The sequence below is a fragment of the Pseudomonas sp. LBUM1670 genome (assembly GCF_059695695.1).
Map to the genome: position 1 here is coordinate 2,216,407 of NZ_CP166783.1, position 230,686 is coordinate 2,447,092.

At 59.3% G+C, this 230,686-nt stretch carries 199 protein-coding genes and 13 pseudogenes (2 of these 212 running past the window's edge); 126 read left to right on the top strand and 86 right to left on the bottom strand.

Going from position 1 to position 230,686, the window contains the following annotated elements:
* From ACA073_RS10110 to ACA073_RS10130, 5 genes are all read right to left on the bottom strand, one after another.
* Positions 1-1,619, bottom strand: the 5' portion of a protein-coding gene (locus tag ACA073_RS10110; RefSeq protein ID WP_497403121.1) for a dynamin family protein. It extends 622 nt beyond the left edge of the window; 1,619 of the gene's 2,241 nt are visible here — the first part of the coding sequence; its start codon is at positions 1,617-1,619; its stop codon lies beyond the left edge, outside the window.
* Positions 1,616-3,703 (bottom strand): dynamin family protein, encoded by a 2,088-nt coding sequence (locus tag ACA073_RS10115; RefSeq protein ID WP_497403122.1) that lies wholly within the window; start codon positions 3,701-3,703, stop codon positions 1,616-1,618. The genes ACA073_RS10110 and ACA073_RS10115 overlap by 4 nt, the downstream gene beginning before the upstream one ends.
* A complete protein-coding gene (locus ACA073_RS10120; protein WP_497403123.1) occupies positions 3,693-7,397 on the bottom strand; it encodes a patatin-like phospholipase family protein in 3,705 nt (1,234 codons plus the stop codon). The genes ACA073_RS10115 and ACA073_RS10120 overlap by 11 nt, the downstream gene beginning before the upstream one ends.
* The gene (locus ACA073_RS10125; RefSeq protein WP_497403124.1) at positions 7,394-7,990 is read right to left on the bottom strand and encodes a hypothetical protein; all 597 of its coding nucleotides are present in this window, start codon (positions 7,988-7,990) and stop codon (positions 7,394-7,396) included. The genes ACA073_RS10120 and ACA073_RS10125 overlap by 4 nt, the downstream gene beginning before the upstream one ends.
* Before the next feature lie 284 nt (positions 7,991-8,274).
* Positions 8,275-8,397, bottom strand: coding sequence for a helix-turn-helix domain-containing protein (locus ACA073_RS10130; RefSeq protein ID WP_497403125.1), 123 nt, complete (start codon positions 8,395-8,397; stop codon positions 8,275-8,277).
* 172 nt (positions 8,398-8,569) lie between these two features.
* Between ACA073_RS10130 and ACA073_RS10135 the strand changes: the two genes are divergently transcribed.
* Positions 8,570-10,366, top strand: a complete 1,797-nt coding sequence (locus ACA073_RS10135) for a DUF262 domain-containing protein (protein ID WP_497403126.1) — start codon at positions 8,570-8,572, stop codon at positions 10,364-10,366.
* On the top strand, positions 10,363-12,774 hold the full coding sequence (locus ACA073_RS10140) for a DUF262 domain-containing protein (protein WP_497403127.1): 2,412 nt from the start codon (positions 10,363-10,365) through the stop codon (positions 12,772-12,774). The genes ACA073_RS10135 and ACA073_RS10140 overlap by 4 nt, the downstream gene beginning before the upstream one ends.
* Before the next feature lie 203 nt (positions 12,775-12,977).
* Here the strand turns inward: ACA073_RS10140 and ACA073_RS10145 are convergent.
* The 3 genes and pseudogenes from ACA073_RS10145 to ACA073_RS10155 all read right to left on the bottom strand — a co-directional run.
* Positions 12,978-13,154: pseudogene (locus ACA073_RS10145) on the bottom strand (integrase); the annotation flags it as partial.
* Positions 13,155-13,201: 47 nt separating this feature from the next.
* Positions 13,202-13,333 (bottom strand): annotated as a pseudogene (locus tag ACA073_RS10150) (recombination directionality factor); the annotation flags it as partial.
* Between the two features lie 97 nt (positions 13,334-13,430).
* Positions 13,431-14,804 carry a tyrosine-type recombinase/integrase gene (locus ACA073_RS10155; RefSeq protein WP_497403128.1) on the bottom strand — a complete coding sequence of 458 codons (1,374 nt, stop codon included), beginning with the start codon at positions 14,802-14,804 and terminating at the stop codon, positions 13,431-13,433.
* A gap of 622 nt (positions 14,805-15,426) precedes the next feature.
* On the opposite strand from ACA073_RS10155, the gene ACA073_RS10160 reads away from it, so the two are divergent.
* The 3 genes and pseudogenes from ACA073_RS10160 to ACA073_RS10170 all read left to right on the top strand — a co-directional run.
* A complete protein-coding gene (locus ACA073_RS10160) occupies positions 15,427-15,735 on the top strand; it encodes a hypothetical protein (protein ID WP_497403129.1) in 309 nt (102 codons plus the stop codon).
* A gap of 178 nt (positions 15,736-15,913) precedes the next feature.
* A pseudogene (locus ACA073_RS10165) lies at positions 15,914-16,255 on the top strand (alcohol dehydrogenase catalytic domain-containing protein); the annotation flags it as partial.
* Between the two features lie 49 nt (positions 16,256-16,304).
* A pseudogene (locus ACA073_RS10170) lies at positions 16,305-17,168 on the top strand (AMP-binding protein); the annotation flags it as partial.
* 156 nt (positions 17,169-17,324) lie between these two features.
* Here the strand turns inward: ACA073_RS10170 and ACA073_RS10175 are convergent.
* Positions 17,325-17,531 carry a hypothetical protein gene (locus ACA073_RS10175; RefSeq protein WP_497403130.1) on the bottom strand — a complete coding sequence of 69 codons (207 nt, stop codon included), beginning with the start codon at positions 17,529-17,531 and terminating at the stop codon, positions 17,325-17,327.
* 235 nt (positions 17,532-17,766) lie between these two features.
* On the opposite strand from ACA073_RS10175, the gene ACA073_RS10180 reads away from it, so the two are divergent.
* Positions 17,767-17,961, top strand: coding sequence for a hypothetical protein (locus ACA073_RS10180; protein WP_497403131.1), 195 nt, complete (start codon positions 17,767-17,769; stop codon positions 17,959-17,961).
* Positions 17,962-18,015: 54 nt separating this feature from the next.
* Here the strand turns inward: ACA073_RS10180 and ACA073_RS10185 are convergent, their stop codons facing one another.
* The 6 genes from ACA073_RS10185 to ACA073_RS10210 form a co-directional block, all read right to left on the bottom strand.
* The gene (locus ACA073_RS10185) at positions 18,016-18,363 is read right to left on the bottom strand and encodes a DUF6124 family protein (RefSeq protein ID WP_497403132.1); all 348 of its coding nucleotides are present in this window, start codon (positions 18,361-18,363) and stop codon (positions 18,016-18,018) included.
* A 346-nt stretch (positions 18,364-18,709) separates the two neighbouring features.
* Positions 18,710-20,899 carry a lipase family protein gene (locus ACA073_RS10190; protein WP_497403133.1) on the bottom strand — a complete coding sequence of 730 codons (2,190 nt, stop codon included), beginning with the start codon at positions 20,897-20,899 and terminating at the stop codon, positions 18,710-18,712.
* Positions 20,900-20,911: 12 nt separating this feature from the next.
* Positions 20,912-21,706, bottom strand: a complete 795-nt coding sequence (locus ACA073_RS10195) for a hypothetical protein (protein WP_497403134.1) — start codon at positions 21,704-21,706, stop codon at positions 20,912-20,914.
* A 13-nt stretch (positions 21,707-21,719) separates the two neighbouring features.
* Positions 21,720-22,514, bottom strand: coding sequence for a hypothetical protein (locus ACA073_RS10200; RefSeq protein ID WP_497403135.1), 795 nt, complete (start codon positions 22,512-22,514; stop codon positions 21,720-21,722).
* 905 nt (positions 22,515-23,419) lie between these two features.
* Positions 23,420-24,274, bottom strand: a complete 855-nt coding sequence (locus tag ACA073_RS10205; RefSeq protein WP_497403136.1) for a DUF4123 domain-containing protein — start codon at positions 24,272-24,274, stop codon at positions 23,420-23,422.
* A complete protein-coding gene (locus tag ACA073_RS10210; RefSeq protein ID WP_497403137.1) occupies positions 24,271-26,343 on the bottom strand; it encodes a type VI secretion system Vgr family protein in 2,073 nt (690 codons plus the stop codon). The genes ACA073_RS10205 and ACA073_RS10210 overlap by 4 nt, the downstream gene beginning before the upstream one ends.
* Before the next feature lie 383 nt (positions 26,344-26,726).
* Between ACA073_RS10210 and ACA073_RS10215 the strand changes: the two genes are divergently transcribed.
* Positions 26,727-26,942, top strand: a complete 216-nt coding sequence (locus ACA073_RS10215) for a TOBE domain-containing protein (RefSeq protein WP_038983759.1) — start codon at positions 26,727-26,729, stop codon at positions 26,940-26,942.
* Positions 26,943-27,004: 62 nt separating this feature from the next.
* Here the strand turns inward: ACA073_RS10215 and ACA073_RS10220 are convergent, their stop codons facing one another.
* On the bottom strand, positions 27,005-27,712 hold the full coding sequence (locus tag ACA073_RS10220; protein ID WP_497403138.1) for a cupin domain-containing protein: 708 nt from the start codon (positions 27,710-27,712) through the stop codon (positions 27,005-27,007).
* A 45-nt stretch (positions 27,713-27,757) separates the two neighbouring features.
* Positions 27,758-28,615 carry a GNAT family N-acetyltransferase gene (locus ACA073_RS10225; protein WP_497403139.1) on the bottom strand — a complete coding sequence of 286 codons (858 nt, stop codon included), beginning with the start codon at positions 28,613-28,615 and terminating at the stop codon, positions 27,758-27,760.
* A gap of 241 nt (positions 28,616-28,856) precedes the next feature.
* Between ACA073_RS10225 and ACA073_RS10230 the strand changes: the two are divergent.
* The 13 genes and pseudogenes from ACA073_RS10230 to ACA073_RS10290 all read left to right on the top strand — a co-directional run bounded on the left by ACA073_RS10230 (position 28,857) and on the right by ACA073_RS10290 (position 45,821).
* Positions 28,857-29,653: pseudogene (locus tag ACA073_RS10230) on the top strand (aldehyde dehydrogenase family protein).
* A 1,356-nt stretch (positions 29,654-31,009) separates the two neighbouring features.
* Positions 31,010-31,678, top strand: coding sequence for a haloacid dehalogenase type II (locus ACA073_RS10235; RefSeq protein WP_497403140.1), 669 nt, complete (start codon positions 31,010-31,012; stop codon positions 31,676-31,678).
* Positions 31,679-31,715: 37 nt separating this feature from the next.
* The gene (locus ACA073_RS10240) at positions 31,716-32,990 is read left to right on the top strand and encodes an NAD(P)/FAD-dependent oxidoreductase (protein ID WP_497403141.1); all 1,275 of its coding nucleotides are present in this window, start codon (positions 31,716-31,718) and stop codon (positions 32,988-32,990) included.
* Positions 32,991-33,082: 92 nt separating this feature from the next.
* Positions 33,083-34,720, top strand: a complete 1,638-nt coding sequence (locus ACA073_RS10245; protein ID WP_497403142.1) for an ABC transporter substrate-binding protein — start codon at positions 33,083-33,085, stop codon at positions 34,718-34,720.
* 46 nt (positions 34,721-34,766) lie between these two features.
* Positions 34,767-35,723: an ABC transporter permease gene (locus ACA073_RS10250; protein WP_497403143.1), complete on the top strand. Its 957-nt coding sequence runs from the start codon at positions 34,767-34,769 to the stop codon at positions 35,721-35,723.
* The gene (locus ACA073_RS10255) at positions 35,720-36,595 is read left to right on the top strand and encodes an ABC transporter permease (RefSeq protein WP_497403144.1); all 876 of its coding nucleotides are present in this window, start codon (positions 35,720-35,722) and stop codon (positions 36,593-36,595) included. Before ACA073_RS10250 ends, ACA073_RS10255 begins: the two co-directional genes overlap by 4 nt.
* 1 nt (position 36,596) lies before the next feature.
* The gene (locus ACA073_RS10260) at positions 36,597-38,441 is read left to right on the top strand and encodes an ABC transporter ATP-binding protein (protein ID WP_497403146.1); all 1,845 of its coding nucleotides are present in this window, start codon (positions 36,597-36,599) and stop codon (positions 38,439-38,441) included.
* Entirely contained in the window at positions 38,438-38,746 is a 309-nt protein-coding gene (locus tag ACA073_RS10265) for a (2Fe-2S)-binding protein (protein WP_497403148.1), read from the top strand. Before ACA073_RS10260 ends, ACA073_RS10265 begins: the two co-directional genes overlap by 4 nt.
* Positions 38,728-40,119, top strand: a complete 1,392-nt coding sequence (locus ACA073_RS10270) for an FAD/NAD(P)-dependent oxidoreductase (RefSeq protein ID WP_497403150.1) — start codon at positions 38,728-38,730, stop codon at positions 40,117-40,119. Before ACA073_RS10265 ends, ACA073_RS10270 begins: the two co-directional genes overlap by 19 nt.
* Positions 40,116-41,270 carry an NAD(P)/FAD-dependent oxidoreductase gene (locus ACA073_RS10275; RefSeq protein WP_497403152.1) on the top strand — a complete coding sequence of 385 codons (1,155 nt, stop codon included), beginning with the start codon at positions 40,116-40,118 and terminating at the stop codon, positions 41,268-41,270. The genes ACA073_RS10270 and ACA073_RS10275 overlap by 4 nt, the downstream gene beginning before the upstream one ends.
* Positions 41,267-42,424, top strand: coding sequence for an acetylornithine deacetylase (argE, locus tag ACA073_RS10280; protein ID WP_497403154.1), 1,158 nt, complete (start codon positions 41,267-41,269; stop codon positions 42,422-42,424). The genes ACA073_RS10275 and argE overlap by 4 nt, the downstream gene beginning before the upstream one ends.
* 825 nt (positions 42,425-43,249) lie before the next feature.
* Positions 43,250-44,707, top strand: coding sequence for an NAD-dependent succinate-semialdehyde dehydrogenase (locus tag ACA073_RS10285; protein ID WP_497403156.1), 1,458 nt, complete (start codon positions 43,250-43,252; stop codon positions 44,705-44,707).
* A 34-nt stretch (positions 44,708-44,741) separates the two neighbouring features.
* Positions 44,742-45,821 (top strand): tartrate dehydrogenase, encoded by a 1,080-nt coding sequence (locus tag ACA073_RS10290; protein ID WP_497404040.1) that lies wholly within the window; start codon positions 44,742-44,744, stop codon positions 45,819-45,821.
* A 125-nt stretch (positions 45,822-45,946) separates the two neighbouring features.
* On the opposite strand, the gene ACA073_RS10295 is transcribed toward ACA073_RS10290, so the two are convergent.
* Positions 45,947-46,873, bottom strand: a complete 927-nt coding sequence (locus tag ACA073_RS10295; RefSeq protein ID WP_497403158.1) for a 2-hydroxyacid dehydrogenase — start codon at positions 46,871-46,873, stop codon at positions 45,947-45,949.
* A 272-nt stretch (positions 46,874-47,145) separates the two neighbouring features.
* Between ACA073_RS10295 and gabT the strand changes: the two genes are divergently transcribed.
* The 3 genes from gabT to ACA073_RS10310 all read left to right on the top strand — a co-directional run bounded on the left by gabT (position 47,146) and on the right by ACA073_RS10310 (position 49,724).
* Entirely contained in the window at positions 47,146-48,438 is a 1,293-nt protein-coding gene (gene gabT / locus ACA073_RS10300) for a 4-aminobutyrate--2-oxoglutarate transaminase (RefSeq protein ID WP_497403159.1), read from the top strand.
* Between the two features lie 96 nt (positions 48,439-48,534).
* On the top strand, positions 48,535-49,191 hold the full coding sequence (locus tag ACA073_RS10305; RefSeq protein WP_497403161.1) for an HAD family hydrolase: 657 nt from the start codon (positions 48,535-48,537) through the stop codon (positions 49,189-49,191).
* 44 nt (positions 49,192-49,235) lie between these two features.
* Entirely contained in the window at positions 49,236-49,724 is a 489-nt protein-coding gene (locus ACA073_RS10310) for an Lrp/AsnC family transcriptional regulator (RefSeq protein WP_090182530.1), read from the top strand.
* A gap of 144 nt (positions 49,725-49,868) precedes the next feature.
* On the opposite strand, the gene ACA073_RS10315 is transcribed toward ACA073_RS10310, so the two are convergent.
* The 3 genes from ACA073_RS10315 to ACA073_RS10325 form a co-directional block, all read right to left on the bottom strand.
* A complete protein-coding gene (locus tag ACA073_RS10315; RefSeq protein ID WP_497403163.1) occupies positions 49,869-50,282 on the bottom strand; it encodes a VOC family protein in 414 nt (137 codons plus the stop codon).
* A gap of 166 nt (positions 50,283-50,448) precedes the next feature.
* The gene (locus ACA073_RS10320; RefSeq protein ID WP_497403165.1) at positions 50,449-51,051 is read right to left on the bottom strand and encodes a TetR/AcrR family transcriptional regulator; all 603 of its coding nucleotides are present in this window, start codon (positions 51,049-51,051) and stop codon (positions 50,449-50,451) included.
* On the bottom strand, positions 51,038-51,889 hold the full coding sequence (locus tag ACA073_RS10325) for a 3-hydroxybutyryl-CoA dehydrogenase (protein ID WP_497403167.1): 852 nt from the start codon (positions 51,887-51,889) through the stop codon (positions 51,038-51,040). Before ACA073_RS10325 ends, ACA073_RS10320 begins: the two co-directional genes overlap by 14 nt.
* Before the next feature lie 167 nt (positions 51,890-52,056).
* Between ACA073_RS10325 and ACA073_RS10330 the strand changes: the two genes are divergently transcribed.
* From ACA073_RS10330 to ACA073_RS10340, 3 genes are all read left to right on the top strand, one after another.
* Positions 52,057-53,085: an AraC family transcriptional regulator gene (locus tag ACA073_RS10330; RefSeq protein ID WP_497403169.1), complete on the top strand. Its 1,029-nt coding sequence runs from the start codon at positions 52,057-52,059 to the stop codon at positions 53,083-53,085.
* Positions 53,086-53,254: 169 nt separating this feature from the next.
* Positions 53,255-53,851, top strand: coding sequence for a DUF6338 family protein (locus tag ACA073_RS10335; RefSeq protein ID WP_497403171.1), 597 nt, complete (start codon positions 53,255-53,257; stop codon positions 53,849-53,851).
* A 159-nt stretch (positions 53,852-54,010) separates the two neighbouring features.
* The gene (locus tag ACA073_RS10340; protein WP_497403173.1) at positions 54,011-55,825 is read left to right on the top strand and encodes an ABC transporter ATP-binding protein; all 1,815 of its coding nucleotides are present in this window, start codon (positions 54,011-54,013) and stop codon (positions 55,823-55,825) included.
* A 3-nt stretch (positions 55,826-55,828) separates the two neighbouring features.
* On the opposite strand, the gene ACA073_RS10345 is transcribed toward ACA073_RS10340, so the two are convergent.
* The 3 genes and pseudogenes from ACA073_RS10345 to ACA073_RS10355 form a co-directional block, all read right to left on the bottom strand.
* Positions 55,829-56,785, bottom strand: a complete 957-nt coding sequence (locus tag ACA073_RS10345) for an alpha/beta hydrolase (protein ID WP_497403174.1) — start codon at positions 56,783-56,785, stop codon at positions 55,829-55,831.
* A gap of 195 nt (positions 56,786-56,980) precedes the next feature.
* Positions 56,981-57,221 (bottom strand): annotated as a pseudogene (locus tag ACA073_RS10350) (NAD(P)H-quinone oxidoreductase); the annotation flags it as partial.
* Between the two features lie 98 nt (positions 57,222-57,319).
* Positions 57,320-58,042 (bottom strand): pirin family protein, encoded by a 723-nt coding sequence (locus tag ACA073_RS10355; RefSeq protein WP_497403176.1) that lies wholly within the window; start codon positions 58,040-58,042, stop codon positions 57,320-57,322.
* 324 nt (positions 58,043-58,366) lie between these two features.
* Here ACA073_RS10355 and ACA073_RS10360 point away from each other — a divergent pair, with 324 nt between their 5' ends.
* Together ACA073_RS10360 and ACA073_RS10365 are read left to right on the top strand one after the other, a co-directional pair.
* Positions 58,367-59,317 (top strand): GlxA family transcriptional regulator, encoded by a 951-nt coding sequence (locus ACA073_RS10360; protein WP_497403178.1) that lies wholly within the window; start codon positions 58,367-58,369, stop codon positions 59,315-59,317.
* Between the two features lie 177 nt (positions 59,318-59,494).
* Positions 59,495-60,940, top strand: a complete 1,446-nt coding sequence (locus ACA073_RS10365) for an ATP-binding protein (protein ID WP_497403180.1) — start codon at positions 59,495-59,497, stop codon at positions 60,938-60,940.
* 128 nt (positions 60,941-61,068) lie between these two features.
* Here the strand turns inward: ACA073_RS10365 and ACA073_RS10370 are convergent, their stop codons facing one another.
* The 3 genes from ACA073_RS10370 to ACA073_RS10380 form a co-directional block, all read right to left on the bottom strand.
* Positions 61,069-61,905 (bottom strand): IS3 family transposase, encoded by an 837-nt coding sequence (locus ACA073_RS10370; protein ID WP_497397024.1) that lies wholly within the window; start codon positions 61,903-61,905, stop codon positions 61,069-61,071.
* On the bottom strand, positions 61,902-62,204 hold the full coding sequence (locus tag ACA073_RS10375) for a transposase (RefSeq protein ID WP_497397533.1): 303 nt from the start codon (positions 62,202-62,204) through the stop codon (positions 61,902-61,904). The genes ACA073_RS10370 and ACA073_RS10375 overlap by 4 nt, the downstream gene beginning before the upstream one ends.
* Before the next feature lie 106 nt (positions 62,205-62,310).
* Complete coding sequence (locus ACA073_RS10380) at positions 62,311-65,115, bottom strand: ATP-binding protein (RefSeq protein ID WP_497403181.1); 2,805 nt, start codon at positions 65,113-65,115, stop codon at positions 62,311-62,313.
* Between the two features lie 559 nt (positions 65,116-65,674).
* Between ACA073_RS10380 and ACA073_RS10385 the strand changes: the two are divergent.
* Together ACA073_RS10385 and ACA073_RS10390 are read left to right on the top strand one after the other, a co-directional pair.
* A pseudogene (locus tag ACA073_RS10385) lies at positions 65,675-66,249 on the top strand (flavodoxin family protein).
* Positions 66,250-66,280: 31 nt separating this feature from the next.
* Positions 66,281-67,105 carry an alpha/beta fold hydrolase gene (locus ACA073_RS10390; RefSeq protein WP_497403182.1) on the top strand — a complete coding sequence of 275 codons (825 nt, stop codon included), beginning with the start codon at positions 66,281-66,283 and terminating at the stop codon, positions 67,103-67,105.
* Positions 67,106-67,276: 171 nt separating this feature from the next.
* On the opposite strand, the gene ACA073_RS10395 is transcribed toward ACA073_RS10390, so the two are convergent.
* Positions 67,277-67,714 (bottom strand): helix-turn-helix domain-containing protein, encoded by a 438-nt coding sequence (locus tag ACA073_RS10395; protein WP_497403183.1) that lies wholly within the window; start codon positions 67,712-67,714, stop codon positions 67,277-67,279.
* A 184-nt stretch (positions 67,715-67,898) separates the two neighbouring features.
* Between ACA073_RS10395 and ACA073_RS10400 the strand changes: the two genes are divergently transcribed.
* From ACA073_RS10400 to ACA073_RS10425, 6 genes are all read left to right on the top strand, one after another.
* A complete protein-coding gene (locus tag ACA073_RS10400; protein ID WP_497403184.1) occupies positions 67,899-68,819 on the top strand; it encodes a LysR substrate-binding domain-containing protein in 921 nt (306 codons plus the stop codon).
* Positions 68,820-69,661: 842 nt separating this feature from the next.
* Complete coding sequence (locus ACA073_RS10405; protein ID WP_497403186.1) at positions 69,662-70,078, top strand: DoxX family protein; 417 nt, start codon at positions 69,662-69,664, stop codon at positions 70,076-70,078.
* Positions 70,071-70,661, top strand: a complete 591-nt coding sequence (locus tag ACA073_RS10410) for an antibiotic biosynthesis monooxygenase (protein WP_497403187.1) — start codon at positions 70,071-70,073, stop codon at positions 70,659-70,661. Before ACA073_RS10405 ends, ACA073_RS10410 begins: the two co-directional genes overlap by 8 nt.
* Positions 70,658-72,496, top strand: a complete 1,839-nt coding sequence (locus tag ACA073_RS10415) for an amidohydrolase (RefSeq protein ID WP_497403188.1) — start codon at positions 70,658-70,660, stop codon at positions 72,494-72,496. The genes ACA073_RS10410 and ACA073_RS10415 overlap by 4 nt, the downstream gene beginning before the upstream one ends.
* 71 nt (positions 72,497-72,567) lie before the next feature.
* Entirely contained in the window at positions 72,568-73,194 is a 627-nt protein-coding gene (ycaC, locus tag ACA073_RS10420; protein ID WP_497403189.1) for an isochorismate family cysteine hydrolase YcaC, read from the top strand.
* 343 nt (positions 73,195-73,537) lie between these two features.
* On the top strand, positions 73,538-74,434 hold the full coding sequence (locus ACA073_RS10425) for a LysR family transcriptional regulator (RefSeq protein ID WP_497403191.1): 897 nt from the start codon (positions 73,538-73,540) through the stop codon (positions 74,432-74,434).
* 269 nt (positions 74,435-74,703) lie between these two features.
* On the opposite strand, the gene ACA073_RS10430 is transcribed toward ACA073_RS10425, so the two are convergent.
* The 3 genes from ACA073_RS10430 to gspG all read right to left on the bottom strand — a co-directional run bounded on the left by ACA073_RS10430 (position 74,704) and on the right by gspG (position 77,075).
* Entirely contained in the window at positions 74,704-75,279 is a 576-nt protein-coding gene (locus ACA073_RS10430) for a hypothetical protein (protein WP_497403192.1), read from the bottom strand.
* 146 nt (positions 75,280-75,425) lie between these two features.
* The gene (locus ACA073_RS10435) at positions 75,426-76,613 is read right to left on the bottom strand and encodes a type II secretion system F family protein (RefSeq protein WP_497403193.1); all 1,188 of its coding nucleotides are present in this window, start codon (positions 76,611-76,613) and stop codon (positions 75,426-75,428) included.
* A 12-nt stretch (positions 76,614-76,625) separates the two neighbouring features.
* Entirely contained in the window at positions 76,626-77,075 is a 450-nt protein-coding gene (gene gspG / locus ACA073_RS10440; protein WP_497403194.1) for a type II secretion system major pseudopilin GspG, read from the bottom strand.
* A 193-nt stretch (positions 77,076-77,268) separates the two neighbouring features.
* Between gspG and ACA073_RS10445 the strand changes: the two genes are divergently transcribed.
* The 21 genes from ACA073_RS10445 to ACA073_RS10545 all read left to right on the top strand — a co-directional run bounded on the left by ACA073_RS10445 (position 77,269) and on the right by ACA073_RS10545 (position 101,735).
* Positions 77,269-77,877, top strand: coding sequence for a lytic transglycosylase domain-containing protein (locus tag ACA073_RS10445; protein ID WP_497403196.1), 609 nt, complete (start codon positions 77,269-77,271; stop codon positions 77,875-77,877).
* 293 nt (positions 77,878-78,170) lie between these two features.
* Positions 78,171-83,972, top strand: a complete 5,802-nt coding sequence (mnxG, locus tag ACA073_RS10450; RefSeq protein WP_497403198.1) for a manganese-oxidizing multicopper oxidase MnxG — start codon at positions 78,171-78,173, stop codon at positions 83,970-83,972.
* A gap of 156 nt (positions 83,973-84,128) precedes the next feature.
* Entirely contained in the window at positions 84,129-86,081 is a 1,953-nt protein-coding gene (locus ACA073_RS10455; RefSeq protein WP_497403200.1) for a YncE family protein, read from the top strand.
* Positions 86,082-86,094: 13 nt separating this feature from the next.
* The gene (locus ACA073_RS10460; protein ID WP_497403202.1) at positions 86,095-86,751 is read left to right on the top strand and encodes an SCO family protein; all 657 of its coding nucleotides are present in this window, start codon (positions 86,095-86,097) and stop codon (positions 86,749-86,751) included.
* Positions 86,748-87,368 (top strand): SCO family protein, encoded by a 621-nt coding sequence (locus tag ACA073_RS10465; protein WP_497403203.1) that lies wholly within the window; start codon positions 86,748-86,750, stop codon positions 87,366-87,368. The genes ACA073_RS10460 and ACA073_RS10465 overlap by 4 nt, the downstream gene beginning before the upstream one ends.
* 9 nt (positions 87,369-87,377) lie before the next feature.
* The gene (locus tag ACA073_RS10470) at positions 87,378-88,928 is read left to right on the top strand and encodes a cytochrome c/ABC transporter substrate-binding protein (RefSeq protein WP_497403204.1); all 1,551 of its coding nucleotides are present in this window, start codon (positions 87,378-87,380) and stop codon (positions 88,926-88,928) included.
* A 15-nt stretch (positions 88,929-88,943) separates the two neighbouring features.
* Positions 88,944-89,897 carry a peptidylprolyl isomerase gene (locus ACA073_RS10475; RefSeq protein WP_497403205.1) on the top strand — a complete coding sequence of 318 codons (954 nt, stop codon included), beginning with the start codon at positions 88,944-88,946 and terminating at the stop codon, positions 89,895-89,897.
* Positions 89,898-90,122: 225 nt separating this feature from the next.
* Positions 90,123-90,656 carry a response regulator gene (locus tag ACA073_RS10480; RefSeq protein WP_497403207.1) on the top strand — a complete coding sequence of 178 codons (534 nt, stop codon included), beginning with the start codon at positions 90,123-90,125 and terminating at the stop codon, positions 90,654-90,656.
* An 84-nt stretch (positions 90,657-90,740) separates the two neighbouring features.
* The gene (locus tag ACA073_RS10485) at positions 90,741-92,447 is read left to right on the top strand and encodes a GspE/PulE family protein (protein WP_497403209.1); all 1,707 of its coding nucleotides are present in this window, start codon (positions 90,741-90,743) and stop codon (positions 92,445-92,447) included.
* Positions 92,428-93,231, top strand: a complete 804-nt coding sequence (locus tag ACA073_RS10490) for a hypothetical protein (protein ID WP_497403211.1) — start codon at positions 92,428-92,430, stop codon at positions 93,229-93,231. Before ACA073_RS10485 ends, ACA073_RS10490 begins: the two co-directional genes overlap by 20 nt.
* Position 93,232: 1 nt before the next feature.
* Positions 93,233-93,778: a PilN domain-containing protein gene (locus ACA073_RS10495; protein WP_497403213.1), complete on the top strand. Its 546-nt coding sequence runs from the start codon at positions 93,233-93,235 to the stop codon at positions 93,776-93,778.
* On the top strand, positions 93,765-94,313 hold the full coding sequence (locus ACA073_RS10500) for a GspMb/PilO family protein (protein ID WP_497403215.1): 549 nt from the start codon (positions 93,765-93,767) through the stop codon (positions 94,311-94,313). The genes ACA073_RS10495 and ACA073_RS10500 overlap by 14 nt, the downstream gene beginning before the upstream one ends.
* Positions 94,313-94,837, top strand: a complete 525-nt coding sequence (locus ACA073_RS10505; RefSeq protein ID WP_497403217.1) for a hypothetical protein — start codon at positions 94,313-94,315, stop codon at positions 94,835-94,837. The genes ACA073_RS10500 and ACA073_RS10505 overlap by 1 nt, the downstream gene beginning before the upstream one ends.
* Positions 94,834-96,687: a secretin GspD/PilQ domain-containing protein gene (locus tag ACA073_RS10510; RefSeq protein ID WP_497403219.1), complete on the top strand. Its 1,854-nt coding sequence runs from the start codon at positions 94,834-94,836 to the stop codon at positions 96,685-96,687. Before ACA073_RS10505 ends, ACA073_RS10510 begins: the two co-directional genes overlap by 4 nt.
* 2 nt (positions 96,688-96,689) lie before the next feature.
* Complete coding sequence (locus ACA073_RS10515; RefSeq protein ID WP_497403221.1) at positions 96,690-97,163, top strand: type II secretion system protein; 474 nt, start codon at positions 96,690-96,692, stop codon at positions 97,161-97,163.
* Positions 97,164-97,167: 4 nt separating this feature from the next.
* Entirely contained in the window at positions 97,168-97,542 is a 375-nt protein-coding gene (locus ACA073_RS10520) for a type II secretion system protein (protein ID WP_497403223.1), read from the top strand.
* A 187-nt stretch (positions 97,543-97,729) separates the two neighbouring features.
* The gene (locus tag ACA073_RS10525; RefSeq protein WP_497404042.1) at positions 97,730-98,182 is read left to right on the top strand and encodes a type II secretion system protein; all 453 of its coding nucleotides are present in this window, start codon (positions 97,730-97,732) and stop codon (positions 98,180-98,182) included.
* Complete coding sequence (csgE, locus tag ACA073_RS10530) at positions 98,179-98,568, top strand: curli production assembly/transport protein CsgE (protein ID WP_497403225.1); 390 nt, start codon at positions 98,179-98,181, stop codon at positions 98,566-98,568. Before ACA073_RS10525 ends, csgE begins: the two co-directional genes overlap by 4 nt.
* Entirely contained in the window at positions 98,565-98,999 is a 435-nt protein-coding gene (locus tag ACA073_RS10535; protein WP_497403227.1) for a curli assembly protein CsgF, read from the top strand. The genes csgE and ACA073_RS10535 overlap by 4 nt, the downstream gene beginning before the upstream one ends.
* 31 nt (positions 99,000-99,030) lie before the next feature.
* Positions 99,031-99,885 carry a CsgG/HfaB family protein gene (locus ACA073_RS10540; protein ID WP_497403229.1) on the top strand — a complete coding sequence of 285 codons (855 nt, stop codon included), beginning with the start codon at positions 99,031-99,033 and terminating at the stop codon, positions 99,883-99,885.
* Between the two features lie 1,532 nt (positions 99,886-101,417).
* Positions 101,418-101,735, top strand: a complete 318-nt coding sequence (locus ACA073_RS10545; protein WP_497403231.1) for a DUF6124 family protein — start codon at positions 101,418-101,420, stop codon at positions 101,733-101,735.
* 246 nt (positions 101,736-101,981) lie between these two features.
* Here the strand turns inward: ACA073_RS10545 and ACA073_RS10550 are convergent, their stop codons facing one another.
* The 4 genes from ACA073_RS10550 to ACA073_RS10565 are packed head-to-tail and all read right to left on the bottom strand — an operon-like array spanning position 101,982 to position 107,607.
* Positions 101,982-103,427, bottom strand: a complete 1,446-nt coding sequence (locus ACA073_RS10550) for a curlin (RefSeq protein ID WP_497403233.1) — start codon at positions 103,425-103,427, stop codon at positions 101,982-101,984.
* Between the two features lie 27 nt (positions 103,428-103,454).
* A complete protein-coding gene (locus tag ACA073_RS10555) occupies positions 103,455-103,916 on the bottom strand; it encodes a curlin (RefSeq protein WP_497403235.1) in 462 nt (153 codons plus the stop codon).
* A 59-nt stretch (positions 103,917-103,975) separates the two neighbouring features.
* Complete coding sequence (locus ACA073_RS10560; RefSeq protein ID WP_497403236.1) at positions 103,976-106,225, bottom strand: Ig-like domain-containing protein; 2,250 nt, start codon at positions 106,223-106,225, stop codon at positions 103,976-103,978.
* Positions 106,226-106,260: 35 nt separating this feature from the next.
* Entirely contained in the window at positions 106,261-107,607 is a 1,347-nt protein-coding gene (locus ACA073_RS10565) for a hypothetical protein (protein WP_497403238.1), read from the bottom strand.
* 272 nt (positions 107,608-107,879) lie between these two features.
* Between ACA073_RS10565 and ACA073_RS10570 the strand changes: the two genes are divergently transcribed.
* The 5 genes from ACA073_RS10570 to ACA073_RS10590 all read left to right on the top strand — a co-directional run bounded on the left by ACA073_RS10570 (position 107,880) and on the right by ACA073_RS10590 (position 116,344).
* Positions 107,880-109,325: a sensor histidine kinase gene (locus tag ACA073_RS10570; protein ID WP_497403240.1), complete on the top strand. Its 1,446-nt coding sequence runs from the start codon at positions 107,880-107,882 to the stop codon at positions 109,323-109,325.
* A gap of 182 nt (positions 109,326-109,507) precedes the next feature.
* Positions 109,508-112,315, top strand: coding sequence for a multicopper oxidase domain-containing protein (locus ACA073_RS10575; protein WP_497403241.1), 2,808 nt, complete (start codon positions 109,508-109,510; stop codon positions 112,313-112,315).
* Positions 112,316-112,332: 17 nt separating this feature from the next.
* Positions 112,333-113,346, top strand: coding sequence for an SCO family protein (locus tag ACA073_RS10580; RefSeq protein ID WP_497403242.1), 1,014 nt, complete (start codon positions 112,333-112,335; stop codon positions 113,344-113,346).
* A gap of 102 nt (positions 113,347-113,448) precedes the next feature.
* Entirely contained in the window at positions 113,449-114,945 is a 1,497-nt protein-coding gene (locus tag ACA073_RS10585) for a sensor histidine kinase (RefSeq protein ID WP_497403244.1), read from the top strand.
* Positions 114,914-116,344 (top strand): sigma-54-dependent transcriptional regulator, encoded by a 1,431-nt coding sequence (locus ACA073_RS10590; RefSeq protein WP_497403245.1) that lies wholly within the window; start codon positions 114,914-114,916, stop codon positions 116,342-116,344. The genes ACA073_RS10585 and ACA073_RS10590 overlap by 32 nt, the downstream gene beginning before the upstream one ends.
* Here ACA073_RS10590 and ACA073_RS10595 read toward each other — a convergent pair.
* The gene (locus ACA073_RS10595) at positions 116,335-116,727 is read right to left on the bottom strand and encodes a hypothetical protein (protein ID WP_497403247.1); all 393 of its coding nucleotides are present in this window, start codon (positions 116,725-116,727) and stop codon (positions 116,335-116,337) included. The genes ACA073_RS10590 and ACA073_RS10595 overlap by 10 nt on opposite strands.
* Before the next feature lie 114 nt (positions 116,728-116,841).
* Here ACA073_RS10595 and ACA073_RS10600 point away from each other — a divergent pair.
* A pseudogene (locus tag ACA073_RS10600) lies at positions 116,842-116,943 on the top strand (SAM-dependent methyltransferase); the annotation flags it as partial.
* Between the two features lie 230 nt (positions 116,944-117,173).
* On the opposite strand, the gene ACA073_RS10605 reads toward ACA073_RS10600, so the two are convergent.
* Positions 117,174-117,482 carry an addiction module antidote protein gene (locus ACA073_RS10605; protein ID WP_497403249.1) on the bottom strand — a complete coding sequence of 103 codons (309 nt, stop codon included), beginning with the start codon at positions 117,480-117,482 and terminating at the stop codon, positions 117,174-117,176.
* A gap of 212 nt (positions 117,483-117,694) precedes the next feature.
* On the opposite strand from ACA073_RS10605, the gene ACA073_RS10610 reads away from it, so the two are divergent.
* The 5 genes from ACA073_RS10610 (at position 117,695) to ACA073_RS10630 (ending at position 122,463) form a co-directional block, all read left to right on the top strand.
* Positions 117,695-118,363, top strand: coding sequence for an ABC transporter ATP-binding protein (locus tag ACA073_RS10610; protein ID WP_497403251.1), 669 nt, complete (start codon positions 117,695-117,697; stop codon positions 118,361-118,363).
* Between the two features lies 1 nt (position 118,364).
* Positions 118,365-120,836, top strand: a complete 2,472-nt coding sequence (locus ACA073_RS10615; RefSeq protein WP_497404044.1) for an ABC transporter permease — start codon at positions 118,365-118,367, stop codon at positions 120,834-120,836.
* Positions 120,826-121,893: a lipocalin-like domain-containing protein gene (locus ACA073_RS10620; protein WP_497403253.1), complete on the top strand. Its 1,068-nt coding sequence runs from the start codon at positions 120,826-120,828 to the stop codon at positions 121,891-121,893. Before ACA073_RS10615 ends, ACA073_RS10620 begins: the two co-directional genes overlap by 11 nt.
* 142 nt (positions 121,894-122,035) lie before the next feature.
* A complete protein-coding gene (locus ACA073_RS10625; RefSeq protein ID WP_497403254.1) occupies positions 122,036-122,278 on the top strand; it encodes a hypothetical protein in 243 nt (80 codons plus the stop codon).
* Positions 122,279-122,289: 11 nt separating this feature from the next.
* Positions 122,290-122,463, top strand: a complete 174-nt coding sequence (locus tag ACA073_RS10630; RefSeq protein ID WP_497403256.1) for a hypothetical protein — start codon at positions 122,290-122,292, stop codon at positions 122,461-122,463.
* An 887-nt stretch (positions 122,464-123,350) separates the two neighbouring features.
* On the opposite strand, the gene ACA073_RS10635 is transcribed toward ACA073_RS10630, so the two are convergent.
* From ACA073_RS10635 to ACA073_RS10665, 7 genes and pseudogenes are all read right to left on the bottom strand, one after another.
* Positions 123,351-123,614: a hypothetical protein gene (locus tag ACA073_RS10635; protein ID WP_497403258.1), complete on the bottom strand. Its 264-nt coding sequence runs from the start codon at positions 123,612-123,614 to the stop codon at positions 123,351-123,353.
* A 171-nt stretch (positions 123,615-123,785) separates the two neighbouring features.
* Complete coding sequence (locus tag ACA073_RS10640; protein WP_497403259.1) at positions 123,786-124,037, bottom strand: hypothetical protein; 252 nt, start codon at positions 124,035-124,037, stop codon at positions 123,786-123,788.
* 300 nt (positions 124,038-124,337) lie between these two features.
* Entirely contained in the window at positions 124,338-124,649 is a 312-nt protein-coding gene (locus ACA073_RS10645; RefSeq protein WP_497403261.1) for a hypothetical protein, read from the bottom strand.
* A complete protein-coding gene (locus ACA073_RS10650) occupies positions 124,649-125,179 on the bottom strand; it encodes a hypothetical protein (protein WP_497403263.1) in 531 nt (176 codons plus the stop codon). Before ACA073_RS10650 ends, ACA073_RS10645 begins: the two co-directional genes overlap by 1 nt.
* A 20-nt stretch (positions 125,180-125,199) precedes the next feature.
* Positions 125,200-125,923: pseudogene (locus tag ACA073_RS10655) on the bottom strand (RHS repeat domain-containing protein); the annotation flags it as partial.
* Positions 125,910-127,934 (bottom strand): annotated as a pseudogene (locus ACA073_RS10660) (type VI secretion system Vgr family protein); the annotation flags it as partial. The pseudogenes ACA073_RS10660 and ACA073_RS10655, both read right to left, overlap by 14 nt.
* Positions 127,935-128,066: 132 nt before the next feature.
* Positions 128,067-128,582 carry an Hcp family type VI secretion system effector gene (locus tag ACA073_RS10665; RefSeq protein WP_007948242.1) on the bottom strand — a complete coding sequence of 172 codons (516 nt, stop codon included), beginning with the start codon at positions 128,580-128,582 and terminating at the stop codon, positions 128,067-128,069.
* Positions 128,583-128,993: 411 nt separating this feature from the next.
* Between ACA073_RS10665 and ACA073_RS10670 the strand changes: the two genes are divergently transcribed.
* Positions 128,994-129,671, top strand: coding sequence for a type 1 glutamine amidotransferase domain-containing protein (locus ACA073_RS10670; RefSeq protein ID WP_497403265.1), 678 nt, complete (start codon positions 128,994-128,996; stop codon positions 129,669-129,671).
* Between the two features lie 178 nt (positions 129,672-129,849).
* Here ACA073_RS10670 and hglS read toward each other — a convergent pair whose 3' ends face one another.
* From hglS to ACA073_RS10685, 3 genes are all read right to left on the bottom strand, one after another.
* A complete protein-coding gene (gene hglS, locus ACA073_RS10675; protein ID WP_497403267.1) occupies positions 129,850-131,232 on the bottom strand; it encodes a 2-oxoadipate dioxygenase/decarboxylase HglS in 1,383 nt (460 codons plus the stop codon).
* 124 nt (positions 131,233-131,356) lie between these two features.
* Positions 131,357-132,298 (bottom strand): alpha/beta fold hydrolase, encoded by a 942-nt coding sequence (locus ACA073_RS10680; RefSeq protein WP_497403269.1) that lies wholly within the window; start codon positions 132,296-132,298, stop codon positions 131,357-131,359.
* A 22-nt stretch (positions 132,299-132,320) separates the two neighbouring features.
* Positions 132,321-133,775 (bottom strand): flavin-containing monooxygenase, encoded by a 1,455-nt coding sequence (locus tag ACA073_RS10685; RefSeq protein ID WP_497403271.1) that lies wholly within the window; start codon positions 133,773-133,775, stop codon positions 132,321-132,323.
* Between the two features lie 97 nt (positions 133,776-133,872).
* Between ACA073_RS10685 and ACA073_RS10690 the strand changes: the two are divergent.
* Positions 133,873-133,974, top strand: a pseudogene (locus tag ACA073_RS10690) (diguanylate cyclase); the annotation flags it as partial.
* A 312-nt stretch (positions 133,975-134,286) separates the two neighbouring features.
* Here the strand turns inward: ACA073_RS10690 and ACA073_RS10695 are convergent.
* The 3 genes from ACA073_RS10695 to ACA073_RS10705 form a co-directional block, all read right to left on the bottom strand.
* Positions 134,287-135,156 carry an isocitrate lyase/PEP mutase family protein gene (locus ACA073_RS10695; protein WP_497403273.1) on the bottom strand — a complete coding sequence of 290 codons (870 nt, stop codon included), beginning with the start codon at positions 135,154-135,156 and terminating at the stop codon, positions 134,287-134,289.
* Positions 135,157-135,310: 154 nt separating this feature from the next.
* Entirely contained in the window at positions 135,311-136,345 is a 1,035-nt protein-coding gene (gene astA, locus ACA073_RS10700; protein ID WP_497403275.1) for an arginine N-succinyltransferase, read from the bottom strand.
* Between the two features lie 55 nt (positions 136,346-136,400).
* Positions 136,401-137,417 carry an arginine N-succinyltransferase gene (locus tag ACA073_RS10705; RefSeq protein WP_497403277.1) on the bottom strand — a complete coding sequence of 339 codons (1,017 nt, stop codon included), beginning with the start codon at positions 137,415-137,417 and terminating at the stop codon, positions 136,401-136,403.
* 527 nt (positions 137,418-137,944) lie between these two features.
* Between ACA073_RS10705 and ACA073_RS10710 the strand changes: the two genes are divergently transcribed.
* Positions 137,945-138,511, top strand: coding sequence for a histidine phosphatase family protein (locus tag ACA073_RS10710; RefSeq protein WP_497403279.1), 567 nt, complete (start codon positions 137,945-137,947; stop codon positions 138,509-138,511).
* Entirely contained in the window at positions 138,508-139,263 is a 756-nt protein-coding gene (gene cobF, locus ACA073_RS10715) for a precorrin-6A synthase (deacetylating) (protein WP_497403281.1), read from the top strand. The genes ACA073_RS10710 and cobF overlap by 4 nt, the downstream gene beginning before the upstream one ends.
* A 108-nt stretch (positions 139,264-139,371) precedes the next feature.
* Here the strand turns inward: cobF and ftrA are convergent, their stop codons facing one another.
* Positions 139,372-140,346: a transcriptional regulator FtrA gene (gene ftrA / locus ACA073_RS10720; protein ID WP_497403283.1), complete on the bottom strand. Its 975-nt coding sequence runs from the start codon at positions 140,344-140,346 to the stop codon at positions 139,372-139,374.
* A gap of 101 nt (positions 140,347-140,447) precedes the next feature.
* Here ftrA and ACA073_RS10725 point away from each other — a divergent pair, with 101 nt between their 5' ends.
* Complete coding sequence (locus ACA073_RS10725) at positions 140,448-140,882, top strand: rhodanese-like domain-containing protein (protein WP_497403285.1); 435 nt, start codon at positions 140,448-140,450, stop codon at positions 140,880-140,882.
* 97 nt (positions 140,883-140,979) lie between these two features.
* On the opposite strand, the gene ACA073_RS10730 is transcribed toward ACA073_RS10725, so the two are convergent.
* Positions 140,980-141,612: a type 1 glutamine amidotransferase gene (locus ACA073_RS10730; protein WP_497404046.1), complete on the bottom strand. Its 633-nt coding sequence runs from the start codon at positions 141,610-141,612 to the stop codon at positions 140,980-140,982.
* 174 nt (positions 141,613-141,786) lie between these two features.
* Here ACA073_RS10730 and ACA073_RS10735 point away from each other — a divergent pair, with 174 nt between their 5' ends.
* The 3 genes from ACA073_RS10735 (at position 141,787) to ACA073_RS10745 (ending at position 144,776) form a co-directional block, all read left to right on the top strand.
* Positions 141,787-142,566, top strand: a complete 780-nt coding sequence (locus tag ACA073_RS10735; protein WP_497403287.1) for an ABC transporter substrate-binding protein — start codon at positions 141,787-141,789, stop codon at positions 142,564-142,566.
* A 202-nt stretch (positions 142,567-142,768) separates the two neighbouring features.
* The gene (locus ACA073_RS10740) at positions 142,769-143,881 is read left to right on the top strand and encodes a M14 family metallopeptidase (protein ID WP_497403289.1); all 1,113 of its coding nucleotides are present in this window, start codon (positions 142,769-142,771) and stop codon (positions 143,879-143,881) included.
* Between the two features lie 178 nt (positions 143,882-144,059).
* A complete protein-coding gene (locus ACA073_RS10745; RefSeq protein ID WP_497403291.1) occupies positions 144,060-144,776 on the top strand; it encodes an alpha/beta hydrolase in 717 nt (238 codons plus the stop codon).
* A 3-nt stretch (positions 144,777-144,779) separates the two neighbouring features.
* Here the strand turns inward: ACA073_RS10745 and ACA073_RS10750 are convergent, their stop codons facing one another.
* The 4 genes from ACA073_RS10750 to ACA073_RS10765 all read right to left on the bottom strand — a co-directional run bounded on the left by ACA073_RS10750 (position 144,780) and on the right by ACA073_RS10765 (position 147,422).
* Positions 144,780-145,349 (bottom strand): DcrB/PsbP domain-containing protein, encoded by a 570-nt coding sequence (locus tag ACA073_RS10750; protein ID WP_497403293.1) that lies wholly within the window; start codon positions 145,347-145,349, stop codon positions 144,780-144,782.
* 145 nt (positions 145,350-145,494) lie between these two features.
* Positions 145,495-145,842 (bottom strand): putative quinol monooxygenase, encoded by a 348-nt coding sequence (locus tag ACA073_RS10755; protein ID WP_497403295.1) that lies wholly within the window; start codon positions 145,840-145,842, stop codon positions 145,495-145,497.
* A gap of 28 nt (positions 145,843-145,870) precedes the next feature.
* Positions 145,871-146,545, bottom strand: a complete 675-nt coding sequence (locus ACA073_RS10760; protein ID WP_497403297.1) for a glutathione S-transferase family protein — start codon at positions 146,543-146,545, stop codon at positions 145,871-145,873.
* A gap of 85 nt (positions 146,546-146,630) precedes the next feature.
* Positions 146,631-147,422, bottom strand: coding sequence for a hypothetical protein (locus ACA073_RS10765; RefSeq protein ID WP_497403299.1), 792 nt, complete (start codon positions 147,420-147,422; stop codon positions 146,631-146,633).
* Between the two features lie 157 nt (positions 147,423-147,579).
* On the opposite strand from ACA073_RS10765, the gene ACA073_RS10770 reads away from it, so the two are divergent.
* On the top strand, positions 147,580-148,113 hold the full coding sequence (locus tag ACA073_RS10770; RefSeq protein ID WP_497403301.1) for a chalcone isomerase family protein: 534 nt from the start codon (positions 147,580-147,582) through the stop codon (positions 148,111-148,113).
* Between the two features lie 184 nt (positions 148,114-148,297).
* Here ACA073_RS10770 and ACA073_RS10775 read toward each other — a convergent pair whose 3' ends face one another.
* Positions 148,298-149,200 (bottom strand): LysR family transcriptional regulator, encoded by a 903-nt coding sequence (locus ACA073_RS10775; protein WP_497403303.1) that lies wholly within the window; start codon positions 149,198-149,200, stop codon positions 148,298-148,300.
* Positions 149,201-149,312: 112 nt separating this feature from the next.
* Here ACA073_RS10775 and ACA073_RS10780 point away from each other — a divergent pair, with 112 nt between their 5' ends.
* Both ACA073_RS10780 and ACA073_RS10785 read left to right on the top strand, forming a co-directional pair.
* Complete coding sequence (locus ACA073_RS10780; RefSeq protein WP_497403305.1) at positions 149,313-150,065, top strand: 3-oxoacyl-ACP reductase family protein; 753 nt, start codon at positions 149,313-149,315, stop codon at positions 150,063-150,065.
* A 22-nt stretch (positions 150,066-150,087) separates the two neighbouring features.
* Complete coding sequence (locus ACA073_RS10785; RefSeq protein ID WP_497403306.1) at positions 150,088-150,690, top strand: NADPH-dependent F420 reductase; 603 nt, start codon at positions 150,088-150,090, stop codon at positions 150,688-150,690.
* Positions 150,691-150,897: 207 nt separating this feature from the next.
* On the opposite strand, the gene ACA073_RS10790 is transcribed toward ACA073_RS10785, so the two are convergent.
* From ACA073_RS10790 to ACA073_RS10800, 3 genes are read right to left on the bottom strand one after another with little or no spacing between them, the layout of a single operon-like run.
* Positions 150,898-152,079, bottom strand: coding sequence for an acetyl-CoA C-acetyltransferase (locus tag ACA073_RS10790; RefSeq protein ID WP_497403307.1), 1,182 nt, complete (start codon positions 152,077-152,079; stop codon positions 150,898-150,900).
* Positions 152,080-152,090: 11 nt separating this feature from the next.
* On the bottom strand, positions 152,091-152,756 hold the full coding sequence (locus ACA073_RS10795; RefSeq protein WP_497403309.1) for a CoA transferase subunit B: 666 nt from the start codon (positions 152,754-152,756) through the stop codon (positions 152,091-152,093).
* Between the two features lie 36 nt (positions 152,757-152,792).
* On the bottom strand, positions 152,793-153,491 hold the full coding sequence (locus tag ACA073_RS10800) for a CoA transferase subunit A (RefSeq protein WP_415769732.1): 699 nt from the start codon (positions 153,489-153,491) through the stop codon (positions 152,793-152,795).
* 324 nt (positions 153,492-153,815) lie between these two features.
* Between ACA073_RS10800 and ACA073_RS10805 the strand changes: the two genes are divergently transcribed.
* On the top strand, positions 153,816-154,718 hold the full coding sequence (locus ACA073_RS10805) for a LysR family transcriptional regulator (RefSeq protein ID WP_497403311.1): 903 nt from the start codon (positions 153,816-153,818) through the stop codon (positions 154,716-154,718).
* Positions 154,719-154,835: 117 nt separating this feature from the next.
* On the opposite strand, the gene ACA073_RS10810 is transcribed toward ACA073_RS10805, so the two are convergent.
* On the bottom strand, positions 154,836-155,678 hold the full coding sequence (locus tag ACA073_RS10810) for an NAD-dependent protein deacetylase (RefSeq protein ID WP_497403312.1): 843 nt from the start codon (positions 155,676-155,678) through the stop codon (positions 154,836-154,838).
* A 136-nt stretch (positions 155,679-155,814) separates the two neighbouring features.
* A complete protein-coding gene (locus ACA073_RS10815; RefSeq protein WP_497403313.1) occupies positions 155,815-156,861 on the bottom strand; it encodes a class I SAM-dependent methyltransferase in 1,047 nt (348 codons plus the stop codon).
* 525 nt (positions 156,862-157,386) lie between these two features.
* Between ACA073_RS10815 and ACA073_RS10820 the strand changes: the two genes are divergently transcribed.
* Both ACA073_RS10820 and ACA073_RS10825 read left to right on the top strand, forming a co-directional pair.
* Positions 157,387-158,226, top strand: a complete 840-nt coding sequence (locus ACA073_RS10820) for an HvfB family MNIO-type RiPP peptide maturase (RefSeq protein ID WP_497403315.1) — start codon at positions 157,387-157,389, stop codon at positions 158,224-158,226.
* Positions 158,219-158,977: an HvfC family RiPP maturation protein gene (locus tag ACA073_RS10825; RefSeq protein ID WP_497403316.1), complete on the top strand. Its 759-nt coding sequence runs from the start codon at positions 158,219-158,221 to the stop codon at positions 158,975-158,977. Before ACA073_RS10820 ends, ACA073_RS10825 begins: the two co-directional genes overlap by 8 nt.
* 143 nt (positions 158,978-159,120) lie before the next feature.
* On the opposite strand, the gene ACA073_RS10830 is transcribed toward ACA073_RS10825, so the two are convergent.
* The 5 genes from ACA073_RS10830 to ACA073_RS10850 form a co-directional block, all read right to left on the bottom strand.
* Complete coding sequence (locus ACA073_RS10830) at positions 159,121-160,068, bottom strand: phosphatidate cytidylyltransferase (RefSeq protein WP_497403317.1); 948 nt, start codon at positions 160,066-160,068, stop codon at positions 159,121-159,123.
* Entirely contained in the window at positions 160,065-160,664 is a 600-nt protein-coding gene (locus ACA073_RS10835) for a lysophospholipid acyltransferase family protein (protein ID WP_497403319.1), read from the bottom strand. The genes ACA073_RS10830 and ACA073_RS10835 overlap by 4 nt, the downstream gene beginning before the upstream one ends.
* Positions 160,651-161,283 (bottom strand): CDP-alcohol phosphatidyltransferase family protein, encoded by a 633-nt coding sequence (locus ACA073_RS10840; RefSeq protein WP_497403320.1) that lies wholly within the window; start codon positions 161,281-161,283, stop codon positions 160,651-160,653. The genes ACA073_RS10835 and ACA073_RS10840 overlap by 14 nt, the downstream gene beginning before the upstream one ends.
* A gap of 131 nt (positions 161,284-161,414) precedes the next feature.
* Positions 161,415-162,722 (bottom strand): ATP-binding protein, encoded by a 1,308-nt coding sequence (locus ACA073_RS10845; RefSeq protein ID WP_497403321.1) that lies wholly within the window; start codon positions 162,720-162,722, stop codon positions 161,415-161,417.
* Entirely contained in the window at positions 162,719-163,459 is a 741-nt protein-coding gene (locus ACA073_RS10850) for a response regulator (RefSeq protein ID WP_497403323.1), read from the bottom strand. Before ACA073_RS10850 ends, ACA073_RS10845 begins: the two co-directional genes overlap by 4 nt.
* 306 nt (positions 163,460-163,765) lie before the next feature.
* Here ACA073_RS10850 and ACA073_RS10855 point away from each other — a divergent pair, with 306 nt between their 5' ends.
* From ACA073_RS10855 to ACA073_RS10865, 3 genes are all read left to right on the top strand, one after another.
* Complete coding sequence (locus tag ACA073_RS10855) at positions 163,766-164,026, top strand: DUF2790 domain-containing protein (RefSeq protein WP_497403325.1); 261 nt, start codon at positions 163,766-163,768, stop codon at positions 164,024-164,026.
* Between the two features lie 48 nt (positions 164,027-164,074).
* Complete coding sequence (locus ACA073_RS10860; RefSeq protein ID WP_497403326.1) at positions 164,075-164,287, top strand: hypothetical protein; 213 nt, start codon at positions 164,075-164,077, stop codon at positions 164,285-164,287.
* Positions 164,288-164,457: 170 nt separating this feature from the next.
* Positions 164,458-165,687 carry a cytochrome c biogenesis protein DipZ gene (locus ACA073_RS10865; protein WP_497403327.1) on the top strand — a complete coding sequence of 410 codons (1,230 nt, stop codon included), beginning with the start codon at positions 164,458-164,460 and terminating at the stop codon, positions 165,685-165,687.
* Positions 165,688-165,696: 9 nt separating this feature from the next.
* Here the strand turns inward: ACA073_RS10865 and ACA073_RS10870 are convergent, their stop codons facing one another.
* Positions 165,697-166,689, bottom strand: coding sequence for an AraC family transcriptional regulator (locus ACA073_RS10870; protein ID WP_497403329.1), 993 nt, complete (start codon positions 166,687-166,689; stop codon positions 165,697-165,699).
* Between the two features lie 182 nt (positions 166,690-166,871).
* Between ACA073_RS10870 and ACA073_RS10875 the strand changes: the two genes are divergently transcribed.
* Together ACA073_RS10875 and ACA073_RS10880 are read left to right on the top strand one after the other, a co-directional pair.
* Positions 166,872-167,141 carry a DUF4242 domain-containing protein gene (locus tag ACA073_RS10875; protein WP_497403330.1) on the top strand — a complete coding sequence of 90 codons (270 nt, stop codon included), beginning with the start codon at positions 166,872-166,874 and terminating at the stop codon, positions 167,139-167,141.
* 33 nt (positions 167,142-167,174) lie between these two features.
* A complete protein-coding gene (locus tag ACA073_RS10880; RefSeq protein ID WP_497403331.1) occupies positions 167,175-167,987 on the top strand; it encodes a class I SAM-dependent methyltransferase in 813 nt (270 codons plus the stop codon).
* Positions 167,988-168,125: 138 nt separating this feature from the next.
* Here ACA073_RS10880 and ACA073_RS10885 read toward each other — a convergent pair whose 3' ends face one another.
* The 3 genes from ACA073_RS10885 to pcsA all read right to left on the bottom strand — a co-directional run bounded on the left by ACA073_RS10885 (position 168,126) and on the right by pcsA (position 170,436).
* Entirely contained in the window at positions 168,126-169,052 is a 927-nt protein-coding gene (locus tag ACA073_RS10885) for a universal stress protein (protein ID WP_497403333.1), read from the bottom strand.
* Positions 169,053-169,320: 268 nt separating this feature from the next.
* Complete coding sequence (locus ACA073_RS10890) at positions 169,321-169,707, bottom strand: DUF488 domain-containing protein (RefSeq protein WP_497403335.1); 387 nt, start codon at positions 169,705-169,707, stop codon at positions 169,321-169,323.
* A gap of 6 nt (positions 169,708-169,713) precedes the next feature.
* Positions 169,714-170,436 carry a phosphatidylcholine synthase gene (gene pcsA / locus ACA073_RS10895; protein ID WP_461950863.1) on the bottom strand — a complete coding sequence of 241 codons (723 nt, stop codon included), beginning with the start codon at positions 170,434-170,436 and terminating at the stop codon, positions 169,714-169,716.
* Between the two features lie 1,247 nt (positions 170,437-171,683).
* Between pcsA and ACA073_RS10900 the strand changes: the two genes are divergently transcribed.
* Positions 171,684-172,400, top strand: a complete 717-nt coding sequence (locus tag ACA073_RS10900; protein ID WP_497403337.1) for a tellurite resistance TerB family protein — start codon at positions 171,684-171,686, stop codon at positions 172,398-172,400.
* A 9-nt stretch (positions 172,401-172,409) separates the two neighbouring features.
* Here ACA073_RS10900 and ACA073_RS10905 read toward each other — a convergent pair whose 3' ends face one another.
* A complete protein-coding gene (locus ACA073_RS10905; protein WP_497403338.1) occupies positions 172,410-172,841 on the bottom strand; it encodes a cupin domain-containing protein in 432 nt (143 codons plus the stop codon).
* A gap of 195 nt (positions 172,842-173,036) precedes the next feature.
* Here ACA073_RS10905 and ACA073_RS10910 point away from each other — a divergent pair, with 195 nt between their 5' ends.
* From ACA073_RS10910 to ligD, 3 genes are read left to right on the top strand one after another with little or no spacing between them, the layout of a single operon-like run.
* A complete protein-coding gene (locus tag ACA073_RS10910) occupies positions 173,037-174,422 on the top strand; it encodes an iron-containing redox enzyme family protein (protein ID WP_497403340.1) in 1,386 nt (461 codons plus the stop codon).
* Between the two features lie 9 nt (positions 174,423-174,431).
* Positions 174,432-175,424, top strand: coding sequence for a methyltransferase (locus tag ACA073_RS10915; RefSeq protein WP_497403342.1), 993 nt, complete (start codon positions 174,432-174,434; stop codon positions 175,422-175,424).
* Between the two features lie 3 nt (positions 175,425-175,427).
* The gene (gene ligD, locus ACA073_RS10920) at positions 175,428-178,013 is read left to right on the top strand and encodes a DNA ligase D (RefSeq protein ID WP_497403344.1); all 2,586 of its coding nucleotides are present in this window, start codon (positions 175,428-175,430) and stop codon (positions 178,011-178,013) included.
* Positions 178,014-178,182: 169 nt separating this feature from the next.
* Here ligD and ACA073_RS10925 read toward each other — a convergent pair whose 3' ends face one another.
* Entirely contained in the window at positions 178,183-178,464 is a 282-nt protein-coding gene (locus tag ACA073_RS10925; RefSeq protein ID WP_497403346.1) for a DUF3303 domain-containing protein, read from the bottom strand.
* Between the two features lie 201 nt (positions 178,465-178,665).
* Positions 178,666-179,067 (bottom strand): hypothetical protein, encoded by a 402-nt coding sequence (locus tag ACA073_RS10930; RefSeq protein ID WP_497403348.1) that lies wholly within the window; start codon positions 179,065-179,067, stop codon positions 178,666-178,668.
* A gap of 637 nt (positions 179,068-179,704) precedes the next feature.
* On the opposite strand from ACA073_RS10930, the gene ACA073_RS10935 reads away from it, so the two are divergent.
* The 6 genes from ACA073_RS10935 to ACA073_RS10960 all read left to right on the top strand — a co-directional run bounded on the left by ACA073_RS10935 (position 179,705) and on the right by ACA073_RS10960 (position 184,655).
* A complete protein-coding gene (locus ACA073_RS10935) occupies positions 179,705-180,202 on the top strand; it encodes a hypothetical protein (protein ID WP_497403350.1) in 498 nt (165 codons plus the stop codon).
* 152 nt (positions 180,203-180,354) lie between these two features.
* Positions 180,355-180,552 (top strand): hypothetical protein, encoded by a 198-nt coding sequence (locus ACA073_RS10940; RefSeq protein WP_497403351.1) that lies wholly within the window; start codon positions 180,355-180,357, stop codon positions 180,550-180,552.
* 14 nt (positions 180,553-180,566) lie between these two features.
* Positions 180,567-181,124, top strand: a complete 558-nt coding sequence (locus tag ACA073_RS10945) for a polysaccharide biosynthesis/export family protein (RefSeq protein ID WP_497403353.1) — start codon at positions 180,567-180,569, stop codon at positions 181,122-181,124.
* Between the two features lie 26 nt (positions 181,125-181,150).
* The gene (locus ACA073_RS10950; RefSeq protein ID WP_497404047.1) at positions 181,151-182,266 is read left to right on the top strand and encodes a hypothetical protein; all 1,116 of its coding nucleotides are present in this window, start codon (positions 181,151-181,153) and stop codon (positions 182,264-182,266) included.
* Positions 182,267-182,289: 23 nt separating this feature from the next.
* Entirely contained in the window at positions 182,290-183,855 is a 1,566-nt protein-coding gene (locus ACA073_RS10955; RefSeq protein WP_497403355.1) for a GumC family protein, read from the top strand.
* Between the two features lie 68 nt (positions 183,856-183,923).
* On the top strand, positions 183,924-184,655 hold the full coding sequence (locus ACA073_RS10960; RefSeq protein ID WP_497404049.1) for a CpsD/CapB family tyrosine-protein kinase: 732 nt from the start codon (positions 183,924-183,926) through the stop codon (positions 184,653-184,655).
* A gap of 43 nt (positions 184,656-184,698) precedes the next feature.
* Here ACA073_RS10960 and galE read toward each other — a convergent pair whose 3' ends face one another.
* The 3 genes from galE to ACA073_RS10975 are packed head-to-tail and all read right to left on the bottom strand — an operon-like array spanning position 184,699 to position 189,869.
* Positions 184,699-185,676, bottom strand: a complete 978-nt coding sequence (gene galE / locus ACA073_RS10965; RefSeq protein ID WP_497403357.1) for a UDP-glucose 4-epimerase GalE — start codon at positions 185,674-185,676, stop codon at positions 184,699-184,701.
* Positions 185,677-185,721: 45 nt separating this feature from the next.
* Entirely contained in the window at positions 185,722-188,310 is a 2,589-nt protein-coding gene (locus ACA073_RS10970; protein WP_497404051.1) for a glycosyl hydrolase family 5, read from the bottom strand.
* Between the two features lie 32 nt (positions 188,311-188,342).
* Positions 188,343-189,869: an O-antigen ligase family protein gene (locus ACA073_RS10975; RefSeq protein ID WP_497403358.1), complete on the bottom strand. Its 1,527-nt coding sequence runs from the start codon at positions 189,867-189,869 to the stop codon at positions 188,343-188,345.
* Positions 189,870-189,965: 96 nt separating this feature from the next.
* Between ACA073_RS10975 and ACA073_RS10980 the strand changes: the two genes are divergently transcribed.
* The 13 genes from ACA073_RS10980 (at position 189,966) to ACA073_RS11040 (ending at position 203,136) form a co-directional block, all read left to right on the top strand.
* On the top strand, positions 189,966-191,342 hold the full coding sequence (locus ACA073_RS10980) for an oligosaccharide flippase family protein (protein ID WP_497403360.1): 1,377 nt from the start codon (positions 189,966-189,968) through the stop codon (positions 191,340-191,342).
* Positions 191,343-191,439: 97 nt separating this feature from the next.
* Positions 191,440-191,634: a hypothetical protein gene (locus tag ACA073_RS10985; RefSeq protein ID WP_497403362.1), complete on the top strand. Its 195-nt coding sequence runs from the start codon at positions 191,440-191,442 to the stop codon at positions 191,632-191,634.
* Complete coding sequence (locus tag ACA073_RS10990) at positions 191,631-193,094, top strand: GMC oxidoreductase (RefSeq protein WP_497403363.1); 1,464 nt, start codon at positions 191,631-191,633, stop codon at positions 193,092-193,094. The genes ACA073_RS10985 and ACA073_RS10990 overlap by 4 nt, the downstream gene beginning before the upstream one ends.
* Before the next feature lie 75 nt (positions 193,095-193,169).
* On the top strand, positions 193,170-193,781 hold the full coding sequence (locus ACA073_RS10995) for an acyltransferase (RefSeq protein ID WP_497403365.1): 612 nt from the start codon (positions 193,170-193,172) through the stop codon (positions 193,779-193,781).
* On the top strand, positions 193,778-194,734 hold the full coding sequence (locus ACA073_RS11000) for a glycosyltransferase family 2 protein (RefSeq protein WP_497403367.1): 957 nt from the start codon (positions 193,778-193,780) through the stop codon (positions 194,732-194,734). Before ACA073_RS10995 ends, ACA073_RS11000 begins: the two co-directional genes overlap by 4 nt.
* An 8-nt stretch (positions 194,735-194,742) precedes the next feature.
* Positions 194,743-195,294, top strand: a complete 552-nt coding sequence (locus ACA073_RS11005; RefSeq protein ID WP_497403369.1) for a serine O-acetyltransferase — start codon at positions 194,743-194,745, stop codon at positions 195,292-195,294.
* A 5-nt stretch (positions 195,295-195,299) separates the two neighbouring features.
* The gene (locus ACA073_RS11010; RefSeq protein ID WP_497403371.1) at positions 195,300-196,277 is read left to right on the top strand and encodes a glycosyltransferase family 2 protein; all 978 of its coding nucleotides are present in this window, start codon (positions 195,300-195,302) and stop codon (positions 196,275-196,277) included.
* Positions 196,278-196,284: 7 nt separating this feature from the next.
* The gene (locus tag ACA073_RS11015) at positions 196,285-197,274 is read left to right on the top strand and encodes a DUF535 family protein (protein WP_497403373.1); all 990 of its coding nucleotides are present in this window, start codon (positions 196,285-196,287) and stop codon (positions 197,272-197,274) included.
* A gap of 12 nt (positions 197,275-197,286) precedes the next feature.
* A complete protein-coding gene (locus ACA073_RS11020; protein ID WP_497403374.1) occupies positions 197,287-198,489 on the top strand; it encodes a glycosyltransferase in 1,203 nt (400 codons plus the stop codon).
* Entirely contained in the window at positions 198,486-199,673 is a 1,188-nt protein-coding gene (locus tag ACA073_RS11025) for a glycosyltransferase family 2 protein (protein ID WP_497403375.1), read from the top strand. The genes ACA073_RS11020 and ACA073_RS11025 overlap by 4 nt, the downstream gene beginning before the upstream one ends.
* Entirely contained in the window at positions 199,673-200,407 is a 735-nt protein-coding gene (locus ACA073_RS11030) for a WecB/TagA/CpsF family glycosyltransferase (protein ID WP_497403377.1), read from the top strand. Before ACA073_RS11025 ends, ACA073_RS11030 begins: the two co-directional genes overlap by 1 nt.
* 371 nt (positions 200,408-200,778) lie before the next feature.
* Positions 200,779-201,921, top strand: a complete 1,143-nt coding sequence (locus tag ACA073_RS11035) for a hypothetical protein (RefSeq protein ID WP_497403379.1) — start codon at positions 200,779-200,781, stop codon at positions 201,919-201,921.
* Between the two features lie 78 nt (positions 201,922-201,999).
* A complete protein-coding gene (locus tag ACA073_RS11040; RefSeq protein ID WP_497403380.1) occupies positions 202,000-203,136 on the top strand; it encodes a glycosyltransferase 61 family protein in 1,137 nt (378 codons plus the stop codon).
* Positions 203,137-203,337: 201 nt separating this feature from the next.
* On the opposite strand, the gene ACA073_RS11045 is transcribed toward ACA073_RS11040, so the two are convergent.
* Complete coding sequence (locus ACA073_RS11045; protein WP_497403382.1) at positions 203,338-204,762, bottom strand: undecaprenyl-phosphate glucose phosphotransferase; 1,425 nt, start codon at positions 204,760-204,762, stop codon at positions 203,338-203,340.
* Positions 204,763-205,045: 283 nt separating this feature from the next.
* On the opposite strand from ACA073_RS11045, the pseudogene ACA073_RS11050 reads away from it, so the two are divergent.
* Positions 205,046-205,132, top strand: a pseudogene (locus ACA073_RS11050) (hypothetical protein); the annotation flags it as partial.
* Between the two features lies 1 nt (position 205,133).
* On the opposite strand, the gene ACA073_RS11055 reads toward ACA073_RS11050, so the two are convergent.
* Both ACA073_RS11055 and ACA073_RS11060 read right to left on the bottom strand, forming a co-directional pair.
* Positions 205,134-207,521: a DUF3772 domain-containing protein gene (locus ACA073_RS11055; protein ID WP_497403384.1), complete on the bottom strand. Its 2,388-nt coding sequence runs from the start codon at positions 207,519-207,521 to the stop codon at positions 205,134-205,136.
* A gap of 129 nt (positions 207,522-207,650) precedes the next feature.
* A complete protein-coding gene (locus ACA073_RS11060; protein WP_497403385.1) occupies positions 207,651-208,835 on the bottom strand; it encodes an acetyl-CoA C-acyltransferase family protein in 1,185 nt (394 codons plus the stop codon).
* A gap of 820 nt (positions 208,836-209,655) precedes the next feature.
* Between ACA073_RS11060 and ACA073_RS11065 the strand changes: the two genes are divergently transcribed.
* Entirely contained in the window at positions 209,656-209,877 is a 222-nt protein-coding gene (locus tag ACA073_RS11065; RefSeq protein ID WP_497403387.1) for a hypothetical protein, read from the top strand.
* 6 nt (positions 209,878-209,883) lie between these two features.
* Here the strand turns inward: ACA073_RS11065 and ACA073_RS11070 are convergent, their stop codons facing one another.
* Positions 209,884-210,786, bottom strand: coding sequence for a LysR substrate-binding domain-containing protein (locus ACA073_RS11070; RefSeq protein WP_497403389.1), 903 nt, complete (start codon positions 210,784-210,786; stop codon positions 209,884-209,886).
* 144 nt (positions 210,787-210,930) lie between these two features.
* Between ACA073_RS11070 and ACA073_RS11075 the strand changes: the two genes are divergently transcribed.
* Both ACA073_RS11075 and ACA073_RS11080 read left to right on the top strand, forming a co-directional pair.
* The gene (locus ACA073_RS11075; protein ID WP_497403390.1) at positions 210,931-212,232 is read left to right on the top strand and encodes an NAD(P)/FAD-dependent oxidoreductase; all 1,302 of its coding nucleotides are present in this window, start codon (positions 210,931-210,933) and stop codon (positions 212,230-212,232) included.
* 51 nt (positions 212,233-212,283) lie between these two features.
* A complete protein-coding gene (locus ACA073_RS11080; RefSeq protein ID WP_497403392.1) occupies positions 212,284-213,372 on the top strand; it encodes a polyamine ABC transporter substrate-binding protein in 1,089 nt (362 codons plus the stop codon).
* A 3-nt stretch (positions 213,373-213,375) separates the two neighbouring features.
* Here the strand turns inward: ACA073_RS11080 and ACA073_RS11085 are convergent, their stop codons facing one another.
* From ACA073_RS11085 to chrA, 3 genes are all read right to left on the bottom strand, one after another.
* Positions 213,376-213,888 carry a DUF6644 family protein gene (locus tag ACA073_RS11085; RefSeq protein ID WP_497403393.1) on the bottom strand — a complete coding sequence of 171 codons (513 nt, stop codon included), beginning with the start codon at positions 213,886-213,888 and terminating at the stop codon, positions 213,376-213,378.
* A complete protein-coding gene (locus ACA073_RS11090) occupies positions 213,888-214,238 on the bottom strand; it encodes a DUF6152 family protein (RefSeq protein WP_497403395.1) in 351 nt (116 codons plus the stop codon). The genes ACA073_RS11085 and ACA073_RS11090 overlap by 1 nt, the downstream gene beginning before the upstream one ends.
* 161 nt (positions 214,239-214,399) lie before the next feature.
* Positions 214,400-215,605, bottom strand: coding sequence for a chromate efflux transporter (gene chrA / locus ACA073_RS11095; protein ID WP_497403396.1), 1,206 nt, complete (start codon positions 215,603-215,605; stop codon positions 214,400-214,402).
* A gap of 158 nt (positions 215,606-215,763) precedes the next feature.
* Between chrA and ACA073_RS11100 the strand changes: the two genes are divergently transcribed.
* The 4 genes from ACA073_RS11100 (at position 215,764) to ACA073_RS11115 (ending at position 220,063) form a co-directional block, all read left to right on the top strand.
* Positions 215,764-216,735, top strand: coding sequence for a tripartite tricarboxylate transporter substrate binding protein (locus tag ACA073_RS11100; protein ID WP_497403398.1), 972 nt, complete (start codon positions 215,764-215,766; stop codon positions 216,733-216,735).
* Positions 216,732-217,226: a tripartite tricarboxylate transporter TctB family protein gene (locus tag ACA073_RS11105; protein WP_497403400.1), complete on the top strand. Its 495-nt coding sequence runs from the start codon at positions 216,732-216,734 to the stop codon at positions 217,224-217,226. The genes ACA073_RS11100 and ACA073_RS11105 overlap by 4 nt, the downstream gene beginning before the upstream one ends.
* Positions 217,227-217,250: 24 nt before the next feature.
* The gene (locus tag ACA073_RS11110) at positions 217,251-218,759 is read left to right on the top strand and encodes a tripartite tricarboxylate transporter permease (protein WP_497403402.1); all 1,509 of its coding nucleotides are present in this window, start codon (positions 217,251-217,253) and stop codon (positions 218,757-218,759) included.
* Positions 218,760-219,064: 305 nt separating this feature from the next.
* On the top strand, positions 219,065-220,063 hold the full coding sequence (locus tag ACA073_RS11115) for a bile acid:sodium symporter family protein (RefSeq protein ID WP_497403404.1): 999 nt from the start codon (positions 219,065-219,067) through the stop codon (positions 220,061-220,063).
* Between the two features lie 61 nt (positions 220,064-220,124).
* On the opposite strand, the gene ACA073_RS11120 is transcribed toward ACA073_RS11115, so the two are convergent.
* Positions 220,125-220,934 (bottom strand): DUF1206 domain-containing protein, encoded by an 810-nt coding sequence (locus ACA073_RS11120; protein WP_497403406.1) that lies wholly within the window; start codon positions 220,932-220,934, stop codon positions 220,125-220,127.
* A gap of 220 nt (positions 220,935-221,154) precedes the next feature.
* Between ACA073_RS11120 and ACA073_RS11125 the strand changes: the two genes are divergently transcribed.
* From ACA073_RS11125 to ACA073_RS11140, 4 genes and pseudogenes are all read left to right on the top strand, one after another.
* A complete protein-coding gene (locus ACA073_RS11125) occupies positions 221,155-221,586 on the top strand; it encodes a DNA methylase (protein ID WP_497403407.1) in 432 nt (143 codons plus the stop codon).
* The gene (locus ACA073_RS11130) at positions 221,583-222,329 is read left to right on the top strand and encodes a DUF72 domain-containing protein (RefSeq protein ID WP_497403409.1); all 747 of its coding nucleotides are present in this window, start codon (positions 221,583-221,585) and stop codon (positions 222,327-222,329) included. The genes ACA073_RS11125 and ACA073_RS11130 overlap by 4 nt, the downstream gene beginning before the upstream one ends.
* A 108-nt stretch (positions 222,330-222,437) precedes the next feature.
* Positions 222,438-223,193, top strand: a pseudogene (locus ACA073_RS11135) (MCP four helix bundle domain-containing protein); the annotation flags it as partial.
* A 132-nt stretch (positions 223,194-223,325) separates the two neighbouring features.
* Positions 223,326-224,051, top strand: a complete 726-nt coding sequence (locus ACA073_RS11140; RefSeq protein ID WP_497404053.1) for a methyl-accepting chemotaxis protein — start codon at positions 223,326-223,328, stop codon at positions 224,049-224,051.
* Between the two features lie 97 nt (positions 224,052-224,148).
* On the opposite strand, the gene ilvD is transcribed toward ACA073_RS11140, so the two are convergent.
* Positions 224,149-225,831, bottom strand: a complete 1,683-nt coding sequence (ilvD, locus tag ACA073_RS11145) for a dihydroxy-acid dehydratase (protein WP_497403411.1) — start codon at positions 225,829-225,831, stop codon at positions 224,149-224,151.
* Between the two features lie 387 nt (positions 225,832-226,218).
* Between ilvD and mqo the strand changes: the two genes are divergently transcribed.
* The 4 genes from mqo to dapF all read left to right on the top strand — a co-directional run.
* Complete coding sequence (mqo, locus tag ACA073_RS11150; protein WP_497403412.1) at positions 226,219-227,865, top strand: malate dehydrogenase (quinone); 1,647 nt, start codon at positions 226,219-226,221, stop codon at positions 227,863-227,865.
* A 320-nt stretch (positions 227,866-228,185) separates the two neighbouring features.
* Entirely contained in the window at positions 228,186-229,340 is a 1,155-nt protein-coding gene (locus ACA073_RS11155) for a GNAT family N-acetyltransferase (protein WP_497403413.1), read from the top strand.
* 39 nt (positions 229,341-229,379) lie between these two features.
* A complete protein-coding gene (locus ACA073_RS11160; RefSeq protein ID WP_497403415.1) occupies positions 229,380-230,498 on the top strand; it encodes a glycosyltransferase 61 family protein in 1,119 nt (372 codons plus the stop codon).
* A gap of 139 nt (positions 230,499-230,637) precedes the next feature.
* Positions 230,638-230,686: the start of a diaminopimelate epimerase gene (dapF, locus tag ACA073_RS11165; RefSeq protein WP_497403417.1), read on the top strand. The gene runs 758 nt beyond the window's last position; the window shows 49 of its 807 coding nt (coding positions 1-49); the start codon lies at positions 230,638-230,640; its stop codon lies beyond the right edge, outside the window.

Below are 230,686 nucleotides of genomic sequence, written 5' to 3' on the forward strand. Positions count from 1 at the left end.
ACCTGATAACTCTCTGTGGTTGTCTCTCGAACAACCTGTATTCGTGAATATTTCTGTGCCTGCTCGCGAATGTCTGTCTTCAACAGCGCGAACTGCTGGCTGGCTTTGACCAACTGCTCGTCAAACACGCCTTCCAGGCGCGCCTTGCCGCCTTTCATACGCCTGAGCATGTCCTGCTCGATTCTCTCCAACTCCCCGATGTCGCCGTTGCGAACCTGTTCGCTACGCGCCTGCAGGCTGAGCTCAATCTGTTGCAGGCGTTCACGTGTTCCGTTGTGCACGCCTTCGATCAGCTGCTGTTCCTTGCTGGTGATCAGGTGCTGCTTGTGTTCGCGCTGGGCGAGGATCTCGTCGCGTAGCGCCGTAATGTTGGAGAGTTGCCGCAGGCTGTTCGGTTCAAAGGCAAAACCGGTGGCGGTGCATAGCTGATCGAGTTGTTCCCGGTCTTCTTCGGACAGGGAGTTGAAGTGCTCGGCGACCAGCCATGCCCAGCTGGAAATGAATCGTGGCGCGGATTTTTTGACAGCGCTGAGGATGCGCCGGGTCTTGTTGTCCTGGCCGGGCTGGTTGATCTGCGCCTCCAGCGTCAGGCTGGCCTGATCCGTCATTTTCTTGTCCAGCAGCTGCAGCATCGCACCGGTTCGTACAGCAGAACGTTTCTCGGCGGGTGCCCGTTCGGCGAGCTTGCTGGCTGTGATGGCTATGCCACGATCCTGGCGCAGGGCGAGATCGCGCTGCGAACCGACCAGGAACACCGCCTTTTCGTCGATACCAGCTTCGGGTAGTTGCTCGCGCAGCACCGCCATGTCGGAGGAGGTGAGGAACTGGCTGACTGCCGAGAGCAGAAAGATCACGTCGCACTGGCCAAGGAAGCTACGGGTGATTTGGCCACGGGAAACCACCGGGTCGTTGAAACCGGGGGTATCGATTATTTCTAGGCCCTGCAGGCGCTTGTCGTCGACATGCAGCACGGACATCTTGGTGATGGCGGTGAAGCGTCCGCCGCTGCCAACATATTCCTGCAGTGCATAGGCCAGGTTTTCTGCGCCACCAGCGACGTCCAGTACCTCGGTTTTACCCAGGTAGTCGTGTACGTCGAGGCCCTTCCTGCGTGTCATTTCCACCAGCTCTCGCGAGGAGCGGATGGCTTCGGGAACGTGGCGATCGATCTCCTCCGCTGTGCGCGCGCGAGGTGTCGCGAGAACTTTGGCGAAAGGGCTGTCGCTCTTCGGCGGCTCCCTCAGCTTGCGCTCTGCTTCGGCATAGGCCTTGGGGTACTCGTTGGCGCGTTGTTCGATGTCGGCCCAGTCGTCGGCGCTGTAGAACACCACTTCAGCCTTGGCCTTGGGGGCGTAGACAATCTTGGTCAACGCAGCGGTCATCGGCGTGTCAGCCTTGGGCAGCAGGTCGCGGCCGAAAAAGGCAGCATTGAGGAACGAAGACTTACCGGCCTTCATCTGGCCAACGACAGCGATGCGCAGGTCGCGACCGCTCTCGCGCGCAGCGTGGAGATTGACTTCAAGCCCGTCGAGCAAGGTTTTCAGACTACTGAGTTGTTCGGCGTCAATAACAGTGGCATGCGAGGTTAGCGAAGCCAGGGTGAAAGTTTTGGCGGTCATAGCGAATTTTTCCCGAGAATTTTTTGCCAAGTCGCAAATGTGCCAGGCGACCAAAAGGGGCCAATTGCTTGTTGTTTCTTGAGCAGTGAAGATGCTTTGGCATGATCTTGTGCAGCAGCCTTCTCCAGCCAGCTGATAGCGTGAGCGGAGTTTTTTCTCAGTCCTTCGCCATTTAAGTAGCGGCGGCCAAGTTCAAATTGGGCATCGGCATGCCCTGCCTCGGCCGCTGCGCGATAAGCCACAATGGCTTTTTCCAGGTCCTGGGAAACACCCAGGCCTTTTTCGTAAAGTACCCCTAAAGCGTATTGCCCGGCGGGGCTGCCATTTTTGGCTGATCGTGTGATCACGTAGAAGCGGGCTTCCTCGTGACCTTGCCTGGCTGCTTTTTCAAACCAATACAGTGCCTGCTCGTCGTCTTTGGCAATCCCTTCTCCCCTGGTCAGGCAAATGCCCAGGTTGTATTGAGCCTCGGCGTGTCCTTGCTCCGCGGCCTGGAGGTAACAGGCGACGGCGCTTTGCAGATTTTCTGGAACGCCTACACCGTTCTCGTAGCAGACGCCTAGGTAGAACTGGGCCTGCACATGACCCTGGTGTTTGGCCTTGCGGTACCACTGCGCCGCAAGGCGTTCGTCTACGCACACGCCTTGCCCAAGCTCGTGATAGATGCCGAGTTGAAACTGGGCAGCGGCGTTCCCCTGTTCTGCGGCGTGCTGGAAGAAGACAGCCGCTGAGTCGTAATCGCCTTCCTCATGAAGTGCCAGGCCCTTGCCGTAGAGCTCTTCGATGGAAAGCGCATCAATGGCCAGGTCACCGATGATCTGCGCGATGATTTCCTGCATTTCGTTCTTTAAAACGGTGAAGGCGTCGACAAGTTCGGCAAAGACTTTCTGCCGGGTACGTTGCTCCTGGAGCAGTTCCTGTAGCGTTGCCTGTTCACTTTGAGGCAGTTTTTCCTGCAGTGGCAGAAGGGTATTGAACAGCGATAATTTTCGGCGGCTGTTGGACAGGTTTTCCCGATTGTGCTGGATATAACCGTCTAGCACACGTTCGCAAGTGCGCCTGTGGTGGGTGTACTTGGGAGCCTCGTCCAGCGTTTGGAGCCACACGCGAATATCGTCACCAGCAATCAACGCTCCCTGTTCGGCTCCCAGCGGTGCTGCCCAGGCCATCAGTCCGGCGCAAGGAATGCCCGAAGCCTCGATCGCCTCTGCGGTGCTGTGCAGGATGGCGTCGATAGAGGAGCGGCCGACCAGATCGGCCTGAGTGACGACGAAGAAGATCGGTCCGGGATGATCGAGACTGCGCAAAAATGCCAGATCGTCCTGGCGAATCGAACCGTTCCTGGCGCTGAGCAGCCACATCACATGATCGGCTTCGGTCAGTTGCTTGAGGGCAATGGTTTCATCGCTGTCAGTGCTACCAAGGGCGTCTACCTTGCTGTAACCAGGCGTATCAAGGAAGGCCAGGTTGCTCCAGGCGAAGCTTGCGCAGTGGAGCATCAACAGCTTGAGCACGTGGGCAAAACCGAACGCCTCGTCGAGACTGTCGCGGTAGTGGTTGGTGAAGGCGTGGGTGATGGCCTGCAGGCCGTCGCGGTCCAGTCGAATCTGCTGGTTGAAGGTGTTCAGCGCAACGATACCGTCTTCGCCACGGGTGATGAAACTGGGAATCGCCGTGGTTGGCTCCAGCGACTCCGGTAGCAGATCGACGCCGAGCAGGGTGTTGAGCAGGCGCGACTTGCCGGCGCTGAAACCACCCCCGACGCCGACCACGGTCTTGTTGGCCAGGTCGGGAAACAGAGCAAGGTTTTCCAGTGACGCTTCCAGCGCCTGCAGCTCGCGCAACGCCTGGGCTTCACCGGGAAAGCTGCCTTTGGACGTAAGCTCGATGAAGCGCTCATGGATCAGTCGGTGCAGCGCGGCGGGCAGTTGCTGCCGTTGCGCCTTGCCCACGTTCGGACGTGGCTGTCCGACCAGGCTGGCAATCAGTTGCAAGCCTTTACCGGGATCTCTCAGGTAAGGGTTGGTGGTGGCCGATTGCGCGGCCTCCAGCTCTTCGAGGGATAAGCTGAAATCAAGCGACATTGGCGCAGGCCTCCGCAGGTCGGGATTGTTGCTGGCGGCTGTGGTCGAGCAGTCGGGCGACGCTGTTCAGCGCCTGTTCGGCCTTGTCCTGGATATGTTGCTTGCGGTCACGGTCTGCTACCAGTTGCTGTTCGATGCGATCGAGGTTCTCCCGTTGCGTCGCCAACTGCGCGGCTAATCTGTCGCACATATCGCCGATGAACTGACGGGCATGCTTGTCGAGTGCATCGGGAATCACGCCTTGCAACTGGCTGATGACCGTTTCAATCGCCTCATTGGCTTTGCCTTCGGCTTCGCTCTCCTTGTTGCTGCGCGAAGCGAACAGGCCGATCGCGCCGCCAACCAGGCCGCCGATCAGGGTGCCAACCACCGGCACTATGGTGCCGATAGCCGCCCCAGCTGCTGCTCCGGCCGCTGAGGCACCCAAACCATAGTCGGCCTCTATTCCCGCCGGGCCGTCGCCGGAGAGTTGCGGCCCCTCAAAGGCGCTGAACTCGATATGACTGCCCAGGCGTTGGCAGGCGTCCATGAGACGCGGGGTCAGGTTCTGCTCAATGGCCAACTGGCAAGCGTTACGCGCATCGGCGGTGAGCAGCGGACCAATGCCTTGGCCAGCCAGCAGCATCTGTTTGTAGGTTTGGCGACGACTGCGCAGGTAACTGTTGACGGTGGCCAGCACCTGATGGCTGATCGCTGCGCGGCAGTCGCGTAGCAGGCTGTCCTGTTCGTTGGCATGGTTTTCTTCGAGTCGGGCCATGCCCTTGTCGAGGATCTTCTGCTGTTCGAGCAGTTGCTCTGCGCTGGTGTCCATCGCCAGTTGCTGGCGAATCAGGCGTTCGGCCTGAACCAACAACGCCTTGATCTGCGCAGCGAAGCGTTCGTGGAACAGGGTTGCTTTCTGGGTTTCGAGGCCGGCGAGCAAGTCTTCGAAGCCACTCAGATCGCCCTCACGCGCAGAGCAGCCACGGGTCGGTTGGCTTAAGTCTAGGCCGGCCTGTTCGGCGAGGGAGCGGCGCAGGGGTTCGCGTTGCTGACGGCTGTTCAGTGCCTCCTGGCAGACCAGTAGGGTAAACGTCTGACCCAGGGAGCGCTGGCGATCAATGAAGGCCAGCTCGTCGATACCGACCTGACTGATACGGGTGACGCACAGGATGCACGACACAGCTTCTCCGATGTATTGCTCTAGCGCACGTTCATGTTGGCCGTTGTTGGAGCCCAGGCCCGGCGTGTCGACCAGCACCAGATCAGGGTGGCGGGCGAGGGCAGTGCGGCACAGGTGCAGTTCTACGAACAGGGGTGGCCGGGCGTTAGTGCGCGGATCGTCGAGTAGCGCGGCGTAGGCTGTGAGCGGTTTTTCCTCGCGCCGTACCTGGCCAGTCCCGGCGTCCTCCAGCCAGTGGATCACCAGCTTTTCCGCGCCCGGTTCGGCGTAGTGGAATTCAGTGGCCAGACTGGTGCAGGCGCTGAGGTCGTCCTTCTGAATATCCTCGCCCAGCCAGCAGTTGAGCAGGGTCGACTTACCAACACTGAACTTGCCGATCAGCGGTACCTTGAGGTGGAAACCGGTGATCTGCTGGCGTAGAGCGTTGATCTCCCCGGCGAAGCTCTTGGGCAGGATGTTTTCGCCCAGCAGGTCGTCAAGCACCTGCAACTGTCCTAGCCAATGCTCCTTGTACTGGCTCAGGTCGCTGCTGCGCACCACCGAAAATCCGGCGGACTGGAGGTGGTAGAGCAGTTCGGCGAGAAAGTCCCAGGCAGGTAACGCCGTTGCCGCGCCGTATCCCCAGCGGGCCGATACGCTGCTGTTGTCCGTTGGCGCGGTACCGGCGCGCAGGTCGAGCAGCCAGAGAGCGGTCGGGTTGAACAAGTTAGTCTGAGGCAGTGCGGCCAGGTGTAGGGTGAGTGCCTGTAGGCAGGCTGGCTGCTCGCTCAACTGGGTGCAGAACTCGCCGATCTTCACGGGGTGAGCAAGATCCAGCCCGACGAGCAGGCACATCTCTTTAAGGCTGTTCAGCTCGTGGACTGTCCACTGCCCTTCGGTGAGGCGAAAGAAGTCGTTGGCCAGACAGCTGAGACGCAAAGCAGTAGGCAGTTCGCTGAGCGCCTTGCCGTCAAGATGACGCCTATTGGGATGCAGTAGCCAATCGTGCAAGCGGCTGGTGCGTTCCAGGGCTTCGAGGCGGTTCTCATGTGTACTCAGGCGGTCGCGTAGCTTGCAGTAGACTCCGGCCAGCGAGCGGTAGACGCGCCGCAGATCCTGATTATGACGATCTCCCAGTCGCTGGATTTCGGCGAAGGCGCCGTTCAGGCGGTTTTGCAAGGTGCAGGCGAACTCGAGGGTGATTGCACCTTTTTCCTGAACTGCAGCAATCAGGCGCAGGGCGGCGAATTGCGCCTGGGCCAGGTCGCGGTCATTCTCGGCGGCAATCTGCTGGTTTTTGCCGGTGATAGCGCCCATGAAGCGCGACAGTAATCCCTGCTCACGCAGGTAGGTGGCGCGTCCGCTGACTGGAGAAAGGGTGGCGAGTGCGTCCAGCACCGAGGTTTCGACCGCCCGGCGGTTGTTGCTGTTCTGGGCCAGGAAACTGTCGACGGCAGTTTCGAGTTGCTGACGCTCGATGTCAGCCAGCAGCGCAGTGTTGTCCAGAGCCAGGTGCTCGAGTGCGAGAGGGATATCGTCGTCGGCCAGGTCGAGCTTCTGGCTCAAATCGTCGTTGCGAACTTGCCGGTCGAAGTCATGGATATCGTCGACAGCCTTGCTGTGTTTACGGTCCACGTCGTACAGGTTGTCGCTGAGCTTGCGCTCCTGTTCGGCGGCCAGGCGGGCGCGCTCCCATAGGGCTTCGTACTGAGCCTCGTTGTCGAGGAACAACTGCAGGTGGCGGAAGATCTGCAGGCCGTCGGCATAGCCCTGTTCCATGCGCCTTGCGGCGCCTTCGTTGGAAAAGTCGAGGGTGGCGGTGACGCCGCCCAGACTGTTGGCAGGAACGATCGGCAAAATGCGCACCCCGGGATAGTGGCGCGGGTCGATGCTCAGGTCGTCGGGCGACAGATACACCACCACGATGGTGTCGCAGCCGGCCTCGATCAGAGGCCGAATCGGAGTGTTGTCGACATGTTTATGCGGCAGCCCCCAGTAGAAGCCGCCATCGGTATAAATGCCGTCGCCAATGTCGACCTCGTCGAAGATCAGGGGCAGGGCAGCAGTACCGAGCAGCATGTCCGCAGCGGTGTGGGTATCGCTTACCGAGATGTAGTCGACGCAGTTGGCGGCAGTATTGTGCAGCGCCACAGTCAGCGGCAGCGCCGAGGAGGCCAGCCTGCCTGCGTCCAGGCCTTCGGCTATCATGCTCTTGAGGCCATCCTGCTTGAAAAAGCCCTTGGTACTGATGAAGTGGCTGAGCATCGGCGAGATCATACCGCTGGCGGTCAGTAACGCCAGGCGCGAGGCCAGTCCCGGCACATCCTGTACTGAAAGCATGTTGCGGCTCTCGATGTTCAGCCACATGGATTTGGCCAGATCGAGTTTGTCTTGAGCGAACATTGCGCCGTTGAGGCCGCCCACTGAGGTGCCGGAAATGGCGCTTAGTTGGCTGTCCAGGCCCAGGTCGCGCATGGCCTGCCAGACGCCGATTTGATAGGCGCCCTTACCGCCGCCGCCAGACAGGGTAAGACCGAGTTTCCTGAATTTCATGCTCTTCTCCATGATTGTGCCTGCGCCTTTGTGGGTACTCGGCCGAGTCTTTTATACGAGGGGCGTCGGGCGAGGGCGGTGTGAACTTCGCTTTCCAGTTCGTACTGCACGCTTTCCGGGCTGATGATGCGGATGCGACGGTGCGTGACTCTGGTCTTTTCCAGTGCTTGGAACGGCACTTTACGGCCACTGAGATCTTCGAAACGCTGACTGTTGATCAGCAGGGGACTCTGTATGCGGTCGTCGAAGATATCGCGTAGGACATCGTCGGACAGGGATGGAAACAGCTCACAAATGCCGACCAGTCCCACGGAGCGCTCGACGTCGCGCACGTCGATCTTGCCGAGAAAGGCCCGGTCGAGCCGAAGGTGGCCGTCGATCTTGTTCAATGGGAGATAGGCAAGGCGCTCGTTGAGGTCGCACTGGATGGTGCGGATGTTGACACCGAACTCTTCGACCAGCGCTGCAGGTTCGAGGCTCTCGCCCAGGTTGAGCTTGTTGAGAATCTGCGCCATCCGGTAGATCAGGGTATCGTGGTTGCCCGATGACTTGTGGCGGGCGGCCTCTTTAGTCGGGCGCAGGGACTGGGGCATTACAAGTTCCTTTTGACTGAAGCAATGTCCATGGTGGCGTTCTGCCCCTTTGAGACGAGTATGCTGACTTTGTGTGAAAGGTTTTGCAATTGGTCAGCGTGTCGGGTGCATGAATATGTTAGCGAAAACTCGACTACACACCCGGCGTGTTTAGTATCGAGCGCCATATGCTGGCATTCCTGCACAATCTGTCAGCCGAAGAGGGACTCGACGTTTCGGGTGGGTGGCCAACTACTTCTAGCCTGGGCTGATGTGATTTTCGTGGTGGCTGTGATCGGAGGATTTCAGGCCGGAAGCCGGCTGATGGCGGACTGCATGCAGTCGAGCAGTTTGGCGGCGTGGGTGAGGCTATTCAGGTCGGCTATCAGGATAAAAGCCTGGATGGCATCAAAGTCAGGGCTTTTCATGCGTGGGATTCTAGGGAGCAAGGCAGTACGCCCGTGATACCGCCTGTGAAAGCAGTGCAACTGTATGAATATCGATAACTTCTGTCCCTCGCCATCACCGAGTCGGCATAATAATGGCCAAACGCTTTCATCACTCTACCGCACTGCGCCTTGCCGCCCCGAAAGGATTCGAATGAATCATTCCGATTTATGCTTAAAACCGATACATGAACTGCTCACCGATGAACATGGTAACCCGACACAGTTCTGGATTCCCGCATACCAGCGCGGCTACCGCTGGAAGCCCCTGCAGGTTACCCAGTTGCTGGAAGATATCCGCGAATTCAGCCAGCGCCGTAACCCCCAACCGGAAGAGTTTTACTGCCTGCAGCCGCTAGTGATCAAGGCCACCGAGCACGGCCCGTTCGAGGTCGTCGATGGCCAGCAGCGGCTGACCACGCTGCTGTTGATTCTTCGGCATTTCAATGAGCGTCTGGCAGAAAAGTATCGGCAGAAGTTGTTCACTCTCGACTACGAAACCCGCCCGCAGTTGCTGACATTTCTTGATGAGCCCAGCGAAGCCGGCGCCGACAGCAATGTCGATTACTTCTACCTGTTCAATGCCATCAACACTATTGAAGACTGGTTCAGCAATCGCGCTCACGAAGTAGATGAGATCAAGTCCGCACTGCTGAACAAGACCCGAGTCATCTGGTTCGAACTGGGCGCCCAGGACAATGCCGTGGATGCGTTCACCCGCCTCAACGTGGGCAAGATTGCACTGACTGATGACGAACTGATCCGTGCCCTGTTCCTCAAGCGAAGTGATGCTAGCGAACCGCAAACCGCCATCCGACAGTTGAAAATTGCCCACGAATGGGATCAGTTGGAGAAGGCCCTGCAGGCGGACGAATTCTGGTATTTCCTCAGTAACCAGCAGAGCCGACCGCAGAACCGCATCGGCCTGCTGTTCGAGCTGGTGGCCAATGCCGACGGCCTGGGCAACGGGGCGGAACAGGACGAGCACGGCATCTTCCATGCCTACAGCAGGAAACTTAAGGTTTCCGGCGCCACCTCGAAGGAATGGCTGCGCATCAAGCAAACCTTCATGATGCTAGAGGAGTGGTTTGAAGACCGCACGCTTTATCACATCGTCGGGTTCCTGATTCATCAGGGCATTGATGTCGCGCATATCTGCAAACTATCGCTGCAGACCACCAAGAGCGCATTCGAACGCAAGCTGCGTAAAGAGGTTTTCACCTGCACCATCGGCGACAAAGATATTGACTCCTTTACACCCGAAATGCTGCACATGTGCATCAGCGAACGGCTCGAAGAGCTGGAGTACGGCCGCCATTCGCCGAGCATTCGCTCGCTGCTGTTGCTATTCAACTTGGCCACCCTGCTGGACAGTCCGCGCTCCAACCTGCGATTCCAGTTCGACAGTTTCAAGAACGGTGAGTGGGACATCGAACACGTACGCTCGATTGCATCCAGCCGTCCCATGCGTCTGCATGACCAGGTGAGCTGGCTGAATCTGTGCGCGGGTTACCTGGAAGCCCAGAAACTCGAAGACCAGGGCACGCAGATCAAGCAGTTGTTGATCAGCATTTATGCCTTCATCGAGCAATCAAAGAAAGCCCATTCGGACGAAGCCTTCGAAGCGCTGTACAAAAAACTGCTGGCCTTTTTCCAGGAAAACGATGAAGCGCCGACCGACCATGGTATCTGCAACCTGACCCTGTTGGATAAAGGCACCAACCGTAGTTACAAGAACGCCGTGTTCGCGGTCAAGCGCAAGGCAATGCTGGCCCTCGACCAGTCGGGGATCTTCGTGCCGCTGTGCACTCGCAATGTGTTTCTCAAATGCTACAGCCCGCAGGCCGACAACGTGATGTTCTGGAGCAGGGACGACCGTGAAGCTTACCAGGCCGAAATCACCCGAGCCCTAGTGGGCTTCTTCAGTGCAACCCAGGAGATCACCCCATGAGCGAGTCTGGCAGCCAGATCACCCTGAAACAGCTGTTGGGCCGCCACCAGCGTATCCAAATCCCGATGATCCAACGCGACTATGCCCAAGGCCGCCCGGCGGCCGAGGACGTACGTGAGGAATTCCTCGGCACTTTGCAGCAGGCGTTTGCGTTGGCACCGAGTGACGATGCCCTCCCCCTGAACCTTGACTTCATTTACGGTAGCCTCGACATCGATGGCCCGACCCGCTTCCTGCCTCTCGACGGCCAACAACGACTGACCACGCTGTTTCTGCTGCACTGGTATCTTGCTTGGCGCGACGACTGCCAAGCCGCGTTCCGCCAGGTGTTCTGCGAAGGCACAGGTTCACGGTTTTCTTACAGCGTACGCCCGAGCAGCGCCGAGTTCTTCGATGAGCTGGTGAACTTCTGGCCGGCGCGCGAGGCCGCCGACGGGGCTTCATTGGCCAGGTTGATCACCAACCAGGCCTGGTATTTCCGTTACTGGCGCCTGGACCCGACTATTCAGTCCTGCCTTACCATGCTGGAAGCCATTCACCGTCACTTCTGCGACGTCACGGGCGCCTACGCACGGCTGATGGACGAACAGCAACCGGTGATCACCTTCCAGTTGTTGGACCTCGAGCATTTCGGGCTGTCCGACGACCTGTACATCAAGATGAACGCCCGGGGCAAACCACTGACGGCCTTCGAGACATTCAAGGCCCGCTACGAGCACGAGCTTAAGGGCCAGTTCGCCGACGAGACCCGGGACATCGGCGGCCAGACCTTCACCGTTGCCGACTTTTTCGCCCGCCGCATGGACAACCGCTGGGCCGATTTCTTCTGGGCGTTTCGCGACAAGGACACCCATCTCTACGACGATGCGATCATGAACTTCTTCCATGCCGTGGCGTTCATTTGCCGCGACCCGGAATCGTCCGGCTATCTGGAGGACATCAGCACCTTCAGAGGTAAGCCGTTGAAGTCAGCCTATGCTCTGTACCACAAAAGCGGATGGCTGGAGCGCGATTTTTCCGCCACCCTGATGTTGCTATTGGAAAAATGGAGCTCTGAGGACAATCGGTTCACGCCGCTGCTGCCAGACAACCCGTACTTCAACGAAGCAGCCGTGTTCCAGCGCTTGGTCAGCGACCCTGCGGCCCTGGCATATGCCGACCTGGTGCAGCTGTTTGCTTACGTCGCCTTCCTGCGTGCGAAAGGCGAGCAAGTCGAACCTCAAGCGCTGCTGGAATGGGTGCGGTTGATCTACAACCTGTCGAACAATTCCAGTTACGAGCGCCCGGCCGACATGCAGCGCAGCCTGCTGGGGGTCCTGGGTATGTTACCGCATGCTGGCGATATCCTCGGCTACTTCGCCAGCAACGAAAAACCGACCGCGGGCTTTTACCTGCAACAGGTCAGTGAAGAGCAGTTCAAGGCCGAATTGCTACTGGCCCACTGTGGTTGGCGCGGTCTGATCGAACGGGCGGAGAAACATGGTTACTTCAAGGGCCAGATCGAGTTCCTACTGGAATTTAGTGGTGTCTTGGCCAAGCGACGCAAGGCCGGCCTGGGCCAGTGGGTGCCCGACGAACATCTTTTGCTGCAACAGCGCTTTTCCGAATACCTGGACAAGGCGGAAAAGATGTTCAATGCGCGCGGCCTGAACAGCCTAGCGGACTTCCGATGGGAGCGTGCCCTGCTGTCATTGGGTGACTACTTTTTACTCAGCGGCTCCAATTACTCGTTCCTGGTCAACTCGGCGTCGGAGCAAGCCAGTTGGAAACGGCTGTTACGCGGTGGTGCTGGGGACAATGTGCAGGAAGCCCGCGCGCTTTTGCAAAAGCTGTTGGAGCAGATCAATCTTGACGCTCCGTTAGAAGGCCAACTGGATGAGCTGATTGCCAATGCCGAGGGCCTGGAGCCTTGGCGTCAGATCATGGTGGATACGCCAGCGGTGTTCCGCTATTGCGGTGAACATGCGCTGCGTTGGTACAACGACCAAATTTACCTGCTCAAGAAAAGCCGAATGAGCGGAATGCATGCCGAGTTGTTCAGCTATCACCTGTTCACCCAGCTTGAAGCGGAGCAACTTCAAAAAAAGCTCTTGCCGCTGCGGCTAGATGAATACCAGACAGTCAGTGGCTCGGAGTTCGAGCCGAGCCTTGATCTGGCCCTTGTATTTCGGGACTGCTGCCTGTACTTCTTGATTTATTCCGAATCAGGGCTATTCAGGATTCAAATATCTCGAAAAGAGCTGAAACCCGTACCTGATCTGGAAAAATTGTTAGTCGCTACCTTCAAGTTTGACGTGCAGAAGGAAGTCATCAACCTAGATGTCACACGAGAACGCATTCACGCCACGCTGCGCGCCATCGCCCGAGCGATCAAGGCCTTAGAGGTTCGGGTGGCTGATACTTTGTGAGGTTATGTCGCTGACTTGGTAGGAGCGGGTTCATTCGGGATGGTCAAATGTTTGTTCACCCCGAGAGGAGGGACATTGGTTGAGGGACATGGCCAGAAGGTTACGTTGCAGGTATCCGTACTGACAGTGTGGATACCTGCGTGATATTTAGTTCATGAGGCCGATAGCTAGGGTCGAGTGACTGCTCATCATCGAACGAATCTTCAGCGTAGGGAGTCAACCTTTCGGTCTCGATTTTGGGTGAGCGTTAAGATAGACAAGTTGCCTGTGGCTGCTTCCTGAATGTGTCCGCTCCACCAAGCCATCATTGGACGTCGGCGTTCAATATAGTCTGCTCGGTTGTAGGCGCTCCGCACTTCGTCTTTGTCAACGTGGGCAACCCGACCCGAGAAACCAGTAAGTTTAGGCTAACCGGGTTTATCTCTTTACGGATACTGTTGAAGCCGGTGGTATGGAAGACAAAGCTGCCGAGTGGGTCATCGTCGCTGATCACCACATGCAATCGCCCGTAGGGCTTGCAGGCATTGCCTTTGGCTAACGGGCAAGTGTCTGGTGAGGGCTGGGCGACGACTTGATGCCTTCGACACTGCAACAACATGGTTTGGTCTCCATGATGAGATGTTCATTGTTGTGATATATGGCTGAATTTTTTTCAATTAGGCTGTTGGTGGCTTTGTATCTGTAACCTTTGGGTTTGTGAGTATCTCAAGGTGTTCGCCTAGTAGGTTCCATGCGGCAGTCATTTCGGCTGTATAGCTGTGGCGCTGGTAGATTCGCTTCACCTTATTGTCTTCGGTGTGATTTAGGCAGCGCTCAGCCACTTCAGGTATCACTCCCAGTGCGGTCATTAACGTTGCGCCTGTGCGACGAAGGTCATGAGGAGTCCATTTACCACCAGGAAGCAGCAGGCCTTGAGCTTTAGCACTGCGTCGGCTCATTGTTCCTTGCTCAGGCTGGCGTTGACGATCACCCAGCTGTTTGGTCACGGTCTTGGAGTTGACTGGGCCACTGTTATCGGTGTTTGGGTAGCACCAGGCCGACCTGCTATTGATGCTCTGAACCCGCTCGAACTGACTTACAGCGAATTTTGACAGGAAAACAGTATGCGGCTTGCCATTCTTGCTGTGCTCAGCAGGAATTAGCCAAGTGCGCTGTTTGAGATCCACTTGCTCCCAACGACTATTTAGTAGTTCACCGATGCGGCAGCAGGTGGAAAGTGCAATCCAGATTGCAGCTTCTGTCGTCATTAGAAGTCCCGCCCCTGGTGCTTTCTTCGCAAGGCTACGAATTTCATCATCAGTCAAAACGCGGTCGCGTTCGACGTCTTTACCGCCAATTTTTGCTTTTCGGATACTAGCGCTGGGATCGTGTTCTATGAGGTCACGGTCTACTGCGAATCTGAACATCTGGCGCATCAGGGAGAAAGCTATTTTTGCAGCACGGTTGACGCCTCTGGCAAGCATGGTGTCAGTTACTTCTGTGATATGGCCTTTTTTTACGTCCGCTACGGCGAATTGGCCTAGAAAGGGCAATACGTCTTTTTCAAACATTCGACGCACTTCTGCGCCGCCATCTTTGCGATTGATCAAGTCGATCTTGGCCCAGTGCTCAAACAGCTCGGTAACGCTCTTGCGGGATGCCTGGCGGACTAGCTCGGTTTCTGCAGTGGCTCTCTCCGCGTCTAACCGTGCTAGCTCGGCGTTGCGGGCAGCGATACGTGCAGTTTCTTCGGACTCAAGGTGCTCACGGATGTTTTTGATGCCTGTTTTATGAAGACCGGCCAATTCCATTGCTCTTTGTCGTGCATCCGAAAGAGTCATTGTTGCGGAATCATCCCCGGCACCATAAGTTCCGATTGGTAGAGCGTATCTCTTGCCTGTCTCATTGGTGTATTGGAAGTAGAAAAGGCGGTCACCCGATGGCGTTATGCGGGCCAGAAGTGATCCATGGCCCCAAATCGCGACTTCACTCATCCATTTATGAGTTTGGCCAGGCTTGGCCTTCATTGCCTTGTCTGTAATGTTGGCCATGCGTTTGCTCTTGGTAGTGAATTGGTAGTGAATTGAGATGGGCTTTAGGGGGATGTTAGCGGATGCTAATGGACAGTGGTAGCGGGTAATATCTATATTTTCAGAGCGTTATGAGGTGGTCTTGGATCTTGAAGGACGTTGCTGGATTATAATTCACCTTTATGGGGTGCTAGGGGTCGAGTGTTCGAATCACTCCGTCCCGACCATATTTTTCAATGACTTAGGCCAATGTTCACAGCATTGGCCTTTTTCATGTGCGTAACATTTGCGGGGAATGCTGACGGTGGGTATCAGGGAATAGCTGATACGAGAAAGCCTCACTCGAATAAGGTCCAGTAGTTCGCCCTGCCAGCTGTTTCAGAGAAATGCTGAGTGGCCGCAACTGGTCAGGGTGGGCTTACTTCCTTAACTGCACGGCCCCTTGTAGCAGTACACGCAGGTGAACCAGGCCAGTATTTACCAACCTGCCGATCTTGCGCTTTGGGGACTGACACAAGAAAAGCCCGGCCCCTGTGCCGGGTTTTTCGTTTTCGCCATTCGTCCAATGCCGGGCACTCGAGCGCGGTGTGACTCTCTCACGTTTAAGCACGGATTCACCCGGGCATGAGAGCGGAGAGTCACCATGGATATTGACGAGGATGCACCTGGCAACAAATCGCAGCAGGACGTGACGCGCGCGGCGGACAACGAAACCGGTCATGACCCTAAACGGGATGAGCCAGAGATTCCGTTGCAGTCGGACGACGAAGCCCCTGTTGATGAAGATATGACCGACGTGGATGCCAACAACTCGGTATCGAGTGAGCATCCCGACGCTGGAAAGAGCGGTCGCGTCGTTGATCCGGACGCCGACCCACAGATGAACGATCAGGGTGAAGAGGGTAAGGAGGCTCGCGGCATGCCTGCGAGCGATCCTGAATCAGGCGCCTGAACAAGTCCGGATCATTTCGATAGCCCGCACAGTGCGGGCTTTTTTACGGGTTGATGACCGCAGCCCTCTGTCATGAAATGAAAAGCCAGTGTCGTCTGATGAGAAGCGTCTCGCCAGACGGCGTCCTACAGTCCAATCAGCGCAAATCGACGCTGCACAGACTGGAGAATAAGAAAAAATGGCCAACGCCGTACGCTTCTACGAAACCGGTGGTCCCGAAGTCCTCCGTTATGAGGAGGTCGAGGTCGGCGATCCCGGTCCAGGCCAGGTTCGTCTTCGTCATGTGGCGGTGGGCCTTAACTATGCCGACACCTATTTTCGCAATGGCACTTATCCGATTCCGATGCCCAACGGCATGGGGGTTGAAGCGTCCGGTGTGGTCCAGGCCGTCGGCGAAGGGGTGACCAACGTACAAGTCGGCGATCGTGTCACCTACACCGGTTTTCTCAATACATTGGGTGCCTACAGCACCGAGCGTCTGATCCCGGCCGCGCCGTTGATCAAGCTGCCGGAAACCATCCGAAGAGCAGTTGCGCGACAAGATCGAATTCGCCGGCGACAGCGCGGCGCGCAAAAAGCCCAACAGCCTGGTCAGGCTGTATCGAGAGGAGAAGGTCACGTTCTCCCACTGTGTGCCGACCATTCTGCAAATGATCCTGAACTGCGAGGAAGCGCAACGGACTCGTTTTGATGGCTGGAAAATGCTCCTGGGCGGCAGCGCGCTGACCTTGGGCATCGCCAGTGAAGCGAGTGCCAAAGGTATTCAGGTACACAGCGGTTACGGCATGTCGGAAACCTGCCCGTTGCTGTGCCTCACTTACCTGCGTGACGAAGATCTCGAACAATCCACGCAAGCCCAACTGGCTACCCGCATCAAGACTGGCACGGCTGTGCCGATGGTCGACCTGAAAATTATCGATGCCAGTGGCAATGACGTTGCCCACGACGGAGAGTCCCTGGGCGAGATCGTGGTGCGCGCGCCTTGGCTCACCCAAGGCTATTTGAAGGAGCCCGAAAAGGGTGCAGAGCTTTGGCATAACGGCTGGCTGCACACCGGCGACATGGCCTCCATCGACCCCTTGGGAGGGGTGGAAATCAAAGATCGAATCAAGGATGTCATCAAGACGGGCGGGGAGTGGATCAGCTCCCTGGAACTGGAAAGCCTGATCAGCGAACACTCGGCCGTCATGTCGGTCGCGGTCGTGGGCATTGCGGACGAGCAATGGGGCGAACGGCCGATGGCGCTGGTGGTGTGCGAGCCTGGGCAATATCTCGACCGCAAGATGCTGGAGGTGCACCTGCAAGGGTTTGTCGAGCGTGGCCGTATCAATAAATGGGCAATCCCCAAGCAGTTCAAGTTCGTCGCCGAGATCCCTAAAACCAGCGTCGGGAAGATTAACAAGAAGCTCATCCGGGAAAGCGAATTGAGCTGAAAGGCGCGGCGGATGCTACGTCAACCCTGACCACTCATCGCGAGGCCCTCTATTTCATATCAGTCAAAGGGATCATGCATTCAGATGCTTGATCCCTTTTTTCGTTTCAGGTTTGCGTAAACGTCGCGGCGATGTCGTTGAGTCTGTCGCAATAGCTCAGGGCAAGTAGCCAGCCGCCTGAACGAGGTGGTTGTCCTGCCCGGCAACGATGAGATGCAGGGGTACATGGGGTTGCTCATCAACGGAAGAAACCTCAAACCCACCCACTACCAGCGGCTGTCGTTCACACATTTCGGTCGACTCTCCCGCCAGTTTTTTCGCCATTTTCGCGTGGTTCGCTGCGATTTCATTGAGAGTTGACACGTTACTTCTCCGGGTGACGGACCCAGCGTATCGCTGGCGTCCATAAGTATTGATTGATTGGCCGTCACGTCAGAATTCCGTCGTTCCGGGGCGGCTACGGCCAGCGTTTGCAAAGCCTGCGCCAGATGTTGTTACAATTTCTTGACGGATGTTTTCAGGCGACGAATGGTGGTCGGTTGCGGGTTATCAATCGGGCGTAAACTGGCAGAGCTACTTCATCAAAAGGAGCCGCAATATGATTGCCGACCGAACGACCGCACAGACGTCCGCGGACAAAGCTGTCTGGGATCAATATTTCTGCGCTGCGCTGATTGCGGAAAGCAATCTGACGGCGCCGGTTGTAGGAGGGGCCACTCATGAGGACAGGCAGAATCTGTTGATTGAAAGAGCCAAGGCGCTCGCTGACAAGATGATGGATACCCGCCCATAAATGAAAAAGCCCGACCATTTCAGGTTGGGCTTTTTAATGGGCGTTCAAGCTCGGCTATTTCGGACTGTCGAGTCGATCCAGCGCCCGGTTTACGTCGAGTTCAGCCAGCATGATGATCTGAGCAATGCCCAACAGGGTATTGAGACTCGGCCCGTGCGTAAGGTCCGCCAGGTCCATGGTCATGACATGGGCTGATGCCAGTGATACGCAAGCGTGTCCCAAAAGGTCTTCGGTGTTGATGTGCGGATCGAGGATGTACATCGTGCTCGGTGTGCGCGGGGTGGCCCGGATGTCGGCGTGGGAGGGGATGCGGTCCGAGGTTTCGTCGGGATTTTCCGGGTCGAAATTTTTGGAGGGGGATGTCGGATCGGTTTCTGGCGGGTTGGGTGTTTGCTTGATCATTGATGAAACTCCTAATTGAAACGAAGGAGCCTTCACCTCTCGCTACCAAACGAAGAGTGGCGGCCATGCGGAGGTTGGTAGACCGGTAATTAGGAACCCGGCGCTCCCGAAGGAGCCCTGCGCATGGCCACCATAAAGCAGAGACTTTTAAGGTCTGCAATCGGTGCGCTACGCGCCTAATTAATCCGGGCTACCAAACCCGATCACTGATTTTCAGCGACCGGCCAACAATAGAACCCAGGCCCAAGGCGCACAAGCCGGCGGATTCTGGCGTAACCGTAGGCAATGACGCAAGGCGCTGTAGCTTTCGCGAAGTAACCGGCGGAGCTTTTAAACACGGGCGTGTTTAACAGATTGAATCAATATCCAGCGTGTACGGCGCCCCGATGGTGTGCCCATAGATCGAAGCCGTCAGCGCGTCCCCCTCAGGGTCTTCCGGCGCCATGGCGAACGGGTCTTTAACCTTGTTCTCAGGATGCGCCAGCCAACGTTCGACGTTTTTCATCAGCTCCTCGGGCTGTTCGGATAGCGATCCGTAAAGCGCCTGTGCGCTAATCCTCTGAGGATGAATGCTTTTCAGGCGTGCGACGGTGGTTTCAATCCTGCTCTTTTCAAGATCGAGCGCGCGGATGTTGTTCTCCTGGGTGCGAGCGTACGCCTCCGAACGTCCTCTTAAATCACGTTCTATTGTTCGCAGCTGGGTGGTGCTCTCTGCCAGTGAATCCTTGACCCAATTGAACTCGCTCTCAGTGATACGCGTACGTTTCTCGTCATACGCCTGCTTCCATCGCAGCAAAACCGCCCAACACGCCGGAACGTAGCCACCGGTCATCGAATGATTCCCGGCCTGGAATATCTGCGCCAGCAATGGTGGCCGGTCCGGCAGCCCGTTCTTCTGCTGAATGGCCAAGGTGCACGCCGCATGTTGGGTGATGGTGTCGCAACCGGGTTCCCACATGAACGCGGACTTCTCCCCACCACTGAATCGCACCGGCATGAAGTGCTGCAACTTGCCATGGTGATCGTAGGGCTCACCCGTCCAGTTCGTGATACCCGTAAAAAACACCGACATCCCGACCGGCACGTTAGCAAGCGTCAAAGCCAATCCCGTCGCGAAGACACCGGGCTTGGTGTCCATCCAGGTGCCCGGCACGCTCGGCACCGGGTCATTGTGGTTGACGACGCGGTGATGCACCAAGCTCTCTGCGTCTTTGACGAAGTTGGCATCGCCCGCGCGGGGGGCGCCGTAGGTGTAGAGCTGGATGTTAAAGCTAAAATTTTGCTCTCGTCTCAGCATTTCCGAGAGCAACAACGCCACTGCGCCACCGAGGCTGTGGCCACAGATGATGAGCTTTTGCCCTGTATAGAATTTAGTCACGTACTTCACGACGAAGCTCTGTGCTTGTTGCGCTGCTTCGTAGAAGCCGCGATGCACTTTGCTGTCGGTGTCTTCGAACGGCACTTGAAATGCATCGGCATCGCGAAATCCATCCGCGATAAGCTCGTAAGTGCCACGTATCGCGATCAGGATCAGTTCGTCATTGTGGGTAATGAAGGCCTGGGTGTCGGTCGACTCTGCACCTTGCGCTGCGTCATCTAGAAAGTGAATTTTGGCAGGGTGTTCCTGTTCGACTTCTTGATTGAGCCGGTTGACCTCATAAAGTCCCGGATCGAATGGCACGATCTCCAGACGCTTGGAGTACGGCACATCCTCGTACAGTGGATAAAAAGCGCTTTTTTGCGTCGCATCGACACGCCACAACTCGTCAGCCTTGGCCAACGCATCGCCGAACCAATGGCCCACGCTGGGTTGTATAGGGAAGGTCACGGTCGTCGCTTTAACCGGGTGACCGTCGGGCTGTTGCCCGAAAGGGCAATAACTCAACGTAGCCATCAGCGCGAGCTGGTAGAGATTCAGCGCGCAGAACTCCGGGTCGGTCGACAGCATTGGTCGCAACGCTCGCAGTGGACGCACTTCCAGAACCGTGTGTTTTTGGGGTATCAGCGCAACGCCGAGCTTCCCATGTTCACCCATGGTTCTCGCTCGGTTTGGGCTATGGGGAAAATGACGATAGACCTCGGGCGGCAGGTGAGAAACATGCTTGACCAGGTGACGTACTTCTACTTGGAGGAACTCATCTGCGCAGTCTTGTGCGGGGTTTGTCCGGGTACGGGTTGAATTTTTATTCAGATAGCGGGTTTGTTCGGCGCGTACTTGAAGTTCGGTGATTTTTAAAGCGTAGTGGGGTCTTGCCTGTAAAAACGCATAGTAATCTTCGAGACCTTCGTACGGTTGGTGGAAGAGAATCGCCACAGGTCCCGCAGAATGATTTGTGATTGTGGCTGCACCGGCAGTATCCAAGTTGCCACTATATTTAAGTCCTTCAGAATCAATAGCAGTAAAAGTTAATCCTGAATAAGGCTCACCTAATCCAGATTCGTCGACCAATTGGAAGCTAGTCCATTTACCTTGCAACGGACAGGCGAGCACTCGATTGCTCAACTTTGACTCCATCTCTTTTTCCAATGATGTCATGGGAATATCTCCTTATTCTATGCAGCCGGGGTAAATGGTGCAGATGCGTTCATCTACCATTTTGAAAGTGCTGAAGTCTTTGTGATTTCCGAAGCAAAAGGCGTATTGATCTTCAAAGTTACGGCCCATGCACCGCTTCCACCCGTTGGGTACCCTGACCCAAGTGTCCCCAATAGCGGGTCTCTCCGTATCGGCCAACTTGATCTTCATACTCACAGTCTTGCCTGGCAATTGGTCAAGGGAGTACGCAGCAAAAGGATGGCCACGCCCTGAGTCGCCTTGAGCATCAGTTGCTTTGCAATCGAGGAGTTTGACGATGCGTCGTTTCGGTCCCATTGTGCGAAACAGCCACTCGCATTGACCGTAAAAGGTACTTTCACCTGCTTCGCTAAAGGTTTTTTTGTACTTTTTCTCCAGTTCACTTCGGACGACGACAGTTGCGAAGTCCTCACCGAAGTCCCAACTTGAATTGCCGTATTTGGAATGTATGTCCAGCTTGATGCGGCTGATCACCAACCTGCATTCACTGACGACTCTGTAAATGGCGATCTCGGAGTTTTCGATGTAATTTTTACGCAATATCGGGTTGTGAACGACTGCGGTGTTTCGTCCTCCCGGTACGGTGCAGGTTTCCCCATCGGCCGGTACATATTCTGCAACTGCCTGATATACAAAATTATTGGGTAAGTCAGCGGTTAAGGTAAAAGTGTCCGGCGGACTCTTGGCACAGCCGTTGGTTAATGCTATGCCGCAACTCAATGCGGAGAATTTCAGCAGCAACTTAAGCCGCGAAGAAATGATTGCCATGTGATTAATGTCCTTATTCCGTGCAGCCAGGGTAAATAGTGCAGATACGGCCATCTGGCATTTTGAACGTGCTGAAATCAGAGTGATTTCCAAAGCAGAACGCATCCTGATCTTCAAAACCTTTTCCCATGCAGCGCTTCCATCCACCGGGTACTTCGACCCATGTGTCACCCCAACCAGGCCTTTCCTCTGCGGCCAACGTGATCTTCATTTTTACGGTTTTGCCTTTCAGCTGATCGAGGCTATATCCCGAAACCGGGCGGCCACGTGCCGGCTCGCCTTCGGCGTTCGCTGTTTTGCAATCGAGAATTTTGACAATGCGTCGCTGCGCACCCGCAGTGCGAAACAGCCACTGGCAATGACCGTAAAAAGTGCTTTCACCCGATTCACTGAACGTGCCTTTGTATTGTTCCTCCAGATCATCGCGGACGATGACCATTGCGCTGTCCCCACCGAAGTCCCCCCGATGTGTCCAATAGGAAGCGTTGATATCCAGCTTGATACGCCTGATCACCAGCGGACAGCCACTGACTGTCCTATACATGGCAATTTCAGAATTCGGCGTGTAACTTTCACGCCACTTCATGTTGTACCCGACGGCCGTATTCCTTCCCCCCGGTACGGTGCAGGTTTCACCTTTGGCGGGCACATACTCGGCGATGGCCTTATAGGCAAAGTTGGGTGGTAAATCGGCTGTAAAGGTGAACGTGTCCGGCTGACTATTGGTACAGCCAGTGATTAGTATGAAGCAGCAACTCATCGCAGAATATTTCAGCAGCAGCTTCTGTAGCGAAGAAAATATTGCCATGTGATTGATATCCTTATTCCGTGCAGCCGGGGTATATGGTGCATATACGGCCATCTGGAGTCTGAAAGTTCGTGAATTTCGATTTAGAGTGGCTACATGCTCCTTCGCCTAGCGATTTCGATATGGGTGCGCAGGGTTTCCAGCCACTCTCTGACTTTATCCAGTTCTTCGGAAATAGCGGTCGTTCATTTTGTGTTATGCGGTAGATATATCGAACAGGCGTGCGCCTAAGCTCGTCGAACGAAATTTCTTTGTGTAAGTTAGGTTGATGCAAGAGGTTTTCCAAAAGTTGCCATTGTTCATTGGCTTTTTTGCAAGGTAAGTACATGGATATTTTTTTGATATCAGTAGTTGCGGTCTTTATAACGAAACTAGGGTCGCATAAATTTCTGATAATTCTCTCTCCGAGAGTGTCTTTATTGGTTTTTTGAGTAGTATCTATAATGTCTAGGGAAGTGCTGGATCCTCGGTTATATGTGGACTCGATTTCGGTTTTCAATCCAGAGAGATGCATCGTGCAAGTGCCAATGTGATAGGTAAGTGGCACTCTAAATTTTATAGTTTGTTCTGAGTTGCTTGCTTCGGATTTTTCAAATTTTTGTTTTCTGTCTCGAGTGTAATAGCCTCCGGTGCCAACGCCATAAAATTGGCAATTTTCCGGAGTGCGAGGCTTATAGTAAGCTGTGTAGGAAGCGTGAAAATTTGCAGGTGTCTCAACTATTATGGTTGCACGCCGAAACCCGTAATGGCTGGTTAGTTCCATCGTCCCTTCTTTTATGAATAGTAGGCCCCAAGTACAACCAGTCAGTAGAGGAATAATCAGACTTAGCAAAAGTAGTTTCATTTTCCGACCTGTATTTCTAACAGTATGGTGGGATTGTCCGAATTGATGACACGCGTCTGGTTCATATCGGCGCATCTCCTTGCCAAAAAAACACCAACTGCCGCACCCGCTCAAAGTGCTCCACCGGACTCTCATGCCCCCGCACCTCCCACTCCGGCGACAACGTAAACCCCGACGCTTGCAAACTCTGAATCAACAGAAATTCCAACTGCTCCGGCTCCATCCATCCCCACGCATCCGCCATGGCCAAGCGCTCACGCAACCAAGCGTCAGGGTCATGCTGTTCGGCGAGGTTGGCGTAGGCCTCGACATGCTCGGCCAGTAAGTACCGATGGGCATTGAGACGGCGAATTTCCGAGGCCTGCGGTTGGGGCAGGGGAGTGCGCAACCAGAGTGGGTTGTCCGGAACGGGATGCGTGCCGGGGGCAGGGTTTTGAGCTGTTTTCCAGGCTGCGCCGTCCCAGTAGCAGACGCTGATCGCCGGCCCAAGGAAGACCGGATATTCTTCAGGCGGCAGATGTTTTAGCGCGCGACTCAATACTCGGTTGTCGTGAAAGCGATACAGCGCCTGATAGGGGCGCGTCCCGACAATCAATCGCTCTTGCCAGTGATTGACCAACCCGCGCAAGGCACCTTTTTCCACGCTCGCGAGCCAGCCCCAGTTGCGTTCGGGATGATCCAGCAGGTGATCGAGGCGTCTGTCGCCGGACTGTACCAGGGTGAAAATAAACGGACCGGCATCGGCCAGATTCGCGAGGGTTGTTGCGTTGTAGACGCTCAAATACTGGTCATGCCCGCTGGATTTCAACAACAGCTGACGGGTTTCGCGCTCGTTCTGCGAGTCCAGCACCAGGCACAGTTCATGGCCCGAGCGGCGCTGTTCGTTCATCCATTGGCGGGGGAGTGTGTTGATCATGCGGCGGTTCCTTCCGTTGGGCAGACGCCATCTCGGCAGGCTTCGCAGATCGGGCAGAAGTCCGCCGCCAACGCGTTGCTTGCCGCCATCAGTGCGGGCTGGGAAGACGCGAGCATAGGCGGCAGTTCATGTGGCACAGACAAGCCATCAACTGATCGAGGCGCAGCGACTGAGGCGGCTGGTACGCGCATCGGAGCACCACCGATCTGGAGTTCGCTGCTGCCGAATATTCCGCCGCCGCCTACCTGTAAATGTTCACCACCGGCTTCGATCGAGAACTTGGCCCCGGCTTTCAGAATGATCTGATCGCCGGCTTCAAAAACAAACAACCGGCCAGCGCTGAGCGCCAGCGTCTGATCAACGTGGGTGTGGCTGTTGCCGGCAACTTGCAGATAATCGTTGGCCTTGAGCTGTATATGCCGATCACCGGTGGTGGTGCGGTGTTCCGTGGCTTCCAGCACGGTAAAACTGTCGCCCTTGACGGTGGTGCGCAGCTCGTTGCCGACCTCCATCCGGCTGTCGTTTTCTATCCGCTGTTCCATGTCCCGCTGGGCGCGCAGATAAATCAATTCCTGACCGGCACGGTCTTCAACGTGCAGTTCGCTGAACCCCGTGCTGTCTGGCGAGCTGCGGGAGCGGAATACGCTGCGGGTTTTGTTGGCGGGTAATTCGTAGGGCGCCGGGTTGGCGCTGTTGGGCAGGCAACCGATGATTTCGGGGTGATCGGGGTCGCCGTCCTGAAAGCTGACCTGGACCTCCATGCCTACTCTCGGCAAGGAGACGCCGCCAAAAGCATTGCCAGCCAAGAGGGAGGAGACCCGCAGCCAGCAACTGCTTTTATCGTCGTTGCGACCTTCGCGATCCCAAAAGAACTGCACCTTGACCCGACCGTAGTCGTCGCAGTGAATTTCCTCGCCTTTCGGGCCGGTGACCACAGCGCTTTGAACGCCGGCGATGCGCGGTTTGTTGTGGGTCAACGGCGAGCGGTAGATCACCTCCCAAGGCGTGGCGAGGAACTCATTACGATACCCCTGAAAGCCGTTTTCAACGCTGGTGCCGGTGTAGGCCGCGTACTGTTGCAGGACTTGCGGCTGTGCGCCTTCATGCGTTATTTCGGTCAGCAACCACAGGTCGTTCCATTCTTCGTCCGGATGTTCGGACAGTGGCAGGAAGTGCCCGGAGAGCAGCATCGGTTGATCGCTTTTACCCCGCGCCAAATGGCACTCGGCGCCTTGACGTTCCTGTGCGCGTCGGCTCAACAACTTGCCGCGATCGCGCTGGGTAAAGCGACCGGGGTACTGGTAATCCTCAAGATCCGGCTGAGTCCTGGAAATATCAGACCTGCTTTCGGCCTCCAGCAAAATACGCGCTTTTTTGAAGTCGTAATCGCGGCGAGTCGTGCGGCTGGTGCCGGCTTTCACTTGCACGTCGAAGTGGTTGATTACGGGTGTTTCGGCGACCATGCCATTGTTGTGTTTATAGCGTGTCGGACGGTCGAGCCTGGGAAATACAGTCTGGTTGTCGCCAAACACCATCACATGTTTTTCGCGGCTGTGCCGGAAGTGGTAGTGCAGTCCTTCCTCCTGGCAGAGGCGTTCTATGAACGCTCTATCGGACTCATCGTACTGAACGCAGTACTCACGATCCGGATAAACGCTGCCGAGCTGAAACTGGTGGAATTCAAGATGGATGCCGTGGACTTCCAGCACCTGCGCAATGATTTGCGGGACGGTCATTTGCTGAAAAATGCGGCAATTGATGCGGTGGTCCAGGTACGTCAACCGAGGCACCATCGTTACGCTGTAGCGGGTCAGGCCATTTTCGAGACTGCCTTTGCTCACGCAATGAATTTGTCCGTGAATGCCATCGCCGGCGTCGTTGAAAGCGAGAAAGGCCAGTCTGTGCAACAGATCGTTTTGGTTCAGGTCCCGCCTGTCGCTGACCAGCTCGATCTCAAAGGCGTAAGGCTGGCTGATGAGTTCCTTGCCGGTGAATTTGAGCACCTGCAGGTCATGTTGAAAGTCGTCGATCGTGAGGCTGAAACGGGCGTGGGGATTTGCGTTGAGCATCCAGGGTTCCTTTTCCTGTGGCGTGGCACAGGCTTCGGGACGTTGATGCAACGCTTGCGTATGACCTTCCATGGCCAACACAACAAAACGCCCCGGAGCCGGGTTCGGTGAAACGCTACCAAGGGCGCATTTGAATTGATGTAAGACGGTTCCTAAAGTGCGGTTACAACTCGATTCAGTCGTCTGAATGCCAGGCGATGGCGTGATCTCTGAAGGTCAGCTCCTACAGATTCCGCGTGATTCACCCAAGGTGTGGGAGGCCTATATTTCCAAAAGGTATAAATAAATAATTATATATTCCTTTTAGTGTCGTTCCGTGAGGCGCACTTTGAACGCCTGCCCATCCGTTCGGATGCGTTCTACCTCACACAGGAAGCTTCAACATGACCATCAAAGCGATCAACGTCCGTAACCAGTTCAAGGGTGTCATCAAGGAAATCGTCGAAGGCGAAGTGGTCTCGGAAATCGATGTGCAAACCGCCTCCGGGATTGTCACTTCGGTGATCACCACCCGCTCGGTGCGTGATCTTGAATTGAAGGTGGGGAGCGAGGTGATCGCTTTCGTCAAATCCACCGAGGTGTCGATCGCCAAGCTCTGAAACGGCGTTTTGTCCGAAGCATCCATGCTTCGGACAAAACGCGTCCAGCCCGGCGAGGGTGGCTACTTTACCGCGTAAATCTTGCGTACATACCGCGTGCTTTTCCACGCGCACGGTGCACCGTGCGGCACGAATACGCTGTCGCCGGTATTGACCGTCACACTCGTTCCGCCCGGCGCCGTCAGGGTCACGCTGCCTTCGATCAGGCTCATCAGTTCGTGGAGTTTGTGCGGCCGGCCGTGGCGCTCGTACGGTGTTGAATCCCAGACGCCGACGCGCAGGTTGCTGGTGTCGTCTTCAAAGGCATTGTGTGACCGGCACTGCGGCGTCGGCCCGATCAGAATCTGTGATTCCGGTGCCGCCGAAGGCGCGAGTATGTCCAGCGGATCGAGCGCGGTCAGGCCGGGTGTCGGGGCGGGAGTGCTGACGGCACAAAAGGCCCAGCACGTATCCGCTTCGGCGAGGAGTCGCAGTGCTGTACCGCGACCGATCACGGCGCTGGCGCCGACACCCAGTTGCAGGGTCTGATCCTCGGATTGCAGCACGACGTGGCCGGCGTGGATCACGATGACTTCGGTGTGCGGGAAGTCATCGCTGTCGAATGTGCCGCGGGTGTGCACGACGCCTGCCGAAACGCCATCCGCGCCGTTATAGGCGACCTGCCGACCGTCCTTGAAGGGGTCGAAAGCACTCAAGGAGCTTGCTGTGAAAGACGTGTCAACGCGGCTGCCATCAGCGCGAGCCAACAGCAGAATAGTAGGTTCTAACATACGAGTAATGCTCCATGGACAGGGGGGCTGGAGGCTGAGTAACGGTCAGCCGATGGCTTGGGTGACCAAGGCGAATTGCTGCACGCCTTGGCTGGCTTGCGGCGGGGTGCCCTTGGCCATGGGCACCACGGTGTCGATGTGCTTCAAACCTGCGGATTCCAGCCATTCGGACAGGTCGCTGTCGGCCAGAATGTCGATGCGCACGAACGCGTCTGGCACTTGCGCGAGCAAAACGGCAATCAGGTGTTTGGCCTGTTCAAGGTTTTCGGCAACCACCGGACCGATGCAACGACCGCGGCCAAAGGGGCGCAACAGCGCGAAGGCGCGCAGCTGTCCGTCGCGTTCGATCACCAGCTCTTTTTCGACCACACCGAACACGTCGCTGAGTACGGCGTGTCGATCGAGCCCGCTGCCGGCGTTGGCCAACGCGAGCACGCCAGCGTGATCGGCCTCGCTCAATTCGCGGCACTGCTCACCGTCGGCCAAGGCCTCAATTGCGGGTGGATCGACGTTGCCCTGATGCTGCTGAACCCTGCCGAACTCGACAAAGCCCTGGCTTGAATAAAGCGGCTGACCGGCGATCGTCGCGTTGAGTAGCGGGGTGCGTGTTCCGCAGGCTGCGATTGCCTGCTCCATCAACTGGCGACCGATGCCCTGGCCTTGATAATCGCCACTGACGATCACCAGGCCGATGGTGGCGAATTCCCCTTGTGGGCAGGTGAACGCGCTGCCGATCAACCGCTCGCCATCCACCGCCACAAACCCTTCGCTGACCCGTTGCAACATGGCCCAGTCTTCCAGGCGATGGGGCCACTTCAACTGCACCGATAAATCATGGGCTACGGGAAGATCGGCAGCGGTCATCGGGCGATAAACAACAGCGGATTGTGGCAGGGCGGACATGGCGAGTCTCCGTTGAGCAGTGTGTGCGAGCGACCGGTTTTCCAGTGCGATGATGCCTGTATCCCATCTGTGTGGGGGGCTGACAAGGGGGGCTGGAACATTCGGCAGATTCCGCGCGCCGAAGGTCGCAAGACCACACTTACTACTTAATTGCACAACAACGTCGGCAGCAAATGCTTGGGTTTTTTTTCTACGATGGAGGCCTGAGTTCACCACTCGTCATCGCCTTCTGGAGTGCTCCATGGATAGCTTTGAGCCTCGCCTTATTGCTGTGCGCAGCGCTCACTTTATCGCTGGCCAATACCGCGATGCGCAGCCCGGGTCTGGAAGTTGTTCGACCGTCGGACGGCCAGGCCTATGCCCAGTTGCCCATCGCCGATGCCGATCTGGTAGACGAAGCGCTCAATGATGCCTGGCAGACATTCCGGCCGGGATTTTCAACGTGGTGCAGGGCGATGGTCGCGTCACCGGTGAATGGAACCGTTTATCGCGCATTTGCAGGCGTATTTTGAAGCGTTGCGTCCCGGGCCGGCCTGGTCGTCCGCCAGCACCTTGTCGCCGATCATTTCCCGACTCCAGGCCAGTCGCATCGACGGTATCGTGCAGCGCTCGCGTCAGGCTGGCGCCGAAGTGCTTACCGGTGGCGGGCTGTTCGATGGCTTGGGCGGTGCTTATTACAAACCGACGTTGCTGGTGAATCTCGACAATGATAATCCGGCAATCTGTGAAGAAATCTTCGGCCCAGTGTTGACGGTGCAAGCCTTCGATGACGAAGAACAGGTTCTGGCGCTGGTATTGGCCGCGCACGCCACCTACGGTTTGGCCGCGGGCGTGCATACAGCGGACATCAATCGTGCCTTGCGCCTGTTGCGCAAGCTGGAAGCGGGGACGGTGTGGGTTAACCGCTACGGGCGCAGTAATGACTACATCTTGCCGACTGGCGGAGATAAACGGTCTGGCATCGGCAAGGATCTGGGGCGTGAAGCGTTTGAGGCCAATCTGCGCTTTAAGAGTGTGTTGATTGATATCGTTCAGTAATAGGCAAATGCTGTTTGCTCAAGCTGTTGTGTGTATATCCATTGTTTTGGTGATGGCTGCTATTGGTTCCGCTCTTACAGCGGCTCACTTGGAGAAGCGCCAAGTAACCAAGCGCTCTTGCCCCTTTCGTTCGGTACCTCGCTAAGGCTCGGCATGCCCTCGCTCCGGTCCTGCTCCGTGGGCCCGCCGCCATCGGCCATCCATGCCGGGTTGCCCACTGCGCAGAACCTGCACTCGGCCTCTCGAGGGGGCAACTCCCGCAACAGCACCGCGAGGCGGCCTGATAGCCGACCTGGGCATCAAGCGGGCGCGCTTCGCTTACTTAGCCGTTCGCACACTCTGGACTTGCAATGTTCACCTGTGGGAGCGGGCTTGCTCGCGAAGAGGCCGTGTCAGTCGACATATATGCTGAATGTCAGTCCACCTTCGCGAGCAAGCCCGCTCCCACAGTTAGATTTTTGTGGGGCATGACATTGGTGTTCACCGTTCACCACCGATGACATGACCGGACTAGACATCAGGTCGGCTCTCAGGCCGCCTCGCCTTGGCTTTTGATTTGGCTTTTGATTTGGCTTTTGAGGTACACGCCCCCTCGAGAGGCCGAGCGCAGGTTCTGCGCAGTGGGCAACCCGGCATGGATGCCGGGTTAGCCGCCCCCGGCCATGGATGGCCGATGGCGGCGGGCCCACGGAGCAGGACCGGAGCGAGGGCATGCCGAGCCACAGCGAGGCACCGAACGAAAGGGGCAAAAGCGCTTGGTTACTTGGCGCTTCTCCAAGTGACTCGCTGTAAAAGCGAAACCGCCAGCCGCCGTTACTGCAGCAACGGATATGTACCCCAACCCCAATCCCGCTAGATATGTCTGTACCCGGCAGGGCTAAAGCGAACAGCATTACACCTGCGGGAGCGGCGACGAAAGCGGTGTGTCAGCCAGCATTAATGTCGACTGACACGACGCTTTCGCGAGCAAGCCCGCTCCCACAGGTTCTCAGCTCCCCTCGGGTCTTCAACACGTTTCAAGCAGCACAAACCGGGCGCTTCCTCAGGGACGCGCCCGGTTTTGTTCGGCCGGGCGCAGGTTCTGCGGCGAATGGCGACACAGCCATGCAGAACAGGGCAATAAAGGCCCATAAGAGCGCATAAATACAGGGTTTGCCCAAGGCTGGAGCGTGCCGCAAAGTCTGCTGAGGGGGTAGGCTAAAACGGTGGTTTGTATCGAGCAGCGGTCGCTTTTAACGCCATCTGCTGATTTCACGGTGGTGTAATGACGGTGTGCTGCAGCGTTGCATCACTGCTGGCGAAACGCAGCTAATGCTTGTCGCGCCATGACCTCAACGAACTACAGGACCGCACTCAATGAGCTTCCTTCGTCCCAAATTCATTACGTTCGACTGCTACGGTACGCTGACCAATTTCCACATGGGCACCATGACTCGCGAGCTTTTCGCCGATCGTGTTCAACCCGAGCAGATGGAGCAATTCGTCAAAGATTTTTCCGCCTATCGCCTGGATCAGGTCATGGGAGACTGGAGACCGTATGACGAAATCCTCAAGACTGCCCTGGCGCGTACCTGCAAGCGCTGGGGTATCGAGTACCGTGAAGAAGGTCAGCTGTACTACGACGCCGTACCGACCTGGGGTCCGCACGCTGACGTGCCGGCCGGTCTGTCGAAAATTGCCGACAAGATCCCCCTGGTAATTTTCTCCAACGCCAGCGACAGCCAGATCATGTCCAACGTCGAGAAGCTCGGCGCACCGTTTCACAAGGTGTTCACCGCCGAACAGGCTCAAGCCTACAAACCGCGCCTGGCAGCATTCGAGTTCATGCTCGACAACCTCAACTGCGGTCCGGAAGACATCTTGCATGTGTCTTCGAGCTTCCGTTACGACCTGATGCCGGCCCACGACATGAAGATCAAGAACAAGGCCTTCGTCGCCCGTGGTCACGAAGTTCCGGGCAATGCGTTCTATGGCTATCAACAGATCAGTGACATTGGCGGGCTGCCCGCGCTGGTCGGGCTCTGAGTCGTCACGGCGCTTTTCATCGCATAAGGGGTTAGACATGGGCAGTGAATCCTACTGGCTCGACACCGCACCGGCCTTCACCGGTGCTCAGCTCGGCGCGTTGCCCGGGCAGGTCGACGTGGCCATTGTCGGTGGCGGTTTCACCGGCCTGGCGGCGGCTCGTGCGCTGGCCCTGAAAGGCGCCAGTGTGGTGGTGCTGGAAGCCGGGAGGGTGATCGGCGAAGCCTCGGGCCGCAACGGTGGGCAATGCAACACCGGGGTGGCCCAGGATTATGCCGGGCTGAGCGCCAGTCTCGGCGCTGACAAGGCACGGGCCTATTACAAGGCTTATGAAAGTGCGGTGCAGAGCGTCGTTTCGTTGGTGGAGCAGGAGCAAATCGCTTGCGATCTGGTTCGCAACGGCAAGCTCAAGCTGGCGGCCAAGCCCATGCACTACGAAGGTCTGGCGCGGACCTGTGAATTGATTCGCAATGAGGTCGATGCCGACGTCGAATTGCTGACCGCCGAACAAGCCCGTGCAGAAGTCAATTCGGCTCAGTTCCACGGTGGTCTGCTGCAACGCAACGGGGTGCAGATGCATGTCGGGCGTTTCGGTGTCGGTCTGGCCGAGGCAGCGGCGCGCCACGGTGCCCTGATTCATCAAGGCACCTCGGTGAAGGACTGGAAAGCCCAGGCCGGCGGCTACCAGGTCAACACCAGCAAGGGTTCGCTGCACGCCGGGCAAGTCTTGTTGGCCACGGGGGCCTGTCAGCACGGTGGGTTGGGCTGGTATCGCCGGCGCATCGTGCCGGTGGGCAGTTTTGTGATTGCCACCGAGGTGCTGCCGCCGTCGTTGATCGAGCAGTTGCTGCCGGGTCGCCGGGCGTATGTCACCAGCCGCATGATCGGTAACTACTTTCGCCTCACGCCGGACAACCGTCTGCTGTTTGGCGGCCGTGCGCGGTTCGCCATGTCGGACAGCGTCAATGACGCGAAAAGCGGCAAGGTGCTGCAAGCGGCGATGGTGCAGATGTTCCCGCAGTTGGCCGACGTGAAAATCGACTATTGCTGGGGCGGATTGGTGGACATGACGTCTGATCGGCTACCGCGGGCCGGTCAGCACGGCGGGGTTTTTCACTCCATGGGCTACAGCGGCCACGGTGTGCAGATGTCGGTGCACATGGGTCAGGTCATGGCTGAAGTCATGGCCGGTAACGTCGAGGCCAACCCCTGGCGCGAACTCGACTGGCCGGCGATTCCCGGACATTTCGGCAAGCCGTGGTTCCTGCCTTTTGTCGGCGCATACTACCGTTTCCAGGATTATTTGCATTGAGTTGATGTTGTGGAGTCACCGTCGTTTGCGTTTCAAGACGCTCCGGATAACCGCGAGCTTGAGCCTTCTCACTATCGACAGGTACAACTGATATGACTGACAACAAAAACGACTCGACACTCATTTCAGGCCAGGAAAGCCTGCGAGTGTTTGAAAGTCTGAATCGCGGCATGTCGCGCCGTAACGCCTTGCAGATGCTCGGTGTGGCGGGTGTAGCCGCAGCAGGCGCCGGCAGCCTTTTCGGCGCCGCCGGCAAGCTGTTCGCTGAAGAAGCCGCCACCCCCGGCAAAGGCAAACCTGGCGGGCGAATTCGCGTCGCCGGCTCGTCCAGTTCCACCGCCGACACCCTGGATCCGGCCAAAGGCTCATCGTCCACCGACTACGTGCGCCATTACATGTTCTACAACGGCCTGACGCGTTTCGACAGCCATATGGTGCCGCAACTGGAGTTGGCCGAGCGTATCGAAACCACTGACGCCACCCTCTGGGTGATCACCCTGCGCAAGGACGTGACTTTCCACAACGGCAAGGCACTGACAGCCGCCGATGTGGTGTTTTCTCTGTTGCGGCACAAGGACCCGCTCACCGGTTCCAAGGTCCTGCCGCTGGCGTCGCAGTTCGCTGAAGTCACGGCCGTCGGCACTCACGAAGTGCAGATAAAACTGACCGGCCCAAATGCTGAATTGCCATCGGTTTTTGCCGTCGCTCACATGTTGATCGTTCCCGAGGGTACGAGCGATTTCAGTCAGGGCATCGGAACCGGTCCGTTCAAGGTCAAGGATTTCAAGCCGGGGGTGCGTTCCATTGGTGTACGCAATACCAATTACTGGAAACCCGGTTTGCCGTATCTGGACGAAATCGAATTTATCGGCATCGCCGACGAACCGTCGCGGATCAATGCCCTGTTGTCGGGCGACGTGCACATCGTCAACGAGGTTAACCCACGCTCGACTGGACGCCTCAAGGACAGCACCAAGCATCGGGTCGTGGACTCGCCGTCAGGCAATTACACCGACCTGATCATTCGCCAGGATCAGTTGCCGGGACAAAGCCCGGAGTTCACCCAGGCGATGAAGTTGCTGTTGGACCGCGAGCAGATCAAGTCCGCGGTATTTCGTGGCTACGCGGTGGTCGGCAACGATCATCCGATTGCGCCCGGCGCACGCTTCTTCAATGCCGACTTGCCGCAGCGCACGTACGACCCGGAGAAGGCGGGCTTTCTGCTGAAGAAGGCCGGTATGGAAAAAATCAGCATGCCGCTGATGTGTTCGCCCGCTGCGACCGGTTCCGTGGATATCGCCGTGCTGCTGCAGCAGTCAGCCAAAGAGGCCGGGCTCAAGCTTGACGTCAACCGTCTGCCAAGCGATGGCTACTGGTCCAATCACTGGGCGAAGCACCCGCTCAGCTTCGGCAACATCAACCCGCGGCCCAATGCCGACATGCTCTTTTCGCAATTCTTCCAGTCCACCGCGCCATGGAACGAATCGGGCTGGAAGAACGATCAGTTCGATCAGTTGCTGGTTCAAGCCCGCGGTGAAACCGACGAGGCCAAGCGCGGCAAGATGTACGCCGACATGCAAGTCCTGGTGCATGAGCACAGCGGTATCGGCGTTCCGGTGTTCATCAGCAACATCGATGGTGTCGATCAGCGCGTCAAAGGCTATGGCACCAACCCCCTGGGCGGTTTCATGGGGTACATGTTTGCCGAGCAAGTCTGGCTGGACGCTTGACTGAAGATAGGCTTTTGCTGCTGCTATTTTGCATGAGGGTAGTTAGATGAATAGCACCACACTGTGGTTGATTGGCCGGCGTCTGGGCGCGGCGATCGTGACCCTGTTGATTGTGTCCATGGTGGTATTCGCCATCACGGCGGTGCTGCCGGGAGATGCGGCGCAACAATCTCTGGGGCAATTCGCCACGCCCGAACAGGTGGCAGCCTTGCGCCTGAAAATGGGGTTGGATCAACCCGGTGTGGTGCGTTACCTGCATTGGTTGATGAACCTGCTCAGCGGTGACATGGGCCTGTCGGTGTCCAACGCCATGCCCGTCAGCGACTTGATGGCGGGGCGGGTGCCCAACACGCTGATGCTGGCGGCCGCCACGGCGCTGGTATCAGTGCCGGTGGCATTGATCCTGGGCATTGGTTCGGCCATGGGCCGGGGCGGGCGCATCGACAGTTTTCTCAGCTTTTTCACCTTGACCATGGTGGCGGTGCCGGAGTTTCTGGTCGCCACCCTGGCGGTACTCATTTTTGCAGTGAACCTGGGCTGGTTGTCGGCGTTGTCTTATGCCAGCGACATCACCTCGCCTTGGCAATTCATGCGTACCTACGCCTTGCCGGTGATGACGCTGTGCTGTGTGATTGTCGCGCAGATGGCACGCATGACCCGGGCGGCAGTGATCGATCAGCTTGACAGTCCGTACGTGGAAATGGCCCGGCTCAAAGGCGTGAGCAAGATGCGGATCGTCCTGCGCCATGCCTTGCCCAATGCCATCGGCCCCATTGCCAATGCCATTGCACTGAGCCTGTCCTACCTGTTGGGCGGGGTGGTGATCGTAGAAACGATCTTCAACTATCCCGGCATCGCCAGTCTGATGGTCGATGCAGTGACGAACCGCGACATGGCATTGGTTCAGGCCTGCACCATGTTGTTTTGTACGGCGTATCTGACGTTGGTGCTGATCGCCGACCTGTGCGCGATTCTGTCCAATCCGAGGCTGAGAAACCAATGAACAATCTCATTGAGAAATCGCCATCTTCTGCGCCAATACTGGCACTGGGCAAGGTCTCCCATAATTCCTCCTGGCTCGGCCTGGCCGGCGCTGCAATGTGTGTGATCTGGTTGCTGGTCGCCATCTTCGGCCCATGGCTTGCGCCGCACCCGGTAGGCGCAGTGGTCTCCGACAATGTCTTTGACAGCATCAGTGGCGTTTACCCGTTCGGCACTGATTACCTGGGCCGCGACATGCTCAGTCGCATCCTCGTTGGGGCGCGGTTCACCGTCGGCCTGGCGTTGATTGCTGCGGTGTTGGCCAGCGGTCTGGGCACCAGTTGCGCGTTGCTGTCAGTGGTTTCGCCGAAGTGGCTGGACGAAACAATCAGTCGTTTGATGGATGCCTTTATCTCGATCCCGAGCAAGATGCTGGCGCTCATCATGGTCTCGGCCTTCGGCTCTTCGGTCACCTTGCTGATCTGTACGGCGGTCCTGAGTTTTACCCCAGGCGCGTTTCGCATCGCCCGCAGCATGGCGGTGAATATCGAGGCCCTGGAGTACGTGCAAGTGGCCCGTACCCGTGGCGAGCGCCGTCTGTATGTGGCTTGCGTGGAAATCCTCCCCAACATGCTCAACCCGGTGCTGGCAGACCTCGGCCTGCGCTTCGGTTTTATCGTATTGCTGCTCAGCGGCATGAGCTTTCTCGGCCTCGGCGTGCAACCGCCGGATGCCGACCTCGGTTCTCTGGTACGGGAAAACATCGGCGGCCTCAATCAAGGCGCACCGGCCATTGTGATTCCAGCCTTGGCCATCGGCACCCTGACCATCGGTGTGAATCTGTTTATCGACAGACTGTCGTCCCGACGTAGTCGCCGTACGGGAGGTCATTGAAATGAACGCATTGATTCGAGTCGAAGACCTGCGCGTGGTCGCCTGTGGCGAGCGCGGCGAAACGGAAATCGTCAAGGGCGTGAGCTTCGCCCTGGAAAAAGGTGAAGTGCTGGCGTTGATCGGTGAGTCCGGCTCCGGCAAGACCACGATCGCCCTGGCGTTGCTCGGCTATGCCCGGCGCGGTTGTCGGTTGTCCGGCGGTGTGGTGCAGGTCGGCGAGCACAACATGCTGGCGCTTGGCGAAAAAGAATTGCAGAGCCTGCGCGGCAACCGGGTGTCGTACATTGCCCAAAGCGCGGCGGCGGCGTTCAACCCGGCGAAGAAGCTGATCGATCAAGTGGTGGAGGGCGCGTTGATTCATGGCCTGGGCACCCGCGCCGTGCTCGAAGCCAAAAGCATCGAGCTGTTCCGCGACCTGGCCCTGCCGGACCCCGATCACATCGGTCAGCGTTATCCGCATCAGGTGTCGGGCGGTCAACTGCAACGGGTGATGGCGGCCATGGCGCTGATCAGCGATCCATTGCTGGTGGTGCTCGACGAACCGACCACCGCCCTCGACGTGACCACCCAGATCGACGTGCTGCGCGCCTTCAAACGGGTGGTCCGTGAACGTGGGGCGACGGCGGTCTACGTGTCCCACGACCTCGCGGTGGTGGCGCAGATGGCTGACCAGATCGTGGTGCTCAATGGTGGGCAGATCTTCGAGCAGAGCGCCACCGCGCCGCTGCTCAATGCCCCGGCCCATGAGTACACCCGCAGCCTGCTGGCGGCGGCCCGCCCGGACACGACAATCCGCCCGCCCTGCGGCATCGCCGAAGAAACACCGCTGCTGACCATCCAGGGGCTGACCGCCGGTTACGGCAACAAGAACCTGCATGGCATGCCGTCGATTCGCGTGCTGGAGGACATTGATCTGACGGTTCGCAGAGGCCAAGCGATCGGGGTAATCGGTGAGTCAGGCTCCGGCAAGTCAACTTTGGCGCGGGTGGTGGCCGGATTGCTGGCGCCGGCCCTCGGCGGGCTGACCTTCGATGGCCAGCCCTTGGGCGGAAACCTGTCGTCGCGCACTGACGAGCAGTTCCGACGCATTCAAATGGTCTTTCAAAACGCCGACACCGCGCTCAACCCGATGCACAGCGTCAGCACCATCCTGAGCCGACCACTGAAAATGTATTTCGGCCTCAAGGGCGCTGCGCTGCGCGAGCGGATCGGCGAACTGCTGGATCTGGTGCGCCTGCCTCGGACCCTGGCCGACCGGCGCCCGAACGAACTCTCCGGCGGGCAAAAACAACGGGTCAACCTGGCCCGGGCCCTGGCGGCCAAACCTGATTTGATTCTCTGCGACGAAGTGACCTCGGCGCTGGACACCGTGGTCGGCGCGGCGATTCTCGAACTGCTGCGCGACCTGCGTCAGCAACTGGGTGTGTCCTATCTGTTCATCAGTCACGACATTTCCACCGTGCGCGCGCTGTGCGATGACATTGTGGTGATGTACAGCGGCCACAAGATTCAGGCCGGCACTCGGCAGTCGTACGCCCAGGCACCGTTCCACCCCTACACCGACCTGTTGATCCATTCGGTGCCGGAGTTGCGCCAAGGCTGGCTGGAAAGCTGCGGTACAACCACCTGCGGCACGCTGCCGCCGATCGGGGCCAAGGCCAATGTGCCGGAGCTGTGCACCTTCCTCAATCGTTGCCCGGTGCGGATCGACGGCCTGTGCAATCGCACCGCGCCGACCCGCCGGGTCATCGACGGAGGCAGTGAAATCCTCTGCCATCACGGCAGTGCCGAATTGCTTAAAAGCCAGCAGGATTCAAACAGCATGATTGTGGGGGCCTGTGCATGAAAGAGCGTTTCGTAAGGCTGGCTGAACAGGGCCGGCCAATCGTCAAACTCATGGTGGACGGCGCGCCCATCGAGGCGCTGCAGGGCGATACGCTGATGGTCGCGTTGCTGACCCAGGGTTCGGCGTTGCGCCAATCGGAGTTCGATTCAGGCCGCCGCGCCGGTTTCTGCCTGATGGGCGCCTGCCAGGATTGCTGGGTCTGGACCCGCGGCGGCGAGCGTCTGCGCGCCTGTTCCAATGAGGTCCGTGAAGGGCTGGACATCGTCACCACACAACCGGAGGCGATATGGCCACTGCACGGCTGAGCTCTAATAAAGTCGTTATTGTCGGTGCCGGGCCAGCGGGCATTCGCTGCGCTGAAACCTTGCTGGCCGCCGGCTTCAAACCGATCCTGATCGACGAGAATCGCCGGGATGGCGGGCAGATCTACCGTCGCCAGCCGGAAGGGTTTACCCGGGACTACGCCACCTTGTATGGCACCGAAGCCGCCAAGGCCAAAGACTTGCACCAGAGTTTCGACCGTTTGCGCGGGCAGATCGACTATCGCCCGGACACGCTGGTGTGGAACCTGACGCCGGGGCAATTGTGCTGCGTCAGCCAGGGCAAGCACACGACGGTGGATTACGACGCGCTGATTCTCTGCACCGGCGCCACCGACCGTTTGATGCCGATTGAAGGCTGGCAATTGGCGGGCACCTACAGCCTCGGCGGGGCGCAGATCGCGCTCAAGTCCCAGGCCGTCTCGATCGGCCACCGCGTGGTGTTCATGGGCAGCGGGCCGTTGCTGTATCTGGTCGCCAGCCAATACGTCAAAGCCGGCGCCAAGGTCGCGGCAGTGCTCGACACTTCACCCATCAGCAAGCGTATCGCGGCACTGCCGAAACTGATGGCGCGCCCGGGGTTGCTGTTCACCGGGATGAAACTGTTGGCGCAGTTGTACCGGGCGAAAATCCCGGTGCACCTGGGCATTAAGCCGCTGCAAGTGCAGGGCGACCCGGCCAATGGTGTCAGTGGCGTGCGGGTGCTAACGGCTCGCGGCGAGACGTTGAATGTGGATTGTGATGCGGTGGCGCTGGGTTATCACTTGCGCCCGGAAACCCAACTGGCGGATCTGGCCGGTTGCCGTATGCGCTTCGATGAAGCGTCCGGCCAATGGTGGCTGGCGGTGGATGAAGAAGGACGAACTTCGGTCAACGGTGTGTATGCCGCCGGGGATGGTTCGAAGATTCGCGGCGCGGATGCGGCAGAGCACGCCGGGCGCCTGGTGGCGATGGCTCTGCTGGAAGATCTGCGGCAACCGGTGAATGTCGGATTGCGCGATGAGCAACGTCGCGCACTGGCGGTCATGGATCAGTTTCGTCTCGGTCTGGCTCAGGCGTTTCCCTGGCCGGCGGAGCAGGCGAGGGTGTTGCCGGATGAAGCCATCGTCTGTCGTTGCGAGATGATCAGCGCCGGCGAGTTGCGCCGCACGGTCAGTGAAAAAGGTGCGTGCGAAGTCAATCGGGCCAAAGCGTTCAGTCGGGTCGGCATGGGCCGTTGCCAAGGGCGCTATTGCTCGCAGGCCGGGGCCGAGGTGATTGCCGCCGCCGCTGGGGTCAGCGTGCAACAGGTTGGCCGTCAGCGCGGCCAGGCACCGGTGAAACCGCTGTCGATACTCACCGAGGAGGTTTCGCCATGACGGTACATAAAGCGGATGTGGTGATTGTCGGTGGCGGCCTGATGGGCTCGGCGGCGGCGTTCTTCCTGCGGCAACGCGGGCAGTCGGTGATCCTGTTGGAGCGCGACCAGATTGGTCAGTACGCCAGCGGCGTGAACTTCGGCAACGTGCGGCGCCAGGGCCGATTTCTCGGGCAACTGGAACTGGCCAACCGCTCGTGGGCGCTGTGGAAGCGTCTGCCGGAACTGATCGACGATGACCTCGAATTCATTGCCAGCGGTCATATGCGGGTGTGTTACCGCGAAGACGAGATAGCCGAGCTGCTAGCCTATGCCGACGCCCCCGAGGCGGAGCAGCTGGATCTGAAAATCTTTCGTGGCACTGAGCTGCACGCGCGCTTTCCGTTCCTCGGTCCGGATGTGAAGGGCGGCTCCTATGCCCCTCACGACGGGCATGCCAACCCGCGTCTGGCCGCCCCGGCGTTTGCCCGGGCAGCGCGGCGTTTGGGCGCGCAGATTGAAGAGCAGACCGAGGTGGCCGAGGTGCAGAAGGTCGGTGGCGAGTTCAGCATCACCACCACCGACGGCCGTGAATTCCGCGCCGCCCAGTTGCTGATTACCGCAGGAGCCTGGGGCCAGAAACTCTCGGCGCAATTCGGCGAGCCAGTGCCGCTGGACACCCACGGCCCGCAAATGGCCGTCACCGAACCGGTGCCCTACGCGTTGCCGACGGTGATTGGCGTGTACACCAAAATTCCCGAGGAAGTGATTTACTTCCGACAGATTCCTCGCGGCAACATCGTCATTGGCGGCGGCTACCGCAGCAAGCCGGACATGCTCACTCGCCGGGCGCAGGTCGAACCGCGCAGCATCCTCAATCAGATGGAGCAAATGCGTCGCCTGCTGCCGGGTATCGGCAACCTGAACATCATTCGGGTGTGGAGCGGCATCGAGGGGTATCTGCCCGATTCGCTGCCCGTCATGGGGCCGAGCGGCACGGTCGATGGCTTGTTTTATGCGTTCGGTTTCTGCGGTCATGGCTTCCAGCTTGGCCCTGGAGTGGGCGACGTCATGGCCGAACTGATCAGCACCGGCAGCACCAGCACCTCTATTGAACCGTTTTCGATCAACCGGTTCGCACCTTCTGCAGAGCAACGGAGCAAGGCTTCATGAAACCTCGTGTGCTCGACATTCTGCAACGCCTGATGGCCTTCGACACCGTGTCTTCGGAGTCGAACCTGGCCCTCATCGAATACGTCCGTGAGCTGCTGCTGAGCAAGGGCATCGAGTCGCTTATCGTCAAGGATGAAACCGGCAAGAAGGCCAACCTGTTCGCCAGCACGGGCCCGAAGGCCTTGCCGGGGATCTTGCTCTCGGGGCATACCGACGTGGTGCCGGCAGCAGGGCCGGCGTGGACTTTTCCGGCGTTCCAGGCGACGGTGCAGGACGGTCGTATTTATGGCCGCGGCAGTTGCGACATGAAGGGCTTTATCGCCCTGGCCATCGACGCGATGCTCGATGCCGCCGACCATTCGCTGAGCCGGCCGTTGCAACTCGCCTTGTCCCATGACGAAGAGATCGGTTGCGTCGGCGTGCGGCGCTTGCTGGACGTCTTGCACCTGGCGCCGGTCCGGCCGTTTCTGTGCCTGATCGGTGAACCCACCAACATGCAGTTTGTGCTCGGACACAAAGGCAAGGGTTCCTACCGCACCTATTGCCGAGGGCTGGAGGCGCATTCTTCGTTGGCTCCGCGTTCGGTCAATGCGATTCACGTGGCCTGCGATTTCATCGCCGCGCTGCGTCAGAGTCAGCAGCAGTTGCAACAGCACGGTGCTCAGGATACCGACTACGACGTGCCTTACAGCACCGTGCATGTCGGGCAGGTTGTCGGCGGCAAGGCGCTGAACATCGTGCCGAACCTGTGCACCCTGGATTTCGAAGTGCGCAACCTGCCGGCGGACGATCTCGATCAGTTTTTGGCGCAGATGCAGGAGCGTGCCGAACTGATCGTGAGCGAAGCGCGCAAGCTGTCCAGTGTGGCGGCCATCGAGATCGAAACCATCAATGTCTATCCGGGTCTGGATACGCACCCGAGTGTCGAGGCGGTGCGCTTTTTGAAGAACTTTGCGGCGCCGGATACCGGTACGTCCAAGGTGTCTTTCGGTACTGAGGGTGGGTTGTTCAATCAGCGTCTGGATGTGCCGGTGGTGGTCTGTGGGCCGGGCTCGATCGAACAGGCGCACAAGCCGGATGAGTTTATCGAGATTGCTCAGATGGAGGCGGGGGAACGGTTTCTCGAGGGGTTGCTTGGGTCCCTGAAATTGTAATCAGGTTCCAAAGCCATCGCAGATCAACTGTGGGAGCGGGCTTGCTCGCGAAGGCGTCGTGATAACCGAGCATTTTCTTTCAGGTGTACATATCCATTTCTGCGGTAACGGCGGCTATTGGTTCCGCCTTTACGGCGGGTCACTTGGAGAAGCGCCAAGTAACCAAGCGCTTTTGCCCCTTTCGTTCGGTGCCTCGCTAAGGCTCGGCATGCCCTCGCTCCGGTCCTGCTCCGTGGGCCCGCCGCGATCGGCCATCCATGGCCGTGCGCGGCTAACCCGGCATCCATGCCGGGTTGCCCACTGCGCAGAACCTGCACTCGGCCTCTCGAGGGGGCGACTACCGCAACAGCACCGCGAGGCGGCCTACGAGCCGACCTGTCTCTATGCTCATACGCATTCCCCTGTGGGAGCTGGCTTGCCTGCGATGGACGCCAACGAAAACGCGTACTGCCTGAATGAACGCGTTGTCCGGACATTTTTCGCAAGCAGGCTCGCTCCCACAATGAATCGGTGTACACCAGGTTTTTCCCCACTTCTGCTCCGTGGGCCGGCCATGGATGGCCGATGGCACCGAACGAAAGGGGCAAGAGCGCTTGGTTACTTGGGGCTTTTCCAAGTAACCCGCCGTCAGGGCGGAACCAATAGCCGCCGTTACCGCAGAAACGGATACACACACATCCAAAAAAGCCCAATCCCTCAGCAGAGAGTAGAGCCTGCCGTCCCACCCCGATTTTCAGCATCCAACACCGCCCAAACGCCCCTTTCAGCATCCTCTTCCACGCACACCTCCCTAGACTGAAGCCTGTCTCGGATCAGGACTCGACCATGCTCAAGAATCGTTTGAAAGACCCCAGCCTGTTGGCAGAACTCGCTTATGTGGACGGACAGTGGATCGGCGCTGACAACGCAGCAACCCTCGACGTCATCGACCCGGCCAACGGCCAATTAATTGCCCGTGTCCCAGCGATGCAAGGCGGAGAAACCCGTCGGGCCATCGAGGCCGCCGAAAAAGCCTGGCCGGCCTGGCGCGCCCGTCCGGCGACGGAGCGCGCAGCGCTGTTGGAACGCTGGTATCAAGCCATGATCGACAACCTCGACGATCTGGCGCTGATCATGACCTGCGAACAAGGCAAACCCCTCACCGAAGCCAAAGGCGAAATCCGCTACGGCGCGGGTTTCGTCAAATGGTTTGCCGAAGAAGCTCGTCGGGTCTACGGCGAAACCATACCGGCCCCCAGCGGCGATCGTCGGCTGATGACGCTGAAGCAACCGGTGGGTGTCTGCGCGGCGATTACGCCGTGGAATTTCCCCAACGCCATGATCACCCGCAAATGCGCGCCGGCCTTGGCCGCAGGTTGCCCGATCATCGTCAAACCGTCGGACCTGACACCCTTGTCGGCGTTGGCCCTGGCCGTGCTGGCCGAACGGGTGGGCATCCCGGCCGGCGTGTTCAACGTGTTGACCGGCATGCCCGCCGGCATCGGCGAAGAACTGACCGGCAACCCGTCGGTGCGCAAGATTTCCTTTACCGGTTCGACGGCTGTCGGCCGGTTGCTGATGCGCCAGAGCGCGGAGCACATCAAACGCTTGAGCCTGGAGTTGGGCGGCAACGCACCGTTCATTGTGTTTGACGACGCGGACCTGGAGCAGGCGGTCGCCGGGGTCATGCTCAGCAAGTTTCGCAACGCCGGGCAAACCTGCGTCTGCGCCAATCGCATTTTGGTACAGGATGGCATTTACGAACGTTTCGCCCAGCGCCTGGTGGAGGAAGTCGGCAAGCTCAAAGTCGGCAATGGCCTGGACGCCGATGTCACCATCGGCCCGCTGATCAACCCGGCAGCCGTGAGCAAAGTCGCCCGGCACATTGATGAGGCATTGAGTCAGGGCGCACGCTTGCTGTGCGGTGGCATTCCCGCGGGCGACAGCCAATTCGTCCAGCCAACGGTGCTCGGCGAAGCTCACGCGGGCATGTTGCTGGCCAACGAAGAGACCTTCGGCCCGGTGGCGCCGCTGATGCGTTTTACCGATGAGGCCGAAGCCCTCGCGCTGGCCAACGCCACGCCATACGGCTTGGGCGCCTACTTCTTCACTCAGGATTTGCGCCGCTCATGGCGTTTTGGTGAAGCGTTGGAGTTCGGTATGGTCGGTCTTAACACCGGCCTCATCTCCATGGAAGTTGCGCCGTTCGGCGGCGTCAAGCAGTCCGGTCTGGGTCGCGAGGGCAGTAAGTACGGCCTGGACGAATACCTGGAAGTCAAAGCCTTCCACATCGGTGGTTTGTGATCCGGTTGCACAGACATTTTGCGAGGCATGAATGATGGGTAAAACATTCAAAATCGCCGCGATTGCCGGCGATGGCATCGGCAAGGAAGTGTTGCCGGAAGGGCTGCGGGTACTGGAGCAGGCGGCGAAAAAGTGGCAGCTGGATTTGAGCATTGAAGTGCTTGACTGGGCGCACTGCGATTACTACCTGGAGCACGGGCAAATGATGCCCGACGACTGGTTCGAACAGCTCAAGGGGTTTGACGCGATTTACTTCGGAGCGGTGGGCTGGCCAGATAAAGTGCCGGACCACATTTCGCTCTGGGGTTCGTTGCTGAAGTTTCGCCGCGATTTCGATCAGTACGTCAACATCCGACCGGTCCGCCTGTTTCCGGGCGTGCCGTGCCCCTTGGCCGGACGCAAGCCGGGGGACATCGATTTTGTGGTGATTCGCGAGAATACCGAAGGCGAATATTCCTCGGTGGGCGGCAAGATGTTCGAGGGCACCGAACACGAATTCGTGTTGCAGGAATCGGTGTTTACCCGGCGCGGTGTCGACCGGATTCTCAAGTTCGCCTTCGACCTGGCTCAGACCCGGCCACGCAAACGCTTGACCGCCGCGACCAAGTCCAACGGGATCTCCATCAGCATGCCGTACTGGGACGAGCGCACCGCACTGATGGCGGAGCAGTACCCTGAAATTACCTGGGACAAGCAGCACATCGACATCCTGTGCGCACGTTTTGTGCTGCAACCGGACCGGTTTGATGTGGTGGTGGCGTCCAATCTGTTCGGCGACATTCTTTCTGACCTGGGGCCTGCGTGTGCCGGGACCATCGGCATCGCGCCGTCGGCCAACCTGGATCCGGAACGACGCTTCCCCTCGTTGTTCGAACCGGTGCACGGTTCGGCACCGGATATCTATGGGAAGAACATCGCGAATCCGATTGCGATGATCTGGTCCGGGGCATTGATGCTGGATTTCCTGGGCAACGGTGATGAGCGTTACCGCGCCGCGCACGACGGGATTTTGCAGGCGATCGAACGGGTGATTGCCGAAGGGCCGATCACCCCGGATCTGGGCGGGAAGGGCTCGACGCAAGATGTCGGCAAGGCCATCGCCGACATTCTCTAACCCCACCATCAATCAAACTGTGGGAGCGGGCTTGCTCGCGAAGGCGGAGTGTCAGTCAACATCAATATTGACTGACACTCCGCCTTCGCGAGCAAGCCCGCTCCCACAGTTGTTATGTGTATTGGTCAGTAACCTTGGGTGCGGTCGATTTCACCCACCATCGGCTCGCCTTTCTGATGCCGCCGAATATTCTCCAGCAACACCCCAAACGCACTTTCCGGTTGCGTCATCGCGGCGATGTGCGGCGTCAGCAGAATCTGCGGGTGATCCCAGAACGGATGATCCGCAGGCGCGGGTTCCTGTTGCAGCACATCGATCACCGCGCCACTCAGTTGACCGCTGTCCAGCGCGTCCAGCAAATCACTTTCCACCAGATGCCCACCGCGACCCATGTTGATCAGCGCGGCGCCGTGCGGCAGTTGTTGAAACAGCCGGCGGTCGAGGATGCCCTGGGTGTGTTCGGTCAGCGGGAGCACGCAGAGCAAAATGTCGCACTGACTGAGAAACGCGGGCAATTGTGCATCGCCGGCATAGCACTCCACGCCGGGCAATTGATGACGACTGCGCGCCCAACCTGACAGCGCAAACCCCAAAGGTCGCAACGTTTTCAGAATTTCCCGGGCCTGGGTGCCAAGACCCATGACGCCGATGCGGCGACTGGAGGAAGGTTGCCGCAGGTGTGCCTGCCAGCAGCGCGCCACTTGTTGTTGGCGATAACGCAGCATATCCCGGTGCAGGCTCAACACCGCAAAACTGGCGTACTCGCACATACCGCGGGTGATGCCGGGGTCCAGCAGGCGGACCACCGGCAAATCCGGTGGCAGGCGGCCGAGGTCCAGTTGATCGACCCCGGCGGACAGGGCGAACAGCACTTTAAGATTGGGCAACACCGTCTCGATATCTTCAGGCGCCTGCCAGGCGGCAAGGTATTCAATGTCTGCGGGGTCGCCGATGTCCGGCCAGGCGCGCCATTCGATATCCGGGGCGTGTTTGGCGAACAGCGCTTTCCATTGTTCGCCGCGCACAGGGTCAGCTTTATAGAGCAGGGCCATGGGCTTTTCCTGAAAAGTGAAAGTGCTCTCCATCATCGCGTAAAGCTGACGCAGGATCTGTCGAAAGGGCCGGGTTAAACGGCTTTCAGAGTGTCCGATCCGTCGTGTCCCGGCAGATTCGGCGGGCTGAAGGAATCTGCCGTTTGGCGGGGTGAAAACAGTTGATCCGGATTTCTCAGGGGCCAAGTTCGGCGTAGTTGGTTCCGCGCAAGCCTTAACCTGAATCCCATCGCAACCACCTCCCGGTTGCCGGACTCACGATGGGAAATGCCATGAATAGCAAAGTTGACGAAACCCCTCATTTGCTCCGTCAGCGCGATCAATTCGTGCCGCGTGGCCTGGTCACTGCTCACCCGTTGGTGATCGATCGCGCCCAGGGCGCCGAGCTGTGGGATGTGGACGGCAAGCGCTACCTGGACTTCGTCGGCGGTATTGGCGTGCTGAACATCGGCCACAATCACCCCAAAGTGGTCGAGGCCGTGCAGGCTCAATTGCAAAAGGTCTCGCACGCCTGCTTCCAGGTCGTGGCCTACCAACCTTATCTCGATCTGGCCCAGCGTCTGTGCGAAATGATCGGCGGTCAGGAAGCCTATAAAGCGGCGTTCTTTACCTCGGGCGCCGAGGCTGTGGAGAACGCGGTGAAGATCGCCCGTGCCCACACCAACCGTTCGGCGGTGATTGCCTTTCGCGGCGGCTTCCACGGTCGTACCTTGCTGGGCACCACGCTGACCGGCATGAGTCAGCCCTACAAACAGAATTTCGGACCTTTCGCGCCAGAGGTGTTTCACACGCCATACCCGAACGCCTATCGCGGTGTCACCAGCGACATGGCGCTGCAGGCGCTTGACGAATTGCTTGCCACTCAAGTGGCGCCGGAACGGGTCGCAGCGATCATCATTGAACCGGTGCAGGGCGACGGTGGATTCCTCTCGGCGCCGGTGGAGTTTCTTCAGGCGTTGCGGGCCCTGACCGAGAAACACGGCATCGTGTTGATCCTTGATGAAATCCAGACCGGGTTTGGACGCACCGGCAAATGGTTCGGTTTCCAGCATGCCGGGATCCAGCCGGATCTGGTGACCGTCGCGAAAAGTCTGGCCGGTGGCTTGCCTCTGTCGGGCGTGGTCGGCAAAGCCGCGATCATGGACGCACCACTGCCAGGCGGACTGGGCGGCACCTACGGCGGTAACGCATTGTCCTGCGCGGCGGCCCTGGCGGTGATCGGCGCCTTCGAGCAAGAACAATTGCTGGCGCGCGGTGAAGCCTTGGGCGAGCGTTTGCGCCAGGGTTTGCTGCAGTTGCAAACCCGCTACCCACAAATCGGCGATGTGCGTGGCACAGGGTTCATGCTGGCGATCGAACTGATCAAGAATGATCAAGCGCGCACACCGGACGCCGACTTGAATCAGCGTTTGATCGATGCCGCCCGCGCCGGCGGTTTGCTGGTGATCAAATGCGGCGTGTACCGCAACGTGCTGCGCTTTTTGGCACCGCTGGTGGCCACGCAAGCGCAGGTCGATGAAGCGCTGGAAATTCTGCAAGATGCATTGGCACGCGTCTTGATATGAGCTTATGCACGCTCACGGACGGTGCCTTGAGGCATCGCCCGTGAGCGTTTATGGAGCATGGTCGGATGAAATGCATCATCGGAGGCTTGGCACACTATGGGGCTGACTAAATATCGGGTGCTGCTCATTGATTGCGACGAGGTACTGGTCGATCGGGATTCGGGTGTCTGGACGGCATTACAACCGTTGCTCGACAGCCGGGGTGGTGACCCGGACAAGGACCAGGTGCTGGCTGAATATGCCGAGGTAATAACGGCACTCTATCCCCGGTTTGGAGAGCTAGGCTTTAGTGGCTTGCTGTGTTTTGCCCATCGCCAGTTGGCCGAACGCTGGGGATTGAAAGCCAGTTGGGAAGAGGGCATGAGCTTTGCCCGTTCAGTCGCCAGCTGGTCGCTGTTCGAGGATGCACCCGGGGCGATGTTGTACCTGCGCAAGTTCTATCGCTTGCTGGTGCAAGGGGACCGGGACGCCGAGGATCGAGCGCTGCTGTGCGAGCGGCTGGGGATTGTGCCCGACGATTTTATTTCACTGGCCAGCGATCCAATACACGACCCGCAGTGGTTAAAAGACAATGAACTTGAAGCCGCGCATATCCTGCAAGTGACCCGTGCAACGGCTGCTCATGACGCTACCACTGACGTCTGCCTGATCTCTCGCAGCCGGGTAAAAAACCCTTCACCTTGTGCGGGGGATTACTGCATCAACAGCATGGCGGATCTGGTGGCCCAGCATCAGCTTTCATTACGGCGCTGATCTTGCTAGAAGATTGTCTTACAGATGGCAGTCAGAGGTACGCAATGGAAGGGTTAGTCAAACTGGACCGGATCGACATCAGCATCCTGGTCGAGTTGCAGAAAGACGGGCGCATGACCAATGTCAGCCTCGCCGATGCGGTGGGGTTGTCCGCCAGTCCCTGCCTGCAACGGGTAAAGCGGCTGGAGTCGGCCGGGTATATTTCCAGCTACAAGGCGCATTTGAATCTGGCGAAGATCACCGATTCGGTCACGGTCTTTACCGAAATTACATTGAGCGACCACAAGCGCGAAGACTTCGCCAAGTTCGAGTCCAATATCCGGCAGGTGGATGAGGTGTTGGAATGCCATTTGATCAGCGGTGGCTACGATTATCTGGTGCGTTTCATGACGCGCAGCATCCAGCATTATCAGGAAGTGATTGAGAGTTTGCTGGACAAGAATATTGGTATTTCCAAGTACTTCAGTTACATCGTCATCAAGTCTCCGGTGCTTAAAGATGGGGTGCCGTTACGGAAATTGTTGCGGCATTGAACTTCGATTTTTTCGGTAGAAATCCGCTGTAGGAGCTGGCTTGCTAGCGATAGCGTCCGTTCAGTCAATAAACAGGTCGACTGACCCACCGCCATCGCTGCGGTGCGGCGATCCGACAAACCAGCTCTTGCAGGATTCCAGGGGTCACTGGTCCTTTTCGCAATTGACCATCCACGACACACCAAACCGGTCGACCAGCATGCCGAAGCGCGCGGCCCAGAAGGTGGCTTCCAGCGGCATTTGTACGCTGCCGTCTTCCGCCAACGCGTTAAAAACCCGCTCCGCCTCGGCAATGTTGTCGACATTTAGCGAGACCGAACAACCGGCCATGTCATCCGTGGGGCGATCAGGTGTGGTGTCCGAACCCATGAGTGCCTGATCGCCCACCGACAGGCGGGTATGAATGATCAGGTTGTGCAAGTCCGCCGGTAAGTGCTCGCGCGCCGGGCTTTCACCGAAGGTCATCATGACGTCGAGCGAGCCTTGCAGGGCTTGGGCATAGAAGGTGAACGCGGCTTTACAGTCGCCGTTGAAGATGAGGTAGGGATTGATTTTCATGTTCTACTCCCGGTGATTAAGGAGGCAGAGGGAGGCGGGATCAAGCTCTGGCTCTGCGGCAATTGGACTCCATTAGCAAAGCGTTAGAGAGGGCGATTGGCAAAATTCGTTTAGATGTTTTTCCTATTGATAGGGCGTGGCTTATGGCTTCGCGAAAACAGCGGCTTCAGGCCACTGCACGTGGCACCGAAGGACGCAATAGACGCTCGATGGCCCCGCTGACGAGATTTTCCAGCAGTTCATCGCGCTCTTCTTCCTCCAGCGCATGCTGCGCCAGCCAGCAGGGCGCGCTGTTGAACAGGTTGGCGATGGCGTGTGCGGCGGCGAGTTGTGCCGGTTGGCTGAGGCGCAATTCGGTTCCGAGCATCAGCAGCAATGTGCGTTCGTACTGCTCGCGCAGTTGCCGAACCCGCACCTGCTGCTCGTCATTCAGACAACAGCTGTCGCGCTCCACCAGACGAAAATGCCAGGGCATTTCCTGATGCAGATTCAGGTGCGCGCGGATCAGGCTGTTGAGCCTGTCGCGTGTTGCCGGAGCCTTTTGTTCGATGCGGGCCAGTGTTGCCAGCAGTTCTTCGTAAAACTCCTCGATCAGGTCGAACAGCAAGTGCTGCTTGCTGGGGTAATGGTGATACAACGAGCCCGGGGCGACCCCCAGGCACGTCGCGAGCTCACGTATGCCGACCTGACCGAAACCCTTGCTGGCAAAAAGCTCCAGCACCTTGTCCCGGTACTCGGCAAAACGTGAGCAACGCTCAGGCATAGGCATGGAAACCGCGCCCCGTTTTGCGTCCCAGGTAACCGGCGGCGACCATTTCCTTGAGCAGTGGCGCGGGGCGATATTTGCTGTCGTTGAAGCCGTCGTAGAAGGCTTCGAGAATCGCCAGCACGGTGTCCAGACCAATCAGGTCCGCCAGCGCCAACGGGCCGATTGGCTGGTTGCAACCCAGGCGCATGCCGGCATCGATGTCCTCGGCACTGGCCAGGCCTTCCTGAAACACCAGAATCGCTTCGTTGATCATCGGCACCAGAATCCGGTTGACCACAAACCCCGGGCGGTTGCCGGCGGTGATCGCGGTTTTGCCCAGGGTGGTGGCCATGTCCAGCGCCAGCGCGTGGGTTGCGTCGCTGGTTTGCAGGCCGCGAATCACTTCGATCAGGCCCATCACCGGCACCGGGTTGAAGAAGTGCAGGCCGATGAAACGCTCAGGCTGGCTGACGCTGGCGGCGAGCTGGGTGATGGACAGCGACGACGTGTTGGAGGCAATCACACACTCGGTGCTGACCTGCGCGGCGATCTGTTGCAGCACGCGCAGTTTCAGGTCGAGGTTTTCGGTGGCGGCTTCGATCACCAGTTGCACGTTCTGCAAACTACCGTAATCGGTGCTGGTGCGGATCTTGTCGAGGGCGGCGAGCTTTTGCTCCTGGGTCAGCGTGTCCTTGGTGACCTGCCTGTCGAGGTTTTTACCGACGGTCGCGATTGCCTTTTGCAAAGCGCTCTCGGAGATGTCGATCAAGGTCACATTGAAGCCGGCCAGGGCACAGACTTGCGCGATGCCGTTGCCCATGGTGCCAGCGCCGATCACGCCAATGTTTTGCAGATTCATGTACACGTCCTTCCGATCAAACCCTGCGATTCCTTGGCCGTCGTAGCGGCCGAAGGCGTACTATTGGCCGCGAGTCTAGAACCGGCGGGACGGTTGTCCTATGCCGAAACTGTTCAACGGAGCTGGTGTTTTTTGCCATTCGGGTGATTGGGGAGCGAAACATTCAGATGCGGGAAAAGGACTCGGTGGCCGCCTACTTTGTGCAGGCGATGATCCATAGGCTGGGGGACAATTCGCAGCAGCGGCGGGCTGCGCTGGAACAAGCGGGTATCGATCCTGCGTTGATCGAGCAACCGCTGGCGCGAGTGCCGGCCAGCGCGTTTGCCGCGCTGTGGCTGATCCAGATCCGTGAGCTCGACGACGAGTTCTTCCGGCTCGATTCCCACGGCATGCCACCGGGCAGTTTCGCCCTGATCTGCCGCGCCTTGATTCAGGAGCCCGACCTGCACAAAGCCCTGCGCCAGTGCCTGAGCAACTTTTCGCTGTTCCTTCGCGATTTTCGCGGCACGCTGACGGTACGCGGCAAGCGTGCGGTCATCAGCCTGGAAACCTGCGCGCAAAACGATGATGTTGCGCGTTTGGGCGAAGAGACGTTTCTGGTGCTGATGATCAGCCTGTTGTGCTGGCTGGGCGGTCGGCGCATCCCCATCGATCGCGCCGATTTTCGTCATGAGCGCGTGGCCCTCAGCGATGACCGTTTGCTCTGGGGCCCCAACCTGACCTTTGGCGCCGAGCGCACCGAAATCGAATTCGCCAGCCACTACCTGCGCCTGCCGGTGGTTCAGGACCTGGCCTCGCTGAAAGTGTTTTTGCGCACCGCGCCGCATTGGCTGGTAATCCGATTCCGCAATCAGCATGGCCTCACGTCGCAGGTCCACCAGCGTTTGCGCAGCTGTCATTACAGCCAATGGCCGACCTTGCAGGCCTTCGCCCTGGAGCAACACCTCAGTCCCAGCACCTTTCGCCGCAAGCTGGAGCGGGAAGGGTGTTCGTATCAGGAGATCAAGGATGAGGTACGGCGCGGGGTTGCGTTTGAACGGTTGCGGCAGAGCAAGGCCAGCATTGGCGACATTGCCGAGCAACTGGGTTTTCAGGAACCGAGCGCGTTTCATCGGGCGTTCAAGAAGTGGACAGGGGAGAGTCCGGGGCGGTATCGGGCGCGGTTTCAGGAACACATGACGTCGGATCAAGATTGAGTTTTTGTCCAATTATTCTTTGTTAAATGTAGGAGGATTTTCCGCGTGTAGTCCCGCTTGTAGTCCTGAAATCTCTTGTGACGACCGCACTGAAGCAGTGGATGACACAGGCCGTAGAGGTGCTGTATTTATTTGCTCCGGGTCGATTTTTCAATGGATTGGAAATGGCATGGATAGCTTGGTCAAGGAAGTCATTCCGTTACTGCAGTATTTGCTCCCCGGCTTTTTAGCAGCCTGGATTTTTTACTCGCTCACGGCGTTCAAACGCCCGGATACCTTTGGACAGATAGTCCAGGCGCTGATTTTCACGTTTGTGATTCAGTCGCTGGTTGTCGGTTTGGGAGCGTTGCTGCTTTTAACGGGGGAACACATTTTTTCAATTGACGCCTGGGACAAGAAATCGGAGACGTTATGGTCAGCAGTGATTGCGGTGGTGATGGGATTTCTTTCGTGCCACTTCGCGATCAGTGACAAGCTTCATGTGTTACTCAGGAAGCTGAAAGTCACCACTCAAAATTCGTTCCCCAGCGAGTGGTACAGTGCTTTTTTATTCAGACAGGGCTTCGTGATATTGCATTTGAACGGAGGGAAACGCCTGTTTGGCTGGCCAAGCGAATGGCCATCGGAGCCTGCAAACGGACAGTTTGTTCTCGAGTTCCCTCGCTGGATTGATAGCGACGACAATCCATTGCCTGTCAGGGCAAAGGTTATTGTTATTGATGCTTCAAAAGTACAGTGGGTCGAATTTGCCACAACAATAAGGTGATCAAATGAGCAAAATGCCGAACGTAATGCCGCCTGAACTGAGGCGGTTAATGGAGGAATGGGAAAATGGTGGTCCTCCTCCCCCCGGACTGGTGATTCCAATCGGGCCTCCACCTTCAAGAAGAGAATTACAGCGACCGCGCAAGCGCAGCAGATAAACATGCCTGCGAGCCTTTCCCGCGTCACCTCAGTACTCGACCAGGCCAGACGGGCCTTACTCCTTGTCTGGTCCACCTCTCGCGGATTGTTTCTGGGCCTGGTGCTGGCAACCCTGATTGCCGGCATGCTCCCGGCGCTGGCGGCCTGGTTGGGCCAGCGCATTGTCGATGCGGTGGTCTTCGCCATGCAGTTGCACGCGCAGCAGGGTAGTGCGCCGTTGTGGCCGGTCGTGCGTTACGTACTGTTTGAAGCCGGTGTACTCGCATTGCTGTCCGGGACCCAGCGGGCCTTGTCGGTTCAGCAGTCGTTGTTGCGGGTGCAGTTGGGGCAGAAGGTCAACACGATGATTCTGGAGAAGGCCCAGACGTTGTCGTTGGTGCAGTTCGAAAATTCGGAGTTTTACGACAAGCTGGTTCGGGTGCGGCGCGAGGCTTCGACCCGGCCGTTGGCACTGGTGATGAAGTCGCTGGGGCTGATCCAGAACCTGATCGTATTGATCAGCTTCGGTGTTTTGCTGGTGCATTTTTCGCCGTGGGCATTGGTGCTGTTGGTGGTTGGTGCGCTACCGGTATTTTTTGCCGAAGCGCATTTCTCCGGGGATGCGTTCAGGCTGTTCACCCGCCGCGCACCGGAGAGTCGGCAGCAGAACTACATCGAGACGCTGCTCTCCCACGAGGCCTACATCAAAGAGGTCAAACTGTTCGGTTTCGCGCCGCTGCTGTTGAAGCGGTATCGCGATACATTCGCGCGACTCTACGGCGAAGACCGTCGACTGACCTTGCGCCGGGATGCTTGGGGGTTTGTGCTGGGGTTGCTGGGTACGGGGGCGTTTTACCTGGCCTATGCGTGGGTGGTGGTCGACACCGTCCACGGCAGCATCACCCTCGGCCAGATGACCATGTATCTGGTGCTGTTCAAGCAGGGGCAAACGGCGGTGAGCAGCAGCTTGAGCGCCATCAGTGGCCTCTACGAAGACGGACTTTATCTGTCGAGCCTTTATGAATACCTGGCTGAGCCTGTCGTCGCGGATACCGGGCACCTCACCGAGGGTGCGCTGCCCGGGGATGGTTTGCGTTTCGAGAAGGTCGGTTTCCGCTATCCGGGCGCGAGCAGCGCGGCGCTGGAAGGTATCGATCTCCACCTCGTGCCGGGGCACAGCGTGGCGCTGGTGGGGGAGAACGGTTCGGGCAAGACCACGTTGATCAAGTTGCTGACCCGGCTTTATCGTCCGGATCAGGGCCGCATCCTGCTGGACGGCAGCGATTTGCAGGCGTGGGACGAAGATGCGCTGCGCCGGCGTATCGGCGTGATTTTCCAGGACTATATTCGCTACCAGTTCTCTGTGGGCGAGAACATTGGCGTCGGTGACACCCTGGCGTTCAACGATGAACAGCGCTGGCAGGCGGCCGCCGCCGAGGGCATGGCTGCGCCTTTCATTGAGCGTCTGGATCGTGGCTATGCCACGCAATTGGGCCGCTGGTTTGCCGGCGGGCAAGAACTGTCCGGCGGGCAATGGCAGAAGATCGCCTTATCCCGCGCCTACATGCGCCGTGATGCCGACATACTGATACTGGATGAGCCGACCTCAGCCCTCGACCCGGCGGCGGAAGCGGCGGTGTTCGAGCATTTCAGCGAGCACACCGAAGGTCGCATGACGATGCTGATTTCCCACCGGTTTTCCAGTGTGCGCAATGCAGACCACATCATCGTGCTGGATCAGGGCGCGATCCTTGAGCGCGGCGACCACGACAGCCTGGTGGCGGCGGGCGGGCGTTACGCGCAGTTGTTCCACCAGCAGGCGCAAGGTTATCGATAGCCGTCAGGAATCCTGAGTGCCGCGTGTCAACGTCGGCCCGGCCATCTGCGGTGGGTATGCCTTCATCAAGCCTTCAAGTGCCTGGCGATACTGGGCGCCGCCCAGGCTCATGCTGTTGTTGTGCGTACCACCCGGCACCAGCAGCAGGCGTTTGGGTTCGCTGGCGACATTGAACAACTGCTGGCTGAATCGCGAGGGCATGAAAGAGTCGGCCAGGCCATGGACCACCAGCAGCGGCATATCGATGTCGACGATCTTGTCGATGGAATCGAATTTCTGCGACAGCAACCAGCGCACCGGCAGCCATTTCACCGGCAGATTGTTTTCGGCCACCTGCGCCACGGCATCGCCCAGCGAAGTGAAGGTGGACTCGATCACCAGCCCGCGCACCGGGATGGCAACGCGGTCTTTTTTCGCCTGTGCAGCCAGGTCAGCCGCCAGATCGATGGCCACGGCGCCCCCGAGGGAGTGGCCGTAGATCAGGCGCTTGCTGGCGTCGGGTTGCATCGTCTTGAAACGTTCCCAGGCGGCTCGGGCGTCTTCATACACGCTGGCTTCCGACGGCAGATCACCTTTGCTCTGACCAAAACCACGGTAGTCGATGGCCAGCACTGAATAACCCATGGCGCGCAATTGCTCGATGCGGAATGCCTGACCTGTCAGATTCCAGCGCACGCCATGCAGATAGAGGATCGACGGAGCATCACGGCGTGCGGCGGGCCACCACCAGGCATGCAGGTTTTGCCCGCCTTTGAAGCTGGCAGACGAGATGTCGAACTCCTGAACGTCCTTCGGCAAGCCGCGATACCAGCCGGCCGTGCCGGGTTCGATACGAAACAACAGTTCGCGCTCGGTGTGCTCAAGCACGCCGCAACTCACGGGCAGACCGACTATCAGCGCGGCCATGCACAGCAATGGCAACCAGCGTCGGCGCAGACGTGTGAGCGGGGCGGAGGGCATCGGGTGGTCTACCGGCAAAAAACTGAAGTTCGGGTTTTAACAGAAGCGTGTGGGCGGCGGTAAATAATTCGACAGTCGTGCACCAACCTCTTGTGGGAGCGGGCTTGCTCGCGAAAGCGTATTCACATTCAACATGGATGTTGACTGACACTCCGCTTTGCCGAGCAAGCCCGCCCACAGGGGGGCAGTGGCGAATCAATCCACCCGCAACACAATCTTGCCAATGTGATCGCCACCTTCCATTCGCGTATGAGCCCGCGCCGCATCGGGACCTTTCGATCATCGGCAGGCAACCCCCGGCGGCGAGTACCGGCCAGACGTACTCGCGCGGTTGTTCGGCGATCGAGGCTTTTTCTTCGCGTGTACGCGAGCGCATCAGTGAGCCGGTGATCGTCGCGCGTTTGCCCATGATCGCCATCAGGTCGACGTCCTTGGCGTAAGGCCTGAAAGCTCGCGAGCTCCTACAGGCGTATCAATTCCTGTAGGAGCTGTCGAGTGAAACGAGGCTGCGATCTCTTGATTTTCCAATCAGCGTTATGGCATTTCCGGCAATTCCTGTGGACGCAGGTCGAACACCAGCACTTCGGCATCGACGCCATTGCTCAAGGTCAACAGCTGCTCATCCCGAACCCGCACACCATCGCCTTCCTGCAATGGCATGCCGTTGAGTTCGACACTGCCGCGAGCCACATGCACATAGGCATAGCGATTGGCGGCCAGTTCCAGGGTGGTGGATTCCTTGCCGTCGATCAACCCGGCATACACCCGTGCATCCTGGCGCACTTTCAGTGAGCCGTTTTTCCCCTCGGGGGAGATGATCAGTTGCAGGCGGCCGCGTTTCTTCTGCGTACTGAAATGCTCTTGCTGATAGCGCGGTTTGGCACCGCTGACGTCCGGCACAATCCAGATTTGCAGGAAGTGCACACCACGGGTCGCCGAGTGGTTGTACTCGCTGTGCGCCACGCCGCTGCCGGCGCTCATCAATTGCACGTCACCGGGACGGATCACCGAACCGGTGCCCAGGGTGTCCTTGTGTTCCAGGGCACCTTCGAGCACATAGGAGAAAATCTCCATGTCGCGGTGCGGGTGTTGGCCAAAGCCTTTGCCGGCGGCGACGCGGTCATCGTTGATCACCAGCAGGTCGGAAAAACCCTGCTCTTTCGGGTTGCGGTAGTTGGCGAAGGAAAAGGTATGGAACGACTTCAACCAACCATGATTGGCCGCGCCGCGATCGGAAGCTTTGCGAAGGGTCAGCATGATGAAATCTCCTGTGGGGACGTTGATTCGTCCGAGTGAGGAGAAGGTTAATGTTTATCCTCGGGCGCAATAAGTAGATGGAAATTGAAATACTGTCTTGTTCAAGTTGACAATATAGATCGGCTGTTAATGTCACAGTTGGCGATAATGCACAGCATGTCCGGATGCCGAACACGTAACGCCTTGTGGGAGCGGGCTTGCTCGCGAAAGCGGTGTGTCAGTCACCAAAAATGTTGAATGTGACGCCGTCTTCGCGAGCAAGCTCCCACAGGGGTTACGTGTTTGGCAGGCCGACCTTCTTATGACTTCAGTGATGTGTAACCCATGAAAACCGTGGCAATGGTGCTGTTCCCCGACTTTCTCCTGCTTGACATGGCCGGGCCCATGGAGGTGTTTTCCATCGCCAATCGCTACCTGGCCCCGGCGCAGCGTTATGAGCTGTCGACCATCGGCACCGAACACGGGGCATTGCGCGCGTCCAACGGCGTCAGCGTCCATACCGACGTGCACATCGATCAGGCGGATCAAGCGTATGACCTGTTGCTGGTGCCCGGCGGTCCCGGCGCCTACAGCGAAAAATACCCGCCGTTACTCGACTGGCTGCAACGCGCCGTCAGCCGCGCAGGCCGCTATGGCTCGATTTGTACCGGCGCATTTGTGCTCGGGCACGCCGGTCTGCTCGACGGTTATCGCGTGACCACCCACTGGCATTACACCGAACGGCTGATCAAGGGCTTCCCGAAGGCGACGGTGGAAACCGACCAGATTTACGTGCAGGACCGCAACCTCATCACCTCCGGCGGCGTCACGGCCGGCATCGACCTCGCGTTGTCAGTCGTCGCCGAAGACCACGGCAAGAAAGTCGCTCAGGACGTGGCCAAGGTGTTGCTGGTGGTGATGAAACGTCAGGGCGGTCAGGCGCAATTCAGTCCGTTGATGGCCACCGTCGCGCCCCATGAAACGCCGGTGACCCGAGTGCAGAACCATGTGCTTGAGCATTTGGATGAGGCGTTCAGCATCGAACGCATGGCCGGGCTTGCCACCATGAGCCCCCGTCATTTCGCCAGGGTGTTCGCCCGGGAAGTGAACATGACCCCGATGGAGTTTCTGCAAAGCGCCCGCATCGACTGCGCCAGAAATCTCCTGGAAACCACTGAACTGCCGCTCAAGACCGTGGCGTTCAAAAGTGGCTTCGGCAGTGTGCGGCACATGCGGTTTTTGTTCAGTGAAAAACTTGGGTTGACGCCGACCCAGTACCGGGAACAGTTCAGCTAGAGCCTTCTTGTCCGTTTTGCGCACCGTGATGGCTGTGACGCTCCCACCGTCGCGGTTGTACTGTCGCAGAGGCCTGCCAAGATACCGCTGAACTCTTGGCAATGGAGGTGCGGGAGCCTGGCGCGCGATGGATGTGCAGTCCTTCGAGCCGCCCCGGGTTTGCGCACGTGAACGTGCATGAACAGCATCAGAGATTTGAACAGCGACGCGGTGCTGCAATTCGGCCCCTACGCACTCCACCTGCGGCAACGGTTGATCCTGGACGGTGACCGGCCGCTGCGCATGGGCGGGCGAGCCCTGGATATCTTGCAGGTGCTGGTCCAGCGCGCAGGCACCGTCGTCAGCAAGGACGAATTGATCGCGCTCGTCTGGCCGACTTCGGTGGTCGAGGAAATCAACCTGCGCGTGCACATCGCCGCGCTGCGTCGCGCCTTGGGCGACGGATTGGGCGGGCAGCGCTATATCGTCAACATTCCGCAACGTGGCTACAGCTTTATCGCGGCGGTGCAGCGAGTACCTGCGTGTCCTCTGGCGTCGATCGAGACGTTTCAGAAACTTCAACACAACCTGCCCGCGCGGCTGACACCGGTGACTGGCCGCGACTCGATCGTCGGCAGCCTGGTCCGGCAATTGCCGGTTCGACGCTTCATGACCCTGGTCGGTCCCGGTGGCATCGGCAAGACCACCGTGGCGCTGCGTGTGGCCGAACTGCTTTTGCAGCACTATCAGGATGGCGTCTGGCTGGTGGATCTCGCGGCAACCGATGATCCCGCACTGGTGGTCGATCAGTTGACCCGGGCGCTTGAACTGGAGGTCGGGACGACACTCGATACGGTGAAACATCGCCATGCCTTGCTGGTGCTGGACAATTGCGAGCACCTGCACGAATGCTGCCGCACTTTGGTCGAGGACCTGCTGAAATGCGCACCGCGGCTGTCGATCCTGGTCACCAGTCGAGAGCCGCTCAACGCGCTGGGGGAATCGGTCAAGCGATTGCCGCCATTGGCAGTGCCGCCGGCGTCGGCCGTGCACAGTGTGGCCGAGGCCATGGGCTATTCGGCGGTGCAGCTGTTCGTCAGTCGCGTGCGCACCCGTCAGCAAGGGTTTGTCCTGCGCCAACAGGACCTCAAGGTCGTGGGCGAAATCTGTCGCCGGCTCGATGGATTACCGCTGGCCATTGAGCTGGCGGCCGCGCAAATCGACGCGTTGGCGCTGGTGGGCTTGCAAGCCCAGCTCGGCAACTGTTTTCAACTGCTGACCCAGGGCCGGCGCACCGCCGTGCCCCGGCATCAAACCCTCAAAGCGGCGCTGGACTGGAGCTATGAACAACTGAGCCCGCTGGAGCAAACCGTGTTGCAGCGTCTGGCGGTGTTCAAGAAGGCCTTTACGCTGGACTCGGCGGTTGGCGTGCTCGGTTGCGCGGCGCTGCTACCCGGCCGTCTGATCGAAGTGGTGGAAAGCCTGGCGCTCAAATCGTTGCTGTCGCTGGAGCAGAGTGGCGGCCTGAGCCGATACCGCTTCCTCAACACCACGCGCACCTATGCTCTGGAAAAACTTGAACACAGCGGTGAGTTGCGGGCCTTTGAAATGCGCTACGCCCGCTACATCAGCCAGACGCGCTAATTGTAGGAGCGAGCTTGCTCGCGATGGACTTAAGGGCGACGCGTTTATCCAGAGGACACGCGTCATCGTTAACGACCATCGCGAGCAAGCTGAACTGGTCAAGTAATTTTGGACACCAGTTAAGGTTTTCACGCCGCCAGTTTCTCCATAGCTACCGGCGACCGGTAGTCGTTGTAGCTATGGAGTCTGACGTTGTTGTAACGCATCACATAACGCTGCACATCCACGCGGGCTTCATGCTCTGAACGGTAGCCGTCTTCTGGCACCCACTCTGATTTCAGGCTCCCAAAGAAACGCTCCATCGGGGCGTTGTCCCAGCACTCACCTTTGCGACTCATGCTTTGCAGGAGTCCATGCTTGCGCATCTCATTCCTGAATTTATGGCTGGTGTATTGGCAGCCTTGATCAGAGTGAAACAGCACTTCTTTGGGACGGCCTCGCAACTCGACTGCCATTCGCAATGCTTCGCAGGTCAGCGTGGCATCGGAAATCATTGAAAACGACCAACCCACGATCCGGCGAGCGAACAGATCCAGCACCGCCGCAAAATACATCCAGCGCTTGCCGACCTTGATGTACGTCACATCGCCACACCACACCTGGTTGATCGCCGTGACATCAAACTTGCGCTTGAGCACATGTGGCGCCACCAGCGCTTCCACGCCGGAAGATTTGTACTTATGTCGCCTGCGCTGATGACTGGCGACACCGGCTTCGCGCATCAAGCTGCGAGCCATATGTCGCCCGACACGATGCCCCTTGGCTTGCAGCTCCCTGGAAAGGGTGCGAGACCCTGCGGACGCTCTGGATTCCTTGTGATGCTCGACCAGCACGGCTTTAAGTTTCTCCCGCTCAGGCTTCACCTTGCCTTGGCGCTGACGCCAGGCGTAAAAGCTGCTGCGGTTGACTCCAAACGCCCGACAGCAATTGTTAACGCCGTACTGCTCGTCCAGCTCATTGATCAACGAGAATGATCTTTGGAGTCCAAAAGCAGGAGAGCACTGGCCTTTTTTAGGATTTCAATGTCCAGGTCTTTTTGCCTGAGCAACGCTTTGAGCTGCTGAATCTCTCGCTGATCGGCGGTAATCGCCTTGGCCCCCTCAGGGGGAGAACCCAAGCGCTCCTTGCGAACCTGATCGACCCAACGGCGCAAGGCGGTAGGGCCAATATCCAGACTGGTACAGACTTCTGGAACTGACCGGCCCTCGTCCAGCACCATGCTGGCAGCCTTGAGCTTGAACTCACTGGAATAAGATTTACGCATATCCAAACACCTCAGATTTGGGCGCCATCATAGCGCCCGATTGAAGTGTCCAAAATCATTAGGCCAGTTCAAGCTCGCTCCTACAAGGAGAGCGGACGCGCTGGTTTCAACTGGGCAGGTTGCGCTGCAACTCGTCGAGTAGCCGGCGGACTTTCCTCAGGTCCGGCGTGGCAAAACCTTCGGTGAACCGGTTGTAGATCGGCGCCAGCAATGTGTGCGCTTGCCGGTGTCGGCCCTGTCGCTGCCAAAGCTGTGCCAGCGAAGTGGCGCTTCGCAATTCCCAGGCAAGGGCGCCCTGATGTTTTGCCACGTTCAAGGCCCGAATCAGCACGGCTTCGGCTGCTTCGGTTCTTAACGGGCAATCTTCAGCCAGCAGCGCATCAGCCCTGGCTCGCAGGATTTCTGCCGTGCTCCAGCCGGCCGTGCCGGTGTCCGCTCGTTGCAACAAGGCGTCATCGACGAAACCGGGGTCCAGCGTGACCATGATGTCCTTGATCAGCCCCACGCCTGGCTGAAGAGGCAAGTGTGCTTCGGCGCGGTCGATCACCTGCGCATAGTGCCGGCCCCAAGTGTAGAACAGCAGCACCGAGTGTTTCTGCGCCTGCTCCAGCAACAGGCGCAGGAGTTCGCGAGCCGTGCGGGTATCGCCGTTGTAATGAGCGATCAGGCAACCGGCCAGCGCCAGGGTGTAGCAAATGGAGGTGCCGTGGTTGATCTGGAGCGCAATGTCCAGTGCCTGTCGGGCGGCGCGCCATGCCTGTTCCGGTTGGCCCTGCAGCCAGAGGATGCGCGCCAGAACCGTGAGGGCGGCGACGCTCTGATCGTAGTGCACGCCAAAACCGTGGCTGAAGCGATTGAGGTACCCACTCTGGGACATACGCTGCAGGACCTGCTCGGCACCAACCCGTGCCTGTTGCTGGTCACCGTCAAAGTGCAGCGCCAGCACTCGCAAGCGGTGGGCGCTGAGAGACAACACCGCATCGCCGTTCAGCCCCAGCCGGTCGAATTGTCGGCTCTGTTCCAGGGCCGTTTGATAGTGCGCGCAACTGAGGTTGACCGCCAGGTGCCCGGACACCGCTCGCAATTGACCGCTCAGATCGTTGCACTGCCTGGCCAGGGTTCTGGCACTGACAAAGGCTTCAACGGTCTCCGCCGTGCCGCCCTGGGTGTGATAGCACGAGCTGCCGAGGGCCAGCTTGAGGGCCATTTTCAGCCGAGGGCAAGGCTCGGGCGCGGCGTCCAGCAGGACCAGCGCCTTGCGCACGTACACGCCGTGCTCCCTGAGCAGCGACAATTCCTGCCACAACGGCGCCGAAGTCGCGGCGAGGCGGATCGCCAATGCTTGCGGCCCTTGCGCGTTCAAACCCCAGTCGAGAGCGGAACGAATGTCTTCCAGACTGCGGGCATAACGCTCGATCCACGTGCTTGTCTGGATCGCCTCCCATTCATGCCGGGCCTGTTGCATCAAGGCCAGGCAGCGTTCGGCGTGACGTTTGCGGGTGTCCGGCAGGTCGTCGGCCTGGTCGAGTTTTTCCAGCGCATAGCTGCGGGTCGTGTCGAGCAGACGGTAAAACACCTCTTCATCACCGACCTCCACGTTCAACAGCGACTTGGCCACCAGTTGCGTGATCGAACCAAACACCTCACGGGGTTCGATGTGTTCACCGACGATCACCGCTGCTGCCGATTCCAGTGTGAAACCGCTCTTGAACACACCCAGTCGACGCAGACAGATTTGCTCACAAGCGCTGAGTAGTTCGAAACTCCAGTCCAGCGTCGCACGCAGGGTTTGATGCCGGCCCAGTGTGGTCTGACAGCCTTGGGTGAGCAGGCGAAAGCTGCCCTGCAGTTGCGTCAGCAGTCCGCTCAATCCGAGGCTGCTGACTTGCGCGGCCGCCAGTTCGATCGCCAGTGGAATACCGTCCAGGCGTCGGCAGATTTCAATCGCCAGCGGCAGTTCGTCATCGGTCAGTTCGAAACTGTCGTGGCTGGCCATCGCCCGCTCGACAAACAACTGCAGGGCTGAAAAGGTCAGGGCCTGAGCGCGATCGAGCACGGCGATGGGCGGGGGGCAGTCCAGTGACTCAAGCCGTTGAACAAATTCACCTTCGGCCCGCAGGCTTTCGCGGCTGGTGGCCAGAATGTGCACCTCGGGCGCGGCGCGCAGGAGGCTTTCGCTCAGCAGGGCGATGGCGTCGATCAGATGTTCGCAGTTGTCGATCACCAGTAACATTTTCCGGTCGCGTAAAAATGCAGCGAGGACGCTCATCGGTTCGGCATCGTGCAAGGACAGTTCGAGCAAGGTCGCCAGATGCGCGGTGATCATCGCCGGGTCGTTGATCGGTGCCAGATCCAGCAGGCGAATGCCGTCCCGGTAACACCCGATCAGCTGTTCGGCGACGTGCAGGGCCACGGTGGTCTTGCCGATCCCGCCGGGGCCGATCAAGGTGATGAAACGCTGGCGTGACAGCTGGATTACCAGGCTGTCGACCAGGGACTGACGCCCGATCAGGCGGGTTCGACGCATTGGCAGGTTGTGGCCGCTCGGCGCGGGCGCCTGGCTCGCCGCGGGTTGCTCGATGTGCTCCAGCGAATACGGCGCGACAAAGCTGTAGCCGCGCTGAGCCACGGTGACGATGTAACGCTGGCCGGCCTGACCATCGCCCAGCGCCTTGCGCAATGCCGCGATGTGCACCCGCAGGTTGATGTCTTCGACGACGCTTTTGGGCCAGACCCTGGCGATCAGTTCCTGTTTGCTGACCACATTCCCGGCCTGTTCCAGAAGGATCAACAGAATGTCCATGGCACGCCGCCCCAGGCGCAAGGGCTGGTCGGTCTCCATCACCAGACGTTGGCCGGGATAGATCCGGTAGGGGCCGAAATGGATGGCCTGTGCGGGGGAAAGGGTCAACGGGTCACTCCTGCTTGCAACCGTCTGGTATGCGGTTTCGAGCATAGTCGTCAGGTTTGTTGATCAGTGCAATGCGCTATGCAGTGGCTTCCGGGTGTTCGTCTGGCCTGGCAGTTTCCCGTCTCTGTTCCTGAGTTCCGTATTTATTGGGCGGGGCACTCGAAAAGGTGTCGCCGGGGCTTTTGGCGCGCCAGGGAAAATTAACAACGTTTAACTCGTCCTGCGTCAGGTCTACGCCCAAAACTGCGCTTCATGCAACTGTCCCCCCTGTGGGAGCGGGCTTGCTCGCGAAGGCGGTGTGTCAGCTTGCATTGATGTTGAATGTACCACCGCTTTCGCGAGCAAGCCCGCTCCCACAGGGCAATGCAGTTCACTTAAGAGGGTCTTGAATCAGAGAACCTGTGGCGAGGGAACTTGCTCCCGCTTGAGTGCGTAACACTCAGGAGCAAGCTCGCTCGCCACAAAGGTATGCACGACCCAAGAGCGCGCTTGAGTGAACAGCTTTAGCTCCCACAGGGGCATCGTTGCCAAGGGATTTATTCGTCATGAGGACGCCGGAATGAGCAACGTGGTGGTGGTCTATCACAGTGGCTACGGACACACCCGGGTCATGGCCGAAGCCGTGGCCCAAGGTGTGGAACGGCACCTGGGCAGCACCTGCCAGCTGATTTCGGTCGAGGATGTGGACCAGCACTGGGACCATTTGCACAACGCCGACGCAATCATCTTCGGCGCGCCAACCTAATGGGTAGCGCCTCTGCACGCTTCAAGGGATTCATGGAAGCGACGGCGGCGTTCTACCTGGCCCAGCCCTGGCGCGACAAGCTCGCGGCGGGCTTCACCAATTCCGGTTGCCTGTGCGGCGACAAACTCAACACCTTGCTGCAGATGGCAGTGTTTGCCGCGCAGCATTCGATGATCTGGGTCGGCCTCGACCTGCTGCCGGCGCGCTCCGGCACCGGCGTGTTCGATGGCCAACTGAATCGTCTGGGCAGCTCGCTGGGCGCCATGGCGCAATCGAATGTCGAACAATCCCCCGAACTCGCACCGCCCGCCGAAGACCGTTGCACCGCCGCGCACCTGGGCGAGCGCGTGGCGCGGCTGGCTGAGCGCATGAGCCACGTACCGGTTTGAATCACCCCAACCCTCACTAAGGAGACATCGCATGAGTACGTTCACGACCCGAGACGGCACCGAGATTTACTACAAGGACTGGGGCTCCGGTCAGCCCATCGTCTTCAGCCACGGCTGGCCATTGAATGCAGACAGTTGGGAATCGCAGATGATCTTCCTCGCCTCCAAAGGCTATCGGGTCATCGCCCACGACCGCCGTGGCCACGGCCGTTCCAGCCAGCCGTGGACCGGTAATGACATGGACACTTACGCCGATGACCTGGCGCAACTGATTGAGTTGCTGGACCTGAAAGACGCCGTGCTGTTCGGCTTCTCCACCGGCGGTGGCGAAGTGGCGCGTTACATCGGTCGACACGGCACCGGGCGCGTGGCCAAGGCCGGGCTGATTTCCTCGGTGCCGCCGTTGATGCTCAAGACCGAAGCCAACCCCGGCGGATTGCCGATTGAGGTGTTTGACGGCATTCGTCAGGCCTCCCTGGCCGATCGCTCGCAACTCTATATCGACCTCGCCAGCGGTCCGTTCTTCGGCTTCAACAAGCCGGACGCCAAACCGTCACAAGGCATGATCGACTGGTTCTGGATGCAGGGCATGACCTCCGGCCACAAGAACGCTTATGACTGCATCAAGGCGTTCTCCGAAACCGACTTTACCGAAGACCTGAAGAAGTTCGACGTGCCGACCCTGGTGGTGCATGGCGATGCGGACCAGGTGGTGCCAATCGAGGCCGCTGGCATTGCTTCGGCAAAACTGGTGAAAGGTTCGACGCTGAAGGTCTACCCCGGCGCGCCTCATGGCTTGACTGACACCCACAAGGATCAGCTTAACGCTGACCTGCTGGCGTTTCTCAAGGGTTGATGTTGTCTGGCGCGGACGCCGATCCGCGCCGGTTCCTACGGCCCCGAACGTCTCACTGTAAGAGCGAGCTTGCTCGCGAAAAACGTCAACGATAACGCTTGGTTCCTGATAGCCCATGGTGTCTTTGGCTTTTTCGCGAGCGAGCTCGCTCCTACAGTGAGCCGAGCGTTATTACGCGGGTAGTTGAGCGGTGCGGGCGGGGCGTTGGGGGAGGGCACGCACGACGTGGCAACGCCAGGCAAACGGATTGATGCCTTCGCTGCGGGTGAAGATGTGGCAGAAATGCGCCTGATCACAGAAGCCGCATTCGAGGCTGATTTGCGTCAGCGTCAGGTCAGTGTTCTGGATCAGTCGTTTGGCGCGGGCGATGCGTTGGTGGCGAATCCAGTCCTGTGGCGAGAGGCCGGTGCTGCACTTGAACGCGCGGGAGAAATGGCTGCGCGAGAGCGCGCAGGCGCGGGCCAGTTCGGTCACTTCTATGGTTTCACCCAGACGCTCGAGGATCAGTTGCTTGGCCAGGCTTTCGCGCCACGGGGTCAGGCCGCCCGTGCTTTTCTTTGGCGTTTCAGTGACGGTCGCGCAGGCGACGTTTTGCTGAGAATGAGCCATGACAAATGTCCATGTCGGTGAGCTTCATTCTTGGGCGCGGGTGCTATGGCAGGCGAGTTAAACGTTGTTAATTTCGTCTGTGCGCAGTGAGGAACAACCGTGCTGACTCAGTACATACAAACGAGCGGCCGAAATCCCGCTGATCGAGTAAAGTCCGCTGCACACACTCAAGGAAACCGCGCCTATGAACCGTAACGATCTGCGCCGCGTCGACATGAACCTGTTGGTAATTTTCGAGGCGTTGATGTTCGAAAAGAACCTGACCCGCGTCGCCGAAAAGCTGTTCATGGGTCAACCGGCGGTGAGTGCTGCGCTCGGTCGTTTACGAGACCTGTTCGATGATCCTCTGCTGTTGCGCAACGGTCGCGGCATGGAGCCGACCGGGCGGGCGCTGGCCATTCTCAAGGAGTTGCAGCCGGCGATGGATGTCATTTCCGGAGCGGTCAGCCGAGCTAAGGAATTCGATCCGACTACAAGCTCCGATGTGTTTCGTATCGGCCTGTCGGACGATGCCGAGTTTGGGTTGTTTCCGCCTTTGCTGCGGCAACTGCAAGAAGAGGCGCCGGGAATCGTCGTTGTGGTACGTCGCGCCAATTATCTGCTGATGCCGGCGTTGTTGGCCTCGGGAGAAATTTCTGTGGGGGTGAGCTACACCACGGATTTGCCGGCGAATGCCAAGTGCAAGAAGTTGCGGGACATCCCCTGTAAGGTGCTGCGTGGTGACAAGCGTCCGGAAGCACTGACGCTGGATGAATACTGTGAGCGGTCGCATGCGATGGTGTCGTTCTCCGGCGACTTGAGCGGCAATATCGATCTGGATCTGGCGAAGATCGGACGGTGTCGGCGGGTGGTGTTGGGGGTTCCGCAGTTCAGTGGGTTGCGGGCGTTGCTGGCCGGGACCGAGATGATTGCCACGGTGCCGGATTATGCGGCGTGTGCGTTGGTTGAAGGCTGTGCCTTGCGCGCCGAAGATCCGCCGTTTCCGATTGAAGCGGCGCAGTTGTCGATGGCCTGGAGCGGGGTGCATGACAATGATCCGGCGGAGCGGTGGTTGCGGTCGCGGATCAGTGAGTTCATGTCTAGGCCTTTGCCTGTTTCGTCGTGACGTGGCGGCCTTCGGGCCGACCAGGCTCTCTCAGGTGTACACCGTCCAATTGTGGGAGCGGGCTTGCTCGCGAAGGCGGCCTGACAGCCGACCTGTCTTTTGTTGACGGGGTACATATCCATTCCTGCGGTAACGGCCACTTAGGGTTTCGCCCTTACGGCGACTCACTTTTTTTTCAAACGCCAAAAAAAAGTAAGCAAAAAAAGGCTCGCCCCGAGCGTCCGGCCCCTCGCTAAGGCTCGGCGTTCCTTCGCTCCGGTATTCATCCGGGGACACTGCCCTCCGGTCTGCTTCGCGACGACCTACATGCAGCGTGTTCGACTGCGTCGAACGGCGCTGCGCGCCACTCCCCGGATGAACACCTCCACTCAGCCTCCCGAAGGGGCGGGTGGATCAAGAGCAAGATCAAAAGCGCAAGGCGAGCTAACGCTCGGCCTGATGAGTGGTGAAAAGCGGGTGTACGCCAGCCTGTTTTTGTAGGAGCCGGCTTGCTGGCGAAGGCGGCCTGACAGCCGACCAGATTTTCGCTGATGCCCTCGGCCCCTGTGGGAGCTGGCTTGCCTGCGATGGCGGCCTGATAGCCGACCAGATTTTTGCTGATGTCCTCGGCCCCTGTGGGAGCGAGCCTGCTCGCGAAGGCGGTATGACATTCAGCATTGATAACGCCTGACCCACCGCTTTCGTGAGCAACCCCACTTCACAGGGCCCCCCGCCGGTTTGCAGATCCGGGCTCACCCACAAAAAGAGCACGTACATTCAATTTTTCCCTCCGCCTCACCGGCACTATCAAACGAGGTTCCGGTGCATTGACGCCGGTGGTTTTCCATTTGTGCAGGTATCCCATGAACGCTTCGCGATGGAGTGAACGGGCTGAGGACTTTGGGCTGTTTTTTTTGCGGGTCAGCGGCGGTTTGTTTCTGCTGTGGGTGCACGGTCTGCCGAAGTTGCTTAACTACAGCGCTCAGCTACAAGTCATCGAAGACCCTTTTCACGTGGGCGCGAACGTCACGCTGATGCTGGCGATTTTTGCCGAGGTGTTGTGTCCGTTGCTGATCATCGTCGGGGTGTTGGTGCGTCTGGCGTGCCTGCCGGTTCTGTGTTTGCTGTGGGTCGCGTTGCTGGTTGTGCATCCGCAATGGGGCCTCGATGAAGGGCAGTTCGGCTGGCTGCTGTTGATTCTGTTCACCAGCATTCTTATCGCCGGGCCGGGACGGCTGGCGTTCAATGTCCGATTCGCCGGAGCTTTGCGTTATGCCTGAATCCAATCGTTTCGAGGAAGTCGTGACTCTGGTCATCAAGCACCGGGTCAAGGCCGGTTTTGAGGTGCCCTATGAGGCCTGGTTGCGCAACATTGTCAGCATTGCCGGGCAGCAGGAAGGGCACTTGGGCGTCGACGTGATTCGTGGCAAAAACGCCGGGCTCGACCTGTACACCTGCGTGCTGCGCTTTTGTTCCGCTGAAGCGATGCAGCGCTGGCTTGATTCGTCGCAGCGGCTGCAACTGGTCAACGAAGCCACGCCGATGCTGGCGGACGGTGACCAGACCGAGGTCAATCCGGTCAATGAATTCTGGTTCGCCCCTCAGGCTGAAACCAGTTCACCGCCGCCGCGCTGGAAGCAGGCGGTGGTGACGTTGTTGGTGATTCTGCCGCACACCTTGCTGGTGCCGCTGATCTGGGGCCCGCTGCTGCAGCTCAACGCGTTTCTGTCCAATTACGTGGTCGCCACGTTCCTGATCACGCTGACCATCGTCGTCTCGGTGGTGTACCTGTTCATGCCGATGGCGACGCGTTTGTTCGCGCCTTGGCTGTCCTCTTCCACTCAGCCCGAGGAAACGCGATGAACGCCGATCTGATTTTATTCAATGGGCAGTTTCATACCGTTGACCGTGAAAACCCGCGCGCCAGTGCCGTTGCGATCAGCGACGGTCGTTTCGTCGCGGTCGGTACTGACGCCGAAGCCATGGCCCTGCGCGGTTCCGGCACCCAGGTCATCGACCTCAAGGGCCACTGCGTCATCCCCGGCCTCAATGACTCGCACTTGCACCTGATCCGTGGCGGTTTGAACTACAACCTTGAACTGCGCTGGGAAGGTGTGCCGTCGCTGGCCGATGCCCTGCGCATGCTCAAGGATCAGGCCGATCGCACGCCGACGCCCCAATGGGTGCGCGTGGTCGGTGGCTGGAACGAATTCCAGTTCGCCGAGAAGCGCATGCCGACCCTGGAAGAGCTCAACCAGGCCGCGCCGGATACCCCGGTGTTTGTCCTGCACTTGTACGACCGCGCCTTGCTCAACCGCGCCGCGTTGCGCGTGGCCGGTTACACCCGCAACACACCGAACCCGCCGGGTGGCGAGATTGTGCGCGATGCCAACGGTGAGCCGACCGGCATGCTGGTCGCGCGGCCGAACGCGATGATTTTGTACTCGACGCTGGCCAAAGGGCCGAAGTTGCCGCTGGAATATCAGGTCAACTCGACCCGTCAATTCATGCGCGAACTCAACCGTCTCGGCCTCACCAGTGCCATCGACGCCGGCGGTGGTTTCCAGAATTATCCGGACGATTATCAGGTGATCGAGCAGTTGGCCAAGGACCAGCAGCTGACCATCCGTATCGCCTATAACCTGTTCACCCAGAAGCCAAAGGAAGAGCTGGCCGACTTCAAGAACTGGACCAGCAGCGTCACCCTGCATCAGGGCGATGACTTCCTGAGGCACAACGGCGCCGGGGAAATGCTGGTGTTTTCGGCAGCGGATTTCGAGGACTTTCTCGAGCCGCGTCCGGACCTGCCGCAAACCATGGAAGACGAGTTGGAACCGGTGGTCCGCCACCTCGTCGAGCAGCGCTGGCCGTTCCGTTTGCACGCTACGTACAACGAATCCATCAGCCGCATGCTCGACGTGTTCGAAAAGGTTAACCGCGACATTCCGTTCAACGGGTTGCCGTGGTTTTTTGACCACGCCGAAACCATCACTCCGCAGAACATCGAGCGGGTGAGGGCGCTGGGCGGCGGCATTGCGATTCAGGATCGCATGGCGTTTCAGGGCGAGTATTTTGTCGAGCGTTACGGCGCCAAGGCTGCCGAAGCGACGCCGCCGATCAAGCGCATGCTCGCCGAAGGTGTACCGGTCGGTGCCGGCACCGACGCCACGCGGGTGTCCAGCTACAACCCATGGACCTCGTTGTACTGGATGGTCAGCGGCCGCACCGTCGGTGGCCTGGAGCTGCATGCCGAGGGTTTGTCCCGTCAAACCGCGCTGGAACTGTTCACCCACGGTAGCGCCTGGTTCTCTTCCGAGCAGGGCAAGAAAGGCATGATCAAGGTCGGCCAACTGGCTGACGTCGCGGCCTTGAGCGCGGACTTTTTCAGCGTCGACGAAGAAGCGATCAAGTGGATTGAATCGGTGTTGACCGTGCTCGGCGGCAAGGTGGTGTACGCCGCCGGTGATTTCGAAAAACTCGGGCCGGCCAGTGTGCCGGTGCTGCCGGACTGGTCGCCGGTGGTGAAGGTGCCGGGGCACTGGCGTCCGACGTCGCCGATACAGGCGCAGGTTCACCATTGCAGCGGGCCGTGCGGCGTGCATGCCCACAGCCACGATCGGGCGCGCTTGTCGAATGCACCGGTCAGCGATTTCGCCGGCTTCTGGGGCGCCTTTGGCTGCTCGTGCTTCGCGTTCTGAAGATCACAAAAAAAAGCGCCGGCCCCGTGTGTCGGCGCCTTATGTAATACCCATCCATCAAGGAGTTTCACATGAGCAACCTTCCGTACAAACGCCTGAACAAGGATGACGCCGTTGTCCTGTTGGTCGACCACCAGACCGGTCTGATTTCGCTGGTTCAGGATTTCTCGCCGAACGAATTCAAGAACAACGTGCTGGCGTTGGGTGACGTGGCCAAGTTCTTCAAACTGCCGACCATCCTCACCACCAGCTTCGAAAATGGCCCGAACGGCCCGATGGTTCCAGAGCTGAAAGAGCAGTTCCCGGACGCGCCGTACATTCCGCGTCCAGGCCAGATCAATGCCTGGGACAACGAAGATTTCGTCAAGGCTGTTAAAGCCACTGGCCGCAAGCAACTGATCATCGCCGGTGTGGTGACGGATGTCTGCGTGACGTTCCCGACGCTGTCCGCATTGGCCGAAGGTTTTGAGGTGTTTGTGGTGACCGACGCTTCGGGCACCTTCAACGAAACCGTGCAGCAAGCCGCCTGGGCGCGCATGGCGGCGGCCGGTGCTCAACTGGTCAACTGGTTCTCGGTGGCGTGCGAGCTGCAGGGCGACTGGCGCAACGACATGGAAGGCCTGGCGAACCTGCTGTCGCCGCGCATTCCGAACTACCGCAATCTGATGAACAGCTACTCGGTGCTGACTTCGAAGTAAGCCTGGCCGCCGATATAAATGCCCGCCAATGTGCGTAATGCCTGTCAGTTAAGAGCATTTGTAGGAGCGAGCTTGCTCGCGATGGCCTCCAACGATAACGCGTATTCTCTGAATGCACGCGTCGTCCTGAAGTCCATCGCGAGCAAGCTCGCTCCTACAAGAGTCAGTTTTCGCTTAACTGATCGGCATTAGCCACTGTGCGGGCATTTTTTTCTGCTCCCCACAAAAAAGCAGTTTCGCCACGCATCTCTGCGTGGCGAAGGGTTTGGACTCAAATCAGAAAAGTCTGCCGAAAGGGGAAAAAGCAGCTATAAGGCGTTTAACTGTCAATCAAGGCGTGACAATGAATCCGTTCGAAGACATGCGTATTTTTTGCCAGGTCATGGACTCCGGCAGCTTCACTGCTGCAGCCGATCAATTGGGACTGTCGAAACAGTTCGTCAGCCGGCGTTTGATGCAACTTGAAGAGCGCCTCGGCGTGCGGCTACTTAACCGCTCCACGCGGCGGCTGGACGTCACGCCGCTGGGCCAGAGTTATTACGAGTCCGCGTTGCGCCTGCTCAGTGAAGTCGAGCAAGTGGAGCAGGGCATCGCTGGCCAGACCACCGAGCCGCGCGGCACCCTTCGCGTGAGTGCGCCGTTGTCGTTTGCGCTGGCGCATCTGGGATGCCTGCTGCCGGTGTTCTTGCAGCGCTATCGCGATGTCACGGTGGAAGTGGACTTGAGCGATCGCCCGGTGGATTTACTCAGCGAGGGTTACGACCTGGCGTTGCGCATCGGCATCCTGGAAGACTCGACGCTGATCGCCCGACGCATCGCTTCCATCCAGCGGGTGTATTGCGCCAGCCCGGCTTACCTGGCCGAGCGTGGTACACCGCTCAAACCTGAAGACTTGCACGCGCATGACTGCCTGCCGTACGGCCACGGGCGTCAGGTGCAATGGCGTTTCGAAGGGCAGGGCAAGCCGCTGATGGTCAACGTCACCGGGCGGATGCGAGTCAACAACGGGGAGTTGCTCAAGGATGCGGCGGTGGCCGGGATGGGGATTACGTATCTACCGACGTTCATTGTCGGGGCGGCGTTGAAGGATGGACGGCTGGTGTCGGTGCTGGATGAGTTTCGGCCGGAGCCGCTGACGTTGTCGGCGGTGTATCCGCAGCATCGCCAGAGTTCGCGGCCGGTGCAGGCGTTGATCGAGTTTTTGCGGGAGCGGCTGGATCAGACCGAGGGTGTTCTCTAGGTTTCACGCGGTCACCTGTGGGAGCGGGCTTGCTCGCGCAGGCGGAGTGTCAGGCAACACTTTCATCGACTGACACTCGTTGATCGAGTTTTTGCGGGAGCGGCTGGATCAGACTGAGGGCGGACTCTAGGTTTCACGCGGTCCCCCTGTGGGAGCGGGCTTGCTCGCGAAGGCGGAGTGTCAGTCGATGTAAGTGTCGCCTGACACTCCGCCTTCGCGAGCAAGCCCGCTCCCACAGGTAATAATGGGGTTCCTGAGATCAGCGGTGGTCAGGACCTTTTGTCATCGCCCGGTTCACCGCCGACATGCACGCCGTGGTCGTCACCCGGTTCACCGCCGACATGCACGCCATGATCGTCGCCAATTTCACCGGCGCGATGAACGCCGTGGTCATCACCGATTTCACCGGCGCGATGAACGCCGCGGTTATGGCCGATTTCGCCGGCATGATGAACCCCGTGATCATCACCCGGTTCGGCGTGGTTGCCGTTTCGCCCGGAGTTGGCCGAATGCCCGGAATGCCCTGAGCCATGGTCGTTGCCACTGTGACCGCTGCCATTGCCGCCATGACCATTGCCATCGCCGCCATGACCGCTGCCGCTGCCACCGTGACCACCACCATCGCCGCCATGACCGCTGCCGCTGCCACCGTGACCACCACCATTACCGCCATGACCGCCACTGCCTCCGCCACCTCCGCCACCGCTACCACCACCGCCGCCACCACTCCCACCATCCTTGGCCTGAGCGCTTGATACACCGGACACGCTGTCCGGCACGAGTACGGTGGACGCCGAAAGAACTGCGCCAATAGCCACTGCCAGCAAAAGTTTTTTCATGTGCATATCGTTCTCCGTCTTCTTATTCAGATTGGAACGTTGATGAATGCAACGTGCTGCCTGATTCAGTGGGTGAACACCGCAAAGTACTGATTTATTCAGTTGCAACGTCGATGAACGATGAAAGGTACAACCCGACCCTGTTTCAGAGGTCAGTGAATGCTCGAGGCCAGTTCGAATATCGGGATGTACATCAGGATCACGATGACCCCGATCAACAGGCCGATGAAGGTCATGAGCAAGGGTTCAAACAGCCGCACGAACCATTCGATCCAGCGGCTGATTTCTTCGTCGTAGAAATCGGCGCTGCGTTCCATCATCTGCCCGAGGTTGCCGGACTGTTCGCCCGCACGCAGCAAGCGCAGGGACACCGGGGTGACGAGGTGATTGAGCTCCAGCGCGGTCGACAGCGATTGTCCTTCGCGCACCCGTTCGCAGGCCTGGTCCAGGCGTACGCGGGAAGCGACGGTGAGCAGGCCGCGGACCATGCCCATGGCAGTGACGAGGGGGATACCGCCCTGCAGCAGAATTCCCAATGAGCGATAGAAGCGCGTCAGTTCATACATGAAGATGCGTTGATGGACCGCCGGGAGTTTTTCGATCACCCGGTTCACGCCCCGGCGAAAGGCCGGTTGGCGTTGCAGGAAGGCGAAGGCGACGACAATCGCCGCCAAGGCGCCGAAGAATTCGCCCTGATGGGCATGCAGGAACATTCCGCTGCTCATCAGGATTTGCGACAGCCACGGCAGGTTGTTGCCCAGCCCTTCGAACACCAGGCTGAAGCGCGGCACCACGTAGCCCATCAAAAACAACACCACGCCACCGCCCACCACCAGCAACAGCATGGGGTAGATCGAAGCGCTGACGATCTTCTGTCGAACCTCGTCCATGCGCTGGCGATAGCTGACATAACGGCCCAGGGCATCGCCCACCGCGCCGGTCTTCTCGCTGGACTGTACCAACGCAACGTAGAGCGGCGGGAACACCGCCGACAACTGGGCCAACGCCTGGGAGAACGATTTGCCCTCGTAGAGCAGGCGCACCAGTTCACTCAAGGTTTTGCGGGCCTGTGGCGCGTTTTCTTTTTCCGCCAGGCTTTCCAGCGCATCGATCAACGGCAGGCCGGCATTGAGCAGGGTGGTCAGTTCCTGGCTGAACAACACCAGGTTGAACGTCTCGCGCTTTTGCCATCGCAACATCCGCCAATGCCGCTCGGCGTGCAGGCTGACCACTCGCAGTCCCTGGTCTTCGACGATGCGCCGGGCTTCGCTGTCTCCTTGGGCCTCGACGGTCATCGCGACCACGCCGGCCTTGCCGACCGCCTTGAGATGAAAGCGCATGGTCGCCTCCCGTCATTGCCAACTGGTGACTTCGGCGTTTTCGCCTTCGCCGCCGGGCTGGCCGTCCTTGCCCATGGACAGCAGATCGTATTCGCCGTTTTCGCCGGGGTAGCGGTAGGTGTAATTACGGCCCCACGGATCCTGCGGCAGTTTTTTCTGCAGGTACGGGCCGGTCCAGCGGGTCTCGTCGCTGGGTGCGGTGACCAGCGCCTGCAACCCCTGTTCGGTCGACGGGTAATGGCCGACCTCCAGACGGTACAAATCCAGTGCCTTGCCCAGGCCTTCGATTTGCGCCTTGGCCACTTTCACTTCGGAGCGGCCCAGTTGGGCGAAGTACTTCGGCGCGACAATGCCGGCCAACAACCCGAGCACCACCAGCACCACCAACAGTTCGAGCAGGGTGAACCCGCGCTGGGTTCGCGGTGAACAGTTACGCGGGGCACTACACAGACGCTGATACATGATGACCTCACACAGTCGGCAGAAGGGTCGCCACAGCGACTCATGCAATTGCCATGCTCACCGTCGGGCATCCTTCTGCAACCCCTGAATTACGGGCCTATGCGCATCCGGCACAGTGCTTGCGTATGGCTGATTCACTACCGGCCATTGGGGCATTACCCCCATTTTTCGGGGCCGGTCAGGGGAGACAAAAATGAAAACACTCACCACAGGACTGCTCGGCTGTGTGCTGCTGGCAGGCGTCGCTCAGGCCGATGTGTTCGTTTCCGTGGACATCAATGGCCGCTACGTTTTGTCCAATGTCCACCGTCCCGGTCGCACCTATGAACGGGTGATTCATGAGCCCGAATCGTCGCTGGTCAGCCGCGATCAACAGCCGCAGATGATTGCCCGGCAACCCTACGCCGAGCTGGTCTCGGCGGCTGCCACGGCCAATGAATTGCCGGCGGCGCTGCTGCATGCGGTGATCCGGGCCGAGTCCGCCTACGACGCCCGCGCACTGTCGGCCAAAGGGGCGGGGGGGCTGATGCAACTGATGCCCGACACCGCCCGGGAGATGGGCGTGACCAACGTCTATGACCCCAAGGCCAACATCCAGGGCGGGGCCAAATACCTCAAGCGCCTGATGACCCTGTTCGACAACGACATCGCCCTCGCCGTGGCGGCCTACAACGCCGGGCCGCAAGCGGTGCTCAGCCGTGGCGGTGTGATTCCGCCGTTCGCCGAAACCCAGCGGTATGTACCGAGCGTGCTGCGCCAATACCGCCGCTTGCAGGGCCTGGCCGTGGATGCGCCGCTGTGATTGGCGACCGTGGGGGAAACCTCCCCCACATGTGGGGAAAGGTCAAAAGATCGCAGCCTTCGGCAGCTCCTACAGGGTACGCCGAACAAATGTAGGAGCTGCCGAAGGCTGCGATCTTTTGATCTTTTGCGATTGCCCGGAAACCGGGGAAATGGGCGGGGAATATCCCCCGACTTATCAAGTCATTTACATAACTTGCTGAAAAATAACAAAAATATTTATGGCATGCGGATTGCTCCAAGGGATTTGTCGAGAAGTATTCCCTGTGAGCACCCACAGCGAGGCCCGCGATCATGACCAGCATCTCCCGCGCTCATCACCTGGCTAACCTGCTGCTGTTTCTCTTGCCGATGCTGGGCGTCGAGATGGTCGACGCCGCCGTACGCTGCGAACGCAATCTGGTGGCCAACGTCGTGGCGCTGGATCAGCCGCTGATGTTCAACCGCCTCGGTGCGCAGAACGCCAACGGCATGATGTTCGCCCTGCGTCGCGACGTGGTCGATGACCATGACATGTCCCTGGCCCGCGGCGGTGCGGCCGTGCCGGGCAACGTCTCGCTGCGGCCCGACAAGCGTCCGCGTCCGTTGGTGCTGCGGGTTGCCGCCGGTGATTGCCTGACCATCAACCTGCAGAATTTGCTCGCTTATCAGGCCAACCCCGGCTCGCATGAAGACGGTGACGAGGAAGAAGAGGGTGTCGAAAACGGCAACGCAGACGACTTCAAAGTCGACGAGCAGGTCACTGACCGTCACGTCGGCTTCCAGGTCAACGGTCTGCAGGCGGTCAACAGCATTGACGACATTGCATCCTTTAGCGGTCGCAACGCCAACACCTTGATCCCTCCGGGCGCAACCCGTTCCTACACCTTGTATGCCGAGCGCGAAGGCGCATTCGCCGCCAGCAGCCGCGGCGCGACCTTCGGGGGCGAAGGCGACGCGGGCAATGTGGCCAACGGCCTGTTCGCCGAAGTGGTGGTAGTACCCAAGGGCGGCCGCACCTATCGCAACACCGTGACCGAAGAAGAAATGCGTCTGGCCAGCACCGGTCGCACCCCGGCCGGCCAACCGATAGTGGACTACCAGGCGCGCTACCCGCAGCGCGAACCGTGGATCCGTGAAGGCAAGGCCGGCACGCCGATCATCAACATGGTCGACGGCAATGAAATCATCTCCAGCGAGAGCGATGCGATCGTGATGGGCAGCAACGCCGACGGCAGCTTCCCGCCATCGACTTATCCGCTGGAAGCCATCGGCAAACGCAACCCGGCGCTGCCCAACCGGCTGGAACCGTTCCGCGATTTCGCTTCGCAGTTCCAGGATGAAACCGCCGCGACCCAGGCATTCCCCGCGTACTGGGAAGACCCGGTCATGGCTCACGTTTTGGAGCCGACCCGCGATTCGTTCATGATCAATTACGGTTCCGGTGGCATGGGCGCCGAGGTGGTGGCCAATCGGCTGGGTGTAGGGCCGATGCACGATTGCCTGTCCTGCGCCTACGAAGAATTCTTCCTCAGCTCGCACACCGTCGGCGACGTCGCGATGCTGGTGGACGTCCCGGCCAACGCCGGCCTGGAAAACATTCGCCCCGGTGAAACGCCGCGCGCCGATCAGATCGGGGTCAAGGCGACCATGGCGCTGTATCCGTCCGAGCCGTCCAACGTCAACCACAGCTACATCGGCGACTTCGTCAAATTCCGCAACACCCACAACGGCCACGAGCAGCACATCTTCCACCTGCACGGGCATCAGTGGCTGTTTAATCCCAACGACGACAACTCCGACTATGTGGACGCGCAAGGCATCGGTCCGGGTGCCGGCTACACCTATGAAATCGCCAACGGCGGTTCGGGCAATCGCAACCGCGTCGCGGGCGATGCGATCTATCACTGCCACTTCTATCCGCACTTCGCCCAGGGCATGTGGAGCATGTGGCGAGTGCACGACGTGTTTGAAGAAGGCACTCGACTGGAAGTCTCCCAGCAAGGTGCTGATGGTTATCACAGCGAACCTTACGCGTTGCGCAGCGGCAAACCGGCCGCTGGCGCCCGGGCCTTGCCGGATGGCGAGATCGTTGCCGGTACGCCGATTCCAGCGGTCGTGCCGCTGCCGGGCAAGGCCATGGCGCCGATGCCGGGCAAAGTCGCAGTTGTGCCGAAAATCGGTGAGACCCGGGTGGCCGGTCATGATGACGATGAAGACGATGAACATCACGGCGCTAGCGGTGGCACCCAAGCCATCGGTTCGCTGGTGCTGGTGGATCGCAGCGAAGCCAACCGCAACGCCGACGGCAGCCTGAAAAACCCTGGCTATCCGTTCTGGATCGGCGGCATGGAAAGTTCGGTTGGCCAACGCCCGCCGACCCCACCGCTGGACATGCTCGACGCCGCCAAGGCTCAGGCCCTGAAGACCAGTGGCAAAGCCTTGTGGGCGAATCTTGACCCGGCGCAGTCCGGTGGTTGGGATGGCGGTCTGGGGCGTCACTCCCTCGATGGATTTTCTGCCGGTGGCGAGGCGCACACCGTGACCACGTCCCTGGATTTCTCCAAGGAAGTGACCCGCGCCAAACCGATTTACATGCCCGAAGAAGGCACCGAAGTCGAACAGGCCGCCATGGCCTTCCACGCCAAAAAAGACCACCCAAGCTTTGCCTTGCTGCCCGGCAATCAAATTGTGGCACGCAACTTCCGCACCAACGGCGCCTTGCCAATAGCGGGTGCGCCGTACTACGAACCGTGCATGGATGACCGGCAAAAACGCCTGACCAGTAGCGCCGGCACTGGCGAGTTTGCCAGCGGCGAGCGAATCGACGGCATGTCCTACACCGGTTCCTCGACCTTCACCGCCGACCGTCCACGGGTCTACAAAGCGGCGAACATCCAGTTCGATGCGGTCTACAACAAGGTCGGTTATCACTTTCCGCAGGCACGCATCCTGGCGCTGTGGGAAGACGCCTGGCCGGTGATCACCAAGCAGCGTCCGCCAGAACCGCTGGTGATGCGCATGAACACCTTCGACTGCGTGCAGTACCAGCAAACCAACCTGGTGCCGGCCACCTATGAGATGGACGACTACCAAGTGCGCACGCCGACCGATGTGATCGGCCAGCACATTCACCTGCCGAAGTGGGACCTGACAGCCGCCGACGGCTCGGCCAACGGCTGGAACTACGAAGACGGCGTACTTTCCCCCGGTGCGGTGCAAGAGCGCATCCACGCCATTCGCGAGTTCAATCAATGCACGGGCACCGACCCGCGTGACGGCACGCCGGCCTGCCCGAAAGCCAAAAATCACCCGTACTTCGGTCAATTCGGCCGGGCCGACTGGGTCGGTGCGCGCACGGCGATGCAGCGTTGGTTTGTCGATCCGGTGGTGAACAGCAAAGGCGTCGACCGTGGCCTGGGGACCATCTTCACCCATGACCACCTCGGCCCATCGACGCACCAACAGATTGGTCTGTACGCCACCGTACTGGCTGAACCGGCTGGTTCCACCTGGTTCCATGCCGAAACCGGCGAGCCGTTGTACAGCGGCGCGCGGCAGGACGGCGGGCCTACGTCGTGGCAAGCGGTGGTGTCCACCGGTGACCTGGACGGCGACGGCAAGAACGACAGCTTCCGTGAGTTCTTCCTCGAATACAGCGACTTCCAGCACGCCTATGAAGCCGGCGTGTACGTCGGCGCTGGCCCGAATGGCGTCCCGAACCCGCAAGCGTTCCCGGCCACCGCGGACAGCTTCCGCTATGCGATCAACCCGCCGGTGCGCAATAACGCCAGCAGCTTGCTGGACGGGATTGTCGAAGTGCAGGGCGGCAGGGTCCCCGGTTGTCCGACCCGGCCATGCCCCCAGGCGATCTCCGTCGATGACCCCGGCATGTTCGTGGTCAATTACCGCAATGAACCGCTGGCCTTGCGGGTGTACGACCCGAACAAGGTCGGCCCGGACGGCAAGCGCGGCATGCAGGCTGACGGCCTCGGCGGCGACCTCGCGTACGCCATGCAAAGCCGCACCGACCGCGCCATCCCGGCGATGAACCTGGCGCCGAACCTGGTCACGGCGGCGACCGGACCAACCGGCGGCAGTACGCTGTTTCCGCCGCACATCAACCGTGGCGGCGCCGAACCAGGCGATCCGTTCACGCCGATGCTGCGCACCTACACCGGTGACAATGTGCGGTTGCGGGTGCATGCCGGCGGCCATGAAGAAGAGCACAACGTGACCCTGCACGGCGTGAAATGGCTGCAAAGCGGTTCCGGTTTCGGCAACAGTTCCAACTCCGGCTGGCGCTCGTCGCAGATGATCGGGATTTCCGAGCAGATGGGCTTTAATGCGCCGCTCGCGATGATGTCCAGTTCGGCGGCGACCACGGGTGATTATCTGTACTCAATGGACGCCTCCATTGAAGGTTACTGGAGCGGAATTTGGGGCGTGATGCGCAACTACACGGCCCAGCGCAGCGATCTGTTCGCGGTGCCGAACAACCCGAAACCGGCCGGTATGCGCAACACTGTTGCGTTCGACGGCATCTGCCCACGGATCAGCGCCAACCCCAACGGCATCGGCACAAGGCCGACCGTGCAGCGCAACTATGAAGTGGTCGCGGCGCTGGCCAACGACATTCTGCGCAATCCGCTGAACCTGACCCTCGGCGATCCGGCGGGGATCGGGCAATACGTCGGCGGGCCGTTGAATCCGGCGGGCGGCACCCTGGTGTTCAACTCGCGGATGGTGAACATTCCGCAAGTCACCGTGGAGGACCCGGAAGATGGCGAAACCATCACCATCGGCGGGCAAAGCGGGCCGCTGCATGATCCGACCGCGATCCTCTATGTGCGCAAGGCCGACCTTGATCCAGCCACCGGCAAGCTCAAAACCGGTGTGCCGGTCGAACCTCTGGTGCTGCGCGCGACGGCGGGTGACTGCATCAACATCACCCTGGAAAACCGTCTGCCGATGGTCATGCCGGACCTGGTCCAGACCGCGGTGATGCAAGGCATGGTCAAGCGGGATCGCAACAGCGGCCAGGGTTCGACCACTTTCAGCAACAACCTGATGCGGCCATCGAGTCACGTGGGCCTGCACGCGCAGTTGCTGACGTACGACATCACCAAATCGGACGGCACGAACGTCGGCGCCAACCCGATCCAGACCGTGCCGCCACGGGTTGGCAACAGCGGTGCTTACCCCAACCGTACTTATCAATACTACGCCGGGCACCTGGAGCGTGAAGGCAAACCGATCACCCAACTGGGCCGCAGCGTCGACAACATCAACGCCACGGCGGTGGAGTTCGGCGGGCTGAATTTCACCCCGGCCGACGTCATCAAGCAACCGCAGAAAGGCCTGGGTGGTGCGATGAGCATCCTGCCGGTCGGCGCCACCTGGGTTGAGGATGCGCGCAAGACGAACGCGACTGTCACCGCACCGGGGCAGACCACCTACCGCGACTTTGCGATGGTCTGGCAGAAAGCGTTGAACATTCGCTGGGCCAATGGTCGGCCGGTGGAAGGCATCGCCGCGGAAGGCTTCGGCGTGCCGACCGATCCGCAGGACAACTCGAGCATGGCCATCAACTACAAGGCCGAGCCGCTGTGGTATCGCTTCGGCCTGGCGCCGGATGCACCGTTCGGTCACGCCGACGGCGCGGGTTACGGCGACATGCCCAACGCGCACATGGCGTACAGCAATGCGCTGGTGGGGAGCGATCCGCAGACGCCGGTGCTGTATGTGAAACCGGGGCAACCGTTCCGCACGCACATCCTGATGCCCAGCGGTGGCAGCCGCGGCACGACCTTCCAGCTGGACGGTCACGTCTGGTCGATCAACCCGTTCCAGTCGGAGAAGAGCGACACCGGGGGTTACCCGATGGGTACGCCGGGGGTGGGTTCGGTGCGGTTCGGCTACAACCCGATGTCGATGTACATCGGCGCCCGCGAAAGCATCCTGCCGGCGGCGCATTTCAGCTTCATGCACCCGAGCGCCGGGGGCAGCAATGCGATACCGGGCGACTACCTGTTCCGCGATTACGCCGCCTATGGCAACACCGCCGGGTTGTGGGGATTGCTGCGGGTGACCAACGAACCGGAACCGGCCCCCTAAATCGAGAGGGCGATACGGTCAATGTGGGAGCGGGCTTGCTCGCGAAGGGGCCAGCACATTCAACGTCGATGTTGACTGATACACCGCCTTCGCGAGCAAGCCCGCTCCCACAGGAGGCGCGGTGGGGCAGGCAGGGATCTGATGGGGAGAAACTTGATGAATAGAACAATAAAAATCGCTGGGTGTGCGTGGGTGGTCGGGCTGGCATTGCTGTGGCTCGGCGTCTGGCGCGCGACCACGCCGACCCTGCTCAGTGACGTCGCGATGCCGGACACCTGGAGCAGCCAGACCCTGCAACGCGATGGCGTGTCGGTGGCGCTGGAAGTGCGGCCATTGGCCAAGGACGGTGTGCTGCGCGAAGGCGGGTTTGCCGACGTGCTCTTCCGGGTCAGTGACAGCACTTCGGGCCAACCCCTTTCCGGCGTCAATCCCGGTGCCTGGCTGGACCCCGAAGCGGTCGCGGCCGACCAGGCCCAGGGGCGGGAACAGAGTTGTAAATCACGGGTCGGGGTATTCCTCAAATCCAGCATCGGCGCGCGGCCGCTGCTCGACCTCAACAGCTATTTCCTGTTGGTGATGAACCGCGATGCCAGCGTCTCCGTGGTCGACCCGTCGGTCTCGGTGGGCGGCATCACCAGCACCATGGCCCGCATCGACCTCAAGCAACCGCCAATGGATTGGGTCACCACCCGAGACAACAAACAGGTGTTCATTTCCATGCCCACCGCCGGCGAGGTGGCGGTGATCGACAGCGAGCAATTCAAACTGATCGACTCGGTTGTCGCCGGCAGCCACCCGGTGCGCGTGGCGTTGCAGCCGGACGAGCGCCTGTTGTGGGTCGGCAACAATGCCGCAAAGGCTGAAGAGTCTGGCGTCACGGTGATCGACACCCAAAGCCTGAAGCGCCTCAAACACCTGGTCACCGGACGCGGGCATCACGAGATCGCGTTCAGCAAGGACAACCGTTTTGCCTTCGTCAGCAACCGCGACGACGGCACGCTGAGCATCATCGACATCGCCAGCCTGACGATCAGCAAGCAACTCAAGACTGGCTCGAACCTGTTGTCGCTGGCGTACTCGCCGCTCTCCCAGGCAGTGTATGTCGTCGACGGCAAGGACGGCACCGTGACCGTGGTCGATGGCGCCAGCCTCGACGTGCGCCGGGTGATCAGAATGAAACAGGGCCTGGGCCCGATGGGCTTCAGCGCGGACGGGCGTTTCGGCATCGTCCTCAATACCCTGGAAAACCAGGTGGCCGTGATCGACGCCGCCACCGATGCGCTGATCCACGAACTGGACGTGTCCGCCGAGCCCTACCAAGTGGTGTTCACCAAGGCTTACGCCTACGTGCGCGGACTGGCCTCGGCCAAAGTCACGATGATTAATCTGTCGTCGTTGGGTGAAGGTCGCACGCCGATCAGCCAGGGCTTCGAAGCCGGGCCGCAGGCGCCCCGGCTGGCCGGCGATTTGCCGCTGGCGTCGAGCCTCGCGGTGTCGCGGGATGACAATGCGGTGTTTGTGGTCAACCCGGTGGACAACACCACTTACTTCTATGCCGAAGGCATGAACGCGCCGATGTCCGGTTATCCCAATCGCGGGCAAGTGGCGCGGGCGGCGATGGTCATCGACCGCAGCCTGCGCGAGGTCGAACCGGGGCTGTACAGCGCGCGGATCAAGCTGCCAGACGCCGGGCGTTTCGACGTGGCGTTCCTGCTCAATCAACCCAACATCATCCATTGCTTCACCGCGCTGGTTGAGCCGGACAAGCGCCTTGCCAGGCTCCCCGGCGTGCCGAAAGTCGAGTTCATGCTCGACAAAACCACCGCCGCCCTTGGCAGCCCTTACACCGTTCGTTTCCGCATCGTTCAGGGTCATCAAAAGGCGCAGCGCAGCGGCGTGAAGGACGTTCAGGTGCGCTACTTCCGCGCCCCGACTTCGCGGGCTCGGGAAGTCGCCGCGCTTGAAGTGGGCAACGGGATCTACGAAGCCCCGGTCACCCTCGACCAGAACGGCGCCTGGTACCTGCACGTGCGGGCCGCGTCCCTCGGCGCGGGTTTCGACGACAAGACTTTTGCCAGCGTTCGGGTCCTGCCCGGCGATGCCCACTGAAGAGGAATTCGACATGAACCGATTCGCACACCGTGGACTGCTGACCTTCTGCCTGTTGGCCATCGGTATCGGGCAAGCCCTGGCGCACTCGGCGGATGAGCACGCCGGGCACGACATGCCGGGCAAAAGTGCCCGCTCGGAAAGTGCCCAGGTCAAATTCGCCGACGTGGCGCTGGTGGACCAGAACGGCCAACCGGTGCGGCTGGAAAAAGACCTGGTGACGGACAAAATCGTGGTCATGAGTTTTATCTACACCAGCTGCACCACGGTGTGCCCGGTGGTGTCGGCGATCATGGGCAAAGTGCAGAAACGGCTGGGCGCGCGGGTGGGCACCGAGGTGCAGATGGTGTCGATCAGCATCGACCCGCAGCGCGATGACGCCGAACGCCTGAACGACTACGCCCGCGACTTCCAGAAAGGCCCGGGCTGGAGCTGGCTGACCGGCAGTTCGCAGTCGATCAACGCCACCCTCAAAGGCCTCGGCAACTTCAGCGGTGACTTCAATAACCATCAGCCGCTGATCCTTGTCGGTGACGGCAACAGCCGCCACTGGACACGCTATTACGGCTTCACCGACCCGGCCGTACTGACCCGTGAAGTGGAAAAACTCAGCGGCCAGCGCAACGCCCACGCCAAGCACACTGCCATCGCCATGGAGCATCAGCCATGAGAGCTGTCGACTGGATTGCCCTGAGTCTGTGCTACTGGATTTTCAGCTCGATGGCCTTCGCTCACGAGGGGCACCAAGAACCCGCTCCCGCCGTGGCCGCCGCACAACCGGCGAGCGGCACGCGCGACGCGAGAACCTGGTTCACCGACACGCCGTTGCAGGATCAGAACGGCGAGACACTGCGGTTCTACAGCGACGCCTTGCAAAACCGCGTCGTGCTGCTGAACGTCATCTTCACCCGTTGCACGGATGCCTGCCCGCTGATCACCCGCAAGCTCAAGGAAGTGCGTGAGTTGCTGGGCGACAAGGCGGACGGCATCACCTTTATCTCCCTTACCAGTGATCCGCTGCGGGACACCCCGGCGGTACTCAAGGCTTACACCTTGAAACAGGGCGTCAATGGGCCCCACTGGCTTTTTCTTACCGGCGACAAGGCGCAAATGGATCTGGTACTGGGCCGCATTGGCCAGATCGTGCCGACGCCCGAACAACATTCAACGCAACTGATCGTGGGTGATGTGGCCAACAAGCGCTGGAGCAAAATCCGTCCCGATGCCCCGGCCGCCGCCATTGCCCAGCGCTTGCAGTGGCTGACAATGCCCGTGGCCGGTCGCTGAGCTCGCACCATGAAGGCCTCCCTTATCCTCGGCCTGTTCCTGATCGGCAGTCTTCCTTGCGCCGCCGATACGTTGCCCTTGAGCCCTGACGAAAGAGCCGGCAAACGGCTGTACCGCGAGGGTGTGTCGGGCAGCGGTGCACCGATCATGGCGCGGGTCGGGGCGGCGGGCATGTTGCTGCCGGCCACCAGCCTGCCGTGCGCCAACTGTCACGGCGCCGATGGCCTCGGCCGGCCCGAGGGCGGGGTGCGACCGCCGGACCTGAGCTGGTCGCGGCTGACCAGCACCTACGGCCAGCAGCACATCAATGGCCGCCACTATCCGGCGTACACCGAAGGTACGTTGGCACGGGCGGTCCAGGAAGGACGCGATCCCGGCAACAATCGTCTCGACCCGGCGATGCCGCGGTTCGTGCTGTCGATGAACGATCAGCGCAACCTCACGGCCTACCTCAAACGCCTGGCCGATGAGCGCGATCCCGGCCTGACGCCAGACAGCCTGCACCTGGGCACGCTGTTGCCGAGTCAGGGACCGTTGGCCGAGGAGGGCGCGACGGTGGCGGCGGTGCTCAACGGCAGCGTGGCGCGAATCAACAAGGCGGGCGGGATTCATGGTCGGCAGTTGCGCCTGACCATCCTCGATCCGGGCCCGGATCTGGCGAGTGCCGAGCAGGCGCTGGACCGGTTGATCGAGCAGGAACGAGTGTTCGCCCTGATCGCACCACTGGCGCCGGCACTCGACACGCAATTGGTCGAGCGTCTGGAACGGGCCGGCATTCCGCTGATCGGCCCGCTTTCGTTGCAGGGCACGGCCCAGAGCAGTCGGCAGATCTTCGAACCGCTGCCGGGCTTGCGTGAACAACTGATCGCCCTGGCCGATTTCGCCACTGACAGCCTGCGCGTGCTTCAGGGACCGACGCTGATCGCCTATCCGGACGAGCCCGGCCAGCGACTGGCGGCGCAGAACCTCGGACAATACCTGCAAGATAACGCCTGGCAAAAGGTCAGCCTGCAAGCCTACGACCCGGCGCAGGACGAATTGCCGCTGGGCTCGCGCTCGGTGTTTTACCTGGGCAGCGGTGGCGGTTTCAGTCGGCTTGCCGAACGTTTACAGATGGCGGGGCAGGTGCCTTACCTGTTCGCTACATCGAATCAGGTGGCGGGTGACCTGTTGCAGGTGCCCAGCGGTTTTTCCCGACGGGTGTTCCTGTCCTATCCGTTCGTGCCCAGTGACTGGACGCTGGCCGGACGCCAGGCCCTGACCCAAGTGCGCGAACAGCAGGGGCTTGGCGGCCAGCACGCGGTGCTGCAAGTCGGCGCGTTCAGCTCGATGCTGCTGTTCAGCGAAGGCATGAAGCAGGCCGGACGCGACGCCAGCCGCGAAAAGCTGATCAATGCGCTGGAAGGCCTGCATGACTTCGAGACCGGGCTGACCCCGCGGATCAGCTTCGGGCCTGGCCGGCGCCTGGGCTTGAGCGGCGCGCACATCGTTACCGTGGACCTGCCCGACCAGCGCTTCTATCTGGTCGCCCCTTACAAACCGATTGCCGCAACACCCTGACCGGAGGCCTCGATCATGAAGCTCAAGACTCTGCTGATCCTGCTGACCCTGTGGGTGCCCGTGGCGCTCGGCAGCAACGGCCCGGCCGCCGCGCGAGTCAATGGCGAGGACATTTCTGAAGTGCGCCTTGAACGTTATTTCGCCGAGTACCTGGAAGATCAGGGCCGGGCGCTGGGCAGCATTCGCAATCCCAAGGCGTACAAACAACTGCGCCAGAAGGCGCTGGATGCGTTGATTGACCGCGAGTTGCTGTGGCAGGAAGCCGTCAAGCGCGGGGTGGTGATCAGCGAGGCGACGGTGCAAAGCCAGGTTGAACACACGCGGCAAGCCATGGGTGGTGCCGAAAAATTTGCTCGACGCCTGGAAGACGCCGGTTTCGACGAGGCCGGTTTTGTCGAATACACCCGCCGTGAGCTCGCGGCTCAGCAGGTGTTTGCCGAGCTGACCAAGGTCGACGGACCGGATGAAAAACAGGTCCGCGCGTTCTACGAAGAACACCGCGCCGAGATGAGCCGGCCCGAGGAAGTGCAGGCGCGGCACATCCTGATCAAAGTGCCTCAGGACGCCGATGCCGCCACAGTCGAAGCGGCACGGCTACGCTTAGTGGAGATGCAGGTGAAAATCAGCCAGGGCGCTGACTTTGCCAACGTGGCCCGGACCGGGTCCGAGGACGCTTCCGCCAGCGAAGGCGGAAATCTGGGCTATTTTCCTCGTGGACGCATGCTGCGCGAATTCGAAACGGTAGCCTTTGCCTTGGCGCCCGGTGAGGTCAGTGAACCTGTTCGCACACCGCTGGGCTGGCACTTGATTGGCGTACAGAACCACATGGAGGCGGCCGATGTCTCAGAACAACAGGGACTTGACAGCGTTCGGGCGTACCTTGCCCGACAGCAACAGGCCCAGGTTCGTCTTCAGGTTCTGGCGCAGCTGCGATCGCGCAATCGAATCGAACGGATTGACGATGACTGAAGGTTCCCCCCCCCCAATAGTGGGGAAAAGCTTCAGCGCAAATCCGTGTGCTTCCCCGCCTTTGGGGGACGGGGTGCCTGGACTAAAAGGTTTTTTTATGGAAATCAATTACATGCAGCGGTAAAACAACCGGTGCTCAGCCTGGCATGAAGTGTGCGTAAGCCTCAGTAAGGCGCGCATTCCACCAGGCTCGGAGATCGGACCTGCGGTTTCAAGGAGTCCACCTTGTTAAACAAAGTACTGGTTGTCGAAGACGAACAGCTTCTTGCCGAAAACCTCAAGGATTACCTTCAGGCGCAAGAACTGGACGTCCGGATTGCACATGACGGTGCGACGGGTATCGGTGAAGCCGAACAGTTTGCACCCGATGTGATGGTGTTCGATTACCGCTTGCCCGATATGGAAGGCTTCGAGGTGCTCGATGCCGTCCGCCATAACAGGAACTGTCATTTTGTGCTGATTACCGGGCACCCCACCGCTGAAGTCTGTGAGCGGGCCCGGCAACTGGGAGTCAGCCATATCCTGTTCAAACCGTTTCCAATGGCGGAACTGGCCCGTGCAGTCTGTGACCTTCTGGGGATGGAGCGCGAACTCAAGGCAGGCATGAGCCGATCCGAAGGTTTTGTCGAACGACGCCAGAGCAGGACCGAAAGTTTCCCGTTGCAGTTGTACGATGGCAGTTGGGTGCTGGCGGATCGTCGACGAAGTTTATCGACCTCCAGGGCACCGGACGACAAACAATTGCTCACCGGGGAGTAGTGGCGCGACAAGCCGTTCCGGTAACCGCCGTAATTGCTCGCCGCGTCGACAGGGCTCAAAGCCCCCGGCGTTGGAGAGCAAGCCATGGACCGTCTATCCCTTGCCGTCGAGCCGGCGCAGTCGGAATCTGTACCGTCGCGCTTTACCAGCGAGCACTTGGCCCAGGCACGATCGCTGGCCGCCAGTTCCGGCGAACGTATTCTTGAAGCCCTTGGGGTTCTGTGCGAACTGGCCCCCATGCCCTTCATCCAGCGCCTCGGCGCCACCCTGCATTACCCGGTGCTCGACACCGACAGCCTGTTCAAGGCCACCCCGGTGTTCGACCGGGTCACCCTGGCCCAATGCCTCAAGCGCGAATTCATCCTGCTGCGCCACGACGATGCAGTCATTGGTGTATTTGCCGACCCCTTCGACACCTCGCGCCTGGCCTGGATCGACGACTGTCTGCACGGCGCGCCGCTGTACCTGGTGCATGCCGACGACCTGAAGGCGTATCTGGCGCGCCACGAAGAGAGCTTCCACGCCGTGGAATCGCTCAACGCCCAGGCTGGCGCCAACATCGAAATCGATACCCTGCAAAGCCTGTCCCTGACCAGCATCAGCGAAGACGCCAGCGTCGTCGTCAAACTGGTCAACTCGACCCTTTACGACGCGCTGAAAATGCACGCAAGCGATATCCATTTGGGCACCACCGGCAGCGGTCTGGTGATCAAGTACCGCATCGACGGCGTGCTCAATAACATCAGCAAGATCCAGGGCAGCGAGTTCGCCGAACAGGTGATCTCCCGGGTCAAGGTCATGGCCGAGCTGGACATCGGCGAGAAACGCGTGCCCCAGGACGGTCGCTTCAAGATCGGCATCAGTGGTCGGCAGATCGACTTCCGGGTGTCGATCATGCCGAGCATTTTCGGCGAAGACGCGGTGCTGCGGGTGCTCGACAAACAGGACCTGGCGGACAAGGTCTGCGGCGTGCAGTTGCAAGCCCTGGGCTTCGAAGACGAAACCCTGCGTCAACTGCGCAGGCTGGCCGCCGAACCCTACGGCATGGTGCTGGTGACCGGCCCCACCGGCAGCGGCAAGACCACCACGCTGTACGCGATGATCACCGAGATCAACCACGGCGTGGACAAGATCATCACCATTGAAGACCCGGTGGAATACCAGTTGCCGGGCGTGCTGCAAATCCCTGTGAATGAAAAGAAAGGCCTGACCTTTGCCCGTGGTCTGCGCTCGATCCTGCGCCATGACCCGGACAAGATCATGGTCGGTGAAATCCGCGACCCCGACACCGCGCAGATCGCCGTGCAGTCGGCGCTCACCGGGCACCTGGTGTTCACCACCATTCACGCCAACAACGTGTTCGATGTGATTGGCCGTTTCACCCAGATGGAAATCGATCCCTACAGCCTCGTCTCCGCGCTCAATGCCGTGCTGGCCCAGCGCTTGATCCGACTGGTTTGCACCACGTGCAGCGCGCCGAGCCACCCGACCGACGACGAACTGCGCGCCTCGGGGCTCGACCCGAACGACGTCGATCACTATCGCTTCGTTCACGGCAAGGGTTGCGGCCATTGCCGGGGCACCGGCTATCGCGGGCGCACGGCGATTGCCGAACTGCTGCACCTGGACGACGAGCTGCGGCAGATGATCGTCGAGCGCCAACCGATTTCGAAAATCAAGGCCCATGCGTGCAAACGTGGCTTGCGCCTGCTGCGCGAGTCGGCACTGGAACTGGTTGCGGACGGACGGACCACGCTCGAGGAGATCAATCGTGTCACTTTTGTCTCGTGATCGTTTTGTCGCCGTCATCGGCGCCAGTGGTGTCGGCCTCGGCCAGCGCCGTGGCAGCGAATCGCTGTGGCTGGGCAGCGTCGGTTTTATCGACGAAGGCTTCCAGGCCTGGGCGGTGGCGCTGGACACCCTTGACCATCTGCTGGCCGAGCACACCCGCGCCGGTGCCGAGTTGAGCGTGGTGATTTCCGGGCACTTCAGCCGCTTCTGCCTGGTGCCCTGGAGTGAACAGATCGGCAGCCCCGACGAATTGCTCGGCTTTGCCCGGCTGTGCTTCGAAGACCTTTACGGTGCGCCGGCTCAACCCTGGAGCCTGGTGCTCTCGGCGGAGCCGGCGGGTTACGACCGGATCGCCTGCGCGTTGCCCCAGGACTTGCTGGCGCGTCTGCGCACACTGGTCAGCGCCCGTGGCCTGCGCTTGCGTTCGGTGCAGCCGTACCTGATGGCGGCCTTCAATCATTTCGATAAAAGCCTCGATGCCGGCGACTTCCTGTTCGTCGTTGCTGAACCGGTGCGCAGCGTGTTGCTGCTGGCGCGGGAAGGCCGCTGGACCGCGGTGCGTTCGGTGGGCAGCAGCGACAGCGACGCCGCGCTGACTGCACTGATCGGCCGCGAAAGCCAATTGCAGGCCTCCACCAGCGAACGGCCATTGAACGTCTACCTGCATGCCCCCGCGCGCATCGACGTGCAGCCCGACGTACCCGACGTGTACTTGCGCACCCTCGAAGAAGGCCGGACACCCGTACGCGATTGCCTGCACGTCATGTCCCGGGCGGTGGCCTGAGATGCGCGCCCTCAACCTCGATTTTCAGCCGCGCCGCCGCTCCGGCCCGTTGGGCTGGAGCCTGCTGGCCATGGGCGTGGCATTGACCCTGAGTTGCGTCCTGGTTCAGCAGCACCTCAGTGATGAAACCGCGCAACAACAGGGTCATCTGCAAACCACCCAGCGCGTCCTCACCGGCGACACCGGTGGCAAGGTCAGCCTGACCCCGGCGCAAATCCGCGAGCAGGCGCAGAACCTCGCCGAGATGCGCAAGGTCTCGCAGCAATTGCGCCGGCCCTGGGAAAACCTGTTCGCCATGCTCGAAGCCATGCCTCGCGACAACATCGCCCTGCTGACCCTGACGCCCGACGCCCGCAAAGGCCAGGTGCGCATCAGCGCCGAGGCGAAAGACCTGGACGCCATGCTCGAATTCCACCGCAACCTCGAAGCCAGCGAAGAGCTGTCCGATGTGTCGCTGCTCAGCCACGAAATCGTGGCCAACGTGCCGGAGCACCCGGTGCAATTCAACCTGTCGGCTACCTGGGAGATTGGCGATGCGAATCCCTAGATTGATCGTCCACGAATACCTGCAAGGCCTGGGCATTCCCGGTCTGGCGGGGCTGGCGATGCTGGTGCTCGCGTTGGTCTATGGCCTGGTGGGCCTGATGCCGGACTGGCAGTCGCTGCAACAGCTCAGCCAGCAGACCCGCGAAGCCAGCGAATACCTCGCCAGGGTTGAAGACGGTAGCGTCGCCGCTCCGGTGGTGCCGCAACGTCAGCTCGACGACTTCCGCAGCAAGCTGCCTTCGCAACCTCAGGCCACCGTGGCCATCGACAAGATCTACGCGTTGGCGGCTCAGGAACACATCACCCTGGCGCGTGGTGAATATGCCCTGGGCATCGACCCCAAGACCCATCTGGCCCGCTATCAGATTCTGCTGCCGGTGCGCGGCAGTTACCCGCAACTGCGGCGTTTCCTGCATGCCTTGCTCGGCCAGTTGCCGGCGGTGGTGGTGGAGGACGTGGAGTTCCAGCGCAAGAAAATCGCTGACACCGACCTGACCGGGCGGATCCGCATGACCCTTTACCTGTCGAGGTCATGATGAATACCAAGCGCGTAGCGGGGTGGGTGGGGTTCTTCGGCGTCGCGGCGGCGCTGGCCTGGTTGCCGGATTACTTCATGCCGGCCGACCCGGCCGACGAGGGCGATGCCTCGGTCGCCGTCGTCGCTGCGGGCAATAGCAAAACCCGTGGTGTCCTGCCAGCCGCGCCAGCCTCTGGCAAACCGGCATTGGTGAAGGACTTGAGCCCGGCGGGCGACCTGTTTGCCGCCCGCAGCTGGAAAGCGGCGCCGACCCTAGCCAGCGTCATCGAACAACCCGTCAACGAGACCCCGGTGGTGCAAGTCCCCAGCGCACCGCCGATGCCTTTCCAGTTTATCGGGAGGCTGGATGACCGTTCCGACCTGCAAGTGTTTTTGCAGAACGGCGAAAAAATATACGTCGTACGCAAAGGGGATGTGATCGACGAAACCTGGCGGATTGAGGGCATTTCCGATGTGGAACTGAGCTTCGTCTACCTGCCTTTGCATGTGTTCCAGACCTTGTCTGTGGGGAGCGCGCCATGAACAGATCATGCCGTAATACGATAGGAACGCTGATGAGCCTTGTCTGCCTCTGCGCAGGGCTGGCCGCGTGCAGTTCCGCGCGGGTCGCCAACAAGGAAGCGTCCGAGTTGATCGAGCAAGGACAATACGAAGCCGGCCTGGCGCGTATCCAGGAAGGGTTGCGGGAAAACCCTCGCGACACCGAACTGCACCTCGCCCTGAACACCGCTCACGCCAAGGCGATTACTGCGCTGCTGACCGAGGGTGACACTGATCGTGCACACCGGGACTTTTCCGCCGCACGTATCAACTACAGCCGGGTGCTGACCATCGAGCCGAACAACCGGCGCGCCCAGGATGCGATGCGCCAGCTCGAGTACCTGCGCAGCATGGACGAAAAACTCGAATTGGCCCGTGGCGACCTGCGTCGTGGCGACATCTACGCGGCTGATCGCCAGGTCAAACAGATCCTCGAACTGGACCCGCAAAATGAAGGCGCTCTGGAGCTGCAAGGCAGCATCCGTCTGGTCCAGAGCCGCAACGTGATCCCGTACCCCCAACTGCGCACCCGCCTGGAACGGCCGGTGACCCTGGAGTTTCGCGACGCCAACCTGAAGACCATTTTTGAAGTGCTGTCCCAGGTCGCCGGGTTGAATTTCATTTTCGACAAGGACCTGCGCCCGGACATGAAAGCCACGATCTTCGTGCGTGACGTGCGCATCGAAGACGCCGTGGAACTGCTGCTGCAACAGAATCAGCTGCACCAGAAAGTGGTGAACGAAAACACCTTGCTGATCTACCCGGACTCCCCGCAGAAGCTCAAGGACTATCAAGAGCTGGTGATGCGCACCTTCTACCTGACCAGCATCGATGCCAACACCGCGCTGAACATGATCAAAACCATGCTCAAGACCCGCGACGTGTTTGTCGACGAACGCCTCAACACCCTGACCATGCGCGACACCGAAGACGCCGTCCGCATGGCGGAAAAACTCCTGCAATCGCAAGACCAGTCAAACCCGGAAGTGGTGCTGGAAGTGGAGGTGATGGAAGTCGCCACCCAGCGGATTCTTGACCTTGGCCTGCAATGGCCAAACACCTTCGGCGTAGTCAACAGCGACGGTTCGGCGGTGACAATTCTCGATCAACTGAAAGGCATCGACTCCAGCCGGATCACCATCTCGCCATCGCCCCAGCTCAAGATCAACGCCCAGGACAACGACATCAACACCCTGGCCAGCCCGGTGATTCGCGTCAGCAACCGCGAGCAGGCGCGCATCCACATCGGCCAGCGTGTGCCGATTATCAGCGCCACCTCGGTGCCGTCGACCCAGGGTCCGGTGATCACTGAAAGCGTCACCTACCTGGACGTCGGTCTGAAGCTGGAAGTGCAGCCGACCGTGCACCTGAACAACGAAGTGGCGATCAAGATCGCCCTGGAAGTCAGTAACGCCACACCGCTGGAGCCAACCCGTCAGGGCACGATCCCGGTGCAGGTCGACACCCGCAACGCCCAGACCACCCTGCGCCTGCATGACGGCGAAACCCAGATCCTCGCGGGCTTGATGCGCAACGACCATGGCGCCACCGGCAACAAGATTCCCGGTCTTGGCGACATCCCTGGCCTGGGCCGGTTGTTCGGCAGCAACAAGGACAACGTCAGCAAATCGGAACTGGTGCTGTCGATCACCCCACGGATTGTGCGCAACCTGCCGTACCAGAGCCCGTCGGACATGGAATTCCCGACCGGCACTGAAACCAGCATGCACATTCAGGCACCGGACCGTCGGATGGAATCGTCGATTTCGAACGAGCGCATCGACCGCCCGGTGGCGGCCACCACCACCCAAGTCGTGATCGGGAAGCCTTGATCATGAACGCCTCGCAACGCGGTTTTACCTTGATCGAAGTCGTGGTGACGCTGGCCCTGATCGGCTTGCTGGCCGGTATGGCCGCGCCACTGACCGAGACCGTGGTGCGCCGGGGCAAGGAGCAGGATTTACGCACCGCGCTGTACCAGATTCGCGATGCCATCGACGCTTACAAACGCGCTTTCGACGCCGGTTACATCGAGAAGTCGCTGAACAGCAGCGGCTATCCGCCGAACCTCAAAGTGCTGGTGGACGGTGTGCGCGATGTGCGCAGCGCCAAGGGCGCCAAGTTCTACTTTCTGCGCCGGGTGCCCCATGACCCGCTGGCCCCGGTCAAGCGCGACGACGAAGGCGGCTGGGGCCTGCGCGCCTATGACAGCACGGCTCAAAACCCACGCGAAGGCCAAGACGTCTTTGACGTTTATTCAAAGGCGCGCGGCAAGGGTCTCAACGGCATCGCGTACCGGGAGTGGTGAACTTATGCGTCGGCAAAAGGGTTTTACCCTGCTGGAACTGATGGTCGTCATGGCGATCATCGCGACCCTGATGACCATCGCCATGCCACGTTATTTCAACAGCCTCGAGACCTCGAAAGAGACCACGCTGCGCCAGAGCCTGTCGGTAATGCGTGAAGCGCTGGATCACTATTACGGCGACACCGGGCGTTATCCCGACTCGATCGAGCAACTGGTGGAGCAGCGTTACCTGCGCAGTCCGCCAATGGACCCGATTGCCGAGCGCAAGGACCTCTGGGTCATGGTCGCGCCGCCGGAGGGCGTACCGGGCGGGGTCGCCGATATCAAAAGCGGCGCCACAGGGAGGGCGCGTGATGGCAGCCTTTATTCCGAGTGGTAAAAACCTGTGGCGAGGGAGCTTGCTCCCGCTGGGCTGCGTAGCAGTCCCTCTTTTGGGGCCGCTTTGCGACCCAGCGGGAGCGAACTCCCTCGCCACACGTCCGCTATCAAGCTTGAGTGAGAAGCGCTGGACCAGCGAGGGCGGTTTCACCTACCTGGGCGTGTTGTTTCTGATCCTGGTGATAGGCATGGGCCTGGCCAGTGCCGGCGAGTTGTGGGCGACCGCTTCGCGTCGGGATCGTGAACGCCAGTTGCTCTGGGTCGGTACGCAATACGCCCAGGCATTGCGCAGCTATTACCGCAGTTCGCCAGGGCTGGCCCAGTACCCGAAAGCGCTCGAAGACCTGTTGCAGGACGAGCGTTTTCCCAACCCCAAACACCATCTCCGGCAGCTGTATCCGGACCCGATTGGCGGCGGCGAATGGACCTTGATGCTCGGCTTCGACGGACGCATCACCGGCCTCAACAGCGCGTCCACGGACAAGCCGCTGAAGCAGGCGGATTTCCCCGCCCAGTGGTCGGACTTCGCCGGCATGGCCAGTTACAAGGACTGGCAGTTCGTGGCCGAGAAAGCCTTCCTCGATGGCTCGTCAGGACCTGCCAAAGGCCAGTCGAAATTGCCCCAGGCGTTGCAGCCATGAACCGCTTCTGTGTGGCCGTGATCCTGATGCTGGCGTCCGCTGCCGCCGTGGCCGGCGAAGAGGACGAAATGATGGGTTTCATCGTCGATGACACGATCTCGCACATCGGCCACGACTTTTACTACTCGTTCAGTGAACGCCTGCGCGCCACCAGCCCGATGGATTTCAACCTGGTGGTGCGCGAACGACCTTCGGCGCGCTGGGGCGCCCTGGTCACCGTGGAATATCAGCAGCGTCTGGTTTACCGGCGTTTTCTGCCGCCGAACACCGTGGAACTCAAGGAAGAGGCCTATGACGCCGCCGACTGGGTTCGCGGGCAGATCGTCCAGCGCAAGCTGGAAGCCATGTTGCAGGACACAACGGACTTGGAGAGGGACGAATTATGAAAACAAAAACGTTCTCGCAACGCCCCGGGCTTTCTTGGGCGGGCCTCTGCCTGCTCGGGCTTGGCGGTTGTGGCCTGGTCCAGGCCACGGAGCTGGTCTACACGCCCATCAACCCGTCGTTTGGTGGCAATCCGTTGAACGGGACCTGGTTGCTCAACAACGCCCAGGCCCAGAACGACTACGACGATCCCGACTTGAAAAAACGTACCGCCGCGGCCGGTACTTCGGCACTGGAGCGGTTCACCAGTCAGTTGCAATCGCGGTTGCTCGGCCAGTTGATGGACAACATTTCCGCGGGCAACACGGGGAGCCTGACCACCGACGCCTTTATCGTCAACGTCGTCGACGACTCCGGGCAATTGACCATTGTCGTGACTGACCGAGCGACCGGTGAAGTCTCCGAAATTCAGGTGAGCGGCCTGGCCCCTTGATAGGGATTCGGGTTGATGGGGAGTAAAGGGCATGAAAAAAATAATGGTGCTGGGGTTGATGTTGGCGACATTGCAAGGGTGCAGTCTGCGCGAGCCGGTGGGGGCTGAACAGGACACTGAAACCCCGACGCTGACACCGAGGGCTTCGACCTACTACGACTTGATCAACATGCCGCGACCCAAGGGCCGGTTAATGGCGGTGGTCTACGGTTTTCGCGACCAGACCGGTCAGTACAAACCGACCCCGGCCAGCTCGTTTTCCACCAGCGTGACCCAGGGCGCGGCGAGCATGCTGATGGACGCGTTGCAGGCCAGCGGCTGGTTTGTGGTGCTGGAACGGGAAGGGCTGCAGAACCTGTTGACCGAGCGCAAGATCATTCGCGCCTCGCAGAAAAAGCCGAACACGCCGGTGAATATCCAGGGTGAACTGCCGCCGTTGCAAGCGGCGAACATGATGCTCGAGGGTGGGATCATTGCGTACGACACTAATGTGAAAAGTGGCGGGGAGGGGGCGCGTTATCTGGGCATCGATATTTCCCGTGAGTATCGGGTGGATCAGGTCACGGTGAACCTGCGGGCAGTGGATGTGCGCAGTGGGCAGGTGTTGGCCAATGTCATGACCAGCAAGACGATCTACTCTGTGGGCCGTAGTGCCGGGGTGTTCAAGTTTATCGAGTTCAAGAAGTTGCTTGAGGCGGAGGTCGGGTACACCACGAACGAGCCGGCGCAGTTGTGTGTGTTGTCGGCGATCGAGGCGGCGGTGGGGCATCTGTTGGCGCAGGGGATCGAGCGGCGTTTGTGGCAGGTGGCGGGGGATAATTCGCCGCAGAGCGGGGAGACGCTTGACCGTTACCTGACTCAGAACAGGGTGCCTGAAGATGAGTAAACCGAGGCGGCCTTCGGGCCGACCTGGTTCCTCTGAATGCACCGGATGCCCTCCTGTAGGAGCGAGGCTTGCCCGCGAAGGCGGCCTGATAGCCGACCATTCTCTTACAGATGCACCCGGAACCATTGTGGGAGCTGGCTTGCCTGCGAAGGCGGCCTGATAGCCGACCTATATTTTGTTGACCGAGGACATATCCATTCCTGCGGTAACGGCCACTTACGGTTTCGCCCTTACGGCGAGTCCCTTTTGTCAAACGCCACAAAAGGAACCAAAAAGTCTTGCCCCAGCGTCCGGCCCCTCGCTTAGGCTCGGCGTTCCCTCGCTCCGGTCCTGCTCCGTGGGCCCGCCGCCATCGGCCATCCATGGCCGGGGGCAGCTAACCCGGCATCCATGCCGGGTTGCCCACTGCGCAGAACCTCCACTCGGCCTCCCGAAGGGGCGGGCAGATCAAAAGCAAGATCAAAAGCGCAAGGCGAGCTAACGCTCGACCTCGTGGTTTGGTGGGTGTACGCCGATCCATTGTGGGAGCGAGACCGGCTTGCCGGCGAAGACGGCCTGACAGCCGACCTGTTCTCGCGGATGCACCCGGAACCAATGTGGGAGCTGGCTTGCCTGCGAAGACGGCCTGACAACCAACCTGTTCTCGCGAATGTACCCGGAACCATTGTGGGAGCTGGCTTGCCTGCGAAGGCGGCCTGACAGCCGACCTGCTCTCGCGGATGTACCCGGAACCAATGTGGGAGCTGGCTTGCCTGCGAAGGCGGCCTGACAGCCGACCTGCTCTCGCGGATGTACCCGGAACCAATGTGGGAGCTGGCTTGCCTGCGAAGACGGCCTGACAACCAACCTGCTCTCGCGGATGTACCCGAAACCATTGTGGGAATTGGCTTGCCGGCGATGGCTGCCTGACAGCCGACCTGCTCTTGCAGATGTACTGTGGGAGGGAGATCAAGATAAAAAGCGCAAGGCGAGGTCAACAAAATATAGGTCGGCTATTAAGCCGCCTTCGCGGACGAGCCTTAATGCGCGTCAGTTAAGCGAAAGCTGACTCTTGTAGGAGCGAGCTTGCTCGCGATGGACGCCAACGATAACGCGTATTCTCTGGATACACGCGTCGTCCTGAAGTCCATCGCGAGCAAGCTCGCTCCTACAGGGGGACTTGGTCTGATCTGAAGACTTTGTTTAATGGTGTTTAGATTTACTTCCTGAAAGCTACAGTTTCTTGCGTCGTTGCCTACACCTACGCCAGAATCCGCCGGCTTGTGTGCTTTGGTCCTGGTCTCTATTGTTTCCGTGTCGCTGCCAATTCAGCGATCGGGTTTAGCAGCTCGGACAATTTCAAGGCACGCCAGTGTCGCCTCCTGACCCTTCCACGCGAATGTTGCGCGGGTAGGTCTGCGTTTATGGTGACTGTGCGTGGGGCACTTCGGTGCGCCGGGTTCCTTGATCCCTGGTCTGCTAACCCGCGTACAGCCGCCACCCCATTGTTTAGCAGCAACGCGTGGCGGCTCCATTGATCAAGGAGCTTCACCATGCCAAAACCAACCCCCAATCCCCCCGAAAACAATCCCGCCGATCCCGCTTCCGACCCGGGTTTCGATCCCTTCCTTTTAAAAAAATCACATCCCTACACGCCTAACACAATGTTCTTGCTCGCCCCGGACATCGACACCGAAACCCTGTTGTCGAGCGCCTGCGGATCGCTGGCTTCGGCTAGTGTCATGGCCTGTGATTTCGCGGTTTTTCTGGACGGCCCGCAGCGCAGCATGCTGTTGGGTATCCAGCGGGTGATCATGCTGGCGGATCTGGCGGTGAATCGGGCGCTGGATAACATTGATCCACAAGGCTGACCACTGAACTGGGGTGGGGTGCTTTTGTGGCGAGGGGATTTAGCGAAACGTCGCACCGCCCCGTTCGGCTGCGTAGCAGTCGTAAAACCAGCTGGTGCGGTGTGCCAGTAAAAATGCATTCGCCGGGATTGGGGTCGCTTCGCAACCCAGCGGGGATAAATCCCCTCGCCACAGGGATTTCTGTTGCCTCGACCCCAAAGAAAACCGCGACCCTCACCCAGAGCCGCGGTTTTTTATACCCCGCAATTACTGCTGCAACACCGTCGCCCGGTTATCCATACCCATCTGCTGAACAGTCGCCATCTGCGTCACGCCGCTCTGTTCAACATGGGCAATGTTCCCGCTGCCGCCCTGGGTCAAATACGCCACGTTCATGGTGTCAGCCTGTTTCAGAGTGATCTGGTTATCGTTGCCCCACTGGGTGGTGTAAGCCTGGTTGTCGGTGCCGGACTGGTCGAACGCGGTGCTGTTGCCCATACCGTTGCTGCTGCCCTGAGCCAGGTTGGTGGTGCCGCGTTGGTCGGCGATGAGGATGTTGTCGCTGCCGTTCTGGTCGAAGTACAGCTCGTTGTAGTTTTCGGCCTGGCTGACGGTGGTTTTGTTGCCGCTGCCGGTCTGGTGGGTGGTCATGATGTGGCCGACGCCGTCCTGGGTGAAGTTGGCCACGTTGGCAGTGCCGGTCTGGGTGATGGTTGCGCTCTGGTTGCTGCCGAACTGACCGCCTTTTTGCGGACCTTTCCAGTCGCTGGCGTAGACCTTGTTGTCGCTACCCACCGAAGTGGCGGTGAGTGTATGGCCTTCGCCGGTCTGGTAAGTGAAGTGCACGTTGCCCGTGCCCGTCTGGTACAGCGCGAGGGTCGATCCGGTGGATTCGAACTGGTCGGCATAGATCGCGTTGAGGTCGCCGACCTGGAAGACCTGGGCGGTGTTGTTTTCGCCGAAGCTCTGGTCGACCACGGTTTCGTTGGTCAGGCCAATCTGGTCGACGGTGGCTTCGCTGCCGACTTGTCCGTCTTGCCAGATTTCAGTGCCGTTGCCTTCGCCGAGCTGGTTGATGGTCAGGTTGCCGCCGTCGCCGTTGCGCTGGTCGCCGTAGGCATAGTTGCTGGTGCCGGTCTGGTTGATGTCGATCTGGCCGCCCATGTGGTTGATCTGTTCGGCGGTGGCGTAGTTGGTGGTGCCGTACTGGATGATCACCGCGGTGTTGGCGATGCCGGGCTGGATCTGTTCGATGTTGGCTTCGTTGCTGTCACCGAACTGGAAGGTTTGACCGGTCGTGCTTTCCTGGCTGTCCTGATAGACGAACGAGAAGTTGCCGGAGCCTTGCTGTTGTTGCAGCACTTCACCGCCCCCCGCGCCGATCGACTGGCTGGCGTGGCTGGTGTTGTAGCTGCCGGTCTGTTGCTGGGTGATGGTGCTGTTGTCTTCGAACAATTGTTCGGCGTAACCGGCGTTGTAATCGCCGACCTGGTTCTGGTCGATGGTGCTGGTGGCGGAATCTTGCACCGCCGCCGCATCGTTGCCCTGGCCGAGTTGCTGCTGGGTGGCGGTGCTGAACGGGGCGAGGGTCTGCTTCACGTCGGCGACGTTGGCGGTGCCGACCTGGTCCTGGGTGGAAAGGCTGTCGTTGGCCAGCGCCTGGGCACTGACAATGATCAGGATGGCGGCGGTGAGGGGCGTCAGTTTGAACATGATGAAACCTCCATGTGGTGCAGTGCTTTAGCGGTATTGTTTGACCGAAACGCTCATGCCGTTTCCCGACTGGCTCACGGCGCTTGAAAGCCCCGTGCCGGCCTGGTCGATGCTGGCGTCGTTGTTGTTACCGTTCTGGGAAATCTGCGCGCGGTTCTGGCTGCCGGTTTGAGTGATGGAGGCGGAGTTGCCGTAACCTTGCTGAGTGATCATCGCCATCAGGTCGCTGCCTTGCTGCAGGATGAAAGCTTCCTGATTGCTCCCCGACTGGACGATGGTGCCGAGCAACGACTGACCGTTCTGTTGCACGAGCGCCACGTTGGCCTGGCCGTTCTGGTCGATCAGCGCGTGCTGGCCAATCGGCGGTGGCAACTCGCCGAGGTCGGCGCCGGGGGCCAGGTCGTCGTTGTCCATCAAATCGTCGGCGCGCACGCCCGCGCTGCTGCAGAGCAGAAGCAGGCAGAGCAGGGTGGCGATCGACGTTTTCATGAGGTTGTCCTTTAGAAAGAGACCCGCCCCATCGACCCTGTGGCCGATGGGGCGAGGGCTCAGTTCGAGATCACCGACACCGTGCGCACGGTGCCTTGGGACGAGGTGATGGTGGCGGTCGGGTTCGCCGACGGAATCACCGTGGTGGTGTTGTTCACCGTCAACCGCCAGCGACCGGTCACCGGCACCGTGGCGGTGCCCAGGGTCGCCAACCCGGTCGGGGTGCTGACCCGGACGGTGATGGTGTTGCCGGTGGTCACCGATGACGTGCCCGCAAAGTCCCAGGTAAAACGGTTGTTGGAGCGCGCCGACACCGTTGCCGTGGTCACCGTGAAGGTTTCTGCCGGTGGCCGTGGCGAGACTTGCACGGTGACCGTCGCCGGTGCCGTCGACAGGGCGCCGAGGTTGTCTCGGGCGATGTAGGTGAAGGTCGTGGTGAACGCCGTCGCAATGGTGGCCGGTGGGGTGTAGGTGATCACCGTGCCATTGCTGCTGACGGTGCCGCGACCGGCCGGCGGTTGGGTGAAGCTGTTGACGGCCAGCGGCACGTTGCCTTCCGGATCGGTGTCGTTGAGCAGCACATTGATCGGCACCGCCACGCCCAGCGTTGCGATGCTGTCCGCGACTGCCACCGGTGGCCGGTTAGGCGCCACGGTAATGGTCACGGTCGCCGGGTTTGCCGAGACCAGGCCTTTGACGTCTTGAGCCTTGTAGGTGAAGGTCGTTGTCAGCGGTGCGTTAACCACCGCCGGTGGGGTGTAGATCACGGCGGCCGAGCCACTCAATGCGACGGTGCCTTGCCCGGCGGCCGGTTGGGTCAGCGCGGTGATGTTCAGCGGCGTGTTGCCGTCCGGATCGCTGTCGTTGGCCAGCAGGTTGAGAGTGAGCGGCACCCCGAAGCTGGTACTGCCGGAATCAGCAACCGCCAGCGGCGCCTGATTCTCACCACTGTCCGGCGCTGTGCCTACTACCACGACAGGTTCAGTGTCACTGCCACCGGCGGCGGATTTGAGGGTGACACTGGCCGGAGGCTGCGTCAGACCGGCAACGGTCAGCCGTTGCAAGATGCCGGTTTTGCTCAGCCGTCCGTAGCCCTGGGCGACCATGTCCGGCACTGCGACTTCGTCAGACGAAGTGGCCTCGATCAGCAGGCTTTTACTGCTGAAGTTGTAGCGAGCGGTCTGCACTTTCACCACATCGGTGACTTTGCTCGACACCGCCGTTGGCCGGCTGGTGCCACTCGGGTCGGTAGCGGTGATCACCACCACCGGAGGAACGGTGCTACCCGTCAGGCGATGGCCGAAGAACTGGCCGGTGTTGTCGCCAAGCAGGGTGACCAGGCATGGCGTCTTTGGCGGTCCGGGAACCAGGGCCACGGTTTCGCGGAAGCACAGGCTCGAGCTGTTGGCCGATTTGGCAAAAACTTCTACCCGGGTACTGCTCGTTCCCGTTCCTGTAGAGGTGCGGCGGTAAGTGGCACGGCCGATTTCCACCGGTGTTTGCGCACGGTTGTCGAGGACTTTACCGGACACGGTAAAGAGGTTGGTCTGGAGGGTCCCGGCCGGACCCTGGACACGCAGGAAGTTGTTGTTGAACGGGCTGCCGGTGACCGCTTCGGTGAGGTTCGGGTCGCCAACATAAGTCTCGATGGCGCCGGTGTCTGGATTCACTTCGGTGTACGGACCGTTGACGCTGCGCAGGAATGGCCCAACCTCCCCGTTGAGCGCACCCGAGAAGTTGCCCGGAGCGCCGATGCCGATGTCGCGGGTGATGTTGATCGCCCTCCGGCCCGGAGCGGTGACGTTGACCGTTTCCACACCGTACGGGTGGGTGATGGTGTAGGTCCCCGCGACAGGTATGTTCACCCGCAGACGAATCCGCGCGAAGCTTGCCTGATCGCCGTCGACCGGGTTTTCCGAAGTGAACGCCGCTTCGATCCCGGCCACGTAGGCATCCACGCCATAACCTCCGACATCGTTGATGCTGGTCTCGGCGAGAAACCAGAACGCTTCCGGTGGCCAGTTATCGGGGAACACCATCGGCTGGGTGTCGTCGAAGACGCCGGGTTCCGGATTCAGGATGCACATGTAGGAGGGCGCGCCAGGAGCACCGGGTGACCGCGAGCTGGTGGCGCGCGACTGGCATAGTTCCAGCGACAGCAAATGGCTGTCCTGATACCACATGGGGAATTTCCCCGTGGCAAAGGTGTAGGGGCCGGTATCGACGGCATTGAGTTGCGCGAACGCACTGCCGGACAGCGAGAGAGTCAGCCCGAGCGCGTTGAGCGCGAAACGTGGCCACTTATTCATGATGCCTCCTGATGCGGATCTGGGCATGAGAGCGTTCATTGCACGATGACCACTTCTTCGGTGTCGCTGCCGCCATTGGATGACGTCACCCGAACCTTGCCCGGTGGAATCGGCGAGATGCCGGTCGACAGGGTTTTCTCTGCGCCGTTACCGCTGAGGGCGCCGATGGCGACACCTGTGCCGGTGGTGACGGTGAGTACCGGCGGCGACGTTTCATCGCTGGTCGAAGCCACTACCGTGATTTGTCCGCTGCTCAGGCTGTACTCGGCCCGTGAAATCACCACCAGGTCGGTCAGCGGCATGGACAAGGAAGTGGGCGTGCTGCTGGGGATGGCCAGATGGTTGTCGGCCGTCACCAGCAAGTTGCTCGGCAACGTCGGGTTGGTGGCTGACTGGGCGTACCAGTGGCCGGTGGTGTCGGCCTCGGTCAGTTTCAGCACCGGGCTGTTGCTGTCCAGGGTTACAGTGGCCGGTGGTGGCGGGGCCATGACGAAAACATCTTGCTGGGCCACCGGGGCGCTGCTGCCGGCCTTGCGCGAGTAAGTGCTGCGTTCGGCAATAATCGGGGTGGGTCGGGCCAGCGTCGATAATTTGCCGGAAATGGCCATCACCGTTGTGCGCAAGTCCAGTCCGTTCGGTCCTTCAATGCGGATGTAGTTGGTATTGAAAGGGCTGCCGGTGAAGGCCTCTTCCAGGTTCGGATCACCCACGAATCGCTCGGCGGAACCGGTGACCGGGTTAGTCTCGGTGTAGGGGCCATTGACGCTGCGCAGGAACGGGCCGATGTCACTTTTGAGTGCGCCGTCGTAGGTTTTCGGCGAGCCGATGCCAATGTCCCGGGTCATGTTGATCGCACGACGCCCGGGGGTATCGACGTTGAAAACATCGACGCCGTAGGGGTGAGTGATGACATAGGTGCCCGCGGTGGGCACGTCGACCCGAATACGGATACGGCCAAAACTGACCTGGTCGCCTTCAACCGGATCTTCAGCGGCGAAGGCTGCTTCGACGGCGCTGACATAGGTCAGGTCGATGCCCCGTGCCGCGTCGACGATTGATCCGTCGCCGGTGAACCAGAACGATTCGTCGGGAAAGTTGGTCGGGAAAACGATGGGTTGGGTGTCGTCGAAAACGCCGGGAGTCGGATTCAAAAGACACATGTAAGACGGCGCACCGGGCGCACTGGGAACCCTGGAGCTGACCGCCTTGGACAGGCAAAGATCGAGGGTTCGGCCGTGGGTGTCCTGATACCAGGCAGCAAACGAACCGTTGCCGGGAACATAAGGCCCCGGGTCGACAGCGAACAGCGCTGCCTGGGCGACGCCTTGGGCCAGAGTGGACACGACCAGGGCGATCGCGGTTTTGGACAGTAAAGGGTGCATGAGTATTCCCTCTATCAGAGACCTGCCCCGTGGGGAGGGGTCAGTTGAGAGGGTGTTCGGCAACTTCCATACCAATCGCGGAAAACTGGCGCCAGAAGCCCGGTATCAAGGCTTGTCAGGCTCAAGCGGCGTTTGAATGGCCGGCCGGGCGTCAGGGCCACTGTCCCCAACATTGGGGGCAGATGGAAAGATGGGGGAAGTGCGGACCGGGGGTCAGGCAAACAATCATGAGTGGGCTATAACCAATGGGGGAACCGCCGAGAAGTAGACCCATGAATCTGCCTACGCAAACGCTCCAGTCCGAGGAGGGCAGCCGCCTGAGCTCGCGCAAGCAGCCGTTCAACCTGCTGCGCTGGTTTTCGCTGATCAGCATGGCGGTGATCGGCACGGTGGCGGTGGCGTTGGGCGCAGTGTCCACGCGATTCGTGATTACGGAGAGCGTGCAGCGCGATGCGTTGCTGACCTCGCAGTTCATCCAGGCGATCGCCTCGGCCGAGGAGCGTCATGTGTCTTTCCCGAATGTGCGGACCCTGGGCGAGCTGCTGGACCCGCGCAAGGACAGGGATCTCCCGGACGTCGACCCGATGGCCCGCGCCAATGCCCGAGACGAATTTCTCGACCATATCGAGCACCTGCCGGACGTGATCCTGGCCAACATCTATGCGCCCGATCGCATGGTGATCTGGTCGACCAACCCGGCATTGATGGGGACCACGATTCACTCCGACGAAGACCTGGAACAGGCGTTTGCCTCCAAAACGCCTGTGTCGACCAGCTACCACAGTGTCGACAAGACACGCATGGAACAGAAGTTCATATCGCCACCGGATTTCATCTTCATCGAAAACTACATTCCGCTGTTCGATGCCGATGGCAAGAACGTCACCGCGATGGTGGAGATCTACAAGGAACCGAAGGACCTGATCGACCGCATGGAGCGCGGCCTGGTGTTGATCTGGCTAGCCACCGCGCTGAGCGGCGGGCTGATTTATCTGGGGCTGTACTGGATCGTGCGCCGGGCGGCGATTCTGCTGGAGGCGCAACAAAAACAACTGATCACCAACGAGACTTTCGTGGTCCTGGGCGAGATGTCGTCGGCGGTGGCCCACAGTTTGCGCAACCCGTTGGCGACCATTCGCTCAAGCGCCGAGCTGGCGCTGGAGTTCGACAGCGGCCCGGCGCACAAAAACATCACCGACATCATCGGCCTGGTGGATCGCATGTCGACATGGGTCCGGGAATTGCTCCAGTCCTTGCGCCCACTGCATGACGAGCCCGAACCGGTGAATCTGGTGGCGGCGTTGCACGACAGCCTCATGGCCTTCGAACAGCAGATCGACAAGGCCGGAGTTCACGTGGTGTTCGTGCCGATGGAAACGCCGATGGTCCTGAGCCAGCAAATACAGGTGACGCAGATCCTCAACAGTTTGCTCGCCAATGCGCTGGAAGCCATGGACACGGGCGGCACGCTGATCATCTCCCTGGAACCCACTGATGCCCGAGGCGTCAGCATGGTGGTGAGCGACACTGGCAAAGGCATGAACGAGGAACAATGCAGCATGGCCTTCCGGCCTTTTTTCACCACCAAGCAAGGCGGGCTGGGTGTCGGGCTGGTGCTGGTCAAACGAATCATGGAGCGCTACGGCGGCGCCGTAAGCCTGGACAGTCGCGAGGGCGAGGGCACGTGTGTCCGCCTGTCGTTCCAGCAGATTCCCTGAAACGGGGATGAACTTTCCCCGGTAGCGGGTGTCATTCCCCAGTCGTTTTTTCGGGCGTGGCAAATTGATGTTGATAAGCCATTGTTTCGCTAGGTATTAGTGTATTTGTAAAACGTTGTTACTAACTGGCGAGCTCCTTGCAAAACACCCATCACCCCTTCACAACTTCGAGGCGGCTGGTGATGGACAGAAAAGCGCGGCACCCCTGCAAGTGGCTTGGTCTCCTGACGCCTCTGAGCGTCCTTCTCACAATGACGTTCGGCACAACGAGCCTGCGCGCCGGTCCGATCGACGACGAAGGACAGCCGCAACCGTCCGACCCTTCAGCCTACTACGACGAACCGGCGGACAAAGCTGGCGCCTTGAACGCCATTTTGACCATGCCGCCGGCTAACCTGGATTCCTTCGATTTGCCGGGTGGCGTCAAAGGCAACCGAAACACCCCGCGCCAGGAAAACATCCTGCCGCCAGCGCTGCAGACCAGTTTCAATTACCCCACCAACGGAAAACCCAGTCCGCTGTATGGTGCTTTGCCGTTCACTCAGCCACTGGCGCTGTTCGAAGAATTCGGTCTGGAAAAACTCGACCCCACGACTCCGGCGGCACTTTTGCCGTTTCCACCCGCCGCCATCGGACCGTTGCCGCAACAAGATCCCACCAGCGTCGCTCGCAGCGCCCCACCAAGTGCGGCGCTCGACGCGTTTTTGCGTCAACCAGGCTTGACTCCGTTCCCCAGCCATTATTCCAACGTGGTCGACCGCAACCCTTGGCAGAAGCAGATCGAATTTTTCCTCAACCGCCGTGTCGGCTCGTCGGCGGAAGGCCGTCCGCCAGGAAAAGGCTGGTCGCACCAGCGCTGGAACGAGTTTTACCCGCAGGTGTCTTACAAAACCGTGCAAACCGGCGCACGGTTGAATACCGGTATGCGTGACAGTCGTCAGATGCACCGCTATGCCGTGGGCGAGTTTGGCCCCAATGGCCTCTATTACAATGTGGCAGGCGTGCCGGCGACCGCAGGCACCTCCAAAGGATTTGAACCGCGTTTTCACCCGAAAATGCCGGTGCAGAACCACAAATCGGTATGGACCTTCGACGGCACCTTGCCGCCCAAATTGCTCATGGTGCGTTACGGGCAACCCGTGTTGATGCGCCATTACAACGGCTTGCCGATCGACCCGTCGGCAAACATGGGTTTTGGCCTGCACACCATCACCACCCACGAGCACAACGGTCACGCACCGGCGGAAAGCGACGGTTATGCCAATGCGTTTTTCTTCCCCGGGCAATTTTACGACTATCGCTGGCCGATCCAGTTGGCCGGCTACGACAGCATCAACACCAAGGCTGAGGACCCGCGTGCAGCCTTTCCGTGCTCACCGGGTGAAACTCTGTGGACCAACGACCTCAACCCCAGCCGCAAGACCTGCGACAACGGCATGATCAAGGTCCGCGGCGACTGGCGCGAAACCATGAGCACCCACTGGTTCCACGACCACATGCTCGATTTCACCGCGCAGAACGTCTACAAGGGCAACGCGGCGATGATGAACTACTACAGCGCCCTGGATCGCGGCAATGAATCGGTGAATGACGGCGTCAACCTGCGTCTCCCCAGCGGCAGCGCCTTGCCTTGGGGTAACCGCGACTACGACGTCAACCTGATGTTTTCCGACAAGGCGTGGGATAAGAACGGTCAACTGTGGTTCAACCCCTTCAACACTGACGGCTTCCTCGGTGACCAGGTGCTGGTCAACTGGCGGTGGAAACCGACCCTGGACGTGCGGGCCCGCAGCTATCGCTTCCGCATGCTCAATGGCTCAGTGTCGCGCTACTTCAAAATGGCGCTGGTGCGCGAGATCAAGGGCACCAGCGGCGAGTTCCCAGGGCCTGCCGGGTCGGGCGTGTCGTATTCCCGGGTGCCGTTCCACATGATCGCCAACGACGGCAATATCATGGAACACAGCGTGCCGTTCGACGGCAGCATGGACCTGGATGCCGACGGTGATAAACAGAACCACAACGCGATCCTGCCAACCCTGGGCATCGCCGAACGTCACGACATCATCGTCAACTTCGCGAAAAACGGGATCAAACCGGGCGACAAGCTGTTCTTCGTCAACCTGCTGGTGCACGAAGACGGCAAGGGTCCGGAAGAACCCGTCTCCCTGGCTGACGTGCTGTCCGAGAAATACAAGGCGATCATCAAGCAAACCAGCAAGGGGCCGAAATGGGAAGACGGTGATCCGGCGGTAGGCAAGGTGTTGCAACTCAACGTCAAGGCTTACACCGGTCAGGACCTGGCCATGGACCCGGCCGCTTATGAACCGGCCAAACCGGGCAAGGCTGCGGGCTTGATGATGATCCCGCTGAAGATTCACTACGACAATGCTGCCGACAAGGCGCTGCTGGCCAAAGCCCGCCACCGCACCTACACCTTCGGCCGTTCCGACGGCACCGATGAAGCGCCCTGGACGATCAAGACCGACGGCGGCTTCGGGTTTCGCATGGACCCGCGCCGGCTGAACACCTCGACCAAACTGGCCAGCGGGCCGACCGACGCCGGCGTCACGGGTTTCGGCACGCTGGAGGTGTGGCATATCCAGGGCAGCGGCACGGGCTGGAGTCACCCGGTGCACGTGCACTTCGAGGAAGGGATCATCCTCAGCCGTGGCGGCAAGCCACCACCGGAATGGGAAAAATGGGCACGCAAGGACGTGTATCGCATCGGTTCGGAAAAGGATGGTACGGACAATGTCGAAATTGCGATCAACTTCCGCGAATTCGCCGGCACCTACATGGAGCACTGCCACAACACGCAACATGAGGACAACTCCATGTTGCTGCGGTGGGACCTTGAGAAACCGGGGCAACTGCAGTTGATGCCGACTCCGTTGCCGAGCTGGGATGGCGTGCGCTACGTGAACTCCGCCGCGCTGCCAACCTTTCGCACCGGCGATGGCTTCGGCCCTAAAGCGGAGGTCAAACCATGATCCGCAGGGGAGCCGGCATGACATCACGTACGCCGCGCTCCCGCGCCCTGGGCATGTACCTGATTTTGCTGCTGGTCAGCTGTGTGCTGGCCGCTTGGGTACTGCTCGCTCATGAAGGTGATGAACCGTCGCCGACGGAATCGGCGACACCCTGGGGCGGTGATTACTTCCCCAACACCTTGCTGACCGACCAGGACGGTCGGCAGGTGCGTTTTTTCGATGACCTGATCAAGGGCAAAGTGGTGGTGATCAACTTCATCTTCACCACATGCAGCGACTCCTGTCCGCTGGAAACCGCGCGCCTGCGCCAGGTGCAACAGTTGCTGGGGGACCGGGTGGGCCGGGACATTTTTTTCTACTCGATCAGCATCGACCCGTTGAGCGATACACCCGAAGTGCTCAAGGCCTACGCACAGCGCTTCAAGGTCGGGCCGGGCTGGCAGTTTTTCACCGGCGAATTCGACGCTGTTACCGATCTGCGCAAGAAGCTCGGGCTGTTCATCGAAGGCGTCGACAACGGCCGCAGCAAGGACCACAACCTGAGCCTGATCGTGGGCAACCAGAGCACCGGTCGCTGGATGAAAGCCTCACCGTTCGAAAATCCATGGATCCTCGCCGATCAATTGGCCAATACCTTGCAGAACTGGAAGCAACCCAGCGTTGAAGAAAGTTATGTCGATGCGCCCGAGATCCGTCCACCGAGCAACGGCGAAGAGCTGTTTCGTACCCGTTGTGCGTCGTGTCACAGCCTCGGGCCGCAAGACGGGCAGGGCATCGGCATGCGCAGCATCGGTCCGGACCTGATCGGCGTGACCCGTCTACGGGATCCCGCCTGGCTCAATCGCTGGATCCGCGAACCGGATCGCATGCTTGCCGAAAAGGACCCGATTGCGCTGGAACTGTTTCAACGCTTCGACAAAGTGCCGATGCCAAACCTGCGTCTGGATGTGAACGCGGCGCAGTCCATCGTCGATTTTCTGGAGGAGGAAACCGAACGTCAGCAACTGTTGCAGGCCGCACAGGCGCCATAGCGGCTAATTACTTTAGTTGAGCCACCGGGCTCGAACAATGCCACCTACACTGATCCGAAACGCCACTGAAAAGGCTTCATGTCAGTACCCAGGATTCGCCCCATGCAGATACTCGAACAACAAAAAGTACCTGCGCCGCCGAATACGCCGGCAGCAGAAAGCACGGGATGGCGTGGACAGTTCAATCTGCTGCGCTGGTTCTCCTTTGGCAGCTTTTTCATTATTGCCGCCGTGGCGTTGGGGCTTGGCTACATTTCCACGCGTTTCGTGGTCGAGGAGAGCATCGCGCGCGATTCCATGCTGACCGCGCAATTCATTCAGGCCATCGGTGATGCCGAAATCCGCCACGCATCGATCACCCCGAACAGAACCATGGGCGAAATGCTCGACCCGCGTCAGGACAACGCCTACCCCGATGTCGATCCGGGTGCCCGTGCCGCCGCGCGCACCGAGTTTCTCGAACATGTGCAGCATCTGCCCGACATTCTGCTGGCCACGGTGTACGCGCAGGATCGCACCGTGGTCTGGTCGACCAACCCGGAGTTGATCGGCTTGCGAATTGAAGATGATCAGGAACTGGACGAATCTTTCGAGATGAAGGAATCCGTGTCCACCAGCTACCACGAGATTGATGAGGAACGTCCCGAGCAGAGGCTGTTGCGCGAGCCGGAGTATCTGTTCATCGAAAACTACATTCCGATGTTCAATGCCGACAAGAGCAAGGTCATCGCCATGGTCGAGGTCTACAAGGAGCCGGCAGATCTGGTTGCGCGCATCCAGCGCGGTTTCAAGTCGATATGGTTGGCGACCTTGATCGGTGGTGCCGTCATCTACCTCGGGCTGTTCTGGATTGTGCGGCGTGCGGCCAAGCTGCTCGAAAGCCAGCAGAAACAGCTGATCGCCAACGAAACGTTCGTTGCCCTGGGTGAAATGTCCTCGGCCGTGGCCCACAGCTTGCGCAATCCGTTGGCGAACATACGCTCCAGTGCCGAACTGGCTCAAGAGATCGCCAGCCAGAATGCGCAGAAAAACATCGGCGACATCATCAATCAGGTCGATCGCATGTCGCGCTGGGTTCGCGAGCTGCTGGTGTCGTTGCGACCGATGAATGACGAGTACGAAACGGTGGATCTGGTGCTGGCCATCGACGACACCCTCAGTGCCTTCGACGCGCTGATCGACCGTTCCAATGTCGAGATCCGTTTCACCCCCAACACCTTCCCGCCTGTCGTCAGCCAACAAGTGCTGCTGACGCAAATTCTCAATAGCCTGTTTGCCAACGCCCTGGAAGCCATGCCCAAGGGCGGCGTGCTGACTATCGACATCGAATCGACTCAGCCCGGCCACATGCGCATGACCCTGAGCGATACCGGCAAGGGCATGACCCAACAGCAGCAGCAAATGGTCTTCAAGCCGTTTTTCACCACCAAACAAGGCGGGTTGGGCGTGGGCCTGGCCCTGGTTAAACGAATAATGGAACGCTTCGAGGGCTCGGTCGAACTGACCAGTCAGGAGCAGCAAGGGACCCGCGTCAGTCTTAACTTTAAAGTGGCAACGGGAGGGGAATATGGAGCACAGCATTCTGCTGGTCGAGGATGACGAACTCCTCGCCGAGAACATTCAGACCTACCTTGAGCTCAAGGACTTTGAGGTGACGGTCTGCCACTCGGCTGAAGAGGCGCTGGAGCAAATGCGCACGTTCGCCCCGGACGTGGTGCTGACCGACAATTCGCTGCCGGGCATGAACGGTCACGATCTGATCCAGAAGCTGCGCATCAGCGCGCCGGACCTGAAAGTGATCATGATGACCGGCTACGGCAATGTCGAAGACGCCGTGGTGGCGATGAAAGAGGGAGCGTTCCATTACGTCACCAAGCCGGTGGCGCTGCCGGAGCTCAAGCTGTTGCTGGACAAGGCCCTGGCCACCGACCGGATGGAGCGCACGCTGTCGTTCTATCAGGAACGCGAAGCGCAGAAGTCGGGGGTGCAGGCCTTGATCGGCGAATCGGGGCCGATGCTCTATCTCAAAAGCACGATTGGTCAGTTGCTCGACGCCGAGCGCCGGATGGCCAACACCGATCTGCCGCCCGTGCTGGTGGAAGGCGAGACCGGCACCGGCAAGGAACTGGTGGCCCGCGCGTTGCACTTTGACGGTCCGCGCGCCAAGGGGCCGTTCATTGAGTTCAACTGCGCATCGATTCCTTCCAATCTGGTGGAGTCGGAATTGTTCGGTCATGAGAAGGGCGCGTTCACCGATGCCAAGGACCGTCGCGTGGGCTTGGTGGAAGCGGCCGATGGCGGCACGTTGTTTCTTGATGAAGTGGGTGAAATGGATTTGCTGCTGCAGGCCAAACTGCTGAAGCTGATCGAAGACCGGACCATTCGCCGGGTCGGTTCGGTGAAAGAGCGCAAGGTCAATTTGCGGGTGATCAGCGCCACCAACTGCAACCTCGAACAAATGGTCCAGCAGGGCAAGTTCCGCCGCGACCTGTTCTTCCGCCTGCGCATCATTTCGATCAAGGTGCCGCGCCTGTATGCCCGTGGCGAGGACATCCTGTTGTTGGCCCGGCACTTCCTGGCGATCCACGGCAAGCGTTATGGCAAACCGAGCCTGCATTTCAGCGATCAGGCCGAAGAATTACTGCTCAGTTACAGCTGGCCGGGCAACGTGCGCGAGTTGCGCAACATGCTCGAACAAACCGTGCTGCTGGCCCAGACCGACACCATCGCCGCCCACCAGTTGAACGTCTGCCTGAGTCTGGTGGATGAGCCCCAGGTGATGCTGCAAGCGCATCACCTCAGCGAGTCACGTCCGGTCTACAACGGGAACGAGTCGATGAACCTGCCGGAAGTGGAACGCGACATGGTGCGCAAGATGCTCGACAAGACCGACTGGAACGTCACCAAATCCGCACGTCTGTTGGGCCTGAGCCGTGACATGCTGCGCTACCGGATCGAAAAACTCGGCCTCGCGCGCCCGGACAAACGTCAGTGGTAAACGGGCGTCGCCTGACCCTGGCGACTGAGGCAGGCCAGCAGGCAAGTGGGGTCGACGACTTCTTCGTTCACGTAGATGCCGCGTTCCGGATCGTAGGAGCGGATGAACACCCGGACGGTGGCGTCCGCGATCGTCGGCAACCGTGAGTCGGAGAACTCGTGCTGGCTGGCGATAGGGATGAACTCCAGAGGCGGTGTCGGGATGTACGAGCGCGGCGGCACGGTATTCAGGGTCGGCGGAACGGGGTGGGCGAAGGGCTGGTTCTCCCCGTAATAGTTGAACTCGCTGCTGTACTCGGACGTGGGTGTCAGGCTGTCTTGCGCGTGAACGCCGGCGGCGGTCAGGCAGAGGGCGAACAACAGCGGCAGATCGATGTGTTTCATGGCAGCACCTGCGAAATCGGTTTTCCCGCATTTCCCCAAGGTCATTAACTATAGCTGCCGGACGTGGGCGATGCCTGGCTTACAACATTCCAACAAACACCCGATAATCTTTCTCCGCATTCCAATCGCGAGGAGCTCTATGACCGCTATGAGAAGCAAGCGGCGCAGTTGTCGTTGTGTTTTACGTGGGTGGGAGTGAAGCGAGCAGCCTGGTGAGAAGACTCTCTCAGAGAGCCTAATGCTGTTCACTTAAATGCGGGCACCCACATTTGTGGCGAGGGGATTTATCCCCGTTCGGCTGCGAAGCAGTCGTAATCCGGACAACTCAATCTTTTCAATCTTTTTGGCCGGACGCTAGGGGCCGCTTCGCGACCCAACGGGGATAAATCCCCTCGCCACAGATTTCTTGCCCGCCTGAAGATTCTCTTAAGTGAACAGCATTACCCTCAGAGAACCGAGTGATTTACCGGGTGACCAGGTTGCGCGTAGAGATCAATTCCAAGGGCATGAATGACCTTTAAAACTGTATCAAAACGTGGTTTAGCGCCGGGTGCGAAGGCTTTGTACAGGCTTTCGCGACCCATGCCCGAATCCTTGGCAACCTGTGTCATACCACGGGCTTTTACGACGTAGCCGATAGCACGAAGAAACTCCTCGTTGTCGCCGTCTGCCAGCACTTGGGAAAGGTACTCGCTGATGGCTTCGTCACTATCCAGCAGCGCGGCCATATCGAATGTAGTCAAAGTTTGGCTCATGGTTAAACCTCGTTACCCATTTTCATCTGACTGCATACGAAAGAGCAGTCGGGCCGTTCCTTTGTCACGTATGTCTTTTCCTTGAAGTGTGTGGGACAGATCATGTCATCGTTGATTGCTAGGCGTCAGCGCAGTGCCGCAACAATGTCCACGAACAAAACCCACACAAGGCCGCTATCCTTTTCCCCACGCCCCCTCAATCAGGTTCACCCATGCTTCAGGTCCAAGGCGTCTTCAAAAGCTACGCCACGCCGCAAGGTTCGCTGCCGGTGTTGCAAGGTGTCGACCTGACGCTGAAACCCGGCAGCAGTCTGGCGTTGATGGGTGAGTCGGGCAGTGGCAAAAGCACCTTGCTGCACCTGATCGCGGGGTTGGATAAGGTCGATCGCGGCAGCATCCGCAGTGGCGAGCATCAGCTTGAACGGATGAGTGAAGGGCAACTGGCGAACTGGCGGCGGACTGAAATCGGTCTGGTGTTCCAGCAGTTCAACCTGATCGGCAGTTTGCGCGTGGAGGACAATCTGGCGTTTCAGGCGCGACTGGCCGGGCGCCACGATCCGCGCTGGCAGGCGCATCTGGTCAAGCGACTGGGGTTGGGTGATTTGCTGCGGCGTTATCCGGAACAGCTGTCCGGCGGTCAACAGCAACGGGTCGCGCTGGGGCGGGCGTTGGCGTCGAAACCCAAACTGCTGCTGGCCGACGAACCCACCGGCAGCCTCGATGAAGCCACCAGCGATGACGTGCTGAAGTTGTTGCTGGAGCTGCTCGACGACAGTCCTACGACATTGTTGATGGTCACCCACAGCCCAAGGGTGGCGGCGCGACTGGCGGAGAAAGTGGTGTTGCACCATGGTCGTCTGGCTGGCGCGGACGAGCGCTGAGGTGCGGGTTCTTCGTGAAACATTGCGGGCGCTGCTCAGCCATTGGCGGCAGCACCCGGTGCAGTTTTTCAGTGTGCTGACCGGGCTCTGGCTCGCCACCAGCCTGCTGACCGGCGTGCAGGCGCTGAACAGCCAGGCGCGGGAAAGTTACGCGCGGGCCAGTCAGTTGATCGGCGGCGAACCCCAGGCCAGCCTCAGCGCGCCCGGTGGCGGGACGTTTTCCCAAGTCTTGTTTGTCGAGCTGCGCCGTGCGGGTTGGCCGGTGTCGCCGGTGCTGCAGGGGCGAATAACGCTCAAGGGCCATGAAGACCAGCGCTTGCAGCTGATGGGCATCGAGCCGGTGTCGTTGCCGTCCGGTTCTGCGGTGGCCGGGCGGACGCTGGCGATCGAGCAGGTCGTCGAGTTTTTCAGCCCGCCGGGCAGCACCTGGATTTCCCCACAGACCTTGCAGGCGTTGGGGTTACGCGAAGGCGAGCGTCCTTCCAGCTTGAACGGTGTGGCGTTGCCGCCACTGCAGGTGCAAACCGACATGGCCCCTGGTGTGTTGCTGGTGGACATTGGTTTCGCTCAGCAGATTCTGGGACTGCCGGATCAACTGTCGCGGCTGCTGTTGCCCAAGGATTTCACCGCGACCTTGCCGGATCGGTTCAAGGGACAACTGCAACTCAAGACCAGCGGCGAAGAAAACAATCTCGCGCGCCTGACCGAAAGCTTTCACCTGAACCTCGATGCCTTGGGGTTTCTCTCCTTTGTCGTTGGCCTGTTCATCGTTCACGCCGCGATCGGGTTGGCACTGGAACAGCGTCGTGGCTTGCTCAGAACCCTGCGTGCCTGTGGTGTCAGCGCACGTATGCTGATGGCCGGTCTCGCGATTGAAATGGGTGCGCTGGCGCTGATCGGTGGTCTGTTCGGCGTCGCCAGCGGCTACCTGCTGGCCAGTGTGCTGCTGCCAGACGTCGCCGCCAGTCTGCGCGGGTTGTACGGCGCCGAAGTGGCGGGGCAGTTGAGCCTCAGCCCAGGGTGGTGGCTCAGCGGTGTTGGCCTGAGTCTGCTGGGTGCATTGCTGGCCGGTGCCAACAGCCTGTTGCGGGCGGCGCGTTTGCCGTTGCTGGCCCTGGCCGATCCGCAGGCCTGGCATCAGGCCCACGCGCGTTGGTTGCGGCGACAGGGTTGGGTTGCGGCGATGGCCGGCCTGATCGCGTTGCTGGCGTTGATCTTTGGCGACAGTCTCGCCAGTGGCTTCGTGCTGATGGCCGCGCTGCTGATTGGCGCGGCGCTGGCGCTACCGGTGGTGCTCGATTCGCTGCTGAACCTGGTGCTGCATCGCAGCCGTTCGGTGCTCGGCCAATGGTTTCTCGCCGATTGCCGTCAGCAATTGCCGGCCCTGAGCCTGGCGTTGATGGCGCTGTTGTTGGCACTGGCGGCGAACATTGGCGCCGGCAGCATGACCGCCGGTTTTCGCCAGACCTTCAGCGACTGGCTCGAACAACGGCTGACCGCCGAGCTGTACGTGAACCCGCAAAATCCGGCCCAGGCCAGAGAACTGCAGAGCTGGCTCAAACAGCAACCCTCACTCACCGCCGTGCTGCCCAACTGGCAGGTGTCGATCCAGTTGCAGGGCTGGCCGGCGGACGTTTTTGGTGTAATCGACCACCCGACGTATCGTCAACACTGGCCGTTGCTGGAAGCCTTGGGCGACAACCCGTGGGACCGACTGGCCAAGGACGACGCGCTGATGCTCAGCGAACAACTGGCCCGGCGACTGAAGGTGCGTCTCGGCGACCACCTCACATTGCCCACGCCGACCGGTCCGTGGTCGCCGCGAATCGTCGGGATCTACGCCGACTACGGCAATCCCAAGGGCCACATTCTGGTCAACGTCGACCACCTGCTGCGCGGCTGGCCGCAACTGACGCCGAACCGCTTCAACCTGCGCATCGAGCCTCCGTTGATCCCGGCGTTCCTGAAAACGCTGCAAACACGCTTCGCCCTCGACGACAGCCGCATCGTCGATCAGGCCCGGCTCAAAGGCTGGTCCACCCAGGTGTTCGAACGCACCTTCGCCGCCACCGCCGCGCTGAACAGCCTGACCCTTGGCGTCGCGGGCGTGGCGTTGTTCATCAGCCTGCTGACCCAGAGCCAGAGCCGCCTCGGGCAACTCGCGCCGCTGTGGGCGTTGGGCGTGACGCGCCGGCAATTGATGCTGCTCAACCTCGGACAAACCTGGTTGCTGGCGGTGCTGACGCTGGTGCTCGCGTTGCCGCTGGGCATCGCACTGGCGTGGTGCCTGGACACGGTGATCAATGTTCAGGCGTTCGGCTGGCGCCTGCCGTTGCGGTTGTTCCCGATGCAGCTGGCGCAGTTGATGGGGCTGGCATTGCTGGCGACCTTGCTGGCGTCGGCGTGGCCGCTGTACTCGCTGTATCGCTCGCAACCGGCGGATCTGTTGAGGACGTTTGCTCATGAGGATTAAGCTCGGCGTGCTGTTGCTGGCGCTTCTTTTGAGCGGCTGCGATGACTCGGCGCCGGTTGAAAAAGGCTTCGCCGGTCTCGGCGGTGAGGCCGCTGCATTTACGCCGGTGCTGCCTGGTCGGGTGTTCAGCTTTCCGGCAGATCACGGACCTCACGACGGTTTTCGCATCGAGTGGTGGTACGTCACCGCCAACCTCAAGGACGAGCAGGGTCGCGAGTTCGGTGTGCAATGGACACTGTTTCGCAGTGCGTTGAAAGCGGCACCCGAGGTGGCGGGGTGGGGGAACCAGACGATCTGGCTGGGCCATGCGGCCGTGACCTCGGCGACGGTGCATCACGCGGCTGAACGCTATGCCCGTGGCGGCGTCGGGCAGGCCGGGGTGAGCGTGCAGCCCTTCAGTGCATGGATCGACGATTGGCGGTTCAGCAGTCAGGGCGCCGATGCGCTGGCGGATCTTCAACTCAGCGCCCGTGACAAGCTATTCAGCTACCAATTGCGGCTCACGTCCACGCGTCCGCCGGTGCTGCAAGGCGACAAGGGCTTCAGCCAGAAATCCGAACAGGGCCAGGCCTCGTACTACTACAGTCAGCCGTTTTTTCAGGCCAGCGGTACGGTGGATATCGACGGCAAGACTTATCAGGTCAGCGGCCCGGCGTGGCTCGATCGCGAGTGGAGCAGCCAGCCGCTGACCGCCAACCAGAGCGGTTGGGACTGGTTTTCCCTGCACCTGGACAGCGGCGAGCAGGTCATGCTGTACCGTATGCGGCAGAAGAACGGCGAACTGTATCTCACCGGCACCTGGATCGACGCCCAGGGCCAGACACAGTTATTGCACGCCACCGATATCCGCCTCACACCGCAAGACACCGCGAAAGTCGCCGGGCGTTTGATGCCCGTGCGCTGGTCGATCAACATCCCCGCCAAACACCTCGACATCACCATCAACGCGCTCAACCCCAATGCCTGGATGGATTTGCGCATTCCGTACTGGGAAGGCCCCGTGCGCCTGAGCGGCAGTCACGCGGGGCAGGGCTATCTGGAAATGACCGGGTATTAAGATCAAAGGATCGCAGGCTTCGCGTAGGAGCTGGCGAAGCCTGCGATCTTCTGATCCTGCTCTTGACCTTATGTGTCCAATCCACAGGAACTACGACCGTCGCCCGACTCTCTACCGTACGAACGCCCCACCGGAGCCCGCCATGAGCGACGACCTCAAACCACCCGGCCTTGCCTCGTGGCAGCGCCTGTTCGAAGACAAGGCCTACTGGCAGCAATCCCCCGACGCCCATTACGCCGAGCTGCTGCGAATGGCCGACGATTTGCTGGGGCAGGGCGCCATCGACCTGGACCAGTGGCAGGCCCTGAAGGCCAAGGCCGATCAATCCCACAAAGACTCGCCTGGTGTGAACGTCGCCCACGAGGTCGACGACCCCGACGCCTGAGGAAAACCATCATGAACCGCCAATCGCCTGACACCTCGGAACACCCCGACGAACCGCGTCCACCCGGAGAAGTCGAGCGCGACAACGACGCCCTGCGCCCCACCGATCCGACCCGCCGCAAGGACAGCGGCAAAGGCACCGACAGTGGCGAATCCACCGCGCAAGAAACGGCGGAGAATCGCTAAGCAATGTCTATGCTCAGTGGCACGGACGGCGCTGAGGCTGAAGGACTTGAAAGTAGGGTAAAGCGTTGTTGTGACTTATACCGATGTATTGAAGGTAACCAGTCAACACGAAAGTTGAGTATTAACTCTATGTGACGATAGTTTTTGTATAACTTTTGTACAGGAATAACTGGCTTTATGATCGAACTGGTGAGTTTGGTTGGTGTATGTAAGTCATATTTAGGCTGACATCTAATCATTACTCGGTAAATTTCATGTTATATGCGCGGACATATACAAAGAGTTCTACTAGAATACCTCCCGTTCGCCCAGTGGCAGGGCTCTTTGCCAGTGCATGGATTGCCGAGGCCATTACACTGGGCGAACACCTTGTCCAGGTGCGATACGCACTGCAGTCATCCGTAATGGACTGTCATTGGGTGACGCGCACGAGGGTGGTTATCGGCCTTCGCGCTCCTGTGGGAGCGGATGCACGCCCGAAAGCCATATCAGACACTGGGTTGCCTTTTCTGCGTCATCCATCCTCGACGATTCTTTCTTAGCTAGCTCAGTAAAAATCCCTGTCACATCCTGGCGATAAAACATTAGCCAACCCTCTCGTCCTTCGTTGACTATTAGGTAGATGTGTCCATTACCTTTGACGGTCAGTGGCCAACAGCCGAAGTACGCTCGCTGATCCGAAAACGCGGTGACGGTGAAACCAGCACGCTGTACAGCGTTTTTCAGATCGGGATATGGCAAATGACACACTCCTTCTCTACAGATGTTCTATGTCTTTAGGACCGCCATCATTGATGAGCTTTGCCATGCGTTGATTGTAAAGGTCAATGTCCTGCGCGTCGGTGGCCTTGCTCAGCTCTTTACGCGATCATTGTAAAATTTCCGATTTAAAGCCCCTTGTCTCTTAGGTACTTAAATACCTCGGCAGGGCACCACTCTCTACCATCGGAAAAATAAACTTCAAGCTCCCTGAGTTGGTTAAATATTTCAGCTTTTTTTTCATCGTTTGGTGTGATGATTTTGTACTCATTTAGATCAATGGCATTTGTAAAACCAATGCCAATAAGTTTTTCTATTATTTTTGCATCAAGAATTTTTACTCTAACAAAATCGCTGTCGGATTTTGTAACATGGGCTTGGACTGTATTCATTTAGCTAGTATTTCTGTCATGGTAGATACACCAGGTGCATCGGTAGTGGAGAACTAAATGGGTCGGAGTTATTTAATTAGTTTGCGTCCATAGAAAATAGATCTGTCAATTTTCAAGCTCGAAACTTACTTATTGGTATGTTGGCTTTGTCGAGCGCTTTGATGAAATCATTTAGTGTGGAGAAGCTTGATTTTTTAAAAAGTCCAATATCCAGAGTGCGTTTAGTTCGATAAATAAAGGTGTCCAATCAGGGGTGGAAGCTTCAGCCTCCGGTAACTCGAATCCCGATAGCCCATGACCCTTCCCTGCTGAAAACAACAAGCATTTATGCTCGTAGGAATACGCAATAAATTTTGGCCACTCCGGGTCGTGAGGGCTGTCTGACGGAATGTCTTTCTTTGCTAAAATAAAGTAGTCTTTCATTGTTTTTCCGGCAGGACCTCAACTTTGTCGAAATGTATAACTCTGCTGTTTGTGTGAATCTGCTGTGCACCACATTCTCCATACTCTGGATATGCGTCAGCAAATGGCTCCAGCTTGGTTTTATCTTCGTCACCTTTCCAGAACCCTTTGCGTTTCGTCCCTTTACCTCACCGTTTCAATTCGATGGTTCCTGCAAGGCGATTTTGGCTAATGGGCTAATTCCCTAGTCAGTTGGTGTCATTCAGGTTTTAATGAAGAAGAGGGCAGTTTTTTTTGTGAGTGCATAAATCTATTCGTGATTTAAAACTCTATAGTTTCAGGTTGACCGATTAGTTTTGTTATCTTGTCGATGAAATCGTGTTCATCAACGAAGTTTGTATTATCAATCAGGTCTATGAACCATAGCAGGTCTAAGGCTATAAATAGTTCAAGCCACTCCGGTCTTTTAGCTTTTGTTTCAGGCATGTCGCTTGCGGCGAATCCATGGCCTTTACCTTCGGCCAGGTAAAAGTAATTGTCTTTATATGAGTAGCCTATTATTTTTGGCCATTCAGAGCTATGCGGCAGAGTTGGCTCCATATCTTTTTTGGCGATTACATAAAAAGTTCTCATTACTTCTCCGGAAGTATATCGACTTGGTCGAAGTTTACCTTCTGACCGTCTAAATGGAGCTGCTGAGCTCCTCCGTCGCCATATTTTTCATAAGCTTCGGCCAATGGTTCTAACTTACTTTTGTCAGTGTCACCTTTCCAATATGGAACTCTGGCTTTGGGTTTTCCATCAACATAAAGCTGTAACGTATCAAATTCGGCTCTTATCCTGGCATCACTCCAAGAACCAGGCCCGTTTTCATCCGGTCCGTGCTCCGGGCCCTTGACTTGAAATGCGTCGCGCGCGCCTTTACCTGTTTCGTGCTTTTCGAATCCGAAATACGTTACGCCTTGTGTTTTCGTTTCGATTGCATCCTGCCCCCACTTATTGATGCTTCCATCATCGTTTTTGTACCTGATGTATCGATATCCTGTAGAAGGCATCGTGGAGTCCGGCCCTGAAGGACCTACATAGAAGTCTGGTTTAGACTGCGCAACATCAGGTGCTTTTGTAAGATCTACCACACTAGCTTTGGATACAGGATCTTCCATCGGATTTGGAGGTTTGCATCCATCTCCTCCTGGACACGTATCCAACCCCAACGGATCCACCCACCCCGTAGGGTTAGGTACGTACTGGTAGTTGTTCAACCCACCCGCAAGCTTGATCGGATCCGGTGTCAGAAACCGTCCAGTGCCCGGATTGTAGTAGCGATGCCGGTTGTAATGTAAGCCCGTTTCCGCATCGAAGTACTGCCCCTGAAAGCGCAGCGGGTTGTCGATTTCGGCAATGTCGAGTTTGGCGAGGTTGCCGTAGGCGCGGTATTTCGCCGACCACATGATCTCGCCACTGTAGTCGGTGAGTTCCTGCGGCGTGCCGAGGTGGTCGAGTTGGTAGTAGAACGGCGTAGCGTTCAGCGGGCCTTCGCCATCGAGCATCGCCAGCGGGCGGAAGGTGCCCGGTTCGTAGATGTAGCTGCGATATCGGTTGTCGGCGCTTTCGGCGATGAGACGTTCGCCTTGCCACAGGAATTCGGTGGTGTGGCCATCGAAGGTTTTGGCGATGCGTCGGCCGAAGGCGTCGTACTTGTAGCTTGCGATGCTGCCTCCGGGGAGGCTGACGCCGATCAGGCGATGTTGGCAGTCGTAACGATACTCGGTGACGAGTTTCTGCCCGGCGCCGCGACGTTCGCGAATCAGGTTGCCGTGGGCGTCGTAGTCGTAGTGGCGGTCCCCCTGCATCAGCAGGCGATTGCCTTTGACGTTGGCCAGGTTCGCAGTCGTCTGGTCGCCTTTCGCACTCTTCACAAAACGGTGCATTGCGTTTCAGCGTATTGATCTGCGCCGGGGTCAGGACCGCGCCGGCCTTGTTGGCATCCGCCTGTTTCAGCACGCCGGGCATCAGTGGCGCTGCGCCAGTGCCGCTGCCGGGGCTGCCACCGGAGTTCATGTTGATGACCGGGCCGCTGAGGGTGACGCCGCTGGCGTCGATCTTGATGAAGCTGCCGCCGCCCTTGAGGGTCAGTTCGCTCCCTGCCTCCAGCACCACTTTCATGCCGCTGCTCAGGTGGATTTCCTGCCCCGCATCGATGAATTGCCCGGTGCCGATCTTGATGTGCTGGTTAACCCCCACGGTCAGGTGGTCGTTGGCGCGGGCTTCGACCTTGCGGTCTTCATAAACGGTGTGGTGTTCTTCGGCCTTGAATTCGCTGTAGCTGTTCTTCTCCACGGTGTCGTGGCGTTCGTTGCCGACGCGGATTTTCTGGTCGTGCTCGACGTTTTCGTCCCAGTCGCGCTGGGCGTGGAGGAAGATCTGTTCCTGGCCTTTCTTGTCTTCGATGCGCAGTTCGTTGAAGCCTGCGCCGCCCGGTGAGCTGAGGGTTTTGAAAGTGGTGCGGGTCTTGTTCGCCGGGAGGGCGTACGGGACGACGTTTTCCTTGTGGTACAGGCAGCCGCTGATCAGCGGCTGGTCGGGGTCGCCTTCGAGGAAGCTGACGAGCACTTCCATGCCGATTCGCGGGATGGCGATGCCGCCGTAGTGCGCCCCGGCCCAGGCGGAGGAGACGCGCAGCCAGCAGCTGGTCTTGTCGTCGGCCTGACCTTCGCGGTCCCAGTGGAATTGCACTTTGACGCGGCCGTACTGGTCGCAGTGAATTTCTTCACCTTTGGGGCCGGTGACCACAGCGCTCTGGCTGCCGAGGATGCGCGGTTTTTTCTGTGTCAGCGGCGGACGATTCGGCACGTCCCACGGCGTGGCCTGGAAGCGGTTGCGATAACCCTGATGGAAATCGTCTTTCAGATTAGTGGTGCTGCTGGTGACCGACTCTTCCAGCACTTGCGGCTGTTTGCCTTCGTGCAGGACTTCGGTCAGCAGCCACAGGTCGTTCCATTTGGCTTTTGGGTGTTGGGTCAGGGCCAGGAAGTGGCCGCTGACCAGCAACGGCTGATCGCTTTTGCCTTCGGCCAGTTGAAAGTCGCTGCGGTGACGTTCGAGGGCGCGTTTGGCCAGGTGCTTGCCGCGTTCGCGGTCCATGAAGCGACCGGGGTAGTCGTAGTCTTCGAGGTCGGGCAGGGCGTCGCCGCGGTTTTCACTTTCGAGGGTGATGCGCGGTTTTTCGAAGTCGTAGTCGCGGCGGGTAATGCGGCTGGTGCGGGTTTCCAGGCGCAGGTCGAAGCGCTTGATCACCGGGTTGTTGGCGACCATGCCGGAGTCTTGCTGATAGGGCACGGGCGCGAGTTTCGGGAACACCGTCTGGTCATCACCGAACACCAGTTTGTGGGCGGTGGCGCTGTGCTCGAAGTGGTAGTGGATACCTTCTTCCTCGCACAGGCGCTGGATGAATTGCAGGTCCGATTCGTCGTACTGAACGCAGTAGATGCGCTCGGGATAAATCGCCCCGACCTTGAATTCGTAGGCATTGCTCTGGATGCCGTGTTCTTCGAGGACCAGTCCGATGATTTTAGGCACCGTGAGGTTCTGGAAGATGCGTTGGTTGATGCGATGCGCGAGGTAGGACAGTTGCGGGCGCAGGGTCACCGCGTAGCGGGTCAGGCGTTTGCCGGAATCACCCTGGGCGGCACGGTAGATCTGGCCATGAATGCCGCTGCCGTCAGGCGAGAGCTGCAAAAAGGCCGGTTTGTGCAGCAGGCTTTCGAGGTCCAGGGACGGCTTTTCGCTGACCAGTTCCACCTCGAACACAAAAGGTTGGCTGATGGCTTCCCGACCTTGCAGGGACAAGACCTGGAAGTCGTTGGAAAGACCTTCGATGGTCAGGGCAAAGTGAGTCTGATTGGCCGGCGCGAACATCCCTTGTTCCTCGTGCAGTGCTGCGGCGTTCGCCGGCACCCGGGCAGGGCGCTTGCGGACGCGAAAATTCTGGAAGGGCGTAAACAACATCGACCAGCAGAGCTGGCCGATGCTTTAGACGGTCGACCTGGATCAGGCCACCGGCAGACGCCAGTCATCGGAACCCGAAGTACCGGATACTTCGTGGGTCCAGGTGATTTTGCGGTAGGTGAATTGCACTTCTTCCAGGTGCGTGAAGTGCGAGTTCGACGGATCCTGGCAGTTGTGCATTTTGTTGTTGATGGCGACGATGATCGCGTCTTCCAGTTTGGTGGTGTAGTAGTGCTCTTGGGTACCTTGAGCCGAGGTGCGATACCACTGGATAACGATTTCGCTCATGCGCTCGCCGGAAGTCAGAGCTGCCTGCAACAGTGGCGAAGACTTGTCGTAGACCTTGGTGATCACGACTGGCTTGTGCACGCGCTGACCGGTTGGTTGGCCGGACTGCGGGTCACGCGGGATGATCACGTCGTGGCTGAAAGCCTGAACCATGACCTGGTCTTCGTGACCTTCCTGGTAGGTGTTGCCAACCGAGTCGGCGGTGAAGGCGCCGGCGGTGATCAGACCTTGTTTTTCGCCAGTGACGGACATGTACGCTGGTGTTGCCATGGATGCTCTCCTTGCTGAATAAGTGAGGGTGCCCGGGAGGCGATATCGCCCGGTGGGTGCATGACTGTTATCAAGGTCTGTGCCAGAAACGCTTAAAGCCATAAAAATCATGGCTTTGCAGTGAATTTTTGGTCGCTGGAAAGATGGCCGGCAACGTTCACCCCGGAATGTGCGCAAGAACTTGCGCAGCACTGCGCAACTTTTTGCGCACTGGGCTGGAAGGCCTGAAAAGTCGGGTGCTCAGCGCTGAAACAGCGTGTTTGGCCGGATCGATTGCGCAACTTCTTGCGCATCAAGGCAGTTGGCCATCCCGAAGAGCCCAATCGTGAAAGGTGCAACGAACTGCGCAGCCTGATGGTCAAACTCAGCGCCGAGGGTGACCGAACATTTCCCGAATTCAAGGAGTGCGACATGAAAATCCTGATGGTTCTGACGTCCCACGATCAATTGGGCGATACAGGTAAGAAAACCGGCTTCTGGCTGGAAGAATTCGCCGCACCGTATTTCGCTTTCAAAGACGCCGGCGCTCAGCTGACGCTGGTTTCACCCAAGGGCGGACAACCCCCATTGGACCCGAAGAGCGACGAACCGGACGCGCAAACTGCGGCCACTGATCGCTTCCGCAAAGACTCCGCGGCCCAGTCGGCATTGGCGTCGACCGCGCTGCTGAGCAGTGTGAGGTCCGAAGATTACGATGCGGTTTTCTACCCGGGCGGCCATGGCCCGCTGTGGGACCTGGCCGAAGACAAGAATTCGATCGCGTTGATCGAAGCGCTGCACGAGGCAGGCAAACCGGTTGCGGCGGTCTGTCACGCGCCGGGTGTGTTGCGTCACGTCAAGGGGGCCGACGGTCAGCCGCTGGTCAAGGGCAAGCGGGTGACGGGGTTCACCAACTCCGAGGAAGAGGCGGTGCAACTGACGGACGTTGTGCCGTTTCTGGTCGAGGACATGCTGAAGGAGAAGGGCGGGATTTATTCCAAGGGTGATGACTGGGCGAGTTATGTGGTGACGGATGGTGTGCTGCTGACCGGTCAGAATCCGGCGTCGTCCGAGGCCACGGCTGAAGCGCTGTTGGCGAAGTTGAAATAAATAAAAACCTGTAGGAGCCGGGCTTGCTGTAATGCCAGTCAGTCAAGGAAATTGTAGGAGCGAGCTTGCTCGCGATGGACTCACGAGCGCCGCGCTAATCAGAAAGTACGCGTCATCGTTAACGACCATCGCGAGCAAGCTCGCTCCTACAGGTCGGTGTGCGTTGAAGGGGCGGGGGTCATTTTGAATTCAGCGTGGCAAAGCATTCCTCGATCGAGCGCCGCTGCGTCTCGGCATACAACCCCAACTCATCAATGGTCCGGCGCCCCAGCGCTTTCTCGAACGCTTGCTGGTTCGAATGCTCGCCATAGTGGGTTTGCGCCGCATCCCCAAGGTTTGACTGAAAAATCCCCGCCGCACTGACCGGCAGGAAATCTTCGTACACCAGCGGTTCTACCCGCAAATAACCGCCGACGAGCAGATCTTCCAGCGACGAAGATTTAAGCGCTTCCGCCCCCTGGCCTTTTTCCGTGACGAAATAGCGAAAGTACGCCAGTTCCTGTCGGCGCATGCCTTCAAGGGTGTCAGGGAATTCGCGAAAGTGCTGCGTCATCAGCGCGTTGTAGCGTGCGGCGTTGGCTTCGTTGGGAAAGTCCTTGAGTTCGTCACGGGCGGCGTTGAGCAAACGGTCATAAAGCGCCCGACCTTTGGGGGTGAGCGCGGCGCCGCGCTGTTCGATTTCACCAAAACGGGCGCTGTGGCTGCCGTGACTTTCAGCTTGATCGGTGAAAGCGACCGGTTCGTCCAGCGCCTTGAAACTGGTCTGGCGCAACAGGATCGGACACTGACGGCGGGGCGGGCCTTCGATCACCGCTTTGGGGGTGATGCCGTGGGCCGGCATTTGCGCTTGCACAATGTCGATGTCCAGGGTGCGCGGTGTCAGGTGGTTGATGTGCGGACCCTTGAACGCCACAACGTCGGCAATCAGGCGATGCTGGGCGCTGAGTTTCTGGTATTGCTCGGCGGTGACGGTGGCGCTGTGGTGCCAGCGGAAAGTTTCCAGCGCCTGCAGAACGAAGTCCTGCGCCTCCTGTTCGGTGAGGCCTCCCTCGGATTCAGCGCGTTCGATGAGGGTCAGTGCAGTCGGCGTGAAGATCGAGCGTTTATCCAGCACCGATTGCGCAAAGGTGCGCAGTTGCGGGTCTTCGATCAGTTCCAGACGCAGCAGCGAGGTGAACACCCGAAACGGGCTGACCTGCAACGCGGCCTCATGCACTGCGCGGAATGCGGTGGAATGTACCGGGACGCCGGCCGGGGTCAAATCGTAATAGCCAACGGGCTGCATGCCCATCACCGCGAACAGCCGGGCGAGGGTCGCCAGTTCAGCGGCAGTGCCGACGCGGATGGCGCCATGGCGTTCCAGGTCCAGACGCTGGATTTCGCCCGTGTTGTTCAGCTGTCGGGCGATCTGCGGTTCGCTGTCCAGCACACGGCGGTTGGTCTGTTCCACCAGTTCCATCAGCGCGCCGTACAGCGGCACTTCTTCGCGGTACATGTCGGACATCGCTTTGGAGAAGCGTTGGCGGATCAGGTCAGGGCTGACAAAGCTTGGGTGGCTCATGAAAAAATTCCAGGCGCGGTGACGTGAAGGATGGGAGAAAAGATCGCAGCCTTCAGCGGCGCCGACAAACGAAGAATCTTACGGACTTCATTCTGCAAAGGACTGCTGTAGCAGCAGCCTTGCGCTACACATGCAGTTGAGTGCGCTGGGATGCCAAAAACTCACGATACAGCCGTGCCGTGCCCGCCGGTGCTTCGACCATCGGCATATGGCCGACACCTTCCCAGATCTCCACCCGCAGGTCTTCGATGCCTTTGCTCCAGATCGCTACGCTGCTGACGTCGATCAAGCGGTCCTTGCGCCCCCACAGCAATAGCGCCGGGCACTTGATGTCGGGCAGTTTCGGCTCCATCGGCGGGCTGGCACGGAAGTCACTGAAGATTTCTTCCAGCTCATCCCGGGACTGTTCGTAACGCTGGGCGATGGCGTCCAGCACCACGCCGGGTACCCATGGCGGTTCGGCCATGGTCATGGCGTAGAAGCGCCGGAATTCTTCACGGGAGTTAATCAGGAACGGGTTGTGGCCTTTAGCCAAGTGGCGCTCCAGGTCACTGATTTCGGGGGCGGTGACGCCCGCCGGGTCGATCAGGGCAAGCGACGCGATGCGGTCCGGGTAAGTCGCCGCGAGCCACGCCGCCATGTAGCCGCCCATCGAGTTGCCGATCACATGCACCTTCTCGACGCCGCAGACATCGAGCAACTGGATCATCCGCTTCGCCTGCAAAGGAATGTCGTAACCGCCGCCGGCCTTGAAGCCGGTTTCGCCATGCCCGGCGATGTCGGGGATGATCACCCGGTACGTGCCGACAAAATGCCGGGCGAAGCGCAGCCAGATGTTCTTGTCGGCGCTGTAGCCGTGAAGCATCAGCACGCTGCTCGACGCTTCGTACGGCCCGCCTTGCCAGGTCGAGACGGTCATTTCGGCAATCGGCACGACAATCTTGTGCAGCCGATACAGCTTGGCTTCGGCCGCCATGTTCAAGTCATAGAGCCAGTGACCGATGGCCGGGTAGCTCAACCAGCTCCAGGCCACGAAAACCGCGATTGCGACAACCAACAAAAGCATCAGGCGTCTCCCTTCTCTCTGATCAGGACAAGATGTGATCGGCGGGTTTCAGTGTCCGGGTCAATCGGTGGTAGCTGAAACTGAACCCGGGAAACATGGCAATCACATGACCACTCTTGCTTTGATACCAACTGTGGCAGCCTCCGGATTTCCACACCGTGCGTTCCATTTCCTGGTGGATCATTTCAGTGTAGGTACGTTCTGCCTCAGGGCGAACTTCGATGCTGCGCAAACCCTGTTCTTTGAGCGTGCGAATGCAATCGAGAATGTAGTTCATCTGGGATTCGATGATGAACAGCGCCGAAGTGTGGCCGATGCCGGTGTTGGGCCCGGTGACAATAAACAGGTTGGGGAAGTCCGGCAGACTGGTACCGAGGTAGGCGCGTGGGTAGGTCGCCCAGAATTCCCTGAGTTGCTTGCCGTTTTTTCCGCTGACCGGGTAGGAAATCACCCCGTCGGTGGCGTCGTAACCGGTGGACCAGACGATCAGGTCCAGGTCGATGTGTTGCCCGTCCCGCGTGACGATGCCGGTTTCATCAATGGACGCGATGCCCTGTTCGCGGCTGTGCAACGTCACATTGCTGCGACCGAGTGCCGGGTACAGGGTGCTTGAAACGATGACCCGTTTGCAGCCGATGGCGTAGTCCGGTGTCAGTTTTCGCCTGAGTTCCGGGTCGGGGACTTGGCGTTTGATGAAGCGCAGGGCGTGTTGCTGGACCATGCGGATCGCCGGTTTCGAGTATTTGAAGGCAATCACCCGGGTTTCGAATTGCCAGTAAATCATCCAGCGCAGCAGTTTGTAGGCCGGTTTGAGGCCGAGCAACCAGCGCTGGAAGGGGCCGAAGGCGCGATCGGCCCGTGGCAACACCCAATGGGGCGTGCGCTGGAACACGTGCAAATGCTCGACGTCCGGCGCAATGGCCGGAATCACCTGGGCCGCGCTGGCGCCACTGCCGACGATGGCGACGCGTTTTTGCCGATAGTCGTAGGCGTGATCCCAGTTGTTGGTGTGAAAAGTCTTGCCCTGAAAGCGCTCCTGGCCCTCGAAATGCGGGATGACGGGTTGGCTCAGCGGCCCCGTGGCATTGATCAGGAATCGGGCGTAAAACGTGCCTTTGCTCGCGGTGTGCACGGCCCAGCGCTTGGCGTCGTCGTCCCATTCGATGCGTTCGACGTTCGCTTCCAGTTCCACTCGGTCGCGCAGGCCGAATTGCTCCACCACGTATTGCGTGTAGCGGTGCAGTTCGGCCTGTTCGGCGTACATTTGTGTCCAGCGGTAGGGGGCGAAAGACAGCGAATAAAGCGGCGAGGGCACATCGACGGCCGCACCGGGGTAAGTGTTCTGGCACCAGGTGCCACCGAAGAAGTTTCGCCGCTCCAGCAGCCGAAAATCATCGATGCCGGCCTTGAGCAAATTGATCGCCGCGCACTGTCCGCCAAAACCGCTGCCGATGATCAACACCTGAAAAGTCTGCATGGGCCGCCTTTTTTATCGTTATGTGTTGAACCCCTTCTTCATGTATAGCCAAACTGCGCGGCAATGCTTTCGCCTTTGCAAGCGTGAGCGGTGCGGCGATCTCAATCAGCCGCTCTGCGAAGCCAAGACTGCTGGCCGCAATCGCGTGATCTGTTGTGCGGACGGCCAGCCCCGCCATGAGTTGCTTGATACAGTCTGAAAGCCTGCACAAATCCCTTGTGGGAGCGGGCTTGCTCGCGAAGGGGCCGTGTCATTCAACATTACTTCGCATGACACACCGCCTTCGCGAGCAAGCCCGCTCCCACAGGGGATCTTCGGTGAATCAGGTTTGTATGTGTCGAATTTGCGCGCATGGACGCGGTGTTCAAGGAAGGCGCCGCCGCCGAGCACGGATGATTTTGCCTGAGCACTGGTCGTTGGCGGCGCATGAATGATCAGGCTTAGTGAAGAAGACATATTGCGTCTACCGGCCGGATCACAGGTCGCTTCAGAAGCCGAAGTCAGAGGGAGCTCATTCCTTGACGCTCATGAACTCTTCCGCCCAACGAATATATTCCTCAGGTTGCGTGTACGTATGCGTCAGTTCAGTCGCGTTCAGATCCGACGCCTGAGTGAAGATCTGCCGCTGTTCCCGCAGGCTGTCGTAAGTCGCCTTGATCGCCGCGAAGTACGCGCCATGCCCGTCGATGGTAACGCGCACGCCCAGTTCGGCCAGGCGATTGTCGTCGCGCAGCAGCGGGTTGCCGTAGGTGACCAGCATCAGCGGCACGCTCAGGTGTTCGGCAATCTGTTCCAGGTGATCGAAGTCACGCACACCCACCATGCAAATCCCGTCAGCACCGGCTTTCTGGTACTGCCGGGTGCGGCTGATGACTTCCTGCACCGGCAGAATCCCGGCATTGGTGCGAGCAACGATTGCCATCTCCGTATCGACCCGGGCTTCCAGCGCCGCGCGAATCTTGCCGACACCTTCGGCGACGCCGATCAGGTCGGTGGACTTACGGCCGAATTGCGCGGGCAACAGCGTGTCTTCGATGGTCAGGGCAGCCACGCCGGCGCGTTCGAGCTCGACGATGGTGCGCATGACGTTCAATGCGTTGCCATAGCCGTGATCGGCGTCGGCAATGACCGGCAATTGGGCGACGCGGCCGATACGGGTGGCCTGTTCGGCGAATTCGCTGAGGGTGATCAGGGCGAAGTCGGGGGCGCCCAGTACCTGCAACGAGGCAACCGAACCACCCAGAATCCCCACTTCAAAACCCAGGTCCGCCGCGATGCGTGCCGACATCGGGTCGAAGACCGATGCCGTGTGATAGCACTTGTTGGAAGCGAACAGTTCACGGAAGTTACGGCGCAAATCCTGATGGGAAAGCCTGGACATATGAGTTCCACCAATACAAAGAAATGGAAGGGCTTGAGCAAGAGTGTCAACGCCGAAGGAATAAAAGGCTATCACGCAACAGGGGGGAGAATGATGACGAATTTGCTGGACGGTCCTGATCGAAACCAATCCGGTAGGCCGGGGGGGAAGTTTTTCAGGCCGCCACAGCCTGCTGCTGTTGATTGAGCAGTGGCACTGCGCGTACCGAGTCGCCGGGTTGCAGTTGCAGGCGTTTGGCGGTGAGCCGATCGACGATCAGGCTATTGCCCACCCGCCTCGCCGGGGCGGCGGTGACGCGGCAGTTTTCCAGTCGGCGGTTATGGATCAGCCAGACCGGAGCCTGATCGTCCGGAGTGCCGATGTCCAGCACCAGCGCCTGGCTGTCGCGCACGGTACGGATTTTCGACAGCGGTGCCTCGATGACCGGGCCGGCGTCGAAGATGTCGATGTAGCCGTTGTGGGTGAAACCTTCGGCCGTGAGGATTTTCAACGCCGGCTCGGTGTTGGGGTGAGCCTTGCCGATCACTGCCTGGGCCTGTTCGGTGAGCAGGCAGGTGTAAAGAGGTTGGCGTGGCATCAGTTCGGCGATGAACGCTTTGCTGCCGAGCCCCGACAAGTGATCGGCGTGGCTGAAATCCATTTTGAAAAAGTGTCGGCCCAGGCTGTCCCAGAACGGTGAACAGCCTTGCTCATCGGCGCTGCCACGCAATTCTGCGATGAGCTTCTCGCCGAACAGGTGGGCAAATTCGGCCACAAACAACAAGCGACCCAGCGACAGCAATCGGCCATTGCTGCCCTGGCGTTGATCGTGTCGCAGGAACAATGAGCAGATCTCCGATTGCCCGGTCATTTCATTGTTCAGAAACAGCGTTGGAATCTGTCGCTGGATGCCCAGGTCCGGTGACGAACTGACTGTCAGCCCGACCCGATAGTTGTACCAGGGCTCGCGCAGCCCGACGGCCCCCGTCAGGGCACTGACCCCCACCACTTGCTGGTCGTCGTCTTCGAGCACGAACAGGTAGTCGGCGTCGGCCCGTTCGACCTGTTCGGCGAAGGTCCGTTGCGCCCAGCGCAGCCGGTGGGCCAGGCGTTCCTCGTTGGCGGGCAGGGTGGTAAACCCCGGGCCGGCCTGCCGTACCAGTGCCAGCAGGGCGGGCAGGTCGGTGACGTGAACCGGACGGACAATCATGATGCAGTTCCTTCTACGGGCTGGCGCGGTCGTTGGGCCTGGGGCCGGATAATGCTCACAGGGCGATCAACCGGATCGGGCTGCCTTCGCTTACGTTCAGGGCCGTGCACATCTCGGCGCTCAGGGTCACGGGGTGTCCGGCGGTGTAGTCCAGGTCGGCGACGATGGCGCGATAGTCCTTCAACGAATCGTTGCTCACCAGGTAGCGACCGCGAGCATCGATGACGTCGCCCGTTGTTGCTGTGCCGGTCTGGCTTTGCGCTATGGAACGGATGCTGGCGAGGCGCGAGTGCAAGGTCGGGCCGCCGTCGAACAGGTCGATGTAGCTGTTGGTCTCGAAACCCTCGCGTTCAAGGATATCGAAGGCCTCCTGGCCATCGGGGTGGATGCGGCCGATGCAGTCCTGCGCCGCTTGGGGCAGCATCGGCACGTAGATCGGGTATTGCGGCATCAGTTCGGCCAGGAACGTCCGGCTCTCCAGGCCGCAAAGGCGCTCGGCCTCGGCGTAGGGCAGGTCGAAGAAGTGTTTGCCCAGCGCATCCCAAAAGGGTGATCCGCCTTCATCGTCGCTGTAGCCGACGATCTCGGTGATCACCGCTTCGGCAAAGCGCTGCGCATGAGCGGCAATGAACATCAGTCGCGCCCGTGACAGCAGTTCGGAGGACGGCGTGCGCACAAGTGCCGCATCAATGTGAAAACCGCGCAGCAAGGTATGGCCACTGAGGTCATGACACACCGACAGCGCCGGCACGCCGTGCTCGATGTTCAGTTCCCGCGAGGCGCTGGTGAAATGGCGGTTGCGCAGACTGTAGAACGGTTCGTCGAAACCGGCCGTGGCGAGGATCTCCGAGCAACCTGTCAGGCGTTGGTTCGTCAGGTCCTCCAGCACGAAGAAGTAGTTTTCCGGGCCATGACCCCGGACGTCTTTATCGAATGAGGCGCAGGAGTCGAGAATCCGCTCGCGCAAGCGTTCGGTATCGTCCGGCAAGGACGTGACGCCGACCAGGCTTTCGCGCGCCAGTCGCTGCAACTGCGGCAGGTCGGTTAACTCCACTGGGCGTAAGACCAGCATGGATGCACTCCTGTATCAAAGGGTTCGGCGATTGGCACGAACCTGACTATCACTGTCGGTTTCCACGCGTTTAATCGGCGGTCGCTTGATGGCTTGCCAGCGCCGCTCTTTTTCTAGTCAGCCGTTATTCGGGACAGCACTGTTTCGGCGTCCCATGTATCGAGAGACCGGTCGGGGGTTTGGTAACGAAGGCGATGGTTCATGTCGCTGGGAGAGGGCATCCGGGCTCCTGCTGGATGGGGCGTGTTGTTTACATTTCATAATCCGTTACAGCAGTATTTATTTAACCCGCGCCACATGTCTAGTGAATTTTTGCGCGGTCCTGTCCAGCCCCAATACGGGGCGAAGTGCCCGTAGGTCGGGGGCTACACGGATGTCGATCAGCCTTGTAGGCCCTCGCTGACAGTGTTGTCAGAGATAGCTGTTTTTTACGGAGGATCGGCGTAATGAAACGCCCTCGATCGCATTTCTTACGGCACAATTGCGCATGGATGCCGTTTTCTCTTCCTTCAACCGAGTGATCTTCCGTGCAGGCAACCCGTTTGACCCTGATGTGCCACGCTCGAACCGTCGCACAGAAATTGGCGCGCTTTCCTACGGACGAGCCTGTGGAGATGGATTGGCAATCGGCACAGGGTTCCCTTCGTTCCCGGTTCAAGGGGACGCCGCGTCTGTTCAGCGGTCCGGAACTGCGAACCCGGCAGACCGCCGGGTTGTTCGGCAGCGATGTGGCGATTGTCGAGGCACTGAGGGATTGCGATTTCGGGCGCTGGAGCGGCGTGCGAATCGACGACCTGCAGAAATCCGAACCGCAGACGCTGCAGGCCTGGCTCGATGATCCGCATTCGGCGCCTCACGGTGGCGAGTCGGTGGCACAACTCGGTGCGCGGGTGGCCGCATGGCTCGCGACACTGGAAGCAACGCCGGGGCACATCGTTGCCATCACCCATCCATTTGTCATTCGCGCGGCGTTGACCCAGGTGTTGCAAAGCCCGTCGTTTAATCGGGTCGACGTAGAACCGCTGTCAGCCATCGAGTTGCGGTTCAACGGTTGCTGGCGCTTGCGTCTGTCGGGTGAGGGAACCTGTCAATGAAAAAACTGATGGTCATCGGCATCGGTGCCGGCAACCCCGACTACATCACGATGCAGGCCGTGAAGGCGCTGAACCGGGTCGATGTGTTTTTCCTGATGGACAAAGGCCAGAGCAAGGACAAGCTGATCGACCTGCGTCGCGAGATTTGTGAACGCTACATCAGCGACCACGATTACCGTTTCGTTGAAGCGCACAGCCCGGAGCGTGAACGCGGTGATGTGGACTACAAGGCCAGTGTGGAAGATCTGAACCTTGCCAAGCAGTTGACCTTCGAGCGACTGATCGATGAGGAAATGTCCGACGGCCAGTGCGGCGGATTCCTGGTGTGGGGCGATCCGGCGTTGTATGACAGCACCATTCGAATCCTGCAGGCGATTCTGGTGTCGGGCCGATGTGTTTTCGAGTTTGACGTGATCCCCGGCATCACCAGCGTTCAGGCGTTGGCGGCGCAGCACAAGGTGCCGCTGAACCGTATCGGTCGTTCGATTGAGATCACCACCGGCCGGCGGTTGGCGGCGGGGCAGGTGAGTGATGCCGACAGCCTGGTGGTGATGCTCGACGCGGAAGATTCCTACCATCAGGTGGCGGATCAGGAGACAGAGATCTACTGGGGCGCTTACTTGGGAACGCCGGATGAAATCCTCATCAGCGGCAAGCTCAAGGACGTGGCGGATGAGATCGAGCGGGTGCGCAAGGCGGCGCGGTTGGCCAATGGGTGGATTATGGATACCTATTTGTTGCGAAAGTCTTGAGTGCATCGGTGTCTGGGCTGACGCCTTCGCGAGCAAGCCCGCTCCCACAGGGGAATACATTTCAACTGTGGGAGCGGGCTTGCTCGCGAAGGGTCCCTCAACCGCGCCTCAAGAATTCGCTTTGATCCCCCGCCCAAACCGCTCCCGATACACCGACGGCGGCACGCCGACCACGTTGCGAAACGCCACCCGAAAACTTTCCACCGAGCGATAACCGCAATGCTCGGCAATCCGGTCGGTGTTCTGGCCGGTGCTTTCCAGCAACTCCCGAGCCCGCGCCAGGCGCTCATGCTGCAACCACGCCTTGGGCGGCATGCCAGTGGCCTCAGTAAACCGGCGCAGGAACGTTCGTTCACTCATGGCCGCTTCGCTGGCCAGTTCGCGAACCTCCAGGGGTTCATGCAAGCGCTCCCGAGCCCACTGCATCACGCGTGAAAGATCGCTGCGCGGCGTAGGACTGACCGGCGTCGGAATGAACTGCGCCTGGCCGCCGGTGCGTTGCGGTGACATCACCAGCCGCCGCGCCACGGAATTGGCCACTTGCGTGCCGAAATCCCGCGCCACCAAGTGCAGGCAGGCGTCGATACCGGCAGCGCTGCCCGCCGAGGTAATCAGTTGGCCCGAGTCGACGTAAAGCACGTCCGGGTCCACCAGAATGTTCGGGAATCGCTCGGCCAGTTCCGTGGTGTAGCGCCAGTGCGTGGTGGCACCGTGACCGTCGAGCAAGCCGGTCGCCGCCAGCACGAACACGCCGGAGCAGATCGACAGCAATCGCGCGCCCCGCGCATGGGCCTGGCGCAGGGCCGCGATCAACGCTTCGGGCACCGGGGCGCTGCGATCGCGCCAGCCGGGAATGATGATGGTTCGGGCGTCGCCGAGCAGTTCCATGCCGCCATCGGCCAGCACCTGAATGCCGCCCATGGCACGCATCGGGCCCTGATCGACGGCGGCGATCCGGTGTTCGTACCAGGGGAAATCGAACTCCGGTCGCGACAGGCCGAAGATCTCCACGGCGATGCCGAACTCGAAAGTGCACAGGCCGTCGTAGGCCAGAATCGCGACCAATCCAGGGGTGGGTTGCATTTGGCGGAAAGTTCCCGGTGAGTGTCTTGTGCGCCACTTTAGCTGTTGGCGACTGGCGAATAAAGTCTTCTCACACCCACCGAGACTCTGGAGTACGACCCATGACCAGCCTGGTCCGCAATGTTCCCGCCGCACCATCGGCCATTGCCCTGATGCATTTCAGCAATCGCCTGACCTTTGAAACCGACTGTTCCGACGTCTATGGCAGCCAGCAGGCGGGGGACGTGGATTTTGTCCTGGTGGACGTGCGCGGTCCGCTGGCGTTTGAGCGCGGCCATGTGCCGGGCGCAATCAATTTGCCGGGGCGACTGCTGACCGCTGAAGGGTTGGCGGGTTATGGGAAATCCACGCTGTTCGTGGTGTATTGCGCGGGGCCACACTGCAACGGTGCCAACAAGGCCGCGGTGAAACTGGCGGCGCTGGGTTACCCGGTCAAGGAGATGATCGGCGGGGTGACCGGGTGGCTGGATGAAGGGCTTGAGTTGAGCACGCAGGTGCAACGGCCTGCCGCGACCGCAATCGGCTGCGAATGCTGACGTAGCAAAAAAAGATCGCAGCCTGCGGCAGCTCCTACATGGGCAACGCATTCTCCTGTAGGAGCTGCCGCAGGCTGCGATCTTTTGATCTTGACCCTTAGGCCGCCGTCCACCACTGATCCAGCGTCGCCTGCAACCATTCAAAAACGGCTGCATGGGCGGCGCTGTCCGGTTCACCCCGCGGCAACGGCGACTCATCGGCAAAGTGGGCATTAAGCGTTGCCACCGATTCTGCATTCCATTCGGGGTGAAACTGCAAACCCACCCGCGCAGAGCCGACGCAATACATCTGCTGCTCGCACTGATCGCTGCTGGCCAGCAACTGCGCGCCGGGTGGCAGGTCGATGGCGTCTTCGTGCCATTCCAGCACCTTCAATACCTGACCATCGGCAAAACGCACAGGCGTCCAGCCGGTTTCAGTCCGGTCCATCCGCCGCACATTTCCGCCCAGCCCCAGCGCCAACAACTGCGCCCCCAGACAGATCGCAAACACCGCCGCGCCTTGATCCAGGCTGCCCGCCAGCCACTGCCGTTCGGCCTCCAGCCATGCCGGCCCAGCGTTGGACTCATAAGGCCCGCCCAACAAAATCGCCGGTTGCGCACTCACTGGCGGTAACTGGCCAAGGTCGGCGCGAAAGACAATCAACGCCAATCCCCGCGACTCAGCCCACTCGGCAATCGCGCCCGGACCTTCGGCAGGGTGGTGCTGGATCAGGTTCAACCTGCGCATCTCATCGTTCATTCAGCTCGCCTTTTTATAAGTATTTGTCGCATATGCACAATTTGCACGCCTGAAGCCGCTCTAGACTGCCCGCCACTTCGGTCTTCTCCAATAAATAAAGCTCTGACCGAAAGCTACCAATCGAACGCTGCCAATAAAAGCCTCCGCACACAGGAGTTATAAATGAAGAAGCTAGTGATGTTTGGTGCCCTGGCACTGTCGATGTTGTCCCTGACGGCTGTGGCCGATGACGCCAAGCCGATCCGCATCGGTATCGAAGCCGGTTACCCGCCATTCTCGATGAAGACCCCTGACGGCAAACTTACCGGTTTCGACGTCGATATCGGCGACGCGCTGTGCGAGCAGATGAAAGTGAAATGTACTTGGGTCGAGCAAGAGTTCGACGGCCTGATCCCGGCTCTGAAGGTCAAGAAAATCGACGCGATCCTGTCGTCCATGACCATCACCGACGACCGCAAGAAAAACGTCGATTTCACCGTCAAGTACTACCACACCCCGGCGCGCTTCGTGATGAAGGAAGGCAGCGACGTGAAAGATCCGCTGACCGAGCTCAAGGGCAAGAAAGTCGGTGTACTGCGCGCCAGTACCCACGACCGCTTCGCCACTGAAGTGTTGCAGCCGGCCGGCATTATCCTGGTGCGTTACGGCTCGCAGCAGGAAGCCAACCTGGACATGGTCTCTGGCCGCCTCGACGCGATGCTGGCGGACTCGGTCAACCTCGACGACGGTTTCCTGAAAACCGACGCCGGTAAAGGCTTCGCGTTTGTCGGCCCGACCTACGAAGACGCCAAGTACTTCGGCGGCGGCGCCGGTATTGCTGTGCGCAAGGGTGATAAAGAGCTGGCGGACAAATTCAACACCGCCATCACTGAAATCCGCGCCAACGGCAAGTACAAGCAAGTGCAGGACAAGTACTTCAATTTTGACGTTTACGGCGAGTAATCGAGCGGTACAAAAAAGTGGCAACCGTGAATGCGGTTGCCATTTTTTTTGTGTTTTTCCTAGTCAGGCCGCGATCCCCTGTGGGAGCGGGCTTGCTCGCGAAGGCGTTGTTTCAGGCAACATCAATGTTGAAAGTGCTGGCCTCTTCGCGAGCAAGCCCGCTCCCACAGGTGATCTCAGTGCCGCTTATATTGGAGTTCCCATGCAACGCATCGACCACCCACTGCCCTGGAGCCACCTGGGCACCGAACGCACCCTCAGCGTGTTTCGTTATGGCGCGGGCACACGCAAGGTCTATATCCAGGCCAGCCTGCACGCGGATGAACTGCCAGGGATGCGCACGGCCTGGGAACTGAAGAAACGCCTGACCGAACTCGAAACCCAGGGCCAGTTGCAAGGCGTGATCGAACTGGTGCCGGTGGCCAATCCCATCGGTCTGGATCAGCACCTGCAAGGCAGCCACATGGGCCGTTTCGAACTCGGCAGCGGCAAGAATTTCAACCGCTCGTTCGTTGAACTGAGCGCGCCGGTCGGTGAGCTGATCGGTGATCAGTTGGGCGCCGATGCCCAGGCCAACATTGCGTTGATTCGTCAGACCATGGGCCAGGTGCTCGACGATTTGCCTGCACCCAAGTCGCAACTGGAAGCCATGCACCGCTTGCTGCTGCGCCACGCCTGTGACGCCGACATCACCCTCGACCTGCATTGCGATTTCGAGGCGGCCATTCATATTTATGCCTTGCCGCAACACTGGCCGCAATGGCAGCCCCTGGCGGCGCGCTTGAAGGCGGGAGTCGCGTTGTTGTGTGAAGATTCTGGCGGCAGTTCATTCGATGAATCCTGTTCTTCGCCGTGGTTGCGACTGGCCAGGGCTTTCCCCGGGGCGGCGATTCCACCGGCCAACCTGGCGACAACCCTGGAATTGGGCAGCATGGGGGATACCCGCGTCGATCAGGCCCAGGCCAATTGCGAGGCCATTCTCGGGTTCCTCGCCGAGCAGGGTTTCATCAAAGGCACCTGGCCGGCGGCACCGGGTGAATGTTGTGAAGGCATGCCGTTCGAAGGCACGGAGTATCTGTTTGCGCCGCATCATGGCGTGGTCAGTTTCCTGCGGGAGGCCGGTGAGTGGGTGGAGCAGGGTGACGCGCTGTTTGAAGTGGTTGATCCGTTGAATGATCGGGTGACTACCGTGCGTGCCGGGACCAGTGGGGTGTTGTTTGCGATTGATCGTGGGCGCTATACGCAACCCGGTACATGGCAGGCGAAGGTCGCCGGGCGCGAGCCGATTCGGGTCGGGAAGTTGATTAACGACTGACGTATTTGGTGCCTCGTAGGGCCTCTTCGCGATCAAGCCCGCTCCCACAGGGGGAACGCATTCCAAAGGTGGGAGCGGGCTTGCTCGCGAAGGCGGCATCAGCTAGCACCGAAAATATACCCGCTGGCTTCACGGTGTTAGGCTCTGCCCCGAATCCTGCACTTGTGAAGGAAGGTTTATGTTGAAGGTTCTCGCTCTGCTGACACTCCTGGCGTCCGCCGCCGTCCACGCTCAAACCCCGCTGCACACCGATCTGCCGCTCAAGTACCTGGAACAGGCCAACCCCGAATCCGTGAATCAGCCTCTGGTGATTTTCCTCCACGGCTATGGCAGTAACGAACAGGACCTGTTCGACATCAAGGATGAGCTACCGACCCGCTACAACTACCTGTCGGTGCGCTCGCCGATCGTGATGGAAGAGGGCAGTTATCAGTGGTTTCGCAAAAAGGGAGAAGGTGCCTACAACGGCGAGACGGATGATCTGAAGTCCAGCGGTCAGCTGTTGCTGGATTTCGTCGCACAGGCTGCGAAGAAATATCACACAGAACCGAACAAGGTTTTCCTGGTGGGCTTCAGCCAGGGCGCGATCATGTCTTACGAGGTCGCGTTACGTCATCCCGAGGCCGTGGGCGGGATTGCCGCGTTGAGCGGGCGAATTCTGCCGGTGCTCAAGTCCGAGCTCAAACCGGATGAAAAGCGCCAGCCACTGGCGATTTTCATTGGGCACGGCACGGCGGACAAACGCCTTCCCTTCAACGACGGCACCGAGGCTGACAGCCTGTTGCAGAGCCTGTCACTCAAGCCGGAGTTTCATGCCTACCCAGGCGTCGGCCACAGCATCAGTGCCACCGAAATGCAGGACTTGAGTGCCTGGTTGCAGCGTCTCAACCCCTGAGCCTTACTTGCCGGAAACGATCTGTTTAACCAACGCTTCGTGGCCTGCATTGTCGCTGAGACGGGAAATCACCTGAACCAGCGCCATGCGCGTGCCCGAAGCGGCCATCAGCGTGGTGTCGAGGGTTTTGCCGCCGCCCTGGGTGGCGATGCTGTCGATCTGTCGCAGTCCCAGGCCGGTGCCTTTCTGAGTGATGCTTTTTTCACTGAGCTTGGTGAAATCCGGCAGCGCCTTGGCTTGCTCGGTGGCGAAGTCGGACGCCGTGGCGTCGAGGAACTCACCGTCGTTGTCCTTGGCGTTGACGCCGCCGGGAATGGTGTTTTCTGCGGCAATCACCACGGTTTTCGTGGTTTCGTTGGTGTACATGGTGCCACTCGCGCCGGTCGAGCTCGGTGGTAGAGCGTTGGCGATGAAGCCCTTGGGCAGGGTGAATGTGAACTTGTTGCCCAACATCGAGACTTTCTGCGTCGACGCCGCCTCTTTGGCCACGACCTTGGCAGCCTGCGCGTTAAAAGCCCCCAGGCTGGCAACCGCTAGCAGCAGGACAACGGCTTTTTTACTCAACAGTGACATTCAAAATCTCCAGGGTTCTCGCGGTGGGGGGCGATCATCCCATGGAGGTCGTGACGCATTCCAGCGTGGGCTAACGGACGGTCGGGTTCCGGTGAGTAAACCGCTTTTGAACGTAGCCAGTGTCCCCGTGGTGAGCGGCGAACCCTCACCACGGGATTTGACGCAGTAACACCTCGCGGCGCACCGGGTAGCTCTTGATCACATCCAGGAACTCGATCCGGCGTTCGCTGGCCAACAGCTCCGGCAGGCGCTGTTCATAATCCTGGCGATACGACTTGCTAAGGTGACGCGTGATGAAGTCTTCCTTGCTGCAATTCCAGGTTTCGTAGAGCACCAGGGTGTTCGGATCGTCCTGGAGTTGATGGACCCAAGTGTTGACGAAGTCCGGCTCGGCCGACATCTGGTGCACCACGTCCAGCAGCCGTTCTTTGGTTTCGGCGAAACGTTCCGGTTTGGCCGGCAGGTAAACGATAAGCGCGACTTGATCACTCATTTCAGCACCTTCGCATGCTGGGAATGGATTACTGCGCCTGGTTCTGCGGAAACAGATTGCGGCGGGTTTCTTCGTCGAACTCGGCCTTCAGCTCCAGTTTCTCTTTAAGACCCTGAGCGCGCTGAGCGGCTGGGCGGGCGCTGATTTCGTCGAACAGGCGCTTGACGTTCGGGTACGCCGCCAAATCGTTTTCGCCAAGAATGTACGGCGCGTAACTGGCCCAGCCCCAGAGCGCCATGTCGGCGATGCTGTAGGTGTCGCCCGCCAGATAGGGATGATCGGCCCGACGCTGGTCGAGCACGCGGTAATGGCGTTCGACTTCCTTGTGGTAGCGGTTTTTCGCATAAGCCAGGTTTTCCGGCGCGTGGTGCAGGAAGTGCACGGCCTGGCCGGAGAACGGCGACAAACCCGTGGCGATGAACATCAGCCACGACAGCAGTTCGGCTTGCCCGGTGACCGAGGCCGGCAGGAAGCGCTGATGTTTTTGCGCCAGGTGCAACAGGATTGCCTGAGAGTCGAAGACGGTGGCGTCGCCATCGACCAAGGCTGGCACCTTGGCGTTCGGGTTGATCGCCAGAAAGGCTGGCTGGTGTTGCTCGCCCTTGAAGGTGTCGACGCCGATCAATTCGTACGGCGTTTGCAGTTCTTCGAGCAGCAGGGCGACTTTCATCGGGTTTGGCGAAGGGTGGAAAAAGAACTTCATGGTGTAGGCCTCAGTCAGTGGTGGGGTGAGTAACTGAGGCTGATGGTGGGCGAAACCCGTTCGATTGACGTACGAGGTTGTTGTTCTATTCGTTCGGAATAGTCGAACGTGTTGCTGCGCTAACCCCCGGTTTGGCAAGCAGGCGTTTGGTGACGCCGAGCATCGCTACGGACACTGCGACGCCAACGCCGAACCCGCTCAGACCCATGACGGGTAACGTCAGTGCCAGTACCAGGCAGAACGCTGCAAACGAATACATGCCGGTCGCAGTGGCTCGCAACAATGCCGCGGTAAATGCCGGCCCGCGGGTTTGCTGGGAGAACACCGCCATCACGCTGCCCAAGACCGGGAACACCGCGAGCAGGCCGCTCCAGCGTTCGCCGACGGTGCTCGCCAGCAAGGTCACGGCGAGGGTGAGCAGGGCGCCCGCGACCATGCGCAGCAGCAGTTTGTCGGATTTCGGTGCCGGGCCAGAAACGATGGGCTGCACGGCCGGGAACAGATACGGTGCTGCCATCAGCGCAGTCGCGGCGGCGATGACGGAAAACACCAGAGACGGCGGGATCACCGACAGCACAACGGCTGCCGTCGCCCAGACCAGCAACGAAACCGTCAGTGCCCATGGCCATCCTGCCCGTTGTGCGACCTGGGCGTAGGTGACGCAAAAGGCGATCATCGCAAACATCGCGGATAACGCGGCGGTCGCCGATTGCGCGGCAAATACCTCACCTTGCTCGATGGCGAGGAAAAACAGGATCGGCCCGACCACCACCGGCAACCCCGACAGCCACCCGGCGACGCTCGGACCCCAGCGTTTGCCTGCCAGGGATATCAGCAAGAGAAACCCGGGAATGACCAGCAATTTGAGCAGCAGCACGCCTGCACCTCCGACCAGTGTGAGTCGGCAACGTTAGCATTGCCACAGGTGGATTGCTGCATGGATTTTTGATTTTTGTATACAAAGTTGAAAGGTTGTACCGCAACACATTTTGCGTATAAGGATCAGCATCCATTCGCGCTGAATCGAACCGATCATGAACCGTCACCTATCACCTTTGCGTCATGGCCTGTGGCTGTTGGCATTACTTGGCAGCCAAGCGTTGGCCAATTGGCAGGACGCACTTCCCGGCGCCCGGATCATTGGCACTGGCGAATTTCGGATGTTCGGGTTCGATGTCTACAACGCCCGCCTCTGGAGCGCCGCGCAGCCGTTCGCGAGCGACCAGCCGTTTGCCCTGGAGCTGATTTATCAGCGCAGGATTTCCCGGGAAGATCTGGTCCAGGCCAGCGTCGATGAAATCAAGCGTTTGTCGGGAGCGTCGGTCAGTGCCGGACAACTCGCGGCATGGCAGGCGCAGATGCAGCAGGCGCTTGTCGATGTGCAGGCCGGGACCCGGCTCACCGGGGTTTACTTGCCGGGGCAGGGCGCACGCTTTTTTGTCGGCCAGCAGTTGCAGTACGAGGTGAAGGACCCGGTGTTCGTCCGGGTGTTTTTTGATATCTGGCTCGACCCGCGCACGAGCAATCCCGAGTTGCGGCAGCAGTTGCTGGGCATTGTAGAACCCTGAAGATCGCAGGTTGTTGTAGGAGCGAGCTTGCTCCGGGCGGCGTTCCGACGATGGGCGTTCACGATAACGCGTGTTTACTGGTTAAACGCGGCGCTCTTGAGTCCATCGCGAGCAAGCCTGCTCCCACAGTTGAACTGCGGTGAACACGAATCCCTGTGGGAGCGGGCTTGCTCGCGAAGGGCGATTACGCGGTCTTCCTTTGAAATGCCTCAACCACAAAATCAATAAACACCCGGGTCTTGGCCGGCATCAGTGTCCGGCTCGGGTAATACAGCGAAATCGGCCCCGCATCAGCGTGCCAGTCCGGCAGCAGTCGCACCAGTTCCTCGCGCTGGATATTCGCCGCCACATCCGGCAGCACCAGCAACGTCACCCCCAAACCCAGTATCGCCGCCTCGCGCATGGCGGCGGGGTCATTGAGCACGATGTTGTCGTTCAGGCTGGCCGCCGCTTCATGACCCGCCCCATCCTGCATGACCCACTGCCGAATCCGCCCGGTGCGTACCCCGCGCATCACGATGCCGTTGAAGCGGTGCAAGTCCGCCGGGCTGTCGGGCAGTGGGCGTCCCGCCAGATAGGCTGGGGAGGCCACCGCCACCACATACGCCGCCGCCAATGTCCGTGACACCACCCCCGGCGTGAGCTCGAATCCACCACCAATGGCCGCGTCAAAGCCTTCGGCAATCAGGTCGACGGGACGATTTTCGAAGTGCCATTCCGGGCGAATCAACGGGTAGCGCGCCAGAAACGCCGGCAGCAGCGGCAGGATATGACCGATGCCGAAGGTCGGCGCCAGGCTCACCTTGAGCACGCCTGCCGGTTCACCGCGGTCGGTGGTCACCGCGCTGATCGCCGTCTGCAACGCTTCCAGATTGCCGCCGATGCTGGCCAGAAAACGTTCACCGGCCTCGGTCAGGGACAACTTGCGGGTCGAGCGCTGGAACAGCCGCACGCCGATATTGCGTTCGAGCATCGCCACGTTGCGACTGACCGCCGCCGGCGTCAAAGCGAGCAAGCGTGCCGCCGCCGAGAAACTCCCGGTTTCAGCGCTGCGCACGAAGGATTCGAGGTTGGCGAGGGTTTCCATGGCTGGCACCTGCTATCAATGCTTGAAGATCATTCAAGTCATTACCCGCTAATCAGGCGCTAATGGCAAGCGCAGTATTCACTCCAATCCCCATCCACGGAGTGAGTAATCAATGACAACTTCCCACCTTCCTCTCACAGGCCAAACCGCTCTGGTCACTGGCGGCTCCCGCTCGATAGGCGCAGCGATTGCCAAGCGCCTGGCCGCCGACGGCGCCAACGTCGTGCTGACGTTCAGCGCATCCCCGGCCAAAGCGTTCGAGGTGGTGCAAGCCATCGAAACCGCGGGCGGTCGCGCCTTGGCCATTGCCGCTGACGCCGGTGATCCAGTGGCTGTGCGCGCTGCGGTCACCCGCACCATTGAAGCGTTCGGCAGCCTCGACATTCTGGTGAACAACGCCGGCATCGCCCTCGGCGGACCGATTCAGGACATCAGCTTCGACGACTACCAGCGGATGATCGCGGTCAATGTCACTGGCGTCTTCGTCGCCACTCAGGAAGCGGCGCGGCACATGAAGGCGGGCGGCCGGATCATTCACATCGGCTCGTCGATGACCCATTACGCCGCGTTCCCGACCGCTTCGCTCTACACCTTGACCAAAGGCGCCATCGCCGGTTTCAACCGCAGCCTGGCCCGTGATCTCGGCCCGCTCGGCATCACCGTCAACACCGTTCACCCCGGCCCGACCGACACCGACATGAACCCCGATGGCGGCCCGGTGAGCGAAATCGTCGGCCCTGGCATCGCTGTCGGGCGGTATGGCAAACCCGAGGAGATCGCCAGTGTCGTGGCGTTCCTGGCCAGCCCGGAAGCGGCGTTCGTGACCGCCGCCGACATCGTCGCTGACGGCGGCTTCACCGCCTGATCACTTTTTTGAGGAAGACATCATGAGCACTATTGGAATCATCGGCGCCGGCGCCATCGGCGCAGCGTTTGCCCGAGCACTGTCGCGCCAAGGCATTGAAGTGGTCATCGCCAACAGCCGTGGACCAGAAACGCTGGCCTCGCTGGTGGCAGAACTCGGCCCGACGGCGCGTGCCGGAACCCGTGAAGAAGCGGCGGCCCAGCCGATCGTTCTGGTCGCGGTCAACTGGTCTAAGTTGCCGACGGCATTGGCCGGTTTGCCCGACTTTGGCGGGCGGATCGTGATCGACGCCAACAACTCGATCGAGGCGCCGTCGTTCAAGGCAGTGGATTTGCAGGGTCGCACGTCCAGCGAAGTGTTTGCCGAATGGGTGCCGGGGGCGCGGGTGGTGAAGGCGTTCAATCACTTGGCGGCGCGCTTGCTGGAGAGCGATCCGGAAGCGGAGGGTGGGCGACGGGTGTTGTTTCTGTCGGGCGATGAGGCGGAGGCGAAAGCTCAGGTGGCGTCACTGATCGAGCGATTGGGCTTTTTCGGGGTCGACCTTGGGGAGCTGAGTATCGGTGCGCGGCTGGTGCAGTTTCCGGGTGGTCCGCTACCGGCTCTGAACCTGGTTAAATTCGGTTGAAACACGGTTCCTGTAGGAGCGAGCTTGCTCGCGATGGACTTCAACGATAACGCGTGCCGTCTGAATGAACGCGTTGCCCTGACGTTTTTCGCGAGCAAGCTCGCTCCTACAGGGTTTCGCCGGAGCCCGGTGCGACGTGGGTCACACCGGGGGTGTTGCCAGGCGGCGGCGGATCTTCGTGGGTCCCCGCGCCGTCTGTTGAACGCTTTATGCCCGTTCGATCGCCAGTGCCACGCCCTGACCGCCACCGATGCACAGGGTGGCGAGGCCTTTCTTGGCGTCACGCTTGATCATTTCGTGCAGCAAGGTCACCAGCACCCGGCAACCCGAGGCACCGATCGGGTGGCCCAACGCAATGGCGCCGCCGTTGACGTTGACCTTGTTCAAGTCCCATTCCAGGTCCTTGGCCACCGCCAGGGATTGCGCGGCGAAGGCTTCGTTGGCTTCGATCAGGTCCAGTTGGTCGATGGACCAGCCGGCCTTGTCCAGGCAACGGCGAGTGGCCGATACCGGACCGATGCCCATGATCGCCGGGTCAACGCCCGCGTTGGCATAGGCGGCGATTTTCGCCAGCACCGGCAAACCCAGGGCCTTGGCTTTTTCCGCGCTCATCAGGATCACGGCGGCGGCGCCGTCATTCAGGGACGACGCGTTACCGGCGGTCACCGAACCGTCCTTCTTGAAGGCGGCTTTCAGTTTGCCCAGGGATTCGGCGGTGGTGCCGGCGCGTGGTTGTTCGTCGGTGGCGAAGGACAGCGGATCGCCCTTGCGCTGCGGAATCAGGATCGGCGTGATCTCATCGGCAAAACGCCCGGCTTCGATGGCGGCCGTGGCTTTCTGCTGCGAGGCCGCAGCGAAAGCGTCCTGTTGCTCGCGGGTCAGGTTGTACTTGTCAGCCAGGTTTTCGGCGGTGATGCCCATGTGGTAGTCGTTGAACGCATCCCACAGGCCGTCGCTGATCATGGTGTCGACGATTTGCGCGTTACCCATGCGCAGACCGGTACGGGCACCGGGCATGACGTAATTGGACAGGCTCATGTTTTCCTGGCCGCCGGCAATGATCACCTCGGCGTCGCCGCAGCGAATCGCCTGGGCGCCCAAGTGCAGCGCTTTCAGGCCCGAACCGCACACCTTGTTGAGGGTCATGGCGGGTACAGCGAACGGCAGACCGGCCTTGATCGAAGCCTGGCGCGCAGGGTTTTGCCCGGCGCCGGCGGTCAACACCTGGCCCATGATGACTTCATCGACTTCAGCAGGGTCCAGACCGGTTTGCGCCAGCAACTGACGGATCACCGCGGCACCCAGGTCAACGGCGGACACATTGGCCAGCGAGCCCTGGAAACTGCCGATGGCGGTACGGGTGGCGGCGACAATGACGACTTCTTGCATGGAATGATTCCTCACTGGGCAGCGAACTGCATTTCCGGAACGTGATCAGGCACGATCAGTTTACCGGCAGTCTTGGCGACGATCTCCTCGACGCTGACGCCCGGTGCACGTTCTTTGAGAATGAACGCGCCGTCCTGGATTTCCAGGTAGGCGAGGTCTGTCAGTACGCGCTTGATGCAACCGGCGCCGGTGAGCGGCAGGCTGCATTGGGACAAGAGCTTGGACTCACCGTCCTTCGACGCGTGGGTCATGATGACGATGATGTTATCCGCGCCGGCCACCAGGTCCATAGCGCCGCCCATGCCCTTGACCAGTTTGCCGGGGATCATCCACGAGGCGATGTTGCCTTGCACGTCGACTTCAAAGGCGCCCAGCACGGTCAGGTCGACGTGACCACCGCGAATCATCGCGAAGGACTCGGCCGAGGAAAAGATCGAAGCGCCGATACGCGCGGTCACGGTTTGTTTGCCGGCGTTGATCATGTCGGCATCGATGGTTTCTTCAGTAGGAAAAGGACCCATGCCGAGCAGGCCGTTTTCCGACTGCAGCATGACTTCCATGCCTTCAGGAATGTAGTTGGCGACGAGGGTCGGAATGCCGATGCCCAGGTTCACGTAGAAGCCGTCCTGCATTTCGCGGGCGACGCGTTGAGCCATTTGTTCGCGGGAAAGTGCCATTGTTGTTATTCCTTCATTCGGTCCGGGGGCAGGGGATCACTTACGCACGGTGCGCTGTTCGATGCGCTTCTCGAACGTGCCGCAAATGACCCGGTCGACGTAGATGCCAGGGGTGTGGATCTGCGCCGGGTCCAGCTCGCCGGGTTCGACGATTTCTTCGACTTCGACCACGGTGATCTTACCGGCGGTGGCGGCCAGCGGGTTGAAGTTCTGGGCGGTGTGGCGATAGATGACGTTGCCGAAATGGTCGGCTTTCCAGCCTTTGACGATGGCGAAGTCACCGGTGATGGACTCTTCCATCAGGTACTTGCGACCGTGGAATTCGCGCACTTCCTTGCCGTCGGCGACCGGGGTGCCCACGCCGGTGGCAGTGAAGAACGCCGGGATGCCGGCGCCGCCCGCGCGCATTTTTTCGGCGAGGGTGCCTTGAGGGGTCAGGACGACTTCGATTTCGCCTTTCAGCAGTTGGTCTTCGAACAGTTTGTTCTCGCCAACGTAGGAGGCCACTACTTTGCTGATCTGCCGGTCTACCAGCAGCACGCCCAGGCCGAAACCGTCGACGCCGCAGTTGTTGGACACTACGGTGAGGTCACGGGTGCCTTTGCGCTTGATCTCGGCGATCAGGTTTTCCGGGATGCCGCAGAGGCCGAAGCCGCCGGCGATCACGGTCATGCCGTCTTCAAGACCTGCCAGAGCTTCCTCGTAGGAACTCACGCGCTTGTCGAAACCTGCCATATGCACCTCTTTTATTCTTTGTGAGCGGCTGGCTAGCCGTATGGGATGAAGTGTCTCGCCGGCGTATTTATTTGTTAAGTTGATTTTTAAGGTTGATTGATAGATAAAACTCACCAATAAATCCTGTAGGAGCAAGGCTTGCCCTAATGCCATGTAGGAGCGAGCTTGCTCGCGATGAACTTCAGGACGACGCGTGTATCCAGAGAATACGCGTTATCGTTGGCGTCCATCGCGAGCAAGCTCGCTCCTACAAGAGTGCTTAACTGACTGGCAAGCCATGCTCCTACAGAAAGCACCTGCGCCTATTACTGGAGCCATTCGAACATGACAGTCAAGCAGATCCGCGCCTTTCTGGCGGTAGCCCAGAGCTTGAGCTTTGCCGTGGCGTGCGAGCGGTTGCACCTGTCGCAATCGGCGCTGAGCCTGACCATCAAGGCGCTGGAGGAGGGGCTGGGTGGGCGGCTGTTTACGCGCAACACGCGCAATGTGGCGCTGACCGCTGAAGGTGAGGCGCTGGTGCCGTTGGCCCGCCGACTGATCGCGGACTGGGACAACGCCGAAGATGAACTGCGCCAGCGTTTTACCCTGCAACGCGGGCGGGTGACGCTGGCGGCGATGCCGTCGTTTGCCGGCAACCTGCTGCCGCCGATCCTGAAAACCTTTCGTGCGCGCTATCCGAAAGTCAACGTCACGGTGAATGACGTGATCAACGAACAGGTGCTGGAAATGGTGCGTGATCGGCAGGTCGAACTGGGGGTGGCGTTTGAGCCGACGCAGAGTTCGTCGTTGCAATTCACACCGTTGTATATGGACCGGTTTGTGGCCGTCGTGCCGCAGGATTCTCCGTTTGCGGAACGGGCTGACATCGATTGGCAGACCTTGCTTGAGGAGCCGTTCATTACCTTGCAACGACCGTCGACGGTGCGGGTGATGCTGGAAGAGCATCTGCAGGCGCGGGGGATGAAGTTGCCGGTGGAATTTGAAAGCCATCAGTTGGCGACGGTCGGAAGGATGGTGGCCAGCGGATTGGGGGTGAGTGCGGTGCCAGCGTTGTGCGCCGGGCAGATGCGCGAGTTGGGGGCGCGGTGTATTACCTTGCGGGACCCGGTAGTGGAACGGGCGATTGGAGTCCTGACCAAACCTGGGGTTGAGCTGTCGGCGGCGGCGCAGGCGTTGTTCGATATTCTGAAGGAGGAAAACCTGGACGAGCGCCTATCTGCGCACTGAAATACAGGTCCAATGTGGGAGCGGGCTTGCTCGCGAAGGCGGTGCGTCAGACAACATCAATGTTGAATGTGCTGGCCCCTTCGCGAGCAAGCCCGCTCCCACAGGGTCTTAGGTCGATCAGGAGGAAAGGCGTTGAGCCAACAAGGGCAAAAGCTGTTCGCACGACGCTTCTATTTTCAAATCCAGGAGGTCATCCGCCCGCGTCTTCCCCAGATTGATCGCGATCAACGGTTTCCCCTGATCCGCCACCGCCCGACACAACCGAAACGCCGAATACGCCATCAACGAAGACCCGACCACCAGCAATCCCGTGGCTTTTTCGACCGCTGCCATCGCCTTGGCCGCTGTCACCTGCGCCACGTTCTCGCCAAAAAACACCACATCCGGTTTCATTCGTTCACCCGCGCAATGCGGGCATTGCGGCACTTGAAACCGCGCCTCGAACGCCGGATCGAGCAAGGTATCGCCATCGGGTGCCTGTACCGCGTCGACACCGGCCAGGTAAGGGTTCTGCGCTTCCATCAACTGCTGGATCGAATCGCGCTCGCTGCGTTGTCCGCAGTCCAGGCACAGCACCCGGTGCAGGCTGCCATGCAGTTCGATCACCTCATGGCTTCCCGCTTGATCATGCAATGTATCGACGTTCTGTGTAATCAATCCCCCGATCCGCCGGGTGCTTTGCAGACTGGCCAGCGCCTCGTGCGCCACATTCGGTTGGGCCAGGCGCACACGCGGCCAGCCGAGCATCGCCCGCGCCCAATAGCGGCGCCGGGATTCCGGGGCAGATAGAAATTCCTGGTACATCATCGGCTGCCGGCCACGCCGTACACCTTGGTTGTCGCGGTAATCCGGAATGCCCGACGGGGTGCTGATGCCGGCACCGGTCAGGACCACAAACGGTTGGTCGGCCATGAACTGCTGGAGCCGGTCGAGTTGTTCGCGGGTGCGGCTGTCGGGCATGTTCAACACTCCGGTAAACCTGTAGGAGCTGCCGAAGGCTGCGATCTTTTGATTTTGATTTAAAAAACAAAATCAAACGATCGCAGCCTTCGGCAGCTCCTACAGTAAGCGGTTCGCAGTCAGCGGTTACCGGTGATTATTTACGTGCTTCAAGAATCAGGTTGAACGGCGTTTCCGTGGCCCGTCGGAACGTCTTGAAACCAGCCTCGGTAAACACCTTGCGCAACCGCGCCTCACCCGCCTGGGCGCCGAGCCCGAGACCGACTTCCTGGGACAGGGAGTTCGGCGTACAGATAAAGGTCGAGGCGGCGTAGAACAACCGGCCAACCGGGGTGACGTTGTCGTCGAGCTTGTCATTGGCGAACGGTTCCACCAGCAGCACCGTGCCGTCCGGTTTCAGCGAATCATAAGCGTGCTTGGCCGCACCCACCGGATCGCCCATGTCGTGCAGGCAGTCGAAATAGCAGACCAGATCGTAGTCGTCGCCGGGATAGCTTTTTGCCGTGCCCTGGAAGAACCGCGCCCGGCCGGACACGCCGCCTTCTTCAGCGCGCTGGGTGGCGACGGTGACGGATGGGGCGTGGTAGTCGAAGCCGACGAACCGCGAATCCGGAAACGCCTGGGCCATGATGACCGTGGAGGCGCCATGGCCGCAGCCGATGTCGGCGACTTTGGCGCCTGCTTCCAGTTTGGCGACGACGCCGTCGAGGGCCGGTAGCCACTCGGCGATCAGGTGCGCTTTGTAGCCGGGGCGGAAAAATCGCTCCGTGCCGCTGAACATGCACGGATGGTGATCGCCCCAGGCCAGGGCGCCATTGCCGCGCATGGCGTTGACCAGTTTATCCTTGTCATGGAAAAACGACGCGACCACCCCGACACCGCCGGCGATGTAGACCGGTGAGTCTTCGATGGCCAGGGCCAGGGCTTGTTCTTCGGGCAGGCGGAACTGGCCGTCGGTGTGTTCCATATAGCCGGAAGCGGCGTGGGCGCTAAGCCATTCGCGCAGCAGGCGGGGGTTGCAGCCGGTCTTGTCTGCGAGTGCTTCAGGGGTGATTGGCTGACTGTCAGCCATGGCTCGGTACAGCCCAAGCTCTTCGCCGAGGATGACGTTGGCGAGCATCGCCGCGCCGCCCATGTCGTTCACCAGTTTGCCCATGAAATCGTTGAGTCTGGCTTCGTCCATCAGGTGTGCTCCTTCAACAGGACCGCGGCTCAGGGGAATTGTGGGTCGAGGCATTCAGCTCTGGGCGGTGGTCGTGGGAATGAACAGGACAATGACCGCGTCCTGGCTGCATTAAGTTTAGTTCGGGGGCTGTGTCCCGCAGCCTTTAGCGACGAAAGCCCACACTCCCACTGATTGACACCAAACCCTGTGGGAGCGGGCTTGCTCGCGAAGGCGGCGTGTCAGGCAGCATAATTGTCGACGGACCGGCAGCCTTCGCGAGCAAGCCCGCTCCCACAAGGTTGCGCAGTGGCTGCAAGAATCGTGTGTATCGCACTGACCCGAGCGCTCGCCCAGCTCGCGGACTTTTTACCGCTGCGCGAGAAATACGACCTCGCGTAACGCCATCCGGCGGGTCTGTACCTAAGTGTGTACAGACCCGCCGACGATACAACCGCTGCGATTTTCTGCCGGAACGGAACACAGGCCCGATACACCGCATCGGTTAACTGTGACTCCGTGCTGACAACCCTTGAGATCGACATCATGCAGACCCCCATCACCACAGCGAAAGCGACCGTCGGACTTGGCCTGCGTCGCGGTTTAATGAAGAACCTCCAGGCTGCCCCGGTGGGCGATTTCGATTTCCTGGAAGTCGCGCCGGAGAACTGGATCGGCATCGGCGGTGCCCATGGCGCAGCGTTGCGCGCCCTGGCCGAACGATATCCGCTGTCCTGCCACGGTCTGTCGCTGTCACTGGGCGGGCCAGCACCGCTGGACGTCGGGTTTCTGCAGGAAGTCCGGGTTTTTCTCGATCAATACAACGTGCCGCTGTACAGCGAGCACCTGAGCTACTGCAGCGATGACGGTCACCTTTACGACCTGTTGCCGCTGCCCTTTACCGAAGAAGCGGTGCACCACGTCGCCGCACGCATTCGTCAGTCCCAGGACATCCTTGGTCGGCGTCTGGCGGTGGAAAACGTCTCTTACTACGCCGCGCCACAGCAAGACATGGACGAGCTGACATTCACCAACGCCGTGCTGCGGGAGGCCGATTGCGACCTGTTGCTGGACGTCAACAATGTGTACGTCAACTCGATCAACCACGGGTTCGATCCGCAGGCTTTTCTGGCGGGCATCGATTCGGGGCGGGTGGTGGCGATGCACGTGGCCGGGCATTTCGATGAGTCCGATACCTTGAAAATCGACACCCACGGCGCCTCGGTGAAACCTGTTGTCTGGTCGTTGCTGGCCGAGGCTTACGCTCGATTCGGCGCGCAACCGACGCTGCTGGAGCGGGATTTCAATTTCCCTGCGTTCGCTGAACTGGTCGCCGAATTGCAGACCATCCGCCGCTTGCAGGCCGAAGGGGTGAACCGTGGATAAATCAACCCTGTTTCAACAGCAGAACACCCTGGGTCTTTACCTGCGCGACCCCGATCACTGCGCGCCGCCGGCCGGGATGGATGTGGCGCGGGCACAGGTTTACCGCGACCTGATTTTCAACAACCTGTCGATGTTGCTCAGCGGCACTTTTCCGGTGCTGATCAAGATTCTTGGCGATGAGAACTGGCGTTCGCTGGTGCGAATTTTCCTGCGGGACTATCGCGCGCACACGCCGAAATTCGGTGAGATCGCCCAGGAGTTTGTCGAGTTTCTCGCCACTCAGCCGCCGGCGTTGAACGACGGACCGTGGCCGCCCTTCATGGTCGAACTGGCGCATTACGAGTGGGTCGAGATGGCGTTGCAGCAGTCCGAGGCCGAGCCGTTGCCGGCGAGCGATGCCGGGGCGCTGCTGGATCGACCGTTGCAGGTTTCGCCGCTGGCCTGGGCGTTGGCGTATGCGTGGCCGGTGCATTTGGTCGGACCGGATTATCGATCGGACGCTGTACCGGCCCAGCCGACGTTGCTGCTGGTGCGACGGGTTGAAGACTGGAGTGTGAAGTTTTCCGAATTGAGCCCGTTGGCGTGGCGGTTGTTGCAGCGGATTGGAGAGTTTCCCCAGCTGAACGGGCGCGAGCAACTGGACGGATTGGCCATCGAGGCAGGAGCGGCCGGATCGCAGGATTTCATGGACAGCGGGGCGGCGTTGTTGCGGCAGATGCATGGGGAAGGGGTGGTCGGCATCGCCGCTTAAGAGCGCGATCTCCAGCACACCACTAATCACCTGTGGGAGCGGGCTTGCTCGCGAAAGCGGAGTGTCAGTCAGCATTGATGTTGACTGACACTCCGCTTTCGCGAGCAAGCCCGCTCCCACATTAGGATTGTGGTGTTCGTTCTTTACTGGGCGGAGAAGAAATACCGCGTCAGGTGAAAGAAGATCGGCGCCGCAAAACAGATCGAGTCCATCCGGTCGAGCATGCCGCCGTGGCCCTTGATCATGGTGCCCCAGTCCTTGGCGCTGAGGCTGCGCTTGATCGCCGACATCACCAGCCCGCCCAGGAAGCCCATCACCACGATAACAAACGACATCATCAGCGACTGCCAGAAACTGAACGGTGTCATCCAGAACATGCAGCCGCCAATCAGCGTGGCAGACAAACCGCCACCCACCAGGCCTTCAACGGTTTTCGACGGACTCACCAGCGGCGCAACCTTGTGCTTGCCGAAGAGCTTTCCGAACACGTACTGCAACACATCGCTCAGCTGAACGACGAACACCAGGTAGAACAGCAGCAGCGCGTTCTGGCCCTGGAAGCCTTGCAGATCCAGGAGCAACAACGCAGGCGCGTGGCTGATGCAATAGATGCAAATCATCACGCCCCACTGGATCTTCGCGGTCCGTTCCAGAAAGCCTTCGGTGTCCTGACTCAGCACCGCAATCGCCGGCAGCAGCAGGAAGGCATACACCGGAATCAGCAGCGTGAACATCGAATACCAGTGGGTTCCGATCAGCACATATTGCAGCAGAATCAGGATGAAAAATGCCGAAAACAGTGCGTTATGGTCGCCCCGGGTGGTCGGTGTCAGGGTGATGAATTCCCGGAGCGCAAACAGTGAAATGAAGCCAAACAGCACAACGGTAGCGTTGCCACCCAACTGATAGGACACGAAGAAGATGATCACCATCCCCCACCAGGCATTCACGCGCTGGTTGAGGTTCTCGATGGTCGAGATCGAACTTTCCGTTTTGGCTCGCCGGGCCAGCAGTCGACCGGTGAGCGAAGCCACCGCCAGCAGGCAGGCGATTGCAAAAAAGAACCATAAGAACTTTGCTTCAAGACTCATTTCGACAGCCTCACAATGGCGTCACGCGCCCGCTCCAGGAACACCTGTTTTTCCTCGCCAGCCATCCGCTCTAGCGGGTTGCCGATCCGGATCGTACAGATAATCGGCAGCGGCACGTGCTTGCCTTTGGGCATGGAGCGATGCAGGTTTTCCAGGTAGATGGGCACCAGGTCGACATCGGGGAAGGTCTCGCTCAACCGGTAAAGCCCCGATTTGAACTCACCGGGCAGTGCCTGGCTGGACCGCGTGCCTTCCGGAAAGATGATGATCGAATGGCCGGCGCGTACCACATCAAAAATGGGCTCCAGCACGTTCACGCCGGGCGCCGGGTTACGTTCGATCAGCACCGCGTTCAACCCTTTCTGGGAGATGTACGACAGAAACCGGTTCTTTCCCCAGTAATCGGCAGCAGCCACCGGTTTTACATTCAACCGGGCCTCGGGGGGCAGGGCGGCGATGATCGCCAGGGTGTCCATATGGCTGGTGTGATTGGCGAAATAGATGCGCTGACGCGAAAGATCCGGCGGGCTTTCCCACCTCGCAGTGACACCTATGAGGAAGCGAAGAACCGAAATCAACGCATTACTGATCCACATGGGCGGCACCTTTCAGTTGCTTGGAAATGGCCAGCGTTCGCGTGACGCAGGTGGCGACGGAGCCAATGGCGATGCTGGCCAGCGCGATCAGCAGCACGTAGTGGCTGCCATAAACGCTCGCTTCGACAGCGTTCAGCAGAAGGCCTGCGGTCATCACCGCCATCCGGTGCTGCTTGGCCATCGGGCCGATGTAGCTCTGCTTGAGACCGATCGAACCGCCAAACACCCTGACATATGCCGTCAGTGCCGCGGCCAGCGCCGCAAACCAGCCAAGGTCCGAATAGCCGATGGCATACCCCAGCCCGACAATCAGCAGGCTGTCGGCAATCCGGTCGGGGAATTCGTTGTAGAGGCTGCCGATGTCGGATTTCTTGCCACCCTCAATCGCCACCATCCCGTCGAAGAGGTTGCACAGCAGGCGCAATTGAATGCCGATCGCGCAGAGGATTGATCCGGTAATGCCGATATCGATATTGAGCGCCACGATGCCGAACAGCGCGAAAGCGATGCTGGCGACGGAGATCTGATTGGGGGAAATGTCCTTTTTCACCAGAATGTCAGTGATGCGTTTGGCCCACCCCGCAGAACGCGTCTTGATGGGTCTTCTGTTTTCATCCATTAGCCAATATCCATATAAATGATGAGGTGTACTTCTGTAGGAGCGAGCTTGCTCGCGATGGAGGATAACGATAACGCGTTCATCCAGACAGCACGCGTTATCGTTATCCTCCATCGCGAGCAGGCTCGCTCCTACAGGGGTTTTGCCGGTAACCTCAACTCCGCGCACAATCCGCCGCCCTCACGGTTGCTCAACGTCAACGAGCCGCCAAGGGCCAGCGCCAGTTGCTGGGCAATCGCCAGGCCCAGGCCGGTTCCGCCGGTGCTGCGGTTGCGCGAATTCTCCACGCGGTAGAACGGCTCCATCACGTGGGGCAGTTCTTCTTCGGCAATCCCGGGGCCGCGGTCCATCACTTTCACCGACAAACTGCCGCCAGGCTTCGATTCCACCTGCAACTCCGCTGCGCCGGCGAATTTGAGCGCGTTGTCCGTCAGGTTCACCAGCACGCGTCGCAATGCGTGCGGCCGGGTGTCGATGACGGCTTCACTTTTTCCACTGAGCTGTACGTCCTTGCCCATGTCCTGATAGTCGAACACCAGGCTGTCGAGGAACGAATCCAGATTGGTGCGGCGGCTCTCTTCGGTGGCGCCATGGACGCTGCGGGCATAGGCCACGCCTTCACGCACCAGGTGCTCCATCTCGCCGAGGTCGTTCCAGAGTTTGTCTTTTTCGCTGGAGTCGTCCATGAATTCAGCGCGCAGTTTCATGCGCGTGATCGGCGTCTGCAGGTCGTGGGAAATCGCCGCCAGCAACTGCATGCGTTCTTTCAGATAGGCCGCGATGCGCGCCTGCATGGCGTTGAAGGCCTTGGCGGCATGGGCGACTTCGGTCGGGCCTTTTTCGTCCAGGTGCACGGCATGGGTGTTGGGGTCCAGGGTTTCCACTGCCTGCGCGAGGCGGGTGAGGGGGCGGATGGCGATTCTCACGGCCAGCCAGGTGCAGAGAATCATCAGCAGCAGTTGGCCCAGTAAAACGACGGGCAACCATGGCGACAGCGGCACCATCGACGGGCGCACATCGATGGTCACCGGGCTGCCATCGGCCAGTTTCAGGTGGACCTGGAAGTGTTTTATCGGACCGGGAATATCGGTCACGGTCATCGGGTAATCCTTGCCGATCGCATCCTTGATCGAGGTTACCGCAATCGGCGTGTCGCTCATGGCCGTACCCGGCGAGCCTTCATCCAGCAAGTAGCGGTAATTGCGCCGTTCCAGTTGTTGTAACCAACTCATGCGTTCTGCGGCCGGCAAGCGGTCGAGGATGGCGATGGAGGTCGAGACGTCGGTCTCCAGATTGCCTAGCATGGTGTTTTTCGCGCTTTCGTAACGCTCGTAATACTGCGCGCCGAAAGACAGCGCCTGCGCCAGAATCAAGCCGATCAGGAAGATCAGCGACAGCCGCGAGGCGAGGGTGCGAGGCCAGCGCAACGAGCGTTTCATGAGGGCGCACCGAGGACTTCCACCGGCAGGGAAAACACATAGCCCTCACTGCGGACGGTCTTGATGTAGGCTGGTTCCCGCGCATCGTCCAGCAAGCGCTGGCGCAAGCGGCTGACCAGCAAGTCGATGGAGCGGTCGAACAGATCGGCGTCGCGGCCCTGGGTCAGGTTCAGCAACTGGTCGCGATTGAGCACGCGCTGAGGATGATCGAGGAACACCCGCAGCAACCGATACTCCGCGCCGCTGAGCGCAACCATGGTGCCGTCGTCATCGAGCAAGTGGCGGGCCGAGGTGTCGAGGCGCCAGCGACCGAAGGCCAGCAAGCGTCCGCTTTCGGTGACCACCAGGTTCGGTGGCAGCATCCGCGTGCGACGCAACACCGCGTTGATCCGCGCCAGCAGTTCACGGGCGGCGAACGGCTTGACCAGGTAATCGTCGGCGCCCATTTCCAGGCCGATGATGCGGTCGGTTTCATCGTTGCGGGCGGTGAGCATCAAGACCGGCGTGGCCTTGTGTTTGCCGGCGCGGATCTCGCGGCACAGCATCAGGCCATCGTCGCCCGGCATCATGATGTCGAGCACGATCATGTCCACCGGCGTGGACTCCAGGAACGCGCGCATCTGCCGGCCGTCAGCGACGACGGTGGTGCGCAGGCCATTCTTCTTCAGGTAGTTGCCTACCAGCTCTCGAATTTCGCGGTCATCGTCCACGATGAGAATGTGATCGACGTGTTCCATGGGGCCAAGCCTCTGAAGATAGGAGATGACGCACAGTCTATCGAGCCTTTGCCCGCTCGCCCGCCACCCTTTGTATTGCAGTGTATCTGGTGTATCGGCGGATACACGTGGACGCAAAAACGCCAGATTTCAGGGGTTTTGTATCGCTGTGTATCCGCAGGCGGCTTTGATACATACCGATTTACACATGCCTGTTTTCGACACAGACGAGATACCTCGCAGGCTTCTAATAGGTTCCATCGAGGCAAACCCAACCGCCTCGGCTCAATTGAACGACCTGACCATTGAAGCCTTGAGGAAACCGCCATGAACACTAAAGCCGTCTACGCCGCTTGCCTGTTTGCCGCCCTGAATATCTGCACCTTGTCGGCCCGCGCCGAGGCAGACGTCACCCCGAAAACCTACACCTATGGCACGCACCTGGACATCAAGAAAGTGCTGTCGATGACACAGGACGCCACGACTTCCTGCGGGATTGTGGATGCCCAGATGACCTACCTGGACTCCCAGGGCAAAACCCAGGTTCTGGACTACCGCAAATTGGCTGACTGCAACTCAGACAACTGAGTCCTTCGCTGACCGATTGCCAATCCCCTTTGAAACAGGAAGAACACCATGAACAACGTCACCCGCTACCTGACCGCCGCTGTCTTCGCCCTTGCCGGCGCCGCCGCCCACGCCAACGCCGCCGTTGAACAAAGCACCTGCGGCAGCAGTACCTGCTTCCAGCTGACGCCGGTGAACGAGCAGGGCGTCAATGACTTGCTGGTACAGGATGGTTCCAGCCGTACGCCGCAAGGCCAGTTGCTGGATGAGCAGACGGCCTGAAGCCAGACACTGTTTCTGTATTCACCCGATCCAGTGTGGGAGCGGGCTTGCTCGCGAAGGCGGAGTGTCAGTCGCCATCAATGTTGAATGTACTGGCCCCTTCGCGAGCAAGCCCGCTCCCACATTGGATCTGTGTGAATCAATATCCTCATTTGCATTAGGTGATTCTCATGTTTCTCATCGCGTTCCTGGGCGGCATATTGACCGTCCTCAGCCCCTGCATCCTTCCGGTCGTGCCGTTTCTGTTCGCCGGCGTTGACCGCACCCGTTCGTCGATCCTGCTCACCCTCGGCGGCATGGTCCTGACCTTTGCCCTGATCTCCAGCCTGACCGTGGTCAGCAGCGAATGGGTGGTTCAAGCCAACAACACCGGTCGTCACGTCTCCCTGATCGTGATGGGACTGTTCGCCCTGTCGCTGATTTCCGCGCGGGTCGGTGACTGGCTGGCACGCCCGTTCGTACTGCTGGGCAACCGCCTCGACCCGGACACCCGGAAAATGTCCGGCCCGTTGGGTTCGGTCATGATCGGCGTCGCGACCGGTCTGCTCTGGGCTCCGTGCGCCGGGCCGATCCTCGGCGTGATCCTCACCGGTGCCATGCTGCAAGGCGCCAATGCGCAAACCAGTCTGTTGCTGGTGGCGTACGGCCTGGGCAGCGCGTTGTCGCTGGGCACCTTGATCTTCGCCGGCCGCGGCCTGGTCAATCGCTTGAAAGCGTCGATTCCGGTCACCGGTTGGTTGCGTCGGGGTGCCGGGTTTGCGGTGCTGGGCGCTGCGGTGGTGATTTCCACCGGCGCCGACAAGACACTGCTGGCCGGCACCTCGTCCGAAGGCGTCAGCACCCTCGAGAAAGGCGTGTTGGAAAGCGTACCGAAAGTGGTTGATTACCTGGTCAGCAAGGTCAAGGCCGACACAACCCTCGACAATGCCCAAGGCGCCATGCCGTCGCTGTCCGGCGCCGTCGAATGGCTCAACTCGCCGGCACTGACCAATGACTCGCTCAAAGGCAAAGTGGTGCTGGTGGACTTCTGGACCTATGACTGCATCAACTGCCAGCACACCCTGCCTTACGTGAAGGACTGGGCGCAGAAATACGAGAAGGATGGCCTGGTGGTGATCGGCGTCCACACCCCGGAATATGGCTTCGAACGCATCATTGGCAACGTCAAGGACCAGGTGAAGAAGCTCGGCATCACCTACCCGGTGGCCATCGACAACAACTACGCGATCTGGCGCAACTTTGAAAACCAGTATTGGCCCGCTCACTACCTGATCGACGCCAAGGGTCAGGTGCGTTTCACCCACTTTGGTGAAGGTCGCTACGAGACGCAGGAGAAGATGATCCAGCAGTTGCTGGAAGAGGCCAAGGCAGACGCCAAAGCCCCCGCGCCAGCGGCGTAAACTTGCATATCAATGGCTCACAGGCTCCGCGCCGTGGGCCATTGTCTTTTTCTCCTGGCCTCGCCGCCACGCCGCCGGCGGTGCGCCAAACTCACGACGAAACGCCCGGCTGAATGCCGTGTCGGTTTGATAACCCACCTCTTCGGCGATGCGCAGCAATGAGCTGTTGCTGCTGCGTAACAGATTGGCCGCCAGCAGCATCCGCCATTGCGTCAGGTACTGCATCGGCGAAATCCCCACCAGTTGTTGAAAGCGCTCCGCCAACACCGATCTTGAAGTGCCGGCGGTGCGCGCCAGTTCATCCAGTGTCCAGGTGTGACAAGGTGTTTTGTGCAGCGCGTTGAGGGCGGCGCCAACAATCCGGTCGCCCACACCCGCCAGCCAACCGGTCCGCCCTTCGCCCTGTTCGTGCATGTACAGGCGCAGCACCTCGATGAACAGCACCTCGGCCAGTTTGGCCAGAACGCCTTCGCCACCGGGCCTTGGCGATCGGGCTTCGGCCAGCGCATAACGAACCGACGATTCCAGCCAGATGCCGGCATTCGAGCCGCGCACATTGACCCGCACAACGGCCGGCAACCCGGTCAGCAACATGCCGGCCAACCGTGTGTCGCACGCCAGATAGCCGCACACCAGCCGCGTGACCGCGCCGCCACCGCCGTAGCTCAACTGCCGCGGACGCCGTGACAGCACCACGTCCAGCCGCGCACCTGTGGCCGGTTTGAGGCCGGGTGCCGAGCCCATGCGGTGCGCGTCTCCCTGAGGGAACACCACGACATCGCCGGCCGTTAGAAGAAGCGGCGGATCATCACCGAGTTCGACATAACACTCGCCTTCGGTGATCAAGTGAAAGATCACCACGCGTTCGGCGCCAGGCTCCAGAAACGGTGCTGCCGTGTCGGCGCTCGGTGACTGGTAGCACCAGGGCGCGGTGAACCTGGCGTTGATGAAAATCGCGCCGACCAGGCGGACGACGCGCAGGGTCTGGGACAGGGCGTCCATGATGGTTTTCCCCTATGGGCGGGCAGCTTTTGATTGTGAGCCTGTCGTGGCGCAACGCGAAACCTCCGGACGATCGGACAAGGTTGGCCGACGATCGGGCAGGACGCCCCCGGCCAGCAGCGCGATAGTGGACGCACAGGGTCTGCCGACCCTGTCATCAATAACAAGAATGAGAGGTTGCCATGCCGAAGTTCGTCATTGAACGCGAGATTCCGGGTGCTGGAACACTGTCAGAAAGGGATTTGAAAGCGGCTTCGCAAAAGTCCTGCAGGGCGTTGCGCGACTTGCCGGAGGTGCAGTGGCAGCAGAGCTATGTCACCGGCGACAAGCTCTACTGCGTGTACATCTCGCCCAGCGAAGAGTTGATCAGGGAACACGCCAGGCTGAGCGGTTTCCCGGCCAACAGCATTTCCCGGGTCACGACCATCATCGATCCCACCACGGCAGAATAAGCCGGGGATGTAGCCCGTAACGGAGCGGATTTAATGAGTACACCCATTGATCTTACTGCCTTGAAAAACCGTCAGATGGCCTCTTGGGCCAGTGGCGACTATGCCGTGATCGGCACCACCTTGCAGATTGTCGGCGAGCAGCTCGCCGAAGCCTGCGACCTGCTTTGCGATGAGCGCGTGCTGGACGTCGCCGCCGGCAACGGCAATGCGACGCTGGCGGCCGCACGCCGCGGCACTCGTGTCACCTCAACGGACTATGTGGCTGCACTGCTTGAGCGTGGCGAAGACCGGACCCGGGCGGAACGCCTGGAGGTCACTTTTCAAGTAGCCGACGCCGAGGCGCTTCCTTTCGAGGACTCCAGTTTCGACGCCGTACTTTCAACCTTCGGTGTGATGTTTACACCGGACCAGGCTAAAGCGGCTACAGAGCTGGCACGGGTCTGTCGCCCCGGTGGCCGGATCGGCCTGGCCAACTGGACGCCCGAAGGTTTTGTCGGCCAGATGTTCAAAACCCTGGGCCGTCACCTGCCGCCACCGCCGGGGGCGCAACCGCCATCGAACTGGGGCACCGAGGCCTGGTTGCATTCGCACTTCGATGAACGGGATTTTCTGATCCAGGTGACCCGGCGGTTCTTCAACTTCCGGTATCGCTCGGCGGCGCACTTCATTGACACGTTCCGCACCTGGTACGGCCCGGTCCACAAGGCGTTCGCGGCGCTGCCCCCGGAAGGTGCCAAGGGGCTGGAGGATGATCTGACCGAGCTGATAAACCGCTTGAACCGGGCGGGAGAAAAGTCGGTGGTGGTGCCGAGTGAATACCTTGAAGTGGTGATTACAAGGCGTTGAACGGCCCACACAAAACCCCCTGTGGGAGCGGGCTTGCTCGCGAAGGCGTCTGTTCAGTCGATATGGATGTCGCCTGACACTCCGCCTTCGCGAGCAAGCCCGCTCCCACAGGGGGATATACGGTGTGTGCTCGATTAGTTACTCATCCAGCCGCTCGGTGTACACCACCCAGACGCTGCACGGCATTTTGTACAACAAGTGCTCCACCGTGCTGCCGATCAGCCGCCCCACTCCGCGATGGCCGATCCGGCCCATGACGAGCACGTCGACGTCAAAGGCATCGGCGTAACGGGTCAGGACCTTGGCCGGGTTGCCCATGATCATGTGCCGCTGCTCCGGCGCGATGCCGTTGCGTTCGGCCAACTCGTGGAAGGCGTCTTCCTGATAGTCGAACAGGGTTCTGGCCTTGGCCGAAGAGAAAAACGCAGAACCATTGTCGAAGCCGAATTCGTCGGCGCTGATGGATGAGAGGTCGTAGGCGTAGACCATGTCCAGCTCGGCATTGCAGGCGCTCGCCAGTTTCGACGCTTCGTGAAGGATCCGGTCGTTGAAGCTTTTGTACTGATCATCCCGATGAAACGGGTCGACCGCCGCGACAATCCTGCGGGGCAGGGCATGCACGGCATGGCTGACGAAATGCAGGGGCACCGGGCATTCACGCAACAGATGCACGTCGAGCGGGGTGAACATCAGCCGTGAGAGCATCGAATGCGGCTCCAGCGCCTTGATTAGCACGTCCATCGGCTGTTCTTTGAGGTGAATCAGGATTTCTTCCAGCGGACGTTCGACCCACGTCACCTCTGTGGTGACCTGCACCCCGATCTTGCGCAAGGGCCGGGCTTGTTCCTCAAGCCATTGCCGGTGCCGATCGACGTAGCCCAGGCGCATTTGCTCCATCGCTTTTTCGTTGACCAGGCTGGCGGTCGCCAGGCCTTCCAGGTAATCGAACGCCACAATGTGCAGCGCCGCATCTTCGGCCTTGGCCAGCGCCGCAGCCCGGTCGAAGGCGGGGCTGTGTTCCATCAGGGGCGAGGCGACCAGCATGAAACGTGATTGCTCAGACATGACAAACCTCCCGTGGGTTAACGAGCAGGTGACGGTCCCTTTGCAACAGCCTGGACATTGCCGCCCGATGTGCGGTCATTCGGCAGGCATTCAGTCCTTCAAGTATTGACCATGATCAACGCAGGCGCAGGCGCAACAGGTTGACGCGGTCCAGGTAGGAGCTGGCGAAGCCTGCGATCTTTTGATCCTTGTAGACCCCACCGCCGCCGGGATCAAAAGATCGCAGGCTTTGCCAGCTCCTACAGGGGATGTGTGGTGTTTGACTGATTTAAACGACTTTGGCGCCGCGTGCCGCCAGCAGCTCGCGCAATACGGAGCGATGGCAGTGCACTTCATCTTCGCAATAACACCCGACGGCCATCGAGGTTTGATGGGAGAGCGCCGCCAACAAATCCAGCAGTTGGCTGGCGGCAGGGTGATTCATCTCAGCCTTGAACTTGCGCCGAAAGGCCTCCCAGGCTTTCACATCCTCCGCGGCTTTTGCCTCCGCAACCAGTTCCGCGCTGGGCGACAGCAGCGGTTGCCACACATCATAAAAATCGCGGCTGGCGAAGTCGGCCTTCGGCACGCCGCGAGGCGGGCGGCGCACCGTGCCTAACCGCAGGCCTTCATCGGGCAGTCGGGGTGAACCGAGTCGTACGATATGAATGGGCATGGCGACTTACCGGTGTCGCGACCCGTCAAACCACTCCAGCGCCGTACGCCAGATGCAAATCCCCAGGAAGTAAGCCGACATCAGCAGCCAAAGCCCCATGACCATCGGGTTGATCACCGGGTGGTTGATCACCAGCGACAAGCTGCACAGCAACCAGATGGCGGTCACGGCAATGTTGATCGGCATGAACCTGCGCACGCGGAACGGGTGCAGGAACTTCATCCGGGTCACGGTCAACAGTGCCAGGCCAATGACGGTGAGCAGGGTGATCCACGGCGACGGGGCGATGATGTACAGGCACAGCGCAACCACGTTCCACGCGGCGGGGAAGCCCTGGAAGTAGTTGTCTTTGCTTTTCATGTTGACGTTGCAGAAGCAAAACAGCGACGAGACCAGAATCAGCGACACGGTCAGCAGCAGCGTGTAGTCCGGCAACGGGATGTAGCGATAGATGAACAGCGCCGGGATGAACACATACGTCAGGTAATCGATCACCAGATCGAGGATCGAACCGTCGAAACTCGGCAGCACCGACTGGACATTGACCTTGCGCGCCAACGCACCGTCCAGCCCGTCGACGATCAGGGCGACGCCCAGCCACAGCAGGCAATTGGTGGGCTGGTTTTCCAGCAGGGCAAGGGTCGCGAGGAAGGCAGTGACCACGCCCGTGGCGGTAAAACCATGGGCGCCCCATGCTTTGAGCCTGGCGATGTGTAGAGTCGAAATCACGGGGCGTTCTCCAAAAAGTGAAGCAAGCCAGTCATCACCCTCGTTGATCGAGGGCGGCGGCAAACCGGGTCGGGTTGCAGGTATCGACCGGAAATCCGGGAATAAGGTTCACCGTCTGTAAATCTTAGCTGGGCCGCCAAAAAATACTCCGGATTAATCCTGATGCTGTTTACTTGGAGGATTCTTGAGTGGGGCTGACATCCTGGACGAAGGGGAATGTCCCTGGCGGACTGCGCTGCCGGGCATTTCGGGGATGGTTGACCTGGTCTTGCGGATGTACCCGGAACCCTGTGGGAGCGAGCCTGCTCGCGAAGGCTGTGCGTCAGGCGACGGGTTTTTTGATGGGGTACATATCCGTTGCTGCGGTAACGGCCACTTATGGTTCCGCTTTTACAGCGGGTCACTTGGAAGAGCGCCAAGTAACCAAGCGCCCGCGCCCCTGACGTACGGTGCCTCGCTAAGGCTCGGCATGCCCTCGCTCCGGTCCTGCTCCGTGGGCCCGCCGCGATCGGCCATCCATGGCCGTGCGCGGCTAACCCGGCATCCATGCCGGGTTGCCCACTGCGCAGAACCTGTACTCGGCCTTCCGACGGGGCAGATCAAAATCAAAAGCCAAAGCAAAGCAAAGCAAAGCAAAGCAAAGCAAAAGCAGGATCAACCGGCCAGAGCCCCTGGAAACTGTAGGAGCGAGCTTGCTCGCGAAAAACGTTCAGACAACACGTTCATTCAGACAGCACGCGTTATCGTTCACGCCCATCGCAGGCAAGCCAGCTCCCACAGGGGAACGCGTACACCTGAAATCAGGTCGGCTGGCAGGCCGCCTCGCTTTTGCTGTTGCGGTACTCGCCCCCTCGAGAGGCCGAGTGGAGGTTCTGCGCAGTGGGCAACCCGGCATGGATGCCGGGTTAGCCGCCCCCGGCCATGGATGGCCGATGGCGGCGGGCCCACGGAGCAGGACCGGAGCGAGGGCATGCCGAGCCACAGCGAGGCACCGAACGAAAGGGGCAGAAGCGCTTTGGTTACTTTCGCGCTTTTCGAAAGTGACTCGCCGTAAGGGCGAAACCGCCAGCAGCCATCACCTAAACAATGGATATCCCCCCAAACGCTTGAACAACAAACCCAAGTATTTAATGAAAGGGTGAACGAGATCTGTACGGTCGGCGACGTCAGCCAAACGGTGCTGGCGCAATACCCTATGAGGACTATCGTTGCCTGACTGGACAATTCCAACCAATGAGGGCGTCGTCATGAACACCAGCGATTTGCTCGAACAACTGCTGCGAGCCGGCCAGGGCTCGACGACACAGCACGGTGGCGGCGCACCTGCTCAGGGCGGCGTGGGCGGCGGTCTTGGCGGATTGCTCGGCGGCCTGCTGGGCGGCGGTGCCGGTGCAAACAGCGGATTGGGCGGTTTGTTGGGAGGATTGCTCGGCGGCGGCTCAGCCATGGGTGGCTCGACCCAACGACGCTCCGGTGGCGGCGCCAACTACGCGGCGCTGGCCTCCCTGGGGATGATGGCTTTTCAAGCGTATCAGGCCTGGCAACGCAGCCAGGCGGCCGCGCCACAACAGGCACCCCGCACCGTGGATCTGTTATCCGGCCCGGAAGTCGAAGACCACAGCCACGCCGTCCTTCGAGCATTAATAGCAGCGGCGAAGGCCGATGGCCGGATCGATGACGCCGAAAAGCACATGATCAGCACCGAAATCGGTCGCCACACCAATGACCCGGAACTGCAGCAATGGCTTGACGATGAAGTCGCCCGGCCGCTCGATGCCGCCGATGTGGCGCAGTCGGCGACGGATCCTGCGATAGCGGCGGAAATGTACCTGGCCAGCGTGATGCTGGTGGACGATCAGCAGGACGCCGAACGCAGTTACCTCGATGAACTGGCGGCGGCGTTGCAGATTGATCCGGAGTTGCAGGTGCATTTGGAACAGCAGGCCAAGGGTGGCGTGGCCTGACCGATAGGCTTACACCAGAAACGTCACCCCGTGCGCTTCGGCAATCGCCAGTATCCGCGGCAAATCCTCCGGCACCTTGAGCCGATCTACCGCCGCAAAGAACTGGCCGCCCCGCGGATCAGACACCACGCCGATCATCTTCGCCGTGGCGCTGATGTTCTTGTAGGCATGGATGGACCCACCGGGTATATGCACGTAGCCGCCGGCCGAGACAATGGTGGATTCGCCCTCGAGCGTCACTTCCACCTGCCCGTCAATCACGTAGAACGCTTCGTCCCACGGATGAAAATGCAGTGGCGGGCCGCCTCCCTGCACGCCTTCCTGGATATGCATCTCAAAGGGTTTGCTCAAATCACCGCCCGCGAGAATCGTGATCGCCTCGCCAACGACATTGACCGGTCCCGGAGTTTTTCCGGACCCGATGACGTGAACCGTTCGCATGATTGCTCTCCCGGGGATGAGTCTACACCCGGTTGAGTATATTCACTCCAACGGGCACCGGGTGCAGAGGCGCAGGCCCGTCTGTCAGGGCAATTTCAACCCCGATTGAATTTTTCTCCGGGCAAATCGCTCTGCTGATGTAGAGACGTGTTGATTCAGCGTCCTGCCACTGGCTACAGACCGAGAGATGCGCCCATGACTGCCCTGACACGACTCGAATCCCGGCCTGCCCACGAGCACGCCATCCCGACTGCCGGTAGCCTGAAGCAGTGCTATGAACAGTTGCTGCTGGGCGACGATGCCGAGCAACGCCGCGCTCTGGGCAAAACCTTCCTGGAAGCGCAACTGCAACGGTCCGCCGACCTGCCCGCAGAGATGCCGCAGGACCTGTCGGCCTTGCAAACCTTCGTCGAACAGCACAGCACCGAAGTGGCGCGGCAATATGCTGACTATCTGAGTAGCCGCAAGGAAGGCGGGCCGCGGCAGTTCTTCAGTAACAAGGCGCACGCGCTGTTCTTCCTGCAAGCGGTCAGCCCGACCAAACTGGTGGACGGTGCCTGGTTGTACGGCCTGTTGCAGCACTGGCGCGACCCGCGTTTCGAAGGGTTGATCTGCACCTATCTGGAAGAGTTGGGCGAGGGCAACCCAGCGCAGAATCATGTGGTGATTTACCGCAAGCTACTCGCTGAACAGGGTTTGCAGGACACCGGCGTCATCGCCGACGAGCATTACCTGCAAGGCGCGATTCAACTGGCGCTGGGCGAATGCGCCGACGAGTTTTTGCCAGAGGTGATCGGCTACAACCTCGGCTATGAACAACTGCCGCTGCACTTGCTGATCAGTGCTTACGAACTCAGCGAATTGGGCATCGATCCGTATTACTTCACCCTGCACGTGACCATCGACAACGCCAGCACCGGGCACGCGCAAAAAGCCGTGCAATCGGTGCTGCACCTGCTGCCGATCGAAGGTGATCGCGAAGACTTTTTGCGCAGGGTCGCGCTGGGTTATCGGCTCAATGACCTGGGGCAGGGCAGTCGCGCGATCATCGAGTCGTTCGACCTTTACGCTGAAGTGTTGAACATGCTCGAGCGCAAACGCCCGTTCGGCCAGCACATGCATTCCGACTACTGCCGATTCGAGGGCAAGACCGTCAATCAATGGTTGTCCTCGCCGGAGCAATTGCCAGGGTTTCTCACCGCCCTGGAAAACAAGGGCTGGATCAAACGTCATCAGGACCCGCAGGAAAGCCGCTTCTGGCAACTGATCGAGGGTGACGGCGCGGCCATGTTCGGTGTGTTCAGCCCCTATGAAAAACAGCTGCTGCACGACTGGATCTCGGGTGACTGGACAGCGGAGCGTTCAACGCCAGCGGCGCGCCGTGAAAGCAGCGGCGCGGTCGAACCGGCGTTGCCCGCCAGCGACCCGGATATCCAGAGTCTGCAAGCCGCATTGGATGGATTGTCCGCCGCCGAGCAGATGCCGGTGTTGATCCCGTGGCTGTCCGCCCACCGACACGCCCATCCTGCCGGCCTGATGGCCACGCGGCGGTTCATCGAACTCAAATCCAGCCTTCGATAGGAGCACGGCATGAATCAGGAAGAACAACTGGGTGCTGCGGATCTGGCCTTGCTGCAATTGGGGCGGCGCTTGCAGGCGGATGGTTACCGCTTTATCACGCCGACACCGCTGACCCATCAGCGGGTCAATGACCGCGCGTTCGGCCAAAGTGCCCGAACCCTGCGCGAGGTATTCGGTTGGTCGCGGACGTTTGAGCCCGGCCTGCTGTCCGTGGACGAACAGCGGCAATTGCAACAGGCGGGCGTTCTCGAAGAGAGCAATGGCCGGCTGAAAAGCCACGTACGCTGGTCCAGCCTCGATGACCTGCTGTTCGTGCATTCCGGATTTCCCACGGACGCGGCCGATGCGGTGTTCTTTGGCCCGGACACCTACCGTTTTGCCCAGTTGATTCACACCCATCTGCAACAGAGTTTCGCGCCGGTCAGACGCGCCGTGGACATCGGCTGCGGCGCTGGGGTCGGCGCCATCGTGATTGCTCGCGCACGCCGTGAAGCGGAGGTGCTGGCGGTCGACATCAACCCGGCGGCGCTACGCCTGACGGCTGTGAACGCCGCGCTCGCAGAAGTGGCCAACGTCAGCATCGAGGCCAGTGATGTGCTGCAGGGTGTCGACGGTACATTCGACCTGATCGTCGCCAATCCGCCGTACATGGCTGATCCGGCCGAGCGTGCCTATCGCCACGGCGGCGGGGCATACGGCGCGCAGTTGTCGGTGCGCATTGTCGAGCAGGCGCTGAACCGACTGACCCCGGGCGGTGCGCTGGTGTTGTACACCGGTGTGGCGATGGTCGATGGCTGCGATCCGTTTCTCGCCGCGCTGGCGCCGTACCTGGATTCGGCACGGTTCGGCTGGACCTATCACGAGATCGATCCGGATGTGTTCGGCGAAGAACTGTTGACGCCCGGCTACCAACGGGTGGAACGGATTGCGGTGGTTGCGCTGATCGTTACGCGGATCGCTTCGGGCATCGGGGGAAGCGTTGAATCAGCCGTAGGTGAGTGAGCCATGAACAAGAATCTGGATGACTACAACCGCATGCGCGACTTCTCGGCGACCTCTGAACCGGCCGCCCAACGTTCGGGCAGGAAAGCCGCGAAAGATCACGCTTTGCAGTTCTGCATCCAGAAGCATGACGCCTCGCGCCTGCATTATGACTTTCGCCTGGAACTCGATGGCGCGCTGAAAAGCTGGGCGGTGCCGAAAGGCCCGTCGCTGGACCCCAAGGTCAAGCGCCTGGCGGTGCATGTCGAAGACCATCCGATTGATTACGCCACGTTCGAGGGCAACATTCCCGAAGGTCACTATGGCGCCGGTGATGTGATCGTCTGGGACCGGGGCGTGTGGATTCCGCAGGAAGATCCGGCCAAGGCCTACGCCAAGGGCAAGCTCAAGTTCGAACTGCAAGGCGAGAAGCTCGGCGGCCTGTGGAACCTGGTGCGCACGCACATGCCGGGCAAACAGGAGCAGTGGTTCCTGATCAAGCATCAGGACAGCGCGGCCAAACCCGAAAGCGATTACGACGTGGTCGCCGCCGAGCCGGACAGCGTGCTCAGTGACCGGACCATCGTTCCAAAAAAATCGAAAGCAGCGGACAAACTCAAGCCCATCAAGAAACCGGCGCGCAAGGTCGCGGCTAAACAACAGTCGGCGCAACTCACCGGCGCGCACAAAGCGAAATTGCCGGACCTGATCAAACCCGAACTGGCGACGCTGGTGGAAAAAGCCCCGGATGGCGAGTGGAGCTATGAGATCAAATTCGACGGCTACCGGATTATGGCCCGCATCGACCATGGCGAGGTCAGACTCTTCACTCGCAATGGTCACGACTGGACCCACAAACTGCCGAAGCAAGCCGAGGCGCTGGCGTCGCTGCAACTTGAATCAGCCTGGCTCGACGGTGAAATGGTAGTCGCCAACGAGCAGGGCGTCCCGGACTTTCAAGCGCTGCAAAACGCCTTCGACTCCGGGCGCAGCGGCAACATTCTTTACTACCTGTTCGACCTGCCTTACCTCAATGGCGTGGACCTGCGCGAGGTGCCGGTCGAAGAGCGAAGGGTCGCGCTGGCGACGGTGCTCAAACCGAATGAAGACCCGTTGCTGCGGTTCTCCGACGCGTTCGCCGAAGAACCCGATGCCTTGCTCAACAGCGCCTGCCAGATGCAGATGGAAGGGCTGATCGGCAAACGCCTGGGCTCGCCGTATGTGTCGCGTCGCAGCAGCGACTGGATCAAGCTCAAGTGCAAGCACCGGCAAGAGTTTGTAGTGGTCGGCTACACCGATCCGAAAGGGTCGCGCAATGCGTTTGGTGCGTTGTTGCTGGGCCTGCATGATCGGGACAGCGGTGAGCTGCGTTATGCCGGCAAGGTCGGCACCGGCTTCAACGAGACAACGCTTAAAAGCATTTACGAACAACTGAAACCGTTGCAGGCGAAGAAGCCGTCGGTGGTCAATCCACCGACCGGTTTTGATGCCAAAGGCGTGCACTGGCTCAAACCCGTGCTGCTGGCTGAAATCGCCTTTGCGGAAATGACCAAGGAAGGCTCGGTGCGCCATGCCGTGTTCCACGGCCTGCGTGACGATAAACCTGCGGAAGACATCACCGAGGAGCGCCCCAAAGTGGTGAAGAAAAGCGCTGCGGAAAAACCTGTCGCCAGTAAAAAGAGCGGCGCGGAAAAAGCCGCGCCGGCACCGTCGCAGCTCGGTCTGGGCGAGGGCAAGGTGCGGATCACTCACCCGGACCGGGTCATCGACGCCAGCAGTGGCACGACCAAAGTGCAACTGGCGGAATACTACGCCGCCGTTGCCGAATGGATTCTGCCCGAACTGAAAGATCGTCCAGTGGCGCTGGTTCGCGCGCCGGACGGTATTGCCGGTGAATTATTTTTCCAGAAGAACGCCGAGCGCCTGGCCATTCCGGGGATCACCACCCTCGACAAGGAACTCACCGGCCAGCCGATCATGATCATCAACAGCGCCGAAGCACTGATCGGTGCCGTACAGATGAGCACCGTCGAGCTGCACACCTGGAACGCCACCTCGGACAACCTCGACAAGCCCGACCGCTTCGTCCTCGATCTCGACCCGGACCCGGCGCTTCCGTGGAAAAGCATGGTCGAGGCGACTCAACTGACGCTGTCCGTGCTGGATGAGCTGGGGCTCAAGGCCTTTCTCAAAACCAGCGGCGGCAAAGGCATTCACCTCGTGGTGCCGCTGACCCGCAAGCTCGGCTGGGATGAAGTGAAGGACTTCAGCCACGCCATCGTCAGCCACATGGCCAAACTGTTGCCGGAGCGGTTTTCCGCGGTTTCGGGGCCGAAAAACCGGGTCGGGCGGATCTTCATCGATTACTTGCGCAACGGCCTCGGCGCCACCACCATTTGTGCTTACGCCGCGCGCACCCGCGAAGGGCTGCCGGTCTCGGTACCGATCTTTCGCGAGGAGGTGGCCGGGCTCAAGGGCGGCAATCAGTGGAACGTCCACACGGTGCATGAACGCCTGGCCGAGGTGGGCGACGAGCCTTGGGCTGACCTGAAGAAAACAAAACAGGCAATCACCGCCGAGATGCGGCGGCGGGTGGGAATGAAGAAGTAGCAGGATCTAAGGCCTAACGCGGTCCAAATGTGGGAGCGGGCTTGCTCGCGAAGAGGGAGTGTCAGTCGACATCAATGTTTTCTGATACTCCCTCTTCGCGAGCAAGCCCGCTCCCACAGTGGTTCTGTGTCGCGCACAAATTGTGTGCCCGTCGCAATTCCCCGAACGGCTATTGCTTGCCGACAGCCGCCGCCAGCAGCGGCCCCGCCTGCTCGTCGGTCAGCGCCGCATGGACTTCCATGTTCATCAGGTCATTCCATTGCAGGACCCACTTCTGAATCTGTACGACATCATCGGTTTCTGCGATGCCAAAACCGGTCGAACCACCGACGGCATGCCAGCGCCCCAGCATCTTGACGCCTGAGGGCGGAGCCCCTTTGGTCTCGAGGAAACGCTTGATCACGGTGTTGCGGTTTTCCGGGCTGATCGACCAACTGACCATGAATAACATTTGCCACCTCCTATAACGGACTGGCACCTGTTGCTCTTCGCGCGCCTGGCTGGCGCCGGGACCACGGCCACGCCTGTTTCCCGTGTCATCCTGTCGGGTCTGTAACGATTTCTCCCTTGAGAAGGCATAGCAGCGCGCGGCGGTTCGCGTATGACCGTTGATCCTCTTTATTACATCTGGAATTGACGAGGCGCCTGACCGTCAAGCATCGCGCAACAGGTCGTTGGCGTTGAGCAGTTCGTAGGCGATTTCCGGACGTTTCTCCAGCCCGCGGCGAATGGCGGTCGGAATCGCCTGGCGGGTTTTGCGGCACAAGCCCGGCAGTTCGGCGATGGTGATGGCGATACCGCGCATGGTTCGGACTTCATTGAAACCGGGAGCGATCTCTACCCGGATGCCCAGTTGCTCGTACATGCGCTGCTGTAGCCGTTCAAGGTCGCTCAGGCTCTGGAGGTTTTCCAGGCGTTCGATCAGGCGCTTTTCCTCGGACCGGGTCAGAAACAGGATGCGCAGGTCCGCGCCTGGTGTTTCCAGCAGCGGTTCACGCTCGCAGATGCAGGCACCGGGCGGGCAGGGTTGGCGGATCGGCAGCGAGATTGTCATAGGGCTCAATCATAGAGCGGCCTGCGTTGGTTTGCCCATAGGGGTGACTGGCGTGCTCGAGGGAGGCGCCAAGAGCAAAAGCGGCAGGCGAGCTAACGCTCGACCTGATGAGTGGTGAAAAAGCAGAAACGTTCGGCGATCTCCTGTAGGAGCGAGCCTGCTCGCGAAAAACGTCCGGACACCACGTTCATTCAGACAGCACGCGTTATCGTTGGCTTCCATCGCAGGCAAGCCAGCTCCCACAGGGGAACGCGTTGTTCCGGGAAACGCAACTACCGCAATGGCGGGTACTTCTATTGATAAGCGAAGCGTCAACACCAGCCCTCGAGAATGGATGCGCAGTGGGACGCGGCGATAGTTTTTTGTCGCCGGCCTTTCGGCGAGGTGCAGCCGGTTTCTAGAACTTCAGATAGGGGGGCTAATGCCCGCGCTTGAGCCCTTTCATACGAATAGAACGAGCAGGATTGAAAGGGTTTTGATGGCGTTATTTTGACGCTGTTTTTCGTAAATTTTTATTTTTATTTATTGTGGTGACGGACCATTGACGTAATGGCGATGTGATTATAGGCTCCAATTAGCTGGGTAACGAATCCTTCATTCGATATCAGGAAACCCTGTGTGCAGGGAGGCGGTCATTATGCGCTCGTCACTGGTTATCAAATCCGTTTTATTCTGTGTGCTCTTTAATGGTGCGGCGCTCGCCAGCGCACACGCGACCAATTTGGCCCATGAAATTAACCGCATAGGCACTTCTTGCGCAGGGTCTGGGCCAAAAGTGGGCACGGCCGCCGAAGAGCAGGGTGGTGCCCCTTCAAATGTTGCAAGCAGTCATGGCGCGGCTGCTTCGGTCAGCGATATTTCCTCCGCTGATACTGCAAAAGATCAACTCAACAGCCTCATTGAATCTGTCGCCAAGGTGGGCGCTGCCGTCAATAGTTCATCTTGTGACGGATTAATGGCGCAACTTGCCAATGGCAAATTAACGACAGATTCAGGTGCGCAGAGTGAAGTTTTGAGTGGCGAGGATGATGCCTTCACCAATCAACCGAACGCAGTTCCGCTGTCTGCTGCTGCCTGGTTGTTTTCGTCCGCGTTGTTCGGTTTTGTTATGGTCGCCAACCGGCGGAAGATATAGCTAGCGGTTGTTTTTGCTCATGATTGTATGGCGCATTGATACTAGTGATTGATATCAGTTTGATGTGTAAGTGGTTGGCGATGTATTGACTGAATGACGGACTCTATTGACCAGAGTTGCTGTTAATTTGGCGAGCAAACATCGGGGGTAACATGTTTAACGACAAGTTTTTGTTAAATAGAAAACTTCCTTCACTAGAGGCTATCCTCCAGGTAATTGAGACGTCGGGTCGACGAAAACTGACCGCCGCCAGCCGCAAAAAAATGCTCGCTGAAGCCTTTCTGGGCGTGAAAATTTGCGAGCGTGATTTGCCCCCGTTTTTGTGTGAAACTCTTGGCAAGGCTATTTAGGCGGAGGGATCCCGATGTTGCGTTTCTGGTTACCTGTGGTCTGCGCGCTGGCTGTCCTGCCCAGCATTTCCAGTGCCGTCGCAAACGACGCGGCATACCGGTTGAGTCCGGGTGATAACCTTTCCGTTTCTGTTTGGGGGGAAGACAAGCTCAAACAGGATGTACGCGTACTTCCCGATGGCAGCATCACCTTCCCGCTGGCAGGCCAAGTCGATGTACAGGGGCTTGATGCCACCGCAGTCGCTGAGAAGATCGCGGCCAAGCTTGAAAAATTCATACCCGATCCGCAGGTGAGCGTTGTCGTCACCGGCACCGAAGGCAATGTCGCCTACGTGCAGGGCAAGGTAGTGAAACCCGGCACTGTGCATATGTCCGGTCCAACGTCAGTGCTGCAGGTTTTAAGCCTGTCTGGCGGGCTCGACAAATTCGCCGACAAGGATGACATCAAGGTCGTGCGACTCAACGGGACCAAGCAGGAAATCCTGCGCGTCAACTACAGCAAGTTGATGTCCGGGGATGACATGTCCACCAATTTTCTACTTAAAGCCGGCGATACGCTGGTCGTGCCTTAGCCTTGCGCGATGCACTAGGGATTACTTTGCTTGCGTTGCGAACTACGGGGATTGCCACGGCAATCCTGATCCTGCCGTGCTCGGGTGTGGCCTATGCGGCTACCTGGCAATCAACAGTCGCGGTGCCTTCGACTGTCGAGTACGACAGCAACCCACTGTTGCTGACGAGTGATGAAAAGGGGGTGACCCGCGCCATCATCGCCCCCGATTTCAGCCTTGTCGGCACTTCCGGACGGGATGAGTTCCAGTTCGGTCTCGGAGTGTATGTCGTGCGTTCGTCCGATACAGACATCGTGTCAGACCGTGAAGACCCCAGACTTAAGTTCGGGTGGCATCGCGAGACTGAAACCGGTGGTTATGGACTCACGGCCCGCTATGAAGAGAGCTCAACGCTTTCCACCGAGGTTCAGGAAACCGGCGTAGTGGCTTCCGACGGCACGCAAAAGCTTTATACCGTGGGTGGCAACTGGCGTACTGCGCTCAGCGAGCGAACCACCCTGCTCAACGAAACTGACTACACTCATGTCACTTACGACATTCCTACCCTGATCGACTATGACGAGCTGGCAAGCCGCTTTAGCTTGACCTATGCATGGAGCGAGCGGGTCGAGCTGTTCACCCGTATTGGCGTCAGGCGTTATGAGCCGGAGGAGGGAACCGCGGCGTCTTCCTCGAATAGCTACACCCCCACGGTTGGCCTGAATTTCCAGGTCTCCGAGGCATTGAAGGGATCGGTGTACGCGGGCGTCAATCAAGTCTCCGGCACGGGTGACGGTCCCACAGGCGAGGGCGGGGTGAACTTGCGGTATACCGGTGAACGCTTTGAAACCAGCTTCGACGCCAGCCGTAGCACCGTCGCCAGCGGGGATGGTGGGTTCGTCGAGGCCGATAGCCTGAAGGGCTCCGTGAGTTACCTCATCGATGAAACCCGACGCACCGGTCTTGATGCTTCCTGGCAAGACACCAAAGGGCAGACGCCGAATACCCTGGTCAATTACAGCGCCTGGGTCAGTCAGGAACTCTCGCCTTTTTGGAATGCCCGCCTATTCTTCACCTACAAAGAACGCAAGCAAGACAGCTTGCCGGATGCCAGCGCAAATGTCGTCGGGTTGACGTTGACATATAGTTATCCCGGTCTCTGAAAAATTCAGCTGTGTGATCACTTATGACTACTGAATACGAAATGTCGGTCAACGACTACATAGCTATCATCAAGCACCACGCCCTGCTGTTGATCGTGAGCTGCGCGGCGATACTGGGCGTCAGCATTGCGGTCGCGATGTCGCTCCCGCCCACGTTTGAGTCTTCCGGCACGATTCTGATCGAGTCGCAGCAGATCTCGCCTGACCTGGTTGCGGCGAACAACGGCACCTTTGCCGATGAGCGCATCGAAGTCATTCGCCAGCGTGTGATGACCCGAGAGAATCTGGCGGCGATCATCGACAAATACAATTTGTTCTCTTCTCAAGGCCGGCACCTGAGCGTTTCCGACAAAATCGATGAAATGCGCAATGCGATTGGCGTCACCCTGGTCAGCGCTGCGATCAAGGGGCGCGGGGAAGTGACGATTGCGTTTCGCCTTTCCTTTGAGCACCGCGAGCCAGAGATTGCCAACAAAGTGGCCAATGAACTGGTGACGCTGTTCCTGAATGAAAACATCAGGCAGCGTACCGAGCGCGCCAATGAAAACACAGAGTTCGCAAAGCAGGAGGCGGACAAGCTCGAGGTTGCCCTGAATGCCCAGGACAGTCGCGTGGCAATATTCAAGGAGCTGCACAGCAACGCGCTGCCCGAGAATCGGGAATTGCTCACGAACATGTTGACGCGCGCCGAAACCGATCTCAAAGAGGTCGACCGTGACTACAAGGCTGCCCGTGAGGAATTGCGTTTCAACGAGTTGGAGCTTATCGCCGCCAATACCGGCGTAGCGACCAAGCCGGGAGTGGGGGGGGCAGCCGCTGACAAACCGCAGGATCTGGGCAGCCTCAAGGTGGAGTACGCCCGTTTGCGGACGCTGTATACCGAGGCCCACCCCGATGTGCGTGCCGTGAAACGCAAGATTGCGGCCCTTGAGGCGAACAAAGCGATGGCCGGTAGTGCGGCAGTGCCCGTCAATATGGATGCAGCGAAGGCTCAGGCGCGGATCGCCGCCACTGAGTCACGTATCAAGTCACTGGCCGATCAGAAGCAGCAGACGCTCCAGAAAATATCCGAATACGAAGCGCAGATTATTGAAATGCCACAAGTCGAGCGTGGCCTGATCACTCTGATGCGCGACCATGACAATGCGAAAAAGAAATATGAGGAGATGCGCGCCAAGGAGATGAGTGCGCGAATTTCCGAAAGCCTGGAACAGGAGAACAAGGCGGAACGATTTGTACTTCTGGAATCGCCGCTGATGCCCGAAAAGCCCGTACGCCCGAACCGTAAAAAGGTGGTTGCCATGGGCTTCGTGCTTGCCCCGGTGGGCGCGGGCGCACTGGTAATGCTTCTCGAAATGATGAGTTCTCGCGTGCGCGGGGCTGAAGCCCTGGCCAGTGTGCTCGGCAGGCGCGTACTGGTGTCCATTCCCTACATTCACACCATGGCCGAACTGGAACGCCGCAAGAAGTGGCGAACGCGCCTGATCGTGTGTGGAGTCTTGCTGTTCGCGATACTTCTGGTGCTCGTGCACTTCCTCTACATGCCTCTGGATCAGCTGGCGTTTAGAACGCTGGGCCGGTTTGCATAAGGAATACAGACATGGAAATAATCAAGCCCGATACCGAAAACACCGAGCCCGAGACCTCTTCAAGAGCCATGACGTCCTCAGCGCAGTCTTCAAGTCTGAATGCGCTCAGTTATGTGCAAACCAAAGTTGTGCCTTTGCGGCCGGATCACCTCGAGCGCAATCGCATCGTGGCGTACAACAAGAACTCGAATATGGGCGGGGCGTTCGATCTGCTGCGTACGCAAGTTCTGAAAATCATGGAAGAAAATGGCTGGCGCACGCTCGCCATCACCTCGCCGACACCGGAGGCCGGCAAGACGGTACTGGCGATTAACCTTGCAATGAGCATCGCTCATCACACTACCAAAACGGCGTTGCTGGTTGATTTCGACTTGCGCCGTCCGACAGTGGGCGCCTGCCTGGGGCTGTCGATGGAGCTATCGCTCAATGAATACCTGGCCGATAAAGCAGAGCTGCAAGAGGTTCTGGTTAACCCGACCTTGCCGCGCTTTGTAGTCCTGCCTACCCGTAAGCCGATTCCTCTCTCCACCGAGGTGCTGTCATCGCCCAAGGTGAGTAACTTGATAGGTGATTTGCGCGAGCGCTACAACTCACGAATCGTGATTTTCGATTTGCCACCCATCCTGAGTTCGGACGATGTGATTACCATCTTGCCTAAATTCGACTGTGTCCTGCTCGTGGTCGCCAACGGCATGAACAGCCAGAAAGAGATCGAGGAAAGCCTTCACCATCTGGGGACAGCCAATCTGATTGGCACTGTGCTGAACAAAGCCGAGCCGCAAAACCGCTCCTACTACTAGGGCGTTATCCTCAAGCAGTCGGCGCTGTTGGCGAGCGCCGACTTTAGTGCCAGGGATGTTTCTTTTCCCAACTCCAGGCGTCCGTCACGATCTGTTCCAGTGAAGCAAATTGCGGCTGCCAGCCCAGTAATGTGTACGCCCGTTGAGGATCGGCCACGAGACGTGGTGGATCACCCGCACGACGCGGCGCATCGCTGACGCAAATCTCCCGGCCAGTGACCTGGCGCGCGGTGTCTATCACTTCCTGTACCGAGAACCCTTGGCCATTACCGAGGTTGAACGCCGTGCTTGCACCACCAGCCAATAGATAATCCACGGCCAGTGCGTGAGCGGCCGCCAGATCGGCAACGTGGACGTAGTCGCGAATACACGTGCCGTCGGGCGTGTCGTAATCGCGGCCATAGACGGTGATGCTCGCGCGCCGGCCAGAGGCTGCTTGCAGGATCAGTGGCAGCAGGTGGGTTTCCGGCTCATGGCGTTCACCCAGCTGTCCGTCAGGGTCTGCTCCAGCGGCATTGAAGTAGCGCAGGCAGACAGATTTCAGTCCGTAGGCACGATCGAAATCTTCAAGCATCTGTTCCACCATCCACTTGCTGCGACCATAAGGATTGATCGCCGCCTTGGGATGTTCTTCGTCGATGGGCACATACGCCGGATCACCATAGACAGCAGCCGTCGAGGAAAAGATGAAGTGTTTGACGTTCGCGCGAACCATGGCTTGTAGCAGCGTCAGGGTGGCGGCCAGGTTGTTCTGGTAATACTTGGCCGGTTCAGTGACGGATTCGCCGACCTGTATGAACGAGGCGAAGTGGAACACGGCATCGAAGTGCTGTGTGGCAAACAAGGTGTCCAGGCCTTGCGCGTCGGCGATGTCCAGTTCAACCAGTTTTCCGCCCATCAACGCGTCGCGATACCCCGTGGAAAAGTTGTCCGCCACCACCAGCTCGTGACCTGCGCGCAGCAGATGCTTGACCATGTGCGAGCCGATATAACCTGCGCCGCCGACCACCAAAAAATTCATCCTGTCCTCCTGGAAACCATTGCTGTGCAAACGCGGATTGTACCGTCAGTGAGCAGCGTTTTTTCTCAAAAACAACCAATTGAAGGCCTGCACGCCATCGAACTTGATCGTATAGCGCCCATCAAGGTAAGTCGCGGGCAACTTCTTCATTGGCGCCAGCGTGCCTTGGGTAAACAGGGTCAACCCTGGCGGCGCCTGGATGCTGAGCGTGCCTTCGAGAGGCTCGACATAAAAAGGTGTTTTGTCATCGTCTTTGGGAATGGCGCGAGTGCCCAGCGAAATCAGCAGATCCTGCGATCGACCGACAGGCGCGCCGTCCAGGCTCTGTACCACCACGCTGGCATTGGCGGTCTTCACTTGAACCTGGATGTTGCCGAGGGTGATCGACTCACCGCCAATCCAGCCGGTGGCGGCCTGGGTGCGTGGCGTATTGATGGTGTAGATGCCTTTTTTCCAATTGCGCTTGAGCTCGCCCGTATCGGTCGTCGACTCGCTGGCATTGGCATCCAGCAACGACTGGTCAGGGTCGTGAAACACCTTTGCAGAGCTCGGGATAATGCCCGGCTGCAACCAGGGCAACTCCGGCGTCTGTGGCATGGCGATTTGCAGTTTGCCTTTCTCCATGGCAGTGCGCAGCAGAGCAGAATTGGCCGGTGAGACCGGTTTGTTGAACAGGGTATCGGGTGTCGGTGCGAAGACATACGTCGTGTTGGCTTCGCTAACGTCGGCGCGGCGATAGAGCAGGGCGGCGGCGGGCAGGGTGGCGAGCATTGCAGGGTCGTTGTAAGCGTGCCAGTTGTCCGCCGTTACCCAGCCGCCGTCGAGCGGCTGCTGGCTGTAGGCATATTGCATCAGTGCGTCCCAGCCCTGGTGGCTGGCGGTGCCGGCGACATAGAGTGGCAGCGAATGGCGGTCGGGTGTCGGAAACGGTTCGTTGTTCCACTCGGTGACGGTCAGGGGTTTGCCGGTGACCTGGCCGGCGGCAATCCAGTCCACGATGCCTTCGCTGGTGAGCGGATTCTTCTCCAGCTGCCCGCCGCCGCCATAGCTGTGAACGTCGATGACGTCGCCGGCAGTCAGGGCCGGCAAGGAGCTGAGGCCGTCGCCTCCCCAACTGCTGGTGGTGGCAATGGGCACCTTGACGCCTGATTCGCGCAGATGCTGAATCATCTCTACGTTGAACTTCTGTTCCAGATCGTTAAGGAACAGCTTGGCGGGGCCATGCTCCCACGAACGCCAGGTGAGTCCTGCCGATAGATTGTGCTGGCTGGCAAAGGCATCGGCCCGGTTCTTGTAGAGCTCCCAGTGCCTGGGGACTCCCTTGTCTCGCAACAGCGCGTTGCCAAAGTGTTGAGTGACGTCGTTTTCGTTGGTGATCAGGACGGCGGCGATGGCCGGATCGTCTTTATAGGCGAGGCCGGTATAGGGATTTACATGGGTTATATAGGCTTCGGTGAAGCGTTTCATTGCCTGCGCAATGGTGATGTTTACATACGCGTAGCCCTTGAGGCTGGCGTTGTTCTGCTGGTCTTTTGGCAGCTCATCGAAGGCAAAAATGTTGTCCTTCGCCGTCAGGGCTCGCTCGACGTGCATGTCGAGCCATACATAAATGCCTTCGTCTTTCAGGCATTTGATCCACCAGTCGATTTTTTTCAGCGACGCCGCGCTGAGTTGCTGAGTGTCATGCGTGAGGTCGCGGTCGCCAAAAATATTCGGGCTGACCCACGGCGAGTCATGGTGGTGCAGTCGGACGAGGTTGAAACCGAGTGCCGACAGGCGTTTGGCCTGCTGCTTGATTGCTTCGTCGGGCGTTCGGAACAGTGCATAGGAGGTGATGTTGGTGCCCCAGAAACGCGCCGGGGTGTTGTCCGCGAACAGCAGTTGCTCGCCGGACGCTTTGACAAAGCCGCGCTTGCCCGCAGGTTTTTCGTCAGCGTTGAGAAAAGACAGATCGACCGGTGAGGTTTTGATGTCGACTTTGTCATCTGGCCAGCTCTTCGGGTCCGCCAGGCCAAAGCGCTCGGTCGTGGTAGGGCCGAGCGCCACGTCACCAGAAATGCTCAAGGTGGCTTTGAAATGTTGGCGGCCGGGTTTGATCGTGTTTTTGTAGAAGAAAGCACGCACCTCGGAGGGATTGCCGGGCTCAAAGTACACACTCGCCAGTGCCGGCTCAAAACGCATCTCGATGCGTCGACCTTGTGCATTGCCCCAGGACCAGCCGCGGTTACCGGGCAGCAAATCCGGCTTGCCCATTTCTCCGGCGAAAAGGGCCGGGTCGAAATTGAAGACGACACCGCCGCCCATCACGCCCGACTTCATGCTGTGGGCATCCAGGTCAAAGTCCCAGGTCAGCTTCTGCTCGTCTTCCTTCTGAACCTGCGCCGTCAGGTCGAAGTCCAGCGCTTCGTTCTGGCCGGACAGGGTGTATTCGTAGGGGGTATTGACCTTGAACTGGGTGACAAAATTCGTCCAGTCCCAGTTGCTCCCCCAAAAGGTGAACTTTGACGCAACGACGGGATTGCCGCCGTGCACCAACATGGGCAGCCCACTGCGGTCATCGACGCTGGCGACCCAGTCCGACGCCCGGGACGTGAATGGCCAGATCGCAACGCACAGGAAAACCGGGAGCAGCATCTGAGTGCGGCGAAACAAAGTGGTCATTGGCATTACCGGAGTTGGAGGTGAGCACTCGCAGTGACTACGGTCGAAGTGTGCTTGAGATTGCGAACCATCTGGGCATAGGCAACACCCAACCCGGCCACCGACCAATACACCACGGGGATAAAAGTGATACTGCTGACGGTCACGATAGTCACCATAATCCCGGCCAGTGTCGCCAGGAGCGCGCGTCCGAGCCGGCGCGTCTCATCGTCCTTATCGGGAAATGAACGCATCGCCTTGCGGATGCCCAGCAGAACAGTGACGAAAAAAGCCACGAACAGCGTCAACCCGATCAACCCGACCTGCAGCGCCACGTTGATGTAGGTATTCACAATATCGATGATGCCCTGGCCCTGAATCATGGTCTGCATTTCCGGCGTGCTGCGGAAGTCGAAAGCCCCGAACAAGGGGTTGCGCTGGATAACGATCATTGCGTTATCGAACAAACGTTGCCGGTACGTGATGTTCTCTACTTCGATCGTGCCGATGAACGGTAGCAGATCCACCACTTTTTGCCCGCCAGGCACGATGGCCAGCAGAGGTAGGGCGAGCACGCCGGCGAGCGCCAGCAGCATCAAGCGTTTGGCCGCGCCACGACCCGTGGCGATGAACGCTGTGATCATGACGACGGCCCCGATCCAGGGACCTCGCGACAGTGGCGCGACCAGTCCGCCAGCCAGCAGGAGACCGCCAAGACGTCGCTGGAACTTGCTGCGCACATCTTCCTGCAAAAACAGGTACAGGCCGAGGGCCACGCTGACGACAAACCCCAGCGCAATGGCATGGCCGGTGGTGGCGCTGGCGCGCAATGAACCGCCGCGGCTCAAGTAGCTGGACATTTCCCCTTGCATGCCCAGGGCGTCCATCAGCGCGCTGTAGAGCAACCAGCTCCGGGCAAATTCGAACAGCCCGATAATGGACAACACCATGGCGGCAAGGACAAAGGCCAACAGGGCATCCCTGAAATCGCTGAGGTTTTTCAGAGCCCGGCTGGCAACGTAGTAAGGCAGAAAAACTTCGATGAACATGTAGAGCGTCTGGCGCAACGTGTCGGTGAGTGTGGTTTCGCGCAGCAACAGCAGGCTCGTCAGTAGAAGGCTGCCGGCCAGCAGTTTGTCGGGCCAGGTGCGCCCGAAAGGCAGCGTGTCCGCTCGTCTGCGCAGGGCGAAAAACGCCGGAAGCAAGACGCACAGGGACAGCAGACGGATATGGTTGAGATCAAAGAAATAGTTGATCAGGCCCAGGCCGGGAATCTGCGCCGACGTCGGCGGGACGAGAAACAGCAATATGAAAAACAGCGCCAGGGGATTGCGCTCGCGTTTTCTTGCGAGGGTCAACACAACCGCGGCAACGGCCGCATACACCCAAAAACTGTGCGCGAAAAAAACCAGCAGGGTCAACACGAACCACAGATTGCGGCGACGGGTGAAGTCGTTGTACGGGATCAGGTCCGTTGCTGGTCGACGGGCAAGGGTAAAAACGGTGCCGGCAAGAACCAGAATGACGATTAGCGCGCGAATGTGCTCAGGCATGGGTTCATGAACTTACTTGATTGGTGAGCGAAGGATAGTGCATTGCCTGATTGCGGCTATAGTAACGTTCGTGCAACAGAGTCCGGGATTGATGTTATGCCTTCAATTGATATATCGCCATCGTTGAGCCTGCGCAAGCGAGCGATATTCGCCGGGGCATGGAATCTCGGGGCACTTGTCACGTCTCAAGCCATGCGCCTGGGCGGCAATCTGATCATGGCTCGCCTGCTGATGCCGGAGATGTTCGGCATCATGATCATCGCCACCACCGTTTCGGTGATCATCCATTTGCTTTCCGATGTCGGCTTGCGCCAGAACATCATCCAGAGCCCGCGGGGTGACGATCCAGTATTTCTCAATACCGTGTGGACCGTGCAGATCGTGCGCGGTTTTGTCCTTTTTGCCGCGACACTTCTGATCGCGGGCTTCGCCTGGTTTGCGCAGGCCATCCATCTGTGGTCGCCCGAATCCACCTATGCTGCACCCGAGTTGCCGCTGGTGTTGGCCATTACCGGTTTGTCCGCGATCATCTATGGTTTTCAGTCGACAAAAGTCGACGTGGCCGTTCGCTCATTCCAGCAAAAGAAAGTCGTGCTCGCCGAGTTTGCGTCGCAGATTGCCGGCCTGCTGGTGATGCTGGTTATCGGTTACTTCACCCGGTCTATCTGGTCACTGGTGGGGGCGGGTCTGGTCTCCGCTCTGGTCAGCCTGCTTCTGGGACATTTCTGGTTTCCGGGTCCGCATAACCGTCTGCTGTGGGATCGTAGTGCGCTCCAGGAGCTGGTCGTCTTCGGCCGATGGATATTGTTGTCTTCAGCAGTGGGCGTGCTGGCCATGAATGGCGATCGCATCTGGTTCGGCGGCAGCATGTCGGCCGCCGAACTGGGTGTCTACTCCATTGCCGTGCTGATTCTGGGGGCTATTACACTCGGTGTGCAGAGGCTGGTTGGCGCCGTGGCGTTGCCAGCATTCGGCGAAGCAGCAAGAAGCAATGACACCGTGCGGCTCCGCTCTTTGTATGACCGCTTCAGACTGATTGTCGACATCGCCTTGCTGTTTATCACCGGACTGTTGTGGGTCATCAGTCCTTTGATCATCCACTGGTTATACGACGAGCGTTATGCCGAGGCCGGCAGCATGATGGCCGTGCTTTCAGTGTCTTTTTTCACCTTGCGCTATGGCGTCGCGCATCAAGCGTGGCTGGCACTGGGACTCACGAAGTACCAGGCCATGGATAACATTATTCGCGCGGTCTCGTTATGGGTGTTGCTGCCTCTTCTGCTAGCCGTTGGCGGAGTGAAATATGCAATTTGGGGTGTCGCGCTGCATACGTTTCCTACACTTGTGCTAATTGTTTATGTGAACTGTCGTGTGGGGCTGTTCGATCTCAAACGTGAACTTGTTGTGCTGCCAATGTTGCTGGTCGGGGTGTTGTGCGGGGAGTTGGTGCTGGCCTTTGCCAAATGGCTTTGATTTGATCGAGGCACTTGCTACACCCTTCGGGGAACGATGGGGTTGGATGTGTAGTTAAAAAAACAAACACAATTTTAATGTCATGGGGCTTTGAGTCATGGGTGAGATTGATTTGAATACCTCTGTGATGGGGCGCAGAGACTTCCTCCAGGCGTTTGCCTTATTGAGTCTTGGGGGGGTTACATTTGGATTGTCCTCGCTCCTTGCTCCTCCTTCTTCTGAAAAAAACGGGTTTGTCGTGGTCAACGGCTGGGTGTTGCCTGCCCAGTATTTTCGGCAAACGCGAACATGATCAAAGATTACCAATCGCAGAAAGAACTCCGTGACCTCTATGACTTCTGCATCATCGGGGCCGGCCCGGCGGGCATCACGCTGGCGTTGCGCCTGGCCGGGAATGGTCGACACGTGCTACTTCTCGAGGGCGGGGGGCACGAATATTCGCCGCCCTCGCAAACCCTCTACAACTGCACCTCGACAGGCATGAATGTCTACGCTGAAGAAACACGTCTGCGCTTTCTCGGCGGTACGTCCAATCACTGGGCAGGGCGTTGCCGTCCCTTCGAGAAGTCAGACTTTGAAGTGGCCCCTCCCGTCAATGTGCCCGGCTGGCCCATAGCGTTTTCCGAGATCGAGCGTTATCTGCCAGCGGCCATGGCCATTGTGGATCTCCCGTCGGATTCGGGATTCAAGGCCATTAATGCGTCCATGGATGGCAACGACTTTGACGCGGATCGCTTCCTGCTGAGCCCGCCGACGCGATTTGCACAAAAATACGCCAAAGATCTTCAAGAGACCGAGGGGCTTGATGTCTTCATCAATTGCAACTGTGTCGATCTTGAATTCGATAGCAAGACTGGCCGCATCGCCTCCGTCGTAGTGTCGGATTACAACAGGCACCGAGAACACGTGACGGCCAGACACTTCATTCTGGCAATGGGCGCCATCGAGAATGCCAGGCAACTGATGAACAGTGAGTCCCTGGCATCCGCCGGTGTCGTCAGCAAGGACGGTTTCGTCGGCAGATGTTTCATGGAGCACCTGAACCTCGACCTGGGGACCTTCATTCTGAGAGATGGACAGAGTCCCGAGCCTCGACAGTATTTCACGACCGATGCGTTTGTAACGCAATTTCAGTCAGGCAAAGGAAATGTGTCTGCGGCGCTTCTGGCGGAAGTGAAGGTCTATGGGCGAACGGCTGCCATCAAGGACTTTTTGGAGAACCTCGTCTGCGACGTTGGATTGGCGCACAAGATCGATTTTATTTCTCACTTCAATTGCCCCGGTGATGGGGTGATTACCACCCTTATCGAACAGTTTCCCAACCGCAACAGCCGCCTCACTTTGCTCGAGGAACGGGATGCGTTAGGGATGCGCAAGGTCAACATCAATTGGGAACTGGCCCCCGAAGACAGACATACCATCAAGTCGATAGGGCTGGAGGTGGCGAAGTGTTTTGCCGAGACGGGGCTGGGCTTCGTCAGGCTGGATGAGTGCGTGTATGACGTCTCTGTGCCACTGAAAGTGGCGCCCCATGCTCATCATATGGGGACTACACGGATGGCCTCCACGCCTGAGTCCGGAGTGGTCGACGAGAACTGCAAAGTGTTCGGTACCGCCAATCTTTACGTGGCGGGCAGCAGTGTTTTTGCTACAGCCGGTGCGAGCAATCCGACCATGCCTCTTATACAGCTTGCCCTGAGGCTGGCAGATCATCTTAATCATCAAGCGGGGCCGGCGGGCAGATATTCCTGATACTACAATCAAAAAAACCGGGGTGTATCTGGCTCTGGCACGGATGAGAATCGCAGGATTTGTGAGGCTGACAGGATGATAGGGCTGGCAAGGCGTGCTGTAAGTTATTACGTCAACAAAACGGGGCGGGGAGGCTGGATCTTTAAACGGTTTTGTAACCCTGACGGGTTCGAGTGGGCTCGATATCTGGCGCGCTGGGGGTCGCTGCATTCCGTCGGCAGCAATGTGTGGATCAATGTCGGGTGCAATATCGCTGACCCTTCGCTGGTGCGCCTCGGCAGCAACATCGCTTTATCGGATTGCACGCTGTTCTGCCACGATGGAGCCGTTTTCTTCTCCACTCTCTACAACGTAAAACTTGATTCTGTCGGACCAGTCGACATCCGTGACAACTGTTTTATCGGGCATGGTGCGATCATCATGCCGTGCGTGACCATAGGTCCGGGTTCAATTGTCGCCGCAGGTGCTGTTATCAGGAAAGATGTTCCGCCTGGTGTCGTGGTCGGGGGCAATCCTGCGAGAGTTTTTTGTACCGTTGAAGAGCTGATGAAAAAATTCGAGACGCGTTGCAACGACTATCCGTGGATGGACATGATCAGAGAGCGCACCGGTTCCTATGATCCAAGTGTGGAGTCAGCGCTTACGGCCATGCGAGTGCAGTACTTTTTTGGCGAGCCACCTAAATGACCCATACTCCCCTTGATGTGCTGGTCGTCAACTACAATACAGCGAAGCTGTTGGAGCCGATGTTTGATGCATTGCGCCAGTCAAACAGTGCTGATCTGACGCGCTATCTGGTCGTGGACAATGCCTCTGCCGATAATTCCCTGGAGCGTCTGGAGAATGTTTGCCCAGAGGCATTGTTACTGGCCAATGAAAACAATGTGGGCTTTGGCCGCGCCAACAATCAGTTGGTTGAACACCTTCAGGGCAAGTACGCGTTGCTACTTAATACCGATGCCTTCGTTGCCGCCGACACCCTGAAAAAAACCCTCGACTACATGGAGGCTCATCCGGATTGCGGTGTCCTCGGCGTTCGGCTGGTTGGCCGGGAAGGCGATCTGCAACCCTCGTGTCGCTACTTCCCGACGCCGCTGAATGTCTTCCTCTCGCGTACCGGGCTTGAACGGTTTTTCCCCGTGGTGAAGAGGGTGGATGACATGGACTGGGATCACGCCTCGGTCCGTGAGTGCGACTGGGTACCTGGCTGCTATTACCTGATCCGCCGTGAAGTCATCGACCAGGTGGGCTTGTTCGATCCGCGCTACTTCCTATATTACGAGGAGGTCGATCACTGCAAACGCGTCAAGCAGGCCGGCTGGAAGGTGGTTTACTACCCGGACACCACGGTGGTGCATATCGGCGGTGAAAGTGCCAAAACGGTTGTCGAGCTCAATGCGGTCAGTCGACAGATACCCAAAATGCAGATCGAAAGTGAGCTGTTGTATTTCCGCAAGCACCACGGTCTGCCCGGTTTGGCCTTGCATATGTTTCTGGTGTGCGTGGGTGATCTGATTCTGGCGCTCAAGGCGTTATTGAAAGGTCGGGGCCGAGCGGCCATCGGCGCGTGCTGGCAGCATGCGCGTGCCACCTGGGCGCTGCTGCGTGAGACCAAATTCGCTAGCCAACCAACACGGTAGAGCCATTCATGTTCGAAAACATACGTGCGGACTTGCGTGCATACGCGGGTGATTGGGGGGCTCAGGGCTTCTGGGTGATGGTGGTTTATCGCTTCGGACGCTGGCGCTACGGCGTGCGTCCGGCCCTGTTGCGCAAGCTGCTCTCCTTTATCTACAAAGTGCTCTACAAACTCGTGCAGATCCTCACGGGCATCGAGCTGCCCTGTGAAGTCGTGGTCGGACGCAACTTTGTCATCGATCATTTCGGCGGCATCATTATCAGTGGTTATGCGCAGTTCGGCGATGATTGCCGGATCCGCAATGGCGTGGTCGTGGGGCTGAAGAACGTCAACGAGCCGATCGCCCCGGTGATCGGCAACAACGTTGATATCGGCACCGGGGCCAAGGTGCTGGGCAATATCCGCATTGGTAACAACGTCGTCATTGGTGCCAATGCCGTGGTGCTGACCGATGTGCCGGACGACTCGGTGGCAGTGGGGGTACCCGCAATTATCAAGAGAAGGCAGTCTGCAGAAGCAACAGCATGCTCCGTGGACACTTCCGACTGCGACGCTGAGTGAAGCCCATGGCGATTGGCATGGGTGTCGTCGTTATCGGTCGCAACGAAGGCCTGCGGCTTGAGCGTTGCCTGGCTTCGCTGGTCGGTGCGGCAGAGCAGGTTGTCTATGTCGACTCCGGATCAACGGACAATTCGGTGCAGATGGCAAAGGCGCTCGGGGTCGAGGTGGTCGAGCTGGATATGTCGATCCCGTTTACGGCGGCGCGCGCGCGCAATGAAGGATTTGCCCGCCTGCAACATCTGCTGCCGGCGATGCGTTACGTACAGTTTGTCGACGGTGATTGCGAGGTTGTCGAAGGCTGGTTGTCCCGGGCTCAGGCCTTTCTCGAGGCACGGCCTGAAGTGGCGGTGGTCTGTGGACGGCGCCGCGAACGTTTTCCGCAGCGCTCGATTTACAACTTGTTGTGTGACCTCGAATGGGACACGCCGATAGGCGAGGCCAAAGCCTGTGGTGGCGATGCGTTGATGCGGGCCGATGCCTTCGCCGCAGCGTCGGGGTTTCGGGCGGATCTGATTGCCGGGGAAGAACCGGAATTGTGTGTGCGCCTGCGGGCGAATGGATGGAAGGTCTGGCGTCTGGCTGAGGAAATGACCCTGCACGATGCGGCCATGACCCGCTTCGGCCAGTGGTGGCGGCGTACATTGCGCGGCGGCCATGCCTTTGCCGAAGGCGCTTTTTTGCATGGGGCTGCACCGGAGAAACATTGGCTGCGGGAGTCTCGTCGTGCCTGGTTCTGGGGCTTGGGTGTGCCGCTGGCGACGGTGATCGCGATGTTGATGCTGGGATGGCCCGGGCTGCTTTTGCTGCTGGTCTATCCATTGCAAGTCGTGCGCCTGGCTCGCCGGGGCGGTAGATCAACGCGCGAAAACTGGCTGCTGGCTTTATTTCTCGTGCTGGGCAAATTTCCCGAAATGCTCGGACAAGCCAGGTTTCTTTTGAACAGATTCGGCACCGGCAAGTCGGCGTTGATCGAATACAAGTGAGACGTCCATGAATAATTGGCTGCTATTGAAAAGCGTGTTTTCCCTGCACGCGGGCTATTCGTTAAGAGCCTTGAAAAACAAGCTTAAATTATTGGTTTTGATTGGACAAAACTGGTCGGGGCTCAACGCGTTCCTGGGGCGCATGTCGAACGCCCTGGGCAAGTCCGGTGTCGAGAAGTTGGGGGTAGATTGTGTCGGTGTTGTTCATTGGCCATACATCAGTAAAAACTGGAGCGCTCAGGACAGATTAGGTGTGCTGGCGTCGCATTACGAAGTCATCACAAAAAGCTGCCCGCAATTGTTGCTTTTCGGGCGAAGCGAAAGTCTGGTGTTGAGTGACTTGTCGGAGTTCTCCGCGGGTTGCTCCCTGGTGCTGGATCGTCCGACATGGTTCATGCGTGAAGGGGAACTGGTACTGAATTTGTTTCAGGGTGATTTGCGCATTGCCTCCATCGCGTTCACCTTGTGCCGCACAGACACTGAGTTATGTATTTTCATCGGCGCCGTTCAAGGGATACACAAAGGCGTGGAGAGTGATCTGTCGTTGAGCATCTACAGGGACCTGACAAAAGATTTTGAAGGTCTACGGCCAAGAAGCTTCCTGATCGAAGTGATCAAATACCTTGCCATCAACCTCGGCGTTGAAAAAATTTATGCGGTAGGGGATGGGTATCGCCACCACCGTCATCCGTATTTTGGTACTGAAAAAGCTCAGGATCTGGCGGCAAATTACGACGTCATCTGGTTGGAGCACGGCGCGACGCCCTCAGAGCGCGAGGACTTCTTTGAGATTCCCATGGAACCGTCGAGAAAGCCGCTCGACAGTATTGCGTCAAAAAAACGTGCCATGTACCGCAGACGCTATGAACTTCTGGATGACACGTTCAGAAAGCTGGACAGCGTGTTGTCAGCCAGTTACAGCAAACGGCGTGACGTTCCTGACAGCCGTACGAGTGTGGAATCACCGGCAGCAATAACCCTCCGCAACGACAACTGAGCCAGGGTTCCTATGCATATCGCTTATTTCATCAATCAGTACCCTAAGGTCAGCCATAGCTTCATTCGTCGAGAGATTTTGGCGGTGGAACGTCAGGGTTTTGAGGTACAGCGTATAGCGCTGCGTGGCTGGGACGCCGAGTTGGTGGATGCCGAGGACGTGTCCGAACGCGATAAAACCCGGTATGTATTGCAGGACGGAGTAAAAGGGCTGTTGGGGCCCGCGCTGAAGGTGTTGCGCGCACAGCCGCAACGCTTCTTTTCGGCCCTGTGGCTGGCGTTACGCATGGGCCGGCGGGCTGATCGCGCCTGGCCGTATCACGTGGTTTATTTGCTCGAAGCCTGCCGCCTGCTGACTTGGTTACAGGCGTTCGGCGCCAAGCATGTGCATGCGCATTTCGGTACTAACTCCACCGAGGTGGTGATGCTGGCCAACGCACTCGGTGGGCCGGCGTACAGTTTCACCGTGCACGGCCCGGAAGAGTTCGACAAACCGCAGTTCATTCATTTGGGCGAGAAAGTACGCCGCGCGGCGTTTGTCGCGGCCATCAGCTCTTATGGCCGCAGTCAGCTGTTTCGCTGGGTGGATCATTCGCACTGGGCCAAGGTAAAAGTAGTGCATTGCGGCCTGGAGCAGACGTTTCACGATGTGACGCCCGTTGCCGTGCCTGCCGTGCCGCGTCTGGTTTGCGTGGGTCGCTTGTGTGAGCAAAAGGGCCAACTGCTGTTGCTGGAGGCCGCCCGCATCCTGGCCGGGCAAGCTGTGGAGTTCGAGATCGTACTGGCCGGCGATGGGGAAATGCGTGGGCAAATCGAAGCCCTGGTTGCACAGCATGGCTTGCAGTCGCAGGTACGAATTACCGGCTGGATCAGCAGCGACCAGGTGCGCACAGAAATTCTTGCCGCGCGGGCCCTGGTATTGCCCAGCTTTGCGGAGGGTTTGCCGGTGGTCATCATGGAAGCCATGGCGTTGCGCCGACCGGTGTTGACGACCTATGTGGCGGGCATTCCCGAGCTGGTGCGTCAGGGCGAGAACGGCTGGTTGTTTCCCGCCGGCGAAGTGGAGGCGCTGGCGGCGGCGATGGCGGACTGCCTCGCGCAACCTGTCGAGGTGTTGCAGCGGATGGGCGACGCGGCCTATCAGCGGGTGGTGGAACGACACGATATCGATACCGAAGCAGCCAGGTTGGCTCATTTGTTCAGGGCGCAAACATGATCACATTACTCGGTTGGCTGTACAGCGCACTGCTGCTACTAATCGTCCTGCCAGTGTCGGTGCTGTTTGTGCAGGTGCTGCTGGCCTGTCTGCCTGTGCGGTCGCGTTCGTCGAACCCAGGGCCGCGGCCGCGGGTGGCGGTGCTGGTGCCGGCGCACAATGAATCCTCGCTCATCGTTTCGACGCTGGACAGCATTCGGTCGCAGCTACTGGAAGGCGATCGCCTGTTGGTGGTGGCGGACAACTGTTCTGACGACACGGCGGCGCTGGCCCGCGCGGCGGGTGCCGAGGTGGTGGAGCGCCGCAACGAGCAGCAGCGTGGCAAGGGGTATGCGCTGGACTTTGGGGTGCGGCATTTGGCGAGCGATGCGCCGGACGTCATGATCATCATCGATGCCGATTCCCTGGCGGGTGAGGGCTCCATCGAGCGCCTGGCAATGTGCTGCATCCACTCAGGGCGGCCAGTGCAGGCACTGTATTTAATGCATGCTCCAGCGGGTTCCGGGCTGAAAGTGCAGCTTGCCGAGTTTGCCTGGTGTGTGAAAAACCGGGTGCGGCCGCAAGGTTGGGCCCGGCTTGGTTTGCCTTGTTCATTAATGGGCTCGGGAATGGCTTTCGTCTGGAAGGATCTCGCTTTGATTGATTTAGCCAGTGGCCATATCGTCGAAGATCTGAAGATGGGCCTGGATTTCTGCCGAAACGGCAAGCCGCCGTTGTTTTGCCCCGAAGCCCTGGTGAGCAGTTATTTTCCCCGCAGTGATGAAGGCTTGAGTACCCAGCGTACGCGCTGGGAACACGGTCATCTGGGGGTCATCCTGGGTGATGCGCCAAAGTTGATGGTGGAGGCGATCACCCGGGGTAACGGGAGTCTGCTGGCGATGACAGTGGATTTGTTAGTCCCTCCGCTGGCCTTGCTGACGTTGGTTCTGGGCGCAGCCTTTGCCCTGTCATGGCTGGTGTTTTTGCTGAGCGGAGCGTGGGCGCCCGCATTGATCGCTTCGTTCGGGATGGTCCTGTTGGCAGGGGCTGTCCTGTTGGCATGGAGCGGGTTCGGTCGCGGGATCATCCCTTTTTCGACCTTGTTGTATGCGCCGTTCTACGCGTTGAAAAAAATCCCCCTGTACATCGGCTTCGTGTTCAAGCGCCAGGTCGAGTGGGTGCGTTCGAAGAGAGATGACAACTAATGCACGCTTCGTCCTGGCAACACCGCTGGCAAACGATTACCCGGAAACTCAGGGTGGTCAGCGACGTTGATGATGAGCAAAGACTGATTGATGCGTTATCCAGGCCTGACGTGACAACAGTGCTCGGATTCGCCAATGCCCATGCCATGAACCTTGTGGCAGCCAATACCGATTACCATCACGCGCTGCTGTCAGCGGACGTGTTACTGCGCGATGGCTCCGGCCTGGCCATCCTGTTTCGTCGCCTCGGTCTGGAGCCGGGGCTGAATATGAATGGCACCGATTTCATCCCCAAACTGCTGGCTGCGTACATGGGCAGGCGTGTGGCGTTCTGGGGCACTGAAGAACCTTTTCTAACCAATGCGGTGCGGCATGGCGAAGCGGAATTCGCGGTCAATGTTGTCTCTGCTCACCATGGCTTCGCGCCAGTGGATACCTACATAAACCTTGCCCGACAGTTTCAGCCGGAACTGGTTGTGCTCGGAATGGGCATGCCCAAGCAAGAAGCCGTTGCTGCCAGGCTGGCCGACAGCGGTGTGCCCTGTCTTGTCGTGTGCGGCGGGGCAATCCTGGACTTTCTCGGCGGCAAAGTGACTCGCGCTCCGCAATGGGTGCGCCGTCTCGGCTGTGAATGGGTGTTCAGACTCCTCACTGAGCCAAAGCGATTATTCCGTCGCTACGTGATGGGTAATCCGCTGTTCCTTTTACGTACGTTAATCTTCAGGCAAGCCTGACGTAACAGGTCTTTTGACGCGGGTTCAAGCTTTTCCGGCGCCATAAAAACAGCGCTTGAAATATCTTGCAAAACTTCGGCGTTGCACCTTTACTCATGTTGAAGTCATCGACTTGACGGGTGTGCTTGCGGTTGTGTGCTTCATTGAGATTGGCGTCAACAAAATGTTGTCGGACCGTCTTGAGTTTCAGGGAGGGAGTTGCGAGTTTTTCGCAAGAAGGAAGGTGGCGTGCTCAAAGTGGATGCGGACTGTATCGAGATTGTAATATCCGCACATTTTTGAAAAATGTGCTCAGTTGTCGCGCTTTCATTTCGAGTCTTTGATGTATTGAATTGAAATTCAATGGCCCTTCCTTGAATTGTGCTAACCAAATGAAAGAATATATAGCGGAATTAATGCGTCAGTTATTATCTCCTTCAATGCGATTTGAGCTGAGGAAAGCTGTCGCCTGGCTGCGGGATATCCTTGGACGAGCCTGTTTTTGGCGCTGGGAAATTGTCAGATTCAGACTGCGGGAAGACAGTCGCTACGACATTCTCTACGCGGGCAGGAAAACACAGCGGGAGTTTGTGAAGGTTTTACTGGGCGTTCAATCTCAAGCGGTTGATGGTCAGTTGAAGTTGGGCAAGTCAGACCGGACGGTATGGGTCAGTGAAATGCCGACCCCGGGGGCATTATACGTGCCTCAATACCTGAGTGCTGTCGTGCCGCTGACTCGGTCAATCGACGAGATCACCGCGAGATACAACACCGAGTTACGCCGGAATCTGCGCAAGAACCGTCTGCGCTACCGCATGAAACAAGCGTTGAACGATGACGAGATTGAAATTGCAGACCGCGAAATGCTTCAACCTTATGCCAAGGCCAGACATGGTTCGGCCGCTTCGCAGATTGAAGCGCGTGAAGTTCAGCGGGTGGCAAAAGTTGCCGGGCGACTCGACCTGGTGGTGCTGGAAGACGAGATTGTCGCGTGCCATCTTGGCTGTGTAGTCACCCGGGCAGGCAAGCGTTATTGGAGTACCGTGCGCTTCGGTTACCCCGATGTCGTATTTTCAGATACAAAGAAGTTGCGTGAAGTTAATTCCATTACCACTTTCATGGCGCTTGAGTGGGCGATTGAAAATGGTTTTGACTATTACGATATCGGAACTTGCCTGGCTCGCCCGGACGACGGACTTCTCGAATGGAAAAGAAGACGCGGCGGCGATGTTGATACGTTGGGTAACCACGGCTATGTGTTTGTTCAACTGCCCAGGATTGGCGCAGCGCAGTTTCTCTGGGAGGCACCGCTATTTGCTGTAGAAGGAAAGCACCTGACACTTCATCTCGGGTTACCGGACGGACCCAGTGATGAAGAAGTTGCGAACCGATATCGCGAAATGGGTTTTGGTGGCCTGTTCAAAATATACCTCCATTGTTCCAGGGTGCCGGGAGAAGTGCTTCTCGAGACTTTGCGCAGTCGGTACGCTCATTTGAACTCACCCCCTGTTCTGGAAAGTGTCGTATCCACCTGAACAAGTCGTTGTGTTTAAACAAAGTCAGTTTCGCCAATAACGCTTGTTGCTGTTTATCCATGTCTGGATGGGGTGGCTATGTCTCAATTCAATGCATTGACCAGTGGCGGCCAATCGAAGTGGAGCCTTGCTGCATATAAGCACCTTATCAAAACACGCGTCACGCGGACGCCGTCGTTGACCCTGCAGAGCCAGGCCGTGAAAAAATGGGAAATTGCTCCGGGCGAAATCGCGATGGCTCCGCCCGCTTTTTATCTGCCCAACCAGCTCGAGCGTGTGACGGGGTGGGCCGAGGCGCTTTTTTATCCTCACGAGCATCCTCGACGCACAATGGAAGGCGTCGGTCGTGTTGAACATAATCCGACCAGAGGTTACTTGCTGAAGGATGTCTGGTTGATCGATGGCACGCTCTACAAAGGCAATGCCAAATCATGGTTGACTCCTGGTTCTGGCCGGTTGCCGGGGATTCGCGTAGAAAACGAAATCGATCGCGGTGCCTTGTATTGCACAGCGGGGGGAAACAAATGGTTTGGCACCTGGCTAATGGATGATTGTTTAACGTATCGCTTGGCCAGCGACGAAGGTGTCCCGGTGACCACCGCACCCTTTGCCGATAATGTTTCCATCGCCAGGAACGGCATAATTCACGCCCCCGATTACGAGAACTGGCTGGACATGAGGCCAGTTCGTTTGCGCAATGCATTTTTCCGTGAACTCGTGATCTTTGACGATCTAAGCCACAATCGACACAAGCACCTGCGTTTTCGGGCGATGGGTGAAAAACTGCTGTCACACGTCAACGTCAGCGCTCATCCGGGCGTGTTCATCCTGCGAGGTGGCAAGGGTGAACTGCGGTTGTTACGCAATGAGAGGGAGCTTGCAGAACGTCTGCGTGACCGCAGAGGTTTTCGCATTCTCGACCCGGCGACATCCGATGTTGCAACCATTGTCGCGGCCTGTGCCGGGGCAAGAACCGTGATAGGGGTCGAGGGGAGTCAACTTATCCATGGGGTCAATGTACTTCCGCCGGGTGGTTCGCTGCTCGTTTTGCAGCCGCCTGATCGTTTCGTCTGTTTCTTCAAGTACCTGACCGATCGTGATCAGCAGAACTTTGGTTTTGTGGTGGGTACGCCAGCAGGTCGTGGCTTCACCATCGACCCCGATGAAGTTGAACGCACGCTGGATCTCTTTCCGTCATCGTGCGGCGAGATGTAGGCGGAAATCTGTGGCGAGGGGATTTATCCCCGTTCGGCTGCGAAGCAGTCGCCAATCCAGACAATTCAGTCTATTTGGCCGGACGCTGGGGCCGCTTCGCGACCCAACGGGGATAAATCCCCTCGCCACAAATGTGGGCACTTGCGCTTAGGTGAACAGCATTATTCGACATCAAACGGTCGTCCCTGTACTCATGACCGACTAGTAGGCTTGTTTGCCGGAGAACGCAGATATCGTTCGTAAAAGAATGACGAAGTCGAGCCAGAGCGACCAGTTGTTGATGTACTCGATGTCTGAGTCAACCCGCCGAATCATTTGTTCTATAACTTTCGTTTCACCGCGAAGGCCACGTACCTGAGCAAGACCGGTGATGCCCGGTTTAATGTTGTGACGCGCAAAGTAGCCCGAGACATCGGGCGAGTACTGCATGTCGTGCTGGATCGCGTGCGGGCGAGGTCCCACCAGCGACATTTCTCCCATCAACACATTGAACAACTGCGGTAGCTCATCCAGGCTGGTTCGCCGAATAAAGGCGCCCACCCTCGTCACGCGTGGATCATTCTTTTGTGCCTGCTGGACGGTGCCGTCTGACGGCTGATGGACCACCATGCTTCTGAACTTCCAGATACGGAAAACTTCGCCACTCCATCCCATGCGTTGTTGACGAAAGAACACGGGGCCGGGGTTATCAATCTTGATCGCAAGGGCGACCATCGCCAGCACTGGCGCGGCAAAAAGCAGGATGAGGAAAGCCCCGACTTTGTCTTCGAGATTCTTCAAAAACAGTCGCATGCCCATCAGCGGAGTTTCGGACAAGGTCAGCACGGGAATGCCGGCAATCTCGCGAACACTGTGGTTGATCAACTTCAAGGCGAAAATGTCAGGTACCCAGTTAACCCTGACGTGTTTATCGAACAGACTTAAATAAACCTTCTGGATAACTTCGGAGCCACCCACAGGGGTCACAAAATAGACGGTACGAATGGCGTGCTTGACCACCAATTCATCAAGATCAGAGATATTGCCCAGTATCGACAGGCGTGGTGCGCCTTCCAGGCCTTCCTTTCCCCGCTCATCGTCCGCGCCAATCAACACACAGCCGACGATGCGCTCACCCAGCCAGGGGTTATTGCTGATTTTCTTGTGAAGGTAGTTGGCCAGCTCGCCCGAGCCAATGATCAGCGAATTTTCCAGTTGCGTCGGATGGGCCAGAAACTTTTTCTGCATTTCGCGCGTGGCAAGGTGCAACAGCAACTGGGCAATATAGCCAAGAACAAATAACTCCCCAACCAACAGCCGCGAATACTGTTCGCTGGTTTTGGTTAGAAAAGCCATGGCCACGAGAAAGCCAAAGGTCGCGGTCCAAGCCTTCAGAAGCTTGAAGGCTTTGACGGTAAAGCCGACATTGCTGCGATAAATAGCGTAGTGGTCGTACACGACGGCCAATGCCCCAAGCAGCAGCAGGAGCAGGATGACGTAGTCTTGGGAAATGAAGCCGATATGATAATTGATCAAAAACCACGCGACACCGGTTACCGCAACGCAATCGAGACCGGCCTGAACGACGATACTGGTGCTGCTTCTTCGCTGGAGAACGGAACGGGTACTGTTGGGCTCAAATATCATATTTAGACCTCATTTGCTTTCCCTTGCGCTCGATAATGACGGGGTTCAGGTCAAAACAGCCCTCGCTTGAGAGCCTCAGCGTCACACACAAGCTGCTCATACTTGTGACAGGTCTCCACGCTCAATTGTGTAAATCCGGTGAGACGAAGACGGGTGCTATCACTTTAGCAGCAGAGTGGATCATTCACTGGATCCCAGCGGTTTCTTACAACATTCAGGCCGAAAAAAGTCAGGCAGGAGGCGCTGAGTAAACACGGGGGCTGCCGCAGGTACGTTTTTTGTCTTCAAGCAATCCGGTATGGGCCGCGCGTTCGGGCAAGCGGTGATCGAGGCGTATACCGAGCTGAAATCGGTGTGCATCGCGCACTGATTCACACCGCGGGTGCCGGCTTCGCCAGTTCGATACCCGCGGCACCGAGGCGCTTGAGAATTTCAAACAGCAGGTCGCTTTTGGTGATGCTGACAATTCTCGGGCTGCCGACATAACCGGTGATGGTCAGGGTGATGCCTTCGGGCGTCAGTTTGCTGAAGCGCACCACCGGCGCCGGTTTGTCGAGAATGGTTTCGTGCTCGCAATAGGTGTTGTAGAGCAGGTCTTTCACCTGTTCGGGGTCGATGTCCAGGGGGAAGGTGAGTTCGAGCGTCGCCACCCCTTGGGCGCTACCGCCCAGGGTCACGTTGCGCAGGTTCTGCGAGATCAGCTGCGAGTTCGGGACGATGACGATCGAGCGGTCACTGAGCTGGATTTCGGTGGCCCGCACGTTGATCCGCCGGATGTCGCCTTCGACCCCGCTGATGCTGATCAGGTCGCCGACTTTCACCGGGCGCTCGGTCAGCAGGATCAGGCCGGACACGAAATTCTTGACGATCTCCTGCAAGCCAAAACCAATCCCCACCGACAACGCGCTGACGATCCAGGCCAGGTTGGTCCACTGCACGCCCAGTGATGACAGGGTCATCAGGATGACCAGGGCGTAGCCAATGTTGGCAAACAGCGTGGTCAGTGAGGCGCGCATGCCCGGATCCATCTCGGTTTTCGGCAGTAACTCCTTGTCCAGCCAGCGGCCCAGCGTGCGAATCAGGTAGATGCCAATCAGCAAGGCCAGGGTGGCGTTGAGCAAGTGACCGGGGATGATGTTCAGTTTGCGCAGCCCGGCGCCACCGAGAATGGAAAAGACATTGGTGAGCAGTTGCTCCAGTGTCGTGCCGACACCGCCGACGAACAGGGTGATGATCGCCATCAGCAACAGACCGGCCCGGCCGACACCCGACAGAATGGTCGAGATTTGCTCCAGACGCCGGTCTTCAATGCCCAGCAACTGTTTTAACGCCTTGCCGCTGGGGCTTTTGATCGAAAACAGGTACTCGCAGGTATCCTTGAAGAACTGCATCAGCAAGTAAAAACCGGAGAGAATGAGGAATCCCCAGACCAGTTCATAGGTGATGAACCTGGCCAGGGACACGTAGCCGGTCAAGAGAGATAACAGGGAAATCACCATCGAGAGACCGGTGATGGTGTAGAGCAAACCGGCGAGCGTCCTGCCCGCTTCAGGGGCTTCTCCAGCAGCCACGACGGCTCTTCGGACTCTGCCGGTGCGCCACAACAAGTCCACCAGAACAATCGAAACCACCAACGCGGCGATGCCTCGGGCGGCGATCACGATGCCGCTGCTCATGCCAGTGGCGTTGATAATCTGGTTAATCGTCACCAGAACCAACAGCACACCCGCGAGAATTCGGGGATAAGGTTGCAGTGACAGCGCCACCGGATCGGCAAGCGCCGGCAGCCGCCAGGACGGGTGATGCGTGGACAGCAGGGCGCGGCTCAGCGCGGTGATCAGGACGCAGGTATAAGCGACTTTTTCGAATTCCTGGGAAAACGTCGTCAGCATCGGTGTCAGCGGCGTCTGACGTGTGAAGGTATAAAACAGCAGTAGTAGGGACAGACCAACGGTCAGCACCGTGGCCAAAACGGAGGCCAATGCAAGGGAGCTTCGACGCAGGCGTCCTTCGGGCATCCGGTGAATGCACAGCCAGGTCAGCCCTCGTTCGGCGAGCCGGCGGCCGAGCGTCCAGATGACCAGGGTCAGCAGTAACAGGGCGCTGGTGATAAGACGTTGGCCCGGTTGCCAGGCGGCTTTGGCGACCACTCTCGCCTGATCGAAGAAGTTTCTGAAACGCAGCCGATCGTCCATCGACGGGGCCAGGACCGGTGACCAGAAGTCGGGGTTCAGGATGCTTCGGGTGCTCAGGGTCAGTTCGCTTTCCAGCAAGTTGCGGCGGATGCCGGCAATCTGAATGATGAGCTCGGTGGCACTCGCTTTCAGTGCCGCCAGGGTTTTCAGGGTGGCGTCGACTTTGTTTTTTTGCTCGGTGAGCGCGACCCTTTGCGCGGCGATATCGGACTGCTCGGCCGCGGTATCGTCGACGGGAACCGGCCCTAGCACGCCCAGTTGCGCGCGCAGTTGAGTCTGCAGGGGAAGCAGCGAGGCCGTAAGGCGATCGACATCCAGCAGGAACATCTGGACCAGGTCCTGCGGGCCTTCCAGTTGATTGAAGTTATCGACCAGCGAGATCTGCTGTTTGAGGCCGTCCAGCCGTAGTTGCAACGCGTGGAGATCGCTCTGGGAGACGGCGAGGGCTGCGTTTGCGGCCCTTGGTGCTGAAGCGTCTGGAGGGTCCGCCGCCGACAGCATTTCGGGCCCCGCCCCGAAAAGCGTGAAAGCGACGAAGATCATGGCTTTCAGTGCATGACGCATAGGAATGTCCGACTCTGTTGTTAGTCATTCAGCCTATGAGGTTAGGTCATCACGTAAACCTTCGAAGAATAGTTTGGTCGGCGGCGCTCAACCTGGCCCCCCGCTGAACGGGGGGGCAGGGTGGATAGGTCAGACGCGTTCGAACAACACGGCGATGCCCTGGCCGCCGCCGATGCACATGGTCGCCAAGGCATAACGGCCCTGAACGCGGTGCAGTTCGTGAATGGCCTTGGTGGCAATGATCGCGCCGGTGGCGCCCACCGGGTGACCCAGCGAGATGCCCGAACCGTTGGGGTTGACCTTCTCCGGGTCGAAGCCCAGTTCCTGCGCCACGGCACAGGCTTGTGCGGCGAAGGCTTCGTTCGATTCGATGACATCCAGGTCGGCCACGGTCAGGCCGGCGCGTTTGAGGACCAGTCGGGTGGCAGGGATCGGACCGAGTCCCATCAATTCCGGTTCGACACCGGCGTGGGCGTAGGCGACCAGTCGGGCCATCGGCTTGAGGCCATGCGCGAGCACCATTTCACCAGTGGCCATGATCAGCGCACCGGCGCCGTCATTGAGGCCGGAGGCGTTGCCGGCGGTGACGCTGCCGTCTTTTTTGAAGGCCGGTTTCATCTTGGCCAATTGTTCGGCATTGACCTCGGCACGCACGTGTTCATCTGTCGCAAAGGTCACGGTGCCTTTGCGCGACGCCACTTCGATCGGCACGATCTGACTATTGAACCGGCCTTCGGCAATCGCCCGCGCTGCCCGTTGCTGGCTGGCCATGGCCAGTTCATCCTGGGCCTGGCGGGTGATGCCGTAGCGCTCGGCGATGTTTTCCGCGGTGACGCCCATGTGGAAACCGCCAAACGGGTCGTGCAGCGCGCCGAGCATGTAGTCGATGGCCTGCATGTCACCCATGCGGGCGCCCCAACGCGCTTGCGGCAACAGATAAGCGCCACGGCTCATGGACTCGACGCCGCCGGCCAGCGCAGCCCCTGCATCACCCAGCATCAGGCTTTGCGCGGCACTGACAATCGCCTGCAAACCGGAACCGCAGAGACGGTTGACGTTGAAGGCTGGCGTCTCTTTCGGCAGCCCGGCATTCATCGCCACCGCCCGGGAAATGTAGGCGTCACGTGCTTCGGTCGGGATCACATGACCCATCACCGCATGGCCGATATGCTCCGGCGCCAGCCCCGAGCGCTCGATGGCGGCGCGGCAGACGTCGGTGGCCAGTTGAATCGGCGGCACATCCTTGAGCGAGCCACCGAAGCTGCCAATGGCGGAACGGACGGCGCTGATAACGAAAATGTCGGATGGGTTCATGAGGGTTTCCCTGGTTCAGTCAGGTGCGCGTTGGCACTGTTATTGGGAAAGAGTCTAGGGGCAGCGACGGTGTTGGCCTATGTCGAAAGTGCTCAAGGGGGGTGGTGTTTTTTGCCATTTCAGGTGGGGTCGGGGACATATCCGTTCTGCGGTAACGGCGGCTAGCGGTTTCGCTCTTACATCTATGGTTACCCCCTTTTCTGCAAAACTGTTTTTGATGTCGTGTTTGGCTTGCTTTCATCTATTCGGGGTCTGAGTGGGATTGCTAGCCCCGCGCCTCGATGAGAATCGATGCCCAACGATCCTTATTAGCGAGGCGGCCTGCCAGCCGACCTGATATCAGGTATACGCGTTCACCTGTGGGAGCTGGCTTGCCTGCGATGGTCGTCAACGTTAATGCGTGCAGTCAGAATGAACGCGGTGTCCTGACGTTTTTCGCGAGCAAGCTCGCTCCTACAGTTGATCGGTGTCGTTCCCAAGCATCGGGTTCACGTTAGTTGCCGTTGCCGTTGCCGTTGCCGTTGCCGTTGCCGTTGCCGTTGCCGTTGCCGTTGCTTTGCTTTGCTTTGGCTTTCGCGGTACTCGCCCCCTCACGTCCTGAGCCTGTCCGTCAACCGGTGACTACCTCCATCGGCGCCTCTACCAACGTTGATCCGCCCCGGAAAAAACCAGCTCAAAACACGTAACCCCCGTCGTGGGGCACGTCGCGGCAAAGTATTTACGGACAAGTTTGTAATGCAAGCTCTGCCGTATGTCGGGCGCCCGGAACGGTCACCCACTCATGTACTTCCAACCGAAGACAATCCTTGGGAGTTCCACCATGACCGATGATCTGAGACGGGATGCCCTGGCGGCCTGGTACAAGCTCCTCGCACAATCCGAGATTCGCATGGATGTGGAGGAGCAATACGACGAGTTGCTCAAGGCCGCCGATGAGATTGAGCGCGCTGGACTGATCAACAGCGCGGAATGGCGAACACTGGTGCGCGAGGCCGGGGTGGCTTTCTCCAATGCGACACAAGGGGTGGGCGGAGGCACTTAGGCTCAATCAGCGCTCACCGGCTTCCTTTTCGGCCTGCTGCGCGAACCATTGCAGGATCAGCGCGCAGGCCGGATGAGCGGCGGCTGAAGGTTGCAGATTCAACGCGTAAACACCTCGTGTTTCCAAGGGGTGGCCGAACGGGATGACAAGCACGCCCCGTTCGATCGATTCCCCTGCCAGCGTCCTGTCAGTCATCGCCACGCCCAATCCTCGTGCTGCTGCATCGAGTGCCAGTTCGTCGAGGTTGAAGGGGATGTGGCGGTAATCCTCCAGCGATCTGCCGCCATTGGCTGCCAGCCACTGGACCCAGTCATGCCGGTCCGCCGAGCGATGCAACAACGGGAAACTCACCAGATCTTCCACCACCGCCAGTGGGCGCGTCGCGTTGCCCAGTCCGGGGGCGCACACCGGCACCAACGCTTCCTTGAACAGGGTCAGGCAATCCGGATCAGGGGACGTTTCGGGCAGATAAAGGATGTAGGCATCACTGTCGATGGCGGGCTCCACCACTTCCGTCGCCACGGTTTCGATCGACAGCGAAACCTCCGGATGACTTCGATAGAACTCGCTCAATTTCGGCAGCAACCAGCGAACCGCCAGCGACACGTGCATGCGGATGCGGAAGGGGCGTTCCTGCGGTGCGAGCCGGTCTTCCAGTGTTTTCAGTTGCGCGAGGATATTCCGGGCGGTGCCCAGCACCTGTTCACCTTCCGGGGTCAGCCGGACATTGCGGCTGGTCCTCGCGAACATCGGAACGCCGAAGTGGCTCTCCAACAGCTGGATCTTTCGGCTGACCGCACTTTGGGTCAGGCACAGCCTGGCCGCCGCTTGGGTGAAACTGCCCGAGTCGGACACTTCCACCAGCGCCTGCAAGGCCTGAAGCGAGGGAACGTGGCGAATTTTATCCATGCGTTTTATGAATGGCTCGATGATTTTATAACGTTGGTTGTATCACTACAGGCCTTATAGATTCTAGCTCTGGCGAGCGTCTTCCGGAAACGCTCATGCGATTACGGCATGTGCTCGCAGAACGACAGTCCAATGAGGTGAGGCATGACCAATGAATGTGGCTGGATTGCGCAGGCGGGAAGTTCACCCGCTCGCCGTCCTCTCAAAGGCACGGAAAAGGCCGACTGGCTGATTATCGGTGCCGGCATCACCGGGCTGAGTGCCGCGCACTCGCTCGCGGAAATGCACCCTCAGGCGCGGATCGTGATCGTTGACCGGCAGCGCGCGGCGCAAGGCGCCTCGGCGCGTAACTCGGGTTTTGTGGTGGGCCACGAACACCCGACCAAGGATGAACTGATCGGCAACCACGGCTTTGCCGGGTATGAAGTGGACACCTCGATTTCACGCGCCGCCAGTGACGAAGTACGCCAGCGCATCGCGCGTCACGGCATCGAATGCGATTTCCGGGATTCCGGCTATTTCTTCGCCGTCAGCGATCCAGGCAAGTTGACCGATGTCGAGGACAAACTGGCGACATTGCGCGCCGTCGGCGCCTCTGCGCAATTTCTGCAAGGTGAACAGCTGAACGAAAAACTCGGCACCCGGCATTACCAGGCCGGGATCTGGTGCGGCCACGGCAACGCGCTGCTGCAACCGGCGAAATACGTGAAGGGCTTGCTGGATGCGCTGCCGGACAACGTGACCGTCTTCGAGAACACCGACATCACCGGTCTGGAGCGTTCGGGCATCGGGCGTATTCGCGCCAATGGCACCGCCGGCAGCATCGAGGCGAAGCAAGTCATGGTGTGCCTGAACGCGTTCATTCCCCGTTCGGGCATAGAGGACAGCGGAACCTTCCCGATGGAGCTCAGCGCCAGCCTGACCCGGCCGCTCAGCGATGAAGAGTTCCAGTCCATCGGCGCTGTCGAGCCGTGGGGCGTACTTTCCACCCGGCCGCTCGGCGCCACGGTGCGACTGACCCCGGATCGTCGCGTGATGATCCGCAACACCGCGGAGTACCGCTCCCGTGACCTGACCGACAGCGAGCTTCTGCATCGGCGCAAACACCATGTGCTCGGCTTGCAACGGCGCTTTCCGTTTCTCGGCGAGCAGGACATCCAGTACACCTGGACCGGACATTTGAGCGCCTCGCGCACCGGGCAACCCTATTTCGGCAAAGTCGAAGAGGGCGTGTTTGCGGTGGCCGGCTGCAACGGTTCGGGCGTCGCGCGCGGCACGCTGTGGGGCCGGCTGCTTGCCGAACTGTCGTCGGGCGTCAGCTCACCCATTCTGGATTCGGTGATAAGCAGGGCTCAACCGGGCTGGCTCCCGCCGAAACCGTTGCTCGATATCGGTGCCATGCTTCGCATGCGCGTGGAGGCGGTCAGGGCCAGAACAGAAATCTAAAAAACCCGGCAATCAAAAAACAACAAAAGCTCATCAACAAGGTGATTGAACATGCGCGTGAACACAATTCCCCTGATGGTTGTACTGACCACGTTGTCGGCCGCCACTTACGCGGACGAAGTCGTCAATATATCCAACTGGAACGGCTACATCGCCGACGACACTCTGCCAGGTTTCACCAAGGCAACCGGGATCAAGGCGACTTACGACATCCATGACAGCAACGAAGTGCTGGAATCGAAGCTGATGACCGGCAATACCGGCTACGACGTGGTCAGCCCTTCGAACCATTTCCTGTCGCGCCTGATCAAGGCCGGGGCCATTCAGAAACTCGACAGGAGCCAGCTCCCCAATTGGAAAAACCTTGACCCGGCGTTGATGAAGAAACTCGAAGTCAATGATCCGGGCAACCAGTACGGCTATCCGTACATGTGGGGCACGGCGGGGATTGGCTACAACGTCGAGAAGATCAAGGCGATCTTCGGCAACACCGATGTCACCCATTCGTGGAAGCTGTTTTTTGATGAAGAAAACATCAAGAAGCTTAGCCAGTGCGGCGTGGCGATTATTGATAACCCGACGCAGATTCTGCCGATCACCCTCAATTACCTGGGCTTGCCGCCCCATAGCCACGAGCCGGCGGATTACAAGAAAGCCGAGCAGGCGCTGCTGAAAATCCGGCCGTACGTGCAGTATTTCCATGCCTCCAAGTACATCAGCGACCTGGCAAACGGTAATGTCTGCGCGGTGATCGGGTTCAACGGCGATATCGTTCAAGCGGCCGCCAGCGCCAAGGAAGCCAACAACGGCATCGACATCGCCTATTCGATTCCTGACGAAGGCTCGACCCTGTGGTTCGACATGGTGGTCATGCCGAAGAGCGCGCCGCACGAGAAAGATGGCTACGCCTACATGAACTACCTGCTGACGCCACAAGTCATTGCCAACATCAGCAACAGCATCCATTACGCCAACCCCAACCTCGCGGCGGATCAGTATGTGACCCCGGCCGTGAAGCAGGACCTGGCGATCTACCCGCCGAAAAGTGTGTTGGACAAGTTGTTTACCGTCGAGGAACTGCCGGCGGCGATTGCGCGGTTGAGCACGCGTCTGTGGACCAAGTTGAAAACCAATACCTGATCATCAGGTGTAGGCCAGCAGCCGACCGCACAACACCACGGTGAGCCATAAAGCGATCGATAGCAGCGCCTGGCATTTTGCGATGCCGGGCGCGGCGACGGCGGTGTTCCATTGATTGACTGAACGATAGACACCGACGTGGAACAGCACTGCATTGAGGCCTGCCGTCGCAATCAGGCAAAGCTTCAGGATGAAAACGCTGTTGGAGGCGAAATCATGTGGGTGGGCTGAAAACATCATCAACCCGGCAGGCACGATCAACAGCAGCGCCGCTATCGACCAGGTCAGGAGGTGGCGAGCGAGGTCGGTCACGGCAATGTTTTTCGACAGGCCGAGCACGCGCAGGTCAAACATCATTACGGAGCCGACCAACACGATGAACCCGATGATGTGCACCACCTCCACCATCGGATAAAGCCACAGGTCGCCCCGCATGGCGGCGCCCAGCTGCGAGTCACCCACCCAGTCCAGCCAGCTATCCGCACCCGGATTCACGCCGGTATTGAGGGGTTGCATCAGCGTAACTCTGTGGTTTTTCCGCCGACTGTGATGCGTTCGGCGCGCAGTTCATCCGGTTTGTTGCGGTTCTGATAGCCGACCACGCTGGCCGTGCTGCCGACGCTTAGCATCTCTCGGGAAAGACCACGGTTTTCCATGCGCGAGGGCGGCGCCAATACCACGTTCCAGGTCTTGTCCGGTGTTTTGAGGCGCACGAATCCATGAGGATGGGAGTAACCCGATTCTTCGATCGTGCCGTTCAATTGCAAGGGATTGTCGGAGTTGTATTCACTCCAGCCGTGATGAGCGAACGCTGCGGTTGCCGCCAGTATCAATGACAAACCAATGCCGCCGAGCATGCCTTTCATGACCTGTCTCCTGATGCACGCCATCATTAAACTCAAGTCGCGAAGTCCAGTTGGTTTTTAGAATAGCTCGCCCATTTTCAGTGTTACGCCGGGGTCCCCAGGTTTAATGTTTCTGAAAAAGTAACTGCGCGAAAATCAAACGGTTACTTACCTGCTTTGGATTACCCGGCGCTCAACAGCCACCCCATAACTCCGCAGCCGAGCACCACCAGCCACGGCGGCAGCTTCCAGAACATCAACGTAACAAGGGCGACCAGCGCCAGTCCGAAGTCTTGTGCGGTGAAAATCGCACTCCTCCAGACCGGTTGATACAGCGCGGCCAGCAGTAGGCCGACCACCGCTGCATTCACCCCGGTCAGCGCAGCCTGTGCGCGCAGACTACTGCGCAACCGTTCCCAAAAAGGCAAGGCGCCCAGGATCAACAGGAATGACGGCGCGAAGATCGCCAGCAGGCAGATCAACCCGCCGAGCCAGCCCGATGGCGCAAGGCTCATGGAAGCACCGAGGAACGCGGCGAACGTGAACAGCGGACCCGGTACGGCCTGCGTGGCGCCATACCCGGCGAGAAACGCTTCGTTGCTGACCCAACCGGAAGGTACCACCTCGGCTTGCAGCAGCGGCAGCACGACGTGGCCGCCACCGAAAACCAGTGAGCCGGCCCGGTAGAAGGCATCCACCAGGGCCAGGGTTTGACTTGGCAAGAGTTGATTCAAGATCGGCAGGCCGATCAGCAGTGCCAGAAACAGCGACAACCAGATCGCCCCGGCCCGTCGGCGGAGGGGGATGGGCAGAGGATCGTGCCCGTCACGCTGCGCGGGTTTGAACAACAGCAGGCCGGCGACGCCAGCGGCGACAATCACCCCGACCTGCGCCCAGGCGGACGGTTCAAGCAGGACAACGCAAGCCGCAATCATCATGAGGGTGACGCGCAGCCCATCCGTGCACAGGTTTCGCGCCATGCCCCACACCGCTTGCGCAACCACCGCGACGGCCACCACTTTGAGCCCGTGCAGCGCGCCGGGCGCCAACGCCGTGCCGTATCGGGAAATGCCCAGTGCAAAGAGGATCAGGGCCACGGCCGAAGGCAGCGTAAAACCGGCCCACGCGGCGAGTGCCCCGCGGTATCCCGCCCGAGACATGCCCAGTGCAATGCCGACCTGGCTGCTGGCCGGCCCCGGCAGGAATTGGCACAGCGCCACCAAATCCGCATAACTGCGCTCTGTCAGCCAGCGCCGTCGTGTGACGAACTCATCACGGAAGTAACCCAGATGGGCGATGGGGCCGCCGAAAGAGGTCAGCCCGAGGCGCAGGAAAATCAGAAACACCGACCATGCGCTGCTGCGGTTATCGGCACGAGGGTCGTCCATGTACGCGTCTTCCTGAAATGAAGTGATTCACTGTTGTATGCCGCCATTCTAACTATGGCCTACGCTTATCCCGAGATGGATGTTCATTGATCGGGGTATGCGCCCTGATCGACGTTCAACCGGCGCCCCATAAAAACAAAAGTCTCGGGAGAAAACGCATGTTCGCATTGTTACGTCGATCCACCCGTTATCTAGCGGTTGTTGCCACGGCCGCCGCGCTCACAACACCTGCCTTTGCGCTGGATACCGTCAAGTTCATGGCCCCCGGTTCGGTAGGCGGCGGTTATGACCAGACCGCACGCGTCCTGGGCAAAGCCTTGATTGAAGCCAAGGCGGCCAAATCCGCCACCTTCGAAAACAAGGGGGGAGCGGGGGGCACGCTGGGGCTGGCGCAGTTTGCCAACAGCACCAAGGGCGATCCGGATGCGCTGCTCGTGGTCGGCGCGATCATGGTCGCGGGCATTGAGCAGAACAAACCGCAGATTACCTTGAAGGATGTGACGCCGATTGCCCGCCTCTTTACCGAGTACAACGTGATTGCGGTGCGCAAGGAGTCCGAATTCAAAACCCTGGAGGACCTGCTGAAAGCCTTCAAGGACAAACCGACCAGTATTTCCTGGGGCGGTGGCTCCAAGGGGTCGATCGATCACATCGGCATTGCCGAATTGGCCGCAAAAATGGGTATTCCGGTCAACAAGGTCAATTACGTTGCCTTCGCAGGCGGGGGTGAAGTGGTTGCCCAGGCATTGGGCGGGCAGATCAAAGTGATCACCGGCGGTTACGCCGAGCTTGGCCAGTACATCAGGAACGATCAGTTCCGTGTGCTCGCCATCGGTGCACCGGAGCGCGTTGCCGGCATCGATGCCCCGACGCTCAAAGAAAGCGGGTATGACGTGATCATCGGCAATTGGCGTGGTGTTTACGGTGCCGCAAATCTCACACCCGAGCAACGCAAGGAAGTGACCGACGCCGTGGTCGCCGCCGCCAACAGCAAAGTCTGGAAAGACAATATCGAAACCAACAAATGGTCTGCCAACATGCTGACCGGTGACGAGTTCGGTAAATTCGTCGACGAGGAGCACGTGCGGCTGCATGCGATGCTGGTCGAGGTCGGGTTGGTTGCGAAATGACTCAATCGCGCGGAGTCGTCCCGGTGCAACTGGCGATTGGCGTCGGAGTGATGATCATCAGTGCCGTGCTGGCGTACGGCGCCTTTCTGTTTCCGCCCGAGATGGGGTTCGTCATCCTTGGCGCGTATGTTTATCCCTATGCCGTAGCGGTATTCCTGGGGTGCGTGGGTGCGGTCCTGAGCTATCAAGCCGTCACCGGCGGTTTTCGCGAACTGGCCGACCACGACGACGAATCCGCCAAAGCGTTGCCCGGTGGCAAAGCGGGTGTGACCTGGGTGACGGTGGGGTTGATAGGCGTAGCCGCGCTCATCAATCTCATCGGATTCGTCCTGTCAGCCGCGCTGTTGTTCGCCTGTTCGGCGCGGGGCTTTGGCAGTCGCCATCCACTGCGCGATCTCGCCATCGGCATTGCCCTGACGCTACCTATTTACTGGCTGTTCAATGCCGGGCTGGGGGTTTCCCTTCCGCCGCTTGTCAACGCCTGGATCTGATTCGGGCCGAAGGAGATCAACAGGGTGGACATTCTCGCAAACCTGGCAATGGGTTTTTCTTCGGCCCTGACGCCGATCAATCTGATGTGGGGGTTCATTGGCTGCCTGCTCGGCACCGCCATCGGTGTCTTGCCGGGCATCGGGCCGGCGCTGACGGTGGCATTGCTGCTGCCGCTCACCGCGAAGGTCGACCCTACCGGCGCGCTGATCATGTTCGCCGGTATCTATTACGGCGCTCAGTTTGGCGGCTCGACCACTTCCATTCTGCTCAATACCCCTGGGGAATCGTCCTCCATGGTGACAGCCCTGGAAGGCAACCTCATGGCCCGCAATGGCCGCGCAGGACCGGCCCTGGCCACGGCGGCCATCGGCTCCTTTGTGGCGGGCACCATTGCGACGATTCTGCTGACCTTGTTTGCGCCAATCGTGGCCAAATTGGCGCTGCGTTTTGGTCCTGCGGAGTATTTCGCAATCCTGGTGCTGTCGTTCACGACAGTGTCTGCCGTGCTCGGGGCGTCGATGTTGCGCGGCTTTGCATCGCTGGGTGTTGGCCTGACCATCGGCTTGATTGGCCTGGACTCGACCTCGGGTATTGCTCGCTACACCTTGGGCGTCCCGGAACTGGTCGATGGCATCGAAGTCGTGCTCGTGGCGGTCGGGTTATTTGCGGTGGGCGAGGCGTTGTACAGCCTGCTGTATCAGAAAGAAGAGGCGACGGACCGGCATCGCCTGACCTCCTTGTGGATGACGCGCGCCGACTGGATACGCTCGGTTCCGGCGTGGTTGCGAGGAACGCTGATCGGTTTTCCCTTCGGGTCGATTCCGGCCGGTGGCGCAGAGATCCCGACGTTTCTGTCCTATTCCACCGAGCGCAAACTCAGCAAATACCCGAAAGAATTTGCCGCCAACAAAGGCGAGGGCGCCATCGAGGGGGTCGCCGGCCCTGAAGCGGCGAACAACGCGAGTGCGACCGGTTCTCTGGTGCCGTTGTTGACCCTCGGTATCCCGACGTCGGCCACGGCAGCCATCCTGTTGGCCGCGTTCCAGAACTACAACCTGCAACCGGGACCACTGCTGTTTGAAACCTCGGGGGAACTGGTCTGGACCCTGGTGGCGTCGCTGTACATCGGCAACGTCATCCTGCTTATATTGAATCTTCCGTTGGTGGGGCTTTGGGTGAAGTTGTTGCAAATCCCCCGGCCGTACTTGAATGCTGGAATCCTGGTGTTCGCCACCATCGGTGTGTACGGCATGCGCCACTCTTCTTTCGACCTGTTGCTGATGCTGGCGATCGGGTGGGGCGGGGTGTTGATGCGTCGTTTCGACTTCCCCGTCGCCCCGGTGATCGTGGGCATGCTGCTGGGGCCGATGGCGGAAAAACAACTGCGTAACGCGTTGTCGATCAGCGAGGGCGACTGGACGGTGTTTATCACGCAACCGATTTCCGCCGCGGTTCTCGCATTGACGCTGCTGGTGCTGGTGGTGCCGCATCTGTTGCACGCCAGGGGCATCAAGTTGCATGAGGATGATTGAGTGGGTGCGGGGGCTAATGCTGATCAGTTAAGCGAAAGCTGACTCTTGTAGGAGCGAGCTTGCTCGCGATGGACGCCAACGATAACGCGAATTTTTCTGGATACACGCGGCGTCTCGAAGTCCATCGCGAGCAAGCTCGCTCCTACAAATTCGCTTAGCTGATCAGCATTAGGCGCTGTGGCTGTCTACTCCTTTTGGATGTTATGTCTCTTTGGCGACATCTACTGACTTATTAGCGTTAGTCGGCAATCGGCAGGCGCGTTAGAGTCGACGCAACGTTCCTCGCCCGCCGCCGGATGACACCGATGACCCGCCCCCGTTTCTTGCCCGACAACTTCACCCTGACCCTGATCGGCGTGGTCGTTCTCGCCAGCCTGCTTCCCGCCAGCGGCCAGGTCGCAGTCGGTTTTGGCTGGCTGACCAACATCGCCATTGCCCTGCTGTTTTTCCTGCATGGCGCCAAACTGTCCCGTGAATCGATCATCGCCGGTGCCGGCCACTGGCGCCTGCATTTGCTGGTGTTCAGCCTGACGTTCATTCTGTTCCCACTGATCGGCCTGGCGCTCAAACCCTTGCTCTCGCCGCTGATTGGCGACGATCTGTACATGGGCATGCTCTACCTCTGCGCACTGCCCGCAACGGTGCAGTCGGCGATTGCCTTCACTTCCCTGGCTCGCGGGAACATTCCGGCGGCGATTTGCAGCGCGGCAGCCTCCAGCCTGTTCGGGATCTTCCTCACGCCGTTGCTGGTGACGTTGCTGCTGGATGTGCACGGCGAGGGCGGTTCGACACTCGATGCGATTCTGAAGATCAGCGTGCAACTGTTGCTGCCGTTCATTGCCGGTCAGATCGCCCGACGCTGGATCGGTGCCTGGGTGGCGCGCAACAAGAGCTGGCTGAAATTCGTCGACCAGGGCTCGATTCTATTGGTGGTGTACGGTGCGTTCAGCGAGGCGGTGATCGAAGGCATCTGGCATCAGATCCCGGTCTGGCAACTGGCCGGGCTGGTGGTCGTCTGTTGCATCGTGCTGGGGCTGGTTTTGTTCGCTTCCACCGTGCTCGGCAAAGCCTTTGGCTTTAATCGGGAAGACCGCATCACTATCCTCTTTTGTGGTTCGAAAAAAAGCCTGGCCACCGGCGTCCCGATGGCCCAGGTGTTGTTTGCTGGCAGCACCATTGGCGTGCTGATCCTGCCGTTGATGCTGTTCCACCAGATTCAGTTGATGGTCTGCGCAGTACTTGCGCAGCGCTATGCCAATCGCCCGGAAACGGTCGCTGAACTGATGGCCCAAGTCGATCCATGAAGACGGTTATTGCCCGTCCACAAGGCGAGGCAGCTTTAGCGGGTTGCGCTCACGTAATGCGTCAGGCTATGCCCGGCACGTCCATGTTTATCTTGCGCCAGGCGGCTTCAGCAAAGCTGTAAACCGAAAAGGCGACCAGCCCCGAGGCCATTACCATCAGGACGATACCTCCCGCCGGCAGATTCTGCAGAGCATCGAGGGCGTCCTTCATACCCGGTGGATCCAGGGCTTTGTAATTCGAACCGCTGAATATCAGCAATAGCCCAATCTCGATAAAGACGATTCCACGGGCTATAAGGCCAAGCCGAGACACCGGACGGACGTACCGCATAACGTCTTCGTCAGCTTCAAAATATTTCTCGAACGACGCCTTCCAACCCTTAATGATATGAGCAATGCCTACGCCAAGTGGTACGAGTGCGACGAGGTACAGCATTAAATCCGAATGTTCCCACGACAACAGATGCGCCAGTAAATCCCTGGTTTGCCCATCTCCGGAATCGCCCGAGCTTCTGATGCCGCTAATGAGTAGGCCCAAGGCAAAAAACGCCAGGGCACCGTTGACTATGCCTCCCGCCAACAAACCTGCACGAATGACCAATCCCTTGAGTTTTTTGCCGTGATGATCAACGTCGCGAATCGCTTGCAATACTCGCCAACCGGCGAAGGCGAGTAGACCAGCCACCACCAGCCCGACTAAAACATAACCGAATGGCTGGCTTAACAACGCCTCCAGGCTCTTCTGACTGTCTTTGGGTTTAGTCGAGTCGAGAGCCGCCAGCAGAGCAAAGATACCAATCACCAGATAAAGAACGCCTCGGGCGGCATAACCCCCCCGAGCGAGTACGACAAGGTTGTGTTGGGTGGACATAGGATCTTATTCCCGAGAGGTCATATAGGAGCAGACCCTATCCAGACGGGAGGGGTTCGGGCTAGATCCATCGTTGATTTCTATCGGCGCATCAAACCTGATTTAGCGGCGCTCAAGATCGTCGTGCAACCTGGCACGCATCGAGGAAAAAACGAACTTGCGGGGCCCAGGTTTCTCGAAGCTAAGGAACCGGATCTTGTTCCGGACTGGGACGCCTCTCATGAGCAAAACGATCAATGCCAGCGACCTCGGCATTCATTTTCAACGGGATGACGAAAGCACCTTGTTCAAATGGTTTATCGCCAGCTTCCTGATGGGCAAACGCATCCAGGCCGAAATCGCCGCGCAGGCCTATCGCGTTATCGTGGAAAATCACGGCCGTGACACCGCGCGCAAGCTTGGAAGCTGTACCCATCGCGAGCTCGTGGTGATGTTGGGCGAAGCTCACTACGTGCGATACGACGAAACCACCGCCACGCGCTTGTTGAACCTGAGTAAAAAGCTCTGTGACCTGTACGCGGGCAGGATCGGCAACATCCGCGAGGCCAGCGAGGATCGCCAGGCCTTTGAACAGCGCTTGCGCGAATTCGACGGTGTAGGGCCCAAGACCGTGGAGATCTTCATGCGCGATGCCGCGGGAGTGCTCTATTGAACGAGGGTCATCAGATTTACATCGGTTGCGCCGGTTGGAATTTGCCTGGCGAGTACTGGCCGCAGTTTTCTGCCGATGGCACGCACTTGCAGCGGTATGCGTCGCAACTGACGGCCGTCGAAATCAACAGCTCGTTTTATCGCCCCCATCGCCCACAAACCTATTTGCGCTGGGCGCAGTCGGTGCCGGCCGCCTTTCGTTTTTCGGTGAAGATGCCCAAGCTCATCACCCATGTTCAACGCTTGCAGGGCAGCGAGTTGTTGCTGGACGAGTTTCTGTCCCAGTGCACGGCGCTGGGTGATTCCTTGGGTTGTATTCTGGTTCAACTGCCGCCGTCGCTGGCTTACGAGGAGGGCATCGCTTCGGCGTTTTTCGTGGCGCTGCGTCAACGTTACGCCGGACCGGTAGTGCTCGAGCCCCGGCATGCAAGCTGGCTGGACGCTGAGACCTTGTTGATTGAGCAGACAATCGGCCGGGTGGCTGCCGATCCATCGTCGATTACCGGTGGCGACAGGCCGGGTGGTTGGCCGGGGATCCATTACTGGCGCTGGCACGGTTCACCGCGCATTTATAACAGTAGTTACGACCCAAGACGACTGGAAGTGCTGGCGCGGCACGTGCACAACTTCGGGCAGGCGGGCACTATCAACTGGTGCATCTTTGATAACACCGCCAGTGGTTTTGCGCTGGGCAATGCACTGACCCTGCAAGCATTGCTGGGCGGCAATGACCGCATGTCGTAAAAATCGGCGTATAGGGATTTAGCCTTCAATTCCCGCTTTCAGCGGTCGATAACCTGTCAGAAGCCATCCGCGCGAATGGCTGTATCCGACTGACAGGAGACCCACAGAGTGTCGATAAAATTCCGCTTGATCCTGCTGATTGGCACCGGCCTGCTCACGGCCTTGATCATGAGCCTGGTCAGTTACCTGGGCAATTCGCAAATGGCGACCGCGGTGAATGACAACGAGGTCAGCATGGCCGCGCTGCGCAATCATCTCGAAGCCGACATGATGCACGACGCCTTGCGCGCAGACGTATTGTCCGCAATGCTGGTCGGGCTGGGTAAAAGCACCAGTACCAACGCTGAGGTGCGCAGTTCCATCGAGGAACACGCCTCGCACTTTCGTGAAGTGCTGGGCGAGAATTTCAAGCTGCCGGTCAACGACACCATCAAGGCCGGCCTCAACAAGGTCAAACCCAGTCTCGATACCTATATCAGCGCCGCCGAACGCATTGTCAGACTGGCCTTGGAAAACCCGGATGCCGCGCAAAAAGAACTGGGTAACTTCAACACCGCGTTCAGCCAGCTGGAAGACCAGATGGGCGCCCTCAGCGAGCTGATCGAGACCAACACCCAGCAGACCAGCGCAGGTACTCAGCAAGCCATCAGCAATGCCAACCTCACGCTCGGTATCGTGCTCATCGCCAGCCTGTTGCTGCTGCTCGTCCAGGGCCGCTGGGTGATTTTAAGTATCATGGGGCCGTTGCAGGCCGCCAGCCGCATTGCCGAAAGCATCGCCCACGGCAACTTGAGCGAACGGATTGCCGAGCCCACCGGCAAGGACGAAGCCAGTGCGTTGATCCGTAGCCTCGCGACCATGCAGCGCGATCTGCGCGGCATGATCGAAGTCGTGCGCAGCAACGCCCATGGCGTCAGTGGCATGAGCGAGCAGTTGAGCAATGGCTGCCACAAAGTCGCCGGCAGCAGCCAGCAGCAAAGCGTGGCCGCCAGCACCATGGCCGCCGCTGCGAGCGAAATGACCGCGAGCATTGAGGAAATCACCCGCCACGCCGAGCGCGCGTTAAACATGGCTAACCAGGCTGAGGCACTGGCCAAGGATGGCGGTCGGGTGATCCATCAGGTGGTCAACGATATGGACGGGATTGCGCGTTCGGCGCAGCAGTCGGCGCAGGTCATTCGCACGCTGGACAAGGAATCCGAGGGCATTTTCAGCATCATTCAGGTGATCAAGGGCATCGCCGATCAAACCAACCTGCTGGCGCTGAATGCCGCCATCGAGGCCGCGCGTGCCGGTGAGCAGGGCCGCGGGTTTGCCGTGGTGGCCGACGAAGTCCGTAGCCTGGCGGGCCGCACCAGCGCCTCTACCCAGGAAATCGCCACCATGGTTGCGCGCATCCAGCAAAGCACCCGCGAGGCGGTCACCAGCATGGAGGCGGGCGTGGCTCAGGTCGATAAAGGCATGGCCGTGACCGCTGACGTCGAACGCGCCATCCGCGAAATTCTGGAAGCCACGCTGAACACCACGCAGTTGGTGAACGACATCTCTCGCACGATCGGTGAGCAGAGCCTGGCCAGTAATGAAATCGCGCATCAGGTGGAGATGATTGCGGGGATGTCTGAAGGGAACAGCAAGGTCATTGGCCAGACGGCTTCGACCACCGATGAGCTGTCTACCCTGGCGGGTAAGCTGTCGCAATCGGTGGATCGCTTTCGTATCTGAAACAGGAACGCGATCCTGTAGGAGCCGGCTTGCTGGCGATGGAGGCAACAAGGTTTGGCGGAATACCGCGTTGCGTCCATCGCCAGCAAGCCGGCTCCTACAAGTATTTATCAGTGACGGCACCCTCCGAGGCGCTGGACACAGTCTTCGCGTACTTGGCCAACACCCCGCGTTTGTACCTGGATTCTGGCCGCACCCAACGGGTCTTGCGCTCGGCCAATAAAGCATCGGAAACGTCCACAGTGATCTGCCGGGTTTCGGCATCGATGGTGATTTTGTCACCGTCTTCGATCAACGCGATTGGCCCGCCATCAAAGGCTTCCGGCGTGATATGCCCTACCACGAAACCGTGCGAACCACCGGAAAAGCGGCCGTCGGTAATCAGCGCAACATCCTTGCCCAACCCCTTGCCCATGACCGCCGACGTCGGCGAGAGCATTTCGCGCATGCCCGGACCGCCCTTGGGGCCTTCGTAGCGGATCACGATCACGTCACCCGCTTTCACTTCACCGTTGAGAATGCCGGCCAGCGCACCTTCTTCACCGTGATAAACCCGTGCTGTGCCTTCGAAGCGCAAGCCTTCCTTGCCCGTGATTTTGGCCACCGCGCCGGTGGGCGAGAGGTTGCCGCGCAGCACCACCAGGTGTGAATCCTTTTTGATCGGCCGGTCGAAGGGCAGGATCACGTCCTGGCCTTCGGGGTAATCCGCCACGTTTTCGAGGTTTTCCGCGAGGGTCTTGCCGGTCACCGTCATTGCATCGCCATGCAGCATGCCGGCCGCGAGCATGCGCTTCATCAGCGGTTGAATGCCGCCGATGGCGACCAGTTCGCTCATCATGTATTGGCCGCTGGGGCGCAGGTCGGCCACCACCGGCGAGACCTTGCCCAGCTCGACAAAATCATCCAGCGTCAGCTCGACGTCCACCGCATGCGCCATCGCCAACAGATGCAGCACCGCATTGGTCGAGCCAGCGAGGGCGATCACCACGCGAATTGCATTTTCGAAGGCTTTGCGGGTCATGATGTCCCGCGGCTTGAGGTCCAGCTTCAGCAGCTCCATGACCTGCTGGCCGGCGCGAAAACTGTCCGAGGCCTTGTCGCTGCCGACGGCGTCCTGAGAGCTGGAACCGGGCAGGCTCATACCCAGCGCTTCAATGGCCGAGGCCATGGTGTTGGCGGTGTACATCCCGCCGCAGGAACCGGGTCCGGGAATCGCCACTTCCTCGATCTGCTTGACCTGGATTTCGTTGATGTCACCGCGCGCGTTCTGTCCCACGGCTTCGAACACGGAAATGATGTCGGTGTGGCCGGCGCCCGGCCGGATCGTGCCACCATAGACGAAGATGGAAGGGCGGTTCAGCCGCGCCATGCCGATCAGGCAACCCGGCATGTTTTTGTCACAGCCGCCTACCGTTACCAGGCCATCAAAGCCTTCGCACCCGGCGACGACTTCAATGGAATCGGCGATTACTTCGCGCGACACCAGCGAATACTTCATGCCTTCGGTGCCGTTGGCGATGCCGTCGGAAATGGTGATGGTGTTGAAAATGACGCCCTTGGCGCCGGCGGCATTCGCGCCTTTTTCGGCCTCTATCGCTAGTTTGTCGATGTGCATGTTGCACGGCGTGACCATCGCCCAGGTCGAGGCGATGCCGATCTGTGGTTTCTTGAAATCCTCGTCGGTGAAACCCACGGCCCGCAGCATCGAACGACCGGGCGCGCGCTCCACGCCGTCGACCACTTGAGAGGAATATTTGCGCAGATCGTTTTTGTCGCTCATGACTGCTCCTCACCGACTCGTCGAGAAAATCAGGATCAGTATAGTGGTCCCGGCGCGGGGGTTCGGACTATCAGGTCGGGAACAGACGCGCGGGTTTGCGATGTCGTGATATTCTTTGCCCCAACTTGGTTTGACCTATTCTGGTTTGCGTGTCCTCGAGACGCGCCAGCGGAATCACTGTCGCTCAAGTAGCTGAAGCCAATAAAGATAAAAAGTCAGTTCAGTAGGGACATATAAACTGAGGTCGATGGAACACGTCGGCCTTGTGTGCCCACCCCTCCGGTTCTTATGTGCGAGACCCACGACATCCTGCCTGAATGCCGTGTGAGACAAGGGTTTCGTCATCAGGATGGAAGGGCGGATGGCGTTTTATCATAGGTGCAACAGATGTTTAAGAAAATGAACACGGCCCTGCTGGGGCTGGCTTTGTCGATGGGGATCACGTCCGTTCACGCGGAAGAGGCAAAGAAAGTCGATGTATTGCTCATCGGCGGCGGCATCATGAGCGCGACCCTGGGTGTCTGGCTCAATGAGCTGGAACCTGGCATGTCGATGGAAATGGTCGAGCGCCTTGACGGCGTCGCCCTGGAAAGTTCCAACGGCTGGAACAACGCCGGTACTGGTCACTCTGCCCTGGCCGAGCTGAACTACACCCCGGAAGACGAGAACGGCAAAGTCTCGATCCCGAAAGCGGTTGAAATCAATGAAGCGTTCCAGATTTCCCGTCAGTTCTGGGCCTGGCAGGTTCAGCAAGGCGTGCTGAAAAACCCGCGTTCGTTCATCAACTCCACGCCGCACATGAGCTTTGTGTGGGGCGACGACAACATCAAATTCCTGAAAAAGCGCTACGAAGCCCTGCAGGCGAGCCCGCTGTTTGCCGGCATGCAGTACTCCGAAGACCCGGCTGTGATCAAGAAGTGGGTTCCGCTGATGATGGAAGGGCGCGACCCGAGCCAGAAAATCGCAGCCACCTGGTCCCCGATCGGCACCGACGTGAACTTCGGCGAAATCACCCGCCAGTTCGTTGCGCACCTCCAAACCACCCCGAAATTCGACTTGAAGCTGTCTAGCGAAGTGCAAGACATCACCAAGAACGAAGACGGCTCCTGGCGCGTCAGCTACAAAAACCTGAAAGACGGCACCAAAACCGAAACCGACGCCAAGTTCGTGTTCATCGGCGCGGGCGGCGGTGCACTGCACTTGCTGCAGAAGTCCGGCATTCCTGAAGCCAAGGAATACGCAGGCTTCCCGGTCGGCGGCTCGTTCCTCGTGACCGAGAACCCGACCCTCGCCGAGCAACATCTGGCCAAGGCCTATGGCAAAGCCTCCGTTGGCGCACCGCCGATGTCGGTTCCGCATCTGGACACCCGTGTCCTGGACGGCAAGCGCGTCATCCTGTTTGGCCCATTCGCGACCTTCAGCACCAAGTTTCTCAAAGAAGGCTCGTACCTGGACCTGCTGACCACCACCACCACGCACAACGTGTGGCCAATGACCAAGGTCGGCATCAAGGAATACCCGCTGGTCGAGTACCTCGCCGGCCAGCTTATGCTGTCTGACGAAGACCGCCTCAACGCCCTGAAAGAATACTTCCCGAACGCCAAGGCTGAAGACTGGCGCCTGTGGCAAGCCGGCCAGCGCGTGCAAATCATCAAGCGTGATGAAGCGGCCGGTGGCGTACTGAAACTGGGTACCGAAATCGTTGCTTCCGCTGACGGCACCATCGCCGGTCTGCTGGGTGCTTCGCCGGGTGCCTCGACCGCTGCGCCGATCATGCTGACCGTGCTGCAGAAGGTGTTCAAGGACAAGGTTGCTTCGCCTGCCTGGCAGGAAAAGCTGCACCAGATCGTGCCGAGCTACGGCACTCAGCTGAACGGCAGCCCTGAAAAAGTGGCTGAAGAGTGGGCTTACACCGCCAAGGTGCTGCAACTGACTCCGCCGCCGGCGATCGGTCAGGTAGCGGCTCCGGCTGCTGCCCCGGCTGAAGCGCCTACGGCGCCAAAGGCTAAAGCTGCGAGTGATTTGGCTCTGTAATCAGGGCGCAATCGAAAAGCCCACTGAGCCGGTAACGGTCAGTGGGCTTTTTTGTGGGCGAAAACACTGTAGGAGCAAGCTCGCTCCTACAAAATGAAATGCGGTGTATACCAATTTAAGGACTAGACACGGGTTTCAATCCGGAAAGGCCGGTATGCCGCCTTGCAAAGTCACGCCCTTGTATCTTTACTGTTACCCGATGCCAGCGTGTTGTCTCATTAATAATGTCTTCTATTTCAAGGTTTAAGCGCGTTTGTTGAAGTCCCGCCCGGATCTTTGTATCTGATCTACCGAAGATAAAGCTCAAAGGATGACGAAAAATGAAAGATAACTTGGCGGCAGTTATCCGAAAACTCATATCCCCTTCAATGCGGTATGAGATGAGGCAGGCTTCAAACTGGCTGCGAGACATCCTTGGGCGTGCGTGCGTCTGGCGTTGGGAAATTGCCAGGTTCAGGCTGCAGAAAGACAGTCCTTACGAGATCCTCTATATCGGAAGGAAACAGCAGCGGGAGATGGCCAAGCTGCTCATCGGCGGGAAGGCCCAGGGCAATGCCCCTACGACCGAGGGCGAGCCGGAACCTGCCGCGTCGAATCATGTGGTGGTGGTCAGTGAGGTGCGGACCCCGGGGGCTTTGTCTGTCCCCCTGTATCTGAGTGCCGTCGTTCCGCTGGGGCGTTCCATCGAGGACATCACCGCAAAATACGATGGTGAGTTGCGTCGAAACATCCGCAAGAACCGGCCGCTCTATCGCATGAGACCGGCGCTGCTGGATGAAGAAATTGCAAAGGCCGACAGGGAAATGCTTCGGCCTTATGCCCAAGCAAGGCAAGGCATCCACGTTGCGCAATTTCCCACCGAGGAAGTGTTCAGGATAGCCAGGACTGTCGGGCGGCTTGACCTTATCGAGCGGGAGGGTGAGGTGATTGGCTGTCACCTTGGCTGCGTTATAACGCGTGGCGGAAAGCGTTACTGGAGCACGCTGCGTTTCGGATACACCGAGGCGGTTTTTTCAGATGCCAAGCGACTGGGCGAGGTCAACGCGATTACCACCTTCATGGCGCTTGAATGGGCGGTCGAAAATGGCTTCGATTATTACGATATCGGGCACTGCCTGGGGCGGCCGGATGACGGACTGCTGAAATGGAAAAGAAGGCGTGGCGGTGACGTTGATTCTCTGGGAAACCACGCTTATATGTTTCTGCGTCTACCCAAGACAGGTGTAGCCAGATTCCTTTGGGAAACGCCGCTGTTCGCTGCCGAAGGAAAGGCATTGACCCTTCACCTTGGCTTGCCGGAAGGGCCAAGCGATGAGGAGGTTGCCAGCCGCTATCATGAAATGGTATTTGGCGGGCTGCACAAAATTTATCTTTATTGCGCCAGGAACTCGGGCGAACAGTTTCTCGAAACCTTGCGCAGTCGCTACGCTAGCTTGCAGACCCCACCCGTTATGGAAAGGATTCCATCCAGCTGAGTATTTTCAGGACGCTCTGTCCCGAAGGGAGGACTTTTCATGGAAAGCGATGTCTCGGAAATCAGCACTTCGACCGCTGGCAGTCGAAGGAAATGGACCCTTGCCGCCTACCGGTGCATGGCAAGAAAAAGACTCGCACGCAAAGCAGAGATCAACTTGAAAAGCCTGGCGGTGAAACGCTGGGACGTTGCGCCGGGTGGGGTATCGCATTCTCCGCCGGCTTTCTTCCTGCCCGGTCAAATGGAACGCGTGACGGGTTGGGAGGCGAAGCGCTTTTATCCGTTCGAGCATCCCGCGCGCACAATGGAAGGGCTGGGTGACGTGGTACAAGGCCCGACACGGGGTTACTTGCTTGAGGATGTCTGGCTGATCGATGGGGCGCTCTACAAGGACAATGCAAGTTTTTGGTTGTCTCTCAAGCCCGGCAGGTTTCCGCGCATTGTCGTGGAAAACGAGATCGACCGCGCCGCCGTCTTCTGCACGCAAAATGGAAATACCTGGTTTGGTACGCGGTTGATGGAAGACTTCCCGACCTATTCATTGGCATGCGACGAAGGCGTTCCGGTGACCACCGCGCCCTCCGCCAGATTTCCGCTATCTGCCCAGACCCTCGCGTACGAAGACTGGCTTGGCATGAAGCCGGTGCGCTTGAACGGCGCGTTTTTTCATGAGCTCGTGCTATTCGACGACTTCAGCAATAACCAAAGCAGGCACCTGCGTTACCGTGCCATGGGTGAAAAGCTGCTGGCGCACGTGAGTCATGAGGAGCACCCAGGCGTATTCATTCTTCGCGGTAGCGCCGGTGACTTGCGCCTTTTGCGCAACGAACTCGAGATCGCCGAACATCTGCGCAAGACTCGGGGGTTTCGCGTACTCGATCCTCTGAAAACCGACGTCCCGACCATCGTGGCGACCTGTGCCGGAGCGCAGACCGTGATCGGGGTCGAAGGCAGCCAGCTCGTCCATGGTGTCAATGTACTGCGCCAGGGCGGTTCGTTGCTGGCCCTGCAGCCACCGAACCGTTTTGTCAGCTATTTCAAGTACCTGACGGATCGCGACCAGCAGAATTTTGGCTTTGTGGTCGGAACACCTGAGGGCGATGGCTTCACAATCGATATTGAAGAGGTGGAGCGCACACTGGATCTGTTTCCTTCCTGACGGTTGTTTTGGGAAAAGTCCGAAACAGGTCTGATATCAGCGGCCAGCGAACTTAGCACCGCTTGAAAAAGTGCTGCGAATGGGGCTGTATTGCCTTCAAACATCAATTCCCCCTATGTCCCGTCGCCAGGATCTGTTCATGCCGCTGAGTTTTCACAAGATGCACGCCAATGGCGATGACTTCGTGA

Excerpts from the sequence above, each read along its gene's own strand:
- ACA073_RS10340 (WP_497403173.1), top strand. The coding sequence starts at position 54,011 with ATGCCTGCGAGCCTTTCCCGCGTCACCTCAGTACTCGACCAGGCCAGA.
- ACA073_RS10905 (WP_497403338.1), bottom strand. The coding sequence starts at position 172,841 with ATGCGAACGGTTCACGTCATCGGGTCCGGAAAAACTCCGGGACCGGTC.
- ACA073_RS10405 (WP_497403186.1), top strand. The coding sequence starts at position 69,662 with ATGAACGCTTCGCGATGGAGTGAACGGGCTGAGGACTTTGGGCTGTTT.
- ACA073_RS10645 (WP_497403261.1), bottom strand. The coding sequence starts at position 124,649 with ATGAGAACTTTTTATGTAATCGCCAAAAAAGATATGGAGCCAACTCTG.
- ACA073_RS10695 (WP_497403273.1), bottom strand. The coding sequence starts at position 135,156 with ATGTCCAGGCTTTCCCATCAGGATTTGCGCCGTAACTTCCGTGAACTG.
- ACA073_RS10680 (WP_497403269.1), bottom strand. The coding sequence starts at position 132,298 with ATGCTTTTGTTGGTTGTCGCAATCGCGGTTTTCGTGGCCTGGAGCTGG.
- ACA073_RS10995 (WP_497403365.1), top strand. The coding sequence starts at position 193,170 with ATGATAGGGCTGGCAAGGCGTGCTGTAAGTTATTACGTCAACAAAACG.
- ACA073_RS10635 (WP_497403258.1), bottom strand. The coding sequence starts at position 123,614 with ATGAATACAGTCCAAGCCCATGTTACAAAATCCGACAGCGATTTTGTT.
- ACA073_RS11075 (WP_497403390.1), top strand. The coding sequence starts at position 210,931 with ATGACCAATGAATGTGGCTGGATTGCGCAGGCGGGAAGTTCACCCGCT.
- ACA073_RS10815 (WP_497403313.1), bottom strand. The coding sequence starts at position 156,861 with ATGGACGAAGCCAGACTCAACGATTTCATGGGCAAACTGGTGAACGAC.
- ACA073_RS10745 (WP_497403291.1), top strand. The coding sequence starts at position 144,060 with ATGTTGAAGGTTCTCGCTCTGCTGACACTCCTGGCGTCCGCCGCCGTC.
- ACA073_RS10535 (WP_497403227.1), top strand. The coding sequence starts at position 98,565 with ATGAAAACAAAAACGTTCTCGCAACGCCCCGGGCTTTCTTGGGCGGGC.
- ACA073_RS10650 (WP_497403263.1), bottom strand. The coding sequence starts at position 125,179 with ATGGAAGATCCTGTATCCAAAGCTAGTGTGGTAGATCTTACAAAAGCA.
- ACA073_RS10415 (WP_497403188.1), top strand. The coding sequence starts at position 70,658 with ATGAACGCCGATCTGATTTTATTCAATGGGCAGTTTCATACCGTTGAC.
- ACA073_RS10685 (WP_497403271.1), bottom strand. The coding sequence starts at position 133,775 with ATGCAGACTTTTCAGGTGTTGATCATCGGCAGCGGTTTTGGCGGACAG.
- ACA073_RS10990 (WP_497403363.1), top strand. The coding sequence starts at position 191,631 with ATGATCAAAGATTACCAATCGCAGAAAGAACTCCGTGACCTCTATGAC.
- csgE (WP_497403225.1), top strand. The coding sequence starts at position 98,179 with ATGAACCGCTTCTGTGTGGCCGTGATCCTGATGCTGGCGTCCGCTGCC.
- ACA073_RS10820 (WP_497403315.1), top strand. The coding sequence starts at position 157,387 with ATGCAGACCCCCATCACCACAGCGAAAGCGACCGTCGGACTTGGCCTG.
- ACA073_RS10365 (WP_497403180.1), top strand. The coding sequence starts at position 59,495 with ATGAACAGCATCAGAGATTTGAACAGCGACGCGGTGCTGCAATTCGGC.
- ACA073_RS10740 (WP_497403289.1), top strand. The coding sequence starts at position 142,769 with ATGCAACGCATCGACCACCCACTGCCCTGGAGCCACCTGGGCACCGAA.
- ACA073_RS10320 (WP_497403165.1), bottom strand. The coding sequence starts at position 51,051 with ATGCCTATGCCTGAGCGTTGCTCACGTTTTGCCGAGTACCGGGACAAG.
- ACA073_RS11070 (WP_497403389.1), bottom strand. The coding sequence starts at position 210,786 with ATGGATAAAATTCGCCACGTTCCCTCGCTTCAGGCCTTGCAGGCGCTG.
- ACA073_RS10500 (WP_497403215.1), top strand. The coding sequence starts at position 93,765 with ATGCGAATCCCTAGATTGATCGTCCACGAATACCTGCAAGGCCTGGGC.
- ACA073_RS10140 (WP_497403127.1), top strand. The coding sequence starts at position 10,363 with ATGAGCGAGTCTGGCAGCCAGATCACCCTGAAACAGCTGTTGGGCCGC.
- ACA073_RS10505 (WP_497403217.1), top strand. The coding sequence starts at position 94,313 with ATGAATACCAAGCGCGTAGCGGGGTGGGTGGGGTTCTTCGGCGTCGCG.
- ACA073_RS11160 (WP_497403415.1), top strand. The coding sequence starts at position 229,380 with ATGGAAAGCGATGTCTCGGAAATCAGCACTTCGACCGCTGGCAGTCGA.
- ACA073_RS10325 (WP_497403167.1), bottom strand. The coding sequence starts at position 51,889 with ATGAATCTGCAAAACATTGGCGTGATCGGCGCTGGCACCATGGGCAAC.
- ACA073_RS10270 (WP_497403150.1), top strand. The coding sequence starts at position 38,728 with ATGGCCACTGCACGGCTGAGCTCTAATAAAGTCGTTATTGTCGGTGCC.
- ACA073_RS10255 (WP_497403144.1), top strand. The coding sequence starts at position 35,720 with ATGAACAATCTCATTGAGAAATCGCCATCTTCTGCGCCAATACTGGCA.
- ACA073_RS11015 (WP_497403373.1), top strand. The coding sequence starts at position 196,285 with ATGAATAATTGGCTGCTATTGAAAAGCGTGTTTTCCCTGCACGCGGGC.
- ACA073_RS10755 (WP_497403295.1), bottom strand. The coding sequence starts at position 145,842 with ATGAGTGATCAAGTCGCGCTTATCGTTTACCTGCCGGCCAAACCGGAA.
- ACA073_RS10115 (WP_497403122.1), bottom strand. The coding sequence starts at position 3,703 with ATGTCGCTTGATTTCAGCTTATCCCTCGAAGAGCTGGAGGCCGCGCAA.
- gspG (WP_497403194.1), bottom strand. The coding sequence starts at position 77,075 with ATGTATCAGCGTCTGTGTAGTGCCCCGCGTAACTGTTCACCGCGAACC.
- ACA073_RS10460 (WP_497403202.1), top strand. The coding sequence starts at position 86,095 with ATGAACCGATTCGCACACCGTGGACTGCTGACCTTCTGCCTGTTGGCC.
- ACA073_RS10605 (WP_497403249.1), bottom strand. The coding sequence starts at position 117,482 with ATGAGCCAAACTTTGACTACATTCGATATGGCCGCGCTGCTGGATAGT.
- ACA073_RS11010 (WP_497403371.1), top strand. The coding sequence starts at position 195,300 with ATGGCGATTGGCATGGGTGTCGTCGTTATCGGTCGCAACGAAGGCCTG.
- ACA073_RS10290 (WP_497404040.1), top strand. The coding sequence starts at position 44,742 with ATGGGTAAAACATTCAAAATCGCCGCGATTGCCGGCGATGGCATCGGC.
- ACA073_RS10590 (WP_497403245.1), top strand. The coding sequence starts at position 114,914 with ATGGAGCACAGCATTCTGCTGGTCGAGGATGACGAACTCCTCGCCGAG.
- ACA073_RS10495 (WP_497403213.1), top strand. The coding sequence starts at position 93,233 with ATGCGCGCCCTCAACCTCGATTTTCAGCCGCGCCGCCGCTCCGGCCCG.
- ACA073_RS10155 (WP_497403128.1), bottom strand. The coding sequence starts at position 14,804 with ATGGCCAACATTACAGACAAGGCAATGAAGGCCAAGCCTGGCCAAACT.
- ACA073_RS10760 (WP_497403297.1), bottom strand. The coding sequence starts at position 146,545 with ATGAAGTTCTTTTTCCACCCTTCGCCAAACCCGATGAAAGTCGCCCTG.
- ACA073_RS10525 (WP_497404042.1), top strand. The coding sequence starts at position 97,730 with ATGGGCCTGGCCAGTGCCGGCGAGTTGTGGGCGACCGCTTCGCGTCGG.
- ftrA (WP_497403283.1), bottom strand. The coding sequence starts at position 140,346 with ATGCAACCCACCCCTGGATTGGTCGCGATTCTGGCCTACGACGGCCTG.
- ACA073_RS10955 (WP_497403355.1), top strand. The coding sequence starts at position 182,290 with ATGACTACTGAATACGAAATGTCGGTCAACGACTACATAGCTATCATC.
- ACA073_RS10245 (WP_497403142.1), top strand. The coding sequence starts at position 33,083 with ATGACTGACAACAAAAACGACTCGACACTCATTTCAGGCCAGGAAAGC.
- ACA073_RS10985 (WP_497403362.1), top strand. The coding sequence starts at position 191,440 with ATGGGTGAGATTGATTTGAATACCTCTGTGATGGGGCGCAGAGACTTC.
- ACA073_RS10875 (WP_497403330.1), top strand. The coding sequence starts at position 166,872 with ATGCCGAAGTTCGTCATTGAACGCGAGATTCCGGGTGCTGGAACACTG.
- gabT (WP_497403159.1), top strand. The coding sequence starts at position 47,146 with ATGAATAGCAAAGTTGACGAAACCCCTCATTTGCTCCGTCAGCGCGAT.
- ACA073_RS10940 (WP_497403351.1), top strand. The coding sequence starts at position 180,355 with ATGTTTAACGACAAGTTTTTGTTAAATAGAAAACTTCCTTCACTAGAG.
- ACA073_RS10425 (WP_497403191.1), top strand. The coding sequence starts at position 73,538 with ATGAATCCGTTCGAAGACATGCGTATTTTTTGCCAGGTCATGGACTCC.
- ACA073_RS10880 (WP_497403331.1), top strand. The coding sequence starts at position 167,175 with ATGAGTACACCCATTGATCTTACTGCCTTGAAAAACCGTCAGATGGCC.
- ACA073_RS11155 (WP_497403413.1), top strand. The coding sequence starts at position 228,186 with ATGAAAGATAACTTGGCGGCAGTTATCCGAAAACTCATATCCCCTTCA.
- ACA073_RS10240 (WP_497403141.1), top strand. The coding sequence starts at position 31,716 with ATGGGCAGTGAATCCTACTGGCTCGACACCGCACCGGCCTTCACCGGT.
- ACA073_RS10595 (WP_497403247.1), bottom strand. The coding sequence starts at position 116,727 with ATGAAACACATCGATCTGCCGCTGTTGTTCGCCCTCTGCCTGACCGCC.
- ilvD (WP_497403411.1), bottom strand. The coding sequence starts at position 225,831 with ATGAGCGACAAAAACGATCTGCGCAAATATTCCTCTCAAGTGGTCGAC.
- ACA073_RS10705 (WP_497403277.1), bottom strand. The coding sequence starts at position 137,417 with ATGCTGGTCTTACGCCCAGTGGAGTTAACCGACCTGCCGCAGTTGCAG.
- ACA073_RS10890 (WP_497403335.1), bottom strand. The coding sequence starts at position 169,707 with ATGCCCATTCATATCGTACGACTCGGTTCACCCCGACTGCCCGATGAA.
- ACA073_RS10330 (WP_497403169.1), top strand. The coding sequence starts at position 52,057 with ATGCGGGAAAAGGACTCGGTGGCCGCCTACTTTGTGCAGGCGATGATC.
- ACA073_RS10185 (WP_497403132.1), bottom strand. The coding sequence starts at position 18,363 with ATGATCAAGCAAACACCCAACCCGCCAGAAACCGATCCGACATCCCCC.
- ACA073_RS10835 (WP_497403319.1), bottom strand. The coding sequence starts at position 160,664 with ATGTGGATCAGTAATGCGTTGATTTCGGTTCTTCGCTTCCTCATAGGT.
- ACA073_RS10430 (WP_497403192.1), bottom strand. The coding sequence starts at position 75,279 with ATGCACATGAAAAAACTTTTGCTGGCAGTGGCTATTGGCGCAGTTCTT.
- ACA073_RS10180 (WP_497403131.1), top strand. The coding sequence starts at position 17,767 with ATGATTGCCGACCGAACGACCGCACAGACGTCCGCGGACAAAGCTGTC.
- ACA073_RS10925 (WP_497403346.1), bottom strand. The coding sequence starts at position 178,464 with ATGTTATTCATGGTCAGTTGGTCGATCAGCCCGGAAAACCGCAACACC.
- ACA073_RS10810 (WP_497403312.1), bottom strand. The coding sequence starts at position 155,678 with ATGCCCGACAGCCGCACCCGCGAACAACTCGACCGGCTCCAGCAGTTC.
- ACA073_RS10790 (WP_497403307.1), bottom strand. The coding sequence starts at position 152,079 with ATGCAAGAAGTCGTCATTGTCGCCGCCACCCGTACCGCCATCGGCAGT.
- ACA073_RS10235 (WP_497403140.1), top strand. The coding sequence starts at position 31,010 with ATGAGCTTCCTTCGTCCCAAATTCATTACGTTCGACTGCTACGGTACG.
- ACA073_RS10935 (WP_497403350.1), top strand. The coding sequence starts at position 179,705 with ATGCGCTCGTCACTGGTTATCAAATCCGTTTTATTCTGTGTGCTCTTT.
- ACA073_RS10640 (WP_497403259.1), bottom strand. The coding sequence starts at position 124,037 with ATGAAAGACTACTTTATTTTAGCAAAGAAAGACATTCCGTCAGACAGC.
- cobF (WP_497403281.1), top strand. The coding sequence starts at position 138,508 with ATGAAAAAACTGATGGTCATCGGCATCGGTGCCGGCAACCCCGACTAC.
- ACA073_RS10335 (WP_497403171.1), top strand. The coding sequence starts at position 53,255 with ATGGATAGCTTGGTCAAGGAAGTCATTCCGTTACTGCAGTATTTGCTC.
- ACA073_RS10780 (WP_497403305.1), top strand. The coding sequence starts at position 149,313 with ATGACAACTTCCCACCTTCCTCTCACAGGCCAAACCGCTCTGGTCACT.
- ACA073_RS10315 (WP_497403163.1), bottom strand. The coding sequence starts at position 50,282 with ATGAAAATCAATCCCTACCTCATCTTCAACGGCGACTGTAAAGCCGCG.
- ACA073_RS10900 (WP_497403337.1), top strand. The coding sequence starts at position 171,684 with ATGAACACCAGCGATTTGCTCGAACAACTGCTGCGAGCCGGCCAGGGC.
- ACA073_RS10560 (WP_497403236.1), bottom strand. The coding sequence starts at position 106,225 with ATGAATAAGTGGCCACGTTTCGCGCTCAACGCGCTCGGGCTGACTCTC.
- ACA073_RS10205 (WP_497403136.1), bottom strand. The coding sequence starts at position 24,274 with ATGATCAACACACTCCCCCGCCAATGGATGAACGAACAGCGCCGCTCG.
- hglS (WP_497403267.1), bottom strand. The coding sequence starts at position 131,232 with ATGAGCCACCCAAGCTTTGTCAGCCCTGACCTGATCCGCCAACGCTTC.
- ACA073_RS10970 (WP_497404051.1), bottom strand. The coding sequence starts at position 188,310 with ATGCTGCTCCCGGTTTTCCTGTGCGTTGCGATCTGGCCATTCACGTCC.
- ACA073_RS10610 (WP_497403251.1), top strand. The coding sequence starts at position 117,695 with ATGCTTCAGGTCCAAGGCGTCTTCAAAAGCTACGCCACGCCGCAAGGT.
- ACA073_RS10210 (WP_497403137.1), bottom strand. The coding sequence starts at position 26,343 with ATGCTCAACGCAAATCCCCACGCCCGTTTCAGCCTCACGATCGACGAC.
- ACA073_RS11120 (WP_497403406.1), bottom strand. The coding sequence starts at position 220,934 with ATGTCCACCCAACACAACCTTGTCGTACTCGCTCGGGGGGGTTATGCC.
- ACA073_RS10565 (WP_497403238.1), bottom strand. The coding sequence starts at position 107,607 with ATGCACCCTTTACTGTCCAAAACCGCGATCGCCCTGGTCGTGTCCACT.
- ACA073_RS11065 (WP_497403387.1), top strand. The coding sequence starts at position 209,656 with ATGACCGATGATCTGAGACGGGATGCCCTGGCGGCCTGGTACAAGCTC.
- ACA073_RS10215 (WP_038983759.1), top strand. The coding sequence starts at position 26,727 with ATGACCATCAAAGCGATCAACGTCCGTAACCAGTTCAAGGGTGTCATC.
- ACA073_RS11085 (WP_497403393.1), bottom strand. The coding sequence starts at position 213,888 with ATGCAACCCCTCAATACCGGCGTGAATCCGGGTGCGGATAGCTGGCTG.
- ACA073_RS10665 (WP_007948242.1), bottom strand. The coding sequence starts at position 128,582 with ATGGCAACACCAGCGTACATGTCCGTCACTGGCGAAAAACAAGGTCTG.
- ACA073_RS10845 (WP_497403321.1), bottom strand. The coding sequence starts at position 162,722 with ATGAAACGCTCGTTGCGCTGGCCTCGCACCCTCGCCTCGCGGCTGTCG.
- ACA073_RS10855 (WP_497403325.1), top strand. The coding sequence starts at position 163,766 with ATGAACACTAAAGCCGTCTACGCCGCTTGCCTGTTTGCCGCCCTGAAT.
- argE (WP_497403154.1), top strand. The coding sequence starts at position 41,267 with ATGAAACCTCGTGTGCTCGACATTCTGCAACGCCTGATGGCCTTCGAC.
- ACA073_RS10540 (WP_497403229.1), top strand. The coding sequence starts at position 99,031 with ATGAAAAAAATAATGGTGCTGGGGTTGATGTTGGCGACATTGCAAGGG.
- ACA073_RS10915 (WP_497403342.1), top strand. The coding sequence starts at position 174,432 with ATGAATCAGGAAGAACAACTGGGTGCTGCGGATCTGGCCTTGCTGCAA.
- ACA073_RS11140 (WP_497404053.1), top strand. The coding sequence starts at position 223,326 with ATGGCCGCCGCTGCGAGCGAAATGACCGCGAGCATTGAGGAAATCACC.
- ACA073_RS10625 (WP_497403254.1), top strand. The coding sequence starts at position 122,036 with ATGAGCGACGACCTCAAACCACCCGGCCTTGCCTCGTGGCAGCGCCTG.
- ACA073_RS11005 (WP_497403369.1), top strand. The coding sequence starts at position 194,743 with ATGTTCGAAAACATACGTGCGGACTTGCGTGCATACGCGGGTGATTGG.
- ACA073_RS10735 (WP_497403287.1), top strand. The coding sequence starts at position 141,787 with ATGAAGAAGCTAGTGATGTTTGGTGCCCTGGCACTGTCGATGTTGTCC.
- ACA073_RS10580 (WP_497403242.1), top strand. The coding sequence starts at position 112,333 with ATGACATCACGTACGCCGCGCTCCCGCGCCCTGGGCATGTACCTGATT.
- ACA073_RS11025 (WP_497403375.1), top strand. The coding sequence starts at position 198,486 with ATGATCACATTACTCGGTTGGCTGTACAGCGCACTGCTGCTACTAATC.
- ACA073_RS11115 (WP_497403404.1), top strand. The coding sequence starts at position 219,065 with ATGACCCGCCCCCGTTTCTTGCCCGACAACTTCACCCTGACCCTGATC.
- ACA073_RS11080 (WP_497403392.1), top strand. The coding sequence starts at position 212,284 with ATGCGCGTGAACACAATTCCCCTGATGGTTGTACTGACCACGTTGTCG.
- ACA073_RS10800 (WP_415769732.1), bottom strand. The coding sequence starts at position 153,491 with ATGGCAGGTTTCGACAAGCGCGTGAGTTCCTACGAGGAAGCTCTGGCA.
- ACA073_RS10485 (WP_497403209.1), top strand. The coding sequence starts at position 90,741 with ATGGACCGTCTATCCCTTGCCGTCGAGCCGGCGCAGTCGGAATCTGTA.
- ACA073_RS10360 (WP_497403178.1), top strand. The coding sequence starts at position 58,367 with ATGAAAACCGTGGCAATGGTGCTGTTCCCCGACTTTCTCCTGCTTGAC.
- chrA (WP_497403396.1), bottom strand. The coding sequence starts at position 215,605 with ATGGACGACCCTCGTGCCGATAACCGCAGCAGCGCATGGTCGGTGTTT.
- ACA073_RS10225 (WP_497403139.1), bottom strand. The coding sequence starts at position 28,615 with ATGTCCGCCCTGCCACAATCCGCTGTTGTTTATCGCCCGATGACCGCT.
- ACA073_RS10260 (WP_497403146.1), top strand. The coding sequence starts at position 36,597 with ATGAACGCATTGATTCGAGTCGAAGACCTGCGCGTGGTCGCCTGTGGC.
- ligD (WP_497403344.1), top strand. The coding sequence starts at position 175,428 with ATGAACAAGAATCTGGATGACTACAACCGCATGCGCGACTTCTCGGCG.
- ACA073_RS10445 (WP_497403196.1), top strand. The coding sequence starts at position 77,269 with ATGAAAACACTCACCACAGGACTGCTCGGCTGTGTGCTGCTGGCAGGC.
- ACA073_RS10885 (WP_497403333.1), bottom strand. The coding sequence starts at position 169,052 with ATGTCTGAGCAATCACGTTTCATGCTGGTCGCCTCGCCCCTGATGGAA.
- ACA073_RS10840 (WP_497403320.1), bottom strand. The coding sequence starts at position 161,283 with ATGGATGAAAACAGAAGACCCATCAAGACGCGTTCTGCGGGGTGGGCC.
- ACA073_RS10865 (WP_497403327.1), top strand. The coding sequence starts at position 164,458 with ATGTTTCTCATCGCGTTCCTGGGCGGCATATTGACCGTCCTCAGCCCC.
- ACA073_RS10465 (WP_497403203.1), top strand. The coding sequence starts at position 86,748 with ATGAGAGCTGTCGACTGGATTGCCCTGAGTCTGTGCTACTGGATTTTC.
- ACA073_RS10515 (WP_497403221.1), top strand. The coding sequence starts at position 96,690 with ATGAACGCCTCGCAACGCGGTTTTACCTTGATCGAAGTCGTGGTGACG.
- ACA073_RS10435 (WP_497403193.1), bottom strand. The coding sequence starts at position 76,613 with ATGCGCTTTCATCTCAAGGCGGTCGGCAAGGCCGGCGTGGTCGCGATG.
- ACA073_RS10310 (WP_090182530.1), top strand. The coding sequence starts at position 49,236 with ATGGAAGGGTTAGTCAAACTGGACCGGATCGACATCAGCATCCTGGTC.
- ACA073_RS10960 (WP_497404049.1), top strand. The coding sequence starts at position 183,924 with ATGACGTCCTCAGCGCAGTCTTCAAGTCTGAATGCGCTCAGTTATGTG.
- ACA073_RS10620 (WP_497403253.1), top strand. The coding sequence starts at position 120,826 with ATGAGGATTAAGCTCGGCGTGCTGTTGCTGGCGCTTCTTTTGAGCGGC.
- ACA073_RS10395 (WP_497403183.1), bottom strand. The coding sequence starts at position 67,714 with ATGGCTCATTCTCAGCAAAACGTCGCCTGCGCGACCGTCACTGAAACG.
- ACA073_RS10130 (WP_497403125.1), bottom strand. The coding sequence starts at position 8,397 with ATGAAAAGCCCTGACTTTGATGCCATCCAGGCTTTTATCCTGATAGCC.
- ACA073_RS10585 (WP_497403244.1), top strand. The coding sequence starts at position 113,449 with ATGCAGATACTCGAACAACAAAAAGTACCTGCGCCGCCGAATACGCCG.
- ACA073_RS10250 (WP_497403143.1), top strand. The coding sequence starts at position 34,767 with ATGAATAGCACCACACTGTGGTTGATTGGCCGGCGTCTGGGCGCGGCG.
- ACA073_RS10390 (WP_497403182.1), top strand. The coding sequence starts at position 66,281 with ATGAGTACGTTCACGACCCGAGACGGCACCGAGATTTACTACAAGGAC.
- ACA073_RS10520 (WP_497403223.1), top strand. The coding sequence starts at position 97,168 with ATGCGTCGGCAAAAGGGTTTTACCCTGCTGGAACTGATGGTCGTCATG.
- ACA073_RS10305 (WP_497403161.1), top strand. The coding sequence starts at position 48,535 with ATGGGGCTGACTAAATATCGGGTGCTGCTCATTGATTGCGACGAGGTA.
- ACA073_RS10200 (WP_497403135.1), bottom strand. The coding sequence starts at position 22,514 with ATGGCAATATTTTCTTCGCTACAGAAGCTGCTGCTGAAATATTCTGCG.
- mqo (WP_497403412.1), top strand. The coding sequence starts at position 226,219 with ATGTTTAAGAAAATGAACACGGCCCTGCTGGGGCTGGCTTTGTCGATG.
- ACA073_RS10470 (WP_497403204.1), top strand. The coding sequence starts at position 87,378 with ATGAAGGCCTCCCTTATCCTCGGCCTGTTCCTGATCGGCAGTCTTCCT.
- ACA073_RS10980 (WP_497403360.1), top strand. The coding sequence starts at position 189,966 with ATGCCTTCAATTGATATATCGCCATCGTTGAGCCTGCGCAAGCGAGCG.
- ACA073_RS10975 (WP_497403358.1), bottom strand. The coding sequence starts at position 189,869 with ATGCCTGAGCACATTCGCGCGCTAATCGTCATTCTGGTTCTTGCCGGC.
- ACA073_RS10220 (WP_497403138.1), bottom strand. The coding sequence starts at position 27,712 with ATGTTAGAACCTACTATTCTGCTGTTGGCTCGCGCTGATGGCAGCCGC.
- ACA073_RS11105 (WP_497403400.1), top strand. The coding sequence starts at position 216,732 with ATGACTCAATCGCGCGGAGTCGTCCCGGTGCAACTGGCGATTGGCGTC.
- ACA073_RS10785 (WP_497403306.1), top strand. The coding sequence starts at position 150,088 with ATGAGCACTATTGGAATCATCGGCGCCGGCGCCATCGGCGCAGCGTTT.
- mnxG (WP_497403198.1), top strand. The coding sequence starts at position 78,171 with ATGACCAGCATCTCCCGCGCTCATCACCTGGCTAACCTGCTGCTGTTT.
- galE (WP_497403357.1), bottom strand. The coding sequence starts at position 185,676 with ATGAATTTTTTGGTGGTCGGCGGCGCAGGTTATATCGGCTCGCACATG.
- ACA073_RS10345 (WP_497403174.1), bottom strand. The coding sequence starts at position 56,785 with ATGCCCTCCGCCCCGCTCACACGTCTGCGCCGACGCTGGTTGCCATTG.
- ACA073_RS10545 (WP_497403231.1), top strand. The coding sequence starts at position 101,418 with ATGCCAAAACCAACCCCCAATCCCCCCGAAAACAATCCCGCCGATCCC.
- ACA073_RS10930 (WP_497403348.1), bottom strand. The coding sequence starts at position 179,067 with ATGACAATCTCGCTGCCGATCCGCCAACCCTGCCCGCCCGGTGCCTGC.
- astA (WP_497403275.1), bottom strand. The coding sequence starts at position 136,345 with ATGATTGTCCGTCCGGTTCACGTCACCGACCTGCCCGCCCTGCTGGCA.
- ACA073_RS10400 (WP_497403184.1), top strand. The coding sequence starts at position 67,899 with ATGAACCGTAACGATCTGCGCCGCGTCGACATGAACCTGTTGGTAATT.
- ACA073_RS11090 (WP_497403395.1), bottom strand. The coding sequence starts at position 214,238 with ATGAAAGGCATGCTCGGCGGCATTGGTTTGTCATTGATACTGGCGGCA.
- ACA073_RS11030 (WP_497403377.1), top strand. The coding sequence starts at position 199,673 with ATGCACGCTTCGTCCTGGCAACACCGCTGGCAAACGATTACCCGGAAA.
- ACA073_RS10750 (WP_497403293.1), bottom strand. The coding sequence starts at position 145,349 with ATGTCACTGTTGAGTAAAAAAGCCGTTGTCCTGCTGCTAGCGGTTGCC.
- ACA073_RS10575 (WP_497403241.1), top strand. The coding sequence starts at position 109,508 with ATGGACAGAAAAGCGCGGCACCCCTGCAAGTGGCTTGGTCTCCTGACG.
- ACA073_RS10870 (WP_497403329.1), bottom strand. The coding sequence starts at position 166,689 with ATGGACGCCCTGTCCCAGACCCTGCGCGTCGTCCGCCTGGTCGGCGCG.
- ACA073_RS10275 (WP_497403152.1), top strand. The coding sequence starts at position 40,116 with ATGACGGTACATAAAGCGGATGTGGTGATTGTCGGTGGCGGCCTGATG.
- ACA073_RS10125 (WP_497403124.1), bottom strand. The coding sequence starts at position 7,990 with ATGCCCCAGTCCCTGCGCCCGACTAAAGAGGCCGCCCGCCACAAGTCA.
- ACA073_RS10295 (WP_497403158.1), bottom strand. The coding sequence starts at position 46,873 with ATGGCCCTGCTCTATAAAGCTGACCCTGTGCGCGGCGAACAATGGAAA.
- ACA073_RS10570 (WP_497403240.1), top strand. The coding sequence starts at position 107,880 with ATGAATCTGCCTACGCAAACGCTCCAGTCCGAGGAGGGCAGCCGCCTG.
- ACA073_RS11000 (WP_497403367.1), top strand. The coding sequence starts at position 193,778 with ATGACCCATACTCCCCTTGATGTGCTGGTCGTCAACTACAATACAGCG.
- ACA073_RS10775 (WP_497403303.1), bottom strand. The coding sequence starts at position 149,200 with ATGGAAACCCTCGCCAACCTCGAATCCTTCGTGCGCAGCGCTGAAACC.
- ACA073_RS10475 (WP_497403205.1), top strand. The coding sequence starts at position 88,944 with ATGAAGCTCAAGACTCTGCTGATCCTGCTGACCCTGTGGGTGCCCGTG.
- ACA073_RS11040 (WP_497403380.1), top strand. The coding sequence starts at position 202,000 with ATGTCTCAATTCAATGCATTGACCAGTGGCGGCCAATCGAAGTGGAGC.
- ACA073_RS10555 (WP_497403235.1), bottom strand. The coding sequence starts at position 103,916 with ATGAAAACGTCGATCGCCACCCTGCTCTGCCTGCTTCTGCTCTGCAGC.
- ACA073_RS10375 (WP_497397533.1), bottom strand. The coding sequence starts at position 62,204 with ATGCGTAAATCTTATTCCAGTGAGTTCAAGCTCAAGGCTGCCAGCATG.
- ACA073_RS10410 (WP_497403187.1), top strand. The coding sequence starts at position 70,071 with ATGCCTGAATCCAATCGTTTCGAGGAAGTCGTGACTCTGGTCATCAAG.
- ACA073_RS10805 (WP_497403311.1), top strand. The coding sequence starts at position 153,816 with ATGACAGTCAAGCAGATCCGCGCCTTTCTGGCGGTAGCCCAGAGCTTG.
- ACA073_RS10850 (WP_497403323.1), bottom strand. The coding sequence starts at position 163,459 with ATGGAACACGTCGATCACATTCTCATCGTGGACGATGACCGCGAAATT.
- ACA073_RS11035 (WP_497403379.1), top strand. The coding sequence starts at position 200,779 with ATGAAAGAATATATAGCGGAATTAATGCGTCAGTTATTATCTCCTTCA.
- ACA073_RS10190 (WP_497403133.1), bottom strand. The coding sequence starts at position 20,899 with ATGACATCATTGGAAAAAGAGATGGAGTCAAAGTTGAGCAATCGAGTG.
- ACA073_RS11100 (WP_497403398.1), top strand. The coding sequence starts at position 215,764 with ATGTTCGCATTGTTACGTCGATCCACCCGTTATCTAGCGGTTGTTGCC.
- ACA073_RS10770 (WP_497403301.1), top strand. The coding sequence starts at position 147,580 with ATGAACCGTCACCTATCACCTTTGCGTCATGGCCTGTGGCTGTTGGCA.
- ACA073_RS10455 (WP_497403200.1), top strand. The coding sequence starts at position 84,129 with ATGAATAGAACAATAAAAATCGCTGGGTGTGCGTGGGTGGTCGGGCTG.
- ACA073_RS11060 (WP_497403385.1), bottom strand. The coding sequence starts at position 208,835 with ATGAACCCATCCGACATTTTCGTTATCAGCGCCGTCCGTTCCGCCATT.
- ACA073_RS10120 (WP_497403123.1), bottom strand. The coding sequence starts at position 7,397 with ATGAAATTCAGGAAACTCGGTCTTACCCTGTCTGGCGGCGGCGGTAAG.
- ACA073_RS11045 (WP_497403382.1), bottom strand. The coding sequence starts at position 204,762 with ATGATATTTGAGCCCAACAGTACCCGTTCCGTTCTCCAGCGAAGAAGC.
- ACA073_RS10285 (WP_497403156.1), top strand. The coding sequence starts at position 43,250 with ATGCTCAAGAATCGTTTGAAAGACCCCAGCCTGTTGGCAGAACTCGCT.
- ACA073_RS10510 (WP_497403219.1), top strand. The coding sequence starts at position 94,834 with ATGAACAGATCATGCCGTAATACGATAGGAACGCTGATGAGCCTTGTC.
- ACA073_RS10830 (WP_497403317.1), bottom strand. The coding sequence starts at position 160,068 with ATGAGTCTTGAAGCAAAGTTCTTATGGTTCTTTTTTGCAATCGCCTGC.
- ACA073_RS10860 (WP_497403326.1), top strand. The coding sequence starts at position 164,075 with ATGAACAACGTCACCCGCTACCTGACCGCCGCTGTCTTCGCCCTTGCC.
- ACA073_RS10630 (WP_497403256.1), top strand. The coding sequence starts at position 122,290 with ATGAACCGCCAATCGCCTGACACCTCGGAACACCCCGACGAACCGCGT.
- ACA073_RS10195 (WP_497403134.1), bottom strand. The coding sequence starts at position 21,706 with ATGGCAATCATTTCTTCGCGGCTTAAGTTGCTGCTGAAATTCTCCGCA.
- ACA073_RS11055 (WP_497403384.1), bottom strand. The coding sequence starts at position 207,521 with ATGCGTCATGCACTGAAAGCCATGATCTTCGTCGCTTTCACGCTTTTC.
- ACA073_RS10730 (WP_497404046.1), bottom strand. The coding sequence starts at position 141,612 with ATGCGCAGGTTGAACCTGATCCAGCACCACCCTGCCGAAGGTCCGGGC.
- ACA073_RS10160 (WP_497403129.1), top strand. The coding sequence starts at position 15,427 with ATGGATATTGACGAGGATGCACCTGGCAACAAATCGCAGCAGGACGTG.
- ACA073_RS10550 (WP_497403233.1), bottom strand. The coding sequence starts at position 103,427 with ATGTTCAAACTGACGCCCCTCACCGCCGCCATCCTGATCATTGTCAGT.
- ACA073_RS11125 (WP_497403407.1), top strand. The coding sequence starts at position 221,155 with ATGAGCAAAACGATCAATGCCAGCGACCTCGGCATTCATTTTCAACGG.
- ACA073_RS10670 (WP_497403265.1), top strand. The coding sequence starts at position 128,994 with ATGAAAATCCTGATGGTTCTGACGTCCCACGATCAATTGGGCGATACA.
- ACA073_RS10945 (WP_497403353.1), top strand. The coding sequence starts at position 180,567 with ATGTTGCGTTTCTGGTTACCTGTGGTCTGCGCGCTGGCTGTCCTGCCC.
- ACA073_RS10725 (WP_497403285.1), top strand. The coding sequence starts at position 140,448 with ATGACCAGCCTGGTCCGCAATGTTCCCGCCGCACCATCGGCCATTGCC.
- ACA073_RS10355 (WP_497403176.1), bottom strand. The coding sequence starts at position 58,042 with ATGCTGACCCTTCGCAAAGCTTCCGATCGCGGCGCGGCCAATCATGGT.
- ACA073_RS10795 (WP_497403309.1), bottom strand. The coding sequence starts at position 152,756 with ATGGCACTTTCCCGCGAACAAATGGCTCAACGCGTCGCCCGCGAAATG.
- ACA073_RS10265 (WP_497403148.1), top strand. The coding sequence starts at position 38,438 with ATGAAAGAGCGTTTCGTAAGGCTGGCTGAACAGGGCCGGCCAATCGTC.
- ACA073_RS10135 (WP_497403126.1), top strand. The coding sequence starts at position 8,570 with ATGAATCATTCCGATTTATGCTTAAAACCGATACATGAACTGCTCACC.
- ACA073_RS10910 (WP_497403340.1), top strand. The coding sequence starts at position 173,037 with ATGACTGCCCTGACACGACTCGAATCCCGGCCTGCCCACGAGCACGCC.
- ycaC (WP_497403189.1), top strand. The coding sequence starts at position 72,568 with ATGAGCAACCTTCCGTACAAACGCCTGAACAAGGATGACGCCGTTGTC.
- ACA073_RS11020 (WP_497403374.1), top strand. The coding sequence starts at position 197,287 with ATGCATATCGCTTATTTCATCAATCAGTACCCTAAGGTCAGCCATAGC.